Raw genomic sequence first — 192,121 nt, 5'->3', positions numbered from 1 at the left:
GGCTGCCGTCACCAGCCATAGAGAATCGAGACCGAGGTCGTGGTGTCGGTGCGTGCTTCGGCGCCCGGCGGCGGATGAGTGTTGCTCCTGGCATCGTAGGAGACGCGCAGCGCGAGGTGAGAGTTCAATTGCGACGTGATCGACGAGAGTGAACGGGTAGTGACACTGATGTGAGTCGCTTCCGCCGACAGCTCCTGATCGAAGGAGATGTCGTCACTGAAGTTGTAGGTATAGTCCAGCGCCGCGTAGGCCAGCGCCAGATCGTCGCTGCTGCCGCCTTCGTAAGCGTCGTCATCGTCATCGTCGCTGTCGTCGGCATAGACGTCATGGCGATAGCCCGGCCCGACCTCGGCCGAGAGGGTGTGCGTCGGACCGACCAGGATCTGGCGCCCGTAACCGGCAATGGTCGTGAACTGCGAGTCGTAGCCGCTGAATCGGTCACGCTCCCAGCGTGCGAATCCGAACAGGTAGTTGTCGTCCGCCAGCTCGTAGCGCTCGCGGGCGCCAACCAGGTATCGCTCCGACGTGGTGTTGTCGTTGTCCTGGACGCTGCGGGTCTCGGCGCGAAAGGTGTGGGTATAGCGACCGGTCAGCCAGGTCAGGCGTCCCTTGGCGAGCAGGGTCTGGGTGTTGGTGTTGCCGGTCAGCTTGGTGTAGCCGAGTTCCGCGCTGCCACTGAAGTTGGGCGCATTTTCGTCCGGTGCCGGCGGCGCGTAGAAAAGGTCCGCATATGATGGGGATGCCATCAGGCAGGAGACCAGCAGCCACCAGCGGCAACTAGGCAGGGGCATGACATCTCTCTCAGCTTCGCTGCGACGTCCTGTTGCGGTGAAGAGCGAGTGTGGAACGAATGGGTCGGGGCTCGAGGCCCCGACCAATGTATCAGAAGATGGCTTCGAAAGTGCCAGTGCCTTGCGAACCGCTCTCATCTTCCAGTTCAGGGCGGATCCCGCGAGGTTGGTACTCGGGCAGATTGTCCTTGCGGAAGATCTCGCTGATGCCGCCGGACTGATCGTCATGCAGCCGCTTGCCGGTTTTCGGATCGATGCGTACCTGGACGATATCATCGGGCGCCTTCGGAATGACCTCGGGGGTCCCTTTCAGGGCCGGTCCCATGAACGCCTTCCAGATCGGCAGGGCGGCTTGTGCACCATATTCCGCGGTCGTGGTGTTGTCGTCCTTGCCGACCCATACCGTCGTGACGAGTGAGTTGTTGAAACCGGAGAACCAGGCGTCACGCTGATCGTTGGTGGTGCCGGTCTTGCCGACGATGTCGGCACGGTCGAGCGACAGCGCGCCGCGCCCGGTGCCACGCTCGATGACGTCCCGCAGGATGCTGCGCAGGATGTAGAGCGCATCCGGGTCGACCACTCTGGGGGCGATGCGGCGTGGTTCGCCGTCGACTTCGGTCTGGGTCGCATCGGGCGCGCAGTCGCGGCAGGCCACCAGCGGGTTGGCCTTTTCGACCACGGTGTTCTGGCTGCCTTGGGTGACCTGTTGGATGTACCAGGGCGAGACCTGGAAGCCGCCGTTGGCCAGTACCGCGTAGGCGTTGGCGATCTCCAGCGGCGTCAGCGAGGCACTGCCCAGTGCCAGCGACAACCCGTGCGGCAGGCGGTCCCGGGAGAAGCCGAAGCGCTCGAGGAAGTTCAACGCGTTGTCGAGCCCCAGCGACTGCAGTACGCGAATGGTCACCAGGTTACGCGAGGTGTAAAGCCCGACCCTCAGGCGCGTCGGCCCCTGGAACTGGCGCTCGGCGTTCTCGGGGCGCCAGTCGTCACCGCTGTACTGGGACATCACCACCGGGGCATCGTTGATGATCGTCGCCGCGGTCATGCCGCCTTCCTCCAGCGCCGCCAGATAGACGAAGGGCTTGAAGTTGGAGCCGACCTGGCGCTGCGCCTGAATCGCGCGGTTGAACTTGCTGGCGGCAAAGCTGAAGCCGCCCTGCAGCGCCTCGATGGCACCGGTCTGCGGGTCGAGCACCACGATCGCGCCCTCGGCACCGGGACGCTGCGACAGCCGCCAGCTGTCGCCGCTCTTCAGAATGCGGACCAGGTCGCCGCGCTGGGCGATCGCCTCGGCATTGGCGGGCACGTCGCCCCGCCATTTGGCGCTGTGGTAGACGCGGGCCCACTTGAGGCCGTCCCAGTCCAGCGTGATGACCTTGCCGTCGGCATTGAGCACGCGCATCTGCTTGCCGTCGGTCTCGGTCACGATGGCCGGCTGGAGCGGGCCGTAGGCCGGCGTGCGTTCCAGCACCTTGAGCCAGTTGCTGACGTCGCCATCGACCCCTTCGATGTTGGCCTCGCTGCTCTGGGCTGCCTGGCGGGCGGTCTGGATGACCTCCGGGGACTCCGAGAGCTCCTCTTCCAGGCCCTGCCGCTCGGTGCGATCCTGCGCTTCGACCAGGCTCGGAGGCACATCCTTCTCCTCCGGTCCACGCCAGCCGTGGCGGGTGTCGTAGTCGATCAGGCCCTGTACCAGCGCATTGCGGGCCTCGGTCTGCAGACGACTGTCGAGCGTGGTCGTGATGCGGATGTTGTCGGTGTAGGCCTTGTCACCGAACCGCTCGACCGCATAGGCGCGTGCCATTTCAGCAACATAGGGAGCGTCGACCTCCGACTGCGCAACATGGCGGCTGGCCGTGATCGGCGCCTTGACGGCCTGTTCGTAGCTGGCCTGGTCGATCGAGCCGAGCTCACGCATGCGGTAGAGGATCCAGTTGCGTCGGATCAGGGCGCGCTCGGGGTTGGCCAGCGGATTGAAGCTGGAGGGGGCCTTGGGGAGGCCCGCGATCATGGCGTACTGCGGTAGCGTCAGATCGGCCAGCGGCTTGCCGTAGTAGGTATTGGCAGCGGCAGCGACGCCGTAGGAGCGGTGGCCCAGATAGATCTTGTTGACATAGAGCTCGAGAATCTCCGGCTTGCTCAGGATCTGTTCCATCTGCAGCGCCAGCAGGATCTCGCGGATCTTGCGGGTGAAGGTCTGATCCAGGGTCAGCAGGTAGTTGCGCGCCACCTGCATGGTGATGGTGCTGCCACCGGACTGGATGCCTCCGGAAGAGGCCAATTCCACCGCCGCGCGCAGCAGACCTTTCGGATCGACGCCGGGGTGGTTGTAGAAGTTGGCATCCTCGGCCGCCAGTAGCGCATCGATCAGCGGTTTCGGGATCTGATCGTAGCTGATCGGCATCCGGCGCTCCTCGCCATATTCGCCGATCAGCTTGTCGTCCTCGGTGTAGATTCGCAGCGGTGTCTGAAGCTCGTAGTTCTGGAGCTGGCGCACATCCGGCAGGCCAGGCGCGAAATAGAGCCCTGCGCCGACGACTGCCAGCACGACTCCGGCGCATAGCGACAGCAGCAGCCAGAAGGCGGTCGTCAGTAAGCGGGTAAAAAGCTTCATAGAAAGAGGTGATCCTTGACTGGTGGCGGTCCGGCCGCGAGCGTGCCCGCTATCCCTAGCTTCGGACATGATTCAGTACCGGGGCATTATATGGATGCGATAGAGCCGGGGCCAGTTTCGTACCCGCCGCTTCCTGCAAGCAACGAGAAATAAGTGTAACGAAATGTCTCAAGTTGCCCGTCGGGCCGCCGTTAACTTCGATTAGGATTTTCGAGTTCCGGCGAGGTGAGACAGTGTTGCGCTTGAAAAGATCCTCCCATGGATTGGTCGGGGTGGACATTACCTCCGCTACCGTCAAGCTGCTGGAGCTGGAGCGTCACGCCGGCGGCCTGAGAATCGACAGCTACGCGGTTCGTCCCCTGCGCGAGGGGGCTGTCGTCGAGAGACGAATCCGCGACAAGAGCGAGGTCGTTGATACGCTGCGCCGGGCGGTCGAGCATGCGCAACCGCGGTCTCGCCGCGCCGTGGTGGCGGTGCCCAACTCGGCTGCCATCACTCGGGTGCTGTCGCTGCCGGTCTCGCTCAGCGACGAGGAGATCGAAGCCCGGATCCAGATGGAGTCCGAAAAGTACATTCCGTTCCCGCTCAACGAAGTTGCCTTCGACTTCCAGCGCATGCATCGCCATGCCCGCTATCCCGATCAGCAGGAGATCCTGCTGGTGGCCTGCCGTCTGCAGGATATCGAGACGCTCACCTCGACCATGGAAGCGGTGGGGCTGGAGGCGGTGGCCGTGGATGTGGAGGGCTTCGCGCTGGAGCGGGTCTGCCGTGCCCTGCGGGAGGCGGAGGAAGAGGATGACAGCACGGCGCTGGTCGACATCGGCGCCAATCTCTGTGCCTTCCACGTCCTCAAGGGCGGCCGGATCGTCTATAGCCGGGACAATCTCTGTGGCGGGCGGCAGCTCACCGACGCCATCAGCAAGCGCTACGGGATGAGTTTCGACGAAGCCGGCCGGGCCAAGAAGCGAGGTGGGTTGCCCGACGACTATCGCCAGCAGGTGCTGTTGCCGTTCATCGACACCCTGATCCAGCACGTCGGCCGCTCGTTGCAGCTCTACTACACCGCTGCGGGCCAGCAGCAGGTTCGACGCCTCGTTCTCGCCGGCGGATCCAGCGCGCTGCCGGGGTTCGCCGAGCGGCTGCGTGCCCAGAGCGGCCTCGAGGCGACGCTCGCCAATCCCTTTCACCAGATGCGGGTCCATTCGCGGCTGGACGTGGGTGCCCTGGCCGCGGACGCGCCGGCGATGCTCACTGCCTGCGGCCTCGCTATGCGAGCCCTGTCATGAGGATCGAGATCAATCTCCTGCCTTGGCGGGAGCAGCGTCGCGTCCACCGGACTCGTCGGTTCAAGCAGGGCTTGCTGCTGATGCTGCTGGTGGGTCTGCTGCTCGGCTGGGGCCTCTCTCTGCATGAAAAGTCGCTGGTTCGCGCGGGGCAGGCCCGGGTCGCGCTGATTCAGCGCGATACCGAGGCCCTCACCCGCGATATCCAGGCGATGCGCGATTTCCGCGAGCTGCGGGAGCGCATGCTGAAGCAGATCGAAGTGATCGGCGAGCTCCAGTCGAGCCGACCGCTGACCATTCGTGTCCTCGATCAACTGACGGCCACGCTGGTCGATGGCGTCTATTACACCGAGCTGGAGCGCAAGGAGAGCCGGCTCGAACTCAGCGGCGTCGCGGCTTCCAATCGTCAGGTATCCGACCAGATGCGAGCGCTGGATCACAGTCCGGCGTTCGCCACCCCGCTGCTCTCGGACGTGCAGTCGGCAGAAGGGCCCGCGGCGGCCAAGCGTTTTCACATGAGTGTCGATCAGCACCCGGTCGATGGCAGCGTGACGGGGGCCGGGTCGTGAGGCGTCCGACGATGCGCCTCCGGAGCGTGACGAGGCTGCGCGCGACGGCGGGCGAACAGTGGCGCCAGTTGCGTGAACTGCAGTGGCGCGAACTGGATATCAAGGAGGCCGGCAACTGGCCCGCCGGCCTGCAGGTGATGATCGCCGCGGCGCTCCTGTTGGCGTCGTTCTGGGGGGCGCAGTGGTTGCTGGCCTCATCGCCCCGGGAAGTGCATCAGCGGTTGATGGTGCAGGAGCAGGAGGCGCTGCAGCGCTTCGAGACGCTCTCCTACCAGGCCGTCAATCTCCCGGCGATGAAACGCCAGATGAGCGAGCTGCAGGCCCGGATGCAGCGGGTGCTCGAAATGCTGCCCAGCGATGCGGAGGTGCCGGCGCTGCTGGACGCCATCAGTGACGCGGCGCGCGAGCAGCAGCTCGATATCGATAGCCTCAAGTTGCGCCCGGCAGTGGAGCGGGAGTTCTACATCGAGCAGCCCTTCGACATCCAGGTGCGCGGAGACTTCCATCAGATTGCCTCGTTTCTGGCTCGGGTCGCCGCCATGCCGCGTATCGTCACGCTGCACGATTTCATACTGACGCCGGTGGAGGATCGTCTCCGGCTGTCGATGCTGGCCAAGACCTACCGGTATCGAGAGGACGCCGGACCCGGCGTCGATGCCAAGCCGGGGAGGGGGAAATCGTGAGCGTGAATCGCCTCTTGCTGGTCGGGATGCTCATCGCCAGTGGCCTGCTCGCCGGATGTCAGGATGCCGACCTGGGAGCGCTGGAGACGCAGCTGGACGCCCTGCGACACAAGCCCGAGGGGCAGATCGCCGCGCTGCCGCAGATGCCGCAATACGCCACCGCCGACTATGACCAGAGCCAGCGTCGCAGCCCTTTCGTGGCCGAGCACGACGAGCCGGTCGAACCGGTGGACAGGGCGCCGCTACCCGATGCCGATCGACCGCGCCAGCCTCTGGAGGCCTTCGAGCTCGATAGCCTGACCCTGGTCGGTACCTTGACGGTGGGCAACACCCCGTCGGGCCTGGTCGCGGCGCCGGATGGCCGGGTCCATCGACTGTTCGAGGGCGACTATCTGGGCCGGGATTACGGCAGGGTCGTTGATGTCGAGTCGCGTGCACTGGCGCTGGTCGAGACCGTGCGGGACCCCCAGGGGGGCTGGACCGAACGCCGCCAGCGTCTGGCAATGGCACAACAAGAATCCGACGGTGCCAGCCGGCGGCAACCATAGCAGGGGAATCCATGACTCTTCGACGGCATTTCGCCGCTTTGATCGCGACGCTGATTCTGTGGGCGGTGGCGCTCCCCGCCTCGGCGGCCTCCACCCTGACCGCGATGACATTCACCGACCAGGGCTCGGGCCGCCTGGACGTGGGCCTCGACTTCGTCGGTGGCGTTCCGGAGGTTCGCGGTTATCGCACGGACTCTCCGCCCCGGCTGGCGCTGGATCTGCTGCAGACCCGGAGCGGTCTGTCCCAGCCGAGCTTCGCCATCGACAGCGCAGGAGTCAGCGGTGTCAGGGTGCTGGAGGCCGGGGCGCGCACGCGCCTGGTGTTCGAGCTGGAGTCGACGACCGGCTATCGGATCGAGCGAATGTCGAACCGGGTCGTCGTTCACCTGGGTGTCGACTCCGGCGTATCACCAACAGCGGCCTCGTCCGCCGAAAGTGTCGACGCCCCGGAGAGGGTGTCGGCGGAGCCCCGCGTCACCGCGATCGATTTTCGTCGCGGCACAGGGGGCGAGGGGCAGCTGCAACTGGAACTCGATCGTGCCGGGGTCGCCGCCGAGGTCAGCGGCCAGGGGCGGCAGGTTTCGGTCACGTTGCCGGGTGTCACCCTGCCCGATGAACAGTATCAGACGCTCGATGTCGCGGACTTCGGCACCCGCGTCCAGCGTATCGTGCCGCGGCGCAGCGCGGGCGGGGTGACCTTCGACATCTCCGCGTCCAGTGCCGTGGAGCCGCTGGTGACGCAGAACGGGCGTCGCCTGACGATCGATCTGGCGGCCATGGGAACGATCGAGCGTCCCGAGCCGGAGGATCGACCCAGTTACACCGGGCACCGCATCACGCTAAATTTTCAGGACATCCCGGTTCGTGACGTGCTGTCGATCATTGCCGAGGAGTCCGGGCTCAACGTCGTGGCCAGCGACGGCGTGCAGGGGAACGTGACCCTCAATCTCACCGACGTGCCTTGGGATCAGGCGCTCGACCTCGTGCTGCGCAACCACGGCCTGTCGGCCCGGCGCGAAGGCAACGTGATGATGGTGGCGCCCACCGGCGAGCTGGCGAGCCTGCAGCGTCAGACGCTGGAAACCCGCGAGCAGTCCGAGCAGCTGGCGCCGCTGAGCACGGAGTTCGTGCAGATTCGCTATGCCAAGGCCGACTCTCTCGCCGCGCTGCTGCGCGGCGGGGAGGGGGTGGGGATGATGTCGGAGCGTGGCCGGGTCACCGTCGATCCGCGCACCAATACGCTGATCCTGCAGGATACGCGCGATCAGTTGGACGCGATCCGACGGACCATCGACCACCTCGATGTCCCGGTGCGCCAGGTGCAGATCGAGGCTCGCATCGTGATCGCGAGGGATAGTGCGACCCACGAGCTGGGCGTCAACTGGGGGCTTTCCTCGCCAAGGGGCCGTCGCTTCGATCTGAGCGGGGCGGCCGACGGCAATCCTTCGACGGTGCCGACGACCTCGGATGACCCCGCTCCTTATGGCGGCGGATTGGCGGTCGATCTGGGCAATGCGACCAATCCGGCCAGCGCCTTCAGTTTCGGCTATCTCTCCGGGGACGTGTTGATCGACCTCGAGTTGCGTGCCCTGGAGAGCGAGGGCAAGAGCCAGACCATCTCCCAGCCCAAGGTGATTACCGCCAACCAGCGCACCGCGGTGATCAAGCAGGGGCAGGAGGTGCCGTATCAGGAGGCCTCCTCCAGCGGCGCGACGACCACCGAATTCAAGGAGGCGGTGCTGTCGCTCGAGGTGACGCCGCAGATCACGCCCGACGATCGCATCATCATGGATCTGCGCATCAACAACGACGATATTTCCGATACGCGATTCGATGGCGCGCCGGCGATCGATACCAACGAGATACAGACCCAGGTACTGGTCGACAACGGCGAGACCGTGGTGCTTGGCGGGATTCTGACCTCCGAGCAGCTGCGTACGCTGTTCAAGACCCCATTCCTGGGCGACATTCCCGTACTGGGCAATCTCTTCCGCTATACCCAGGAAAGCAACGAGAAGGTAGAATTGCTGGTATTCATCACGCCCAAGATCATCGAGGACGGACTGGCCATTCGCTGATGCGGTCGCTTCCCAATCTTTTTCTCATCGGTCCCATGGGGGCCGGCAAGAGCACAATCGGCCGCCTTCTGGCGGCCGAATTGCAGCGCGAATTCCTGGATAGCGACCATCAGATAGAGGGTCGATGCGGGGCGAACATCCCATGGATTTTCGACGTCGAGGGCGAGCAGGGGTTTCGTGATCGAGAGACGGCCATGCTCGACGAACTCACCCAGCGCAGCGAAGTCGTGATGGCGACGGGTGGCGGTGCGATCATGCGTGAAGTCAATCGACAGCTGCTGCGGGAGCGGGGTACGGTGATCTACCTGGCCACCACCGTCGAGCAGCAGATTCGACGCACCTCGCGGGATCGCAACCGGCCGCTGCTGCAGAATGCCAACCCGGAGCAGGTGCTGAGGGATCTGTTCGCGATCCGCGACCCGCTCTATCGGGCCACGGCGGATGTGATCGTGCGGACGGATCGCCGCGGTCCCAGAAGCGTGGTCGGTGATATCCTGCGCCGTGTCTCCCGTCTCGCCGAGCCGCTCGGTGACTCGTCGCCACTCTCTCACCAAAGGTAATCCCCATGTCGTCAGTCTCTTCGCTTTCGGTGGAATCGCTGAGCGTGTCCCTGGGCGAGCGCAGCTATCCGATTCACGTCGGCGCGGGCGTTCTGGCGAGTCGGGAGCATCTGCTGCCGTATCTGGCGGGCCGCCAGGTGATGATCGTGACCAACGAGGTGATCGCCCCGCATTACCTGGCGGCGCTCAAGCAGACGCTGGCCGGCGCCGATCTCGAGATCCGGGAAGTCATTTTGCCCGATGGTGAGGCGACCAAGACGCTGGCATCGGTCGAGCGGATCTGGGACGCCCTGCTGGCTGCCGGCTTCAATCGCCGCTGCACGCTGATCGCGTTGGGTGGCGGCGTCATCGGCGACATGGCGGGGTATGCAGCCGCCAGCTATCAGCGCGGTGTCGCGTTCATCCAGATTCCCACCACGCTGCTGGCCCAGGTCGACTCCTCCGTGGGCGGCAAGACGGGGGTCAATCACCCGCGTGGCAAGAACATGATCGGCGCGTTCTGGCAGCCTCGGGCGGTGATCGTCGACACCGACACCTTGCGAACGCTGCCGGCCCGGGAGCTGTCCGCAGGGTTGGCGGAGGTGATCAAGTACGGCCTGATCTGGGACCTCTCCTTCCTCGAGTGGCTGGAGGAGAACCTGGCCGCACTCCGGGCGCTCGATGAGGCCGCCATCCGCCACGCCATTCGTCGCAGCTGCGAGATCAAGGCGGAAGTCGTCGCCGAGGACGAGACCGAGCAGGGCGTGCGGGCGCTGCTCAACCTGGGGCATACCTTCGGTCACGCCATCGAAGCGCACCAGGGCTACGGCAACTGGCTGCACGGTGAAGCGGTGGGCGCCGGCATGATGATGGCGGCCCGACTATCCGCCGACCGCGGCTGGCTGAGCGAGGCCGATGTCGAGCGCGTCGCGGCGATTCTGATCGCGGCGGATCTCCCGGTCACGGCTCCGGCCAACATGCAGGCCGGGGATTTTCTCTCTCGCATGCGCCTCGACAAGAAGAACCTCGACAGCCGGTTGCGGCTGATTCTGCTCGAGGCGCTGGGGCGCGCCGTGATCCGGGACGATACCGAGGCCGAGCTGCTCCAGCGACTGCTGGAACGCTTTCCACGAGGCTGATGCGCTACGGCGCCGACATCTCTCTTCACCGGTTCCATCCTATCCTCCTTCCCCGCGGCGGCGCTGTCCCGGCGGCGCCGGTCGCCGGCCCGTGCCGTTCGCAGAAACCGCTTCGAAAATTGACGCTGCTCCGGTAGAGCCTCGCCATGGTCTTGCAGGGTGACCAGTCGTGGAGCTCGCCTGGCCACAATCAAGGTGTCGACAGCTGTTCTTTCCGAACGTTGTCGATATAATTGGTATGCTTCATGCCGTATCGGTATGGGTGTCGCGCCTGGGTCTCACGACGATCCGGGCCATTACGCGCAAGGCATTAGACTTTGGTCTATGTCGAAGTCTAAGCCTTTGTGCTAGCAGTGTATTTTGGTTGGGTCTTTCGCTAAGTCTTCGATTTTAAATGTATTTGCAACGAGAAAGCCCGGCGCTCGAATTGCGCTGAAGAGGCTGACTGGCTATTCTGTCCGGCCTTTTTGCGCCCCGTCGGCCTCTGAACTGTCGGCGGCTCGAGACGAAAATCGGGCTATGGCACCGCTGGCGATCCAGTCGGAAAAATAAGAAAACCGTTAATTATCTCTTTATACCGGACCGAATACAATACCCTGTATTCCGAACAGCTTTGTGAGGCACGCCCATGATGAGAGGTCTTCACCAGCCTGGCGAATTCCGCGACAACTGCGGTTTCGGCCTGATTGCTCATATGGAGGGGCAGGCCAGTCACGATCTGCTCAAGACGGCGATCGAGTCACTGACCTGCATGACCCACCGTGGCGGCATCGCGGCGGATGGCAAGACCGGCGATGGCTGCGGCCTGCTGCTGAAAATGCCGATGAGCTTCATGCGCGCGCTGGCCGAGGATCAACTGGGCGTCACCCTGGGCGAGCGCTTCGCGGTCGGCATGGTGTTCTTCCCCGATGACGATGCTCGCGAGCAAAGTGCCCGCGAGACGCTGGAAGGCGAACTCGCCGAGCGGGGCCTGAGCGTCAAGGGGTGGCGTGACGTGCCTACCGATCCGAGCGTGTGCGGGCCGATGGCGCTCGAGTGCCTGCCGCGCATTCGTCAGGTCTTCGTCGAGGGGGAGGTCTCCCAGTCCGACGCGGCGTTCAACGTCGAACTGTTCATGGCGCGGCGCCTGGCCGAGCAGAAGCTGCGCCAGGAAGAGGAGTTCTACGTCTGCTCGCTGTCGTCCAAGGTGGTCTCCTACAAGGGCCTGATGATGCCCGCGGATCTTCCCACCTTTTACCAGGATTTGGGTGACGAGCGTCTCGAGACCGCGGTCTGTGTCTTTCACCAGCGCTTCTCGACCAATACGGCGCCGCGCTGGCCGCTGGCGCAGCCGTTCCGCTTCATGGCGCACAACGGCGAGATCAACACCATCGAGGCCAACCGCGGCTGGGCCAACGCGCGCAAGGCCAACTTCGTCAGCGAACTGCTGCCGGACATCGACGGCCTCGACGAGATCGTCAACACCACCGGCTCCGACTCGTCGAGCATGGACAACATGCTCGAGGTGCTGCTGACCGGCGGCATGGATCTCTACAACGCGGTGCGCATGATGGTGCCGCCGGCTTGGCAGAACGTCGAAACCATGGATGGCGACCTGCGCGCCTTCTACGAATACAACTCCATGCACATGGAAGCGTGGGACGGCCCCGCCGGCATCGTGATGACCGACGGCCGCCACGCCGTCTGCATGCTCGACCGCAACGGCCTGCGTCCGGCACGCTGGGTGATCACCGACAACGGCTATATCACCCTCTCCTCCGAGATCGGGGTGTGGAACTACTCCCCTGAATCGGTGGTGGCCAAGGGTCGCGTCGGGCCGGGTCAGATTCTCGCCGTCGATACCGAGACCGGCGAGGTGCTGCATACCGACGATATCGATCAGCGACTCAAGTCCGCCTATCCCTATCGGCGCTGGCTCAAGGAGCACGCCCACTATCTCGAGTCGGCCCTGACCGAGCTGGCGCGCTTCCAGCCGTTCGAGACCGAGGAGCTCAACGTCTATCAGAAGATGTTCTCGGTGACGTTCGAGGAGCGCGATCAACTGCTTAGGCCGCTGGCCGAAAGTGGCCAGGAAGCCGTGGGCTCGATGGGCGACGACACGCCGATGGCGGTGCTGTCGCGGCAGAACCGACTGCTCACCGATTTCTTCCGCCAGAAGTTCGCCCAGGTCACCAATCCGCCCATCGATCCGCTGCGGGAAGCGATCGTGATGTCGTTGGAGACCTGCTGCGGGGCCGAGCTGAACGTGTTCGAGGCCACTCCCGAGCATGCCCACCGGCTGATCCTGACCACCCCGGTGCTGTCACCGCGCAAGTTCACCGCGCTGGTGACCCAGGAGGATCCGGCGTTCGCCTCGGTGCGGCTGCCGTTGCACTACGATCCGGAGACCACCTCGCTGCGCCAGGCGCTGATGGCGCTCTGCCAGCAGGCGGAGCAGGCGACCCGCGATGGCAAGGTGATCCTGGTGCTGTCGGATGCCGAGCTGGAAAAGGGCAAGCAGCCGATCCAGGCGCTGCTGGCCACCGGCGCGGTCCATCATCATCTGGCCAAGCTGGCGCTGCGTCCTCGTGTCAACATCGTTGTCGAGACCGGCTATGCCCGTGACGCCCATCAGATGGCGGTGTTCTTCGGCGTCGGTGCCACCGCGGTCTATCCGTACCTGGCTTATCAGGTGATGGCGGACATGCACCGCACCGGCGAGCTGGTCGGCAATCCGGCGGACGCCCGCGAGAACTACCGCAAGGGCATGCAGAAGGGGCTTTACAAGATTCTGTCGAAGATGGGTATCTCGCAGATCTCCTCCTACCGGGGCTCGCAGCTGTTCGAAGCCGTCGGTCTGGGGTCGGAGGTGATGCAGATGTGCTTCGACGGCATGATGTCGCGCATCGAGGGGACCGGCTTCAGCGAGCTGCAGATGCAGCAGGAACTGGCCGCACGCGATGCCTGGATTCCGCGCAAGGGCATCCGCCAGGGCGGGCTGGTCAAGTTCGTCCATGGCCACGAGTACCACGCCTACAATCCCGACGTGGTGATGATGCTGCAGCAGGCGGTCCAGCAGGGCGATTACGCCAAGTGGAAAGCGTTCGCACGGCTGGTCAACGAGCGTCCGGTGACCACCATCCGCGACCTGCTGAAGCTCAAGCCGGCCCCCGAGCCGTTGCCGTTGGAAGAGATCGAGCCCGTCGAGAGTCTGCTGCTGCGCTTCGACAGCGCCGGCATGTCGCTGGGGGCGCTGTCGCCGGAGGCCCACGAAGCGCTGGCCCAGGCGATGAACGAGACCGGCGGGCGCTCCAACTCCGGCGAGGGCGGCGAGGACCCGGCCCGCTACGGCACCATCCGCTCCTCCAAGATCAAGCAGATCGCCTCCGGGCGCTTCGGCGTCACCCCAGCCTACCTGGTCAACGCCGAGGTGCTGCAGATCAAGGTGGCCCAGGGCGCCAAGCCGGGCGAGGGCGGCCAGCTGCCGGGCGGCAAGGTCAACGAGATGATCGCGCGGCTGCGCTACGCCGTGCCCGGCGTGACCCTGATCTCGCCACCGCCGCACCACGACATCTACTCGATCGAGGATCTGGCCCAGTTGATCTTCGACCTCAAGCAGGTCAACCCGAGCGCGCAGGTCTCGGTCAAGCTGGTCTCCGAGCCGGGCATCGGCACCATCGCCACCGGGGTGGCCAAGGCCTATGCCGATCTGATCACCGTCTCCGGCTACGACGGCGGCACCGCGGCGAGCCCGATCACCTCGATCCGCCACGCTGGCAGCCCGTGGGAGCTGGGGCTGCCCGAGGTGCACCAGGCGCTGCGCATCAACGGCCTGCGCGACAAGATCCGGCTGCAGACCGACGGTGGCCTCAAGACCGGCCTCGACGTGGTCAAGGCGGCGATCCTGGGGGCGGAGAGTTTCGGCTTCGGCACCGCGCCGATGGTGGCGCTGGGCTGCAAGTACCTGAAGATCTGCCACCTCAACAACTGCGCCACCGGCGTCGCCACCCAGCATCAGGAGCTGCGCGATGAGCATTTCCGCGGCACCGTCGACATGGTCAAGCACTACTTCCGCTTCATCGCCGAGGAAGTGCGGGAACTGATGGCGCTGCTGGGTGTGCGCCAGTTGACCGACCTGATCGGGCGCACCGACCTGCTCGAGATGCTGGAGGGCGAAACGGCGGCGCAACGCAAGCTGGATCTGAGCCCGCTGCTGGCCAACGACTTCGTGCCCAAGGAGGCGCCGCAGTTCTGTCAGGTCAGCCGCAACGTGCCGCATGATCCCGGCACCAAGAATCAGGAGGTGTTCGAGGCGCTGCTGCCGGCGATCGAATCGAAGTCCGGGGGCGAGTTCACGTTCAAGATCACCAACTGCGATCGCTCGGTGGCGGCACGGGTCTCCGGCGAGATCGCCAAGCGCTACGGCGAGGCGGGGCTGGAAGATGCCCCGATCACGGCGCGCTTCACCGGCGTCGCCGGGCAGAGTTTCGGGGTGTGGAACGCGCGCGGGCTGAACCTGTATCTGGAAGGCGATGCCAACGACTACGTCGGCAAGGGCATGAACGGCGGCAAGGTGGTGATCGTGCCGCCCAGGGCCAGCCGCTTCAAGAGCCACGAGACGGCGATCATCGGCAATACCTGCCTCTACGGCGCCACCGACGGCAAGCTGTTCGCCGCCGGCATGGCCGGCGAGCGCTTCGGTGTGCGCAACTCCGGCACCCACGCCGTGATCGAGGGCGCCGGCGACCACTGCTGCGAATACATGACCGGCGGTCTGGTCTGTGTGCTCGGCAAGACCGGGATCAACTTCGGGGCGGGCATGACCGGCGGTTTCGCCTACGTGCTCGACGAGGATCGCGGTTTCGTCGATCGCTACAACCATGAGCTGGTGGAGATCCATCGGATCAACACCGAATCGATGGAAGCCTACCGTCGCCACCTGCGCGAAGTGATTACCGAATACGTGGAAGAGACCGACTCGCCACGGGGGCACGCGATTCTCGAGGATTTCTCCGACTTCATCCGCCATTTCTGGCTGGTGAAGCCCAAGGCCGCAAGTCTCAACGGTTTGCTGGCCCAATCCAGGCGGCAGCCTGAGTAAGAGGCGGCGACGGCCCCAGTGCCCCGGGATTCACCCCCGGGGCACGGGCATCCGCCGGAATCCGAGAGCGTCGTCGGCCCAGTGAGGAGAGGGAACATGGCAAACCGTTTGAGCAACGACTTTCAATTTATCGATGTGGGGCGGCGCGATCCGCAGAAGAAGGATGCACGCAGCCGGGCGAAGGAGTTCGCCGAGATCTACGAGCCGTACAAGCCCAGCGAGGCGGCCAGCCAGGCGCACCGCTGCCTGCACTGCGGCAACCCGTACTGCGAGTGGAAGTGCCCGGTTCACAACTACATTCCCAACTGGCTCAAGCTGGTCAGCGAGGGCAATATCCTGGAAGCGGCGGAGATGTCCCACCGCACCAACTCGCTGCCGGAGGTGTGCGGTCGGGTCTGTCCGCAGGATCGGCTGTGCGAGGGCGACTGCACGCTGAACGACGGCTTTGGTGCCGTCACCATCGGTTCGGTGGAGAAGTACATCACCGACACCGCGTTCGCCATGGGCTGGCGTCCGGACATGTCCAACGTGGTCATGACCGACAAGCGCGTGGCGATCGTCGGGGCCGGCCCGGCGGGCCTGGGCTGTGCCGATGTCCTGGTCCGCAACGGCGTGAAACCGGTGGTGTTCGACCGCTATCCGGAGATCGGCGGGCTGCTGACCTTCGGCATCCCCGAGTTCAAGCTCGAGAAGCACGTGATGGAGCGCCGTCGCGCGGTGTTCGAGGAGATGGGCGTCGAGTTCCGGCTCAATACCGAGATCGGCCGGGACATCACCTTCGAGCAGCTCGACGCCGAGTTCGACGCGGTCTTCCTCGGCATGGGCACCTACAAGTACATGGTCGGCGGCTTCCCGGGCGAGGAGATGGATGGCGTCTACAAGGCGCTCGACTTCCTGATCGCCAATGCCAATCACCACATGGGTTTCGAGAAGAATCCGGCCGACTACGTCTCGATGCAGGGCAGGCGGGTCGTCGTGCTTGGCGGTGGCGATACCGCGATGGATTGCAACCGCACCTCGATTCGTCAGGGCGCGGCCAGCGTGACCTGTGCCTATCGCCGGGACGAGGAGAACATGCCGGGCTCCAAGCGCGAGGTGGCCAACGCCCGCGAGGAGGGGGTCGAGTTCCTGTTCAACCGCCAGCCGGTGGCGATCGTCGGCGAGGGCAAGGTCGAGGGCGTCAAGCTGGTGCGCACCCGCATGGGCGAGCCGGACGACAAGGGGCGACGCAGCGCGGAAGTGGTCCCGGGCTCAGAGGAGATCCTGGCCTGCGACGCGGTGGTCATCGCGTTCGGCTTCCAGCCCAGCGAGATCGAGTGGTTCGAGACGCATCAGATCGAGATCGACGAGCGCGGCCGGGTGCTGGCGCCGGAAATCCCGGCGCAGATGGAGCGCTTCGCCTACCAGACCAGCAACGAGCGTGTGTTCGCCGGTGGCGATATGGTGCGGGGCTCCGACCTGGTGGTGACGGCGGTCTACGAAGGGCGCCAGGCGGCGGAGGGGATTCTCGACTACCTCAAGGTGTGAGGCCGGCCGGGCGCTTAGCGCGCTCGGGCACCGGTTCGTCATGAGTCGCGAAGGACGCCAGCGCTGGCCTCGGTGCCAGCGTTGGCGTCTGTCGTTGATAGCCTGGGCCGGCGCCAATCATGCGCCTCGACGACTCGAGCGAGAAAAGCGCTCATCCCCGGCGGTGGTATAAAGGGGAGCCAGCCTTTACAGTGGCGCGCCCAACATGAATCGCAGACTTTGGAAGGCCAAACCATGATCAGGCTCGAACGTAATATCCTCGACCAGGCGAATACCCACCTGCGCGTGCTGGAAGATCACGTGCTGGATCAGGACGGCGGCGACCAGGCCATTCTGGTGAGCGGCCAGTTGAACGCGCTGTTTTCGCTGGCCAAGCTCAACGACAGCGGGATGTCGGACGAGTGTGTCGGCATGCTCGAAGAGATCGAGCGCCGCTCCAACATCCTGACTTCCCGCTTGCCGACGCGCGGCTGAGGCGCCGCTCCGCTGACCGTCGCGCCGGCCCGTATCAGTCCATGGCGATACGGCCGACCAGCGTCTCGACGCGCTGCGGCGAGGAGTCCGCGAGGACCTCTCGCGCCTCGTCGAGTCGATCGGCGTCCAGATTGAGCAGCAGTACGCCGGCCACCTTGCCGTCCTCCAGGTAGTAATAGACCCCCCGGCCGGAGTCGGGATTGGCGTCCTCGACGATGTCCAGCGAGCTGTCCATGTGGCCCACCGCTTTCCAGGCAAAGTCGAAGACGTTGGAGTAGAAGTAGGGCGTGTGATCGTAGGTCTCGTCGCTGCCCGCCATGATCCGCCCGACGGTCTGGCCCATCTGATTGGCGTTGTCGACGTGTTCGGCATGCCAGCGGCCGAGGATCCGATCCGGATAGGTCGCGACGTCGCCGGCGGCGAAGATGGCCTCGTCCGCAGTGGTCAGGCGGGCGTCGACGAGAATCCCGCCGTCGGTCTCGAGGCCTGCCTCCTCGGCCAGCGCCACGCAGGGCTCGACGCCTAGCCCGAAGATGGCCGCGTCCGCCTCCAGGCTGGCGCCGTCGTCCAGCGCAAGGGTGACGCTGCCATCCTCTTCGCGCCCGCCGGTGACCTTGCGTCCGCCCAGGAGAGTGACGCCTGCGTCGAGGTAGGCCCGGTGCAAGCGATCGGCGACGCCGGGCGGGAACATCGCGCCGCCCAGCACGTCCTCGGGGTGGATCAAGGTGACCCGACAGCCGTTCTGGACCAGCGCCGCGGCCAGTTCCGTGCCGATATAGCTGCCGCCGACAACGGCGACGTGCAGGCCCTGATCGGCCAGCCGCCGCAGGCAGTCGTAGTCCTCGACGGTGCGGAAATAGCGCACGTGCTCGCTTGACGGCAGATCGATCGTCACGGGGGCGCCACCGGTGGCCAGCAACAGCCGGCCGTAGCCGAAGGTATCGCCGCTGGACGTCGTCACCGTCCGCTGCTGGCGGTCGATGGCCGTGACTCGGGTATCGGTATGAAGCGTCGTGCCGGCGTGCTGTTCCGGCTGCATCCAGATCTTGTCATAACCGAAATCGGGGTCGGTCCACAGTTTCTTCGAGAGCGCAGGGCGGGTGACCGGCCCGTTGGGCTCGGCACCGAGGATACCGATGGTGCCCTCGGCATCACGCTCGCGAATGCCTTCCACGGCGTTGGCGGCAACCATGCCGGCGCCGACGATCAGATAGTCGTAACGTTGCATATCCACTCCCTGGCATGTCTTGAGGTTGGGACGCCACCGCTCCCGATGGCGTTGGGGGGCTTGGCCCGACCGCGCGGGCGATGCGTTCAGCGTAGTTCACCCGCGACGCTCCACGCCAAGGTGCGATGGCGGGAAGCATCCGATCGGCGCTGCCGTTAGAATGCGCGTCGGGCCGTCGCTCGTCGCTCACGCTGACTACCACCGCTTCCCTGTGCTCGAATGCCGCCGGCGCCGTCCGGTACTGCTCTGGAGAACAAACTCGATGTCATCCTGGTTTCCCCGCTGGCGGCGCGTCGATGCCGCTCGTCACCAAGGCCTGGTCGCGCCCGACGAGGCGTTGCCGCCGGCGCAGACGCTGCTGATGGGCATCCAGCACGCCGTGGCGATGTTCGGCTCCACGGTGCTGGCACCGCTGCTGATGGGTTTCGACCCCAACCTGGCGATCCTGATGTCGGGAATCGGCACGCTGCTGTTCTTCGTGATCGTCGGCGGGCGGGTTCCCAGCTACCTGGGTTCCAGCTTTGCCTTCATCGGCGTGGTGATCGCCGCCACCGGTTACGCCGGCAGCGGCGGCAACCCCTCCATCGCTCTGGCGCTGGGGGGCATCATCGCCTGTGGCGCGATCTACACCCTCATCGGCGTGGTGGTCATGGCGCTGGGCACGCGCTGGATCGAGTATCTGCTGCCGCCGGTGGTAACGGGGGCGATCGTGATGACCATCGGCCTCAATCTGGCGCCGGTGGCGGTCTCCAGCGTGAAGGGATCCAGTTTCGACGCGGCGATGGCGCTGGTGACCATCCTCTGTGTCGGCCTGGCCGCGGTGCTGACACGTGGCATGCTCCAGCGGTTGCTGATTCTGGTCGGTCTGGCCGCGGCCTACGCCATCTATGCGCTGGTCACCAACGGTCTGGGTTGGGGAGCGCCGATCGATTTCTCGGCGATCGGTGCGGCCGATTGGTTGGGGATGCCCGCGTTCACGGCGCCCTCGTTCAGCCCCCATGCGATCGTGCTGATCGCGCCGGTCGCGATCATCCTGGTGGCGGAGAACCTCGGCCACATCAAGGCGGTAGGAGCGATGACCGGACGTGATCTCGACCCTTATATCGGCCGGGCTTTCGTCGGCGACGGCCTGGCGACGATGGTCTCCGGGGCATCCGGCGGCACCGGCGTGACCACCTATGCCGAGAATATCGGGGTGATGGCGGTGACCCGGGTCTACTCGACCCTGATCTTCGTCGCCGCCGCCGGTTTCGCCATCCTGCTCGGTTTCTCGCCACGTTTCGGCGCATTGATCCAGACCATTCCCGGCCCGGTGCTGGCCGGCACCTCGATCGTGGTGTTCGGGCTGATCGCGGTGGCCGGCGCCCGTATCTGGATCCAGAACGGTGTCGATCTGGGCGATAACGTCAACCTGATCGTGGCGGCGGTGACCCTGGTGCTGGGTGCCGGCAATTTCTCCATCGACTTCGGCGGCTTCACCCTCGACGGCATCGGGACGGCCACCTTCGGTGCGATTCTTCTGCATCTCGTGCTGCGTCGTGGCGCCGGGCGCAGGCAGGGCGTTGCCGGTTGATGCCGATCCGGGCTTCGTTTCAGGCCCGTTGAACGTTAGTCTTGGGTGGCACATGGGTCCAAGCCGTAGCGCGACCCGGGCCACCCCAACCCTTGTCGATCGCGTCCGAGATAGAGTCCCCAATGAGCGAGTCGCAGTCCCTCGATAACCATGCCGACGAACAGGCGCCCACGACGCAGTCGATAGCGATGACGCGCGAGGTGCTGGAGCAGGACCTGATTCGCCGTCACTTCGAGCATGTCTACCCGGAGGTGGCGTTGAAGAGCCACCAGGAGCTGCGCAGCTCGATCCAGCACATTCTGGCCACCGCGCCCCCTGGCGTCCAGTTGCGGGATGGGGTGTATCTCTTCGCCTATGGCTCGCTGATCTGGAATCCGTGTGTCGAGGTCGCCGAGCGTCATACGTGTCGGCTCTACGGCTACCATCGCGACTTCTGCCTCAAGCTCGATCACGGCCGCGGCACTCCCGAGACCCCCGGGCTGATGCTGGCGCTGGCGCCGGGCGGTTCCTGCCATGGCGTGGCGCTGCGCGTCCCCGGCGATCACCTCGAGCGCGAACTGGAGCTGGTATGGCGGCGCGAGATGCTGACCGGTGCCTATCGGCCTCGCTGGATCAAGCTGAAGACGGACGTCGGCCCGATATGGGGAGTCGCCTTCGTGATCAACCCGCATCACGAGCGCTACATCGGTCGGCAGCCCGACGAGACGGTGGTGCACCTGCTGCGTACCGGCCGCGGCGTGCTGGGATCCTGCCGCGAGTACCTCGACAACACGGTCGGCGATCTGCACGCGCTCGGCATCCGGGACCGGCGGCTGGAGTCGCTGCAGCGCGCCGTCGCCGAATGATGCGGCCCGGGGCGTGACGAGGGCGCGATCCAAAATTGAGCCTTTCGCACGAGTCTGGTAATCTGACGTCCCATCCTGGCCCGACTTTCTCCCCCGGGTCTTTTCTCACGAGCTTTACGACCACGATTCGACAGGTTTTCCATGACACGATATATCTTCGTGACCGGCGGCGTTGTGTCCTCACTGGGCAAGGGCATTGCGTCCGCTTCGCTGGCTGCGATTCTCGAGGCCCGCGGCCTCAAGGTCACCATCCTCAAGCTGGACCCGTACATCAACGTCGATCCGGGCACCATGAGTCCGTTTCAGCATGGCGAGGTGTTCGTCACCGAGGATGGCGCGGAAACCGATCTCGATCTGGGGCACTACGAGCGCTTCATCCGTACCAAGATGACCCAGAGCAACAACTTCACCACCGGTCGGGTCTACGAGCACGTGCTGCGCAAGGAGCGTCGGGGCGATTATCTCGGCGGTACCGTGCAGGTGATCCCGCATATCACCGACGAGATCAAGCACCGCGTGGTCAAGGGGGGGGAAGGCTACGATGTGGCGCTGGTGGAGATCGGCGGCACCGTGGGCGATATCGAGTCGCTGCCGTTCCTGGAGTCGATTCGCCAACTGCGTAGCGAAGTCGGCGCCAATCGTGCCCTGTTCATGCACCTGACCCTGGTGCCCTACATCAAGACCGCCGGCGAGACCAAGACCAAGCCGACCCAGCACAGCGTCAAGGAGCTGCGCTCGATCGGTATCCAGCCCGATATCCTGATCTGCCGCAGCGAGGTCGAGCTGGAGGAGAGCGAGCGGCGCAAGATCGCGCTGTTCACCAATGTCGAGGAGCGCGCCGTCATCCCGCTGCAGGATGCCGACACCATCTATCGCATCCCGCTGATGCTGCACGAGCAGGGTCTCGACGATATCGTCTGCGACAAGTTCCGTCTCGACGCCCCGCAGGCGGACCTGGCCGAATGGATCCATGTCCTCGATGCCAAGCTCAACCCGCTCAAGACGATCAACATCGCCATGGTCGGCAAGTACATGGAGCTGCTCGACGCCTACAAGTCGCTCAACGAGGCGCTGATCCACGCCGGCATCCAGACCCGGGTGAAGGTCAATGTCGAGTACATCGACTCCGAGCTGATCGAGCGCCACGGTACCGAGCGCCTGGCCGGGAAAGATGCGATTCTGGTGCCGGGCGGCTTCGGTGAACGGGGCGTCGAGGGCAAGATCCAGACCGCCCGTTTCGCGCGCGAGAACGATATCCCCTATCTCGGTATCTGCCTCGGCATGCAGGTGGCGGTGATCGAGTTCGCCCGTCACGTGGCGGGTTGGGCCGATGCCAACTCCACCGAATTCACTCGCGAGACCCAGCACCCGGTGGTCGGCCTGATCACCGAGTGGATCAACCCCGAAGGGCAGATCGAGCTGCGCGACGAGGCCTCCGATCTGGGCGGCACCATGCGCCTCGGCGGCCAGGAGTGCCGACTCAAGCCGGGCTCCAGGGCACACGAGGTTTACGGCCTGGACACGATCACCGAACGCCACCGCCACCGGTTCGAGGTCAACGAGCAGTTCGTCGAGCAGCTCGAGGCGGCGGGGCTGGTCGTCTCCGGCAAGAGCGGTGATCAGGCGCTGGTCGAGATGATCGAGCTGCCTGACCATCCCTGGTTCGTGGCTTGCCAGTTCCACCCCGAGTTCACCTCGACCCCGCGCGACGGCCATCCGCTGTTCACCGGTTTCGTCAATGCGGCGCTGGAGCACAAGGCCCAGCGCCAGCGCCAGCACGGCATGGCCCATCAGGAATGACCGCGTGACCCGGCGGGGGATGAAGCGATTCATCCCCCGCTGTCGTTGGAGAGACTGGACCAGGGATGCCTGCGCTGGCTAAGCTCCGGAACTGCTAACATGATGGAATCACCGCGCCCGGGCCCTCTCGCCGGGAACCGGGCGCTTCACGCTCGACGTACCGAGTGATCAACCGAAAGAGCTTTCAACCGACAGGACGACGTAACATGGCTGAGATCGTTGATATCCGCGCCCTCGAAGTGCTCGATTCCCGCGGCAACCCCACCGTGCAGGCGCAAGTCACGCTGAGTGGCGGCATCACTGGCAGCGCCTGTGCGCCCAGCGGCGCTTCCACCGGTTCTCGTGAAGCGCTGGAGCTGCGTGACGGCGACAAGTCGCGCTATCTGGGCAAGGGCGTGCTGAAGGCCGTCGACGCGGTCAATGGCAAGATCCGCGAGCGCTTGATGGGCATGGATGCCAGCGACCAGCGGGCTCTCGACGACGCCATGCTGGCGCTGGACGGTACCGACAACAAGGCCAGCCTGGGGGCCAACGCGATTCTCGCGGTGTCGCTGGCCGCGGCCAAGGCGGCGGCGATCGCCAAGGGCGTGCCGCTCTACGCCCACATCGCCGAACTCTACGGCCAGCCGGATCACTACACCATGCCGGTACCGATGATGAATATCCTCAACGGTGGCGAGCATGCCGACAACAACGTCGACATTCAGGAGTTCATGGTCCAGCCGGTGGGCGCGCCCAACTTCCGCGAGGCGCTGCGCATGGGTGCGGAGATCTTCCATGCACTGAAGAAGGTACTCTCCGCCAAGGGGCTCTCCACCTCGGTGGGCGACGAGGGCGGTTTCGCGCCGAACCTCTCCTCCAACGCCGAGGCCCTGGCGGTGATCAAGCAAGCGGTCGACGATGCCGGTTACCACCTTGGCAAGGATGTCACCCTGGCACTCGACTGCGCCTCCAGCGAATTCTTCAAGGATGGCAGCTACGACCTCGCCGGCGAGGGCAAGCAGTACGACGCCGCGGGATTCACCGACTACCTGGCCGATCTCTGCAATCAGTATCCGATCGTCTCCATCGAGGATGGCATGGACGAATCGGACTGGGATGGCTGGAAAGCGCTGACCGACAAGCTGGGTGACAAGATTCAGTTGGTCGGTGACGACCTTTTCGTCACCAACACCCGGATATTGAAGCGGGGTATCGACGAGAAGATCGGCAACTCGATCCTGATCAAGTTCAACCAGATCGGCTCGCTCTCCGAGACGCTGGACGCGATCAAGATGGCCCAGGATGCCGGCTTTACCGCGGTGATCTCACATCGCAGCGGCGAGACCGAAGACACCACCATCGCCGATCTCGCCGTGGGCACCGCCGCCGGCCAGATCAAGACCGGCTCGCTGTGCCGCTCCGATCGTGTCGCCAAGTACAACCGCCTGCTGGTGATCGAGCAGGAACTGGGTGACAAGGCCGCCTACCCGGGGCTGAAGGCGATAAAAGGGCAGTAATGTCTGCCTGATCGATTGAAACGCAAGAAGGCCGCTCATCGAGCGGCCTTCTTGCGTTCTTCGGCAGTGAGTGTCCGATTTGCGTAATAGCAGATCAGCGTTCGAGCAGCTCGATCTTGTTGGGCTTGCCATCCCACTCCTTGGCGTCTTCCGGCGGATCCTTCTGCTCGGCGATGTTGGGCCACACTTCGGCGAGCTCGGCATTGAGCTCGATGAACTGCCGCTGCCCCTCGGGCAGCTCGTCTTCCGAGAAGATCGCTTCGGCGGGGCATTCCGGTTCACAGAGGGCACAGTCGATGCACTCGTCGGGGTGAATGACGAGGAAATTGGGCCCCTCGTAGAAACAGTCCACCGGGCAGACTTCGACGCAGTCGGTGTATTTGCACTTGATGCAGTTCTCGGTGACGACGAACGTCATGGGTGTTCTCTCCTGATTGACGGCCCGGCCAGGCGACGCGTTTTGCCACAGCCCTAAGTCAAAGCTCTATGTCACAGCTCTTGGTCACGGTGCTGGCGGATATGAGACGTTGTTGAAATCACCGATTTCACGGTGCCGCCGCGTGCTGCGCGAATGGCGCCATATTTTAGGCGGCTGGCGCCAGCTCCGGCAAGCCGCCACGTGGAACATCGAGGAATGGCGTTATAGCTTCCTCGTCGCTCAGCGTTGATCGCGCCAGGCATAGAGCAGATCCAGCGCCGCCCGCGGTGTCAGCGAGTCGACGTCGAGCGACTCCAGTGCTTCGAGCACCGGATGCGGTGTCGCGGCGAACAGGTCCGCCTGCTGCGGGGCGGCGGCGTGGGCGGCCACGCCGCGCTCGGCGGGGGCGACCGGGGGCTGCTCGAGGCTGGCCAGCTTCTCCCGCGCGCGGGCGATCACCGGCTGTGGCACGCCGGCGAGCTGGGCGACCTGGAGGCCGTAGCTCTGGCTGGCCGGCCCCTCCTCGACGCGGTGCATGAAGACGATCCCGTCGCGATGCTCCGCGGCGGTGAGATGCACGTTGGCGACGGTCTCCTGCTGTTCGGCCAGTGCGGTCATTTCGAAGTAATGCGTGGCGAACAGGGTGAAGGCGCGCTGGCTGGCGAGATGCTCGGCGCTGGCCCAGGCCAGCGAGAGGCCGTCGAAGGTACTGGTGCCGCGGCCGATCTCGTCCATCAGCACCAGGCTCTCGGCGGTGGCGTTGTGGAGGATGCTGGCGGTCTCGGTCATCTCCACCATGAAGGTGGAGCGGCCACCGGCCAGGTCGTCGCTGGAGCCGATCCGGGTAAAGATCCGGTCCACCGGGCCGATCTCGGCACTCTCCGCCGGAACGAAACTGCCGGTATGGGCGAGCAGGGCGATCAGCGCCGCCTGACGCATGTAGGTCGACTTGCCGCCCATGTTGGGGCCGGTGATGACCAGCATGCGGCGATCGTCATCGAGGATCAGGTCGTTGGGCACGAACGGGTGCTGGCTGACATGTTCGACCACGGGGTGGCGGCCGCCGAGGATATGGAAACCCGGTGTCTCCGAGAGCCTCGGCCGCACGAACTCCAGGTTCTGGGCGCGTTCGGCAAAGGCGCAGAGCACGTCGAGCGCACCCAGCGAGCGACCGGTGGCCTGCAGCGCGTCGAGTTCGGCATTGAGGGTATCGATCAGGCTTTCGTAGAGCAGCTTCTCCCGCGCCAGCGCACGCGACTTGGCCGACAGCGCCTTGTCCTCGAACTCCTTGAGCTCGGGGATGATGAAGCGCTCGGCGTTCTTCAGCGTCTGGCGACGGATGTAGTCCGCCGGCACCTCGCGGGCCTGGGCGCGCGGGATCTCGATGTAGTAGCCGTGAACCCGGTTGTAGCCGACCTTGAGGCCGGGCAGGCCGGTGCGTTCGCGCTCACGAAGCTCGAGCTGGACCAGGTAGTCGCCGGCATGCTCGGCCAGGCCGCGATACTCGTCGAGTTCGGCATCGAACCCTTCGCGGATGACCCCGCCATCCCGGATCACCACCGGCGGGTTGTCGATCAGTGCCTGGGTCAGGGTGGCGGCCAGTTCGGGATAGGGGTGGATATGGCGGGCGAGGTCGTCCAGTGCGCTTTCGCCCTCGATACGCTCGAGGTCGGCCTGCAGTGTCGGCAGCACGTTGAGCGCGTCGCGCAGGCGGGCCAGATCCCGGGGCCGGGCGCTGCGCAGTGCCACGCGGGCCAGTATCCGCTCGACATCGCCAACTTCTTTGAGTGGCTCGCGGATCAGCAGGTACTGGTCGGCGTCGAGCAGCAGTTGTACCGCTGCCTGGCGGGCACCGATCTGATGCCGGTCACGCAGTGGCCGATTGAGCCAGCGCTTGAGCAGACGCGACCCCATCGGCGTGACGGTCGTGTCGAGCACGCTGGCCAGGGTGTTGTCGCCGCTGCCGCCGAGGTTGATGTCGATCTCGAGATTACGGCGGCTGGCGGCATCGATCACCACCGATTCGTCACGGCTCTCGACGCTCAGCGCGGTGACGTGGGGCAACCGGGAACGCTGAGTGTCCCTGGCGTAGTCGACCAGCACTCCGGCGGCGACCAGCGCGGTTTCGAGGTGGGTGCAGCCGAAGCCCCTGAGATCCGCGACCTCGAACTGGTCGCACAGCAGGCGATTGGCCGTTTCCAGGTCGAAATGCCAGTCGTTCTGACGTTTCAGGCCGCGCCGCTCCGTCAGCGACGGCGGGAGGTCGAGGCTTTCGGCGATCAGCAGTTCTGCGGGCTGCAGGCGATGAATCTCGGCCAGCATGTCGGCCTCGCCATCGATCTCGAGCACGCTGAAGCGGCCGCTGGAAAGTTCCAGCCAGGCAATGCCCCAGCGTTCGCCGGTGCGATGGAGGGCGACCAGCAGGTTGTCGCGGCTGGCATCGAGCAGCGCTTCGTCGAGCAGCGTTCCCGGTGTGACGATGCGCACGACGCGGCGCTCCACCGGCCCCTTGGCCGTGCTCGGATCGCCGATCTGCTCGCAGATGGCCACCGACTGACCGGACTTGACCAGGCGCGCCAGGTAGGACTCGACGCTATGGTAGGGAATACCCGCCATGGGGATCGGCTTGCCGGCCGACTGGCCACGGGCCGTCAGCGTGATGTCGAGCAGTTGCGAAGCCCGCTTGGCGTCGTCGTAGAAAAGCTCGTAGAAATCGCCCATCCGGTAGAAGAGCAGTACATCCGGATGCTCGCGCTTGATCTTGAGATACTGCGCCATCATTGGCGTATGCTGGGTGCTCTTGCTGGAGGCCGCGTCCTGCATGGGTTTCAGGGTTACTCCGTTTTTCTGTGGGGCATCAATGGGGTCAAAGCGCCGCGTCTCGGCATCTCGATCCAGATGCGCTCGGCCTCGGACTGGCTCTCGGTGTCGATCCCTTTCGTATGGACCTTCACCAGCATCGAGTCGTCCTTGTGCCCCGTCTGCTTTGCGATGAGGGCAAGGTTACCACGCGGTGGCCGGGTCCGGCACCGCGCGACGCGGCGGTCGCCTTAGAGGGGATCATGCATCAGGTGTAGTGATTTCAGCCTGAGTGCCCGCCGATAACTCGTTACAGTGTGTGAAATCGGCACTCGAGGACTCACATATGGCCCGGTTGGTGCTCAACCACCTCAGCGATTCCACGTATCGCCTGTTGGCTATCGAAGCCAACAAGCGTAACGTGAATCTCAGCGAACTGGCCGTCGTGCTGCTGGAGATCGCCGTCGCCGAACTGGCGGCGCGTCATCCGGCGATGATCCCCCCGGATCGGGATCCCCGCGAACCGGACTGAACCGCCTCCCGCCGTCGCCTTGCCCCGTCAGGGCGTGCTCGACCCTTCGCGATACCAGACATCCTCACAGCACTTCCGCAACCATTGCACGACCCAGGATTCTCCGCATACTGAATGACGGTCGGTTTTCCGTTGGTGCTCGGTCGCTGCTATCCGGAGAGTGAAGGTCGGCGAGTGGGACGAGCCCTGAGAGAGGAAGTTGTCATGACGAACGCGTCGATACCGCGTCAGGATGCCGAATCGGATTGCGAGGCGCTCTCCCGGTGCCTGGGGGAGGCCTGTCTGGCCCAGGACATCCGGCTGACCACGGCGGAATCCTGTACCGGCGGCGGCGTGGCCAGCGCCATCACGGCGATCGCCGGCAGCTCCGCCTATTTCGAGACCGGTTACGTGACCTATGCCAACGCGGCCAAGCGGCGCCTGCTGGGAGTGTCCCAGGCCACCTTGGAGACCCATGGCGCGGTCAGCGAGCAGACCGTCAGGGAGATGGTCATCGGCGCCTGCCGCGACAGCGGGGCCGATCTCGGTGTCTCGGTCAGCGGCGTCGCCGGCCCGGCAGGGGGCAGCCCGGACAAGCCCGTGGGTACGGTGTGGTTCGCCTGGGGCAACCAGCACCATCAGCGGGTGGAGCGTCATCACCTGCCGGGCGATCGTCGGCAGGTCCGGGAGGCGGCGGTTGCCGTGGCGCTGTCGGGGCTGGTCGAGTCGGTGACGGAAGGTCGGCCCGGCGGGCCTCGGCGATGAAAGGGTCGTCGACGTCCGACGCTTCGCGACGGCAGGATTGAAAATCTTCGGCGGGGGATAGGCGAGAGCGCTTTTTTTCGCCATACTACTGTCTAACCATACAGTACGTGAGCCGAGCGCCGTGATCGGCGCTGCCCCGCCTCACTTCGTGCATCCATAGGAGACGTTCATGGCACAGGACGAAAACCGCAGCAAGGCACTCAATGCGGCACTGTCGCAGATCGATCGTCAATTCGGCAAAGGCACCGTGATGCGCTTGGGCGACACCCCGCGTACCGCGATCCCGGTGGTGTCGACAGGGTCTCTGGGCCTGGATATCGCGCTGGGTGTGGGCGGGTTGCCCTATGGTCGTGTGGTCGAGATCTTCGGTCCGGAGTCCTCGGGCAAGACGACCCTGACGCTGTCGGTGATCGCCCAGGCCCAGAAGGACGGCAAGACCTGCGCCTTCGTCGATGCCGAGCACGCCCTCGACCCGAGCTACGCCGAAAAACTGGGAGTCGATCTCGACGAGCTGCTCGTCTCCCAGCCCGATACCGGCGAGCAGGCTCTCGAGATCTGCGACATGCTGGTACGCTCCGGTGGCGTCGACGTCATCATCATCGATTCCGTGGCGGCGCTGACGCCGCGGGCGGAGATCGAAGGGGAGATGGGCGATTCCCACGTCGGCCTCCAGGCGCGCCTGATGTCCCAGGCACTGCGCAAGATCACCGGCAACATCAAGAATGCCAACTGCATGGTGGTGTTCATCAACCAGATTCGCATGAAGATCGGCGTGATGTTCGGCAGCCCCGAGACCACGACCGGGGGCAACGCGCTGAAGTTCTACTCCAGCGTGCGCCTCGACATTCGCCGCATCGGCTCGGTCAAGCAGGGCGACGAGGTCACCGGCAACGAAACCCGGGTCAAGGTGGTGAAGAACAAGGTGGCGCCGCCGTTCCGCCAGTCCGAGTTCCAGATCCTGTATGGCAAGGGTATCTACCATGCCGGTGAGGTGATCGATCTTGGCGTGCAGTGCAACCTGGTCGACAAGGCGGGGGCCTGGTACAGCTACAAGGGCAGCAAGATCGGCCAGGGCAAGGCCAACGCCGCCCAGTATCTCGAGGAGCATCCCGAGGTGATGACCGAGATCGAGACGCAGATCCGGGCTCAGCTGCTCGCGGTGCCGGCGACCAAGGAGAAGGAGCCCGAAGCGGCTGTCGCCGAGGGCGATGATTCCGGTGATACGCTGCTGTAAGCCGCTATCGATGGAGGCGGGGGATTGATGGCTGAGCGTAACGGCGTCCTCTGTCATGAGGAGACCTCTCGTGATGAGGTCTCTCGCGACGAAGCCCTCCGGGAGGTCTCTCCCAGAGACGTTGCCATTCGGTTCCTGGCTCGGCGCGAATATGCTCGTGCCGAGCTGGAGACGCGAATGAGCGCGAAGGGCCTGGACAGCGCGGATATTCGACAGGCGCTGGACGACCTGGCGAGGGAGGGGCTTCAATCCGATGCCAGATTCGCCGAGGTTTTCGTCCGCTCCCGCATCGCGCGTGGCCAGGGGCCCGTCAAGATTCGAGTCGATATGGCACAGCGGGGGATCGATGAGTCGCTGATGGCGCTGGCTTTCGAGAGCGAGGCCCCAGACTGGAAGGAACTGGCGAGCCAGGCCCTCGCCAAGCGCTTCGACTCACCGGGCTCGACACCCAGGGAACGCGCCAAGAGAGAGCGCTTCCTGGCGGGGCGGGGCTTCGAGTTCGAACAGGTTCGCCATGCCATCAGGCACGCCTGGCCAGAAGGCACCCGCTGACCCCTCAGCGTCAACTCCATGCCAGCCCCCGGCTCCGGGGGATCCCCTCTTCGATTCCCTACCTCCTGCCCATCGCTGTGACCCGACGGTGGTTCGACGCCCCGACGCCTCGTTGACGGGGCATCCCGAAGCGGCGTCCGGGCGCACGCGATATTCGCAGGACCCCTCGTTTACCCGCCGGCTGCCCGTCCCTCGTGACGAGGGTGTCGGGCAGCCGGCAATGGTGTCGCACTCGACAGACTATCGGCCGACCACGTTATACTAATGCGCTTTGCGATGGCAGGAGAGGCGTTCACGGCGTCTCTCCATTGCCGGATTCTGCGTCGCCACGTGGTCTGCTAGCCGCCGTGGGCACGCCTATCGCCACGGATTGTTTATGAAAAGTGCAGATATCAGACAGGCTTTCCTGAGCTTCTTCGAGGAGCGCGGGCACACGATCGTCCCTTCCGCCTCTCTGGTGCCGGAAAACGATCCCACGCTTCTCTTCACCAATGCCGGCATGGTGCCGTTCAAGGATGTGTTCCTGGGACGGGATCCGCGCCCCTACGTGCGTGCCACCTCGGCCCAGCGCTGCGTACGTGCCGGTGGCAAGCACAACGACCTCGACAACGTCGGCTATACCGCTCGCCACCACACCTTCTTCGAGATGATGGGCAACTTCAGCTTCGGCGACTATTTCAAGGCCGACGCCATCCGTTACGCCTGGACCTTCATTACCGAGGTCCTGGCGCTGCCCAAGGACAAGCTCTGGGTCACGGTCCATATCAGTGACGACGAAGCGGCCAGAATCTGGATCGAGGAGATCGGGGTCGATCCGGCGCGGCTGTCGCGCCTGGATGAAGACAACTTCTGGCAGATGGGCGATACCGGCCCCTGCGGCCCGTGTTCGGAGATCTTCTACGACCACGGCCCCGAGGTGTGGGGCGGCCCGCCGGGAAGCCCGGAAGAGGACGGGGATCGCTACATCGAGGTGTGGAATCTCGTCTTCATGCAGTTCGACCGCGACGCTTCCGGCAAGATGAACCCGCTGCCCAAGCCTTCGATCGATACCGGCATGGGGCTGGAACGCATGGCGGCGGTGATGCAGGGCGTCCACTCCAACTACGAGATCGACCTGTTCCGGAACCTGCTGCTGGCGGCGGCCGAAGTGACCGGCCATGACGATATCAAGACGCCCTCGCTGCGGGTCATTGCCGACCATATCCGCTCCTGTGCCTTCCTGATCGTCGATGGCGTGCTGCCCTCCAACGAAGGTCGCGGCTACGTGCTGCGTCGCATCATCCGCCGGGCGGTACGCCATGGGCACAAGCTGGGCGCCAGCGAGCCGTTCTTCCACAAGCTGGTGGCAGCGCTCGACGCTGAGATGGGCGAAGCCTATCCCGAGCTGCGTCAGGCCCGCGATCAGATCGAGCGGGTGCTGCTGAAGGAGGAGCAGCAGTTCGCGCGGACGCTTGATCATGGCATGGGCTTGCTCGAGGAGGCGCTCTCGGCACTCGAGGATGACGTACTTCCCGGCGAAACGATCTTCAAGCTCTACGACACCTACGGCTTCCCGTTCGATCTGACCGCCGACGTCTGCCGCGAGCGCGGCGTGACGCTGGACGAGGCGGGGTTCGAGCGCGAGCTGGAAGCGCAGCGCCAGCGGGCCCGTGCCGCCAGCCAGTTCGGCGGCGATTATGGTGCCGCCCTCGAGCTCGAGGGCAGCACCGAGTTCACCGGCTACGATCGGTTGGAGGATTCGTCGAAGGTGACGGCCATCGTCGATGAAGCGGGCAACGCGCTTGAGGCTCTCGAGGCGGGCCAGAAGGGTATCGTGGTGCTGGATCGCACCCCTTTCTATGCCGAGTCCGGCGGCCAGGTAGGCGATACCGGCTATCTCCGAACCGACGGTGGTCGCTTCCAGGTCACCAATACCCGCAAGCAGGCGGGGCATCACCTGCATGAGGGCGTGATGCTCGAAGGGCGGGTGACCGTCGGCGAGAGGCTTTCGCCGCAGGTGGATCCCGCGCTGCGGCTGGCGACCATGCGCAACCACTCGGCAACCCACCTGCTTCATGAAGCCTTGCGATTGACGCTCGGCGACCATGTGCAGCAGAAGGGGTCGCTGGTCAGCGCCGAGCGCCTGCGCTTCGATTTCAGCCATTTCGAGCCGCTTACGCCGGCGCAACTGGCGCAGGTCACGCATATCGTCAATGCTCAGATCATGGCCAACGCGCCGACCCGAACCGAGCTGATGACGCTCGACGAGGCCAAGGCGAAGGGGGCTCGTGCCCTGTTCGAGGCCAAGTATCTCGATAGCGTGCGGGTGCTGACGATCGGTGCCGACGACTTTTCGATCGAGCTTTGCGGTGGCACCCACGTGGCCCGCAGTGGTGACATCGGGCCGTTCCATATCGTTTCCGAGTCCGGCACCGCTGCGGGAGTGAGGCGTATTGAGGCGGTGACCGGCGAGGCGGCTATGGCGTGGTTCGAGGCCCAGGAGCGGGAGCTCAGCACCGTCAGCGAGCGCCTGAAGGTCAAGCCGGAGCAGGTCGTCGAACGGCTGGACGCCGTACTCGAAAGGCAGCGGGGATTGGAAAAGGAACTCGAGCGCCTCAAGGCCAAGCTGGCCAGCGCGGCGGGTAGCGACCTGCTCGGGCAGGCGCAGCAGGTCGAAGGCGTCCGGGTGCTGGCGACCCAGCTCGAGGGGGTGTCGGGCAAGGAACTGCGGGGGCTGCACGATCAGCTCAAGCAGAAACTGGGGTCCGGTATCCTGGTGCTGGCAACGGCCCAGGAGGGCAAGGTCAGCCTGATCGCCGGCGTGACAGACGATCTGGTTGCCAAGGTCAAGGCCGGCGAGCTCGTCAATCACGTCGCCGCACAGGTCGGGGGCAAGGGTGGCGGACGTCCCGATATGGCTCAAGCAGGTGGCAGCGACCCGGCACGGCTGCCGGCGGCGCTGGAGAGCGTGCCGGCCTGGGTTGCCGAGCGGCTGGCCTAAATGCATTCACGACCGGCGCCAGCGCCGGTCGACAACGCTAGGGAGCATTGAGCAGACTCATGGCGCTATACGTACAGAAATTCGGAGGCACGTCGGTCGGCTCGGTGGAGCGGATCAAGGCCGTGGCCGAGAAGGTCAAGCGTGATCGCGACGCCGGCCACCGCGTCGTCGTCGTGGTGTCGGCGATGAGTGGCGAGACCAATCGCCTCATCGGCCTGGCCAGTCAGATCAACGAGGATCCGACCCCGCGCGAGATGGATATGCTGGTGTCGACCGGGGAGCAGGTCACCATTTCGCTGCTGGCCATGGCCCTGCACCAGTTGGGCGTGCCGGCCACCTCCTATACCGGTGCCCAGGTGGGCATCCGCACCGACAGCGCGCACACCAAGGCGCGTATCCAGCGCATCGAGACCGATGAACTCCAGGAGGATCTGGATGACGGTCAGGTGGTGGTCGTGGCGGGTTTCCAGGGTGTCGACGAGGAAGGCAACATCACTACCCTGGGGCGCGGCGGCTCGGACACCACCGGCGTGGCGCTGGCTGCGGCACTGAACGCCGACGAGTGCCAGATCTATACCGATGTGGACGGCGTCTACACCACGGATCCCAGGGTCTGTTCCAAGGCGCAGCGCCTGGAGCGGATCACGGTGGAAGAAATGCTGGAGCTCGCGAGCCTGGGGTCCAAGGTGCTCCAGATCCGGGCCGTGGAGTTCGCCGGAAAATACAACGTACCGTTACGCGTGCTCTCGAGTTTCGAGGAAGGCCCGGGCACGCTCATCGTGGCAGACGAGGAATTCGAATCGATGGAAGAACCGCTGATCTCCGGTATCGCCTTCACCGCGAACGAGGCCAAGCTGACACTGCTCAATACGCCCGACGTGCCCGGCGTGGCTTCGCGAATTCTGGGGCCGATTGCCGATGCCAACATCGAAGTGGACATGATCGTCCAGAACGTGGCGCCGGCTGGTGACTACACCGACTTCACCTTCACCGTTGCCAAGGGCGATTACAAGCAGACCATGCGGATTCTGCAGAACGACGTCATTCCGGCCTTGGGCGGAGGCGACCTGCGAGGCGACGAGAACATCGCCAAGGTGTCTCTGGTCGGTGTCGGCATGCGTTCCCATGCTGGCGTCGCGTCCAAGATGTTCCGCGTGCTCTCCGAAGAAAACATCAACATTCGGATGGTTTCGACGTCGGAGATCAAGATTTCCGTCGTGATCGACGAGAAGGCGATGGAGCTCGCGGTGAGAGCGCTGCATACCGCTTTTGGCCTCGATAAAGACAGTATTCAAAGCGAATGATCGAATAACACCTTCACGAATGGCCCAAGCGTTCTACGCTAAGGGGGAGTTGGAAGGAAGCGAATGGAACATGCGCTCTTTCAACGATGCCACGGGTTTTCATGGAATGGCGTCATTGGCCTGAGGGGCCGTATGGCGCATAATCGCTCCTCGGGTGGCACACCTGTCGTGCAGGAGCCCGAGAGCTTGACCCGAGAATGGAAGAAGGCCCTGAGAAGGAGATCAGATAATGCTCATCCTGACCCGTCGCGTGGGAGAGACTCTCATGATCGGCGACGACATTACCGTCACGGTTCTGGGAGTGAAAGGGAATCAGGTGCGTATTGGCGTGAATGCGCCCAAGGATGTGGCCGTCCACCGTGAAGAGATCTATCAGCGCATCCAGCGTGAGAAATCCGAGGACGAAGACGGCGATCCTGGCGCGTGAGTGCTGGATAGGCGCTTTGGTACCGTCTGGGCTGGTGAAGTCGTCCCCTTTATCGGCTCGGGCTATCTCTGAAACCCTCCTTCGTTCTTCCGTACTCGCCCTGGTGGCGCCAGCTTTCCGGTAACTTCTTCATCCTCTAAGGTTTTTAGGAATTTTTTTGGCCTATCGGCTGGACAAGGCCAAATGGAATCGGTAATCTACGCGCCGTGCTGATCGGGGAGAGGTGGCCGAGTGGCTGAAGGCGCTCCCCTGCTAAGGGAGTATAGGGTTTATAGCCCTATCGAGGGTTCGAATCCCTCCCTCTCCGCCATTTTCGCAAGTGCGAAAACCACGACCGGCACAGTGTGAAAGAAGCATGAATCAAGCGCCCGTAGCTCAGCTGGATAGAGTACCTGACTACGAATCAGGGGGTCGGAGGTTCGAATCCTCCCGGGCGCGCCATGCAGCAAACACTGCGCACCTGCGGTGTCACTTCACAAGATTCAAGCGCCCGTAGCTCAGCTGGATAGAGTACCTGACTACGAATCAGGGGGTCGGAGGTTCGAATCCTCCCGGGCGCGCCATACAGATGACACCCGCATGCTTCGGCATGCGGGTGTTTTCGTTTATAGGGTTGTCGTTGAGGGGATCGTGGCGCTAGCCCGCCAGCGTCGAAGAAGCATGCGCCGCCGTTCCTGAGCTGGTCGAGTCCGACCTCGACCCAAGGTCGCTCAATCCGGCCACAAAGGGCGCCAGTGCGGTCTCCCGGCGCAGCGCGGTGAAACGCGCCGCGGCCTCGGAATCTCGCCCCCGCATGATGTTGAGCCACTGTTTCAGCAGCGAAACGATGACCTTCTCGGCCATTCCCGCGTCGCGTTTGGCGTCGGCATAGCGAATCAGCATGTCGCTGCGGGCCGACCATGGCGTCGGTGACAGCCGTTCACCGCCGGTTTCCAGCCAGTGGCGAATGCGTCGCGCCAGCCATGGGTCGGCGAGCATGCCACGCCCCAGCATGACGTCACGGCAGCCTGACAGCGTACGTGCCTTCCAGTAATCCTCGAGCGACCAGATATCGCCATTGGCCACCACCGGCACCCTGACCCCGGCGCGGATCCGGGCGATCCACTCCCAGTGGGCGGGTGGTCGATAGCCCTCACGCCGGGTACGGGCGTGAACCACCAGCTCCTCGGCGCCGCCGGCCTCGGCCGCTTGCGCACAGGCCAGGGCCAACTGCTTGTCGTCGAAGCCGAGCCGCAGCTTGGCGTTGACCGATACACCATGCCGCTGGCTGACCTCGGCCACCGCGCCGACCACGGCGTAGACCCGCTCCGGCGTCCTCAACAGCGAGGCGCCGCCGTCATGACGGTTGACGGTCTTGGCCGGGCAGCCGAAGTTGAGATCGAGACGCGTGACGCCCTGGGAGATCGCCTGTTCGGCGTTGGCCGCCAGGCCCCGGGGGTCGGAGCCCAACAACTGCAGCGTAACGGGAGTGGCGGAGGGGGTGACCGGCCCGGCGCTGCCCGCCGTCGCCAGCTCGGGGCAGTGGCGCAGGAAGACGCGGGGCGGCAATCTGGCATCGACGACACGCACGAATTCCGTAACGCACCAGTCCAGGGCGCCATCCTCGCTCAGCAGTGCTCGCGTATCGCCATCGATGACGCCCTCCATGGGCGCCAGGCCGAGGCGCCCGCGCAGGGGGGCGTCGGTGGGTACGGAAAAGTGGTGTCGTGCCATGCGGCCTCCAAGGATCTGGCGGGCGCTAAACTAGCACAATCATGACGGTATGCCATGCCCCGGTGAGGCCCCCAGCGGGCGGGGCGACCCGACCGCGCGCGGGCTCAGGTCCGGGCGATCGCCCGTTGCTGGAGCAGCCGTCGAACGGTGAACGCCACCGACAGCACGGCGAGCAGCAGCAGGGCCGCCGAAATCGGCCGGGTGAAGAACAGTGTCCAGTTCTCGTCGGCCATCAGCGCACGTCGCAGATTGGTCTCGGCTATCGGCCCCAGGATGACCCCCAGCACCAGTGGCGCCAGCGGATAGTCGAGCTTCGCCAGCAGATAACCGACCAGGCCCACGCCGACCAGCAGGTAGAGATCGGTGATGCGATTGTTGAGCGCCAGGGCGCCAACGGCACAACAGACCAGGACCACCGGCACGATGATCGACTTGGGAATCTCGGTGATTCGCAAGAACCAGCGCATGCTGATCAGGCAGAAGGCCAGTACCATGCCGGCGGCCAGGAACATCGCCAGGAACATGCCGTAGACCAGGTCCGCACTGTCCATGATCAGGCGTGGACCGACGCTGACGCCCTGCACCATCAACGCCGCCATCAGCACGGCGTCGACGGCGCTGCCGGGGATGCCCAGCGCGATCATCGGTATCAGCCCGCCGCCGGCGGTGGCGGAATTGCCGGACTCCGAGGCGACCACGCCGTCGGCGATGCCGGTACCGAAACGCTCCGGCGTCTTCGAGGCGCGTTTGGCCTGGTCGTAGGCGATCAGGTTGGCGATGCTGCCGCCCGCTCCGGGCACGGCGCCGATGACCACGCCCAGCAGCGACGACCGCAACAGGTTGCCCGGTCGGCTCAGAACCTCGCGCATCACCGTGAACGGTCGAAAGTGCATGTCGCCGCGGACCAGCGACTCCCCGCGCTGAAGCGCCGCCGGGTTCTCGACCTCACTGGCGAGCTGGCTGACGGCGAAAATCCCGATCAGCACCACCAGAAACGGGACGCCGGCCGCCAAGACGTCGACGCCGAAGGTGAAACGCGGTACGCCCATCATCGGATCCTGTCCCACCGTGGCGATGAACAGCCCCAGCAGGCTCATCATCAACCCCTTGAGGATCGACTTGCCGACCAGGCTCGCCACCACCGTCACGGCGAACAGGATCAGCGAGAAGTACTCCCAGGGACCGAGCTTGACGGCGATCATCGCCAGCGGGGGCGCGGCGACGATCAGCACCACGGCACTGACCAGTGCGCCGAAGAACGACGCCCAGATCCCCAGCGCCAGCGCCCGGCCGGGCTCGCCCTTGCGCGCCATCGGGTAGGCGTCGAACGTCGTCGCCACGGCGGAGGGCGTGCCGGGGATCCCCAGCAGCGCCGCGCTGATCAGCCCGCCCGAGCCGCCGCCGACATAGACGGCGAGCATCGTGGCGACGCCCTGCAGCGGCGGCATGGTGAAGGTGACCGGTAGTGTCAGCACGATCGCCATGGTGATCGTGAAGCCAGGAATGGCGGCCGCCACGACACCTGCCATGACGCCAATCATCATGCTGGCAAGCGTCGCCAGCGAAAACAGTTGTTCGACGCTGCTGAGCAGCGCATCGGTCATCGGCATGAAGAACTCTCTTGGCCCCTGGTTGTTGTCGGTATGGGGCTGTCGGTCTGTCGGGGATGAAGCTTCGGGTTACCGCCTTCCGCTACCACAGGCGGCCCGCGGGCAAGGAGATCAGAAACACATGGCTGAACAGCGCATAGAGGCCGAGACCGAAGACCGCCGCGACGAGACAGGCGATCAGCAGTCGGCGCCCGCGACGCGCGCCCAGGATCACCTGGACCGCCAACAGGAACAGCAGCGACGCCAGTGCGAAGCCGATCCATGGCATGAGTAGCGCATAGACACAGAAGGCCGCCAGGGTGGCGAAGGCCAGCCGCCGTTGGACGAACCAGCGGCCGGCTCCTACGCGGGTCGCCGGGTCTGCCTGGCGCAGTGCCAGCGCCGACTGGACCATGATCGCCAGATTGAAGATCACCAGGGCGCCGAGGATCAGCCGGGGAAACGACCCGGCACCCAGCGGTTCCCACATCGACGACGGCAGGTCGCCGGCCTGCGCGAACAGGCCGACGAAAAGTGCCGCCAGTGCGGCATTGAAGATGAGGTTGGCGAGCGCCTTGCCACGTTCGCTGCTGGCCTCCCGCCCGGGGCGGGAGGCCATGTCGGTGGTCTCGCTCATCGTGCCAACTTGCCCGAAAGGCGCTTGATCGTGCCGTCCACGTCGGCGAGGTAGTCAGCGTACGCCTGCGGTCCCATGAACTCGACCTCGGCACCGGCCTTGTTGACCCGGTCGACGAAAGCGGGATCCTCGGACATCGCCTCGAAGTCTTTCGCCAGCGTCTCGACCCTGGCAGGGTCGATTCCCTTGGGTGCGACGATGCCGCGATTGATGCTCATGTCGAGATTGTCGTAGCCGAGTTCGCGGAAGGTGGGAACATCGGGAGTCTGTTCGAGTCGCGCTTTACTGCCAACGGCGAGGAATCGCAGGTCGCCGTTCTTGACGAACTCCAGGCTCGACGAGATATCGCCGATCGATGCGTCGATATGGCCACCCACCAGCGACCGGATGCGGGCACCGGTCCCCTCGAAGCCGACATAGCGGAATTGGGCGCCGATGGCGTCCTCGATCATTGCCGCGTGAACGTGGGGGATGCCACCGAGGGTAGCACCGATGCGAATTTCGCCGGGGTGCGCCTTGGCGTACTTGGCGAACTCGTCGAAGGTCTTCCAGTCGCTGTCGGCATTGACCACGAGATATTGCGGCGAAGAGGCCAGCGAGGCGACCGGCTGGAAATCGTCCCAGTTGAGCGTCGTCAGGCCGGTGGCGTTGGCGGCCATCAAGCCCTCGTGAATCTGGCCCACGGTGTAACCGTCGGGGTCTTTCTGGGCGAGCTCCTTGAGCCCGATCGTGCCACTGACGCCGGGCATGTTGATCACCGGCATCGGCTGGCCGACGAATTCCGGCGCCGCGTTGGAGATGATGCGCATCAGGGCATCGCTGCCGCCGCCCGGCGACCAGGGGACGATGAATTCGATGGCATGGTCGGGGTAGTCGTCAGCCTGGGCCGATTGACTGACGGTCAGGCCGCCGGCGCCGAGCCCGACGGCCAGGGAAGCGATGGCTGCCCCGGAGGCGAGCAGCCGCCCCAGACGCTTGCGGGGGGCCGGGAGGAGTACGTCGTGGAACATGGGTTGTCCTTGTTTTGGTCTGTTGGTTTGACGTCGTATCGATTCTTGCTGAGTCGTTGTCTCTTTCGCTGCCTCTCTTCAGGATCTTGCCTTGTGGATGCGCTTCGGTTCAGCGCTCGTCTACCCGAGCAACAGGCCGCCGTAAACCAGTCCGACGACCACGGCCCATACCGGATGAAGCTTGAGTCGCCACAGCATGACGACGGCGATCGCGGCGATGATGCCCGTGTGGATCCAGCCGGCATCATGGACACCTTCGTCGAGGAACGACCAGGTGAGATAGCCCATCAGTACCATGATCACCGGTCTCACCCACTGGCTCATCGACTTGACCTTGATCGAATCCCGGTAGCGATACAGCGTTCCCAGCGCGACCAGCATCAGGATCAGCGAAGGGGCGACGGTGGCGAAGGTCGCCACCAGGCCGCCGCCGATCCCGGCCACGTCATAGCCGATGTAGCCGGCCATCTTGGTCGCGATCGGGCTGGGCAGGGTGTTGCCCAGCGCCAGCGTTTCGGCGAACTGCTGGGAACTCATCCAGCCGTAGCGGCCGACCACTTCGTTCTCCACCAGGGGGATGATCGCCGGGCCGCCGCCGTAACCGACGATATTGGGGATGAAAAACGCCACGAACAGGTCCCAGTAGATCATGACTTGGCCTCCCCGCTGCGTTTGTGCCGCCGCTCCGGTCGTAGCAGGGCGGCGATGAGGATCGCGCCGATCACCAGTCCCGGATGGATGCCGAGTCCATAGATCAGGCCGCCGGCGACCACGCCCATGATCAAGGTCGCGATCCAGCCGAGCACGACACGGGATTTCTGGAAGAAGTCCCAGGTCAGTTGAGCCATCATCACCATCACCACCGGGACGACGCCCTCGCTCATGCCCTGGATCCAGCGCTGGTCGCGATAGCGGGTGAACAGCCCCAGGAGCACCACCATCGCCACGATGCACGGCACGATGACGGCGACGACAGCGTTGATGCAGCCCAGCACACCGCCGACCCGATAGCCGATGGTGCCGGCCATCTTGGTCGCGATCGGGCCGGGCAGGGTATTGCCGATGGCCAGCACGTCACCGAACTCTTCGTCGTTCATCCATCGATAGCGGGTCACCGCTTCGGCGCGGACGAGGGGAATCATCGACGGGCCGCCGCCGAAGCCGAGCAGCCCGATACGCAAGAAGGCCATGAACAGGTGGCGCTGGGTGGTGAAGGAACGCTTGGCCATCGATCAGAGCACCGCGATGCTGGAGTCGGTGCGGGGCTCGGTGCCGCCGCAGTACACGCCGCTGTTCGGGTCGCGCAGGATGATCTGGCCACGACCGTAGGCGGTGCTGTCCACGGCCACCGTCATCTGGTGGCCGCGCAGGGACATCTCGCGGACCAGATGCATCGGGTAGCCGGGCTCGATACCGATCCTGCGCCCGCCCATCCACTGCCAGCGCGGTGCATCCAGCGCCGCCTGCGGATTGAGACCGAAGTCGACCAGGTTCATCACGACCTGCATATGGCCCTGGGGCTGCATGAAGCCGCCCATGACGCCAAACGGGCCGAGCGCGGTCTCCCCTTGAGTCAAGAAGCCGGGAATGATGGTGTGGAAGGTGCGTTTGCCGGGAGCCAGCACGTTGACGTGATCGGCGTCCAGGCTGAAGCCGTGGCCGCGATTCTGGAGCGAGATGCCGGTATCCGGCACCACCACGCCGGAGCCGAAACCGTGATAGTTGCTCTGGATATAGGAGACCATGTTGCCGTCGCTGTCGGCGGTGGCCAGGTAAACGGTGCCGCCAGCTTGTGGCTGCCCGGGCTGGGGATCGATCGCGCGCTCGCCAATCAGGGCGCGGCGGGTGGCGGCATACTCGTCGCTCAACAGCGCCTCGACGCTGGTGCGCATGTGCTCGGCCTGGGTGATGTGGTGATGGCCGTCGGTATAGGCCAGCTTCATCGCTTCCAGCTGGCGGTGCAGCAGCCGTGGATCGTCGCGCACCGTGACGTCGAACCCTTCCATCATCCGCAGCGCCATCAGCGCGACCATGCCCTGGCCGTTGGGGGGAATCTCCCAGACGTCGATGCCACGGTAGTTGACCGAGATCGGGTCGACCCACTCCGGCGCATAGTCGGCCAGATCGTCGGCGCGTAGATAGCCACCGGTAGCCCGGGAGAAGGCATCGATCTGCTGCGCCAGCTCGCCGCGGTAGAAGCTCTCGCAGCGACTCTCCGCCAGCGCTTCCAGGGTTCTCGCCTGGGCCTCGTTACGATGGAGTTCGCCCGGACGGGGGGCGTGCCCATTGGGTGTGAACGCCTCCAGCCAGGAGGCGATGGCGGGATCGTCCGCCTTGGCGCGAAACTCGATCTCGGCACGCTGCCAGAGTTGGCTGATGACCGGGGAGACGGGAAAGCCCTCCCGGGCGATGCGGATGGCCGGCGCCAGCAGGGTGGCGAAATCCAGTTTGCCGTATCGGCGCGAGAGTTCGGCCCAGGCGGCGGGGGTGCCGGGGACGGTGACCGGGGTCCAGCCGTGCAGGGGCATCTCGTCATGACCCGCTGCCTTGACCGCGTCGGGCGTCAATCCCTTCGGCGCGTGCCCACTGGCATTGAGGCCATGGAGCTTGCCGCCACCGTCGCGGCCCTCGGCCAGCCACACCAGGGCAAAGGCGTCGCCGCCGATGCCGTTGCCGCTGGGCTCGACCACGGTCAACATGGCTGCCGTCGCGATGGCGGCGTCTATCGCATTGCCGCCCTGGGCGAGGATGTCCCGCCCAGCCTGACTCGCCTGCGGCTGAGAGGCGGCCACCATGCCGCCCTTGGCATAGGTGGCGCTGCGGCGAGAGGGGAAGGGATTGTTATGGTCGAAGGCAAGAGACATGGCGATACCCGAATTATTGTAAGGCGGTTCGTTGGTTGCCGAAGGTCTTTCGGTTAATGGATGTGAATCGGTTATGATGTGAAAAATCGATTTTTTACTATGGCGTCGTATCGTTGTGCAGGTCAAGCCCCTGATTGGCGAGAGGCACGCGGTCGATGCGATAGTGAATCTTTGCCACTGAATCGGAAGGGTCGTCTTTATGGGAGCTGAAGCCGCCACCACCAGCATGACGGCGAGCCAACTGTATGCAGCGCTGAAGCGCGATCTGATCGACGGTCGTTTTACCGCGGGGCAGAAGCTGGCGATCACCGTGCTCAGGCAGCGCTACGGCGTCGGTCTGAGCCCGCTGCGTGAGACGTTGAATCGTCTGGCCGCCTATGGGCTGCTGGAGCAGGAGAATCAGCGTGGCTTTCGGGTTCCCGCGCTCAAGCGTGCCGAACTCGACGACATCGCCGATCTGCGGCGACGTCTGGAGGGGCTTGCGTTGGCTCAGGCGCTCCAGGCGGGCGGCGACGAATGGGAAGCCGGCCTGCTGGCGGCGTTCCACCGCCTCAAGCGAGCCGACGAGACGCCGGGACAGCTGGAACACTGGGAGCAGATGCATCTCCAGTTTCATCGCCACCTGCTCGAACCCTGCGGTTCGGCGTGGCTGCTGCGCTTCATCGAGCAGTTGCACGACCAGTTCGACCGCTATCGCCGGATGGCGCCGGCCAACGATACGATCCGGGATACGCTCAACCTCCAGCACGGTCAACTGGTGGAGCTGGCCATGGCTCGCGATGTTCCCGCGGCTCGGGCACTGCTCGAGGAACATATCCGGCTTTCCCACGAGGTGGCACGGGGGGCCTGCCGGGAGGATCGAAACAGCCCGGAAGAGGGTGACTAGCGGTCGGGGATCATCGGGCCAGGGCCTTTCGCGCCGGGATCAGAGGCGCACGAGCGCGCCCTTGAGGCGCTGCTCCAGTCGCGTCAGCGAGAGGCTGTCGTCGGCCGGCCACGCCAGGCTGAGGCGCGCTCCCTGGCTATCGTAGTCCGCATCGGTGACGGGGATGTCGTGCTCGGCCAGCCAGCGGCGGGCTTCCGCCTCGTTGCTGAAATCGACCTGGATCGCCACCGCGCGGCGTTCGGTGAAGGCGCGCCTGGGCAGCGTGTCGAGGGCCTTGAGCACGGCCTGGGTATAGGCGCGGACCAGACCGCCTGTGCCCAGCTTGGTGCCGCCGAAGTAGCGCGTCACCACTGCGCCGACCTGACCCAGCCCGCTCCCCTCCAGCGCCTGGAACATGGGGCGTCCGGCGGTACCGCCCGGCTCGCCGTCGTCGGAGAAGCCGATCGCGACCTGTTCGCCGGGGGCGCCGGCGATGAAGGCGGAGCAGTGGTGGCTGGCATCCGGATAGGCGAGGCGGGTCTCGGCCAGCAGGGCCTCGAAGGTGGCGTTGTCCGGAGTGTGGCAGAGCCGGCAGATGAACCGGCTCTTTTCGATCTCGAGGGCTTCGACGTGCCACGCCCCGGGGGAGAGGTCGGGAATGGGGTAGCGCATCAGGCCGCCTGAGGGGGATTGCGCATCACGCCCATGACCAGCCCCAGCACCTGCACGTCCTCGTTCTTGAGGTAGATCGGCGGCATGTTGTCGTTGGCCGGCTGCAGACGGACCCCGGACTTCTCGATGAACAGCTTCTTCAGGGTCACTTCCTGATTGTTGATCAGCACCACGGCGGTCTCGCCGTTTTCCGCCGACTCGTAACGCTCGATGATGATGACGTCGCCATCGAAGATGTTGCTGTCGATCATCGAGTCGCCACGTACGCGCAGCGCATAGGTGTTGCGACGGACCAGCTTGGCTGGAACGTGGACGGTGGCGTTGTCGAGGCAGGCTTCCATCGGCAGCCCGGCCGCGACCTGGCCCAGCAGCGGTATCTCGACCAGATCGGTCGCGTCGATGGGTTCCCAGTTGCCGTCGATCAGCGGCAGGTTCGGCTGGCGCTGGAGATAGCTCGGTGCGGCGTTTGTCATCGTCTTCTCCCGAGGTGGTATCGCCATCATAGCAAGGCAAGCGACGGCGGCAAGCCGATAACCGCCCGGGATGTCACCGAGCAACGACGTTCCTGGCCGAGTGTGGCGAGCTCTTGGGCCTTCGGTGTAGAGTGGCGCCTGCCGTGGCCGGCGCCAGCGGCGAAACCTGTCCGGATCGCGAGGTCGCATGGCGGTGAAGGTGTCACTGCGGGCCAGTCGGCTCGCCTGCGAGCGGGATGACCGCTGGCTGTTTCGAGCGCTCGACCTGCGGGTCGAGGACGGCGATATCCTGCGTATCGAGGGGGCCAATGGCAGCGGCAAGACGACGCTGCTCAAGCTGCTGACCGGGCAGTTGCCGCCGACCGAAGGGCGCATCGAGTGGCATGGCGAGCCGCTGGCCAGATCCCGCGAGGCCTTTCTGTCGCAGCTTCTCTATGTCGGCCACGCCCCGGGCGTCTCGGCGGCGCTCACCGCCCAGGAGAACCTCGCCTGGGCTGCTGCCATGGCTGGCGTCAGGGCGCCGGTTCCCGATCTCGAACGGGCTCTCGAGGCCGTGGGGCTGGCGGGCTTCGAGGATATTCCGGCGCGACAGCTCTCCGCCGGTCAGCGGCGGCGCATCGCCCTGGCACGGCTCGAGCTGGTTCCCCGCCCGCTGTGGATTCTCGACGAACCCTTCACTGCCATCGATCGCGAGGGCGTCGCCTGGCTGGAGCGTCGGCTGGTCGCGCACGGTGACGCAGGGGGCGCGGTCGTCATGACCACACACCATACTTTTCACGCTAACGGTCGTGTAGACTCGCTGCTATTGGGAGAGGCCGCATGAGCGCGAATTCGGGCGGTTCGACGACCGGGCGCGGCGAGGAAATCGGCCTGTGGGCCGGTTGCGTCGCCCAGGTTCGGCGCGAGCTGAAGATCGCGCGGCGGCGCGGCGGCGATCTGGTCAACCCGTTGATGTTTCTGGCGCTGGTGGTGGTGCTGTTCCCGTTGGGGATATCGCCCGAGCCGGACCTGCTGGCCAGCGTCGCCCCCGGACTGCTGTGGGTGGCGGCGCTGCTCGCCATGCTGCTGTCGCTGGACGGCCTGTTCCGTGGCGACCACGAGGATGGCAGCCTCGAGCAGATGCTGCTTTCACCGCTGCCACTGCCTGTGCTCTGTCTGGCCAAGGTCGTCGTTCACTGGCTGTTGACCGGGCTGCCGCTGGCACTCTGCGCGCCACTGCTCGGCGTGCTGCTGGCGCTGCCGGGGGCGGGCTATCTGGCGCTGATGCTGTCGCTCGCGCTGGGGACGGCGACGCTCAGCCTGATCGGCGCGATCGGCGCCGCCTTGACCGTCGGCTTGCCGCGCGGTGGGGTGCTGCTCTCCCTGCTGGTGCTACCGCTCTACATCCCGGTGCTGATCTTCGGTGCCGGCGCGGTGAAGGCGGCCATCGAGGGCGGGATGGCAGGGCCGGCGCTGGCGTTGTTGGGGGCGCTGCTGGCGCTGGCCTTGGCCGCGGCGCCATTCGCGATAGCCGGCGGCCTGCGGATCAGTGTGAACGGCTAGCGAGATCGGCTGCAGTGGGACGAGGCTCGGCAAGGACATGGTGATATAGCGCATGTGGACATTCGTGCACAAACTGGGCTCCCCCAAGTGGAGCTATGCGATCTGCGGCCGGCTGCAGCCCTTCTTCTGGGTCGCCGCGCTGATCCTGCTGCCGATCGGCACGGTCTGGTCGCTGGCGATATCGCCCCCCGATTACCAGATGGGTGACAGCTACCGCATCATCTATGTGCACGTGCCCTCGGCGATCCTGGCCCAGAGCGTGTTCGTCGCCATGGCCCTGGCTTCCGCGGTATTCCTGATCTGGAAGATCAAGGTCGCCGACATGGCCGCCAGCGTGATGGCACCGTTCGGCGCGGCGATGACCGCCCTGGGCTTGTTCAGCGGTTCGCTGTGGGGCGTGCCGACCTGGGGCACCTGGTGGACCTGGGATGCGCGGCTGACCTCGATGCTGATCCAGCTGTTTCTCTACATCGGCGTGATCGCGCTGCGCGGCGCCTTTGGCCGCGGCGACCAGGGTGCCAAGGCGGTGGCGGTGCTGACGCTGGTGGGGGTGGTCAACATCCCGATCATCAAATACTCAGTGGTGTGGTGGAACACGCTGCACCAGCCGGCCACGTTCAGCCTGACCGAGCGGCCGGCGATGCCGGCCAGCATGTGGATGCCGCTACTGGTGATGGTACTGGGGTTCTACGCCTTGTTCATCGCCCTGACACTGTACCGACTGCGCAACGAGCTGATCCGCCGCGAATCGCGGGCTCGCTGGGTACAGGCGCTGGCCGACTGACAACTCGGATCGACAGGGCGACGCCTACCCTGCCGGCATCAATCAACGGAACGTGACATGGCTTTCGATTCATTCGCCGCCTTCCTGACCATGGGCGGTTATGCCAAATACGTCTGGCCTGCCTGGGGCCTGGCGGCGCTGATCGTCGTGGGGTTCATCCTGTGGGCCAGGCTCGAGCGGCGCCAGCTCATGCAGACGCTGAAGCGACGCCAGCGCCGCGAGGCACGCCCCTCATGAGGGCCAAACGTCAACGCCGGCTGATCATCGTGGTCGGGCTGGTGGCGCTGGTCGCCGTCGCGGTGGGGCTCACCCTCTACGCGCTGCGCGCCAACATCAACCTGTTCTTCACGCCATCACAGATTGCCGCCGGCGAAGCGCCCCACGGCCGCACCATGCGCCTCGGCGGCGTGGTCGAGAAAGACAGCGTCGAGCGCGAAAGCGACTCGCTGGAGGTCACCTTCCGGGTCACCGATTTCGCCAAGGACGTCGAAGTCCGTTACGACGATATCCTGCCCGACCTCTTCCGGGAGGGGCAGGGCGTGGTGGTGATCGGCCAGCTTGACGACGCTGGCGAGTTCATCGCCCAGCAGGTGCTGGCCAAGCACGATGAGACCTACATGCCGCCCGAGGTCGCCGAGGCGCTGAAGGCCACCGGCAATTTGCCGGACGGCAGCGTACCGTCCTCTTGAGACGCTGCCTCGTCAAACGTTGCGAGTGACACCATGTTGATTCGAATTCTGCCCGAGCTGGGACACTTCGCGCTGATTCTGGCGCTCGCCATGGCCGTGCTGCAGGCGATCGTGCCGCTCTGGGGCGCCGCCACCCGGCGCCCGCTGTGGATGGCGTTCGCCCAGCCCATGGCCTGGGGCCAGTTCCTCTTTCTGGTCCTCGCGTATCTCAGTCTGACTGCGAGCTTCGCGCTGGATGATTTCAGCGTCGCCTACGTCGCCAACAACTCCAACTCGCTGCTGCCGTGGTACTACAAGCTGAGTGCGGTGTGGGGCAGCCACGAGGGGTCGGTACTGCTATGGGTGCTGATCCTGAGCGGCTGGAGCTTCGCCGTCAGCCTCTTCTCCCAGCGTCTGCCGCGCGACATGCTGGCTCGCGTGCTCGGGGTGATGGGCTGGATCAGCAGCGGCTTTCTGCTGTTCATTCTGCTGACGTCCAACCCGTTCGAGCGCCTGCTGCCCAACGTGCCGACGGACGGCGCCGATCTCAATCCGCTGTTGCAGGATTTCGGTCTGATCGTGCACCCGCCGATGCTCTACATGGGGTATGTCGGTTTTTCGGTGGTGTTCGCCTTCGCCATGGCGGCGCTGCTCGGTGGCAGGCTCGACGCCGCCTGGACGCGCTGGGCACGACCCTGGACCAACGTCGCCTGGGCGTTTCTCACCGTGGGGATCGCGCTGGGCAGCTGGTGGGCCTACTACGAGCTGGGCTGGGGCGGCTGGTGGTTCTGGGACCCTGTCGAGAACGCCTCGCTGCTGCCGTGGCTGGCCGGCACCGCCTTGATCCATTCGCTGGCGGTGACGGAAAAGCGCGGCACCTTCAAGAACTGGACGGTGCTGCTGGCGATCTTCACCTTCTCGCTGTCGCTGCTGGGCACCTTCCTGGTGCGCTCGGGGGTGTTGACCTCGGTCCACGCCTTCGCCAACGACCCCTCTCGCGGGACGTTCATCCTGGCGCTTCTCGGCGTCACCGTGGGCCTGTCGCTGGCGATCTTCGCGCTGCGTGCTCCCCGGGTTCAATCCCTTGCGGGCTTTGGCTGGCTGTCGCGGGACTCGCTGCTGCTGATCAACAATATTCTGCTGGTGGTGATGACCGTCACGGTGCTGCTCGGCACGATCTATCCGCTGCTGCTGGATGCGCTGGGCCTGGGCAAGATCAGCGTGGGGCCGCCCTATTTCAACGCGCTGTTCGTGCCACTGACGGCGCTGCTCTGCCTGTTCATGGGGCTCGGGCCGCTGGCCCGCTGGAAGCGCATGCCGGGCCGGGAGCTCGCCCGGCGCCTGGGTGGAGCGGCCATCGTCGCGGTGGTGGTCGCTGCAGTTTTGCCGCTTCTCTACGGCGGTAGCTTCAGTCTTGGGGTCACGCTGGGCTTGCTGCTGGCGCTGTGGCTGGCGCTGTCGTTGGCGCGGGATATCTTTGATAAAGCCCGCCGCGGGCGCTTCGATAAAACCCGCCGCGGGCGCCCCGACCGGAGCCGCCGCGGTCGGCTGGGCGGTCTGAAGAAACTGACGCTGGCCTACTGGGGCATGGTGGTGGGGCATCTGGGGCTGGCGGTGACCATCGTCGGCGTGGCGATGGTGTCGCACTACAACGTCGAGCGGAACGTGCGGCTGGCGCCGGGGCAGAGCGTCGAGGTGGGCGGATATCAGTTCGCGATGACCGACTTTCGGGAGCGGCGCGGTCCCAACTACACCGCGGATACCGCCACCATCGAGGTGACCCGGCCCGGACGCGCGAGTTTCACGATGCAGCCCGAGAAGCGTTTCTATGTCGCCAGCGGCATGCCGATGACCGATGTCGCGCTGCGTCCGGGGCTGTTCAGCGACCTCTACGTGGCGCTGGGGGAGAGGCTCGACAATGGCGACTGGTCGCTGCGGATTCAGCTCAAACCGTTCGTGCGCTGGCTGTGGCTGGGGGCCCTGATGATGGCGGCGGGCGGTATTCTTGCCGTCATCGATCGTCGCTATCGCCGGATGCCGAGGCGCTCCGCGGCCTTGCGCACGCACGAATCGATCCCGCCCGGCACCGGGGCGAGGGAGGGGATCTCATGAGACGTCGCCTGCTGCTGTTGATACCGCTGTTGCTGTTCGCCGTGCTGGTGGTATTCCTCTATCGCGGCTTGGCCAAGGATCCCGCGGCGCGGGATTCGGCGCTGCTGGCCAGAGAGTTCCCGGCGTTCAACCTGGCCACGCTGGATGATCCCGATCGCACGCTGGACCGCTCGCTGCTCGAAGGCCAGGTGACCCTGGTCAATGTCTGGGGCGAGTGGTGCCCGACCTGCAAGCAGGAGATGCCGCAGTTGCTGGCGCTGGCCGAGCGCGGCGTGCGTCTGGTCGGCGTCGACTACAAGGACACGCGGGAGAACGGATTGCAGTTCCTGGACGAGTTCGGCAATCCGTTCGAGGTCTCGCTGTTCGATCCGGACGGCACGCTCGGTTTCGATCTTGGCGTCTACGGCGCGCCGGAGAGTTTCCTGGTCGACGCCGAAGGGGTCATTCGCTACCACCACACCGGCTATATCACGCCGCAGGATGTCGAGGACGTGATCCTCCCCGAGGTGAAAAAATGGCAGCCATGACCCGCCGACTCCTGCTGATCTGCCTGCTGCCGATCGTCGTCCTGGCGGGTACCAAGGCTTTCGCGGCCATCGAGGTGCAGGATTTCGACGACCCCGCCTTGATGCAGCGCTACGAGGATCTGACCACCCGGCTGCGCTGCCCCAAGTGCCAGAACGAATCGATCGGCGCCTCGAACTCGCCGATCGCTGCGGACATGCGCGCGCGGGTCGCCGCGCTGCTGCGCGATGGCCAGAGCGACCGGCAGATCGAGAACGCCATGGTCAGTCGCTTCGGCGATTACGCCCTCTACGATCCGCGGCTGGAGGCGCGCACCTGGCTGCTGTGGGGCTTGCCCTTCGGCCTGGTGGCGATCGGCGCCGGCGTGGTGGCCGGCTTCGTCTTGCGCCGGCGTCGGCTGGAGGATCGCGAATCGGGCAGCGTCGGTCTGGACGAACACGAGAGACGCCGGCTCGAGGCGCTGACGTCGCGCCACGCCGCCGGCTCGCACGGCCGCCGCAATGACGGGGAAGCCCCATGATCCCATTATGGACAGGTATCGTCGCGCTGCTGTTGCTGAGTCTGTGGCTGCTGTGGCTGCCGCTGCGTCGCGCCGCCGGTTTGCGGGATGCGCTGATGACGTTCGAGGCCGACGATCGTAACAATGCCGAGAACCTGGCGATCTATCGCCAACGGTTGGCTGCGCTGGAAGCGGCGCTGGCGGAGGGCGAGATCGACCGGGAGCGCTTCGCCGAGGACCGCCTGGAACTCGACCGGCGGCTTCTGGAGGATGCCGGCAGCACCGGTCGACGGCCGCTGCGACGCGTCCAGGCCGGCCGTTGGCTGCTGCCGCTCGTGGCCGTCTTGGTGATCGCCGGCACGCTGCTGTTCTACGATCAGACCGGCGATCGCCGCGATCTGGCGCTCTATCAGGTCATCCAGTCGCTGACCCATGCGCCGCCGGAGACGCGTCTTGCCGCCCTGGAAGCCGAGGCTCGGCGCCAGGACGACAACCCCAAGGCGTGGGCCGAGCTGTTTCCGCGCTATCGCGACAGCGGCCAGTTCGACAAGGCGATCATGACGCTCGAACGACTGATCGCGCTGCAGGGACGCCAGCCGGCGCTGCTCGCCCAGCTGGCGCAGATGAAGTTCTTCGCCGCCCACCGCACGCTGACCGGTGAGGTCCAGGCGCTGGTCGACGAGACGCTGAAGCTCGATCCGCGCCAGCCGACAGTGCTCGGCATGCTCGGCATCGATGCCTTCGATCACGCCCGCTACCCGCAGGCGATCGACTACTGGCGCCGCGCCATGGCCGGCTATCAGGATGCCGAGTCGGGTCAGGCGTTGCGCAAGGTGATCGCCGTTGCCCAGCAGCGCCTGGCCGCGACCCGGGAAACGCCTGCCGAGACGCTGGGTGCGACACCGGACGAAACGTCGGCAGCAGCGCCGACCTCGGCTGCCGCCGTCGCGGGGCAACCCTCGCTGCAGGTCGACCTGACGTTGTCGCCGTCGTTGCAGGGGCGGCTAGCGGCCGATACCCCGGTCTTCCTGGTGGCGCGAGACGTCGATGGCAACCGGCCGCCGCTGGCGATCGCACAGACGACGCTGGGCGCCTTGCCACGGACGCTGACGCTGAGCGACGCCCAGGCGATGACCGCCAGCGCGCGCCTCTCCCAGGCCGACCGCGTCGATCTGGTGGCGCGCGTCTCGGCGACCGGCCAGGCAACCCCGCAATCCGGCGATCTGTATGGCCGGCTCGACGGCGTCGAGGTGGCCGGTTCGGCGACGTTGGCGCTGGATATCGATCACGCAGTGCCTTAGGCTCTGCCGAAACCCGTGGCGGGTTGCCTTCGTCGGCGATCCGCCACCCACTCGGTTTTCGGAGCTCTCTTTTCCGCATGCGCCTCAAGTCCATCAAGCTGGCCGGCTTCAAGTCGTTCGTCGATCCGGTCACGGTGCCGTTCGACAGCAACATGACCGCCATCGTCGGACCCAACGGCTGCGGCAAGTCCAACGTCATCGATGCGGTGCGCTGGGTGATGGGGGAGTCCTCCGCCAAGACCCTGCGCGGCGAATCGATGACCGATGTCATCTTCAACGGCTCCACCGGTCGCTCTCCCATCGGTCAGGCCTCCATCGAACTGGTCTTCGACAATCGCGATGGCGAACTCGGCGGCGCCTACGCCGGATACAACGAGATCGCGGTCAAGCGCCTGGTGACCCGCGAGGCGCAATCCAGCTATTTCCTCAACGGCCAGAAATGCCGTCGGCGCGATATTGCCGATATCTTCCTCGGCACCGGCCTCGGGCCGCGCTCCTACGCGATCATCGGCCAGGGCATGATCTCCCGGCTCGTCGAAGCCCGCCCGGAAGAGCTGCGCAATACGCTGGAGGAAGCGGCGGGGATCTCGAAGTACAAGGAGCGTCGACGGGAGACCGAAAACCGCCTGCGGCGGACCCAGGAGAATCTCGAGCGGCTCGACGACATTCGCGAGGAGCTCGACAAGCAGCTCGAACGGCTCAAGCGCCAGGCGGAGGCCGCCAAGCGCTACCGCACGCTGAAAGCCGAGGAGCATCGCCTGCGCGGCGAGCTGGCGGTGCTGCGCGAACGCGCCCTGCGCAGCCAGCAGCGCGAGGAAGAAGCCCGGGTTCGCGACTGCGAGATCCAGGTCGAGCGCGAGATTCTCGGCCAGCGCCAGTGCGAGACGCGGCTGGCGGAGGGCCGGGAAACCCACGACGCCGTGGCCGCCGAGCTGGAATCTCACCAGGCCGCGTTCTACCAGACCGGCGCAGACATTGCCCGGCTGGAGCAGTCGCTCGAGCACGCCCGGCAGCGGCAGCAGCAGCTCTCCGGTGACCTGGAGAGTGCGCAGCGGGAGCGGGACGCCCTGGCCCAGCTGATCGCCCAGGACGAGGAGCGCCGCGGCGAGTGGGACATCCGGCTCGAGACGCTGCTCCCCGAGATCGAGATGGCCGACGAGGCGCTGCTGACGCTGGAGATGCAGCTCGAGGAGGCGGAGCACTCGGCGCAGGCGTGCCAGCAGCAGTGGGAGGCGTTCAGCGAGCAGGATCGTGATGCCCGCCACCGGGCCGAGCGCGAGCAGGAGAGCATCCAGCGCCTCGAGCGTCAGCTCGAGGAGCTGACCCGCGAGCTGGAGCGCCGCCGGCAGCAGCGATCGGAACTGCCGGACGTCGACGATCTCGACAATGAGAAAGCCTCGCTGCAGGAAGCGCTGGCCGTGCTGGACGAGCGGCAGCAGACGCTGGAGATTCGCCGCGAGGAGCGCCAGGGCTCCCGGGAGCGTGCCCGCGCAGGCCAGGCCGAGGCACAGGCGGCCAGGGACAAAGAGCGCGAGCGCCAGCACCGCTGCCAGGGCGAGGTGGCGTCGCTCGAGGCGCTGATCGAGGCGGCCCTCAACGATGACGACGCCAGCCTGGCCCAACACCTTGCCGATCACCCGCTGGGGAGGGCGCCACGAGTCGCCGAGAGTCTGGAGGTCACGACCGGCTGGGAGCGCACCGTCGCCTGGGTGCTCGGGCCCTGGCTGAAGGCGCGCCTGGCCGAGCCGGAATCCGCCCGCGAGCCGCTGGCATCACTGGCGAGCGGGGAGCTGCCGGTGGTGTCGCTCCAGGCCACGGCGAGCGCGCCCGCCGAATCGCTGGGTGCCCGGGTCAAGGGGGCGGGGGCGCTGGCGACACTGCTGGCGTCGATTCACTGCGCCGACGACGTGACAGCCGCGTGGCGGATCGCGGCCGATCTTGGCCCGGGTCAGAGCGTGATCACCCGGGACGGTCTGTGGCTGGGGCACGGCTGGGCCCGGCGACTCGGTCGCGACGACGCCAACGCGGATAGCGTGCTGCTGCAGCGGCAACGCCGCGACGTACTGGTCGAGGAGCTCGCCGCGCTCGACGCCACCCTGGTCGAGCGCGATTCGCAGATCGCCCAGTGGCAGGCCGAGATCGATGGCTGCGAGGCGGCGCTGGAATCGCTGCGCCATGAGGAGCGGGAGCTGGCCGACCAGCGTCAGGCGCAGTCGACCCGGCTGGCAGCGTTGGATAGCCGGCTCGAGCATGTCGCTTCCCGGCTGCGGGAGTTCGAAGCGGAGCAGGCGCAGAGCCAGGAGCGCCACGCGACACAGCGGCTTGAGCTCGAAGCCGCACGGGAGCGTTGGCAGCAGGCGCTCGACCGGGTCGAAGCCAACGCTGCCGAGCGCGAAGCGCTGCAGACGGCGCGCGAGCAGAGCCAGGCGCGGCTGGGGGAGTTGCGTCAGCAACAGCGGCAGACGCATCAGACCCAGCAGCAGTTGGCGCTCGAACGCCAGCGTCTGGAGGCGCAGCGCGGCGAGCTTCAGCAACAGGTCGAGCGCAGCCGCGGCCAGCTCTCCCGCCTCGACGAACGCTGCGAGTGGCTTCGTGAGCAGCGGGAGACGCTTCACGAACCCGGTGAGGATCAGCGTGAACGTCTGGAGCGGTTGCTCGAGACGCGCTCCCAGCAGGAGTCCACGCTCGACCGCTGCCGGGAGCGGGCCAACCAGATCGGCGAGACGTTACGCCAGGCCGAGATCGACCGTCAGCAGCACGAGCGCAATCTCGAAGGGCTCCGCCAGCGGCTGCAGGAGGCGCGGATGCAGGTTCAGGCCTTGACGCTGAAGGCCGATGCCCAGCGGGAGACGCTGGCGGAGCAGCAGCAGGATGAGCAGACGCTGCAGGAGAACCTCGATCCCAATGCCACGGAATCGGCCTGGCAGACCCGCCTGGAGGAGACCGGCGAGCGCATCCGCCGCCTCGGAGCCATCAACCTGGCGGCGATCGAGGAGTACGAGCAGCAGAGCGAGCGGCGCGACTATCTCGAGGCCCAGCACGCCGAATTGAGCGAGGCGATCGAGACGCTGGAGCGTGCGATCAAGCGCATCGACCAGGAGACCAGGACCCGTTTCAAGCAGACTTTCGAGGAAGTGAATCGCGGCCTGATGGCACTTTTTCCCAGAGTCTTCGGTGGCGGGGCCGCATGGTTGACCCTCACGGGGGAGGATTTGCTGGAGACGGGGGTGGCGATCATGGCACGGCCGCCGGGCAAGAAAAACAGCACCATTCATTTGCTGTCCGGGGGAGAAAAAGCGCTGACGGCGCTGTCTTTGGTATTCGCCATCTTCCAGCTCAATCCTGCCCCTTTTTGCATGCTCGACGAGGTAGACGCTCCCCTCGACGATGCGAACGTGGGGCGTTACGCGAAACTGGTCAAGGAAATGTCCGAGAGCGTGCAGTTCATCTTCATCACCCATAACAAAATCGCGATGGAAGCCGCCGAACGGTTGATGGGAGTCACGATGCAGGAGCCGGGCGTCTCGCGTCTGGTATCCGTGGGTGTGGATGAAGCAGCGTCGATGGCGGAGGCGTCCTGAAGTTGGCAAAAATAGCCAAACCGGCTAACGGCGTAATAGGATGTTCGACATCGAAGGGAATTGAAGGGTGATTGCTGATGGGCAAAACTTTGCTTGACAAAGAAAAAAAGTAGCCCATTTTTGACAAATCACGCTATGCTAGTGCCGACATGCCGAATGCATGTTGTCCTCTTCCAGCATAGTGGCACCGCGAACAGGCAAGACGACCCATGGAACTAAGAGAGTGGCTGATCATCCTGGGGCTGGTTTTGGTGGCGACCATCGTGATCGATGGCTTCCGTCGCCTACAGCGCCAACGTCGAGTTCCACGCCTAGATCAGGCGATGGGAGATAATGGAGTCGACGACGGATCCGAGGCGGATCCGGAACAGGCGGCCCGCGAGGCCGAGGTCAACTGGGAATTGCCCAATGGAGGGGCACGTGTCCTGCGTCCGGCGACGTTCGAGCGCAGCGGCGACGGTTCGGAACCGGTCAGACCCACCGAGCCCAAGCGACAGGAGCGGATCCCGGAAGAGAAGCTGCAGAGCAGCATTCTCGACCGAGGTGCGCGGTCGTCGTTCGCCGACATGCAGCACAACGTCACGAACAATGTGAAGAGTGCCGTTCGCGCGGGTGCCAAGCGCGTCAGCGAATCCGCCCAGCGCCTGAGCCACAAGCGTGAGGATGCTCGGCGCGAGGCCGAGGAGAGCCGCGCGAGAACGTCGGCGCGGCACGAAGAGCCTCGCCTGGGGGGGAATGAAGTCGCCGGTGCCGAGACGCCCGACCGCCTGCAGATCACGGCGCTGGTGCCGCCCGGCGGTGCTCGGATGGCCGAGGAACCCGAGGCGCCCCAGCAGCAGGATCGTTCGCGGACCGCTGCCGTGCGTGGCGAGGACGAACTTGCCTCGGTGCCGGTGGAAGAGATCGAAGAGGCGCCACGCAGCGACGTCGTGACTCAACATCCCGCCGTCGAACGTGCCAAGCGCCACCATGTGAGCGCGGCGCGGGCCAGGGAAACCCTGGCGCACTCCGAGGAGATCATCGTCATCAGCGTGCTGGCGAGAACGGAAGCGGGCTTCGACGGTGCCGATCTGCTCAACCTGATGCTGGCCTGCGGTCTGCGCTTCAGCGAAATGGGCATCTTCCATCGCTACGAAACCGAAGCCGACGATAGCGAACTTCAGTTCTCGATGGTCAACGTCGTCAAGCCGGGGGTGTTCGACCTGGATAGCATGCAGGAGATCGTGACGCCGGGCGTGACCTTCCTGATGCCGCTCCCGGGCGCCAACGATACGGCCGCGGCCTTCGAGGCGATGCTGGAGACGGCGATGGTGCTGGTACGCAACCTGGGCGGCGAGCTGAAGGACGAGAATCACAGCGTGATGACCGCGCAGACGATCGAGTTCGCACGCCAGCGAGTGCAGGAGTTCGAGCGGCGTCATCGGCTCCATCGCTATCAGGCCAACTGACGCAGCCTGATACCGAACGCGGTAGCGGTATCGACGACGGGGCCTTCGGGCCCCGTCGTCGTTTCCGGCGTTCGCTGATGGGCGCCACTGCGGCAGCCGCGGCGGGCTTCCGCTACAATGCGTGTCACTTTTTTGAGCAGCGATCGAACCGAGCGCCATGAGCCAGATTCCCCCAGCGGTCCGCGAGCGGGCCAGTGCCCTGCGCCAGCAGTTGGATGACGCCAACTACCATTACTACGTCGAGGATTCGCCGCAGATCACCGACGCCGAATACGACAAGCTGCTGCGCGAGCTGCAGTCGCTGGAAGCCGATCATCCCGGCTTGGTCACGCCGGATTCCCCGACCCAGCGCGTCGGTGCGGCGCCTGCCGATCACTTCCGGGAAATCACCCACGCGGTGCCGATGCTGTCGCTCGACAACGCCTTCAATCAGGAGGAGCTGAGAGCCTTCGTCAAGCGCGCGGCCGACAAGCTCGAGCAGGATCCCGAATCGCTGGCGTTCTGCTGCGAACCCAAGCTCGACGGCCTGGCCGTGTCGCTGGTCTACGAGGACGGCCAACTGGTTCAGGGCGCGACGCGTGGCGACGGCCGTACCGGTGAGGATGTCACCCTCAATCTGCGCACGATTCACTCCATACCGCTCAAGCTACGCGGCAAGTCGGTGCCGTCGCTGATCGAAGTGCGTGGCGAAGTCTACATGCGTCACTCCGGCTTCGAGGCGATGAACGAGCGGGCGCGCGAAAGGGGCGACAAGGTCTTCGCCAATCCGCGCAATGCGGCCGCCGGCAGCCTTCGCCAACTGGACTCATCGATCGCGGCCCAGCGCCCGCTGGAGTTCTGCGCCTACCAGGTAGCGCGACTGGAGGGCGACGATGACGCCCAGTCCCATTCCGACTACCTGAAGCGCCTGCGGGCACTGGGCTTTCGAACCAGCCCGCTGCTGGACGTGGTGGAGGGCGCCAGCGGCGTCGTCGAATTCTGCGAGTCGCTGGGCAAGCGTCGCGAAGGGCTCGATTACGACATCGACGGTGCCGTGCTAAAGGTCGATGACCTGCGCGCGCAGCGCGAGCTGGGATTCGTCTCCCGCGCGCCACGCTGGGCCATTGCGTTCAAGTACCCCGCCCAGGAGCAGACCACGACGCTCAACGACGTGGCCTTCCAGGTCGGCCGGGTCGGCACGCTGACGCCGGTCGCCAAGCTGGAGCCGGTGCAGGTCGCCGGCGTCACCGTCTCCAACGCCACCCTGCACAACATGGACGAGATCGAACGTCTCGGCGTGCGTATCGGCGATACGGTGATCGTGCGCCGTGCCGGCGATGTGATCCCGCAGATCGTCGGGGTGGTCGAATCGCAGCGTCCGACTACGACCCGTGCCATCGAGATGCCCACCGCGTGTCCGGTCTGTGGCTCGCAGATCGAACGGCTCGAGGGCGAGGTTGCCGCGCGCTGTTCCGGCGGGCTGTTCTGCCCCGCGCAGCGCAAGGAAGCGCTCAAGCACTTCGCCAGCCGCCGCGCGTTGGATATCGATGGCCTCGGCGAGAAGCTGATCGACCTGCTGGTCGAGCGGGACTGGGTCAAGACGCCGGCCGATCTGTTCCGACTCCGGGCCGAGCGGCTGGCGGAGCTGCCCCGGTTGGCGGAGAAGTCCGCCAACAATCTCATCGCCTCGCTCGACGCTGCCAAGCGTACGACCCTGGCCAGGTTCGTCTACGCGATCGGGATTCGTGAAGTGGGCGAGGCGACCGCGGCAAGCCTGGCGCGTCACTTCGGCTCGCTGCAGGCGTTGCGCGACGCTTCGCTGGAAGCCTTGAAGGCGGTCGACGATGTCGGGCCGGTGGTGGCCCATCACATCCACACCTTCTTCCAGCAGCCCCATAACCAGGAGACGCTGGACGATCTGCGGGCGGTCGGCGTCAGTTGGGATGAGGTCGAGATGGCCGAGCGTCCGCAGCCGCTGGCGGGACAGACCTGGGTGCTGACCGGTAGTCTCGAGAGCATGACTCGGGACGAAGGCAAGGAGCGCCTGCAGGCGCTGGGCGCCAAGGTCGCCGGCAGCGTCTCCAAGAAGACCGCGACCGTCGTCGCCGGCCCCGGCGCCGGCAGCAAACTGGCCAAGGCCGAGGAACTGGAGGTCGAGGTGATCGACGAGGCGACGTTCATCGGGCGGCTGGAAGCGTGGGAGGCAGGCGCATGAGCGGACGCTTTATCGAGATTCCCCATCGCATGCTGCCGGCGGAGACGCTGGACGCACTGCTGGAGACGTTCGTCACCCGGCAGGGCTACGACACCACCGACGTGGCGACGGACATGCACGACTGGGTGCGTGACCTCAAGCGGCAGCTGGAGCGAGGCGAGCTGCTGATCGTCCACGACCTGCAGACCGAGAGCACCGAGGTGATGACCCTGGCTCAGTGGCGCAGTTTCGGTCGTGACCTCGCCGACGACGAAGAAGAGGGCTGAGCGTTCGTCGACACGCGGTTGGCACCCAGCGAAACGGCGCCCCCGTNNACGGGGGCGCCGTTTTACATGGCCATGCCGTCACCCGGCTGGCCTGAGCTGGCGGTTCAGGTAAAGAACAGCGGTACCACGATGCTGGAGATCAGCAGGATCAGCGCACCGCCGAGGCGTGAGGAGATCTGCGCGAACGGCATCAGTTGCATGCGCTTGGCGGCGGAGAGCACGGCGACGTCACCGGTGCCGCCCATGTTGGCCATGCACAGGCCGGCGGTGATGGCCGATTCGATCGGGTAGAAGCCGACCAGCTTGCCGACCAGGCCCGCGCCGAAGGCGGCACCCGCCACCACGGCAAAGACGATCATCACGTAGGTGATGGAGATCGCATCGATCACCTGGCCGAGGTCGGTGTAGGCGATGCCGATACCGAACAGCAGGGCGAAGGTCCAGTTCTTGGCGACGAACTGAAACCACTGTGCAGCGGCCTCGTTGATCGATTCCGGCACCACGTTGGCGATTTTGAGCACGGCAACCAGAATGATCATCAGCGCGTACGGATGCAGCGGAATGAATCCACCCAGGATTTCACCGGCGACGAAGAAGGTCAGGGCGGCGATGACGCCGATGCCCAGTTTGGAGAGATCCGGCTTGCTTTCGCGCTCTTCGATCTCGACGCCCGGCATCATCTGGCCGTTGCCGGTCAGGCTCGGCATCCGGTTGGCCAGGCCGTTGAGCAGGCCGGCAATGATGATGGCGAAGACGTTGCCCAGCGCCAGCGCCGGCACCAGGATCGAGATGTAGTAGCTGGCGGGCTGGCCCAGCAATTGCTCGTAGATCTGGCTCATCGGCACCGCACCGGCGCCCATGCCGCCGCCCATGATCGGCAGGGTGATGACCACGACCGCGTCCTGGGGCGAGAATCCCATGACCCAGCCGACGGCGATCGCGAACAGGGCGGCGAACAGCACGGCGCAGATCAGCGGCAGGGCGTAGCGCGAGCCGACCTTGACCAGCACGCGGGAGTCCATGCCCAGGATACTGCCGGTGATCAGCGCGGCGATGTAGAAGTTGAGGAAGCCACCGCTCTTCATGAACTGGGTCACGTTGTCGACGACACCGGTCGGCAGCCACTGGACGTAGACCAGCGTCGCTGCGCCGAAGATGGCCAGGATGGCGCCGCCACCCAGATAGCTCTTGACGATCGGCAGGCGGTCGCCGATGAATCCCATCAGTTCGCCCAGGATCATCATGACCAACAGGGCGCCGATCATGCCGGTGGGTATCGTGTCCGTCGCCATGGAGACGACGAGAACCCCGGCCGCGATGGCGAAGAGGGGAAAGGGAATGCCGAAGATCGGCGTCGACAGCCAGCTGTCTCGACGGCCGGAATCGGACGGCGCGGTTTGCGTCACGGTTGAAGTCATGGTTGGCTCCCCAAGGATTTTCGCCCAAAGGGCGGTAGGCGGTATTCTTGCCCCGATGAGCGGTACGCTGCCGAGGATAGAGGCCCCGAGGTGTCGACCAAGTTTTATGAAATTATTAAAGCCTTTAGAAACTATTGAAAGGTTTGGGGTGGTACGGGGCACACCCCCGGCCCGTAAGGTATACCACCATGGTCTAAACGGCGCTCGACCTTGGTCGATAGGCCGGCAGGCATGCTTTCCCGCCGGCGCCTCCAGCAAGGAGTGGGTAATGAATTCCGGATCGGACCGATGCGGCGGCCAGGTTGGCGTCATGGCCATACCACGTCAGTCCCCAGAGGGCGAGGCATGAAGCGGCTGCGTCTGAGTGCCCAGATATTCGTCCTGGTCGCCAGCATGATCGTGCTGACGCTCGGCGTCGCGCTGCTGCTTTTCAACTACCAGCTGCGTGCCAATCTGGAGGAGGCCCAGGGGGAGCGTGTGATGGGGCTCGCGGCGGTGCTGGCCGATCGCAACGATGTACGCTCCGCACTCATGGCCAGGCCCATCGTTCATGACCCCGACTCCGAGCTGCGGCGGCAGATCGAGGCACTGCGCAATCGGCTCGGCGTCGATTTCATCACCGTGATGGATCGGAACCATCTGCGCCTGACGCATCCCGACCCCGGCGAGGTCGGGCGTCATTTTCGCGGCGGCGACGAGGGGCCCGCGCTGGATGGCCAGTCCTACGTCTCCCGTTCGGAAGGTACCCTGGGTGTCAGCATCCGGGGTTTCTCGCCCATCCTCGATGGGCAGGGCGCGGTGATCGGTGCGGTCGCCACCGGGGTCACCCTGACCCGGGTCGGGCTGCTGCTGGCGGAGCGGCGTCAGGTACTGCTGCTGGGCATCGTGTTGCTGATGGTGGTCGGTGCCACGGGCGCCTGGTGTCTGGCACGGTACATCAAGCGGATCCTGCTGGGGTTCGAGCCCCACCAGATATCCCAGTGGGTCCAGCAGCGTCAGGCGATGCTGGCCTCGCTGCACGAGGGGGTGCTGGCGATCGATGGCGACTCGGTCATCACCATGGTCAATCCGGCCGCCGGCGAGTTGCTGGATCCGGCGGGCGCCGGCGACGGCTCAGGAATACCCGCAGCCACGCTCGGAGAGCTGTTCGACAGCGGCACGCCCGCGCTCAACCGGCGCTTGACGCTGAACGGTCGCGCCTTGATCGTCAACCGCGTGCCCATCCGCGGCGAGAGGGGCGCGGGGGGAAGCGTGGTGACGTTGCGGGACCGTAGCGAGGTCAACCGGCTGGCCGAGGAGTTGACCGGTGTCAGCCGTTACGCGCAGGCGCTGCGGGCTTCCACCCACGAGTTCAAGAACCGGCTGCACGTCATCCTCGGCCTGGTGCAATTGCGCGACCTGGGACGTCTGGAGCGTTATCTGCGTGAGCTCGACGACACCTTGATCGCGCCGGCCGCGGCGCGGGTCGCCGGGGTTCGGGACCCCGTGCTGGCGGGCTTTCTGCTGGCCAAGGGGAGCGAGGCGAGAGAGCGCCGGGTCGAACTCGATATCGACCTGCAGAGCGAAGTTCCGGCGCCAGACGAAAGCGAGGTCGTGCACCTCTTGGTGTCCATCATCGGCAATCTGCTGGAAAATGCCTTCGAGGCGGTCGCCGGTCGCGAGGTGCGCCAGGTGAGCCTGACCCTGGGTGTCGACGCCGGCGCGCTCTCGTTGCACGTGTCGGACAACGGCAGGGGCATGAGCGACAGCCAGCAGCAGCTTGCCATGGAGCAGGGCGTCTCTTCCAAGGGGGCGGGGCGAGGCTACGGGTTGGCCATGGTCAAGGCCCATGTGGAGTCGCTAGGTGGTACGCTGGCGCTCTATTCGACGCCGGGGCGCGGCACGCTGGTCGAGGTGACCGTGCCCTATGTGATGGACGTAATGCAGCTAACCGACGGAGTGACTTGATTCATGCGCGTGCTGGTCGTGGAAGACGATCCAATGGTGATGCGGCTCAACGTCGAGTTCCTCAACCGCATCGACGGCATCGATCTGGTCGCCCAGTGCGAGGATCTGCCGGCGGCGAGAGAGATTCTGGCGAGGGAGACCGTGGACCTGCTGCTGCTCGATGTCTATCTGCGCGAGCACAATGGCCTGTCGCTGGTGCGAGACCTGCGCCGCCAGGCCCGCGATATCCAGATCGTGCTGATCACGGCAGCCTCTGAAATGGAGACCGTGCGAGAGGCCAAACATCTGGGGGTCAGCGACTATCTGGTCAAGCCGTTCGAGTTCGAGCGCTTCAGGGAGGCCCTGACCCGCTGCCTGGACACGCACCAGCGGCTGTCCCGGCTGCCTGCTCGCGCCCATCAGCGTGATCTCGACGCGCTGTTTCGGCGGGAGGCGACCGCCATGCAACCGTCGCGCCCCGGCGATCTGCCCAAGGGCCTCACCGCCAACTCCCTGGCTCAGGTGGCCAGGGCCGTCGCCGAGCAGACGGGGGCGCCTTTCACTACCGAGACGCTGAGCGAAAATACCGGCATGTCACGGGTGTCGGTGCGGAAATATCTCAAGCACCTGGTGGATCGTGGCGTGCTCGAAGAGTCCTTCCACTACGGTCAGATCGGTCGCCCCTCCTTCACCTATCGCTGCCTCGATGGCGAGACGCTGGCCCTGCTGGGGGAGACCGGCGCCGCGACTCCTTGAGTGGGCGCTCACCGTAACGGGCCTCGGCCGTCGGTGAGATCGACGAGCGACGGTCAGGGCTAGGCCCGTTCCCGACGTGCCAACGCACTTCCCGCATCCTTGTGGGTCGCAAGGCAGATACCGGTGGCAAATTGCCAGGAGTGACGATCGGATCAGCGCCGCTGCACGAAGTGCGAACGAAGGCTGTCGAGAGTCAGAAGCGGATCGGGGCGCGCTCCCGTCGAAGCGGAGTCAATGCGCCTCTGATTCGCTGCACTCGCCCGTTGGGCCGCCATCAGGGCACTCTGGGCGCTGTCCAGCGAACCGATCGTGATGCCGTGGTAGCGAGGGCAGGCCTCTTTCAGGCCAAGTGTAGCCTGCCCGCCGCCCGGATCAGCGGCCTCGAATCAGATCGGCGATGATCCGCCGGCCGGGGTGCAGATGATCGATCAGCTCGCGCTCCAGAGGCATCGGTTCATCGTGGAGCCTGGAGGCGATCAGTTCGGCGCACAGCGGCGCGCTGACCATGCCCCGGGAGCCGTGTGCGGTGCTCATCCATAGCCCCGGGTAGTGGCGGCCCGGTTGGCTGAACGTACGCTTGGCGTCCTTGCCCAGGGCGGCGTAGTCCTGACGCCAGCGATCGAATTCGGGCAGCGGCCCGGCGTAGGGCGTCTTGTCCGGGCTGGCGGCGCGAACGCTGGCACGCCCGCCGCATGCCGCCGCAGAGCGATCCCCAACCGACTCCGCCAGCGCGGGGACCAGGCGCGCCAATTCATCGAGGTTGCATCGATGATCCGAGCTGCGCACCGTATCGTCGTCATCGTTGGGCGAAAAGGTCGCGCCGAAGGTCAGCCGTCCCTCGCGAGGCGGCATGACATAGCCTTGGGCGCAGAGAACGCGATCCAGCGCTGCTGCCTCCCCGGAGCCGTGGCCCGGTGCCAGCGCCAGCGTGGATATCTGACCCCGGACCGGCTGTATCGGCAGTCCGTCGAGCCAGTGGCGGCTGGCATGACCAGTGGCGAACACGACCTGATCGACATGAAGTGACTCTTGCCCCAGCGCCAGTCGCCAGCCGGCGTCCGTCTCCCGCAGTGAATCGAGCCTGGCCTGACGGACCTCGACCCCGGGTGTCGCGGCGAGATGGTGGCAGAGTGCGACGGGGTCGACCCAGCCCGCCAGTGGATAGTGCAGCGCATGCTGGTGAAGCGCCACACCGGCGAGTGTCGTCGCCAGCGAAGGGTCGCTGGCGGCAACGACGGCCAGCGGCAGCTGGTAATGGGCCAGGAAGCGTTGCTGGCGTTCGATGTCGCCGGCTTTTCCCGCCAGTTGCAGCAGTCCGCAATCCGACCACCAGCGGCGCCCCGGATCGAGACGCGCCAGCCAGCGCTGCGTGTAGAGCAGCGCTGCGAGATAGAACCGGCTCTGGAGGTTGGGCTCGATGGCCATCTTGACGTAGAGCGCGGCCTGGGGATTGCCGGAAGCGCCTGCCGCGATGCCCTCGCGGTCGATCAGGGTCACCTGGCTGCCCCGGCGCGCCAGTGCCGCCGCGACGCTGGTACCCGCGATGCCGGCGCCGATCACCGCCACATGGTCCGCCGGTCTGGGCGGCGGTGGCTGGAACCAGGGAGTGGCCGCTCTGGCCGAGGAACTCCGAGGCGCGCTCGGGGCGGCGGGATCATGCTCGCCCCGCAGCATCTCGCGCTTGCGACCGAATCCCGGCACCTTGCGCCAGCGAAAGCCCGCCGCGCTAAGGCCGCGGCGTACGAAACCGGCGCAGGTGAAGGTGGCGAAGGTGGCGCCCGGCCGACTGGCGGTGGCCATGGCCGTGAACAGTTCGGGTCGCCACATGTCGGGATTCTTCGAAGGCGCGAAGCCGTCGAGAAACCAGGCGTCCACCTGTCCGTCCAGGCGGTCGAGGCAATCGGCCGCATCGCCGAAGTGCAGATCCAGAATGACGCGGGCGTCCAACTGCAGGCGATGGACACCCGCCACCGCCGGTGGCCACTGCTCGAGCAGGGCAGCGGCCTGACGCGACAGCTGCGGCCAACTGCGCCAGGCGCGTGCCAGCGCCTCGCGGGTGAGCGGGTGCTTTTCGGTCGAGATCAGGTGCAGTCTTGCATCGGCGGGGGCGTGTTCGTCGAAACAGGTCCAGGCACACACCATGTTGAGCCCGGTGCCGAAGCCCGTCTCGCCGATCGTGAACGGGCGTCGCTCGCGCCAGGCCGCCAACCGCTGCGGCAGGTCGTTGTTGTCGATGAAGACGAAACGCGTCTCCTCGCGGCCATCCTGGCGCGAGAAATAGACATCATCGTAAGCGGTCGAGAACGGCGCTTCGACGTCGCCGTCGTCGGCCCGCCAGTCGAGCTCGGCATGTCGTATGGCCTGGCGATGAGAAGTGACCGGCTTGCCGTTCATGGTTTCCACGTCTGGGGATCATCGAACGACCCCTCGGGCAGGGGTCGATGGCGCGTTGTATGAAAATTGAACACTTTTCGCCAGGCGGCGGCTTATCGGGAGCGGAGAAAGACGTCCGCGGGATCTTAACAGCGTTATCCACAGCAGGTGTGCAAAACCGCCACGCCAGCGGTTGTGGATAACCGGTCCGCCGCAGGAGGCCGGGTTACGGAAAGACCCGTTTGAACGGCTTGACCCGGACCTGGGCGTAGACACCGGCAGCGACGTACGGGTCGGTGTCCGCCCAGCGCTGTGCGGCCTCGAGCGAATCGAACTCGGCCACGATCAGGCTACCGCTGAAGCCGGCACTACCCGGATCGTCGCTGTCGACGGCGGGGTGGGGGCCGGCAAGCACGAGTCGGCCTTCCTCTTTCAGCGCTTCCAGACGTTTCAGGTGCTCGGGGCGAGCCGCGAGCCGCTTGTCCAGACTGTCGTCGACATCTTCACTGATAATGGCGTAAAGCATCAGGAGCCTTCCTTCGATTGTGATTGCGAGAGATGACGGGCCAGAAACAGGGCCTGGCCGACCACGAACAGCAGGGTCAGTCCCAGCATGCCGAACAGCTTGAAGTCGACCCAGGTCGCCTCATCGTAATAGCTGAAGACATAGACGTTGAGTGCGGCCATGGCGAAGAAGAACAGCACCCACGCCAGGTTGAGGCGCCGCCAGACGGCCGCCGGCAGCGATACCGCCTTGCCCATCATCCGTTGGACCAGCGTCTGACCCCCGAACAGCGGCGAGAGAAGAAAGGCGACGCCGAACAGCGCATTGATCACGGTGGGCTTCCACTGAATGAAGGCCGGATTGTGAAAGACGACGGTCGCTGTGGCCGAGACGATCACGATGACCGAGGTGATCAGCAGCATCTTCTCGATGCGGCGCTGGCGCCACCAGACGATGCCCAGTTGCGCGACGGTAGCGGGAATGAGCACCATCGTCGCCATGATGATATCGCCGCTGACATGATAGACGGCGAAGAAGATGGCGATGGGCAGAAAATCGAACAGCAGTTTCATACGGGCTGGGCCTCCGGCGGGTGGTGGTGGCGTGGACGATTGACCCCGTTCGCCGCGGCCCTCACCATAGTCGACCTATTCTGACAAAGACGCTGGCTGGCGTCATGCCCATGAGCGCTTTTCCCACCGATGATCCCGAGGCCAGCTCGTCCGTGCTGTCCGATACGCTGGAGAGTATCCAAGGAATCGACCTGCATCTGCATTCCACGGCTTCCGATGGCAAGCTCTCGCCCGCCTCGCTGGTGGACCTGTGTCATGCGCGTGGCTTGACCCATGTCGCCCTGACCGACCACGACACCGTCGACGGCGTCGAGGAAGCGGATGCCCGATGCCGGCTTCACGGTCTCTCCCTGCTGGCGGCGGCCGAACTCTCCTGCCAATGGCGCGGTATCGCCCTGCATATCGTGGCGCTTCTGCCCGAGGGGGTCTCCCCGGTACTGGGGGAGGGATTGAAGACGCTGGGACTCGCCCGCGACAGGCGAGCTCGCGAGATCGCTTATCGCCTGGAGAAGGTCGGCCTCGCCGATGGTCTCGCCAAGGCACGCCAGGAAGCGGGAAGTGAGCGCCCACTGGGGCGGCCGGATTTCGCGGCGGCGCTGGTTGCCGCCGGCGTGGTCCCTGATGTCAAGACGGCGTTCAAGCGTTACCTGGGCGCCGGCAAGCGGGGGGACGTCAAGATGCACTGGCCCGAACTGGCCACGGTCGTCGGGTGGATTCGCGATGCCGGCGGGGTCGCCGTCGTCGCGCATCCGCTGCGCTACGGCATGACCCGGCGCAAGCGCGACCTGATGTTCTCGGCCTTCATCGATGCCGGTGGCGAAGCGGCGGAACTGGTCAGCGGCTATCAGAATCCGGACACGACCCACGACCTGGCACGCCAGCTCGATTTCCACGGGCTCTACGGATCTGTCGGCAGTGACTTCCATTATCCGGGAGGCCCCCTGGCGCCGGGGACGATCAGCCCCCCGCCGCGCTCCCATGTCAGGCCGGTCTGGTGTCACCCGGCGTTGCGACGCTTTGCCGGCGGCGAGTAGCGCCGCGTCTGTTACCCTGTGAAGCAGTAACGGCCCCGAAGACAGCGGCACTCCCGCTAACGGCCGCAGCATTCGGGTTCGGCAGATTTCGACAGCGGTTCCAGGAGAGCGTGAGATGACCCAATTCTTCCAGATTCATTCGCAGAACCCGCAGAAGCGCCTGATCGACCAGGCCATCGAGATCCTTCGCCAGGGCGGCGTGATCGCCTATCCCACCGATTCGGGCTATGCCCTGGGTTGCCGGTTGGGCGAGAAGAAAGCGATCGAGAAGATCAAGTGGCTACGCCAGCTCGACGACCGTCACAACTTCACCCTGGTCTGCTCCGATCTCTCGGAGATCGGCACTTATGCCAAGGTCGACAACAGCGTCTTCCGGCTGCTCAAGTCGCATACCCCCGGCGCCTACACCTTCATCCTCAGCGCCACCAGCGAAGTGCCGAGATTGCTGCTGCACCCCAAGCGCCGGTCGATCGGCGTGCGCGTGCCGGATCACAAGATCACCCATGCGCTGCTCGACGCCCTGGGCGAGCCGCTGATGAGTGTGACCTTGATCCCGGTGGGAGAGACATGGCCGATGACCGATCCGGAAGAGATTCGCGAGCGGCTCGGCGCCCACCTGGACCTGATCATCGACGGCGGCGCCTGCCAGCTGGAGCCGACCACGGTGGTCGATCTGCGCGAGATTCCCCCCGTGGTCGTACGGGAAGGGCGTGGAGATCCTGCCCCCTTCCGCTGAGCGAAGCCACCGGCGGGCTGGCCGCCATCAAGTGCGGGACGTGCGGCGTCCCGCCTCCCGCGCTAGCGCGTCTTCAGGGGCGCCGCCCAGGCCTCGAGATCGGCGTCGCTCCAGCTGCCGTAGCTGGCGTTGGGGAACATGATCCAGTCATCGCCGAAACGGGCATCGTCCTCGGCTACCAGCCGGTGCTGATCCTTCAGGTCGGCGTGATGGAAATCGCTGGAGAAGTCGGCCAGCGAATCGCCCAGTTGCAGGACCAGATCGTGATCGCGCTCGATGGCGGCGCGCCGCTCTCCCTTCGAGGGGCCCAGCAACCGTACCTGGGCGTCACTGACCTGAGGTAGGTGCAGCGAGCGTAGTGTCGCGAGCGTCGACGCCTTGTTCTCCTCGTAGCGGTCGGAGACATAGAAAATCGTCACGCCCTGGGAATCGGCGTAATTCAGGAACTTGCGCGCACCGGGGATCAACCGTGGGTGGCCCTCGCGCTCCCATACCTTCCAGGTATCCCAGCCGGTAAAGTCGTGACAGGCCTGCATGTCGCGAACCAGGAGCGCCGAGTTGTCGATGACGGTCTCGTCCAGGTCGGTCATGATCGCCAGGTTGTCCGCTTCGGGGTGAGCGGCGATCTTCTGCTGCAGTCTCGCCGTGGCCAGGGCGTAGCTCTGTCGCTGCAGGGCGTCGACCTCGGCCGACTGCTGCTGGTAGCGAAGGGCCATCGCATAGGCCTCTGGGGCACAGGCATCATCGGCGGCAGCGGCCTGGGAGGTCGAGGCGATACCCAGCATCAAGCCGGTCGTCACCACCCACGAGAGTCGGCGCCGGGTGCCGTTCGTGTCGATCGTGTTGTTGGTCTCGTTCATTGAAACGTCCTTCTGAGCTGGTGGCACGGTGGCCGGGAAGCATGGCAGGGCAGGCCGAAACGTGGCGGCGTATCCCCTTGAGGCATCATGGATCGGCTGGCAGCAGGTGGCGACTTCGCTGAAATGCGTACTTCGCCGCTGGCCCTGCGCTGCCTAGCCTAGCTCGGCGTGATGTCTCACAAATACCCTCCCATGATATCGGCGCATGGCGCCGCCCGGGAGGGAGCCGGGAGCGCTCTCAAACCGGCAGCGCCTCCTGCGCCTCTTGGTGCCGTTTCACGAGGAGGCGAGGCCGATCATCGGCCAGACCCATGCTATCCGGCTCGGTGCTCGCCGGCTTCTCGGCATCGAGTTCCGCCACTGGCGCCTCCAGCTTGAACCGATTGCAGTGCTCCTGCTGGCGCTGAGCTCGGGCGTCCAGTTCCTGGGTGGCCCTGAGCGTGCGTTCCGCCAGCGCGACGTTGCGCTGGGTGGCGATGTCGATGGCGTTGATCGCCTGATCGATCTGATGAATGCCGTCGCGCTGCTGACGGCATGACAGCGCGATACCCTCCAGCAACTGGCCGAGCTGCTGGCTGGACTGCACGGCGGTGGCCATCGTCTCCTTGGCCTGGGTCAATACCTGGGCGCCTTTCTTGACCTGGAGGTGCGTCCCCTCGATCTGGGCCCGGATGGTCCTGGCGGCTTCGGCGGAGCGCGCCGACAGGCTGCGAACCTCTTCGGCCACCACGGCGAACCCGCGACCCTGCGCCCCGGCCCGGGCCGCCTCGACCGATGCATTGAGCGCCAGCAGGTTGGTCTGGAAGGTCAGCGAGTCGATCATTCCGATCACTTCCAGTGATGCCTCGGAGCGGGCCCGGGCCGCCTCGATCTCGGTGACGGCCGTCGAGACCTGGTCGCCGCTGGTATCGATCCGGCGTCGGTTCTCCTCCGACAGCGCCTGGCCCTGGTCGGCATGGTCTGCCGTGTGCGAGACGGTAGCGGTGATCTCCTCCATGCTGGCGGTCGTCTGCTGGAGCGCCTGGGCTTGTTGCCGGCTCTGGTCGTTCAGCGTGTGGCTGGCTTCGGTCAACTCCTGGGCATCACCTCGCACCGCCCGGCTCTCCCGCTGCAGTTGCGAGACCAGCTCCAGCAGCGCGACCTGCATCGCATCCACGCCGGACTTGAGCAGCCGCATCTCCCTCACGCCTCGGGTCGACAGGCGCCGGCTGAGGTCGCCCTGGGCGATGTCGGCGCAGTGTCGCCTCACGTCGCCCAGCGGGCGCAGCAGATGGCGCTGGAACATGAAGAAGGCGAACAGGATCAACGCCAGCGTGACCACGGCCGCCGCAGTCAGCCCCACCTGCAGGAGATGCACGTCGCGCTTCATGGCGGCCGCTCCCGCCACCGCATTGGCTTTGGCGGTGGCGGACAGGCTGGCAAGGCTGGCATCCACCGCGGCGGTCAGGTCGTTGGCCTGCTTCACGCTGGCTTGGTAGGCCGAGACATTCCACGCCTTCAGCGTATCGAAGCCGGGCTGGATGCCGTCGTCGATCAGCGCCTGGAAGCGATCGGCGAGATTGCTGCCCGGCGAGTCGGGGGCTGCCGGGGGCATCTCCGCGAGGCGCTGCTTCGCGCTCGCGAGGGTGGCCTGGGCCTGGGCCCAGGTCTGCTTGGCGGGCTTGACGCGCAGGCGGTTGTAATCGGTCTGATAGCTGTCCAGCAGGACTCGGGTCTGCAGCAGCTCGGCATAGAGTTCGCGCGCCATCCCGAGCTGCACCACATTGAGGGTGTAGACCGAATCGAAGGCGTTTCGCGCCTGTTTCATGGCGAGATAGCTGCCGCCGCCGATGACCGACATCAGCAGCGCGAACAGCAGCAGCATGGCCACGAGGCCGCTGCGGAGCGTAGGACGAAGCGATTGCATGACAACTCCCGATGATGACGAACAGCCTGACGCGGCATCGTGGGAGTCTGTCGGGTTTGCGTCACAGTTTGATGACAAAAGTTAACGTCATGGTCACCAAGGCCTCAATCGCCTTTCGCGTCCGCCTCGGGAGATTCCGGCGCCGTGTCGGCAGTTTCGGCGGAGGGCGCATGGGGATCCTCGGTCTCTTCGTCGAGCCAGGTGCCGCAGAAACGGCAGTACTTGGACCCGCGTTCGTGTCCCTCGTGACCGCAGCCCGGGCAGGCTTCCTCGGAGTAGCGCTCGCGCTGGATCGATCGAATCACCTCGGCGGAGAAGACTCCGGTGGGGACGGCGATGATCGAATAGCCGAGAATCATCATGACGGCAGAGATGAACTGCCCCAGTGGCGTCACCGGCGCGATATCACCGTATCCGACGGTGGTCAGCGTGACGATCGCCCAGTACATGGCCCTCGGCATGCTGGTGAAACCGGCCTCCGGCGGCTCGATCATGTAGATCAACGCGCCGAAGATGGTGATGATCAGCAATATGGTCGTCAGGAACAGCAGGATCTTGCGCTGGCTGCGCTGCAGCGCCTCCACCAGCATGCGACCCTCGCCGACGAACTCCATCAGTCGCAGGACCCGGAACACGCGCAGCACCCGCAGCACCCTGACCACCAGCAGCGATTGCGCGCCGGGTATGAACAGGGCGAGCCAGGTCGGGAGTATGGCGAGCAGGTCCAGCACCCCGTAGAAGCTGCGCAGGTAGCGCAGTGGGCGGTCGAGGCAGTAGAGCCTGAGCACCAGCTCCAGCGTGAAGATCAGGGTGAATCCCCACTCGATGAAATAGAAGATTCTCCCGTAGCGTGCATGCAGACCCGGCACGCTATCGAGAAAGACGGTTCCCACGCTCACCAGGATCAGCGTGATCAGAACGATGTCGAAAGCCTTCGCTTGCGGTGTGTCCGATTCGAAGATGATTTGAAACAGCCGCTTGCGTAGCAGTGAATCGCCCGATTGCATCAAGTCAGTTCCTGTCCCTGGTGATAGGTGGCGCGTCGAGTGCGCTCGATAATGGATGTAGACGGCGCTCAACTTCGTGATTCGGCCGCCGATAATGCTAATGATACTTCGAGAACGCCGGCGGCCATCGCCTGCATCCTGCGGAAAGCGACCAAGTCGCCTGACGCCGCTGACCGATGTCGGAGCGGTAACAGACTCCAGAGTGGTCTTGCCATGATCGGATTGATTCAGCGCGTCCTCATCGACCATATCGAAACCCGCTACGGCCCCTCGGTCGTCGACTCCATCGCCGCCCAGGCCGGCCTGGTCTCGTTGGGGCGGCGGATCGACGTCGATTACGACGATGCCGATACGCTGGCTTTCTTCGCGGCCGCTGGCGATTACCTGCAACTCGACCATGAGGCGTTGATGGCGCTGTATGCGGACCTGTTCGTCAAGTGGACACGTCGACACTATCCCATGTTCTTCTCGATGGCAGAGTCGGCGCAAGCCTTCCTGACCCGTCAGCCTGCCATCCATGCCTCGCTCGGTGCCGGCATTCGCGATCCCGAACTCCGGGGCCGGGTCAGCGACAAGTTTCGTATCGTCGAGCAGGCACCGTCGCGTCTGGTGGTGGAGTATCGCTCGGGCAACGGGCTCTGCTCGCTCTATCACGCGCTGTTTGCGCGAATTCTCGAGGAGTATGCGCAAACCGGCACCATCGTGGAGACCCGGTGTCGACATCGGGGCGATGACGGTTGCCGTTTCGAGATGACCTTCGGGGAGGCGCCGGTGCCATGAGTGAAGCATCCTTGACCGGCGCCGAAGCGCGCGAGCGGGATCTGATCGCGGAGATCGACTCCCTCAGCAACCAGCTGTGTCAGGCGGTCGATGGCCAGTTCGAGTTTCACGTCCACACCGACAGCGATGAGATCGCGCTGCAGAAGATGGCGCAACTCAACAATTTCGTGCTCGATTCGGTGCGTCGCACGATCCGCGACCTCAAGGCGTCCCGCGATGAGCTGGAAAGCCGGGTGCAGGAGCGAACCCAGCGCCTGAACCTGGTGCTGACGGCGACCAACGACGGGGTCTGGGAGTGGGATATCGATAGCGGCCAGCTCATGCTCTCTCAACGGTGGTCGAGCATGCTGGGGTTGCCGCACGACGAAGGACGGCGTGGACTCGACGACTGGCTGGGGCTCATCCACGAAGACGACCGCGCCGACGTGCAGCGGTCGCTCTATCAGCATCTCGACGGCCTGACCGCCTCGGTGACCGTCGAATATCGCATCCGCGACGCGCGCGGCGCCTGGCGGATGGTGTTGTGCCGAGGCCTGTGCCAGCGCAACGAGCGCGGGGTGGCCATCCGCATGGCCGGCACCCAGACCGATACCACGGAGCAGCGGCTCGGCGATCCGATGACGCTGCTGCCCAACGGTGCCTATCTCGAACTGCTCCTGCAGGAGTCTCTGTTGCGCTCTCCGCTGCCACCGCTGGCGCTGGTCAAATTCCAGCTGCTCAACGTGGCGTCGTTGTTCGACGGTATCGCCGTCGACGATGCCATCGGTGCCCTGCGCAGGCTGGTCCAGCGAATGCGCCAGCAGTTGCCACCGAGAGTGGCATTGATCGCGCTACCGGAGCATACCTTCGCCATGGTGTTCGAGACCGACGAGGTTGCGCGACTGGACGAAGCCCTCGAACCGCTCGAGGCGTTGCTTGCGCAGCCGGTGGAGATCGACGGGCAGCAGGTCTGGCTGTCGCATGTCAGCGGGGTGGCCGTGCTCGATCCAGCCGAACCGGTTAGCGTGGACGAGTGGCGTCATCAGTCCCGCCTGGCGCTGGCCAACGCGCGCCTTTCCGACGTCGGTTCGCGACGCTACTACAGCGAGTCGCTACGCCAGTGGGAGCGCCAGAGCAGCCGTGCGGAACAGTTGATCCGCGGGGCATTGGCGACGAACGGCGTGCGCTGCTTCGTGCAGCCGATCGTCGATTCATCGACGGGGGAGGTCCGCGGCTTCGAGGCCTTGATGCGGCTGCACGATCCGACGGAGGGCATCGTGGCGCCGGTGAGTTTCATCGAGGTCGCGGAGCGCTCCGGGCTGATCGCGCCGCTATGGGAGATGCTGATGGAGCAGGCACTGCCGCTGCTGCGGGACGACATCGTGCGCGAGCGTTTCGGCGGTGATTTCCTGCTGAGCGTGAACCTGTCCACCCGTCAGTTGATGGATCCGGGGTTGCTCGATGACATGATCGCGGCATCGAGGCGCCACGGGGTGCCCCTTACCCGGCTGCAGATCGAGGTGACCGAAACCTCGGTGCTCAGCGACCCCATCAAGGCGTTCCGCAGCCTGGATCGGATTCGGGAGGCCGGCATCCGCGTCGCCCTCGACGATTTCGGCAGCGGCTACTCTTCGCTGGCCCAGCTGACCTCGATGCCCATGGATACGGTCAAGATCGATCGGGAACTGGTGATGAACGTCGCCTCGTTGCCCCGTAAGCGCCACGTGCTGTCGGCGGTGGTCGCTCTCTGCCAGCGTCTCGACTACGGCATCGTCGTCGAGGGTGTCGAGGAGCGGGAGACCCTGGAGATCCTGCACGACTGGGGCGCTACCGACATCCAGGGCTACATCTATTCCCGGCCGCTGCCGCTGGACCGCCTGGTGCAGGACTTTCGGCCGCCCAAACCTTACCTGGCCGGCCTGTCTCCCGTGTCGCGGGCTCGCGGGACATCGCTCCCCGCGCCCTGAGCGACGCTTCTGGATCGGGCCCGGCTCCAGCAGGCCCGGCGCCAGCTTCAGGTCTTCCGGCAGCTACTGGTCCGACGCTTGTGCGGCCAGTTGTCGAAGGGCCAGCCAGTCCCGGCTTCGCCAGGGAACGTTTCCGTCACGCAGATCCGCCAGGATTCGCTCGCCGGCCTGCCGGCACGAGGCGTCGTCGTCGATGGCCCAGCGCTCGATCAGTCGCTCGCACTGGGCTTCGGCATTGGTGAGCCAGGCGCGGTCCTGGCTGTCCTGCCAGCTATCGATGGCGTCGATCAGCGAATCCACCGAGGGGGGGTCCGGGTTTGTCGGCTCCGGCCAGCGACTGGCAAGACAGGAGGCTCTGCTGGCCTTGCTGTGATTGGCCGGGCGTGCCGGCAGGGGCGCTGCGGAGGCATCGGCTGGCGCGCACAAGGCGTTGGCCAGCGTCCACAGGCATGCGGGATCCCCACGCTTGAGCTCGAGTTCGAGCTCGCGGATCGGCAGGGTGGCGGCACCGACATCAATGGTGCCCTGGTCGAGGGCGATCTCGATCTCACCCTCGTCATCCCGGTAGTGCCAGAGTCGGCGCTCGAAGTCGGTCGTGAAGACCGGGCGAAGCGTCTCCAGCGCCAGCCCGGAAAGGGCGGGGTGCTCCAGTGCGCGAAGTCCCTGCACGTCGAGGCCGGCGGCATTGCACTCGACCCCATCCAGCGACCACTCCCATTCGCCGCGACTCGACAGGCCGCCATGACTCTCTGCGGCGCTCTTGAGCGTCTGCAGGCGCCGCTCGCCCTGGCGCCTGACGCGAAGGGCGACGCGTCGCGACCGCAGGGCCGATTCGGCGGTGTCGTAGTACTGGTTGCCCAGCGAGACCGTGCGGGAGGTCAACGTGCGGAGCAGCGGATGCTCGATCAGCAGGGCGGGGCCCTCGGATGATAGCGCCAGTTTGAGTTCGATCTCTTCGCTCATGCAGCTTCCTGATGGTGGCCGGTCATGGGTTGCCGGTCTGAAGTCTCCCGACCGGGAGCGGTGGTGGGATCGCTCGCTCCGAGGCCGGGCCGAGGCGGAACATGAATTTTTCATGACGCATCCGGACGCAATCATTATACTGGCGCCGCCACTTCCAACGCATCCAGGCCACGTTATGGTGAGTACCAATCCGTTCTCGGCGCTGTTTGGACGATCGCCGTTCCAACCGCTCCTGGCTCACATCGTCAAGACCAGCGAATGCGCCGGCCAGTTGCTGCCTTTCTTCGATGCCGCACTGGGGGGCGACTGGGAAGAAGCTCGCAAGTATCGCGAGGCGATCACCCGGCTCGAACACGAAGCGGACGAGCTCAAGACGCAACTGCGCCTCAATCTGCCCAACACCATGTTTCTGCCGGTATCGCGTTCCGATCTGCTGGAGCTGATCAGCGTTCAGGACAAGATCGCCAACAAGGCCCGAGATATCACCGGCATCATGCTCGGTCGCAACATGAGCATTCCCGAGCCGCTGGCGGAGCCGATGCGCGACTACCTGCGGACCGCCGTGGATACCGTCGACCAGGCGCGCAAGGCACTGGAAGAACTCGAGGACCTGCTCGAGTCTGGCTTCGGTCGCAATGTCTCCGACGTGATGCACGAACTGATCAGGGAGCTGCACGATCTCGAGCACCAGGCCGACGACCAACAGGTCGCGATCCGCCGCCAGCTGTTCCAGCTCGAGGCGGAGCTGCCACCGGTCGATGTGATCTTCCTCTATAAAATCATCGAATGGATCGGTGAGTTATCCGACCGCGCCGAGCGCGTGGGTAGCCGCCTGCAGATACTGACGGCCCGCTGAACGCGGGTCTTCGTCATTCTACGCCTTCGTCACGCCACTCAAGCGAACAAAGCCTATGTCCATCATTGCGCAATACGGTGATGTCTTCATCATTCTCGCCTGTGTCTTTGGTTTCTTCATGGCATGGGGGGTTGGTGCCAATGATGTCGCCAATGCCATGGGAACCTCGGTCGGCTCCAAGGCGATCACCATCAAGCAGGCGATCATCATCGCGGTGATCTTCGAATTCCTCGGCGCCTGGCTGGCCGGGGGGCAGGTCACCGAGACGATCCGCAAGGGCATCATCGACCCCGGCCTGCTGGAGAGTGATCCCCAGATGCTGATCTACGGCATGCTGGCGTCGCTGCTGGCGGCCGGATCGTGGTTGATGATCGCATCAATGAAGGGCTGGCCGGTCTCCACCACCCACTCCATCGTCGGCGCCATCGTCGGGTTCGCGGTGGCCGGGCTCGGGGTCCAGTCGGTCAACTGGGGGTCGGTGGGAACGATCGCGCTCAGCTGGATCACCTCGCCGCTGATCGCGGGGGTGTTCGCCTTCATGCTGTTCCGTTCCGTGCAGGTGCTGATCTTCGACAACCCCGATCCGTTCGCGGCAGCCAAGCGCTACGTGCCGGGGTATATCTTCCTGGTCGGTTTCATCGTCTCGATGGTGACCCTGGTCAAGGGGCTCTCCCACGTCGGCCTGCACCTGACCTTCGGCGAGAGCCTGCTGCTGGCGGTGGCGTTCGGCGTCGTCATCATGATGTTCGGCCTGCTGCTGGAAAACCGCATCAATCGCGGCGATCGGCGGGCTCGCAGCAACTACGACTTCTCCAGCGTGGAGCGCATCTTCGGCGTGTTGATGATGTTCACCGCCTGCGCCATGGCCTTCGCGCACGGTTCGAACGACGTCGCCAATGCGGTCGGCCCGCTGGCGGCGGTCATCAGCGTGGTCGAGAACAGCGGCAGCGTGACCGGCTCGGCCACCATGCCGTGGTGGGTCCTGGTGCTCGGCGGCGGCGGGATCGTGGTCGGACTCGTGACCTATGGCCACAAGGTCATCGCCACCGTCGGCACCGGGATCACCGAGCTGACCCCGAGTCGCGGTTTCGCGGCGACGCTCTCCGCCGCTTCCACCGTCGTGCTGGCCTCCGGGACCGGCTTGCCGATCTCGACCACGCACACGCTGGTCGGCGCGGTACTCGGGGTGGGGCTGGCGCGCGGCATGGCGGCACTCAATCTGCGCGTGCTCGGCTCGATCGTGCTCTCCTGGCTGATCACCCTGCCGGCTGGCGCGCTACTCTCCATCGCCTTCTTCTTCATGTTCAAGGGCATGTTCGGCTGACAGCTCACGCTGCGCCGCAACGCCCCGTAAGCGACGGGCCGGTCTACCGGCCCGGAGACGCTCTGGTATAGTTGGCGCAGACTCGTCAGAGCCCTGTCTCACTGCCGGAGCGTCAACCCCTTGGACTCGCGTTTTCCCTTCGTCGACTGGTTTCGCCACTCATCGCCCTACGTCAACGCCCACCGTGGCAAGACCTTCGTCATTCTGGTGGAGGGCGAGGCGATGGCGTCGTCGTGGCGGGGGCAGTTGCTGCAGGATCTGGCACTGGTGCACACCCTGGGCGTGAGGGTGGTGCTCGTCTACGGCATTCGGCCCCAGGTCGCCGCCGCTCTCGAGCGTGCCGAGATCGAGCCGGTTCACGTCGACGGACGCTGGGTGGCCGATCGCGAGATCATGGATCATGTCGAGCGGATCGCGGCGGTCCACCGACTCGAGCTGGAGGCCCAGCTCTCCCTGGGTCTGCCCAACACACCGTTGCACGGCGTGGAGCTGACGGCGGTTTCCGGCAACCTGGTCTCGGCCAAGCCGCTGGGCGTGCGCGGCGGCGTGGATTTCGACCACAGCGGGGAAGTGCGTCGGGTCCGCAGCGAGGCCATCGAGAGCCTGCTCGCCGGCGGCAACCTGGTGATCCTGCCTCCCCTGGGCTACTCCCGTACGGGAGAGGTCTTCGACCTCGATGCCTCGGAGATCGCCCAGCACGTGGCGGTCTCGCTCAAGGCCGACAAGCTGATCCTGCTCGGCGAGTCGGCCGGACTGCACGACGACGACGGCCAGTTGCAGCGCCAGTTGACCCCCGACGAGGCCGATATCCTGCGCGAACGGGCCAGCCCCGGCAGCGAACTCTCCCGCCACCTCAGTGCCGCCTGCGGCGCGGCCCGCCACGGCGTTGGCCGTACCCACCTGCTCTCGTGGCGCGATCATGACGCCCTGCTCGGCGAGCTGTTCACCCGCGATGGCGTCGGCACCATGATCACCCAGAATCGCTACGAGCTGCTGCGCCAGGCCGTGCTGGATGACGTCGGTGGCCTGCTGGCCCTGCTCAAGCCGCTCGAGGCGAGTGGCATGCTGGTGGCTCGGACCCGCGAGCGGCTCGAACACGAGATCGAGGATTACGTGGTGATCGACCGCGACGGCATGGCGATCGGCTGTGCGGCGCTGCATGGCTACGCTGAAGCGAAGATGGGGGAACTCGCCTGTCTGGCCGTGCATACCGATTATCGCCGGGGAACCCGAGGGGAAACGTTGCTGACCGAGATAGAGCGCCGCGCGCGTCGCCGAGGGTTCACCCAGTTGTTCGCCCTGACCACCCATACCACCCACTGGTTCGTGGAGCGCGGCTTCTCGCTCGCCACGCCGGAAGCGCTGCCGGACCTCAAGCGCGGGACCTACGATCAGGCCCGACGCTCCAAGGTGCTGCTCAAGTCGCTGTAAAGCGACACCTGAACCGGCCGGTTTGCCATCATGGTGTCTCCAATCGGAGACGCGTCAAGTCTTTGATTTTTTTGGAATATGAGAAATAGGGTCGAAAAGCGTCGGTCAAAGCCGACGTTTTCGACCCTTTTTTTCGGCCCTCCGCGGCAATCGGCAACTGGCGGCCCGGAAGATGGAAAGTGTTATTTTTCAAGTTATTGATATTGTTTGATTTTTAAAATATTGGCACGTCTATCGCAATAACTAGGTCGAGAGCGACGAGACGATGTCTTCGGACTCGGCTCGCCGAATCCTGTCAGGTGCCTCGACTACCCTGTGCAGGGCCTTCAGGATTCGTCAGCGTCCGCTCCACGCGATGTGTGACTTAGGTTGCGATGAGACGGGTGCGGCCCATCGGGCAAGGAGATGCACCACTTGGGCAAGGATGCCCCGGCAAGGATGCCTTCCCCCTCGTGAGAGGGGACCCATTGCAGCCGGCTGCCGGATCATAATCCGGCGACCGGCTCGAAGACGAAGCAGGCGGTTCGCCGCCCCGGTATTCGGTAGCCCCTGAATGGCTCAGTCGAATACTGGCTTCGAGGCCTTCGGGCCACGGGAGCGATCTCGAATAGCTGATTCAGGCAGTGTTTCAAGGTCGTTCTCGACCCTTCAGTTCCCTGCGTACCTTGGGCCGGCTCTGCCGGCCCTCTTTTTTTGAGTGGATTTCCCGCCAACGATCGGCACCGGCACTGTCGACCGGCGGCTGAAGTGCGGATTCGCGCTCAACGGTTCGACCTGAATGGGCTTTCAACAAAGATGTTATCCTTGCGGAACGATCCATGACCCCAATGGGTATCCTGCACAGAGCGAATCTCATGACCACCGAGCTCTCCCGACGTTGGCGGCCTCGCTCGCTTCTGCAACTAGTACTGCTGGCCTTCGTCGTCGTCATGCTGCCGATAGCCGTGCTGATGTTCCAGGCCGGGCAGGCGTTGTCGCAGCTCTCGAGCCTGGCCGACCAGAGCGCTCGGCAGGCCGTCGAGGAGACTCGCCGCGCCCGCATGCTGAGCTCGCTGGCGCTGCAGATGGAGCGCAGCGCCCGCCAGTATGCGGTGATCGAAGAGGAGGGCCTGCGCGATATCTACAACCAGAAGGCCCGGCAGTTCGGTGAGCTGCTCCAACAGCACGAGCCGCTGATGCGCGACAATCCCGACTTCCAGTCGCTGGTCGAGCGCTTCCGGCAACTCCGCGTGCTCCCGCCGTCGTCGGTCGACGATGACATGGGCGAGTTCCTGCAGCGGTTCTCGGGATTTGCCGCGGAGTCAGACGCGGTGAGGGATGCCACCAACGACCTGATCGACGCGCGCATCGCCGATATCCGCGAACAGGCCGATGCGGTGAAGGCCCGGCTGTGGATGCAGACCGCGGCCCTGGTTTCCGCCAGCCTGATGCTGATGCTGTTCTTCACCTGGCTGATCACGCGCCCGATCCGTCAGCTCGAGCGCCGGATCTTCGGTCTCGGCAGTGGCGATCACAGCGACACGCCCACCCGCATCCAGGGGCCCGCCGAGCTGGTCCAGTTGGGCGAGCGGCTGACCTGGCTGTCGGGTCGGTTGTCCGAACTCGAAGCGCAGAAGCAGCAGTTCCTGCGCCATATGTCGCACGAGCTGAAAACGCCGCTGGCCAGCGTTCGCGAGGGCACGTCACTGTTGTCCGACGGCGTGGCCGGGGAGCTCAACGAGCGCCAGAGCGAGGTCGTGCGGCTGATCGACGAAAATGGCCTGGAGCTGCAGACCTTGATCGAGCAGCTCCTGGATTACAATCTGCTGCAGAACAGTCGCCGAATGAAGGTCACCCAGTTCGATGTCGCGACGGTCATCCAGGAGGTTCTCTCCAAGCACCGCCTGGCACTCGACAACAAGGGCATGCAGGTCAGGAGTCCGCATCATCCGCTGACCTGGCAGGCGGACCGGGAGCGCACGGCCCGGGTGCTGGACAACCTGATCTCCAACGCCATCGCCTATGGCAGCGACGGTGGCGAACTGGTGATTCGCGCCACCCATCAGCGCGACTGGCTGGCACTGGATGTCGCCAACAGCGGGGAGCCAATTGCCGAGTCGGATCGCGAGCACCTTTTCGAAGCGTTCTATCAGGGCAGTGCGCGTCGCAAGGGGCCGCTCAAGGGCTCCGGCATCGGACTCTCGGTCGCCGCGGACTGTGCCCGATTGCAGCACGGACAGCTGGCGCTGGTGGATGATACCGAGTTGCCCGTCTGCTTCCGGCTCACGCTGCCGTGGGCCAGCGCTTCGGTACGTGGCGCGCAACACGATAATGAGGCCGCGCCGGACGATACGTTTCCGGGCGGTGAGGCAAGGAAAGAGACATGGTCAGTCAGATAAGAACGACGCTCGCCCTGTTCGGCATGCTGGCGCTGGTGGGTTGCCAGTCATTGTCCAGCGAACCCAAGCAGTATGGCTGTGGCGACATCCCCACCTACGCCGACAATGTCTGCCTGGTCGATTCCTGGGTCGCGTTCGGGCTGGAAGCGCAGCGGGGCGATGACGAGTGGCGTGAAGAGGTGCTGGAGCGGGTCGGTCGCAGCCGCACGGACCAGAAGGCCGTACGAGCCGTGGTGCTCTCCTGGGATGGCCCCGCTCAATGGGCCCAGGCCTCGAATTTCTACAAGGCCTCGATCGGTTCGGCACCCGCCCGCTTGCAGCCCCTGCTGCAGCAATGGCTTAACGAACTCGAGGAGCGTCGGCAACTCTACGCCTCGCGAGGCACGAACGGGAGTCAGCGGGCGGGAGGCAATGATACGCGGGCACTGAAGCAGGAAAACGAGAAGCTGAAGCAACAGCTCAAGGAGATGTCGGACAAGCTCGAAGCGTTGACCGATATCGAGCGGACGATCAACGCCCGCGACTAACGATGCGCAAGCTGCGCGCGACAACACTCACGTAAAACCAAGCCATCCGCGCGATGCCAGGCCATATCTCGGCGCGCGCGACCGCGTCACAACGAACGTGACACAGCCTGATCGGCAGCGATAAGGTACAAGCGGTGGCAGGAGGTGCCAATCCCATGTCATTGAATACAGAAGCTCAGAAGCCCCGCCCGGTACGTACGCCGGCCATGCAGCCCGGCAAGAGCGATACCACGGCTCACATTCTGCTGGTCGACGACGATACCAGCCTGCTGAAGCTGCTCGGGATGCGTCTGGAAAGCCGCGGGTTCCGCGTGACCACCGCCGAGAGCGGTCGCGAAGCGCTGACGCATGTCGAAGAGACCTCGCCGGACCTGGTGCTATCCGATCTTCGCATGGACGAGATGGACGGCCTGGCCCTGTTCCATGAGTTGCAGCGTCGCATGCCGGGGATGCCGGTGATCATCCTCACCGCCCATGGCTCGATTCCGGATGCCGTCAGCGCCACGCGCCAGGGTGTGTTCAGTTTCCTGACCAAGCCGGTCGACCGCGACGAGCTGTTCGAGGCGATCGACGAGGCGCTCAAGCAGACGCCGACCACCCGCGGCGAAGGTGGCGAGGCGTGGCGATCCCAGATCATCACCCGCAGCCCGCAGATGGAGCGTATTCTCGAACAGGCCTACATGGTCGCCGCCTCCGACGTCAGCGTGCTGCTGACCGGACCCAGCGGCAGCGGCAAGGAGCTGCTGGCCAACGCGATGCACCAGGCCAGCCCCCGCGCCGATAAGCCGTTCGTGGCGATCAACTGCGGCGCGCTACCGGAGCAACTGCTGGAGAGCGAGCTGTTCGGTCACGCCCGGGGCGCCTTCACCGGCGCGGTCAGCCAGCACGAGGGGCTGTTCCTGGCCGCCGACGGCGGCACGCTGTTCCTCGACGAGATCGGCGACATGCCGTTGCCGCTGCAGGTCAAGCTGCTGCGCGTGCTTCAGGAGCGTCAGGTCCGTCCGCTGGGCAGCACCAAGTCGTTCCCGATCGACGTGCGAATCATCTCCGCCACTCACCGCGATCTCGACCGCGCCATGCACGAGGGCGATTTCCGCGAGGATCTCTACTACCGCCTCAACGTGGTCAATCTCAAGCTGCCCCCGCTGCGCGATCGCGCCGAGGACATCCCGCTGCTGGCCAAGCACATGGTGGCGCAGGTTTCCGCGCGACATAAGCCGTTCGTCAAGGGTTTCTCGCCCGAGGCGCTCAACCTGCTCGCCTCCAGCGGCTGGCCGGGCAACGTGCGCCAGCTCGTCAACGTGGTCGAGCAGTGCGTGGCGCTGACCAGCACGCCGATGATTCCGGAAGCGCTGGTCTCCCAGGCGCTGGCCGCCGAGGAGAACGCGCTGCCCTCGTTCAGCGAGGCGCGCGCCGGCTTCGAGCGTGGCTACCTGATCAAGGTGCTCAAGATCACCGAAGGCAACGTCACCCAGGCGGCACGCATCGCCGGACGTAACCGCACCGACTTCTACAAGCTGCTCGCGCGCCACGACCTCGACCCCGGCAGCTTCAAGCCGAGCGCGATGCCGGAGCAGGCTGGCTGATCTCCGCCGGCCGGCGCTCCGAACTCGCCAAGGCGAAGCAGCCGGCCAACTGACACGACCCCCTCGATGGGCGATCACCCGATTCGGCATGACCCTGCCGAATCGGGTTTTTCATTTCACCGCCCCACGCCGTGACTGGAAAGCCGCCTGCGCTCACCCATTCGGCGTCCACCAGCCAGTCTGGTCACACTACTCATCTGCCCCGCTTGAACTGGTACACCAGCCCGGTCCGTTTTGACTTGCGATATGCGCGCGTCCGTCATGCCGTGGCACTGTCCAGATCGTCAATCCTGACGATCTGTCGCCGGTTTTGCCTGACTATTGATCGTCGATTTTCCAGACGGCGCCGGCTCAGGTGAGGGTTGGTGCAGGTACCGGTATCTCCCCGCCATCCTCCCGCGCATCCGAAGCCAGTTCGCCGATCCGCTGGCGCAGCCATCGGTGCAGCGGGTGGGTGGTGGTGCGCTCGTGCCAGACCATGGCCATGTCGAAGCCGGGAACGGATAGCGGCGGAGCCAGCAGCCGGACCCGGCCGACGCGGTCCCCGGCGACCCGGGTGGGGACCAGCGCGATCATGTCGCTGCGCGCAACGATCTCCGGCACCACCAGGAATCCCGGCGCCGACAATGCCACGCGGCGGGACCGGCCGACGGCGGCCAGGGCATCGTCCACGGGGCCGTGAAAGCCGCCGCCCTCCGGCGAGACGATGACGTGATCCAGTCGGCAAAAGGTGTCGAGATCGAGCGGTTCCGACAAGGCAGGGTGGTCCGGGCGCATGATGGCGACGTACGCCTCGCGGTAGAGCGTGCGCATGCGCAGGTTGTCCGGTGCCGTCCCGGGGGTGGTCAAGGCCAGGTCGACTTCTCCACGCGCCATCTGCGCATCCAGATTCCCGGTATCTATCGTCCGCCAGGCGATCCTGAGCCCCGGCGCCTCCCGGCTAAGGGCCAGCGCCAACGGCATCAGGACCGAATACTGCACATAGTCGCTGGCAGCGATGGCGACCGTGGCCTGGGCCGTGGCCGGTTCGAACGGGCTGCCGGTGGCGACGACCTGGCGCACGCCCTCGATGGCGGCGTGCAGTGGCGCCTGGAGTTCGAGCGCGCGCTGGGTGGGGATCATGCCGCGCTGGGCGGGCAGCAGCAGCGGGTCGCCCAGCAGCTCGCGCAGCCGGGTCAGGCGAGTGGAGATCGCCGGCTGGCTGAGATGCAGCCGCTTGGCGGCGCGACTCACATTGCGCTCTACCAGCAAGGTGTCGAGGGTCACCAGCAGATTCAGATCCAGCCGTTCGATATCCATTAAATTGATACCAATCCATAAAATATTGGATTTCTACAATACCAGATGGCGCCTCAAGATCAGGGGCCGAACCCGAACATTTCCCCGATCGTTTCTACAACGAGGAACCGGACCATGAGCCATATTCTGATCGTCCACGCCCACCCCGAGCCCCAGTCGCTGACCAGCGCGCTGAAGGACCTGGCGGTGGAGTTCCTGCAGGCACAGGGGCACGAGGTCCAGGTCTCGGATCTCTACGCCATGGGGTGGAAGGCGATCGCCGATCGCGAGGATTTCACCGACACCGTCGATCCGGAGCGCCTGAGCTATATCGCCGAATCCCGCCACGCCTATGCCTCCGACACCCAGACGCTCGATATCGCCGCCGAGCAACAGAAGCTCTTGTGGGCCGATGCGGTGCTGTTCAGCTTCCCGCTGTGGTGGTTCGGCATGCCCGCGATTCTCAAGGGTTGGGTCGACCGGGTGTTCGCTTTCGGCTTTGCCTACGGGGTCGGTGAACACGGTGGGGAACGTTGGGGCGATCGTTACGGTGAAGGCGTGCTGGCCGGTCGTCGCGCAATGCTGATGGTGCCGATCGGCGGGCGCGCGCGCCACTACAGCGATCGCGGCGTCAATGGCAGCCTGGAGGAGATTCTGTGGCCGATCCAGCACGGCACGCTGTTCTATCCCGGGCTGGCGGTCATGCCGCCTTTTCCGGTCTATTCGAGCGACCGCCTGGACGATGCCGGCTGGCAGCAGGTAGCGACGGATCTCGAGCAGCGCCTGACGGGGTTGTTCAGCGACGCGCCGATCGCCTATCGGTGCCAGAACGGCGGGCACTACGATACCGATCAGCGGCTCAAACCTGGGCTGGGTCAAGGCGAGGGCGGGACGCGAATCCATCTGGTGCAGCCGGGGGATCCCGAAGAGCGGCTCGCTTAGCGGCCGCGAATGGCTCAGTGCTTCAGCCGCCGCTTCACCTCCAGCTTCAGGCGCCCCTCGCCGAGGCGGGCGGTGAGCGTCTGGCCCGGCTGGGTCTGGCTGGCGGCACGCACGACCTGGCCGTCGTCATTCTGCAGGATCGAGTAGCCCCGTCCCAGCACGGCCAGCGGGCTGACCGCGTTGAGCTCCCGTGCGACCCCTTCGAGCCGATGGCGTTCCCGTTGCAACTGACGCTGCTGAGCGCTCTCCAGTCGCTGGCGTAGCTGGTCCACACGCTCCCGCGATTGGCGCAAGGTACGGCTCGGGTCGTGGCGCGCGAAGCGCCGGGTGGCGGTCTCGAGCCGCTGACGATCCCGCTGCAGACGCTGCTGCATCGCCAGTTGCAGGCGACGATCCAGCCCCGCCAGATGCTGGCGCTGCTGGGCGAGGCGTTCACCGGGATGGCGCAGCCGGGCGCGTAGATGATCGAGGCGCTGGGATTCGGCATTGAAGCGCCCGCGCCACGCCTGAAGGAGCCTTCTCCGCTGCTGACTCAGCGTCGCCTCGAGATCGCGGCGATCCGGCACCAGCCGTTCGGCGGCGGCGGAGGGGGTCGGCGCCCGCACATCGGCAGCAAACTCGGCCAGGGTCGTGTCGACCTCGTGGCCGATAGCGGCCATCACCGGTAGCGCCGAGTGGTGGATCGCCCGGACCAAGTGTTCGTCGTTGAACGCCCACAGGTCTTCCAGGCTGCCGCCGCCGCGGGTGATCAGCACGGCGTCGAACGGCTCAGGGGCACCTGGTGCCCGCGCCGCGACCGGCGTCTCGGCGTCCCGCCGCGCCTGGCGGTTGACCAGCGCGAGCGCACGGATCAGCGCCGGCGGTGCCTCGCGCCCCTGCACCGGCGACGGGAGCACGCTGACGCGCACCATCGGCCAGCGCGCCTGCAGCACCGCCAGCACATCGCGAATGGCGGCGCCGGTGGGCGAGGTGATCAGGGCCAGATGGCGGGGTGGGTAGGGCAGCGGTCGCGCGTTGGCGAACATGCCCTCGGCGCTCAACTGGCGCTTGAGCCGTTCGTAAGCCGCCATCAGTTCGCCTTCGCCGCTGGGCTGCACGGCATCGACGATTAACTGGTAGTCGCCACGCGGCTCGAAGATCGACACGCGGCCGCGAACCTTGATCCGGTCGCCATCCTTCAGCGGCGTGCGCGACAAGCTCGCCCGGTTGCGGAAGAACGCGCACTTGAGCTGGGCCTTGGCGTCTTTCAGGCTGAAGTAGATATGCCCGGACGCGGGCCGCGCCAGACCCGAAATCTCGCCCTCGACCCAGCAGTCGCCGAAGCCGCGCTCCAGCATCTGGCGGGCCTGGCGGTTGAGATCGCTGACGGAGAGAGGGGGAGTACCGGTGGCGTCCATCGAAGCCTCGCAAGTCGAACAAAGGGGCAGTCTATCACTCCCGTCATCGTCGCTTGCCTCGGTGTTCGGGCGTCAGGCCAATGGCAGTCATCGAAAATCTGCTGCTACCGCTGATAATGGGTTGGTCTAGACGTTGTCCTAAGGAGTGTTCACCGCGAGGTTCTTTTTTGTCTCCAGAGATTGAACGGCTCGGTAGCCTGAGTCGTGGCGTACTTGCGAACCTTCATGGACCAGCGATCGGGAAAACCGGCCAGCACCTGATACGTGCTGCGGTAATCGAAACCGGCCTCGGCGGCACTATCCCGGTCGACGGCGTAGATCACCTCGTCGATCCCTGAGAACAGTGCGTTGAGGTAGCACATGGCGCAGGGTTCTCCCGAGGCCAGCAATGTGGAGCCGCGTAGGTTAGTGACACCCTTACTCCTACATGCATCACGGATGGCCTCGACCTCTGCATGAGCGGTAGGGTCATGGCGCTCAAAAACACGGTTGACCCCACGACCCAGCACATTTCCTTTGTCGTCGATAACATAGGCCGCGAACGGGATGCCGCCGCCACGGACATGCTCCGTGGAGTACGCGACAACATCTTCCATGAGGCGAATGATGTGGTCCGGGGGAGTAGTCGCCATGGGTTTCTCCAGTGGTGAGCTTGTCCGAGCGATAGGGTGAGCGAGAATAAGCCCCCCTTTTGCTAGATAGGCATTAAGCTTCAGGAAGCCACTAACTCTGATTTCTCCGGCTGTAACTTCTCGCTGCTGGCGAGTTTCAACCAGATAACCCCGGCGATGATCACGGCCAACCAGAATGCTTGGGGCAGCGTCAGGGATTGATCGAGCAGAACGCTGCCGAAGACGGCCGAGCCCACTGCGCCGATTCCCGCCCATACGGCGTAGCCAATGCCGACGTCGATCGTTTTCAGGGCCACGCTCAAGGCGTACAGAGTGAGTAGGAAGAACACGATCGCGGAAATAGACCAGCTCAGCACGGTGAAGGCTTGGCTTCCCGCGACGCTGAGGGCATAGACAATTTCGAACGCGCCGGCGAGAAGTAGCATGACCCAGGCGCGACTGGTACTGGTTTGATTGCTAGCAGTGTTGGACATGACATTTTCCTTCAATAGTCAGTAGTACTGTGGATGTCGTAATTACGGTTATGTCTCGCGCTTGGCCTCAGGCCGCCCCACTGAGCCGAAGCCCGATGACGCCGCCTATCACCATGGCAATGCCGGATAGCTTTCTCGGGTTGAGACGCTCTTGGAAGAACACGGCGCCAATCACGACGATTCCCACGCCAGCCACCGAGGTCCAGATGGAATAGCCCACGCCCACATCGAACTCGAGCAGGGCAAGGCTGAGGAAGAAAGTTGCAATGGCGCCGCTGACGAGGGTAGCGATGGTCCACCACAGACGGGTAAAGCCCTGAGCGTTGCCGGCCGAAAAGGCGACAGCAATTTCAAACAGCACAGCGATACCAAGATAAACCCAACTGATCATGATGAATGCTCCTGAAGCGAAGTGAGAGCCGCCCCTGTTTGCTGGGGCTAGTGTGGGTTAACTGCCACTTCCGTGGCATGGGCGGGAGTGGAGATCCGGTCGACAGCCCGGCGCAGTTCACCCGGAGAGGGAATGCCACGGAAGATCTGCTCGCCGACCACTATGGTGGGGACAGAGGTGATCGCCATGTCCTCGCGCGCGTGGCGAAGGGCTTCCCGATGCTGCTCACGATAAGTACCGTCAGCCAGCGCCTGGAGAACGGCCTTGCGCTCGAGACCTACCTCGGCGCCCAGGTCGGCCAGTGTTTCTGCGTGGCCGATATCCTTTTCTTCCTGGAAGAATGCTTGCAGGACACGCATCGAGAACGCGTGTCCAAGCCCTTGCTCATCGGCCATGGCGAAGACCTCGAACGCCTTGTCAGTGCGTGGCTGGGGCGACAGTGAGGGCAGTTTGATCGGCACGCCGAGACGCTCGGCCATCGGGTATACCGATTGTTTCCAGACCGTTGGAAGATAGGGGTCCTCTATACGAAGGGTCGGCACCGGCTCCGGCCGCAGTTCGTAGGGCCGCCAATGGATATCGACGTCCAGCCCCTCGATGACATCCTCAATGACGTGCTCTGCCAGCAGGCAGTAAGGGCAGACATAGTCGGTATAGATTGTGATGGGCATGCTCATCTCCCCTTGTTCCCGGTAATCGATTGAGATCTATGGTGCCAACAATCGAGAATTTGCTTGCACGTGCAAGCATCTGAAATCTACGGGACGCTCGTATTGCTGTCAATATGCTTGCACATGCAAATGTTTTTGAGGTGATTTTCTTCGAGATGAATTCGATTTTAACTCTTTGATAAAACTATATTTTATAGGATCCCTATATGACGCCAACCCATTGGTGATTGACGTTGGATTCATTCCGCCGGCAGTACGAAAGAACCATTGGCGCCTCAGAGCCATTAGCGTTAGTCCCACTCCTCAGGCGGTGGGACCAGTCCTGAATAGCTGGTCATGGGACGGTTCATTGAATATTGTATGTGTATACAACCATGTTGGTTCCAGGGTTGTCGCCAAATGAGGACCGCTATGACGTCACCGTCGGTAATGTGGCAGAGCTTGAAAGGGGTTTTCGAGTCCGTCGAGCATCAGGTTGCCAAGAGCCTTCAGCGCCAGCATGGCTTGGGTTTGACCGAATATCGCGCTTTACACTTGCTCGCCGCCGAACCTGATGCTGAGTTGAGAATGCAGGAGCTAGCGAAGAGGCTCGGGTTGAATCAGAGTTCCGTGACTCGGCTTGTCGAGCGCATGGAACGCAATGGGCATACGATTCGCGATGTCTGCCCAGACGATAAGCGTGGCGTTTATACCGTCATCACCAAGCGTGGACGGCAGATTCACGCCGAGGCGAGCCAAGACTACGATGGCTTCCTGGAGGCGGCGCTTGACGAGGCTTCTCAGACGAAGACAAGCTCAGAGATTGTCTCTTGTCTGCGGCAGATCCTGGCGTGCCATGGCTCCCCCGAACATGCCACCGAGCGGGAGGATGTCGTAGAGAAACCGTGACTTGGCGGGAGAAGTGCGCCATGAGCACACCTTAAACGAATCCGCCAGCCGGCGTGCATCGTCCATCTCCTATCACACAACCGCCGCTTGCCATTGAGAGGCACCGACCAAACGACTATAATGCGCGATTAACTTTTCGCGGCCCCGATTCGGTCCCACTGCATGCCTCATCGCGGTGCCGCAGGCTGTTACAGGCTCCCCACCACCTGCCAATTGGGTTTCCGACCATGCTACGTATAGCGCAAGAAGCTCTTACGTTCGATGACGTATTACTCGTACCCCGCTACTCGGATGTCCTGCCCAGAGACGTCGAACTCAAGTCCCGCCTGACCCGCAAGCTGACCCTCAACATCCCGCTGCTCTCGTCCGCCATGGATACCGTCACCGAAGCGCGCCTGGCCATCGCCATGGCGCAGGAAGGCGGCATCGGCATCATCCACAAGAGCATGTCGATCACCCAGCAGGCCGCCGAGGTCCGCAAGGTCAAGAAGCACGAGAGCGTTATCGTCAAGGACCCGGTCACCGTCGGTCCCAACGCCAAACTGCAGGACCTGCTGGAGATGGCCAAGGAGTACGGCTATTCCGGCTTCCCGGTGGTCGAGGGCGAGACCCTGGTCGGTATCGTCACCGGGCGTGACATGCGCTTCCAGCCGGACCACAGCGACAGCGTCGAAGCGATCATGACCCCGCGCGACAAGCTGGTCACCGTGCTCGAAGGCACCTCGCTGGACGTGATCAAGTCCAAGCTGCAGGAGAACCGCATCGAGAAGATCCTGGTCGTCGACAAGGACTTCCATCTGCGCGGCCTGGTCACCGTGCGTGACATCGAGAAAGCCCGCACCTACCCGATGGCCGCCAAGGACGCCGATGGCCGCCTGCTGGTCGGCGCTGCCGTCGGCACCGGCCCGGAAACCCCGGACCGCATCGCCGCGCTGGTCGAAGCCGGCGTCGACGTGCTGGTCGTCGATACCGCCCACGGCCACTCCAAGGGCGTCATCGACCGGGTGCGCTGGGTCAAGGAGCACTACCCGGAACTGCAGGTGATCGGCGGCAACATCGCCACCGGTGAAGCCGCCGTCGCTCTGGCCGAAGCCGGCGCCGACGCGGTCAAGGTCGGTATCGGCCCCGGTTCCATCTGCACCACCCGCGTCGTCACCGGCGTCGGCGTGCTGCAGATCACCGCCGTCGCCAACGTCGCCGAAGCGCTCAAGCCGTTCGACATCCCGCTGATCGCCGATGGCGGCGTGCGCTACTCCGGTGACATCGCCAAGGCGATCGTCGCCGGCGCCAGCACCGTGATGCTCGGCAGCATGCTCGCCGGCACCGAGGAAGCGCCGGGCGAGGTCGAGCTGTTCCAGGGCCGGACCTACAAGGCCTATCGCGGCATGGGCTCCATGGGCGCGATGTCCCAGACCCAGGGCTCTTCGGATCGCTACTTCCAGAGCAAGGACGAAGGCGTCGAGAAGCTGGTGCCGGAAGGTATCGAAGGCCGCGTGCCCTACAAGGGCCAGATGAGCGCCATCGTTCACCAGATGATGGGTGGCCTGCGCGCCTCCATGGGCTACACCGGCTGCCACAACATCGACGAGATGCGCACGCTGCCGGAGTTCGTCAAGATCACCGGTGCAGGCATTACCGAGTCGCATGTACACGATGTGCAGATCACCAAAGAAGCGCCGAATTATCGCGGCGCTTGATTGACCCGTTTGTCGGAAGAGGGAAGGGAGAAGTGGGAAGTGCATCTTTCCCCTTCGCTCTTTCCTCTTCATTCTTTTCCGGCCGTGCTTTTGTCTCGGCAATTGAAACCCTTACGGCGGTGGCCCCTTCATGACCGACATCCATTCGCACAAGATCCTGATCCTCGACTTCGGCTCCCAGTACACGCAGCTGATCGCCCGCCGCGTGCGCGAGATCGGCGTGTTCTCCGAGATCCGCGCCTTCGATATCACCGAAGAAGAGATCCGCGAATACAACCCCAACGGCATCATCCTCTCCGGTGGGCCGGAATCGGTCTCCGAGCTGGGCTCGCCGCGCGCGCCGGAATGCGTGTTCGAGATGGGCCTGCCGGTGTTCGGTATCTGCTACGGCATGCAGACCATGGCCGAACAGCTGGGCGGCGCCACCGAAGGCTCCAACAAGCGCGAATTCGGCTACGCCCAGATCAGCGTTTCCGCTGAAGACGACCTGCTCGGCGGGATCAAGGATCATGTCGGCCACGACGGCGGGGCGCTGCTGGACGTGTGGATGAGCCACGGCGACAAGGTTGCCCGTGCCCCGGCCGAGTTCACCGTCACCGCTTCCACGCCGAGCTGCCCCATCGCCGCCATGACCTGGCCGGAAAAGCGCTTCTACGGCGTCCAGTTCCACCCGGAAGTGACCCACACCCTGCAGGGCCAGCGCATCCTCGAGCGCTTCGTGCTGGATATCTGCAAGGCGGAAAAACTCTGGACCCCGGCGCAGATCATCGAAGACCTGACCGAGCGCGTCCGCGAACAGGTCGGCGACCGCCACGTGCTGCTCGGCCTCTCCGGCGGCGTGGACTCCTCCGTGGTTGCGGCGCTGCTGCACAAGGCGATCGGCGATCAGCTCACCTGCGTCTTCGTCGACAACGGGCTGCTACGCAAGAACGAAGGCGACCAGGTGATGGAAACCTTCGCCAGCCATATGGGCGTCAAGGTGATCCGCGTCGACGCCGAAGGTGAATTCCTCGGTAACCTGGGCGGCGAGAACGACCCCGAAGCCAAGCGCAAGATCATCGGCAATACCTTCATCGACGTGTTCGACCGCGAAGCGGCCAAGATCGACGGCGTCGACTTCCTCGCCCAGGGCACCATCTACCCGGACGTGATCGAGTCCGCCGCCAGCAAGACCGGCAAGGCCCACGTGATCAAGTCGCACCACAACGTCGGCGGCCTGCCCGAGACCATGAAGCTCAAGCTGGTCGAACCGCTGCGCGAACTGTTCAAGGACGAAGTGCGCAAGCTCGGCCTCGAACTCGGCCTGCCCTACGACATGGTCTACCGCCACCCCTTCCCGGGGCCGGGCCTGGGCGTGCGTATTCTCGGCGAGGTCAAAAAAGAGTACGCCGACATCCTGCGTGAAGCCGACGCCATCTTCATCGAAGAGCTGCACAACGCCGACTGGTACCACAAGACCAGCCAGGCCTTTGCCGTCTTCCTGCCGGTGAAGTCGGTCGGCGTAGTCGGCGACGGCCGCCGCTACGAGTGGGTCATCGCCCTGCGCGCCGTCGAAACCATCGACTTCATGACCGCCCGCTGGGCCCACCTGCCGTACGAGTTGCTCGAAAAGGTTTCTAACCGCATCATCAACGAGATCAGCGGCGTCTCCCGCGTGACCTACGATGTCAGTAGCAAGCCGCCCGCGACGATTGAGTGGGAGTGATGGCACGTTAGCTGGCACTTTCTAGTGATAGTTCAAAAGCCTATGTTTTCATGGGCTTTTTTTATATTGGTGCTATTTGCAAGTTTGGTGTTTTCAGTGTGTTCTCCGGGCTCTAGATACTGTCTTGTTATTTGAGTGATAAAGTTTGACGACTATGGTTTGCGTTTGGTGATGTGCGGCTCTACTATACAAACTAATAAGATGCAGAAAGAGATTGTCAAATAAAGCTAATGCAATGGTAAGTGGCACGCCAGGTTTTATTAGCTAGGTTTTTTGCGATTATCTAGAGTTCCACTATAGGTTGGTTTTGCGCCTTAAAGTTAGGCGTGATGGCGCTCGGTGCAGAATATTAGTTTTTGGGTGGTGTGAAATAGTTGTGCTACACATCGATAGGAGGTTCGTGGTAATGATAATTACTTTTGCTTTCGATGTAAAAAATCATGTCGAAGTCATGGAAGGTTGGCCCATCAAAAGTGAAGGAAGAATTTTCTTTCTTGAACGCGAAGAGAATGTTCTAAAAAGGGTCTGCCTGTCATTCTTTGACGTCGGAACCGAGCATGCCCCACGTCTTACTCCAGAAGCGAACGCGGCTAGTACGCTGCAAGTTCAATTGAGTGATGGCGGCTATGCTAGTGTAGCGAGGAAAGAAATCATAAAATGGCAAACCATCGTAAGCGGCCTTCAGGTTATAGATGTCGACTACGATAGCTACGAGATGAGGTTTTATGCAGAGAATGTCGACGAGGAACCGCTTGTTCCGATTAAGTCGTTTAAATCCAGTGTTAGCATGGAATTGAATTCTGCGTGTGACTTTGAACAAATTGGTAGAGCATTTTGCGTCGGACCTGTCGAAGATGATCGGATAGAATCCACTTCTCACTTTAGGGAGGGAAGGATCGCGTTCGGTGCAGGGCGCTATGTTGATTCCTACAACAATATGTTCTTGTTTCTTGAGGCAAGGTATTGTGACGGAAAAACAAAGACAGTGCAGCAGATAGAAAAACTATCGAAAGAACATGTTTTTTGTGAAGTTTTGGAGAGTACTGCTGCTGAGTTTTTAAAGCAAAATGGGTTGGTTGCATCGAAAAAATTCGAACTCTTTAAACCGCAGGATAGCCTTTGTGAGAAAATAAAGGCACTAGTTCTTCTGCGAGGAAAGCTTCGCCATCATTCACTCAAAAGCCCTCATCGGTGGGATCCTAATAAGCAGGATGAGTATGAAAGTGCGGCCCGCTTCTTAGGGGCGGTCGTAGGTGATATTGTAATAAGGGAATCTCTCGGCGATATTTATGCGCCTGACGTGATGAGGAAGTTTAGACAAATATCAGTCAGTTCTGGTTATGAGAAAAAGGTAAGCTTGGTAACTTATCGGCTAGAAAAAGCGCGATCGCTCGCATTGGATATGAGTTATCCAACTACCGTTGTTTCGAGCCAGCTATGTTTGGCTACTGTCAGAAATGCTATCGAGGCCTGTGAGAAAGAGGGGCAATTGAATGACACAGTTCGGTTTGAAGCGACGGACGGCCAGAACGGCCTCGAACTGTTCTCGTTGAATTTCGACGTATGGGTGTACACCCCAACTAGGTCAATCAAGAAAACTGTACCTATTAAAGAAATTCGGTGCAGTTTTGAGCATTACCTCTCAGGCGGGATTATGAAAAATGAATTCACTGTCCCTTTTCGGGCTAACGAGCTTACCGTTCCTGACGTATGGAAAGTGCTAAGCCTCTGCTTCGATCATATCGAGGAAAGAGATCCAACAACGCGCATAATGAAACTGAAGCTTTTCGTAGAAGGCTCTTCGAGAGCGATAGTGTCGTATGGCGTGGGAGCACAGGTTAAAAATTGATGTCGCTAGTCAGCTTTTTCCCGGCTAAGCGTCTGCTTTCGGCCGGTGAGTTTATTGGCGAGATACTCGTGGTGAGAGGCTTAAGAGACTACGATTTTCAGTTCTGGTTGGTGTTCTAGTAGATTCGGCGACTATCTCTTTGTATGGGTTTTGTAAATAGCTAAAAATTATGTGACTAGCTTCTGATTGGTTTCGGTTGAGTCTACGTTTGATGAATTGGTATTACCTGTTCAAATTGATGTGTGATTTTTCATCAGCGGTTCTGATGTTTGCAGTCGACGGACGACATTATGGTCCATAGTTTTGTTCTCATTGCAAAGCTGGAAAGCGTTCGCGCCTCAATGCCTTTAGGGGCTCTCCTCTGTGCGATACTTGTTGCCAACTCCTAGAACATTTAATACTCCTTAAGAGACGCCTACGGAAACACTTAGACTAGCTGCGAACCGGATATGCTGACCACCCGCTGCGACGTCGCCAACAAGGATAATGCGAAGCAGCGCGGTTTTTAGCACATGCTGCCAGCGATCGGTTGTGAGGTGAAGTTCAAGCTATTTATCCAACGAGAGGATGGCTCCGCCGATAGTGACTGGAGTATCACGCTCGATGCCATCGAGTATGTGGTGCAGGCGGATGTGATCGTGCTGGTGCTGGTGCTGGTGCTGGTGCTGGTGCTGGTGAAGTGATCCCCTCCGTAGCTGCACAAGCTATGGTGCAGCCATCAGGAGGACCAGATGCGCGACGACGACACCATCAAGCGATGGACCGCGAAGAGCAAGGCCACCGTGGCCATGGAAATCTTCAAGGGCAAGACTACTGCCACAGAGGTGGCTCGCCAGTACGATCATACATTCTCCGAAGCCTAGGGCTGGATCGATGAAGCCCGGCGCAGTACGCAGAACGAGTTCAAGGCTTGTCCCAAGGACATCTGGGAGCAGTACGAATACAGGCGATGGAGACTGGCCACCCTCAGAGTTTACGGCGGTAGGTGACAAACTCCTATTTAGTTGAGCTTTGGAAGCATAATCATGCCACTCAATATCGTCCGACGTTTACTCCCCGAGTGGGGCACGACCTATGGCCCGCCGGGTGAGAGGCCTTTTCCTACCGTGATGATCCTGCACGGCTCGGAGGGTGCCTTGTCGGGCTGGAGCCACCGCAATGCGGTGCTCCTCGCCGCGCACGGCTTCCTGGCCTTTCCCTTCGGTTACTCTCAAGGCGGCAACGTGTGGAACGCCGGTAGCATTCATGAGGTGTCGTTGGACCGCAGCGTCGCCGCGTTGGAGGCCTTGCGTGGCTTCGATGTTTCTTCCGGCCGCGTTGGGCTCTACGGCGTTTCCCGCGGGGCGGAGCACGCCCTGCTGCTGACGTCGCTAATGGCGCGAGAGGCGTACCGGGCATCGCCGATGCCGTGGCCGCGCACAGCCCGCCGGACTGTATCTGCGGCGCGTTCGATGGGCGCACCTTCCGCGATGTGGGTGACTCCGGCTGGCAGGCGTGGGATGGCGCCCAGCGTGCCTGGAAGTGGCGCGGGTCGTCCGAGGCGTTGCTGCCCACCTAGCCCATCGAGATCGAGCGGTATACCGGCCCGCTGTTCCTCAGCCATGGCACGTTGGATCGCGTCTGGTCGGTAGCGATGACCCACCGGCTCGAAGCCCGCTTGCAGGCCCCATGGCCGGTCCCCGGAGGTTCACTACTACGAAGGCGAAGATCATATACCGCGCAGTGAGGCGGAAAATACCCACCACACCCGACTGCTCGACTTCTTCGATCGCCATCTGGCGGGGTGAGCGGAGCCCTGATGCCAGGGCCATGCGAAGACGCGGGGATCACCACTGAGCGGGCGCCGCTAGAGGGCAGGGGCAAGGCGTAGCAACGAAAACGGCCAGGCATATGGATGCCTGGCCGTTTTGCATTACGAGCGATGCCGGGCGAGATCAGGGAGCACTTCAAATCTGTTTTGATGCTCATGGTGTTATGGAAGTGTGATTATAATTGCGTACAACGCAATGCTCATGAGCTTTGAGATGAAACATCCCGACTTGAACCTGTTGCTCGCCTTGGACGCTCTGTTAGAGGAGGGGAGCGTGGCGGGGGCGGCCCGCCGCATGCATCTGAGCCCGCCTGCGATGAGCCGGACTTTGGGCCGTATCCGAGAAACCCTGGGTGACCCGATATTCGTGCAGGCCGGTCGCAAGCTCGTCCCCACGCCCCGAGCTGTGGCTTTGCGCGAGGAGGTGCGAGCAGCCGTGGAGCAGGCGTCAGCGGTGCTGGCACCGACAGCTGAGGTCGAACTGAAGACACTTGAGCGATGCTTCAATGTGCGTGCGACGGATGAATTTCTGAGCGTTCACATGGGGCGTTTGCTGGATGCGATGGCCACTGACATGCCGCTTGCTATGCTGCGTCTGTCCCCGGAAGAGGACGATCTGGACGATGAGGCGCTGCGTAGTGGTCGCATCGATCTGTTTGTCAGCGCTTCCCGTAAGCTTGGGCCGGAGATCCGCGTGCAGCCACTATTCACCACGACTTTCGTCGGCGTGGCGCGCGAGAATCATCCGATTTTCGATGCTGACATCACCCTAGAGCAGTTCGTCCGTTGGGAACATGTTGGCGTTTCCCGTCGGGGTAAATCCCACGGCCCGATCGACGCCGCGCTGGAGAAGCATGGCTTGAAACGGCTTGTCTCTCTCGTTGTCTCCTCGCCCTATGTGGCACTGTTTGCGTTACAGGACGCCAACCTGATTTTGCCACTGCCCAGGCATCTCGCCAGCAGTGCTCTTGCCGCAGGGCTTCGCATCCGCTTGTTCGATTTGCCGATGGCGTTGGAAACCGCGCCACTTATTCAGGCCTGGCACCCCAGGCTTCAGAACGACCCTGCTCATCAGTGGTTAAGGCGCACGATCTATGACTTGTGCAACGCAGAGGCGTCGTTGCCCGTGACATGAAGCGGTACCTGCTTCAATCGATGCGTCTGATGCACTCATCGGTTTCGATAAAGTCACTACTCGACATCCAAGACTCTCATTATCGTAATACGACTCATTACCAAAAAGTGGGTCGATCATGTGTTCCGCGCCAGTCAATCCGACGCCTCCGGTTACTCCCGCCCAACCCTATGCCGCGCTGATTCGCTGTCTTTCTTGCTGTGACCTGACCACACCTCGCGCGACCTATGTCCTTCGCTCGGTTCTTGCCGCCTGGTTGGCACTCGTCCTCGCCTACTGGTTCGATCTGGAAGCTCCCTACTCCGCCGCGTCCTCCGTACTGCTGGTCATCAACCCGGTTCAGGGGGCGGTCATCGGCAAAGGCATCTGGCGGGTCATCGGCACACTGGCCGGCATGCTGGCTGCACTCGTACTGATGAGTCTGTTTGGACAGATGCCATGGCTTTTCTTGCTGGGGTTCGGCGTCTGGTTTGGACTGTGTGTTGCGGGCATGACACTAGTGCGCCATTTCCGGGCCTACGGTGCCGCGCTGGCCGGGTACACCGTTGGCTTGGCTGTCTACGGTGCGCTAGAGCAACCTCAAACGACCTTCGCGCATGTGGTGGATCGTGGTTCGGCCGTGTTGATCGGAGTGATGTGTCTGGCCCTGGTATCGTCGCTATTCAGCGCCCGCCGGGTACGCCAGCGTCTCGAAGCCCAGTCGACACGGTTGCTTGCGGCCAGCGCAGAAACGCTGGCGACTCAGCACGAAGCACTGGAGGAAGGGATCGAAGGCGGCCCTACGCGGGTCGCACCCGCCCGGCGGAAGCTCATTGCCGAGGTCTATGGCATAGATGATCTGCTGGCACTGGGGAAGGCCGAATCGATCGATCTGGCACAGCAGGGGGCCATGGTACGGCATGCCATGGCATCGCTATTCGCTGCCCTGGTCGGCGGCATCTCGCCTTTATCCGAACATAGTACCAGCATGCGGGCGTTACGGGCTTTGCAGCCGGAGCTCGAACGGTCATGGCGCGATGCCGCAAGCGACGTGTCGGCTGGAGACTTCGGCAAGGCGCGGCGACGCTTGTGCGAGAGTCGTGAACGCCTGATGGCCAGACTCGAGTCGGTCTCGTCAGTGCCAGCCGAGCAGCCGGCGCTGCTGATCGCGGGTGATCGATTGGTAGAGCAGATCGACGATTATCTAGCCGCATTGGACGGTATCGCGACGTTACATCGTCCAGGCGTTCGCCCCATCCTGCCTGCAGTACCCTTTCACCGGGACTGGACGGCGGCGATGCAAAACGGCTTGCGTGCGATGCTGATCGTGGTACTGGGCGGTATTTTCTGGATCGCGACTGGCTGGCAACACGGCAACATGATGTTGGCGGGACTCGCGGCTGCCTGTGCACTGCTGTCCACGGCGCCCAATCCTGCCGCTGGAGCGATCGCTTTCATCAAAGGGACGTTAGCCGCCGTGGTGATGGCGTTCGTGTGTGCATTTGGGGTACTGCCGCACATCGAAGGGTTGTTCTTGCTGCTGATAGTTTTGGGGCTGTTCTGGCTGCCCGCTGTCTTTCTCACCACATTGCCTCGTCATGCATTGGCCGGCATGGCCTATCTCGTCGGGTTCACGACATTGGCAGCGCCTGCCAACCCTATGCAGTACGACCTGAGCCTGTTTCTCAACGCTTCGGTGGCGTGGTTACTGGCCGTGTTTTTTACCCTGCTTGGCTTTCGACTGCTGCTGCCGCGTAACCTCGCACGCGATATCGAACGATTGCGCCATCGTATTCGCGATGAGGCGCTCTCCCTGTTGCGACGTGCACCGACAGATGAACGTCGCTGGCAGTGGCGCCAGCAGCATCGCATGGCGCGTCTGGGTGCCGTGCTCCAGAACCAGCCTGTTGCCATGGATCATGCCATCAGTGATGCGCTCGCCAGTCTGCACCTGGGGCGGGAGCTGATGCGCTTGCGACACTGGCTGAAGGCTTCGCCAAAGCGATCCCCCATTCGCCCCACGGTGGAAAAGACGTTAAAGCGAATGGCGTGTCGCGCGGACGATCCCCTCATGGCGGCTCGCCATGCGCGCCGTGCCGCGCGCCTGATGATGGCCGCGGGTGTCGTTGAATCGGGCCGCGTTGAAAATCGGCAGTATATGGCCGCTGCATTGATCGAGGTTGCCGAGCTGATCGAAGGCCACGCCGATTACTTCTTTGGGCTCCCGCGAGGAGGCGCCAATGCTCAGTGAAGTTGCTGTGGCGGGCATCTATCTGCCACCCCTCTTTGTCTATGCCTTGATGGTGGTACCGCTATTTCTGGGAATGCGATTCCTGATAGGGCGCAGCGGCTTGTTGCGCTGGATCTGGCATCCAGGGCTGTTGGAATTCGCGATCTCTGTTTGCCTGCTGTCTCTCTTGGTGCTCTATGTCTAGGTGTCGTATGAAACGTCTATTAATGCCTGTTGCAAAAGTGACCCTGACTCTGGGCGCGGTCATCGCCGCGATGCTATTGGTAATCGCACTATGGCAAGCCTACGTACTGGCTCCCTGGACGCGTGATGGTCGAGTCAATGCGCAGGTCGTGCGCATCGCTCCCGAGGTCTCCGGGACGATCGCCGAGGTCGCTGTCACCGATGATCAGTATGTAAAGCGCGGAGAGTTGTTGTATCGCATTGATCCCGAGCGCTTCGCACTGGCTGTCGAGCAGGCCGAGGCGCGATTGGCGTCGGCGACAGCGACGCTGAGCCAGAAGGTCGACTATGCCAAGAGACGGCAAGGACTGGGAGAGTATGTCTCCCGCGAACAGGTTCACAGCGCCACGCAGGATGTGGATATCGCCAGGGCGGAAAAACACCAAGCCCAGGTCGCGCTGAATCTGGCTCGGCTGGACCTGACACATTCGACCCTGCGCTCCCCGGTGGATGGCTATGTGACTCATCTACGCTTACGCAAAGGTGACTACGCGGTGGCTGGGCAGCAGAATCTCGCCGTGCTGGATGCGAACAGTTTCTGGGTCACGGGCTATTTCGCCGAGACCAAACTCCAGGGCATCCATCCCGGGGCAGCGGTAACGGTTCAGCTGATGGGCTTCGAAGCGCCATTACGAGGCCACGTGGCCAGTATTGGACGCGGCATCGCCAATACCAACGAGGGGATCGATGATCAGGGGCTGCCGAGTGTCGAGCCGAGTTTCAGCTGGGTGCGTCTGGCCCAACGTATTCCGGTACGTATCGCCATCGATCGGGTGCCAGAGAGCATCGAACTGACCGCCGGTATGACGGGCAGCGTCGAGGTCGACCAAACCTCCGGAGGGCATGTGCGACTACATGGGCGTTTGATCACACTGCTGCATCGCTGGATGTAAGGTGGAAGCCCGCTCCACGCTTGTGAGTTGACTTTCATTGGCTTTTACAAGTTTGCCGCGAGAGCTCTAGTCGGTGGATGGCAAGCCAGCCAATGTCTGCGAATCATATATGGGTAGCTCCTTCCCTTGGCGAGTAGCCGCGCGAACAAAGGCCGTCGGCGATTGACCGAGCACCTTGCGAAACATATTGGAAAAGGCGCCGGGGCTGTCGTAGCCGAGTTCCAGCGCGGCTCGGGTAACGGAACTGCCGGAGAGCAGTCTGGGGAGGGCGGCCATGAGGCAGGCCTGCTGACGCCATACGGCGAACGACAGGCCGGTCTGCTGACGGAACAGGCGATTGAAGGTGCGTTGGCTGCAATGAAGTTGTCGGGCCCAGTCTTCCGGCAGGCTATGAATATGCGGCTGGCCAAGAAAATCTCTGCACAGGCGGGCCAGATGAGGATCCCGGGGCAGAGGCGCAAACAGCGGCAGCGCCGGCGCCCGTTGCAGCTCGTACAGCAGGAGTTGGGCGAGGGCTCCATCGCGACCGCTCTCGTCATAAAGCGCGGGCATGCTGGCGGAGGCCAGCAGCAGGTGATGCAGGAGTGGTGTCACGACCAGCACCTCGCAACTGGAGGAGGAGCGTGGCGCCGCATCCGGTTCGATATACAGGCTGCGGGTACTGACGCCGTTCATCCGCACCCGGTGGCGCTTGCCCGCCGGCAACCAGACACCGCTATAAGGTGGCACCACCCAGGTGCCTTCGTCGGTGTCGACCTCCATCAAGCCCGTCATGCCGTAAAGAAACTGGGCTCGGCGATGGGTATGAAAGTCGAGTAGGGTGCCGGGACTGTAGTCGGTGCCGATGGCCACGACGGGCCGGGCCGCATGATCCACGTCCGCTAGGGGGATATTGAGCATTTGCCCTCAGGGTGGCCGAAATACAACGATTATTGGCCAACTGGCGAACGTCGGCCACTCCTCATCGGAATATCGTTCCTGTCGTTGCGTTCCATCAGGAGAGTTCCGGTGTATAGCGTATTGCTTCTCTGCGGCGGGTTAGCTGGCGTCACCACCGTGTTGTTCGGTTTTGGTGGCGGTTTTGTCGTGGTTCCCTTGATGTATATCTTGCTGATCGCCGTCCATGGGCCGGATAGCACGATGGGCCTGGCGGCCATGCACATCGCGGTAGCTACCTCGACCGCACTGATGATCTTCGCTGCCTCCCTGTCGACATGGCGTCACCATCGGCGGCGGACCGTGCAATGGCACTTGGTGCGTCCGTTGGTCGGTTATATCGCCATCGGCGCCGTGCTCGGCGCGGCCGCGGCGGTGTCGTTGAGTGGGGGCTGGGTGCGCTGGGTATTCATCGGCTATCTGGGGCTGACTATTGCGGATGCCATCCTGCGGCCGGGTTTCCTGCATCAAGCGAGTGAGGAGGTCCGCCCCATGGGCCGTCTGGTAACGGCGGTGACAGGCTTGTTCATCGGTATCGTCGCGGCCTTTCTGGGGGTTGGCGGCAGCGTGATGACCGTACCGCTGATGCGCCGCAGAGGGGCCAGCATGACGGCGGCCACGGCGATGGCCAATCCGTTGTCGTTGCCGATGGCGGTGAGTGGCACCGCGACTTACGTGTTGCTGTCGGCTGGCGATACTACCCTGGGCACCTGGTATGCGGGGTATGTGGATCTGCGTGCCTTGTTGGCGCTGGCGGTGGGGTCATGGCTCGGCATCCGCCTGGCGTCGCGATGGATCGGGCGGATTCCCGACCGCGTTCATGCCAGGGTGTACCTGTTATTGCTGACGGTGGTGCTGGTGGTGATGGTCGTCATGAGCTGAGTCTCGCCAACGATTTCTCCCCGCTTGACGCTGGCTCCACAAAAGGCGACTGGAACGTGGTGATCCTGGTCTCTGGCGGCGGATTCCCCAAAGAGTGCGTGATATGGTCCTTAGACGCCAACGCATCTGGATCAAGCCAACATGAGCGAACAACCACAAATTCTGATCTACGAAGATGCCGAGAAGGCGGTCGACGTGCGTCTGGATGAAGGTCGCGAGACCGTCTGGCTGACGCAGCGGCAGATGGGCGAGGTATTCGAGACCACGCCCGAGAACGTGCTGATGCACCTCAAGAACATCTTCAATGACGAGGAGTTGGCCGAGGAGGCAACTGCTAAGGATTTCTTAGTAGTTCGACAGGAAGGTCGCCGTGAGGTGCACCGTAAAATACAGCACTACGACCTTGATGCCATCATCTCAGTCGGTTATCGCGTCAATTCTCGGCGGGCGGTCCGCTTCCGCCAATGGGCAACGCGTGTCCTGCGAGAACATCTCATCCAGGGTTGGACGTTGCACCAGCAACGTTTTGAGGCCAACGCGCGGGAGCTGGAGGCGGCAATGGCGGTGGTGCGCAAGGCGGCGCACAGCTCGGCGTTGGATCTAACGGGCGGGCGAGGGTTGGTGGATATCGTGGCGCGTTATGCGCAGATATTTTGGTCCCCAACCAGACGTCCGATGAAGTCGCGGATCCAGCGGTGGCCCGCATGCCTATGACATCTCTCGTGCCAGATCAGATTGATTTTGAATTGTTCCCCCAGCCAGGGCAGGTCGACCCTCATGAATTTCTCCGACTGCCTGAGAAACAGGCGCCGCGGCACGAGCGCAACCAGGTCACTATCTAAGACGATCTCCGGCAAGAGCAAAAAGGAGGCCGCCGACACGACGACGTTGCGTCGGTAACCAAGTGTCGCCAAAGCACTGTCCACTGGCGTTTCGAAATCGCCGCCCCGCGGTGACACCACGACGTGTTCCAGTTCGACATATTCGTCTATCGTCATATCCGCCTTCAGCCGAGGGTGATCGCGCCTTCCTATGAGGACATAACTTTCGTCGAATAGGTGACTTGTCCGCAGGTGGGGAGCCGGTGGCCTGGGAAGGGCGATGACAAGGTCGACGTCCTGGTTCCCCAGTTGCTGCTCCACCAGCTCGGGCATCAGATTCCAAACGGCTACCCGTACTCCCGGCGCTGTCTGCCGGAGAGCCAGGACGAGCGGCATCACCACTGTGGCCTGGATATAGTCTGAACAGCCGATTGATATGGTCAGCTTCGCCGTGCCGGGATCGAAGTCCTGATGAGAATGTAGCGCGTTGCGCACGTGATCCAGCGCGTCTCTTAGTTGCGGTGCAAGTTCGATTGCCTTGGCGGTCGGGATCATGCCTCGACGAGTCGGGAGCAGAAGCGGGTCGTCAAACAAATCCCGAAGCCGCGCGAGTTGCGCGCTTACCGCCGGCTGACTGAGGTTCAGTTGATCTGCCGCTTTCGTTACGTTTTGTTCGGCGAGCAGTACCTCGAGCGTCGCCAAGAGATTGAGGTCGATCCGACTGTCATTCACTCTGTCTATTCCTGGTCGCCGTTTAATCAGCTCTATATATGATAGTCGCGGCGCTGCCCATCAACGGCTTGGCCGGCTGAGGGGAAGCTGTTTGTGTTGGCGTCGGACTCCTGGCGCGAACGCGATCGCGGCTGGTCTCACGATTGGTAGATAGCCGCCAAACTGGAGCTTATGGGGCCGTGCCGCGCCGACTGGCCAATCGAACACCCGCGTGCAAGTGCTGCCAACGTGGCGATCAGCGACTAGGTATCCGCTATCTGGATACCACATGTTAAGAAAATCGATTTCAGAAATATTACTCGAATGCGCATATTGAGGGCAGCCGGGCATCCAATCCCGAGCCGGAGGCATCGAGTGATGTTAGTCAGCATCCCATCCCGACTAGCTCAGCGCGCGCTTTGGCGCGAACTGCTGCGACGAAACAAGCATTCCGCTGGTGATCGAGGAGCCTCGCCGCGCCATCAACAGAGTAAGTATCGAAATCGATGGCGGCATCATCGTGCCGAGCGCGACCGCGCGTGCACGCAGATCCTACGAAAACATCTGTATCACCAACGTGCGAGTCCTGGCGAGCAATTGATACCGATCGGGAACATCAATCAAGCGGACACAGCTCTCAACGCTGCGGAGACAATCTCATGAAAAAAAATATTCTCATCGTTTACGCGCACCCCGAGCCCACTTCACTGACACGGCAGCTGGTCGACGTGACCACTGAGACGCTGTCGGCAGCGGGGCACACCGTGGTCCATTCGGACCTCTACGGCATGAAGTGGAAGGCGGTGTACGACGCCGATGACTTTCCGATGCGCGACAACCCTGAACGGCTGTCGTTCATCATGGAGTCAGGCCATGCTTATGCAAGCGGCCATCAGACGCCCGACGTGATCGCCGAGCAGCAGAAGCTGCTCGAGGCCGACGCTGTGGTCCTGCAATTCCCGTTGTGGTGGTACGGCGTGCCCGCGATCCTTAAGGGCTGGATAGAGCGGGTCTATGCCTTCGGTTTTGCCTACGGCTATCAGAATGGCTCCAACGAGTTCCGCTTTGGCGAGGGCATCCTCAAGGGCAAGCGAGCGCTGGTCAACGTGCAGGCCGGCGGTCCAGCGGCCGACTATGGCCCGCGGGGTATCAACGGGCCGATCGAGCAGCTGCTGTTCCCGCTCACTCATGGCGCGCTGTTCTACCCCGGCATGGACGTGCTCCCGACGCACGCGATCTATCGCGCGGCTCACGTTTCCACGGCGGAGGAAGTGGAGGCGATCAAGGAAGCATGGCGTGTGCGTCTCGCCGGGCTATTCACCGACGCGCCGATTCCCTTCCGGTCGCAAAACGGCGGTGACTTCCCCGATCGCCACACCATGGCCGACCACGTTGCGCCGGGCCAAACCGGCCTCGCCGCGCACGTTGCCGATCCGGCCGACACATAAAGAGCAATACCGATGTCGCCGGGTTGGTCAACTCAGATCGCCGGTGCCTTCGGAACGTAAGGAGATGGACATGATCGGGGTTGTTCCGGATGTCTCGCGCGATCTACGGTAAGGATGCCCCAGGCCGGTCTGCTTGTGACTGGCTATGTCCTTGCCGTGACCGTTGGGTGCCGACGGTCACGGCCCTATGGCTGGGAATACCCGGACGGCGACGAATACGCCACGCTGCCGCTGCCCGGCGTCCTGCATGTCAACAGCGTCCAGACCTACGAAGCCGCTGGCCTGTCGGCATCGGCCTGATCCAGGCTGCGCTCACCTGGAAAGCGGGGCGCTGGTGGAGGTTCTGCCGGATTTCCGCCCCGAGCCACTCGATGTGTCCCTGGTCGTGGCCCATCCACGGAATCTGTCGCGCCGCGTCCGCGCCTTCATAAGTTGGATCGAAGAGGTGCTAGTGCTCTACCTCGACTAGGCGTGGTCATGGCTCTGGGAAAGATCATTGCTCAGTAGCCTGAACCTTCCCTTCGGCTACTTCTAGGGCGGCGATGTGTGGATAGCGGGCAGCATTCATGAGATGTCATCTCAGTCTGCCCGTAGCGCTTATGGTCCTGCTTGTTGAGATAGCAATTCGGCATTGAACAACCGGCTCAATTTCCCTTCAATCTCTCCTTGTGAGGCGTGCTGTCATACTCAGGGTTTAACAATTTACGTACTGCTGGGTACTTGTTGGCCACGAAAGCAGCCGTCAAAATGCTACCGAAGATATATCCAAAGATGATCATGGCCTGCGTGAAATGACTCTTTTGAGACATCCAGTCGCCTGTGGCCGAATGCGTTAAAAGAAAAAAGGCGAGTGCTGAAAAAAAGCCGAAGCCCGCTGCCCATTGAAGCTGGTAGCGCAATAGGTAGTAGCGCCCATATTTTTCGAGAACACTATGAATATCGATAACCTTTCGGAATTCGAGGACCACTCCCATGCCCAACGGTTTTTCCTTGAGTTTATCGATACCAATAATATTGAGAAGTGAGCTCAATTTGGCTCGGTTTCGAATGTCGATCATGGCGACCGTTACTGTGATCTGTTGATCCACAAGGGGTTTGTAGATACTTTCGGCGCCGGGCGGCCAATAGAGTTGGGTTTTATCAATGAAGTAGGTATAAGTGGTAAAACGCCCGCCGCCATTGCCGGAACTTCCCGTATTTCTCTTTTCGATCAACCGGCCATGCAGCTTATCGGTGGTGCTCCTGAGCGTAGCTGCCCGGCCCAGGCCATGGGCGACAAATAGAACACCAAGCACCATGATGACCAAATTCATCAACATCAAGAAGCCTGTTAGCAGCAGGGGGGCGCGAATATTGTCGTATATGAACGCCACGGGCAATGCGATGCTTAGGAGGGTAATTATGGTGCCCAATACTACGATCAGCCATTTGAAGAATACCACGCGGAGGTAAACCATGTGGGCGTGAGCCTTTTCCAGGTAGGTCAGCTGGCGGCTGGTGTTGCTCAAGTTGGACTCCTTTGACGGTCGCTCTGGTGGTGATGCTTATCATGCACTTATACCAGCCATGATAGGACGTGAGGAGAGGCGGGGTTCTGCTCACAAGCGCTTTGCAGTAAATGCGGGTATTTCCCCACGCTCACGAAGGTTTTCCCATCCCCACGTCTATTTCCGCCGCCATTACTGGGTGTGTGAGAGTGGCTGGTCCACCGGCACGGTCATGAAGTCGACGAAGGCTCTCAGCGCGCTGGGCATGTGTTCGCGGTGCGGATAGTAGAGATAGAACCCCGGGATCGACGGCGTCCATGAGGAGAGGACTCGCACCAGTTCACCGCTGTCGAAATAGGCTTGCAGATGATTCTGTGGCAGATAGGCGAGTCCGGTGCCTTCCAGAACCGCCGCGACGATCAAGCTGGTGTCATTGAGGGTCAAGGCGTGGCGAACCTGTAGGTCGAAACGTCTGTCGCCCTCCTGAAAGGTCCAGGCGTACAAGGCGTTCGAGTCGCTCCAGCGGTAATTGATGCAGACGTGCGCGTGAAGATCTGCCGGGACCTCCGGTGGCGAGCGTCGAGCAAAGTAGCTTGGTGCCCCCACCACGGCCATGTTCAGTGCCGGCGTCAACTGTCTGGCGACCATCTCCTGCTGCAAGCGCTCACCCGAGCGAATGCCCGCATCGAAGCCCTGCGAGACGATATCGGTCAGCGTGTCGTCGATGACGAGATCCACCTCGATACGAGGGTAGCGCTCCAGGAAGGCTTGAAGTCGCGGCACCAGCACGAGTTGGGCTGCGATGCGCGGCAAGTTGATCCGGATCTTGCCTTGTGGTGAGGTCTGAAACGCCGCCGACTCATGCACGGCCTGCCGGATGTCGCTGATCGCCGGCGCTACACGCTCCAGTAGCCGTTCGCCTGCCTGGGTAAGCGATACGCTACGGGTGGTGCGACTCAAGACTCTGACGCCCAGCCGCGTCTCCAGTGAGCGGATGGTGTGACTTACCGCCGAGGGCGACATTCCCAGGCGTGATGCAGCACGGCGGAAACTCTGCGATCTGGCAACCTCCATGAACGCGATGAGTTCGGCAATCTCCTTCCCGTTCATACCCTGTTCCCGCTCATATTGCTGTCTCTTATTCATCAGTGTGTATCGATTGATGCGTATTATAGTTCGCTCACCATCGTGGGATAGTCTCGCCACGCTGTCGACGACGACCGTCGGCACCCCTCGATGGAGCCAACATGATGCAAGCGACAAGGCGTTGGGAAATGGACGCGATCGGTCGTGAGAGACTGACACTGGCCACCTGCGAGAAGCCACGCCCCGCGGCGGGCGAGGTGCTGGTCAGGGTGGCGGCCGTCTCGCTCAACCACCGCGACAAGATGGTGATCGAGAGTGGCAGGGGGCTGCCGCTGGCTTATCCCTTCACGCCCGGTTCCGACATGGCCGGCACCATCGTCGAACTGGGGGAGCAAGTGAAAGGGTTTGCCGAGGGAGATCGGGTCATCTCCGTATTCACGCCCGACTGGATCGATGGGCGTCGACCGGGTAACGCGCGAACACCGGCCTATCGTACCTTGGGCGGTTTCTACCCCGGCGTTCTGAGCGAATACCTGGCCATGCCTGCCGCCTGGCTGGTTCATGCGCCGCGCGCGCTGGATGATGCCCAGGCCAGTACCTTGCCCTGCGCCGGACTGACGGCCTGGTTTGCGCTCGTCGAGAGAGCCGGCGTCAAGGCTGGCGATCGGGTGCTGATTCCGGGTACCGGCGGCGTGGCGCTATTCGGTCTGCTTATCGCGAAGATGAGCGGGGCAGAGGTGATCGTTGCCACCCAACCGGAGAAAGGTGAGCGGGCGTTGGCGCTGGGAGCCGATCACTGGGTGGATCGTTCCCGCGATGACTGGATGGAAGCGGTATACGCGCTGACCGATGACGAGGGCGTGGATCACGTGCTCGACGTGGTCGGTGGCGATAATCTCGGTGTCTCCGTTCAACTGGCGGCCGTGGGTGGGCACGTATGCCAGATCGGGGCGTTGGCAGGATTCGATATCGCCTCTCCAGCCATGCCGCTGATGCTCAAGGACGTCACGATCCACGGTATCGGCACCGGTAGCCGGCGAGCGCTGGAGCGCTTCGTGCGGGCGGTGGATCAAGCCCGGCTCGAGCCGGTCATCGAGGCGCGCTATACCTTTGCCGAGCTGCCTCAGGCGCTGGATCATCTGGACCGCAGGCCGTTTGGCAAGATCGTGATCGACGTAAACGACGAGTGAACTCGGCAGCCATCGCCACGCTGACCTGAACCACTGGATACTGTCGGCGGTTCACTGGCATATGGCGACGGCAAGCGCTTGAGACTCGACAATGCGCTCAGCCACGCGTTCCTGCCTCGGTGGCGTTCTTCCCGGTTCAGTGCGACGACACGAACGTCGCCGCCGCATGCGCGGGTGGAATAGCGAACTCTGCCTTCATCCGTTTCACTTCCGCCGCCGGTGTTCGGCCGAACAGGCGCTTGAACTCGCGACTGAACTGGGACGGGCTTTCGTAGCCGACCTGGGCGCTGGCCGCCGCCGCGGTAATGCCGTTTCTCACCATCAGCAGCCGTGCCTGGTGCAGGCGCGTGGACTTCAGGTACTGCATGGGCGAGGTGTGGGTCACGGCCTTGAAGTGCGCATGAAAGGTGGGAACGCTCATGCCGGCACGGCTGGCGAGCTGCTCGACGTCGAGATCGTCCGCGTAGGAGGCGTGAATGCAGCGCAGGGCGCGTGCCACCTTGCCGAACTGGCCCTGCATGGCCAGCGCCGCCCGCATCGAGTGCCCCTGTTCGCCCGTCAGCACATGAAAGTAGATCTCCCGCACCAGCGCAGGCCCGAGTATCGCGGCCTCGAGCGGCCGGCTCATCGCTTCCAGGAAGCGCAGCACGGCATCGCCCAGTCGGCGGTCCATGGGCGTCGACATCATTCCCCGGGGGTTGGCGGGTTCGGTGCCGCCCAACTGATCGATCTGCAGCATCAGGTCGGCGGCCAGCTTGAAGTCCAGGTGCATGTAGATGGCGAGCAACGGTTCGTGCTCGCTGGCATCGGTCTCCATGGTGAAAGGGACCGGCACGGAGACTGCCAGATAGTGCTGCGCATCGTAGAGGTAGACCTGGCCGCCGAAGATTCCCCGTTTGCGCCCTTGGCAGACGATGACGATGCCGGGGTCGTAGAGCACGGGCGTGGAGGCGAGGGGCCGGTTCGAGCGTAGCAAGCGCACGTCAGGGAGGGCCGTCAGGTTGTAGCCCTCGTCAGGCGCCAGCGTTTTCAGCAACGCGATCATGGCCTGTTGCGGCGTATCCGCTTCGGGCTGGTGTCTCGGTGCCCGAGAGGGCTGGGATCGCGTCATGGCCGAGTCTCCTGGTGCGCCGCATGAGGGTTGGCGATGGGGTCAATCGATGAGGAGGAGTTTGCCACAGCTTTGGAGGATATTCTTGGCGATCGAGAGGTTTAGGCAATAACGGGAGATTCTGGGCCATCGTGGATGGGGATTCGGCTTTCTATCATGCAATGCGTCTCCTGCCCGAGCTCAACGGGAGGAGATCGATACCAGCGAGGGTTCGAAGCCTGGTATCTCAGCCATCCACTCCTGAGGAACAGCACCATGATCGAAGTCCTGAATCCCGCCAATGGCTCGGTGGTCGGTGAAGCGCCGGCGATGTCCCTGAATGAAGTGAACGCGGCGATCGACCGTACCTGCGCCGCTTTTCCCGCCTGGTCACGCAAGCTGGCGAAAGAGCGTGGTGACTTGCTGCGTGGCTGGTTCGAGCGAATTCGCGACGACAAGGCCGCCTTCGCCGAGCTCATGGTGAAGGAGAACGGCAAGTGTCTCGCCGAGGCCTACGGCGAGATCGAGTACGGCCTCGGTTTCATCGAGTGGTATGCGGAAGAGGCCAAGCGTGTCTATGGCGATACCATTCCCACCCACGCGGCGAATGCCCAGATCATGGTGGTCAAGGAGCCGGTCGGCCCGACGGCGGCCATCACGCCGTGGAATTTCCCCTTCATGATGATCACCCGCAAGATCGCCACCGCACTCGCCGCCGGTTGCACGATGATCATCAAGCCCTCCGAGGAGACACCGCTGACGGCCTACAAGCTGCTGGAAACCGCGCGCGAGGCGGGCATTCCGGAAGGCGTGTTCGAAATGGTGACTGGCAATCCGCAGGAGATCGGCGAGCGTTTCACCGCCGACACACGGATCCGCAAGATCTCGTTCACGGGCTCGACCGCCGTCGGTCGCCGGCTGGCCAGCGCTGCCGGCCAGACGCTGACCCGCATGACACTGGAGCTGGGTGGCAATGCGCCGTTCATCGTCTTCGACGATGCCGACATCGACGCTGCCGTGGCGGGCGCGGTGAGTGCCAAGTTGCGCAATTCGGGCCAGGTCTGCATCTCGCCCAATCGCTTCTACGTGCATGACGCCATTCATGATCGGTTCGTCGAGGAGCTGGTCGAGCGGGTGTCCGGCATCGAGGTCGGCGAGGGCATGCGAGACGATTTCGTGGTCGGGCCGATGATCAATCGTGCCGGCCTGGAAAAAGTCTCCTCGCTGGTGGAGAGTGCCCGCCAGCATGGTGCGCATATCGTTCTGGGCGGCGAACCGCATGCGCAGGGCGGTCTGTTCTATGAACCGACCATCATCACCGAACTGGACGACGATGCCGAGGTGGCCCGGACCGAGATATTCGGCCCGGTATTTGCCGTCTATCGCTTCAAGACGGAGGCGGAGGTGATCGAGCGTGCCAATGCCACCGAGTATGGTCTTGTCGCCTACTGCTACACCCGGGATCTGGGGCGGTCGTTCCGGCTGTCACGCGCGCTCGAGGCGGGCATGGTCATTCTCAACACCGGCTCGGTGGGCACGGCGTCGGTACCGTTCGGCGGCGTCAAGCAGTCCGGTTACGGCCGCGAGGGCAGCTTCTACGGCATCGAGGAGTACGTGGACGTCAAATACGTGCTGATGAGCGGACTGGATCAGTAGATCGATTCCCTCGAACGAGGCGCCCCGGCCCCTCGATCGCGGCTAACGCGCGGCGCATGGCTCCCCATCGCAGACACGCTGATCTTACGGGACGCCTGCGATGGGGATGTCGACGGGCTTGCGCAGGAGCTCGACTCGGATGGCCGTGGCGATGGGAGAAGGGCGGCAAAGTGCCCCGAATCCGCCTGCCGCGAAAATCCGCCATCACGCTAACTCCCCTGGCTAGCCGGCAAGGGTTTTGGCGAATCATGAACGTGATTCATCTTGAGCTGAAATCTTATCGCTTTTCATGCATCCAGCCGCTCTGGCATAAATAGCACCCGCTTCGATGACAGCCGCTAGGCGGCTGTCGGTCGATACGTCAGACACGGCATTGGTCAACACGTTGGCAAACACGTGCTGACCAACATGGCATTGACAGACGCTGGGCCTGCCGACGGCCCGGCGCCTCTCTCGACAAACAGGGTGCTTGTTCGCGATGAATCACGACTTCACATTCGATATCAAGAGCGTTCGGTTCGACGAGCATTACCGTCCGGCCGAGAACACGCGCACCACCACCAACTTCGCCAACCTGGCAAGAGGGGAGCGTCGCGAGGAGAATCTGCGCAATGCCCTGACGATGATCGACAACCGCTTCAATGCCCTGGCGCATTGGGACAACCCCAAGGCGGATCGCTACGCCGTCGAGCTCGACATCATCACCGGTGAGCTGAGCGTGGGGGCCGAGGACGAGGACGACACCTTCCCGGCGATCGAGATGCTCAAGACGACGATCATCGACAAGCACGCCGGCAAGCGCATTCCGGGCATGGTGGGGAACAACTTCTCCTCCTACGTGCGCGACTACGACTTCAGCGTGTGGCTGTCGGAGCACAACCGGGACCGCGCCGAATTCGGCATCCCCGAGGGCTTTGGCGACCTGCACGGCAAGCTGTTCAAGCGCTTCGTCGAGTCAGACGCCTACCGGGCCTCCTTCGGTAAGGCGCCGGTCATCTGCCTCAGCGTCTCCAGCAGCAAGGTCTATCGCCAGACCGACAATCGCCACCCGGTGCTGGGCGTAGAGTATGAAAACGACGACTCCTCGCTGACGGACTTCTACTTCGGCAAGATGGGCCTGCAGGTGCGCTACTTCATGCCTCCGCACGCCGTCGCACCGCTGGCGTTCTACTTCTCCGGCGATCTGCTGGCCGACTACAGCGATCTCGAGCTGATCAGCGCCATCAGCACCATGGAGACGTTCCAGAAGATCTACCGCCCCGAGATCTATAACGCCAACTCGGTCGCCGGCAAGATCTACCAGCCGAGCCTGGAGCATCAGGACTACTCGCTGACGCGCATCGTCTACGACCGCGAAGAGCGCAGCCAGCTGGCCGTCGAGCAGGGCAAGTTCACCGAGCGGTACTTCATCAAGCCCTACCGCCAGGTGCTCGAGCAGTGGTCGGCCAGCTACTCTTTTTGAACGCCCCGTTTCAATTGATCAACCCGTTATGAAGGTCATTTTTGCATGAAGACTCTGTTGCCCACGTCGACCGCCGGCAGCCTGCCTAAGCCCGCCTGGCTGGCCCAGCCCGAGACGCTCTGGTCTCCCTGGAAACTGCAGGACGAGGAGCTGGCCGAGGGCAAGCGGGATGCACTGCGAGTCTCGCTGCACGATCAGCAGCGGGCGGGTATCGATATCGTCAGTGACGGCGAACAGACCCGTCAGCACTTCGTCACCACCTTCATCGAGCACTTGAGCGGCGTCGATTTCGAGCAGCGCGAGATCGTCAAGATCCGCGACCGTTACGACGCCAGCGTTCCTTCGGTGGTCGGCCCCGTGGCGCGGGAGAAGCCGGTCTTCGTGGAGGATGCCAAGTTCCTGCGCCAGCAGACCGACCAGCCGATCAAGTGGGCGCTACCGGGCCCGATGACCATGGTCGACACGCTCTTCGACGGCCACTACAAGAGCCGTGAAAAGCTGGCCTGGGAGTTCGCCAAGATCCTCAACCAGGAAGCCCGCGACTTGGCCGCCGCCGGCGTGGACATCATTCAGTTCGACGAGCCCGCCTTCAACGTCTTCTTCGACGAGGTGAACGACTGGGGCATCGCCGCCCTGGAAAAAGCCATCGAAGGGGTCGCCTGCGAGACCGGCGTGCATATCTGCTACGGCTATGGCATCAAGGCCAACACCGATTGGAAGAAGACCCTGGGGTCGGAGTGGCGCCAGTACGAAGAGATCTTCCCCAAGCTGCAGGCCTCGAACATCGATATCGTCTCGCTGGAGTGCCAGAACTCCCATGTGCCGATGGAGCTGATCGAACTGATCCGCGGCAAGAAGGTGATGGTCGGGGCGATCGACGTGGCCACCAACACCATCGAGACACCGGAAGAGGTCGCCGCGACCCTGCGCAAGGCGCTCAAATTCGTCGATGCCGACAAGCTCTACCCCTGCACCAACTGCGGCATGACGCCCTTGTCTCGCCAGGTCGCGCAGGGCAAGCTGAAGGCTTTGAGCGCTGGTGCGGCGATCGTGCGCGAGGAACTCGCTCGCTAGGTTCGGCCGTAGCGAGTTCGATGTCGGCGGGCCGGAAACGGCTCGCCGACGCGTTTTGGTTCGCTAGAGTGTGTACGAAAAGGCGCCGGCGCTCGGCCACCTCTGGAAATGCCGCCCCATGACCACGGTCGCGATCTTCGTCGACACCCAGAACGTCTACTACACCACACGTGACGCCTACGCCAAGCAGTTCGACTATCGCCGCTTCTGGGCGCGGGTGACGGCGGGCCGCGAGGTGCTGACCGCGCGCTGCTACGCCACCGACCGCGGTGATCCCAAACAGCGCGGCTTTCAGAACACGCTGCGTACGATCGGCTTCGAGGTGAAGCTGAAGCCGTTCATCCAGCGCGCGGATGGCTCCGCCAAGGGCGACTGGGACGTGGGCATCACCCTCGATGCCATCGAGTACGCGGCCCAGGCGGATGTGGTGGTGCTGGCCTCCGGCGACGGCGACTTCGACCTGCTGGCGCGCAAGATTCGCGAGGTCCACGGCAAGCGCGTCGAGATCTACGGCGTGCCCAAGTTCACCGCGCATTCGCTCATCAACGCGGCGAGCGAGTTCATTCCCATCGAGGGCGATCTGCTGCTGGGGTGATACGACCACGCGATACTCGGTCTATGAATCGTCTTTGTTAAGGAAATCCCTTCTGCGGTCGATACTTGGTTTGCCGAGACAAATACCAAGAAAAGATTCGAGAAGGGAACATAGATGTATCAAAAAGCGATGTTAGGCGCGCTTATCACCACGACGCTGCTGGCTTCAGGATGTGCTTCGGTGCCCATGGGTTCCAGCGATGAAGATCTTGCACTCAAGCAGTTCCCCGCACCCCCGAAGGGTGAAGCTGGCCTCTACGTCTACCGCGACAGCTTCATGGGCAAGGCACTAAAGAAGTCTATCTCTCTGGATGGCCAACTTCTTGGTGAGACGGCCAATGGCGTCTATTTTTATGAATTGATAGAACCGGGCGAGCACAGCCTGTCAACTGAATCCGAATTCAGTGACAATACGCTCGTCTTTACCGCGAGCGCCGGCGAGAATTACTTCGTTGAGCAGTATATCAAGATGGGCGTGTTCGTTGGCGGGGCAGGTCTCGAAATGAAGAGTAAAGACGAGGGCATGAAGGCTTTGCGGGGGTGCTGCCATTTGGCCGCACCGCAGTAGAGCGTATTCGCTATTCGCCAGGGGAGCCCTGAAAACCAGGGCCTCTTCCTATAAAATGAGTTCATGCCAACGCGTTGCTATTGTCCCAGTTCGTCGAGGTTTTTAGTCCAGAAATTGTGGTTGTATAGCACGATAGTGACATGGCGCTTGTTATCAATTTGGTGTTTGTCAGCGATCGTGCGGCACTTCTCGTGGGAGTTTGACTCTATTGGCGGTATATGGGTTTTTCTTTGTATGGGTGTGGCAAGAAGCTCGCTCTCATCAACGACTCGACTTCATCTGCTCCCGGTCGTCCTACTTCGCCTCTGGTTATCATCGAAGGGTTCGTGCTCCCCGTTCTTTACTCGACGCGCTGCCATTACTCGACGCGCCGCCATTCGATCTGGATCTGGGTCCCCTCGGGCCGCCGAAACTGTTCGGTCATGCGGTCGCCTGACACGACCAGGGTCAGGTCATTACGCGTCCGGACGCTGCCGACCCAGTTAGGGAATGTCGAACCCAGGACACGGTTCCCGCTGAATTCTCCGTTGCTGTCGACGGTATAGGTGCCGAAGAAGCCGATGCCGCGTGACATCGCCATGCGGTTCTCTTCATCTGTTCCCCCACCGCGAGCATTGGACGCAAACCGAGGCGTGTCGGCGTCGGTCAGCACCTCCACGAAGTGCATGTCAGGCGTAAAGACGAGGAGACTGTTGGGTTTTTCTCCATAGGCGGGGATATTTCTGCCACCGGGATCGATCGTTGCCGACACCATTTTCCAGGTGCCCAGTACCTGATTGTCAGCGCTGGTCTGCGCAAAGGCGGATGAGGACAAGATTCCGAGAGCGAACGCCAATATGACCGGGCGGATGGACATGTTTTTCTCCTGTTCCTGATGTCTGGGTTGCTGCGATTTCACGGCGCCTGCCGGTCGGCAGAGTAGGCGAGCTCCCGCTGCGCCTCTAGGGCCGTCAGACGTGTGGAGAGTGCCTGCGAGATCGACGCATAGGCGGTGCTGCCCAGTGCCAACCGCAAGGGTGGTGTCGTGCTCTCGGCGGCAGAAATGATGGCGTCCACGGTACGCGCCGCATCGCCCTTGATCTCGAAGCTTCCGTCGCCGATTGCGCGACGAACGGCGTCGGCAGGCGTCTGGTCGTAGGCCTCGATGGGGGTGGCATAAACGAGATTGGCACCAAAATTGGTAGCGGTCGGCCCCGGCTCGGCGATGATGAAGTCGATACCGAAGGGAGCCACTTCCTGGGCCACTGATTCGACGAAGCCTTCGATACCCCATTTGGTGGCGTGATAGAGGCTGAAGCCCGGATAAGCGATCTGCCCACCTTCTGACGAGACCTGCACGACCCTTCCACCGCCCTGCTGGCGAAGACGGGGTAGAGCGGCACGGATCAAGTGGATGCACCCGGTGAGATTGGTGGCAATCTGCCGCTCGATCTGATCGTTGGTAAGCTCTTCAGCGGCTCCGAACAGGCCGTAGCCGGCATTACTCACCACCACGTCTATCCGACCGTGTCGCTGAAACGCGCCTTCGACGGCCAATGCCGTACTGTCCGGCTGGAGCAGATCTAGCGGAATCACATCCAGGCGCTCACGGTACTGCTGCTCGAGTTCAATTAGCGCCCCTGAGCGTCGTGTCGTTGCGACCACCGTATCGCCTTGGGCCAGCAGTCGCTGGGTCATCTCGAGACCGAGCCCCGAGGAAGCGCCGGTGATAAACCATGTTTTCGTCATTTGATGACTCCTCTGTAGATTTGCAAATGTAAATCAAGAAGATTGGTGTTATAAGATCGCCAATATGGGATGAGGTGGTGAGGAATAATCACGAATGATGCGTCCCAGTCTGAACGATCTGGCCGCCTTCACTGCAGTGGCCAGTCACCTCAGCTTTCGCAGGGCGGCCGACGTCATGGGCGTCTCGCGCTCTGCGCTCAGCCACACGATCATCGGACTCGAGGGCAAGCTGGGCGTCCGGCTCTTCAACCGGACGACACGCAGCGTGTCACTGACCCAGGCTGGCGCCCGGATGCTCGCTCAGCTCCGTCCGGTTCTTCGGGATCTCGATCAGGCGCTCGATACCCTCTCCGAGGAGCGCGGCACGCCAACCGGCACGCTGCGGATCAATGCGAACAAAGGCGGTGCCCGTATCCTCCTGCGGGACGTGGTGCCTCCGTTCCTGGAGCGCTATCCCGACGTCGAGCTCGATCTGGTCTCGGAAGGACGTCTCGTCGATGTCGTGGAACAGGGGTTCGATGCAGGCGTGCGCCTGATGGAAACGATTCCGCAGGACATGGTCGCGGTACGGTTCGGGGCTGACGTGCGCTTCATCGCCGTGGCGGCGCCGTCCTATCTGGAAGGCAGGTCGAGGCCGACCACGCCCGATGATCTGCATGTGCATTGCTGCATCCGCCAACGCCTGCCCAGTGGAAAGCGCTATCGCTGGGAGTTTTCCAGACGGGGCGCCGAGCTGGCGGTGGACGCCCCTGGCAATCTCACTCTCGACGACAATGATCTCCTGGTAGAGGCGGCCGCGGACGGGCATGGCATCGCCTATGTCCCCGACCACTTCGCCCAGGCATATCTGGAATCGGGCCAACTCGTGACCGTCCTCGATGACTGGTGCCCGCCAACGCCGGGACTCGCGCTCTACTATCCGGCCAACCGCCATGTGCCAGCGTCACTGCGCGCGTTCATCGATATCCTGAAACAGGTGAAGCGGACTCGGTAAGGTGGCCTCAGGGAATGAACAGCAGGAGAGCGGCTTGAACCGGGTTTCCGCCCCGGTGTGAGAACCCTCCACCAGGCCCGGTAAGAGGCGCTGTTGTGATCATTAACCGAGGCGTGCAGGAGGCATCGGCCTCCCGCACCCATGGTCGGGCGACGCCGCTGATCCAATCGCTGCCTCCAGGCGTCGCCGATCGGCTTGGCACCCCTGCGGCGGCCGATCTCTCAGGTCCGTTCCGTCTCGGTGACACCCCTGACGCCTTGCTTGTCCTTGAAGGCCACCAGGAAGAGCAGCAGGACAGCAAGGGCGAAGCCTGCAGGAAACAGCCAGACGCCCTGCCAGTCGTGGCCATCGGCGGTGGCGTAGTGGTCGGTGACCAGGCCGGCGACCCAGAAGCCGATCAGCATGCCGACCCCGTAGGTGGCCAGCGTGATCATGCCCTGGGCGGCGCTCTGGAAGCGTTCGCCGGCGCGTGCATCAGTGTAGATCTGCCCCGAGACGAAGAAGAAGTCGTAGCAGACACCGTGCAGGGCAATGCCGATCAAGAGCAGGTAGACGCCTTCACCGGCATCGCCGACGGCGAAGAGGGCGTAACGCACGGCCCAGGCCAGCATGCCGACGATCAGCGTGATCTTGATGCCGAAGCGGTGGATGAACACCGGCAGCAGCAGCATGAACAGAACTTCCGAGACCTGTCCCAGGGTCATCTTGCCGGTGGGGTTGGCCACGCCGACCTCCGCCAGGAAGGAGTTGGCATCCTGGTAGTAGAACGCCAGCGGGATGCAGATCAGCACAGAGGCGACAAAGAAGATCGCGTAGTTGCGGTCGTTGAGCAGTTGCAGGGCATCGAGCCCGAGGATCTCCTTCAGTCCGCGCTTGCGGGTGTCCGCCTTGGGCGGCGTGGCTGGCAGGGTGAAGCTGTACAGGCCCAGCGCCAGCGAGGCGATGGCGCACATCAGGAAGGTATTGCGCAGGGCGCCGCCGGCAATGGCCTCGGCGCCGTCCCAGGAGAACAGGTAGCTGATCGCCAGTCCGGCGAGAATCCAGCCGATGGTGCCCCAGACCCGGATCCTGGCGAATTCCTGCGAAGGATCGTTCATCTGGCGGAAGGAGACCGAGTTCACCAGCGCCAGGGTGGGCATGTAGAGGATCATGTAGACCAGGACCAGCGGATAGAAGGTGGCGAAGTCCTGGGCGCGGTAAAGACCGAACATCAGCGCGGCGCCACCCAGGTGCAGCACGGCAAGGATGCGTTCGGCATTGAAGTAGCGGTCGGCGATCAGACCGATGATGAAGGGCGCGATAATCGCGCCCCAAGACTGGGTCGAGAAGGCCATGCCGATCTGGCTTCCGCTGGCGTCCAGGTTCTGGGAGAGAAAGGTGCCCAGGGTGACGAACCAGCCGCCCCAGATGAAGAACTGCAGAAACATCATGATGCCGAGCCGTGTGCTGAGCATGGCGAACCCTCGTTATTGTGTGGTGGGTATCAGTCCGTCTTGCCGAGTCCCAGCAGGCGCCGGTTGCGCCCGGGATCCGAGCCGGTGTCGGCGAAGTCGTCGAAGGCCTTGTCGGCACGCATGATCAGGTGACTGGCGATGAAGGGCGCGCCCTCGGCGGCGCCCTGGGCGGCGTCCTTGAGGCAGCATTCCCATTCGAGTACCGCCCAGCCGTCGTAGCCGTACTGGGTGAGCCGCGAGAAGATACCCTTGAAGTCGACCTGTCCATCGCCCAGCGAGCGGAAGCGACCGGGGCGGTCGACCCAGCCCTGATAGCCGCCGTAGACCCCGCTGCGGGCGCTGGGCGTGAACTCCGCATCCTTGACGTGGAACATGCCGATCCGCTCGTGGTAGCGATCGACGAAGCCCAGGTAGTCGAGCTGCTGCAGCACCATGTGGCTGGGGTCGAAGAGGATCTTCGCCCGGGAGTGGCCGTCCACGGCGTCGAGGAAGCGTTCGAAGGTGGCGCCGTCGTGCAGGTCTTCTCCCGGATGAATCTCGAAGCACAGGTCGACGCCCTGCTCGTCGAAGACATCGAGGATCGGCCGCCAGCGACGGGCCAGTTCGGCGAAACTCTCCTCGATCAGCCCCGCCGGCCGTTGCGGCCAGGGGTAGAGGTACGGCCACAGCAGGGAACCGGAGAAGGTGCCGTGTGCTGTCAGCCCCAGTCGCCGGCTGGCGCGGGCGGCGAGCTTGAGCTGTTCCTCGGCCCAGTGCCGGCGTGCGTCGGGCCGCCCATGCAGGTGCGCGGGAGCGAAGCCGTCGAACAGTTCATCGAAGGCGGGGTGTACCGCCACCAGTTGGCCTTGTAGATGGGTGGAGAGCTCGCTGATCGCCACGCCGGCCTCGGCGCAGCGTCCGGTCAGTTCGTCGCAGTAATCCTGGCTGTCGGCGGCGAGTTCGAGGTCGATCAGGCGTGGATCGACCGTCGGCATCTGGACGCCACGATAGCCGAGCGAGGCTGCCCAGCGGGTGATGGTGTCGAGATCGTCGAAAGGCGGGTGGTGGTCGAGGAACTGGGCGAGAAAGAGCGCCGGCCCCTGGATACCGGTGTCGTGAGTGCCTGTCATGTGGTTGCCTCCGCGTCATGCCGCTGGGAAGTGTCCTCGAGGGATGTCCACTTGGCGGTGCCGGCTTGGCTTTTCAGCAGGGCCTCGATGAAGGCCATGCCCCGCAGGCCCTCGTCCATGCCGGGAACGCCGTCGGCGGCGCCGCGATCGCCGCGTCGGACGGCGTCGGCGAAATCGCGGTAGAGATTGGCCAGCGCCTCCAGGTAACCTTCGGGATGGCCGCCGGGCAGGCGCAGCCGCGCCAGGGCCTCCGGCGCCAGGCCGGGCTGGTCGATCCCCGCGCGCAGCACCCGCATGGGCTCGTCGAGGCGCCGGTGGATCAGGGTATTGGGCTCCATCTGCTGCCACTCCAGCGCGCCGCGATCGCCATACAGGCGGATCTTCAGGGCGTTCTCCTCGCCGGTGCAGACCTGGCTGGCCATCAGGGTGCCGCTGGCACCTTCGGCGGTGCGGAACAGGGCGTCGCCGTCATCATCCAGGCGCCGCTGTTCGCCATGGATGCCGAGGGCGGCGCAGAGCTCGGTGACGTGGTGTCCCGAGATGAACTCGGCGAGGCCGAAGGCGTGGGTGCCGATGTCGGCCATGCAGCCGCTGGCACCGGCGATGGCGGGGTCGGTGCGCCATCCCGCCTGCTTGTTGCCGGTGCCCTCGAGGTTGGTGCCGAGCCAGCCCTGGGGATATTCGACATGAATCTTGCGCAGCCGACCGAGCTCGCCATCACTCACCAGGCGGCGTGCCTGCCAGACCATGGGATAACCGAGATAGGTGTGGGCGAGACCATAGAGGCCCTTGCTCGCCTCGAGGGTGGTGGCGAGTCGGCGTGCTTCCGCCAGGGTGGTCGCCGCCGGCTTCTCGCAGAAGACATGGAAGCCCGCGTCGAGCGCGGTCTGGCTGATGGGTACGTGCAGATGGTTGGGGGTGACCACGACCAGCATATCCATGCGCTGGTCCTCGGGGAGCTGGCGTTCGCCATCGATCAGCGACTGCCAGTCGGGGTAGAGGCGCCGTGTCGACAGGTCGCAGGCCTCGCCGGTGCGGACGTTGTTGCCGGGGTCGCGGCTGAAGTTGGCGCAGACCAGTTCCAGCTCACCGTCCAGGGCGGCAGCCAGGCGATGCACCCGGCCGATGAAGGCGCCTTCACCACCCCCGATCATGCCCATTCGCACGCGTCGTTTCGTTGTGGTCATTCGTCCTCCACGGGATGCTCGGCTGGGCTGTGACGACCGGTATGCTCTCTCGATGTAACCGGTTACATTTGACGGTAAACTAGTCATCCAAGGGCGGAGTATCAATGCGACCTAGGTCTCAGGCTCTTCGCCGATGGGGCGATGAGCCCGGAGTGCCGATGCAGTAGACTGGCCAGCGGCATGATGCCGAGGTGGTTGACGAGACGGGAGGTTCACAGCCGGGCATGACCAATATTCGCAAGGTGGCCAAGCTGGCCGGCGTGTCGGTGGCGACGGTGTCGCGTACCTTGAAGACCCCCGACGTCGTGTCGCCGGGGACGCGTGACAAAGTGTTGGCCGCTGTCGAGCAGGCCGACTATCGACCGAATCTCACGGCGGTGCAGTTTCGCTCGCAACGGACCCGCAATCTGGTCGTGCTGGTACCGATCATTGCCAACACCTTCTTTGCCCGAGTGATTGGTGGCATTCAGGAAGCGGCGCAGCGGCGGGGATACGGCATTCTGCTGTGCAATACACTCGGTGACGAACGTACCGAACGAGCCTACGCTGGCCTGGTGTCGACCCGGCAGGCCGATGGCCTCATCCAACTGCGCGCCTATGATCCCTTCGCGACATCGAGCGGCAAGGCGCGACCGCCGATGGTCAACGCCTGTGAAGTGCTCGACGAGGCACCGTGTCCCACCGTCAAGCTCGACAACCGAGCCGCCGCCCGAGCAGTGACCGAGCACCTGCTGGCACTGGGGCATCGCCGTATCGGCATGATCAAGGGACCGCGCAACAGCCCCTTGACCCGGGATCGTCTGCTGGGCTTCCAGGATGCCCTGGCCGCCGCCGGCCTGGTGCCGGACGACAGCCTGTGGTGTCCCGGCGACTTCACGCCGCCCTCGGGCCATCGAGCGGCGGATGAACTGCTGTCGCGAGCCGATCCCCCCACGGCGATCTTCTGCGAGAACGACGAAATGGCCATGGGGGCCATGCGACGCATCAAGGAGGCGGGGCTTCGGGTGCCCGAGGATATCTCGGTGGCGGGATTCGACGATATCGCCTTCGCTTCCTTCTGCGATCCCTCCCTGACGACCATCGCCCAGCCCGCCGAGGATTTCGGTCGCGAGGCCGTGGCCCTGTTGCTCGACATCATCGATGACCGGGATGACGCAGCGGATGCGCATCGCATCATGCCTTTCGAGCTGGTGATACGAGAGAGCACGGGCCCAGCCGCTTGATCCCGGCGGGTGCGAGGTGAGCAGCTTTCGCGCGCATAAGAGGATGAACCTGCTGCCGGGGTGATACGGCGCCGAAGATCGGCACCCGGTCGTTGAACGACGGGTGATTGTCTCGTTTTCAGCCCAACGCCTTATGCATGAGATAGAGATCGCAGTCCGGATACTGAACGATGCCGGCGTGCTGCCAGCCGTACCGGGCGTAGAGGCTCTGGCTGTCCTGGGTGGTCAGATAGATCGTGTCTTCGCCCAGGCGCCGTGCCGCCTGTTCCACGCTCTCGATCAGCAGACCGGCGACGCCCTTGCCGCGATGGTCGGGGTGAACGAACACGGCAGCCAGCCAGGGCCGCAGACAGGGGCGAAGATCGCAATCGTCATCGAACAGGCTCGCCATGCCGACGGGCCGGTCATCGATATGAGCCACGACGGTGAGCGGAATAGCGTGGTCACTGGCGGCTAGCCTGAATCGTTCCAGCGTGCTTTCGAGCGTGCGTGTCGAGCCCACGCCCCATTGGCCGTAGGTCCAGGCTGCGCAGGCGTCGATAAAGTCCGGTCGATCGACGAGTGAGCTGATTGTCACCGGCGTGGCATTTTCCAAGTGTGCCCCCTTCCATCAGTGGTTGAACGGCCTCCATGGCAGAGGTTTCAAGCTCGCTGAACGATCCAGTCATCATCGGTTGATCGTGCCTGCGCCTCAGCGAACGGCGACAGCACCCTTGCCCGTCCAGTCACATCGGCAGACTGCCGCGCAGCGATGGCGTCTCACCGATGCACCCAGTCCAGATGCTCGAACGCGCCGCGGGCATGATCCTCGCGGAACATTTTGTGGTCTCGCCGCACGCGGTCGGCGGCCTCGACAGCGAACTCCACCATGTCCTCGGTGAACAGTGCCGGTGGGCCGATGGCGTCGACGATGGCGGGTTCGATATCGTAGTCGAGTCTGCCGGATTCGTCGGAGAGGGCGTGCACGCGGGCCAGGACGCCACCGCAGATGTGCGCGTAGTCCCTCCATTCGCTCTTGGAGAGATCGTCGAGATCGATATCGTCACGAAACGGAGCGCGCTCTCGGGAGAGATAACTCAGGCCATCGAACTCGACGTGGCCGTAGAAGATATCACCGCGCACCAGATGCACGGCCTGGGCATGGCTGACGCGCTCGGCGAGGGAGTCCATCTCGTAGGGGGAGGGGGGCACCAGGCCGGAGAGGGCGGAGCGCCGGGCCTGCTTGAGTTCGACGATCAGATCGTCCTCGCCCTCGCCGCCGGGGCCTTCGATCAGCACGTAGTAGCGGTTGAGCCCCAGTGAAGCGGTGCCCTGGCCGAGCCGGATCGCGACATCTTTCACGCGCACGCCGTCGCCATCGTGCGCGCGGGCACGCTCCGGTATCTCGATGTCGTTATCGGCGATCAGGCGATCCATGATTGTCTGGAACTCGTCGCGCCGGGAGGAGATCGGCACCAGCTTCTTGGTCGGACGGAAGCCGCGGCGGCTCTCGTCGAGATAGTCGTCGGCCAGCCACTCGGCGCGATCCTCGTCGGCATCCTCGAACAGCTTCTTGATCAACTCGGGCGCGTTATCGTGGCGCATCTCCTCGTCCTGCTCGGTGCCTTCCCGCGCCAGTCGCGCCATCTCCCCGATATAACCCTCCACGAATCGGCGCACGATCTTGAAGCGATGCTTGTGCTTGAGCTCGCCTTCGACCTCCGCGGCGATCATGAAGCCCACCGCGCCACGCTTGATGTCCCAGGTGAACGGCGCGTAATAGGCCTCGTCGAAGTCGTTGACCGAGAAGATCGGCACGTTGTCGATATTGGGCATGACGCCGAAATTGCCGGGATGGACGTCACCCAGGGCGAGCACGGTCGGCATCCAGGCGTCGTCGCCGGCCATGTCGCGGTAGAACAGCAGCGCGGTGCCGCGAAAGAACGAGAACAGCGAGTCGGAGAGCTTGTCGAACTTGATGCTTCCTTCCTCGGAGCCATTGGCGATCCGCATCCGGTGATCCTCGCGCAGTGTCTGGCGCAGGTGCCGTCGCCGCTCGTGACCGGTCAGCGCGCGCGGCCGCAGGACGAATTCGCCGTCGGCCACCGCTTCGGCCAGGCGCTTGAACGTCTCGAATCGCGTTGCTGCCTCCGGTGCGGGCTCCTTGGGTGGATTCTGCTCGAGCGCCGCCGCCAGTTGCGCCTTGGTCATCGACGAGCGACCCGTGATGCCGCGCTGCTGGGCCTGTTCGTATAGCGCTTGGCGAGTGGGCTCCGATGGTCGGGTCATGGTTGCTCCTGGCCGATGCGGACTGTGGTGAATGACGAGAGGGCGGTGATGCGTCCAGCATGAACGACTTCGAGCGGTCGTGCATGGGGCGGCGGGATAATCGGCGGGCGCTATCAAGACCCGGATCGCCAATGGTGCTCATCGGCAACGGCCTCCGTCGCGTCGTGCCGATAGCGCTGGCGCGCAGCTGATCAACCCGGCAGGGTAACGATGATCGCGCCCCGATCCGTCGCCACGACCGTATGCTCATACTGCACGGCGGGAGCGCTGGGTTCACTGTAGAGCGTCCATCCGTCACTCCCTGCGGCGGCCCAGAGCCCACCCCGGGAGAGGAACGGTTCGACGGTCAGAACGAGCCCCTTGCTGATACGCCGCTTGTCGTTTCGGGTCGGCCAGGTCGCGATTTCTTCGGGATATTCGTGCAGGGATCTGCCTACGCCATGGCTGGCGAGATTGCGAATGAGCGTGTAGCCCCGATCCGAGGCAAAGCGCCCGATGGCCTGGCCAATACCCGCCAGCGGGTTTTCGCTGCTGACTTTAGCAATGCCAATTTCCATGGCAAGTTTGCCGTCACGGCAGAGATGCTCCAGCGAAGGCTTCACCTGGGCGACACGGAAGGTTGCCCCGGTATCCGCGAAATAGCCGTCTTTCGACGCCGAAACATCGATGTTGACCAGGTCACCCCGCGCGATCACTCGCTCGCCTGGAACGCCGTGGGCGATCTCTTCATTGACGCTGATGCAGGTTGCCCCAGGGAAGTCGTAAATCGCTTGTGGCGCCGATAGTGCGCCCTCTCGCTCCAGCAACGCCTTACCGATCTCGTCCAGCTCTCGCGTCGTCATGCCTGGCTCCATCGACCTCGCCATGGCGTGCATCGTATTGGCGACGATACGGCCGATGGCTCTCAGCCCCTCCAGTTCGGCCTGCTTGGTAACCGTCATTCCTGGGTCCTTTGCTGAAACGAGTTGTTCATCCGACGCTAGCCCGCAGGCGGCGGCACTGTCTCGGTGGGCGCCGTCGTGCCGGGTTCTGACCCCGCTCCGCTATGAGCGCCGGAGGAATCCGTCAGGATGGCGTCGGCAATGAGTGTGAAGAGATGATCGGCACGAGCCGCATGCGATGGCTGCTCGCGCAGCCAGGCGAGCGCCGCGATGAGATCGAACAGCTCCGCGCCACTCAGGTCATCCCTGGCCTTGCCCTCGGCTTGGGCGCGGGTGAGAAGGGCCGTGCCTGCCGCCCGCAGCATGACGCATGAGTCATGAAGCGCGGAATTCGTATCCTCGATGGCTCCCATCATCAACGCGATGATGCCACGTTGGCGGTAAGTGAACTCAGTGGTTTCTTGCATCCACGCCACGAGCGCTTCGTCGGCGGAGTCCGAGCTCTCGAGCACTTTGGCCCGCTCCGCCAGTGCCTCGAAGCTGGCGCGCAGTAACGTTTCGAGCAGAGCCTCTCGCGTCGGGAAATGGCGATACAACGTGCCCAGCCCGACGCCGGCCTTGCGCGCGATGTCGCGTAATGACGCGTCGGCTCCCTCGTCGGCGAAAACCTCGCCCGCAACCGCAAGCAGGCGGTCGTAATTCTTCCTGGCATCGACTCGCATCGTTGAACCTTGACAAAATGGAGCAGTGCTCCGATTATTCGGAGCACTGTTCCGTTAAAGATAGCCCATTCGTGGCTCGGGAAGAAAGTCATGTCCAATCAAACGATGAAATCGATTCGCCAATATGAATTCGGCGGTCCCGATGTACTGCGTCACGAGGAGGCACCGATGCCCGATTTGAGCGCGGGTGAGGTGCTCGTTCGTGTCTGTGCGGTCGGCCTCAATCCGCCCGACTGGTACCTGCGCGATGGCTATCGGTCGTTACCGCCTGAATGGCAGCCGCGGTTGGACTTCCCCTTGATTCTGGGAACGGATATCTCCGGCGTCGTCGCGGCGGTCGCCGAGGATGTGGAGAGCTTCTCCATCGGCGATGAGGTGTACTCGATGGTCCGCTTCCCTGAGGGCATGTTCGGGAAGAGTCGGGCCTACGCCGAGTATGTCAGCGTGCCGGTATCGGAAGTCGCGCTCAAGCCGACCGGCATCGATCATGTGCATGCCGCCGGTGCGCCGATGTCGCTGCTCACCGCGTGGCAGTTCATGGTCGAACTGGGTCACGACGAGCCCAATCCGCTTCAGCCGAACCGGCATCAGCCGGTGCCGCTGGAGGGCAGGGTCGTTCTCGTCAATGGCGCCGCGGGCGGGGTGGGGCACTTGGCAGTACAGATCGCGAAACGGAAGGGCGCCCGTGTCATTGCCGTGGCGTCGGGCAGGCACGAATCGCTGCTGCGTGAGCTTGGAGCCGATGAGTTCATCGATTACACCAGCACACCCCCCGAGGACGTCGTCCACGATATCGACCTGGTCGTCGATGCGCTGGGCGGGCCGACCACTCGTCGTTTCCTGCGCACGCTGAAGCGCGGTGGGGCACTGTTCCCGGTCTACCCGCTGGGCTTCGACGGCGCCGAGGAGGCCGCGAGGCGAGGTGTCACCGTCTCGACGACCCAGGTTCGTTCCAGCGGGGCTCAGTTGTCAGACCTCGGCCGTTGGCTTGATAACGGCACGATTCGCGTCGTCGTGGACAGCGTCTACCCGCTTGCCGAGGCCCGCAAGGCCCATGAACGTGCCGCCAGGGGCCATATCCAAGGCAAGATCGTTTTGGCCGTTGAATAGACACAACGAAAGCCAGGCTGCACCAGTGCCGGAATGGCTAGCCCGGCTCTGGTCCTGCCGAAGGGCCTCGTTCAAGGACTTCGCTTAGATATTGTTGATGGCCTGCCGTCTTTTCGGGTCGAAGCAGGGCCGGAGGAGCGGGCGGACATCATCATCGACATCACGGCCACTGCTGCACGGAGACAGAATCGATTGCGCAGCGCCGACCCTGCGCTTTGGGTCGCCATCGACCGTCATCTGGGCACGGGCGAAATGACGATCAGCGGTGATCCATCCCTGCTGAGTGAAGGGCTGGCGGCAGCGCACGATCCGATCATGGGTCGTGCGGCATGGCGGGACGGTCCGATGGAGGCAGACTCTTGCACCTTCCTTGGCGCTTTCGCGCCATCGAATCTAGGGAACGGCAACTCCCCCCACTAACGATCAGGCGTTCGTCGGCCAGGTCGCCAGAGCCTGATCGGCTACCGCATCGAGGGCTTCTCGACTGAACCCGGACTTGGCCTGCACCGCCATGCCGTGGGTCACCGCCATCAAGAACGCGGCCAGCGCGGCGCAATTTGTGGTTGCCGGCAGATCTCCCTCCTGCTGCGCCCGTTCGAAGCGCTCGCGTAGCTGGGCTTCTCCCTTCGCGCGCGCCGTTATCAGCGCCTGGCGCACGGGTTCCGACTCGTCCGACCCCGCCAGCGCGCCATTCACGATGAAGCACCCGCTGTGCTCCGGATGACGGGTATTCAGTTCGGCGACACCGCGCAGTACGTGCTCGGCGACGTCTCGGGAGGTCGACTGCGCGAGCGCCTCCGGCAAGAAACCCAGCTGCTGCGCTTCATAGCGCTCCAGGGCGCGAAGGAACAGGGCTTCCTTGTTGCCGAAGGCCGAGTAGAGTGCTGGCCGTTCGACCCCAGTGGCCTGGGTCAGATCGTTGTAGGACGCGCCTTCGTAACCCTTGCGCCAGAACACGCACAGCGCTGCCTCCAATGCCTGCTCCACATCGAACTCTCGACGTCGTCCCATGGGACTCTCCTTTATTTCGTAACGGCCATTATAAAACACTGGACAGCCGCGAGCCATTTCGTAATCATCGTTACCGTAACGGTCGTTATTTAATTTGGGTCGTCAACGGTGAGGTCTCGATCCGCAGGCGACATGTCATCGGTCAGGAGGAGCAGAGATGGATCGGATATTGGAAGGCAAGGTCGCGCTGGTCACCGGCGGCTCGCGGGGACTCGGCGCGGTAACGGCAGCGCGGCTGGCTGAACTGGGTGCCGATGTGGCAATCAGCTACGCCTCTTCCGCCGACAAGGCGAATACGGTGGTGGAACAACTGAAGTCGACAGGGGCCCGCGCGATGGCGATCCAGGCGGATCAGGCCGATCTCTCGGTCGCCAGGCCGTTGATCGACGCCGTCATCGCCGAATTCGGCAAGCTCGACATCCTGGTGAACAACGCCGGCATCGCGATCCAGGGCCAACTGGTGGATGATCCCGAACTCGACGGGGAAAACTACAATCGTCAGTGGCAGGTCAACGTGATGGGGACCATCGCGATCACGCGGGCGGCGGCGCCCAAGCTGACCGATGGCGGTCGCATCATTTTCATCGGTTCCCTGCTCGGCTCCTACGTGCCTTTCACCGGCGTTGCCGATTACGCCGCCACCAAGTGGGCGCTTGCCGGCTACGCCAAGGGCATCGCTCGCGACCTCGGCCCGCGCAACATCACGGTGAATGTGGTACAGCCGGGCATCATGCCCACGGACATGGCCTCGGACGTGGCCGGTGAGCTTCCCGACCGTGACGCCATTCTGGACATGCACCCGATCCGCCGTATCGCGACCCTCGAGGAAGTGGCGGACATCGTCGGTTTCCTGGCCGGGCCTTCCGCCGGCTACATCAATGGCGAGGCCATCAACGTCGCTGGCGGCTTCGGCATTTAGGCGTAACTGGACTTCGGCGCAACCCGCCGCTTCGCGTGAGTCGCGAGGCGGCGGATATGGCATTCCCAGGCTGCTGGTAGGAGGGATGAAAGCAGATTGGTCCTAGTTCTGATCGGCTCTGCTGACCTCAACGCAAACCCTCGATCTGGCGCAGCCGCGGCGCGGCGAAATCGATGAAGGCGCGGACCTTCGCTGCCGCCCGGCGCCCCTCCACATGCACGAGATGAATCGGCAGCGGGGCGGGCTCGTGCTCTTCCAGCACGGTCTGGAGCCTACCTGACTCGAGATCGGGCCCGACCTGATACGACAGCACGCGACACAGCCCCCAGCCTTGCCTGGCGATATCGATGGCCGCGGCCAAACTGCTGACCGTCAGTCGAGGATTCACCCTGACGCTCTGCGTTCCGTCCCGACCGAGCCGCCACTCGTCGAGGGGAGGCGTTGATCCGCTCGCAACCACCCGATGAGAAACGAGATCGCTCGGCGTCTGCGGGCGGCCATGCGTGGCGAAATAGTCCGGCGAGCCGCAGATGACACGGCGAACCTGACCGATCCGGACGGCGGCGAGCTCGGATGAGGGCAGGTGGCCGATACGCACGGCGATATCCAGGCCTTCCTCGACCAGGTTGACGATGCGGTCGACCATCAACACGTCGGCGCGAACCCGGGGATGCTGGTCGAGAAACTCGGTCAGCAGCGGCGCGACATGGATTCGCCCGAACTCTTGCGGACAGGTGATTCGCAGCTGTCCGACCGGCGTGTTGGCCGCGCCCGAGGCCATGTCGTCGGCGGCTTGCAGATGCGCGAGGATGTCGCGCACTTCCCCGAGGTAGGTCCGGCCGGCTTCGGTCAACCTGACCTGTCGTGTCGAGCGGGTGAAAAGCCGTGCGCCGAGGGTGGTCTCGAGGGTGTTGATGGCTCGCGTGGCGGAGGGTGCGCTGAGCCCGGTGGCGCGGGCTCCTCTGGCGAAGCTCTCGGCTTCGGCCACCGCGACGAAAACGTTGAGGGCCTGGAGGCGGTCCATGATGTCCAGCTTGGCTCGAGAGGAGTGATAATTTCAGAATATAAAATAGTTCCTTTCAGAATACGCCTATTATTTCGTAATCCAAGTGGTTCTAGAGTGACGGCTCCGATCACCCGATCATCATCGCGATGAGGGAGCCTGTCATGTCGAACGCCGACCTTGAAACCAACGCCCTTACCGATCAGCCCGTAAAGCTTTATCGCAACCCCAAGTCGGGCCATTGCCACCGCGTCGAGCTGATGCTGGCGCTGCTGGAGATACCCTACGACACCGTCGATCTCGACATGGCCAACGGCGCCCACCGTGAGCCCGCCTATCTGAAGCTCAGCCCGCTGGGGCAGGTGCCGGCGATCGAGGACAACGGCATCACGCTTTCGGATTCCAACGCCATCATCACCTATCTGGTCGAGCGTTACGGTGACCCTGCAGTCTGGACCGGCAACGAGCCGCTCGAAAAAGCTCAGGTGCAGCGCTGGCTCTCGATTGCGGCGGGCGAGATAGCCGCTGGCCCCTGCGCCGCGCGACTCGTCACCGTATTTGGCGCACCGCTCGATCACGAGGCCGCCAAGGCCAAGGCGCATGGTCTGCTGACGATGATGAACGCCCACCTCGAGGATCGCGACTGGCTGGTGGCTGACCGGCCGACGCTGGCCGATATCGCCGGCTACAGCTATATCGCCCACGCCCCGGAGGGCGGCGTGAGTCTCGATCCCTATCCGCACGTCCGGGCCTGGCTGGCGCGTATCGAGGCGCTGCCCCGCTTCATCGGCATGGCGCGCTCGCCGGTGCTGGCCTGAATCGAGGACGTTCGGACGGAGGTCGGTCATGACACGCGAAACGATGCCTTTCCAAGAGACGACTCTCCAGGAGACGCCGTTCCATCGAGGTGAGCTCGAAGCGCAGCGGCGCGCCGGCGTGGAAAGTCTGGCTAGTTCGGCCGGCAGCTTCATCCGTGACCACATGCCCGAGCAGCATCGCGAGTTCTTCGCTCAGTTGCCGTTCATCGTCATGGCCGCCGGCGATGCGCGGGGGCGCCCCTGGGTCACGCTGCTGGAGGGCGACGAGGGTTTCATCGAGACGCCCGATGCGCGGACGCTGGCGATGGCAGCCGCGCCCGATTCCCAGGACCCGCTGGCCTCGGCGATCGTGGCCGGGGTGGACGTGGGCCTGCTCGGTATCGAGCTGGCAACGCGTCGCCGCAACCGGCTCAACGGGGTGGTCCGGTCGGCGCAGGAGCGTCTGGTCGTCGAGGTGCAACAGAGCTTCGGCAACTGCCCGCAGTACATCCGCGAGCGCGAGTGGCGGCGGGTCGCATCCGGGGTCGCGCCGGACGCCGCCGTCTCCGAGCGACTCGACAGCGGGCAGCGTGCGCGAATCGCCGCAGCGGATACGTTCTTCATCGGCTCCGTCTCCGGCTCTGTCTCCGATCCCGATTCGGCCCACGATTCGGACCGGGAGCCAGGCGCGAGCCGGGGTTACGACGCCTCTCATCGTGGCGGCGAGCCCGGCTTCGTACAAGTGACCGAGAACGGAACGCTGCGGATCCCGGACTACGCCGGCAACAACTTCTTCAACACCCTCGGCAACCTGATCCAGGATCCCCGGGTGGGACTGCTGTTCGTCGATTTCGAAACCGGCGGCCTGCTGCAGATCACCGGTCGGTCTCGCATCGACTGGTCGCCGCGGCGGAGCCAGGGAGAGAGCCGCGATCCGAACGCCAAGCGCTGGATCGAAGTGAGCGTCGAGCAGGTCGTCGACCGGCCGGCCGCGCTGGCGCTGCGGTGGCGTCGGGAAGACGAAGCCCCGCTGCGGCTGACGGTCGTCGACAAGGTGGCAGAGAGCGACCAGATCACCTCTTTCTACCTGGCCGAGCCCGAGGGTGGCGCGCTGCCGCCATTCCAGGCCGGCCAGCATCTGGCGGTCGAGCTGGATATTCCCCAGCAGTCGGGTCGGATCGGTCGCAGCTACTCGCTCTCGGGGTCGCCCGCCGAGGAGACCTACCGCATCAGCGTCAAGCGCGAGGAGCGGGGCACGGCATCACGTTTCCTGCACGATGGAATCGCCGTCGGCGACGCCATCGCGGCCCGCCCGCCGGCGGGGGAGTTCGTCTTGCCGTCCCGGCGAGGGCCGCTGGTGCTGGTCAGCGCCGGGGTGGGGATCACGCCGATGCTGGCCATGCTGCACGAGGTGGTGGCGGAAGCGGAGAACGAAGGGCCACCGGTCTGGTTCGTGCACGCCACGCGCAACGGCGGGACGCACGCCTTCCAGGCCGAGGTCGGGGCATTGTTGGCCAAGGCCGGCAACGTGACACGACGCATCTTCTATAGTGCACCGCGCCCGAACGATACGGCGGGTGTCGATTACGACATCCAGGGGCGAGTCACCCCCGACGACCTGCTCGAACTCGGCGCTGGGGCGGACGCGAGCTATCTGCTCTGCGGTCCGGCCCGGTTTCTCGCCGAGATCAGCGCCGGGCTGGAGGCGCGCGGAGTCGCGGCGGATCGGATCGACTTCGAGACCTTCGGTCCGGCGGGGTGAGACGCCAGCCGTGCCAGGGCCGGCGGCTCCGACTAAAGTCCTAATCTCGAGACCCGCGCCTCTGCGAGGAGACTTGGTACGCTAGCGGCTCATCGCAGCTTCCGTTTCCCCTCGCCGTGCGGCGAGTATCTTCTTCATCGCTCCCGAACCGAGCGACTTTTTCACTGCTCCCGAACCGAGCGTTAAGGCGAATCCATGATCATCTCAGGCCCTTCCGATTACCGCCGAGCTGCCAAGCGGCGTGTTCCTCGCTTTCTGTTCGACTATCTCGACGGTGGCGCGGTGACCGAGAGCACGATGCGCAGCAACGTCGAGGCCCTGCAGGCCATTCCGCTGCGCCAGCGGGTGCTGCAGGGCGGCGGCACGCCGGCGCTCGAGACCGAGGTGCTCGGCAGCCGCTGGAAGCTGCCGGTGGCGCTGGCGCCGGTCGGGGCGACCGGCATGTACGCGCGTCGCGGCGAGGTCCAGGCCGCCAGGGCGGCGGAAAAGGCCGGCATTCCCTATGCGCTGTCGACGGTGTCGGTCTGTTCCATCGAGGAGGTGGCGAAGGGCGCCAACGGCGAGCTGTGGTCCCAGCTCTACGTGCTGAAGGATCGCGGCTTCATGCAGAACGCGCTGGAGCGCGCCTGGGCGGCGGGCATGAAGACACTGGTCTTCACTGTCGACATGCCGCTGCCGGGCTCGCGCTACCGTGATCGCCACTCCGGCATGTCCGGCCCCCATGCCAAACTGCGCCAGACCGTCCAGGCGCTGACCCACCCCCGGTGGGCGCTCGACGTCGCGCTCAAGGGCAAGCCTTTGTCGTTCGGCAACATCGAGGCGTATACCGGCCGCGAGATGAACATGGACGACTACATGGGGTTTCTGGCCAAGAACTTCGATCCCTCCATCAGTTGGAGCGAGCTGGAGTGGATCCGCGATAGCTGGAAGGGCAACCTGATCATCAAGGGGCTGCTGGACAAGGAAGACGCCCGGGATGCGGTACGCATGGGGGCCGACGGCATCATCGTCTCCAACCATGGCGGACGGCAGCTCGACGGCGCGATCCCCACCGCGAGGGCGTTGCCGCATATCGTCGATGCCGTTGGTGACGAGCTGACGGTACTGGCGGACTCCGGCGTTCGCTCCGGGCTGGATGTGGTCAGGATGCTGGCGCTGGGCGCGAAGGGGGTGCTGCTGGGCCGGGCCTACGCCTATGCGCTGGCAGCGGATGGCGAGCGCGGCGTCTCGCATCTGCTGGAGCTGATCGCGGCGGACCTGCGCGTGACCATGACGCTGATCGGTGCCCACTCCCCTGCCGATATCAATGCCAGCCATCTGGAATCGGCCGTGGAGTCGCTGGCGCGCGAGCAGCGCCCGGCGGTGGCGTCGCCGGAAGCCGCCAAGTTCTGAAACCAGGAAGTTATCTTCGGTCGTGACGACGATGCCCCGCTGGCGTGCGCCAGCAGGGCATCGTCGATCCTGCCTTCGTGATCAGGTCGAGCTGGCGGTCTCGCCCGCGGCGGCCGGATCGTCGCTGGCGGCGTCGGCTTCTCCGCCAGTCATCGTGGAATCGTCCGCGGACACGGTAGCGCCTTCGGCGCCATTGGCGGGTTGACCCGCATCATCCCGGGTGACGCGCCACACCGCGTTGGTCAGGTCGTCGGCGATGATCACCGAGCCATCCGGCGCAACGGTCACACCGACCGGGCGCCCCCGTGTCCTGCCGTCATCGGTGAGAAAGCCGGAGACGAAATCGATGGGGTCGCCGGCAGGCTCGCCGTTCTGGAACGGAACGAAGACGACCTTGTAGCCGACCGGATCGGCACGATTCCAGCTGCCGTGTTCGCCGACGAAGGCGCCATCAGTGAACTCACCCCCCACGGCATCATTGGAGAAGGCGACACCCAGGGGCGCACGATGTGAGCCGAGGCTGTAGTCGGGGGCGATCGCCGACTCGACCAACTCCGGGTTTTCCGGCTTCACTCGCGGGTCGACGTGCTGTCCCCAGTAGCTGTACGGCCAGCCGTAGAAGCCGCCATCCTGGATGGAGGTGAGGTAGTCCGGCACCAGATGCGGGCCGAGCTCGTCACGCTCATTGGCGACGGCCCAGAGTCGATCCGTCCCAGGCTGGATGGTCAGTGCGGTGGGGTTGCGCACGCCGGTGGCATAGGCGCGATGCGCGCCGGTCTCCGGGTCGATCGCCCAGATTTCCGCACGATCGACTTCCGCTTCCATGCCGCGCTCGGTGATATTGCTGTTCGAGCCGATACCGACGTATAGCGTCTGGCCGTCGGCACTTGCCGTCAGCGCTTTGGTCCAGTGGTGATTGATCTCGGCGGGCAGCGGGGTCACGAGCTCGGGCGCGCCGCTGGCCTGGGTCTGGCCTTGCTGGTAGTCGAATCGAACCAGTGCCCCCTGGTTGGCGACATAGAGGTCGTTGCCGACCAGGGCGAGGCCGTAGGGCGCGTCGAGATTCTCGGCGAATACCGTCTGTTCTTCGTAGGTGCCGTCTCCATCGCTGTCACGCAGTAGCGTCAAGCGGTTGCCACCCTTGACCGAGGTCTTGCCCTTGGCCTTGATCACACCGGCGATGAAGTCCTTCGGCTTGAGTTTCGGGGCGTGGCCGCCACTGCCCTCGGCAACCAGGATATCGCCGTTCGGCAGCACCAGTGTCTGACGCGGAATCTTGAGATCGGTCGCGATGGCCTGAATGCTGTAGCCATCCGGCACCGTGGGTAGCTTGTCATCCCAGGGCGCCTGCTCGGGGACGCTCATGTTGGGCAGCAGCCCGCGCTGGGGATCGGGCAGCTCCGGGTTGGCGCCATACTGCTGATCGTCGTCGACGGCGTGGGCGCCGCCAGCCAGCAGCAGGATCGACAAGGGGGCGACATAACGCATGCGGGTTGATCTGCTGGCGTGTCTCATGAGCGACCTCCGCTCTTGCGGCTGGTGAATCCAATCCAGATGGCGGCGAACGCGAGCACTGCGACGACCACCGACAGGGTCAGACCCGTTGGCATCATTGCCCAGGCGTCCCGGGAGTGAACCAGGGCATTGACGAAGCCGAGGACCCAGGTCACCAACAGCAGCACGAAGTAGAGTATGGAGAGGCCGCGGCTGCCGGCGGGACGAAAGATTCCGATCAGCGCGCAGATCAGCGCAAAGCCGCAGAACACCAGGCCACCGGCGATCAGCCAGGAGGAGAAGGTGGCCCACTGGATGTTGAAGCTCGTGAAATACGCGTAGTCGCTCAGCGCGGCACCCAGGAAGAGCGGGAAGCCGCCGGCAAGCAGCATTCCGTGTAGTGGATTCGGCCCGGTGCGGACCGGTCGTTCGGCAGTGGCAATCATGGCAAGCTCCTTTTGCTGGTCAAACGAAGACACGTCACCGGGGTGGCAAGGGCCTTGTCGGGGGGAGACATCCCGTCCATTGGGGAAAGTGTAGTTGACTCGTCGAGCCCTCAACACGCCGATCACGCTTCCGCTCCCGCCGAAAGCGTCGGCGGGAGCGGCGCTGCGTCGGTCTGATCGGCGCCGGTGAAGCCGTGTCAGCCGCGATGGTGCGCGGCAATTGTGGTGAGGCCGAAGCCGCAGAGACTTTCGCATCGCTGATTCCGGGGCGGGTTGCGAAAGCCCTTTTCATATCGATCAGACGAGGAGGCGTGAATGGATCTGAAGCCGCGCTATGAAGCCTATATTGCGTGTCTGAACGCACGAGACCTGGACGGACTCGATGAGTTCGTCAGTGATACCGTGATCCACAATGATTCGGAGCTTGGCCTGAGGGGGTATCGCGAGATGCTCGCCGGCGACTACCGCGACATACCCGACCTGCGCTTCTTCGTCGAACGGCTGGTATGCGACGCCGCGACCGTCGCCAGCAGGCTATGTTTCGATTGTCATCCCAAGGCCGAGTTCATGGGGCTACCCGTCGACGGTCGGCGGGTCGTGTTTCACGAGAACGTCTTCTATCGGTTCGCCGAGGGGAAGATCCAGCAGGTGTGGTCGGTCATCGACAAGACCGGGATCGAACGGCAGCTGTTCGACTTGTAGCGTGCTTTCGCCAGTGCCGGAGCCACGGTGGATCCTAAAGGCAATCCCGCACGCGGGATTGCTTCACGTGATGGACGCGGATCACGGAAGGCGGGATGATCCGGCGAACGATTCAGGAAGGCGGTGATTCAAGGATGAAACGAACGGGCTCATGGCAGCGGTGGTTGGTGGCGGCATCGATATGGCTGGTATCCAGCCTGTGCCTGGCGCAGACCCAGGACGCAGACAGCGTGCAGGACTGGTACGCCATCGATTCGCTGAATAGCGGCCTGGGGAAGGCACCGGGTTCCGTCAAGCTCAGAACCCCCCGGGAGGCGATGCGGACCTTCCGCGATCTGACCGACCAGGGCGATTTCGAGGCGGCGGCCCACATCCTCAACCTTGCCGATCTTTCCCCGGCGGAACAGCGTGAGCGGGGCGCCGAGCTGGCCCGAGAGCTCGCCGCCATCTTCCAGCGTGGCAAGTCGATCCGCATTTCGAATCTCTCCGGACGCCAGGATGCCGCGATCGAGGATCCGACCGGCGAGAGCCCTCATGCCGGCGAACCACGGCGCGATATCGAACTGGCCACGCTCGAGGCCGACGGCGACACCTACGACATCCGGCTGGGGCGCTATCAACTGGATAGCGAGGAGCCGGTCTGGTTGATCATGCCGGAGAGCGTGGCGGCGATTCCCGCGCTCTATCACGAGTACGGCCCGGCGGCGTTCGAGCGCCACATTCCCGAGAGCCTCAAGAACTCCTTCGGGCCGCTCAGGCTCTGGGAGTGGATCGCGATCCCGCTGGTGCTGCTGGCGGTCGCGCTGGTCGGCAAGGCGGTCTACCGGTTGGTCGAGATGATGACGCGCTGGTTGCCCTCCGGCTCGCCGAGCATCTTTGCCAAGCAGATTCGCGGCCCGGTGGCGCTCATCGTGATGTCGCTGCTGACCCAGGCGTTGCTCGATTACGTCGTCTCCTTCTCGGCGATCGCGACGACCACCCTGCGCGTGGTGCTGATCGCCATTCTGGCCTGGGGGATCGGGGCCGTCGGGCTGCGGCTCGTCGATACCATGATGCTGAAGATGACGCGTCGCCTCGCGGGCCAGATCGACGATTCCAAGCCCCGGGATGACCGCAAGTTGCTGACGACGCTCTATGCGGTGCGACGCATCATCATTCTCATTCTGGTGACGGCGGTGACGATCTATGTCCTGGGGCAGGTTCAGCTCTTCGAAACCCTGGGGCTGTCGATTCTGGCCTCGGCGAGCGTGCTGGCGGTGCTGGTGGGCGTGGCGGGGCAGGCCGTGCTCGGCAACATCCTGTCATCGTTTCAGCTATCGCTGGCCAAGCCGATACGGGTCGGCGACCTGGTGATGTTCGAGGGGCAGTGGGCCTATGTCGAGGGGATCTTCTATACCCATATCAGGCTGCGGCTATGGAACGAGCGCCGTCTGATCGTGCCGGTTACCTATTTCGCGTCGAAGGCGTTCGAGAACCTCTCCTCCAAGAGTACCAAGGAGTACCGCAGCCTCGTGCTGACGCTGCACCTGAGCGCCGATATCGCGATCCTGCGCGACAAGTTCCTCGAGTTCGCCAAGGCCGAGGAGAACGTGATCGAGCATCACAAACTGCTGTGCTGCGTGACCGACCAGACCGGCCCGGCGCAGACCGTGACCTGCTACCTGATGACGATCGACCCGCTCTCCGGATGGGCCGCCGAGGTGAGCGTCCGGGAAAAACTGCTGGCGTTCATCCGCGACGAGCATCCCGAGTGGTGGCCCAGGGACGTGGTCGTGATCAGCCATCGCGACATCGCCCGAGGACACGCTTCGGGCGATGCCGACGAGCTGGTTCAATGACGCGACCGGATTCGTCATCGCGGTGCCCGGCCACACTTCGTGGCCGAGATTATCGGCAAGCTTCGTCGCCGTCGCTCCACAGCCAGTAGCCGGCGCCCAACAGTGCGCCGACGATCAGGCCGGGGCCCGTTGCGGCCCCCGCCAGTATGGCCAGGTTCCAGCCGCCAGCGCCCATGGCGGCCGTCTCCACGCCGTAATGCGCACAATCCTCGTTCAGGCCGGCATACTCATGCAGTGAGTACTTGATGCCTTGTTTCACCCCGATGACCGCCAGCGCCGAGAGGTAGGGGTCGCCGATGGGTGACAACAGCGGGTTGGCCTCTTCGTACCCGTGATCCAGGGCGTAGGCGGTGGTGGCGGCGTCCAGAGCCGAGCCGAGGCCCGGGCCCCGGGTGTTCGCGCAGCCGGTGAGTGTGGCGGCCATGAGTGCGATTCCCATGAAGCCTATCGAGCGAATCAGTGTCGAGCGTTTGATGGTGAAATCCTCTGGTATCGCCGCGTGGCGGCATGACGGTAACGGTGGAACCATCTTCCTGGTCGATGCAGATGGACACTTCCGGTCCCATCGGAGATACCTTGACGATTCCCGATCCAGCCCCCTGGCAAGATCTGGTGAACCCTATCGGCCCGACAGAGAACAAGCTTTAATTAGGATTTTGCTTTTTTAGCGACAGCGCTATAGATGGTTGGCATGACGTGGTTTTTCCTGCAGCCGTCTTTGCAACGGGCAGCGAGGGGCACAGGCCGCGGTGCTCATTTGGCCTGCCGTCATTGGCGGGAGCGGTTCCGGTGCTTACAACGTCAGCCTGACGTTCGGCGTCGGTTGGTGCGGACTGCTGTCGCTCGCGCCGAAGGCATCGTCCGGAATTCGTGACGCGGGCGGGATTCTCGACGTGCTCGATATCGCGCGAAAGAGCGCGCCGGTCTCGGCGACCAGAGGGCGTTGGCTGCGAGTCGAAGGTTGAGGCGTCCGGCTTGAAACCGAAGAGGGCCGCGAGCCACCTCGCCGGAGGCGGCTCACGGGGTTTGGGCTTGTCGCTCTCGGGTCTGGAATATCTTCGAGCGGTAACGCGATCGATGGACGCGACGAGATTGCCGTCGAGACGGTCGGGACTCTCGAGTAAAAGGGGCGTGGTCCGCCCCAAGGGAAGGTTTCCCCTTATCCGATGTTCAGAAACGCCTTCAAGTCATCCAGGTCGTTGTAGTCGTCGCTGCCGCCCTGTAGTTCATCGATCCTGGCCGCAAGTCGCTTGTCCAGAACGCCATCCGGGTGGGTGATATCGTGAAGTTCGGTCAGATAGTCCACGAAATCGTCGAACTCATCCTCGATCTTGCTATTGGCGTTGGGCGTCAGGACGTACCACTCTCCCGAGCGTTTGAAATAGATCTCGCCGTCCGGTCTCAGCCTGATGGAGGCAATGTCGACGGTATCGATGTCCTTCTTGAATTCACTGAAATGGCCCGGACTTCCCTTGTCACCGAATATCTTGACCGTTCCCGGGTTCTCGTCCCAGGCCGCAGGGGCGTCGGCGTCGAGATACTGTCGGATGGCGTCGGTATCGTTGTATCTATCGGTCTTGCCGAAGACATCGTTCATTTCATCGACGCGATCCTGGTCCAGTTCTCCATCGGGACTAGCGATGTCGTGAAGATCCGTCAGATAACGGATGATCTTCTCCCGCGTGCCCCGATCGGAGTCATCGCCCTCTGAGGTGTTGATGATCTGTTTCACACCGTCCTTGACGAAGATGACGCGTCCATCGTCCTTCAGTTCGATCGAGCCGATGTCGACGCGGTCGATGTCCTCCTTGAAGTCGCCGTAGGTTCCGGGAATGCCGCCGTCACCGAAGACCGGCAGGCCACTGGGATCGGTGCCGAGGTCGAGCTCTTCGCGCAGGTCGTCGAGGTCGTTATAGTCGTCCGAGCCTCCCTGCAGCTCATCTATCTCGTCCGCCAAGTCCTGGTCCAGTTCGCCGTCCGGGTGGACCATGATGTAAAGGTTCTTGAGGTAATCGAAGATATCGTTGGCATCGCTTTTCGACAGACTTCCGCGGTTTTCGGTGTCGAGTTGCCAACGGACGCCATCCTTGATGAAGCTGATCTTGCTGCTGTCGGTCGGATCGAGTTCGATGGAGTCGATCTCGACACGATCGATATCCTCCTGGAAGTCTCCGAACGTACCCGCCTTGTGCTTGCCATCCTTGCCCAGCAGGAAGGGCTGTGAATCGTCGAGCGCCCGTTTCAGGTCGTCGATGTCGTTGTAGCGGTCGGATTCGTCATGGAGCCGGGTAATTCGGTCGATGATTTTCTGATCCCGCTTCCCATCGGGATGCGTGATTTCATGGAGGTCGGTCAGGTAGTCGATGATCTCCTTGCGGTCGCTCTCACCGGCTTTTTCGCCAATCAGCGGATCGATGACCTGCTTGACACCATCCTTGACGAAGATGACGCGACCGTCGTCGGCCAGCTCGATCGAGCCCACGTCGACGCGATCGACGTCTGTCTTGAAGTCACCGGCCGTACCGGGGTCTCCGTCGTCGCCGAAGCGAGGCAGGCCCGAAGGATCCGGTGTGCCCTCGCCGATACCAGCGTCATGATCGTCGTCCCAGTCATCGAACCAGTCGTCGGAAATATTGCCGTGCTCTTCGACGTATTCGGTGAAATCCTCGTACTGCTCCGGCCTGGCTTCCCACATGGGCTTGTCTTCGGGATAGAGGTCGTCGTAACGACTGGAGCCATGGTAGTAGTTGTATTCGTAGCGGGCGTGGAGCACGTAGTTGAGCTTGTCGCCCCAGTCGTCCTCGGTGACGCCGAGCCCGCTCCAGGTCTGGAAGTCGTCCAGGACTTCCGCTTTCTTCTGATCCTGCTTCTGCTTGGCAATCACGCCGGTGACGATGGCGGCGATGGCGCCGAAGCCGACGCCGGCGATCCCCAGCGCGCCCGAGGCCAAGCCCAGCGCCGAGGCGGTGGCCGGCCCCGCGATCATGCTGGCCAGTTGGGTCCCTGCCATGCCGGCGATGCCCACGCCCCCGAGTAGCTGCATCGAGGCGGCGGCGTATTCGCTGGGCAGGGCATCGGGATTGTCACGTAGCTGGTCGATCGACATGGCGCCGAGGGCGATGTCCAGAATACCGCCGGCGCCGTCGGCGATGCCGCCGACCGTCCCCATCACCGAACCCACGATCCTGAGCTTGCTGGGGGTATCCATCTCGCTCGGATCGAGCCCCATGTTACTGAGCCGGTCACCCGCCATGCCCATCACGCTGGCGCGGCTGTCGGCATCCAGATTATCGAGATTGTCGGCCAGGCTCTGGCCATTGTTGCTGCCCGCGCTGGAGATGCGCTCGTTGGGATCGTTCAGCGCCTCTTCCAGGCCAACGTCGGCATCGTCGGGGAGGGGGACGAAGCGGGCACCCTCACCTTCACCGCTGGCGATCTCGTCGAAGAAGCGCTCGACGTCGTCGGCCCAGCCCGGTGCAAGGTCCGGCGTATCCAGTTGCGGCGGGGTTGCGGAGATCGCCTGGCGCTGGCTCTCGAGGGATTCCAGTTCGACGACGTCGGCTTCCGGTACCGAGACACTCTCCGTCGAGTTCGGGAAGTGTTTGACGAACGCTTCCCGAATTTGATCGTTGTTCTCGAGACCCAGCCGTGTCGCCATGCCGGGCTTGTTGAGAGTGTCCTGGAACAGTTCATACGTCTTGGCGCCGGCCAGCGCCATGGCGGGGGAGGTGGCCACGGTGATCAGCAGCAGCCGCGCCGCCGCCAGGCGATCCTCCGTGGTCTCCCCCATGTTCTTGTTCAGGGTGTAGATCGCGGCGGTGGCGGTGAGGATGCCACCCATGCCGGGGAGCACGCCGTTCTTCATGCTGGCCTGCAGCAGCGCCGCCGCTCCGTTTCTGACCTTGGTGGACAGGTCGGGGTTGCTCTTGCCGAGGACCTGGGAGATCCGCGACGAGACATCCTTGATGTCGAACTTGCCATTCTCCTTGAACGACCCGAGAACGGCGTTGGAGGCGATCTTGACCGCCGCCTTGTAGCTTTCCAGCCCGCGCTTGACGTCGTCGGGCAGGTCGCCCTCGCCGTTCTTGAGGTAGTTCTGGACGGTCCGGTCGGAAAAGGTAATGCCGAAGATGGAGGAAAACGTGCCCTGCAACCCCATCTGTACCTGATCGTTGACCGCCGTCTCGAGGGCTTCGTCGGAATAGCTGCCCTCTTCGATCACGCCACTGATCTCGTCGATCAGGCCCTTGTCGAGTGTCTGGCTGCGTACTTCGCTGGCCTTGTCGCTATCCAGATAGTCCAGCGTCTTGATGTCGTTGGCGAAGCGGGTCTTGGCGGCGTCGTCGCCCATGCCCTCGAGCATCTCCAGATACTCGGGACTCATCATGGTCTCGTGGACGCGATGGGTCAGGCCGGACTTGTCCTTGATCTTGTCGACCGCGCCCTGCATCAGGTCGTCGACGCCGGAGACGACGCTCTCGTTCTGGGACACCTCGGCGAGCTTGCTGGCGATCTCCTCCTCGTCGAGCAGACCGTAGGTGCTCGCCTGATCCATGATCACGGAGTTCGGCAGGGTCGGCTCGGTATCGCCCGGCCACGGAAACGCATCCTTCTGGGTCTGGTAGGGCAGGATGCCGTAGCCGTTGACCAGCGCGGACTTGGCCTGAAGCAACTCATAATACTGTCGGCGAGGGTCATCGAGATCCAGGTCGCCCCACTCTTCCTTCATGGTGTCGTTGAACAGCTCGCCGACCGTCTTGTCGTCCTCGGTCGTCTTGGCGTTCATGACATCGGTCGCTTCCGACTCCTCGACCTTGACCTCGATATTGTTATCGGTCTGGCTGATCTCGGTACCTGCCAGCCTGTTTTCCAGCACCGAGTACTTGAAGGGCGATAGATGCTCGGAAACGGCGTAAGTCTTGCCCTCATACTTGAAGGTGATGGTGGTGGCGTCTTCACGGTTTGGTTTCAGGTTGCTGACGGGGGGGAGTCCGTCGTCCTCCTCCACCACATGCCAGCTCTTTTCCCTGGCCTTGGTTCTGAACGACTCGAGACTCGGATTTTCCTTGTCGGACGCATCGCTGTCGCTCGACTTGCGGGAGAGCGACTCTTCGACACTGCGAGGCGTGACGACGACTCCTGAAACGGACATGGCGGGGCTCCTGGTTATTATTCCCGTCGGCTCTCGAGTGGCCGGTTTTTTCGGGTATGGCAGGTGCGAGATCGGCAGAAGCCTGAACCTGCTGAAAGACATTCGTCATGTGAGTGACCCCTAGAGGGTAAGGCCCGAATTCACTCGATAGATCTCCCTTTGGGTTAATTTGAATGCCTATCGCGTTTTTTTATAATTTTTATTGTTTCACGAAGGTTTAAATGGGAAATAGCTTTCAACTTAAGTCGATATTTAAGGCAGGCGAGGTAGCGGCCGTAAACTTGACGCTGATCGTTTGTCGAATAATCAGGTTTGGGCCGAAAGTCCTGGGCCTGCACTTCCTACAAACCTAAGTCGTGCTGTCAGGATGGACGCATATGAGTAAGCTCCCTGCTGGCCCTCATGAAGAGCATCCGCATGGAACACGACTTCTGGCAGACCCGATGGAAAAACGATCAACTCGGTTTCCACCTCTCGTTCGTCCATCCCATTCTCAAGCGCAACCTGTCGCGGTTCGGTCTCGTTGCCGACGCGAGGATCTTTCTGCCGCTATGTGGCAAGACGCTGGATATCGGCTGGCTGCTGGAGGCGGGGTATCGGGTGGTCGGCGCGGAGCTGAGCGAGATTGCGGTCAGCCAGCTTTTCGAATCACTGAAACTGGTCCCGGACATCTCCTCCTGGGAGGGCGGTCAATATTGGCACGCCGGTAGATTGACGATCTTCCAGGGCGATATCTTCCGCCTCGGCGACGACGATCTGGGGCCGGTCGACCTGGTCTACGACCGCGCTGCGCTGGTGGCCTTGCCAGCGTCGATGCGTGCCGCCTATGCCGCTCAGATCCTGGCGTTGACCCACGCCGCGCCGCAGCTGCTGATCACCTTCGAGTACGATCCGACGGAGAAGGCGGGGCCGCCGTTTCCGGTGTGGCCAGAGGAAGTGGCCGATCACTACGCCGGGAGTCATACCATTACCGAACTGTCGCGCAAGGACGTGCTTGACGCCTCGCTCAGCTTCCGCGACGCGGGCGTGTCGCGTTTCGTCGAGGTCGCCTGGCAGCTGCTGCCGAGCTCTCGATGACGCGTGAGACTCTCGGGTAAGCGTAGGTGAAGTGAGGACCCGCCTGTGGGCGGGTCCCCAGTTGTCGATCATCCTCTACCGACTGCCGCCACCGCCTCGTCGATGACCATCTGACCCTGTTCGGCCTCGTCGATGGTGACGGGTGAGCCGGGCTTAGCGTCGGGTGCGCGCCGCCTGGGTGATCGCCCGGGCACACTCCAGCAGCGGTGGCCCGAGGGTGTCGATGGCGTTCTCCAGCTGCCAGCGGCTGGCAGGGGCGGTGACGTGGACCGCCGCCACCGGACGGCCCGAGGCGTTGATCACGGGCGCGGCGATATTGATGTCGCCGCGGAAGTACTCGGCGTTGTTCCAGGCCAGACCGCGCTGGCGGCACTGCTGCACGATCTCCATCAGTGCCTCGATCTCGGTCACGGTGTTGGCGGTATGGGCGATGCGCTCGCTGCGTTCGAGATGATCGCGCAGGGTGGCGTCATCGAGCGCCGAGAGATAGGCGCGCCCGGAGGCGGTGCAGAACATCGGCACACGGCTGCCGATCGGCATATGGATCGGTATGTAGTGGCGGCTGGTAAAGCGCGCCACATAGACCATATCGAGCCCGCAGGGCTCGGTCAGCGAGACCGTTTCCAGGCAGCGATTGCTGAGATCCGACAGATACGGATTGGCGCAATCGATCAGCAGATTGGCCTCGAGATAGTGCGCGCCCACGTCGAGCACCCCGATGCCGATCCGGTACTTGCGGCTCTGCGCCACGCGCACCAGATAGCCGAGCTGCTCCAGGGTATGGGTGATCCGCTGCACCGAGCCCATGCTCATGTCGGTGAGCCGAGCGATCTCCGACAGGCTGAGTTCGCTGTGGTGGGCATCGAACAGCCCCAGCACCACGAACGCCTTCTCGATGGACTGGTTGAACAGCGCCGAGCGGGCACCGGCGCTTGTTGAGTCGGCCATCGGGTCTCCTGTCATCGCTCCAGCCAATCCTGGGTTCGATAGTACTGGATCACCGCCGCGACGTAGAGCCGCTGAAGGCCGTGCAGCGGGATCGGCGCGATGGAGGTGACCGGTAACGGCAGGGCGTCGGCGAGCGCCCGGGTACCGAGATGGCGGCCGATCAGGCTGCCCAGATGGGTGCCCATCCCCACGCCACGGCCGTTGTAGCCCAGTGCCACGTGCAAGCCGGGGGCGGGTTCGTGCACGTGCGGCATGGAATCCTGGGTCAACGCCACCCGCCCGCCCCAGGCATAGTCGATCTCGACGCCCTTCAGCGCCGGATAGAGCCTGGTCATGCCGCTGATCAGGTGACGGAAATCGGTGGGGTCACGGGGATCATGAAAGGGTCCACGCCCGCCGAACAGCAGTCGACCGGCGGCGTCGCGGCGAAAGTAGAACAGTAGCTTGCGCGCGTCCGAGGCGACCTCTCCCCGGGGCAGAATGGCGCCGCCTTCTGCCGGGCTCAGCGGCCGGGTCGCGATCTGAAAACTGTTGGCGGCGATCAGGCTGCGTGCCAGGCCCGGCTGCAAGGCGTCGGTATAGCCGTTGGTGCACAGCAGGACTCTCTCGGCCACCACCTCTCCATGGGCGGTGGTCGCCCGCCAGCCCTCGGCCTGACGGGTCAGCCCGGTCACCGCCGAGCCCTCGTGGAGCTGTGCTCCCGCGGCGCTCGCCGCCCGGGCTAGGCCGCGCACGAAGGCCAGCGGATTGAGGCTTCCCGCGCGCGGGTCGCGCCAGCCGGCCAGATAGGCCGCGGTGCCGAGGCGCTCGGCGCAGGCCTCCCGCGCCAGCCACTCGACCTCGACGCCACGCGCGGCCCACTGTGCGGCGCGGCTCTCGATCCGCTGGATGCCGGCTTGGGTGGCCGCGGGCTGCAGCCAGCCCTGACGCTGGCTGTCACACTCGATGGCGTGGCGCTGGATGAGCGCGAAGACCACGTCGGCATTGCGGCTGCTGGTATCGATCAGGCGTTCGCCGCGCTCCTGGCCATAGCGTTCGATCAGTTGGTCGGGGTCGTACTTGAGCCCCGGGATGACCTGGCCGCCGTTGCGTCCTGAGGCGCCCCAGCCGATCGTGCTGGCCTCCAGCAGGCGGGTCGAGATGCCGCGTTCGGCCAGCGCCAGCGCCGCGGCGACCCCGGTGAAGCCGCCGCCGACAATCAACACGTCGCTGCGGCAGGTACCTTCGAGTGCGGGTAGCGGCGCCGTCGGCGGCTGACTCTCGGCCCAGAGCGAGCGCAGCATCGGCTGTGAAGTGGGCATCGATGCTTCTCCTGTTCAGTGGTCGAGCACGCGGCGCAGGAAATCCTGCGTGCGCGCGTTCTGTGGCTCGCTGAGCACGCGTGACGCCGGCCCCTCCTCGACGATCTGGCCGCCGTAAAGGAAGCAGACCCGATCGGCTACCTCCTTGGCGAAACTCATCTCGTGGGTGACCACGACCATGGTCATGCCCTCCGCCGCCAGGCCGCGCATCACCGTCAGCACATCGCCCACCAGCTCCGGGTCGAGCGCGGAGGTGGGCTCGTCGAACAGGATCGCCTCCGGACGCATCGCCAGCGCCCGGGCGATCGCCACCCGCTGCTGCTGGCCGCCGGAGAGCTGGGTCGGGTAGGCCGCCTGTTTCTCGGCCAGGCCGACCTTTTCGAGCAGCGACTGAGCGTGCTGGCGCGCTTCGGCCCGGGGCTCGCCCTTGACGAAGATGGGGCCCTCCATCACGTTCTCGAGCACCGTGCGGTGGGGAAAGAGATTGAAGCGCTGAAACACCATGCCGACCCGGGTGCGCAGCGCGTGGATATCGCTGCGCCTGACATCCACCGTCTGCCCGTGGATGGTGATCGCGCCGCTGTCGTAACTTTCCAGACCGTTGATGCAGCGCAGCACGGTGGACTTGCCCGAGCCGGAAGGGCCGATGAGACAGACCACTTCGCCGGCGGCGACCTCGAGGCTGACGCCCTTGAGCACCTGGGTCGCACCGAAGGCCTTGTGGATATGGTCGATGGCGATCATTGGTTGGCCCCCTGGCGCGACTTGCTGAAGAAACGCTCCAGGCGATTGACGCCGAAGATCAGCGGCAGGCTGAGCGCCAGGTACATCAGCGCCACCATGGTGTAGACGGTGGTGTTCTGGAACGTCGAGGCGGCGATCAACTGCCCGGCCCGGGTCATCTCCGCCACCGTGATGGTCGAGGCGAGCGAAGAGTCCTTGAGGATCATGACCGCGGTGTTGCCGTAGGGGGGCAGGGCGATGCGTACCGCCTGGGGCAGGACCACACGGCGCATGATCAGGGCGCTCTTCATGCCGATGGACTTAGCCGCCTCGATCTGGCCCGAGTCGATCGCCTCGATGCCGGCGCGGAAGTTCTCTGCCTGGTAGGCGCTATAGGCGATCCCCAGGCCGATGATGCTGGCCTGGAAAGCGCTCAGATCGATGCCTAGCTCGGGAATGACGAAGTAGATGTAGAACAGTTGCACGATGATCGGCAGGCCGCGGATCACGTTGATGAAGGTGCTGGCCAGCGCCGATATCGGCGCGAACGGGGAGCGCTTCATCAGCGCCAGCAGCAGGCCCAGAAAGGTACTGAGCAGCAGGGCGCCCAGGGTGATCTGCACCGTGACCACGGCGCCCTTGAGCAGGATCGGGAAAAACGCGGCGATATCGGCGTACGCCATGGAGGTCTCCTTGGCCGAGGCCGGGCGCGCCGGGCAGTGAAGCCCGGCGTGCGGCGGTCAGCGGGGAAGGGTGGGAGAGCGGCTGAGTGTCGGTGGTGGCACGGTGGGGCGTACTACAGCCCCCACTCGGCGAAGATGGCGTCGAGCTTGCCGCTTGCCTTGAGCTTGGCCAGGGAGGCGTTGACGCGCTCGAGCAGCGCGGTGTTGTCCTTGGCCACGGCCAGCGCGAGCTCGCCCACCATCTGCTGCTGGTAGTCGGGAGACTGCTCGAGATCGGCAAAGCGGCCCTGCTTGAGCTGATAGGCCATCACCGGTGCGTCACCGATGCCCGCCACGATGCGACCCAGGGAGACGTCGCGCATCATGTCGGCGAGGGTGTCGTAGTTGCGAATCTCGGGAAATAGCCCGGTCGCCTGCAGCTGGCGTACATAGGTCGTGCCGACCTGGGCGCCGACCACCTGGCCCTCGAGATCGTCGAGGGTATGAATGTCGCCCTGATGGTCACGCTTGACGATCACGCCCTCACCGTAGGGGTAGACGTCATCGCTGAAGGCGACGACCTTGGCGCGCTCGGGGGTACGCAGCATGGCCGCGGAGATGATGTCGATCTTGCCCGAGGTGAGCGACGGAATCAGCGCGTTGAACGGCGACTCCTTGATCTCGACCTGGGCTCCCATGTCCTGACCCACCGCCTCGATCAGATCGACCATGGCGCCGGTGATCTTGCCGCTGGAGACGTCCAGAAAGGTGAACGGGATACCGCTGGGGGTGGCGCCGGCGATCAGGGTCTCCTGTGCCTGGGCGGCGTTGATGCCCGCCGTGGCGAGACCCAGCGCAGCGGCGGCCATGAGGCAGTGGCGGCGGAGGCGAGAGAGCCAGCGCCAGGGAGTTCGGGTTGTGGGTGAGTAATCGATCATGAGGCTACCTATCTTGTGGGGTTGTTATGTCGACTCAGCGATTCACCTGCCTGTTCGAGCCTATCCAAGCCCTTAGTTATCGGCAAGTGTTAATAGTTATCGCATATCGATAAAATAGCGCTTTTTCCCCAGCGTGACTTGCGTCAGCCCCTGTCCGAATGCCTCTAACAAGTGATCCCCGCTCGAAAAACCGGCCAGTCACGCGATACGTAGGCAGCGCAGACGCTACGTACTGGAAGAAGTGGCGGGTCGTTCGAATACCACCAAGGTCTAACCGCTCTAGCCAGAGCTCGACTGGGTTAAGCTGGCGACAGGCAGCGGCACAGCGACAGCCTGGTGTCGATCACTCAGCAAGTGGGAGAGAACCGGTGGAGCATCGATTCTGGCAGCAGCGCTGGGAGCAGGCGCAGCTCGGCTTTCACCTGAGCTTCGTCCATCCCATTCTCAAGCGGCACTTGTCGCGCTATGCGCTAACCTCAGGGGCGCGGGTGTTCCTGCCGCTGTGCGGCAAGACCTTGGATATCGGCTGGCTGCTGAGTGAGGGGTATGCGGTGGTCGGCGCCGAGTTGAGCGAGCTGGCGGTGGCGCAGCTGTTCGCCGAACTCGGTGTCGAGCCGACGGTGAGCGAGTGGGAGGGCGGCCAGCGCTGGCAGCACGACGCGCTGACCGTGTTCCAGGGCGATATCTTCGCGCTGACACCGGCGACGCTGGGCGCGGTCGATCTGGTCTATGACCGCGCTGCGCTGGTGGCGCTACCGCCGACCATGCGCGACGCCTACGCTCGACAGCTCGTCGAGTTGAGCGGCGCCGCGCCGCAGCTGCTGATCACCTTCGAGTACGATCCGACGGAGAAGGCGGGGCCGCCGTTTCCGGTGTGGCCAGAGGAAGTGGCCGATCACTACGCCGGGAGGCATACCATTACCGAACTGTCGCGCAAGGACGTGCTCGACGCCTCGCTCAGCTTCCGCGATGCGGGCGTGTCGCGTTTCGTCGAAGTCGCCTGGCAACTGCTGCCGCGTTAGCTGTCGTCTCGGCGAGGGCCGGCGGCCGGGGGCGTCGTATCATCGTCGGCCGCCGAGGCGTGCATGCTGCTGCGTAGCGCGTCGTCGCGAACTTCGAGAATATCGAACAGTCCCAGCGCTTCCAGTGCGGGTCTCAAGGTTTCGATACTGTCCGCTGCCCGTTGGCGCTCGGCATCTGTCGTCAGCGGATCGAGCCACACTCTGGCACTCGCCAGGAAGGCACCCACCGTGCCCTTGCGAATGCTGATGCCATCACGTTCGATACGGTCCTGTTCATCGGGGAGAAGGTCTTCTGGTCGCATGCATCGTCTCCGGTCGCGGCGTGGTATTCGCTCACGATAGAGGGTATCGACGTGTCATGGATAAGCCTTGAAGGCCATTCGATAGCGCAAAGAGGCCAATCGTGATGCGCACGCCCATGCTCGATCCCTCCCGTGCGGATAGCTCGGAAGGCCCCCCGGTGCTGGTGGTGGCGAGAGGTGACGGGCAGGGACGCACGACGCCTCGTCATACGCATGCTCGTGGCCAGTGGCTGGGGGCATCGAAGGGGTTGATCACGGTCGACGGCGACCACGGTCGCTGGGTGGTGCCCGCCACCTATGCGATGTGGGTGCCGCCGGACGTGCCCCACGGCATGTCCTCCCATGGCGCCTTCGAGGGCTGGAGCGCCTATGTGGCGCCAGCGCATGGCGTGCATTTTCCGGCCACGCCCTATCTCTGTCGGATGTCGCCGCTGTGGCGCGAGATGGTGGGGCGGCTAGCGAGTGATACCCGCGGGCCGGACGACCCGGCCCATCGTCGTCTCGCGCTGGCACTGCTCGATGAAGCCAGAGAGGCTCCCCACGAGCCGCTGGGCTTGCCGTATCCCGGCGACCCGCGCTTGCGTCGTGTCGCCGACGCCATCGCAGGATGCCCGCAGGATGAGCGGCGGCTGAGTGAATGGGCCATCTGGGCCCATGTCTCCACGCGCACGCTGTCGCGCCGCTTCGTCACGGAGACCGGCTTTACCCTGACCCAGTGGCGCCAGCGCGCGCGGCTGTTGCGCTCGTTGGAACTCCTGGCCTCGGGGGAGACGGTACAGAGCACGGCGCTGACACTGGGCTATACCAGTGTCAGCGCCTTTGTCGCCCGCTTTCATGGCGTATTCGGCTGTACGCCGGGGCGCTACGCTGCCGGAGAGCCGATACACGCCAGCTCGGTCACTCCCAGTGGCATGGTCGGCACGACAGTCGACACCGCGGATCAATAAGCCCCGGCGCCGTATCAGCCCAGCGTACCCAGCGCCTCGTCGATGATCGCCAGCCCCTGTTCGGCCTCACCGGCGGTGACGATGCACGGCGGCACCACGTGGATGCGGTTGGCGACCACGAACGCCAGCAGACCGCGCTCCAGCATCGCCTGCTTGAGCTTGCCGACCTTGGCCGCCGCCAGCGGCGTGCGGCTGTCGCGATCCTCGACCAGCTCGATGGCGTGGAACACCCCTAGGCCGCGCACTTCGCCGACCTGGGCATGGCGCTGGGCCAGGCGGGCGAGGCCGGGGCTGAGCACCGTCTCGCCGATCTGGCGGGCGTTGTCGACGATACCCTCTTCCTGCATCGTCTCCAGGGTGGCGCAGATCGCTGCCATGGCCAGCGGATGGCCGGAGTAGGTCAGGCCGCCGTAGAACATCTCGTCGTCGAAGTGGTGGGCGATGCGCTGGTTGACGATCACCCCACCGGCGGGCACGTAGCCCGAGTTGACCCCCTTGGCGAAGGTGATCAGATCCGGCACCACGCCGAAGTGGTCCAGCGCCAGCCAGGCGCCGGTGCGGCCGAAGCCCGCCATCACCTCGTCGAAGATCAGCACCAGGCCGAACTCGTCGGCCAGCGCACGCACGCCGGCCAGATAGCCCGGCGGTGGCACCAGCACGCCGGCGGTGCCCGGGATGGTCTCGAGCAGTAGCCCGGCGATGCTCGCCGGCCCCTCGCACTCGATCACCCGGCGCAGGTGGTGCAGCGCGCGCTGGCACTCCTCCTCCTCGTTGCCGGCCCAGAACTCGCTGCGATAGAGCCAGGGATTGAAGAAGTGCACGTGGCCGCGGGCGTACTCGTTGGGTACGCGGCGGAAATCCCCGGTGGCGGCGATCGCCGAGCCGGTGCCGCCGTGGTAGGAGCGGTAGGCCGAGAGAATCTTGTCGCGGCCGGTGACCGCCCGCGCCATGCGGATGGCGTTCTCGTTGGCGTCCGCGCCGGCGTTGGTGAAGAACACCTTGGCGAAGCCGGCCGGAGCGCGTTCGAGGATCTTCTCGGCAGCGCGCCCGCGCATCCAGTTGGCATGGGCGGGGGCGATGGTGGTCAGCTCGTCGGCCTGGGCCTTGATCGCCGCGATCACCCGCGGGTGCTGGTGGCCGATATTGGTGTTGACCAGCTGGCTGGAGAAGTCGAGATACTCGCGGCCGTCGTAGTCCCACAGCCGGCAGCCTGCGCCGCTCTTGATCACCAGCGGATCGAGCGCGCCCTGGGCGGACCAGGAGTGGAACACGTGGGCGCGGTCGAGCGCCTTCACCTGCTGATTGTCGATCGAGTGCATGGGGAATCCTGTTATGTCACATGGTGTTCGGGGAGCGCTACTCACAGTGTTGGCATGGTGTACTGATTGGTCGCTTCCCGCAGACCGGAGGGCCAGCGCGCAGTGACCGTCTTCATGCGCGTGTAGAAGCGCACGCCGTCGGCACCGTGCACGTGCAGCGCACCGAACAGCGAGCGCTTCCAGCCGCCGAAGCTGTGGAACGCCATGGGCACCGGGATCGGCACGTTAACCCCGACCATGCCGACCTGGATCTGCTCGCAATACTGCCGCGCGCTGTCGCCATCACGGGTGAAGATGGCGGTGCCGTTGCCGAACTCGTGGTCGTTGACCATCTTGACCGCGGCGTCGAAGCTCTCAGCACGGGCGATCACCAGTACCGGGCCGAAGATCTCCTCGTCGTAGATGCGCATGCCCGGCTTGACGTGGTCGAACAGGGTGCCGCCGATGAAGAAGCCGTCGCTGTCGTGCTGGAGCTGGCGACCGTCGCGCACCAGCTCGGCGCCTTCCTGCACGCCTTGCTCGATATAGCCGCTCACCTTCTCCAGGTGCGCGCGCGACACCAGCGGGCCCATGTCGTGGTCCGGGCCGTCGGTGAGGCTCGCGCCCACGCGCAGTTCGTCCAGCCGTGACAGTAGTTTCTCGCGCAGCTTCTCGGCGGTTTCGTCGCCCACCGGCATCGCCACCGAGATCGCCATGCAGCGCTCGCCGGCACTGCCGTAGGCGGCGCCCATCAGCGCATCCGCGGCCTGGTCGAGATCGGCGTCGGGCATGACCACCATATGGTTCTTGGCCCCGCCGAGGGCCTGCACGCGCTTGCCGTGGGCGGAGGCGGTGGCGTAGACGTACTCGGCGATCGGGGTCGAACCGACGAAGCTCACCGCCTGCACCCGCGGGTCGGTGAGCAGGGTGTCGACCGCCTCCTTGTCGCCGTTGACCACATTGAGAACACCGTCCGGCAGCCCCGCTTCACTGAATAGCTCGGCGATGCGCAGGGTCGAGGAAGGGTCCTTCTCCGACGGCTTGAGCACGAAGGTGTTACCGGCGGCGATGGCGATCGGGAACATCCACAGCGGCACCATGGCCGGGAAGTTGAACGGGGTGATGCCGGCGCACACGCCGAGCGGCTGCATCAGCGAGAAGGAGTCGATGCCGGGGCCGACATTGAGCGAGTGCTCGCCTTTCTGCAGATGCGGCATGCCGCAGGCGAACTCGACCACTTCCAGGCCGCGGGTCAGTTCGCCCTTGGCATCGGAGAAGACCTTGCCGTGCTCCTGGGAGATCAGCCGCGCCAGCTCGTCGCTGTGCTGCTCCAGCAGCGTCTTGTAGTTGAACAGGACCCGGGCGCGCTTGAGCGGGGAGAAGGCCGACCACTGCGCGAAGGCGGCTTGTGACGAGGCGATCACCCGCTCGACGTCCGCACGGGAGGCCAGCAGCACCTCCCCGGACTGGGCGCCGGTGGAGGGGTTGAAGATCGGGCTGGTGCGCGTCGAGTCCAGCGCGGCGCGCTTGCCGTCGACGAAATGAGTCAGCGTGTCGGACATGTGATCTCGATCCTTTGGGTATCAATCGGCGATGGGAAATCTCGGGTACGGCGCCTTGGCGAGCGCTTGTCCCTATGGCCAGGGTCCAGATTGAGGCCGGAGGATAGCGTCAATAAATCCCTGTATGCTTAATTTCACTAAACGCTTTGCTTAACTTTTCCCATCACCCGTGGCTGCTCGGCCGCCAGGGCGTGGGCAACGACAGGTACCGCCATGCGTCCACGCAAGATCACGTTGATGGGGCAGTTGGGGGATGTGGATCTGCGCCTGCTGCGGATATTCCGCAAGGTGGTCGAATGCGGCGGATTCTCCTCGGCGGAGGTCGATCTCGATATCAGCCGGGCGGCGATCAGCATGGCGATGAGCGACCTGGAGGCACGTCTCTCGATGCGGCTTTGCCAGCGTGGCCGCAGTGGCTTCCAGTTGACCAGTGAAGGGCAGGCGGTGTTCGAGGCCACCATGCAGCTTCTCACCGCCGTGGAAGACTTCCGTACCCGCGTCAACGGGCTGCACTCCAGTCTGACCGGCGAGCTCAATATCGGCATCACCGACAATCTGGTCACGCTGCCCAACATGCAGGTGACCGAGGCGCTGCGGGCACTCAAGGCGCGTGGCGACAACGTTCACATCAATATCCGCATGGCGCCGCCCAACGACATCGAGATGGCGGTGCTCGGCGGCAGCCTGCACGCGGGGGTGGTGCCGGAACTCAAGCGCGTGCCGGGGCTCGACTATCTGGCGCTGTATGAAGAGCAGTCGGCGCTCTACTGCAGCGACCGGCATCCGCTGTTCGCGCACGAGGCGCCGAGCGTGGACGAGATCGCCGGCTACGATGCGGTGGTGCCCTCCTATGCCCAGACGCCCGAGATCAAGCGCGTGCACGAAGCGCTCAAGCCGATGGCCTCCGCCACCGATCGCGAGGGGGTCGCTTTCCTGGTGCTCACCGGCAGTTACATCGGCTTTCTGCCCACCCACTACGCCCGGCGCTGGAGCGATCACGGGCGCATGAAGCGGCTTGCGCCCGATACCTTCGAGTACGCCACCCGCTACTACGCCATCACCCGCAAGGGACGCCCGCCCAATCTGGTACTGGAGAGCTTTCTGGAGGAGCTGCGATCTCTGGTGGAGGCGTTACCCCGCGATGAGCAGGGCTCCGGCCGACATCGATGACGATATGCGCCGGCCGTACCGATGCTCGATTTTCCGACTCAGGACGACGGTATCCGGCGGCGTTGCTGGAACATGAGCCTTGCGGCCACTGCCGCCGCAATCAAACCGGACACGGCAGCGACCATCATCGCCCACCGTGGACCGGCGTGATCGGCCAGCCAGCCGACGATGGGAGCGCCGAGCGGGGTACCGCCCATGATCACCGCCATTCTCAATGCCATCACCCGGCCGCGCATGGCGGGATCGGTCGTCAACTGCATCAACGCGTTGGAGGAGGTGTTGAAGGTCAGCGCCGTGAATCCTGTCAGGGTGAGCATGGCGGCAAAGAGGACGACATTGGGCGAGACCGCCGCCAGGGCGGTGAAGACCCCGAAGGCGAGGGTAGATATACCCAACAGGCGCAGTCCCGGTCGCTCCCGACGGGCCGCCATGAGCGCTCCACCCACCGAGCCGATCGCCAGCGCCGAGGTGAGAACGCCGTACTGGTCGGCGCCGCCCTGGAAGATGGAAACGGACATGGTCGAGATATAGATCGGGAAATTGAAGCCGAAGGTGCCGATCAGGAACAGCATGACCATCATCGCCTTCAGGTCGGGGCGCCTCCAGACGTAGCGGAAACCCTCCAGCAACCCACCGGCGCGGCGGCCCGACTTCAGTGGCGTATGGAGCTGGTCGACCCGCAGCAGGAACAGCGAGCCCAGCACCGCCGCGAAGGAGGCCGCGTTGACCAGGAAGACCCAGCCGGTGCCGATGGCGGCGATCAGCACCCCGGCCACCGCCGGGCCGATCATGCGCGCGCTGTTGAAGGAGGTCGAGTTGAGGGCGACGGCGTTGGTGAGGTAGGTCTCGCCGACCAGGTCGTTGACGAATACCTGGCGCGCCGGGCCGTCGAAGGCGGTGACGCAGCCGAGCCCGAGGGCGAAGGCGTAGACCTGCCATAGCGTGACCACGCCGGTCACGGTGACCAGGCCGAGCCCCAGCGCCAGCAGGCCCAGCAGGGCCTGGGTCAGCATGATCAGCCGGCGGCGGTCGAAGCGATCCGCCGCATAGCCGGTGAACGGCAGCAGCAGCAGTTGCGGCCCGAACTGCAGCGCCATGGTGATGCCGACGGCGCTGGCGTTGTGGTCGGTGAGCACGGTCAGGACCAGCCAGTCCTGGGCGACGCGCTGCATCCAGGTGCCGATATTGGAGACCAGCGCGCCACCGGCCCAGACCCGAAAGTTGTAGACGCGCAGCGAGCGGAACAGCCGGGTGTCGCTCATCGCCGCGGCGACGGCCCGCGATGGCCCAGACGTGGCAAGAGAGGTGTGATGATCATGCGAGGATCGGGGACTCCTTGTCGATGAAGCCGACGTCGGGCCCGAATCCTTGGCCGGCGTCGCCCGCGTCCAGAAGCGGGATGGTCATCTCAGTGTAACGCGTTTGCTTAAAATGGCGGGGATCGATGCTCGCGCTGGCGCCTGCCAGCCTCCGTCCACCACCGCAGGTCCTCGGCAAATCGGCCGAAGGCGCGCTCGAGAGATTGGCCGGCATCGCCGATGGGCGTGCCGGTGTCGTCCAGCGTCTTGCCGATCTGGCCGACCGCGACCGTGCTGGAGATGACCACCATGCCCATCTCGGCCAGGATGCCGTGCCAGGCGAGATTGGCGTGGGCACCACCGAGGCGGCCGGCAGAGTAGCTGACGATACCGGCCGGGCGCCAGAACCACTCCTCCAGGAAGTGATCGGTCAGGTTCTTCAGCCCAGGCTGCACGCCCCAGTTGTATTCGCCGGTGACGAAGATGAAGCCGTCCGCACCGCGAATCTTGCCTGCCAGTGTCTCCATCGCCTGCGGCGCTTCGCCCTCGGGATACTCCTTGTACATGCGGTCCAGCATCGGCAGGTCGATCGCCTTGGCGTCGATGAGCTCGGCCTCGACACCCTGGGCGTCGAGCGCGCGCACCACATAGTCAGCCAGCCGGATGCCGGCGCGGTCGGATCGGTAGGAACCGTAGAACACCAGGATACGCTCGGTCATGGGAAGCTCCGTGAAGGCGGCGAGCCGGGAGTGTCTCCCGCTCAGGTTATCACGGCTTCGCCAGCGGCAGCGTGAACCAGATGCAGGAGCCGCGGCCGGGCTTGCTCTCGAGGGTCAGCTTCGAGTCGTGCCGTTTCAACACATCGGAGACGATCGCCAGACCGAGGCCTGTCCCGTCGCCGCGCTCGCGGCTATGGGCGGTACGATAGAAGCGCTGACACACGAGGGATAGCTCCTCGGGCTTCATGCCGATGCCGGTGTCGCGAACGCCGATCTTGAGGGTGTCGGCATCCAGGTAGAGGATACGGATCGTGACCTGGCCCCCGGCGTTGGTGGCGAACAGGGCGTTGTCGACCAGATTGGTCAGGGCGTGATCGATCAGCTCCACGTCCGCTGCCACCTGGGCCATGTCCGCCTCGTTTTCCACGCTGAACGTGATGCCAGTCTCCTCGGCCCTGGGGCGGAACTTGGTGACGATGTCGTTGGCCAGTTCGGCAAAGGAGAACGATTCGAGAGCCAGGGGCCGGTCGGCGATATTGGCGTGCGACATCTGCGAGAGCTGCGCGGCCAGCCGGGTCAGTCGATCGACGTTCAGGCGTATGGCCTCGAGGTCCTCGCGGCGGTCGTCGGTGCTGGCGGTGCGCAGCAGTTGCCGGGTGTAGCCGGACAGCGACGTCAGCGGGGTGCGAAACTCATGGGACAGGTTGGCGACCAGCTCCCGGCGCTGTCGGTCGTTGTCGCGCAGGGCCTCCATCTGCGCCTCGATGGTGGCTGCCATCTCGTTGAAGGCCCGGCCCACGCGACCGATCTCGTCGTCGATCCGGTCGGGCACGCGCTGTCGGTAATCGCCGCGGGCGAAGTGGCGCACGGCGCGTGTCATCCGGGTGAACCGGCGGGTCAGCAAGGCGAACAGTGCCAGCCCCACGACCAGCGTCAGCAGCAGGGCAACGCCAGTGGCAATGAGCAGGGTCCGGGTGATGCCGCTGGTCTGCCAGATGTGGGCCATCGAGACCTGGGTGTTGGCCTCCAGCCGCACGAACAGGTAGCCCGGTGTGGCTGCGGGGCCGAAGGTCACCGGCGCCACCGAGAAGACCCCTTCGCCATCCTGGCAGGGCATATCCGCATAGACCGGCAGCATCGGCATCTCCGAGAGCAGCTCGGCGATGGCGCCCCGGTCGATCTGCTTGCCCAGACCGCACGCCCCCTCGCTGTAGGCAGCGACCACCCGGCCGTCGTCATCGAGCATATAGAGCGATAGCGATGGATTGATGGTCATGATCTGGTGAACGGCGGTGCGCACCCGGTCGTTGTCGAGCCCCTGGCCGAGCGGCTCTCGGAGCGTCTGGGCCAGTTGTTGCGCCATGTGGATCTGGGAGCGTTGCAGCCACTCACGGCCCAGCTGGTCGAACTGATCGACCGCGATCAGCGCCGTCGCCGCGGACAGCGCGAGCAGGCTGGCCAGGTAGATGAAGACGATGCGGGCGTAGAGACTACGATAGGCGCTTCTGAGCAGTGGCCACATGATCACTCGGCCGCCGCTGGCGGAAGGTCGGTAAAGCGGTAGCCGATGCCCCACACGGTCAGGATATAGCGCGGGTTGGCGGGATCGGCCTCTATCTTGTTGCGCAGACGGTTGATATGCGTGTTGACGGTGTGATCGTAGCCGTCGAACTCCGCGCCCCACACCGCATCGAGCAGCTCGCTCCGGGAAAAACCGTGACCGGGGTGGCGAGAGAAGAACGAGAGCAGGGCAAACTCTCTGGCGGTCAGGGAGAGCGGTTGCCCGTGCAGTGTCGCGCGGTGATGGGTGGCATCGATCTCCAGATCCATGACGACGACGGGTCGGGCGTCCGGCGCCCGGTGGGTGTCGACCGCTTCCCGGCGCCGCATCAGCGCGTGGATCCTGGCCACCAGAATGTCGGTATCGAAGGGTTTGGTGATGTAGTCGTCGGCGCCGATCTCCAGGCCTTCGACCACCTCTCGGGTACCGGCGAGCGCCGTCAGCATGATCAACGGGATGGCGGCATCCTGCTCACGAATCTCCCGGCAGACCTGAAGGCCGTCGATGCCCGGCAGCATCAGATCCAGGATGATCATCGACGACGCCTGCCACCGCTGTAGCGCCACTTCCCCGCTAGTGACCCATTCGGCCGCGTAGCCCGCCTCGGCCAGTATGGTCTCCAGAAGACGCCCGATATCGGGATCGTCCTCCACGCAGAGTATCGGACGTGGCATATCGGACTCCGGAGGATCAAAGGACCGAACATAGCCGAGATGCCCGACCGAGTCATCACGCGAATGTCACGCCTGGAACGGGGGGATCGGACGTTATGGTTTCGTGATGATTGGCCTGAAATCCCCGATTACCTTGCTATCACCGCCTCGCTACGGAGGTGGCTACCGACAAGGAATATGGAGAAGGTCATGATCGCGAATAAATCGAAGTTCCTGCTGGCATTGAGTGCCACGTTGTTGAGCGGTGGCGTGTTCTTCACGACCCTGGCCAGTGCCCAGGAAACGCAGACCGATAGCATGTCCCAAGGCGCCATGGGTCAAGACAGCATGAGCCAGGACGGCATGGGCCACGACGACGCCATGGGTCAGGATGGCATGGGCCACGACGACGCCATGGGCCAGGACGGCATGGGCCACGATGACGCCATGGGCCAGGATGGCATGGGCCACGACGACGCCATGGACCAGGATGGCATGGGCCACGACGACGCCATGGGCCAGGACGGCATGGGCCACGATAATTGAGCCATGGCCTCCCGGCGGCCACGGCCGCCGGATGCCATCTGCGCGAAAGCGAGGTGAATCATGCCATCCGGTATCGGTCCCGTTGCCAATCCCCAGCCCGATTCCCGTGCCAGGCCGGCCTCAGAACCGGGAGCATTGGCGTCGTCCCGATTGATCAAGCGCCACAGCCTGGGCACTCGGCTGTGGCACTGGATCAATTTCCTCTGTCTCATCGTGCTGCTGATGAGCGGCCTGCAGATATTCAACGCCCACCCTGCGCTGTACTGGGGCGAGCAATCCCGTTTCTCCGATCCGTTCATCGCGATTCATGCCCAAACCGGCAACGACGGTGAACAGCGGGGCGTGGTGCGAGTCGCCGGCCACACGATCGATACCACGGGCGTGCTGGGGCTCTCCGATGACAATGGCCAGCTACGTCAACGTGCCTTTCCCCGTTGGGCGACACTGCCGGGGGACAAGTGGCTGACGATGGGAAGAAACTGGCATTTTCTCGCGGGCTGGATCTTTGCCCCTTCGGTGCTGGCCTACCTGCTTTACACCGTGATCAGCCGCCATCGACGCGGCGCGATCTTTCCGACGCGCAGCCAGCTGAGCGCCATCCCCAGGACGATCGTCGATCATGCCCGGTTCCGCTTCCATCACGAGGCCGAGTACAACGGCATCCAGAAGCTCACCTATGTCCTGGTGCTGTTCGTGCTGCTGCCGCTGATGATCCTCACCGGGTTGACGATGTCTCCCACGATCAATGCGGCCTGGCCGCTGCTGACGGAGCTGTTCGGCGGCCGTCAGAGCGCCAGGACCCTGCATTTCATCTGCGCGTTTTCGCTGGTGGGTTTTTTCTTCGTGCATATTGCCCTGGTGCTGGTCTCGGGGGTCTTCAACAACCTGCGCTCGATGGTGACAGGGCGCTATCGCATCACCGCCAGACCGGCCGGGCGGGTGAATCGGGAGGAGTCGCATGAGTAAGCCACGATCGTCCGGGCCGGATCGGAGTCGGCGCCGGCTTCTTTCCGGCATGGCGGCGCTGGGGGCGGGAAGCCTGCTGGCGGGTTGCGACCGGATCACCGACAACGCGTCGGTGAAGCGCGCCCTGGGCAGCGTCGAGCAGCTGACCTACAAGGCGCAGCGGCTGATCGCCTCGCGGCAGGCGCTGGCGCAGGAGTTCGACAAGAGTCAGATAGCACCGATCTTTCGTCCCAACGGCACCACCAATCCCCAGGAAGATTATTATCGCGCCTGGATGGAGAACGATTTCGCCGACTGGCGATTGACGATCGACGGCCTGGTCGAGCAGCCCACGACGTTGTCGCTGGCCGAGCTGGGCGAGATGCCGTCGCGGACGCAGATTACCCGGCACGACTGCGTCGAGGGCTGGAGCTGCATCGGCCAATGGACCGGCGTGCCGCTGGCGGACCTGCTCGATCGCGTGCGACCACGGGATCAGGCCAGATTCGTGGTCTTTCACTGTGCCGATCACACCTACGGCGGCAGCGATCTCTACTACGAGAGTCTCGACATGGTCGAGGCCTACCATCCGCAGACGATACTCGCCTACGGCTTGAACGATGCCGCGCTGCCGGTAGCCAATGGCGCGCCGCTGCGTCTGCGAGCCGAGCGCCAGCTGGGCTACAAGCAGGCCAAGTACGTCATGCGGGTGGAGCTCGTCGACAGCTTCAAGCACCTTCATGGCGGCAAGGGCGGCTACTGGGAAGACAGGGGATACGACTGGTGGGCGGGAATCTGAGAAAGGGGGGCGATGATCGGCACCTGTGCACATTCACCGTCTATGAAGCCGCTGCGATAGCGCCGCTCACGGAGAACAGCCCACGCTTTGCGTGGGTCAATGCCTGACTCGGGCAGCGTGGGGGCTCAACTCTTTTGCCTCGTTCACGATCCGGCGTTCGCGAGCCTGGGCAGGTCGCTATGTCCGGGGGGCGGCCGGGACTACCGGCCGCCAGGGCAGACTTCTCTTCAGGGTGTCGGGTCGGCTGAGCTGCCGCCGCGCTCGGGGTGTCGCGATCGCCGCTCAGGCGCCGGGGTCGACCAGGATCTTCACCTGCGCCTTGTCGGCGAGCAGCGCCTCGAATCCCTGGCTGACCACGTCGTCCAGGGCGATGCGCGCGGTCACCAGATCCTCGGCACGGTAGTAGCCCTGCTGCATCAGCGCGATCACCGCGGGGTAGATATGGCGATAGGCGATGATGCCCTTGAGCGTACGCTCCTGGATCACCAGCTGGTTGGGGTGGATAGCCGCTTCCGACTCCCAGATGCTGACGATCACCGTCTCGCCGCCGGGGTGGGTGCTGGCGATCGACTGGTTGAGCACCGCGGGCAGACCGGTGACCTCGAAGGCGACATCGAAGCCGCCGCCGCTGGCCGCCATGAGCCGCTCGACGATATCGCCCTCGGTGGGGTCGTGCACGATCGCCCCCAGTTCACTGGCGCGCTGCTTGCGTGCGGCGGAGACTTCGACCGCGTGGATCGACGCCGCGCCGGCGGCCTTGAGCGACTCGATCACCATCAGCCCGATCGGCCCGGCGCCGAACACCACCGCGCTGTCGCCCGCCTTGAGCGAGCTCTGACGCACCGCATGCAGGCCGACCGCGGCGGGCTCGACCAGCGCGCCCTGCTCATAGGAGAGCGTATCGGGCAGCCGATGCACCATGTGCTCGCCGACCACGGTGTACTCGGCGAAGCCGCCGCCACCGCCGGAGAGCCCGTGGAAGCCGAGCTGCGGGCTCAGGTTGTAGCGCTCCATCAGATAGGCGCCGTCGCGGTGGGGCGAGAGAATCGGTTCGATCGCCACCCGGTCGCCGACTGCCACCCGGGTCACCGCACTGCCCACCTCGACCACTTCGCCGGCGAATTCGTGGCCCATGACAATGGGCGCCTGGTCGTGGCTCAACGGGTGTGGCGAGTCTACTGGGATGAAGATCGGCCCGGCGGCGTACTCGTGCAGATCGCTGCCGCAGATGCCACAGGCGGCGACCTTCACCTTGACCTGGTGCGGGTCGCCCAGGGTCGGCACCTCGATCTGTTCGACGCGGATATCGCGCGCCCGGTACCAGCGTGCCGCTTTCATGTGCTGTTCACTCATGTCATCGTCTCCTGCCGCTGTCGCGCGGCGTTCAGGCCAGATGGTGGACCGGCTGCAGCCCATAGACCGGCGTCTCGATGCCTTCGAGACGCGCCTTGAGCTGCAGTGCCAGATAGTGGGAGTAGTGGCGTGACTGGTGCAGGTTGCCGCCGTGGAACCACAGCGCCGGCTGCTGGGTCGGCTTCCACATGTTGCGCAGCTCGCCCTCCCAGGGGCCGGGGTCCTTGGGCGTGTCCGAGCCCAGGCCCCAGCACTTGCCGACCTTGTCGGCGACCTCCTGCGAGATGATCTCCGCCGCCCAGCCGTTCATCGAGCCGTAGCCGGTGGCGTAGACGATCAGGTCGGCGGGCAGTTCGCTGCCGTCGCTCAAGCTCACCGAGTGGCGGTTGATGCAGGCCACGTCGACCCCGCTGCGCAGCTTGATCTCGCCGCTGGCGACCAGCTCGCTGGCGCCGACGTCGATGTAGTAGCCGGAGCCGCGGCGCAGGTACTTGAGAAACAGGCCCGAGTCGTCGGCGCCGAAGTCGAGCAGGAAGCCCGCGCGTTCGAGACGCCGGTAGAAGTCGGCATCCTGCTCGCGGATGGCGTCGAAGGCGGGGCGCTGGAAGTCGGGCAGCAGCCGGTAGGGGATCGAGGCGAAGATCAGGTCCGCCTTGTCGGTGGTGATGCCGTTGGCCAGCGCCTCCTCGGAGTAGAGCGGGCCGAGGGCGTGCTGCATCAGCGAGTCGGACTTGACGATATGGGTCGAGGAGCGCTGCACCATGGTGACGTCGGCGTCGTTCTCCCACAGCGCGGCGCAGATGTCGTGGGCCGAGTTGTTGGCGCCGATCACCACCACCTGCTTGCCGCGGTAGGCGTCGGGGCCGGGGTGGCGGCTGGAGTGATGCTGCTCGCCGGCGAACTCCTCGGCGCCGGGGAAGTGCGGCACGTTGGGCACGCCGGACATGCCGGTGGCGAGCACCAACTGCTTGGGCTTGAGCGTCAACGGCTCACCGTCGCGCATCACCTTCACCGTCCATTCGCCGCTGGCCTCGTCGAAGCTGGCGCTCTCGCACTCGGTATTGCTCCAGTAGTTGAGCTCCATTACCCGGGTGTACATCTCCAGCCAGTCGCCGATCTTGTCCTTGGGCGCGAATACCGGCCAGTTGTCGGGGAAGGGCAGGTAGGGCAGGTGGTCGTACCAGACCGGGTCGTGCAGACACAGCGACTTGTAGCGCTTGCGCCAGGCATCGCCGGGGCGGTCGTGCTTGTCGATCACCAGGGTCGGCACGTTCATCTGGCGCAGACGGGCGGCGAGGCCGATGCCGCCCTGGCCGCCACCGATGATCAGACAGTAGGGCTGGCTAGTGATACCCAGCTCGGCGGCCTCGCGCTCGCGCGCCTCACGCCAGGTCTCGCGCGCCTTGTTGGCACCGTGCTCGGCGCCCTTGGGGCGATTGTGACCGCGCGGCTCTGGGTAGGCCTCGAGCGCCTGCATCGTGGTCAGCAGGGTCCAGCACTTACCCGCCTTCAGGCGCAGCAGCCCCTTGCCGGTGGCGACCCCGGTGGCGAAGGTGAACCAGGCTTCGATCACACCGTCGCTCTCGCTGGCTTCGCCGTCTAGCTGCCACTGGCCGGGGGCGGTACGTGCCAGGGTGGCCTCGAGCATCGCGGCGATCTCGGCGTGGCCCTCCAGGGTCTTCAGGTTCCAGGTAAAGGCGACCAGATCGCGCCAGTAGCCGTCGTCGCGAAACAGCGCGGTGGCGCGCGGAATGTCGCCGGCACGCAGGGCGGCGTCGAAATCCGCCAGCCACTGTTCGGCCTGCTGGGTGGGCGTGGATGCTGGCATGGGCTGCTCCTGTTGTTGCTATTGATGGTTGTTGCTATCGATGGTGGTTCTGAGTCGTTGTCATCGATGGGTGCTATCGATGGTGGCCCTGAGTGGCTGCTATCGATGGCTGCCATCGATGACGCCGGTGATGGGCGTGCGGACCCGGATCGGGTGTGTCGATCAAGCGGTGCAGCAAGCGTGCCAGGCCGTACTAGCGCTTTGGTCTTAGATGCCAAGGTGTTGATGAGTCTGGATTTTGTGCATCAGGGGCCGACGGGGGCAGGCGGGTGGGGCACGCTGGCGACATGGGTGTAACGGCTAGGCGTGACAGCTGTTAACCCAGGCGTGACAGCTGTCACGCCGCAGGCGCCGCTGCGACCAACGGACGAGGGCGTCAGCCAGCCGCGAGGGCGTAGTCTGGATGCCAAACTGGCCGTTGCTCGCCGATTTTTCCTACACACCTGGCGCGTCGACTTTCCAGTCAGCGCACAGGCTGGCAGCTGGCCATCGGCAGGAGGGGTCGGTATGGAACTCGGCTTGATGAAAGCGGGCAGGTTCGAGCAGGCACAGCGCCAGCACATCGCCACGCTGGTGCGCCTGGGCGAGGGGCGCGAGGCGCTGGCGGGACGCGAGATCATCCAGCGCTCCTGGCGGCGCTGCGTCGACGACTATCGGCTCGATCCCAGCCGTCCGCGGCCGGTGCGTGTGCTGACCCACGCAGCGCTGGTCGACTCCCGCGAGCCGGTGGACGAACTCCTCTACGTGGCCCGGGCCGGGGTCGACCAGCTCTTCGCCCAGGTGGCGCCGATGGGCTATGTCCTGCTGCTGACCGACCGCCACGGGGTCACCGTCGACTTTCGCGGTCACCCGGATCAGGATGCCGCGCTGCGTCGTGCCGGCCTCTATCTCGGCGCCGACTGGGACGAACGCCATGCCGGCACCTGCGCCGTGGGTACCTGCATTCACGAGGCGCGCGCCCTGACCTGTCATCAGCGCGAGCACTTCGACGCCACCCATATCGCGCTCACCTGCACTGCGGCGCCGATCCACGACCCCCAGGGGCGGCCCATCGCGGTGCTCGATATCTCCGCGCTGCAGTCACCGCGTGGGCTGGAGAGCCAGAGCTTCGGCCTGCCGCTGGTCACGCTCTACGCGCGGATGATCGAGGACGCCTACTTCCTGCATCGTTACCGCGACACCACCATCCTGCGCTTCGATACCACCCGCGCCTTCGTCCATTTCAACGGCCGCGGCCTGCTCGCCTTCGACCCGCAGGGGCGGGTGCTCGCCGCCAACGGCGAGGGGCGGGCACTGATCGACGCCCACGCCCAGCGCACGCCGCCGGCACCGATCTGGGTGACCCAGCTGTTCGAGGCCGAGCTGGACGATCTGCTGGCGCTGCCGCGCTGCGAGCCGGACCAGCTGCGCGCCCTGCGCCTGCGCGCCAGCGGCGAGATCCGCTTCGCCGCGCTGGTCGAGCCGCGCGGTGGGCGTGCGCGTCGGCGTGACGCGACGGTGACCGGCACCACGGAAGACACGGCGACTGACATCGCGACTGGCATGACGACTGACGCTGCCACCACGTCCCACGATCCTGTGGCGCCCACCTCGACGCCGGCCCTGGATCGTCTGGCGGGGGACGATCCGGCGATGCAGCGGCTGCTGGGCCTGGCCCGGCGGCTCTGCTGGCAGCCGCTCAACGTGCTGATCCGGGGCGAGACCGGCACCGGCAAGGAGGTGCTGGCACGCGCGCTGCACGCCAGCGGTGACCGCGCCGAGGGCCCCTTCGTCGCGGTCAACTGTGCGGCGATTCCCGAAGCGTTGATCGAGAGCGAGCTGTTCGGCTATCTGCCCGGGGCCTTTACCGGTGGCAATCCCAAGGGCATGCGCGGCCTGATCGCGCAGGCCGACGGCGGCACGCTGTTCCTCGACGAGATCGGTGACATGCCGCTGGCGCTGCAGAGCCGTCTATTGCGGGTGCTGGCCGAGCAGGAGGTGATGCCGCTCGGCGCCGAGCGGCCGGTCAAGGTGGCGCTGCGGGTGGTCACCGCCACCCATCGCGACCTCGCCGCGCTGATCGCCGAGGGCGGCTTCCGCGAGGATCTCTACTACCGCCTCAATGGCGCCGAGCTGGTGCTGCCGCCACTGCGCGAGCGCGCCGACCGCCGCGATCTGATCCAGCGGCTGTTCGCCGCCCTGACCGCCGAGCAGGGCGTCTCGGTACCTCTGCGTGGCGACGCCCTGAATGCGCTGCTCGACGCCCCCTGGCCGGGCAATGTGCGCCAGCTCAAGAGTGCGCTGGCGTTTGCCCTCGCCACCCGCGAGGGGGAGAGGATCACCGTGCACGACCTGCCCGAGGGCTGCCGCGCCGATCGGGCCTCCGTGCCCCCCACTCCTCCGCCATCCGCGATACCCGCGACGACTCAGGTAGGGCACGACAGCGACGACGTGTCCGTCGAACCCGAGGGTCTGGCGCTGGCGCGTGCTCTGGCCCAGGCGGGCTGGAACGTCAGCCAGGTGGCGCGTCAGTTGGGCGTCTCGCGGCCGACGCTCTACCGGCGCATGCGCCGCCACGGGCTGGTCCCGCCCAACCGCCGCGAGGCGCTCCGTGACTGAAGCGCCTGCGTCGTGATCGCGCTGTCACCCGGGTCGGATGGCATCACCGCGGGGAGCTTTCACTCCCACTACTGCTCTCTCTACCGCGTGCTCAGCGCTCTGTGGCGCGCTGGTAGCGCTCGCGTGCCGCGTTCACCGCCGGTTGATGCCGTTCGGCCCAGGCGACCAGGGCGGCGACCGGCGTCAGCAGCGAGTGGCCGAGCTCGGTGAGCTGATACTCCACCCGGGGCGGCACCTCGGGGTAGGCGGTACGGCTGACCAGGCCGTCCTGCTCCAGCTGCTTGAGCGTGCGCGAGAGCATCTGCTTGGAGATATCGTCGATCTCGCGGCGTAGCTGGTTGAAGCGGCGGGTGCCCGGTCGCAGGGTCAGCAGCACCAGCAGGCTCCACTGATCGCCGATACGGTCGAGTATGTCGCGGATCGGGCAGGGCTGGGCCAACGCCGGCGATGCGGGGGCGAGGGTATCAGGCAGGAGCGGGCTGTCGTTCATGATCGTCTCGTGTGACTGTCTCGTCGCGATGGGGTGACGATGGGGGCGAAGGGGGCCGCCATGGGTCAGTCGGGTGTGACCGGGTCAGGCCTGCGTGACTTCTTGTGGCAGGAAACAAACTCGCATAGATTCGCCTTCACGGTCCAGTTTGTAGACCTATGCCCTCTATATCGTCTTGTCGAAGGAAGATCCCCATGGCCAAGATTGCTCTGATCGGTGCCTCCGGTAATGCCGGATCGCGCATCCTCGCCGAACTCTCCGCCCGCGGTCATCAGGTCACGGCGATCGCGCGCCACCCCGAGCGCATCGCCCCGCTCGAGGGCGTCACGCCGACCACCGGCGATGCCGGCGATCGCCACGCGCTGGCGACGCTGCTTGCCGGGCACGAGGCGGTGATCAGCGCGGTGCACTTCGTCGCCAGCGATGTCGAGACGCTGGTCGGCGCGGTGCGCGACGCCGGGGTCAGGCGCTATCTGGTGGTCGGCGGTGCCGGCAGCCTGGAAGTGGCGCCCGGGCAGCGGCTGATCGACCAGCCGGACTTCCCCGAGGCCTACCGCGCCGAGGCGGCCCGGGGTGCCGAGTTCCTCGAACGGCTGCGGGCGGTGACGGATCTCGACTGGACCTTCCTGTCGCCGTCGGCCGAGTTCGTGCCCGGCGAGCGCACCGGGCGCTTCCGCCTGGGACAGGATACGCTGCTGACCTATTCCGAGGGCTCGCGCATCTCGTTCGAGGACTACGCCATCGCCCTGGTGGACGAGCTGGAGAGTCCGCGGCACGTGCGTCAGCGCTTCACCGTGGGCTACTGAAAAGCGCGATCGAGGATGGCCGTGGGCGTGGCGCTGCGCTCACCGCCCCTCGATCGCAGGCCATTAACCAGCTACCTTTCTTCACACAGGCGCTTCGCGCGCTATCGACCAAGAGTGGAGAAGTTGCATGAGTGACACTAGCTACACGCCCCCCAAGGTCTGGGAACCCAAGGAGAGCGGCGGCAAGTTCGCCAGCATCAACCGTCCGGTGGCCGGACCGACCCACGACCAGGAACTGCCGGTCGGCAAGCATCCGTTCCAGCTCTACTCGCTGGCCACCCCCAACGGGGTCAAGGTCACCGTACTGCTGGAGGAGCTGCTGGCGCTGGGCAAGGATGCCGAATACGACGCCTGGCTGATCAAGATCGGCGATGGCGATCAGTTCGGCAGCGGCTTCGTCGAGGTCAACCCGAACTCCAAGATCCCGGCACTGATGGATCGCAGTGGCGACAAGCCGATTCGCGTGTTCGAATCCGGTTCGATCCTGCTCCATCTGGCCGAAAAATTCGGCGCCTTCCTGCCGAGCGATCCGGCCCTGCGTGTCGAGACGATGAACTGGCTGTTCTGGCAGATGGGGAGCGCCCCGTATCTGGGGGGCGGCTTCGGCCACTTCTACGCTTACGCGCCGGAGAAGATCGAATACGCCATCGACCGCTTCACCATGGAAGCCAAGCGTCAGCTCGACGTGCTCGATCGGCGCCTGGCCGAGTCGCGCTACCTCGCCGGCGACGACTACACCATCGCCGATATCGCGACCTGGTCCTGGTATGGCCAGCTGGCGCTGGGTCGGCTCTACGATGCCGCCGAATTTCTCGATGTCGAGAGCTACACCCACGTGCAGCGCTGGGCCAGGGAGATCGACGCCCGTCCGGCCGTGCAGCGTGGCCGCATGGTCAATCGCACCTTCGGTGAGCCGGAAACCCAGCTTCACGAGCGTCACGACGCCAGCGACTTCGACACCCAGACTCAGGACAAGCTCGGCGGCTGATATCGCGCTGCCCCTTCACCGAGCCCGGCCTTGCGTCGGGCTTTTGCGTTACGCTATGCGACAGCGACGCCGCTTCGCCAGGCGTCGTCCTCACGGCTAGTCATAGGCACATTCATGAAAACTCTGTTTCGAGGCTATCTCGACGCCTCTCTCATTCTGCGCGTGACCATCGCCCTGGTGCTGGGCGTGGCGGTCGGGCTGATCGGTGGTGAGACCGTCGCGGCCTGGCTGGCGCCACTGGGCGATCTGCTGCTGCGGTTGCTGCAGTTCCTGATCGTGCCGATCGTGCTGTTTACCCTGATCGTGGGGATCAATCAGGCCGATCTCGGCCGGATGGGGCGAATCGGCGGCAAGGTGTTCGGTTACTACGTGGTGACCTCGGCGCTGGCGATCGTGGTCGGGCTGGTCGTCGCCTCGCTGCTCTCGCCGGGCAGCGGCATGACCCTCGACGACAGCGCCAGCGTCTCGGTCCCGGAGAATCCCGGCATCGTCAGCGTGCTGCTGTCGATCGTGCCCAGCAATATCGTCGCCGCGCTGGCCGAGCCCAATCTGCTGGGGATCATCTTCACCGCTTTCGTGTTCGGGATCGCGCTGCTCAAGCTGCGTCAGCGCGGGGCGGCCCTCGAGGATGCGGCCCAGGCCGATGGCGAGGCTCATTCGGATGAAAAGCCCCGGTCCGATGAAAAGACCCAGGGTGAGCTGGCGGAGAAGCTCTATGTCATGATCGAAGGGCTCAACGCAGTGACCATGAAGGTGATGTCGGGCGTGCTCCAGTACGTGCCGATCGGGGTGTTCGCGATCGTGGCCGGCACCGTGGCCAAGCAGGGGCTGGATACCATCCTCTCGCTGGGCAACATGGTGGTGGTGCTCTATCTCGCGCTGGCGGTGCATCTGCTGCTCTACTGCGTGCTGATGAAGGGCTTCGGGGTGCGGCTCAGGGATTTCTTCCGCGAAGCCCGGACGCCCATGGCGACCGCCTTCGCCACGCAGAGCAGTACCGGCACCTTGCCGCTGACGCTGAACGCGGCGCGCCGGCTCGGAATCTCGCAGAGTCTGTATGGGTTCAGCCTACCGCTGGGCGCGACCATCAACATGGATGGCGCGGCGATCCGGATCGCGATATCGGCGGTCTTCGCCGCCAACGTGGCGGGTATCCCGCTGGATTTCATGACCATGGTCGAGATCGTGCTGATCGGGACGCTCACCTCCATCGGCACGGCGGGGGTGCCCGGCGCCGGCATCGTGATGATCGCGACGGTCTTTGCCCAGGTCGGATTGCCGATCGAGACCGTGGCGCTCTTGACCTCGATCGACGCGCTGGTCGGCATGGGCTGTACCGCGCTCAATGTCACCGGCGACCTGGCGGGCACCGCCATCATCTCGCGCAGTGAAGGCGAGCGGGCCCCGCGCACCGCCGACGCGACCGCCACGTAAGCCAGTGAATATCGGGATTCGTCGACGCATGACACAGACCTTTCACAGCAAGATCTTGATCATCGGTGCCGGCAGCATGGGGCTGGCGACGGCCGACTACCTGGCCTCGGTCGGAGAGGAGTCGATCCAGCTGCTCGACGCCCACAGCCCGCCTCATGACCAGGGCGCGCATCATGGCGAGACGCGCCTGATCCGGCTGGCTTACGGCGAGGGCAGCGGCTATGTCCCACTGGCTCTGCGCGCGCTGGAGCGCTGGCGGGAATTGGAGCGGGAGACTGGCGAGTCGCTGTTCGTTCCGACGGGGGTGCTCAACCTCGGTCCGGCTCCGGCGCCGTTCATCCGGCAGGTCGAAGCCAGTGCGAGCCAGTTCGACCTGCCGCTGGAGCTGCTCGGTGGCGAGGCGGCTGCCGGGCGCTGGCCGGGGTGGCAGCTCGATGACTCGATGCGCGGCGGTTTCGAGCCGCGGGCCGGCGTGCTGCGGGTCGAGCGTATCATCGCCTGTTGGCGTGAACAGGTGGCGCGGCGCGCTGGGGTGACGCTGACGACGGGGGCGGTGGTAACCGATATTCGGCATCGGGATGATGGACGGTTCACGGCCAGTTGCGCCGATGGCCGCCGTTTCGTCGCCGATCGGGTGCTGGCGGCGACCGGTCAGCATCTGGCGCCGCTATTGGCGCCGCTGGGGATCGAACTGCCGTTGACCCGAGTACGCAAGACCTTTGCCTGGTTCGAGGCGGACGCCCGCTATCGGCCGGAGCGCTTCCCCGGATTCAGCCTGACCGACGATGAACTGGGCATCTACTACGGTTTCCCGGATATCGATGGTGCCGGTTTCAAGATCGGCCGCCATGACAGCGGCCAGTCGCTGGCACCCGGCGCGCCGATGGCACCGTTCGGCGACCACCCCGACGACGTCGCCGAACTGCAGCAGGTGATCGACCGCTATCTGCCCGGGGTCGGCAAGCTCAAGCACGGCGCGGTTTGCCAGTATATCCGCACGCCGGACGAGCACTTTCTGATCGATGAGCCGCTACCCGGTCTGATCATTGCCGGCGGGTTCTCCGGTCACGGCTTCAAGTTCGCCAGCGCCATGGGCGAGGCGCTGGGGCAATGGCTGCGGACGGAAACGGCTTCAGCGGCACTGGCGGGATTCGGCCTGGCACGTCTTTCGGCCTGACCACCCGCCCTCTCGAGAGGGATGTCGCGTAGACTGGCGGGCTCCACGAACAAGCGGTAGCGATATGTCTCCCACTCCTTTCTCCGCGCTGGCGTGCCCGCTGGACGGCAATCCGATGCAACTTCAGGGCGGGACCTGGCGCTGCGATGCCGGCCATAGCTTCGACGTGGCGCGCCAGGGTTATACCCATCTGTTACCGGTCCAGCACAAGCGTTCGCGTGACCCCGGCGACAGCAAGGCGATGGTCGCCGCGCGGCAACGCTTTCTGAATGCCGGCCACTATCGTCCGGTCGCCGATGCTGTCGCCAGCGCCGCCCTCTCGGCACAGCCCGAGGGAGGCGCGCTTCGCTGTCTCGATGCCGGCTGCGGGGAGGGCTACTACTTGCGTCGCCTGGCCGAGGCGGCGAGGGAGCAGGACGCGGCGCTATCGTTGCTGGGGCTGGATATCTCCAAGTGGGCGGTGCTGAGCGCCGCCAGACAGGAGCGCGCGATTTCACGCGAGCTGCAGGAGGAGGCGGGCAGTCACTGGGTGGTGGCGAGCAATGCCAGGCTGCCGGTTCTGGATGGTGCGCTGGATTGCGTGCTCTGCCTGTTCGGCTTTCCCGTCTACTCCCAGTTCGCCCGCGTGCTCGCACCCGAGGGGATACTGATTCAGGCCGAGGTGGGGCCGGACCATCTGAGAGAGTTGCGCGAGATCATCTACCCCAGCCTGAAGCCGGAGCGGGAACCGTCTCAGGCGGTGCCCGATGGATTGGTCCGGCTAGACGTCGAGACGATCCGCTTCCCGCTGACGCTGGGCGAACCGCAGGCCATTGCCGACCTGCTGGCGATGACGCCGCATCTCTATCGCGCCAGCGCCGAAGGCCGGGACCGGGCGGCAGCACTGGACTCGCTCAGCGTGACCGTCGATGTCCGGTTGACGCAATTCGTTCGGCTCGCCGATGCCTGTGTTTGAGTGCGGTGACACTGACGGTCTCGGGAGTGTGCCGCCAGCGGCAGCTCAATGCCGCCGTCTCGAATAGTCGCCGGCCCACCTCATGGCTTGTTCGAAGGGGACGGCTGGGCTGTAGTAGAAGCCTTGCCCCAGATCGCAGCCGAGCCCCTTGAGGCGTGCCTCGATCGCACCATTTTCTACCCCTTCCGCCACGACCCGTCGCTTGAAGCTTTTGGAGAGACCAATGATCGCCGCGACGATGGCCTCGTCCTCGGGGTTGTCCAGCATGCCGATCACAAAGGATCGGTCGATCTTGATCTTTTGGGTCGGGAACGTGCGCAGGTAACTCAACGACGATTGGCCCGTACCGAAATCGTCCAGCGACAGCTGCAGCCCGAGTCGCAGGCATGCCTGAATGTTGGAGACGATGGTGTCGAGTTCTTCCGGGGGTGAGGTGCTTTCCAGAATCTCCAGCGTGAGCCTTCCTGCCAGGTCCCGGTCATGACGCGCCAGGGCGTGGTGCAGATGGTCGATGAAGCCGCTGTCGAGGAGGCTGGAGGGGTTGACATTGACGCTGATCGAATAGGGCAGCCCGCGCTGCAGGATCCGGTCGAGGTCTCTCAGCGCGGTGTCGATGACGTACTTGCCCACCTCGATATCGAGCCAGCTGTTCTCGATGGCGGGAAGAAAATCGCCCGGCGGCAAGACGTCGCCAGACGGGAGGCGCCAGCGGAGCAACCCCTCGAAGGCGGCGACCGTGTCGCCGTGATAATCGATCTTGGGCTGATAGAAGAGTTCCAGTTGCTGTCGCGACAGGGCGAGGTGCACGTCGCGGGCGACGGCCAGGCGTTGGCGTCTGGAGTGGTGATGCTCCAGATCGAAGCGGCAATAGCCGTTCTTTCCAGCTTCCTTGGCCGAGTACATCGCCTGGTAGGCGTGATGGAGCAGTGCGTCCGGGTCCTCGTCGTCGTCGGGGTAGCAGGTGACGCCCATGCTGGCTGTGAGGGTGAGCGCGTGCGTCGATGTTCTGATGGGGATGCGGAGCCGGTCGAGGATCCGGTTGCAGGCTTCAGGCTGCAACCTGTCGCGTAGGATGATGGCGAACTCGTCGCCTCCCAGGTGCGTCACCAGATCCTGTCTCCGCACCGCGTCGCGCAAGCGTCCAGCCATGACTTGTAGAACTTCGTCACCGATGGCGCTACCGTGCGATTCGTTGATGCACTTGAAGCCATCCAGGTTGATCAGGCAGACCGACAGGCTGTGATTGCGCTGCCGGGCGACTGCCAGCTCCGCCTCCATCAGCATCTGGAGCAGGCGTCGATTCGGCAGACCGGTCAGCGTGTCGATGTGGTCCCGGCTCGGCTTCAGGGCCGGCTGGGGCGATGAACGCTTGCCCAGCTCCTCCTCGACCTGAGTGGCGAGAACCTGGAGCATACCGAGATCGAGCGCTGACGAGGCGACCGGTGCCGTGTCGATAAGGCAAAGCGTGCCCATGCCCGATCCGGCGGGATCCCGCACCGGTACGCCGGCATAAAAGCGCAAATGGGGTGGCCCAGCGACCAGGGGGTGGCTGGCGAAGTCGGGATGTCGTCGGGCATCCTCGATGACCAGCGGTGCATCATGGCGGAGGGTGCGGTGGCAGAAGACCTGGGCGTCGGCGAGTTCAAGCGTTGTGTTTGGCCCGCGGATGTCGTGCCACTCACCACCTTTCGCCGGTATGAACCACGCATCCGTTACCTGATAGTGCCGTCTGGCGATCCAGCGTATTCGGTCGATGCGCTCCGCCGTGAGCGTGTCGATGGCACGCGGATGACACGGGGCATCCCGCTGATCCGTTTCGTCACGATCCCGATCCACGGTGTGGCACCTCGTCGAAAGCCGTCCTCTTCCTGCCGTTCGTGTGGCGCCTCAACAACCGATCTATAGTGATTTCATGGCCTCGAGCCATGGTCGTTACTCGCAACTCGACAAGGATTTGAATGAATAATTCAATACAAATTTGAACAATGGTTCAACTGAAATTGAACAAATAGTTCAAATTGATTCAATGGACGAAAAGAGCTTGTTCGCACTACGCCTCAAAGCGGCGCTGATCGCTGCCGGCTACCAACCTCGCCCCTCGGTACTGGAGCGTGAGTTCAACCTGCGTTACTGGGGGGCGCCCGTGACTTTCCAGGGCGTGAGACGGTGGCTGCGCGGCGACTCGATCCCTTCCCAGGACAAGTTGCAGGTTCTGGCTGGCTGGCTGGGCGTCGAGCCACAGGTCCTGCGCTACGGCGACCAATCCTTGCAGGTTCGCGGTCCCATGCAGGCGACCTGGGTGATACCCGTAGGAGGCGAGGAGGACGAGATATTGCGCATCTACCGTGGGCTCGACGAAGCGCAGCGCAAGATCTTGCGGCAGGTGGTCCTGACATTCGCCAGGGCCAACGACTTGCAGCCGGAGGATGCGGAGGGGGTGCCCTGACAGGCGCCGGCGACGGAGGCGGCCGGCTTCTGCTCCGTCGCGGCGCGCGGGTTATTGCTGCCGGGACCCCGCCAACTGCTGGCGGCGATAGTCGCCCTGGCGGTCCAGCATCCAGCCCGGGTACTCCGATGGCAGCGCGCTGACCTGGTCCAGGCGAGCCAACTCGTCCTGGTCGAGACGCACCTCGGTCGCGGCGATGTTGTCTTCGAGCTGATCGAGGCGCTTGGCGCCGACGATGACGCTGGTCACCACCTTCTGATGCAGGAGCCAGGCCAGCGCGATCCGGGCGACCGAAATGCCCCGGGCATCGGCGATCTCGCGCATGGTGTCGATGCAGTCGAAGCCGCGCTCCCGGTTCACCGGCGGGAAGTCGAAGGTAGCGCGCCGATCGCCCGCCTTGGCTTCGCCGTCCCGCTTGTACTTGCCGCTGAGCAGCCCGCCGGCCAGTGGGCTCCAGACCATCAGCCCCAGCTTTTCGCTCTCCAGCAGCGGCGCGATCTCGCGCTCGAGGTCGCGCCCGGCCAGGGTGTAGTAGGCCTGTAGCGATTCGAACCGATGCCAGCCGTTCTGCCGGGCGATGCCCAGCGCCTTCATGATCTGCCAGGCCGCCCAGTTGGAGACGCCGACGTAGCGTACGTGGCCGTGCTCGACCAGGGTGTGCAGCGCGCGCACGGTCTCCTCGATCGGCGTCGCGGGATCGAAGCCGTGGATCTGGTAGAGGTCGATGTGGTCGAGCTGCAGACGCTTCAGGCTCGCCTTGACGCCTTCCATGATGTGATAGCGCGAAGCGCCGCGATTGTTGATGCCGGTGGAGCGGTAAGGGTCGTCGGTGCCGGTGGGGCCGAAGACCTTGGTGGCGACGACGACGTCATCGCGCGGAACGCCCAGATTCCGTAGCGCCTGCCCGGTAATCACCTCCGACTGGCCCTGGGAGTAGACATCGGCCGTATCGATGAAGTTGATGCCGGCGTCGAGGGAACGACCGACCAGCTTGTCGGCGTCCGCCTGCTGCAGGTCGCCGATCTGGCCCCACATCTCGCCGTTGCCGCCAAAGGTCATGGTGCCCAGGCAGAGCTCGGAGACGAACAGGCCGGTATTGCCCAGATTGCGGTAGCGCATGATGACACTCCTGGTTATCGATGGGAGAGGGTCTCCACGGGAGTGAGTATGGGCCACGGCGGGAGCGGGATTGGCTCGATCCGGTCGGATCTTTGCCTAAACCTGCCGGAGTCACATCTTCACATGTCTCTCGGGAGAGGGATGGGATAGCCTGAACCGGTCGTCGGGAGGGGAATCGCCACCATGAACCAACGAGTCGATGCGTTGACGCCGCTCTATCAGAACGGGCCGACGGTCGAGAGCGACGGGCTGCTCGTGCATTACCGCCGGGAGCTGGTCGACTTGCTCGATCGTCTGACACGAGGTCGCGAAGGCAAGTTGCCGAGCGCCATACCCGGCCTGTCGATTCACCGGCTGAGCGCGCCGGTGCCACCACGATACGTGGTCCACGATCCCGTGTTCAGCGTGATCGCCCAGGGGGCCAAGCGGCTTTCGATCGGCAACGAGATCTACGAGTACGACCCGATGAACTACCTGGTCTCGTCGGTCGACCTGCCGGTATTGGCGGGCGTTTCCCAGGCCAGCCGGGCGGCACCCTACCTCGGGCTGCGTCTGGATCTCGACGTCGACCTGATCGGCGAGCTGATCCATGACGACAACCTGCCGCCCGATCCGGCGGCGGAACCGGCACGTGGGCTCTACGTGAACCGGCTCGAAGCCCCGCTGCTGGAGGCGGTGCTGCGTCTGCTGCGCCTGCTGGACTCGCCGCAGGACATCCCGGTACTGGCGCCGATGATCCAGCGCGAGATCGCCTACCGCCTGCTTCGTCATGGGCACGGCAACCGACTCCGCCAGATCGCGCTGCAGGATAGCCAGACCCGACGGGTCGCGGCGGCGATTCGCCTGCTGCGGGAACGTTACGCCGAACCGCTGCCGATCGCCGTCATCGCCGAGAACGTGCACATGAGCGTGTCGTCGCTTCATCATCACTTCAAGGCGGTCACGGCGATGAGTCCCCTGCAGTACCAGAAGCAGTTGCGGCTGCAGGAGGCGCGGCGATTGCTGCTCGCCGGCACCCTCGATGTGACCACGGTGGCGCAGCGCGTCGGCTACGAGAGCCCCTCCCAGTTCAGCCGCGAGTATCGGCGCTGCTTCGGCCTGCCGCCGCAGCGAGACAGGCAGCGCTGGCGCGCCTAGCCGCAAGGCCAGGGGGCAGGGCTCAGGGGATCATCGATGGCATCATGCGGTAATAGAGATTGAACAGTATCCACAGCGTGCCACCCACCATGATGGTGAGAATCAGCACCGTGAAGAGGATCAATTGCAGGTCCTCGCGCTTGTTCCTGGCCAGCGTGATGTGCAGAAAGAACCGGAAGTGCACCACGATCTGGATCACGCCGCAGACGCCGATGACCCAATAGAGCGTCGCGGTGGCGATCTGGGTGAACGCCGCCAGGCCGAACGGGATCAGCGTCAACACGGCCGCGAGCCCGAAGCCCCAGCAGTAGCTGCGAAGCTCCTGTGCCTTTTCCCGCGCTTCCTCGTCGCTGAGCTGTCGATGACTCATGCCGTCCCTCCCAGGTAGACCAGTGAGAAGATCCCGATCCAGACCACGTCGAGAAAGTGCCACAGGATCGCCAGGCGCATCAGGCCGGTCTTGGTCTGGGTATCGAGTCCGTGAACGGCGATCTGCCCCAGCAGTGCGATCAGCCAGATCGAGGCGGCGGTCACGTGGAGCCCGTGGAGCGGCACCAGCGCGAAGAACGCCGAAAGAAAGCCGCTGCGACTCGGCACGCCGCCCTCGGTGAACATCTTGTGAAAGTCGTAGAGCTCGTGGCCGAGAAAGGCGAGGCCTAGCAGCAGCGTCACCACCAGCCAGCCCACCAGCACCTTGCGATCGGTGCGGTACTTGAGTGCCAGCGACGCCATGCCGAAGGTGAAGCTGCTCACCAGCAGCAGCGAGGTCTCGATGAACGCGCTCTTGAGCTCGAACAACTCGCCGGGGCCGGGGCCGCCGGCGGTGCCGCCGAGCATGGTGACGTAGGTGGCGAAGAGCAGACCGAAGATGATCAGGTCGCTCATCATGAAGACCCAGAAGCCGAAGACCAGCGACTCGCTTGCCTCGTGGGCCTCGGCGTGGGCGTGCCCCAGGTTGAGGCCCGGGTGTCTGATGGGGGTCGAACTCATTGGACCGCTCCCTCGATGGGCGAAGCGGGCAGGCCGCGGTTGGCGGCGCTCTGCTCGTCGGCGCGGGTGACCGGCGTGAGCGATGCCAGCGTCGCGAGCCACGCTTCGTGCTGTCGGCGGACCTCGGCTGCCGGGATCAAGCGCGTGGTATCACGCACATAGCCGCGGGCGATCAGGGCGATCAGCGCCGCCACTCCTGCCGCCACGACCAGCCACCACTGGTACCAGGTCAGTCCGAATGCCAGCAGGAAGCCGGTGATGGCAAAGATCGGCCCCATGGCGCTGTTGGCGGGCATCTCGATATCTTCGTAGTCGTCGGGTCGCGGATGCGCGCCACCGCCGGTCTCCTTCTGGCGCATGTAGGCGTCGCGGCTGTGGACCTCGGGAATGACCGGGAAGTTGTATTCGGGCGGTGGCGACGAGACCGACCACTCGAGGCTGCGGCCATCCCACGGGTCGCCACCGGGCACGCGATTGGCATGGCGGTCGCGAACGCTGACCCAGAGCTGGATCAGCAGGCAGAGCATGGCGACGAGGATGATCACTGCGCCGACCATGGCAGCCACCGTCCACGGCAGATAGGCGGGCTCGAAGAATGCCACCGAGCGCCGCGGCATGCCGAGCACGCCAAGCGCATAAAGTGGGAAGAAGGCGAGCATGAAGCCGACGATCCAGCAGCACGCTGCTCGCCGGCCCCAGCGCTCTTCCAGGCGGAAGCCGAAGGCCTTGGAGAACCACAGGTTGGTACCGCCCAGCATGCCGAACAGCAGCCCAGGGATCAGCATGTTATGGAAGTGGGCGACCAGGAACAGCGAGTTGTGGATCTGATAGTCCACGCTGGGTACGGCAAGGATGATTCCCGTCAATCCGCCGATCACGAACAGCATGATGAAACCGATGGCATAGATCATCGGTACCGAAAAGCGAATACGGCCGCGAAACATCGTCAGCATCCAGTCGTAGATTTTGACCCCGGTAGGGATGCCGATCAGCATCGTGGCGATGCCGAAGATGGCGTTGATATGGGCGCTCTGGCCCATGGTGAAGAAGTGGTGCAGCCAGACCGTGAAGGAGAGCACCGCGATCGCCAGGGTCGCGATCACCAGGGCACCGTAGCCGTAGAGCTTCTTGCCGGAGAAGGTCGAGAATATCTCCGAGAAGATGCCGAAGGCGGGCAGGATCAGGATGTACACCTCGGGATGGCCGAACGCCCAGAACAGGTTGATGTAATTCATCATGTTGCCGCCGAGATCGGCGGTGAAGAAGTGGAAGTCGAGGTAGCGATCGAGTGCCAGCAGGGCGGTAGCGACGGTCAGCGGTGGCATGCCGAAGATCATCAGGATCGAGGTGCACAGCGCCGTCCAGGTGAACAGCGGCAGGCGCAGCCAGCTCATGCCCGGTGCCCGTTGCTTGTAGATGGTGACCGCGAAATTGATGCCGGTGAGTGTCGACGACAGCGTCGACAGGGTCACGGCCCAGATCCAGTAGTCGACCCCGGCACCGGGATTGGCCGCGCTTTCGGTGAACGAGGGATAGCCGCTCCAGCCGCCAGTGGAAAACGGCGCGAGCATCAGTGAGACCATGACGATCGCCGCGCCGGCGGCGGTGAGGCCGAGGCTGATCGAATTCATGACCGGAAACGAAAGATCCCGTGCGCCGATCTGAAGGGGCATCACGTAGTTGATGATGCCGGTCAGGAAGGGCATCGCCATGAAGAACACCATGATGGTGCCGTGGGTCGTGAACAGCTGGCCGAAGTGATCGGCCGTCAGGAAGCCGCCGTCCAGCCCGAAGGCCTGCTGCAGGCGCATGAAAACCGCTTCGATCACTGCCCGCGCCAACATCACCAGCGCAATGGCGATGAACATGATGCCGATCTTCTTGTGGTCGGGGCTGGTCAGCCATTCGCGCCACAGCCAGCGCCAGCGTCGGGTCCAGGTCAGCACCCCGACGACGATCAGGCCGCCGAGAATCACCATCGCACCCGCGCCGCTGGCAATGATTGCGTTGACGATATTCTTGGTCGTCGGGTCGACGATGGCGTCCCAGAACGGCAACGCGCTCCAGTCCAGTCGGCCCAGCATCCAGTCGGCCCAGTGAGTCATGGTCGGGCCTCCGGTGAAGACGAGGCATCGTTTCTCGTTCCGCCCGATTTGATCGATGACCAGTCGGGAGTGGCATGCTCGACGATATCGTCGAACAGGTTGGCGGGGAGATGGCCGAAGCGCAGGCGCCGATCGCCTTCGTGAGTGGCATTGTCCGCGCCGGGGGCCTCCAGCGATTGCACCAGCGCCCGGCCGGTATTCTGTGCCATCAGTCGATCGAAGACCCGGGGGCCGAGCGTCATGCCGCTCTCGCGGGTGCGGGTGACGAAGTTCTGAAATGCGGAATCGTCGACCACGCGGGCGACGAAGTGCTGGTGATGAAAGCCTTTGCCGTTGTACTGCATGTTCTTGCCGGGGAACTCGCCCTGGTTGTCCGCCTCGAGATGCAACTGGGTGACCATGCGGTTCATCACGTCGATCTGACTGCCGAGAGCGGGAATGAAGAATCCTTGCATGACGCTGGCGGAGGTCAGTTTCAGCGCCAGGGGGCGGTGGACGGGGACGACCAGCTCATTGACCGTGGCGATACCCTGGTCGGGATAGATGAACAGCCACTTCCAGTCGAAGCCCACGACTTGGACTCGCAGTGGCTTGACGTCCTCGCTACCGGAGAGGGGGCGGTACGGATCCAGCGCCAGCGTGCCGCGCCACGCCACCACGGCCAGGGCCACGACGACGAGACAGGGAATCCCCCAGATCACGATATCCGCCAGCTTCGAAAATCCCCAGTGAGGACGGTACGTCGATCGACTGCCATAGCGGTAGCGGACGATGAGCCACGGGGTGAGGATCAGCACCGGAAGAACCACGATCGACGTCAAGCCGATGATCACCCCCAGTTGATGCCGCTGCGCGGCGGCAATTGGTCCTTGCGGATCGAGAAACGAGATGGGGTGCTCACTACAGCCGGAGAGCCATATCGCCAGGAGGCCGATCGACCAGTGGCGATAGCGCGAGTGGGTTCGCAGATGGAAAAGGGGATGGAACACGGTGACCTCTGGAAACGTCCTTGTTTCGAAACTCAGGGTTCGCTAACCCAATTCGTTAGCCTCTTTACTATAGAAACGATTTTGATCGATGCCAGCGTCGTCTGGAGGGAGATTGTCATGACGATCGCAATGAAATTTGAGCATGGGTCGTATTGTCTGGAGCTATCGAGAATGTGTCTCAATAAGTCTTTGGCTATCGTGAGGGCCTCGCCGTTAGCGGGCTCGACAGATAACCGGTGAAATCGTGCGAAGGGCGCTCATGCTCCACTGCCGCCCAAATGGCCGAAGGTCGGTTTCCGGCGGTTGGACAGGGCCAGGGGTTCACTCTATAAATTGTGGTGCGCCCGGATCGAGCGGAGGCCCTGCCTGGGCCGGGTTCCCGCGCTCGAGTTTCGAGCGGTTCTGGAGGACAGCATTCAGGCAATCGTGTCGCGAACCTGACAGCCGAGTCTGCATGGCCAGGTGGCTATCGGCTCGTCGCGACCGCCCGCGAAGGGCATCGCCGCAGCAGTTATTGGTGCAGGTCGATCATCGTCCTGCAGCGTCGAATTAGGGAGAGATCATCGTGACTAGCGACAACCGCAAACCGACGACCACGGATGCCGGCATTCCGGTAGCGAGTGAGGAAAACGCCCTATCGGTAGGCCCCGACGGTCCGATCGTGCTGCACGATCACTACCTGATGGAGCAGATGGCGGCCTTCAACCGCGAGATGATTCCGGACCGCCAGCCGCACGCCAAGGGGGGCGGGGCCTTCGGCCATTTCGAAGTCACCCAGGATGTCAGCCGATACACCAAGGCCAAGTTTCTCCAGCCGGGCAAGAAGACCGAGATGGTCGCGCGCTTCTCCACCGTGGCGGGGGAGAGCGGCAGCCCCGATACCTGGCGGGATCCGCGCGGCTTCGCCCTGAAGTTCTACACCGAAGAAGGCAACTTCGACATGGTGGGTAACAATACCCCCGTCTTCTTCGTGCGCGACCCGATGAAGTTCCAGCACTTCATCCACTCCCAGAAGCGCCGTGCCGACAACGGCCTGCGCGATCACGACATGCAGTGGGACTTCTGGACCATGGCGCCGGAGTCCGCGCATCAGGTGACGTGGCTGATGGGGGATCGCGGCGTTCCCGCCACCTGGCGCCACATGAACGGTTATTCCAGCCACACCTATATGTGGGTCAACGCTCAAGGCGAGCGCTTCTGGGTCAAGTATCACTTCAAGACCGACCAGGGCATCAAATGCATGACCCAGGAGCAGGCCGACCAGATGGCCGGCAGCGATGCCGACTACCATCGGCGCGACCTGTTCGAGGCGATCAAGCGCGGCGACTACCCGACCTGGACGCTGCAGGTCCAGATCATGCCGTTCGAGGATGCCAAGACCTATCGCCTCAACCCCTTCGACCTGACCAAGGTTTGGCCCCACGACGACTACCCGCTCATGGAAGTGGGCAAGATGACGCTGGATCGCAATCCGGAGGATTTCCATACCCAGATCGAGCAGGCCGCCTTCGAGCCCAACAACATGGTGCCCGGCACCGGGCTGTCGCCGGACAAGATGCTGCTGGCGCGTTCGATCTCCTACGCCGATGCGCATCGTGCCCGTCTGGGGGTGAACTACAAGCATATCCCGGTCAACTCGCCCAAGTCGCCGGTCAACAGCTACAGCAAGGGCGGCGCCATGCGCATGCACAACGCCAGCGATCCGGTCTATGCGCCGAACAGCAAAGGCGGCTCCAAGGCCGACCCCGAGCGCTATCCGGAAGACGCGGTGTGGCAGGCCGATGGCGAATTCGTTCGCACCGCCTACACCCTGCGTCCAGCGGATGACGATTTCAGCCAGGCCAACGATCTGGTCAACAAGGTGATGGACGATGCCGCCCGCGACCGGCTGGTCAACAACGTCGTCGGTCACGTCTCCGGTGGCGTCGAGGAGCCGGTGCTGTCACGGGTATTCGAATACTGGCACAACATCGATGCCACGATCGGCAAGCGTATCGAAGAGGGTGTGAAGGCCAATCGCGGCAAGTAACGCCGATACCTAGCCGACACGGCATGACCAAGAGGCCCCGCTCANNTGAGCGGGGCCTCTTTCTTGCTGTTATTGCGGCGTCAGAAGCTGGACCACTCTTCTGTCTCCGACGTTTCCGGTCGTTTCGGCTGGCGCGAGACATTGGCATGGGTGGTGGCCACCGGCAGCGGCGCGGGGTTGTGTTGCATGGGCTGCGAGGCGTCGTAGCCCCGGAAGAAGCCGACCTCGCGAGCCAGCCGCTCCGCCTGGCCCTGCAGGTTGCCGGTCACGCTGGTGGACTCCTCGACCAGCGACGCATTCTGCTGGGTGACGCTGTCCATCTCGCCGACCGCGAGGTTGATCTGCTGGATGCCGGTGGATTGCTCGCGGCTGGCAACGGCGATCTCCGAGACCAGATCCGTCACCTTTTCCACATTGCTGACGATCTCGGCCAGCGTCTCCCCGGAGCGGTTGACCAGTTCCGAGCCTCGCGACACCCGTTGCGCACTCTCCGACACCAACTGCTTGATCTCGCCGGCGGCGTCGGCGCTGCGGCTCGCCAGTTGACGCACCTCCTGGGCCACCACCGCGAAGCCCCGGCCCTGCTCGCCGGCACGGGCAGCCTCGACCGAGGCGTTGAGCGCCAGCAGATTGGTCTGGAAGGCGATCTCGTCGATCAGGCCGATGATATTGGCGATCTGCTTGCTGGAGTTGTCGATCTCCTGCATCGCGGTGATCGCTTCATTGACCACTTCTCCGCCCTGCCTGGCCTGGCTGCTGACCTGCCCGGCCAGGCTGTCGGCCTGGGAGGCGTTGTCGGCGTTCTGCTTGACCGTATTGGTGATCTGCTCCAGCGCCGCCGCGGTCTCCTGCAGACTGGCGGCCTGCTCCTGGGTGCGCTGGCTCAGGTTCTCGTTGCCGGCCGCCAGCTCCGCGGAGATCGACTCGACGTTTCTGGCATTGCGCGCGACCTCGCCGATCACACTCGACAGCTTGTCCCGCATCGAAGCCATGGTGTCCAGCATGCGACCGAACTCGTCGCGGTAACTGGCATTGAGGCGCACGCCGAGATCCCCGTTGGCCAGCGACTCGGAGAACGTCGTGGCCTCCCGCAAGGGTCTGAGAATGCCGCGACTCAGCCACCAGCCGATGGCGATGGCGATCAGCAGGCCGAACAGAATGGCGCCGATGATCACGTTGCGGCTGAACTGATACTCCTTGACGCTCTGCTGGTAGCTGTCGAGGGTGGCCTGCCGGGCGCCGCGATAGAGCGAGGTGATCGTCTCGTAGAGGTTGGCATAGCCCTGGTTGACCTGCGCTTCGCTAGCTTGACCTCCGTCCAGATCGGTACGCAGCGCCTGTAGCTGCTGCTGGTAGCGATCGGCCAGTTGCCGCTCCGTGTCGCTCGACACCAGCGCCGGGTAGTAGCTGTTCCAGGCATCGTCGACGCGCTGGCGGTTCTCCTCGACTTCCTGGCGCTGGGCGTCGGAGAGATTGCCGGCCCCAACCCTGGCGAAGATGGTGCGATTGTCGCCAGTGGCACCCCGCATCGTGGAGAGCTGAATCATGGCCTGGACGTTCTCCGCGACGATGGATTGCATCGCCTGCTGGGTCTGACGGTTGCTGAAGACGCCCTGCACGCCGATCAGGATCAGCAGCAGGATGATCAGGCCCAACGCCAGGAATAGCCGGGCTTTGACGCTATGGAGCGCAATTCTCATGTTTGGTCCCTCAAAGCACTTTTTCAGATAAGGCGCGTGTTGCCACGCGGGCCCGCGTAGTTAAATTCCTATCGGCAAAATTCAATTTTTATTGAAGTGCAATTTAATTTTTGTCGACGCTAAAAGACGCGCGGTGGCGACTGAGTTTCGAGAGGTGTCGATCCATAGCGACAGGCGGCGTCGACGCGGCAGGATGGTAGGCGGGGACGAGGGAAAGAGGGAAAGAGGGAAAGAGGGAAAGAGGGAAAGAGGGAAAGAGGGGGCGGCGTCTCCTGGACGCCGCGCGAGGGGGCGGCTCAGTGACCGCGCTGCTTGATCTGGTCCTTCAACTGATCGGGTACCTGCTTGATGATCAGCCGATCCCGCTCGTCGTCGTATTCGATGCTGTTGCCGAGCAGATGGGAGTCGAAGCTGATCGAAACGCCGCTGGCGCGCCCGGCGAAGCGCTTGAACTGCTGCAGGGTGCGCTTGTCTGGCGGAATTTCCGCGGCGAGGCCGTAATCCTGATTGCGGATGTAGTCGTAGAACGCCTTGGGGTGCTGCTCGTCGACCAGCTCGGAGAGCTCGTCCAGCGTGATCGGCTCGCCACGCTTGGCCTGGGCATTGGCATAGTCGATCAGGGTGTCGGTCTTCTCCCGGCTCGCCTCCTCGGGCAGATCCTCGTTTTCCACGTAGTCGCTGAACGCCTTGAGCAGGGTACGCGTCTCGGCCCCGGCATTGACGCCCTCCTGACATCCCAGCCACTGCCGAAAGGCTTCCACCAGTTTCTTGTTGCCCCGATCCTGCACGTAGGTGATGTACTGGCGTGACTCTCCCCGTTGCCACTGGGTCAGGTCGATCCGCGCTGCCAGCATCAACTGGCCCAGGTTGAGCTGCTGGGCGGGTACGATGTTGAGATCGGGATCGAACCCGTAGCCGTCACGCTGATGGAGCAGTGTCATAGTCAGGGTTTCCGCCTCGCCCTGGCGCGAGTGGACGAACCACCAGTGGCCACCGATCGAGAGATGGGCGTCGATCAGCGGCGTCAGGCTTTCGGTGATCTGGCGGGTGAAGTCGGTGAAGTTGACCTCGCCGCGTCGATAGCGCGCCAGTTCGTAGGCGAAACGCGACGATGACGCCGTTTCGCCGTTGGTGTCATCGCTATCTTCCGCCTCACTTTCGACGAAGTGCCCCCACGCCTTGGGCTTGCCGTGAAAGCTCGAGTTGAACGCGGCCAGCAGCGACTCCGCCGTGGCGGTGTCGCGCATGGCTTCGCCGCTTGTCAGCGTGGCGGGCTGGTCGTCGCCCGGTTTATCAACGCGGTGGGCGCAGGTCTGCAGTATCGGCATGAGATGGCTCGTGAAGCGTGAAAGGGCGGGCCACCGGCCGGCAGCCCGCGAGAGAGACGATGACGTGTCCTGGCCGGCCCTCCTCAGGGACGGAGGCGATAGCCGGTGCGGAAGATCCAACTGATGACGGCCAGGCTGACGGCCAGGAAGACGCCGATCATGACCAGGCTGGCGATCACGCTGACGTCGCTGATGCCATAGAAGCTCCAGCGGAAGCCGCTGACCAGATAGACCACCGGATTGGCCAGCGTCACCGCCTGCCAGAACGGCGGCAGCATATCGATCGAATAGAAGCTCCCACCCAGAAACGTCAATGGCGTGATGATCAGCAGCGGCACCAGTTGCAGCTTCTCGAAGCTGTCCGCCCAGATCCCGATGATGAAGCCGAGCAGGCTGAAGGTGAGGGCGGTCAGCAGTAGAAACAGCATCATCATGAACGGATGCTGGATATGCAGGTCGACGAAGAAGTTGGCCGTGCCCAGTATCACCAGCCCCAGGATGGCCGACTTGGAGGCGGCGGCACCGACATAGCCGAGCACGATCTCGAAGTAGGAGATCGGTGCCGACAGCACCTCGTAGATGGTGCCGGTGAACTTGGGGAAGAAGATGCCGAAGGAGGCGTTGGAGACGCTCTGGGTCAGCAGCATCAGCATGATCAGCCCGGGCACGATGAAGGCGCCATAGCTGACCCCCTCGACCTCCTGGATGCGCGAGCCGATGGCGGCGCCGAACACGACGAAGTAGAGCGAGGTCGAGATGACCGGGGAGATCAGGCTCTGCAGTAGCGTGCGCCCGGCACGGGCCATTTCGAAAGTATAGATGGAGCGGACGGCTTGCAGGTTCATGGACGCTCTCTGACCAGGTTGACGAAAATATCTTCC

Annotated in this window: 166 protein-coding genes and 3 tRNA genes (1 of these 169 cut by a window edge); 96 read left to right on the top strand and 73 right to left on the bottom strand. The window is 64.1% G+C overall.

Annotated elements, in window-relative coordinates; genetic code table 11:
- Nucleotides 1-8: 8 nt before the first annotated feature.
- Together DOM45_RS07265 and DOM45_RS07260 are read right to left on the bottom strand one after the other, a co-directional pair.
- Nucleotides 9-791, bottom strand: coding sequence for a DUF481 domain-containing protein (locus tag DOM45_RS07265; protein ID WP_110598941.1), 783 nt, complete (start codon nt 789-791; stop codon nt 9-11).
- Between the two features lie 91 nt (nt 792-882).
- A complete protein-coding gene (locus tag DOM45_RS07260; RefSeq protein ID WP_110598939.1) occupies nt 883-3,405 on the bottom strand; it encodes a penicillin-binding protein 1A in 2,523 nt (840 codons plus the stop codon).
- Nucleotides 3,406-3,641: 236 nt separating this feature from the next.
- Between DOM45_RS07260 and pilM the strand changes: the two genes are divergently transcribed.
- The 10 genes from pilM to DOM45_RS07210 all read left to right on the top strand — a co-directional run bounded on the left by pilM (nt 3,642) and on the right by DOM45_RS07210 (nt 17,325).
- On the top strand, nt 3,642-4,691 hold the full coding sequence (gene pilM, locus DOM45_RS07255; RefSeq protein ID WP_110598937.1) for a type IV pilus assembly protein PilM: 1,050 nt from the start codon (nt 3,642-3,644) through the stop codon (nt 4,689-4,691).
- A complete protein-coding gene (locus tag DOM45_RS07250) occupies nt 4,688-5,257 on the top strand; it encodes a PilN domain-containing protein (RefSeq protein WP_110598935.1) in 570 nt (189 codons plus the stop codon). The genes pilM and DOM45_RS07250 overlap by 4 nt, the downstream gene beginning before the upstream one ends.
- Before the next feature lie 11 nt (nt 5,258-5,268).
- Nucleotides 5,269-5,940 carry a type IV pilus inner membrane component PilO gene (locus tag DOM45_RS07245; RefSeq protein WP_110598933.1) on the top strand — a complete coding sequence of 224 codons (672 nt, stop codon included), beginning with the start codon at nt 5,269-5,271 and terminating at the stop codon, nt 5,938-5,940.
- A 2-nt stretch (nt 5,941-5,942) separates the two neighbouring features.
- Nucleotides 5,943-6,488 (top strand): pilus assembly protein PilP, encoded by a 546-nt coding sequence (locus DOM45_RS07240; RefSeq protein WP_240612311.1) that lies wholly within the window; start codon nt 5,943-5,945, stop codon nt 6,486-6,488.
- 11 nt (nt 6,489-6,499) lie between these two features.
- On the top strand, nt 6,500-8,566 hold the full coding sequence (locus tag DOM45_RS07235) for a type IV pilus secretin PilQ (RefSeq protein ID WP_110598931.1): 2,067 nt from the start codon (nt 6,500-6,502) through the stop codon (nt 8,564-8,566).
- The gene (aroK, locus tag DOM45_RS07230) at nt 8,566-9,126 is read left to right on the top strand and encodes a shikimate kinase AroK (protein ID WP_110598929.1); all 561 of its coding nucleotides are present in this window, start codon (nt 8,566-8,568) and stop codon (nt 9,124-9,126) included. Before DOM45_RS07235 ends, aroK begins: the two co-directional genes overlap by 1 nt.
- A 5-nt stretch (nt 9,127-9,131) precedes the next feature.
- Nucleotides 9,132-10,244 carry a 3-dehydroquinate synthase gene (gene aroB, locus DOM45_RS07225; protein ID WP_110598927.1) on the top strand — a complete coding sequence of 371 codons (1,113 nt, stop codon included), beginning with the start codon at nt 9,132-9,134 and terminating at the stop codon, nt 10,242-10,244.
- A 628-nt stretch (nt 10,245-10,872) separates the two neighbouring features.
- Complete coding sequence (gene gltB / locus DOM45_RS07220) at nt 10,873-15,324, top strand: glutamate synthase large subunit (RefSeq protein WP_110598926.1); 4,452 nt, start codon at nt 10,873-10,875, stop codon at nt 15,322-15,324.
- Nucleotides 15,325-15,420: 96 nt separating this feature from the next.
- On the top strand, nt 15,421-16,851 hold the full coding sequence (locus DOM45_RS07215; RefSeq protein ID WP_110598924.1) for an FAD-dependent oxidoreductase: 1,431 nt from the start codon (nt 15,421-15,423) through the stop codon (nt 16,849-16,851).
- A gap of 234 nt (nt 16,852-17,085) precedes the next feature.
- The gene (locus DOM45_RS07210) at nt 17,086-17,325 is read left to right on the top strand and encodes a hypothetical protein (protein ID WP_110598922.1); all 240 of its coding nucleotides are present in this window, start codon (nt 17,086-17,088) and stop codon (nt 17,323-17,325) included.
- A gap of 34 nt (nt 17,326-17,359) precedes the next feature.
- On the opposite strand, the gene DOM45_RS07205 is transcribed toward DOM45_RS07210, so the two are convergent.
- Entirely contained in the window at nt 17,360-18,553 is a 1,194-nt protein-coding gene (locus tag DOM45_RS07205; RefSeq protein WP_110598920.1) for an NAD(P)/FAD-dependent oxidoreductase, read from the bottom strand.
- A gap of 262 nt (nt 18,554-18,815) precedes the next feature.
- Between DOM45_RS07205 and DOM45_RS07200 the strand changes: the two genes are divergently transcribed.
- From DOM45_RS07200 to eno, 4 genes are all read left to right on the top strand, one after another.
- Nucleotides 18,816-20,126: a solute carrier family 23 protein gene (locus DOM45_RS07200; protein ID WP_110598918.1), complete on the top strand. Its 1,311-nt coding sequence runs from the start codon at nt 18,816-18,818 to the stop codon at nt 20,124-20,126.
- A gap of 122 nt (nt 20,127-20,248) precedes the next feature.
- Nucleotides 20,249-20,971 carry a gamma-glutamylcyclotransferase gene (locus tag DOM45_RS07195; RefSeq protein ID WP_110598916.1) on the top strand — a complete coding sequence of 241 codons (723 nt, stop codon included), beginning with the start codon at nt 20,249-20,251 and terminating at the stop codon, nt 20,969-20,971.
- A 141-nt stretch (nt 20,972-21,112) separates the two neighbouring features.
- The gene (locus tag DOM45_RS07190; protein WP_110598914.1) at nt 21,113-22,771 is read left to right on the top strand and encodes a CTP synthase; all 1,659 of its coding nucleotides are present in this window, start codon (nt 21,113-21,115) and stop codon (nt 22,769-22,771) included.
- A gap of 206 nt (nt 22,772-22,977) precedes the next feature.
- Nucleotides 22,978-24,270 (top strand): phosphopyruvate hydratase, encoded by a 1,293-nt coding sequence (gene eno / locus DOM45_RS07185; RefSeq protein WP_110598912.1) that lies wholly within the window; start codon nt 22,978-22,980, stop codon nt 24,268-24,270.
- A gap of 94 nt (nt 24,271-24,364) precedes the next feature.
- Here eno and fdxA read toward each other — a convergent pair whose 3' ends face one another.
- Both fdxA and mutS read right to left on the bottom strand, forming a co-directional pair.
- On the bottom strand, nt 24,365-24,688 hold the full coding sequence (gene fdxA, locus DOM45_RS07180; RefSeq protein WP_110598910.1) for a ferredoxin FdxA: 324 nt from the start codon (nt 24,686-24,688) through the stop codon (nt 24,365-24,367).
- 240 nt (nt 24,689-24,928) lie between these two features.
- Nucleotides 24,929-27,511, bottom strand: a complete 2,583-nt coding sequence (mutS, locus tag DOM45_RS07175) for a DNA mismatch repair protein MutS (RefSeq protein WP_110598908.1) — start codon at nt 27,509-27,511, stop codon at nt 24,929-24,931.
- A 322-nt stretch (nt 27,512-27,833) separates the two neighbouring features.
- On the opposite strand from mutS, the gene DOM45_RS07170 reads away from it, so the two are divergent.
- The 10 genes from DOM45_RS07170 to DOM45_RS07125 all read left to right on the top strand — a co-directional run bounded on the left by DOM45_RS07170 (nt 27,834) and on the right by DOM45_RS07125 (nt 35,823).
- Nucleotides 27,834-28,019, top strand: a complete 186-nt coding sequence (locus DOM45_RS07170; protein WP_110598906.1) for a hypothetical protein — start codon at nt 27,834-27,836, stop codon at nt 28,017-28,019.
- Between the two features lie 204 nt (nt 28,020-28,223).
- Entirely contained in the window at nt 28,224-28,763 is a 540-nt protein-coding gene (locus DOM45_RS07165; protein ID WP_110598904.1) for a CinA family protein, read from the top strand.
- Nucleotides 28,764-28,932: 169 nt separating this feature from the next.
- On the top strand, nt 28,933-29,997 hold the full coding sequence (gene recA, locus DOM45_RS07160) for a recombinase RecA (RefSeq protein WP_110598902.1): 1,065 nt from the start codon (nt 28,933-28,935) through the stop codon (nt 29,995-29,997).
- 126 nt (nt 29,998-30,123) lie between these two features.
- Complete coding sequence (locus DOM45_RS07155; RefSeq protein ID WP_425353328.1) at nt 30,124-30,549, top strand: regulatory protein RecX; 426 nt, start codon at nt 30,124-30,126, stop codon at nt 30,547-30,549.
- A gap of 376 nt (nt 30,550-30,925) precedes the next feature.
- Nucleotides 30,926-33,529 (top strand): alanine--tRNA ligase, encoded by a 2,604-nt coding sequence (alaS, locus tag DOM45_RS07150; protein WP_110598899.1) that lies wholly within the window; start codon nt 30,926-30,928, stop codon nt 33,527-33,529.
- Between the two features lie 59 nt (nt 33,530-33,588).
- A complete protein-coding gene (locus DOM45_RS07145) occupies nt 33,589-34,833 on the top strand; it encodes an aspartate kinase (RefSeq protein WP_110598897.1) in 1,245 nt (414 codons plus the stop codon).
- Nucleotides 34,834-35,062: 229 nt separating this feature from the next.
- Entirely contained in the window at nt 35,063-35,260 is a 198-nt protein-coding gene (gene csrA, locus DOM45_RS07140) for a carbon storage regulator CsrA (protein ID WP_075570877.1), read from the top strand.
- 217 nt (nt 35,261-35,477) lie between these two features.
- Nucleotides 35,478-35,570, top strand: a tRNA-Ser gene (locus DOM45_RS07135).
- A 54-nt stretch (nt 35,571-35,624) separates the two neighbouring features.
- A tRNA-Arg gene (locus DOM45_RS07130) sits at nt 35,625-35,701 on the top strand.
- Between the two features lie 45 nt (nt 35,702-35,746).
- A tRNA-Arg gene (locus DOM45_RS07125) sits at nt 35,747-35,823 on the top strand.
- Between the two features lie 73 nt (nt 35,824-35,896).
- Here DOM45_RS07125 and DOM45_RS07120 read toward each other — a convergent pair.
- The 7 genes from DOM45_RS07120 to DOM45_RS07090 all read right to left on the bottom strand — a co-directional run bounded on the left by DOM45_RS07120 (nt 35,897) and on the right by DOM45_RS07090 (nt 43,073).
- Nucleotides 35,897-36,907 carry a tRNA dihydrouridine synthase gene (locus DOM45_RS07120; RefSeq protein WP_110599041.1) on the bottom strand — a complete coding sequence of 337 codons (1,011 nt, stop codon included), beginning with the start codon at nt 36,905-36,907 and terminating at the stop codon, nt 35,897-35,899.
- Nucleotides 36,908-37,077: 170 nt separating this feature from the next.
- Nucleotides 37,078-38,583: a tripartite tricarboxylate transporter permease gene (locus DOM45_RS07115; protein WP_240612310.1), complete on the bottom strand. Its 1,506-nt coding sequence runs from the start codon at nt 38,581-38,583 to the stop codon at nt 37,078-37,080.
- An 82-nt stretch (nt 38,584-38,665) separates the two neighbouring features.
- Nucleotides 38,666-39,199 (bottom strand): tripartite tricarboxylate transporter TctB family protein, encoded by a 534-nt coding sequence (locus DOM45_RS07110; protein ID WP_110598895.1) that lies wholly within the window; start codon nt 39,197-39,199, stop codon nt 38,666-38,668.
- Entirely contained in the window at nt 39,196-40,209 is a 1,014-nt protein-coding gene (locus DOM45_RS07105; RefSeq protein WP_110598893.1) for a Bug family tripartite tricarboxylate transporter substrate binding protein, read from the bottom strand. The genes DOM45_RS07110 and DOM45_RS07105 overlap by 4 nt, the downstream gene beginning before the upstream one ends.
- 120 nt (nt 40,210-40,329) lie before the next feature.
- Nucleotides 40,330-40,860: a chromate transporter gene (locus tag DOM45_RS07100; protein ID WP_110598891.1), complete on the bottom strand. Its 531-nt coding sequence runs from the start codon at nt 40,858-40,860 to the stop codon at nt 40,330-40,332.
- Nucleotides 40,857-41,438 (bottom strand): chromate transporter, encoded by a 582-nt coding sequence (locus DOM45_RS07095; protein WP_110598889.1) that lies wholly within the window; start codon nt 41,436-41,438, stop codon nt 40,857-40,859. Before DOM45_RS07095 ends, DOM45_RS07100 begins: the two co-directional genes overlap by 4 nt.
- Nucleotides 41,439-41,441: 3 nt before the next feature.
- Nucleotides 41,442-43,073 carry a gamma-glutamyltransferase family protein gene (locus DOM45_RS07090; RefSeq protein WP_110598887.1) on the bottom strand — a complete coding sequence of 544 codons (1,632 nt, stop codon included), beginning with the start codon at nt 43,071-43,073 and terminating at the stop codon, nt 41,442-41,444.
- A gap of 199 nt (nt 43,074-43,272) precedes the next feature.
- On the opposite strand from DOM45_RS07090, the gene DOM45_RS07085 reads away from it, so the two are divergent.
- Nucleotides 43,273-43,959 carry a GntR family transcriptional regulator gene (locus DOM45_RS07085; protein WP_110598885.1) on the top strand — a complete coding sequence of 229 codons (687 nt, stop codon included), beginning with the start codon at nt 43,273-43,275 and terminating at the stop codon, nt 43,957-43,959.
- A gap of 39 nt (nt 43,960-43,998) precedes the next feature.
- On the opposite strand, the gene DOM45_RS07080 is transcribed toward DOM45_RS07085, so the two are convergent.
- Complete coding sequence (locus DOM45_RS07080; RefSeq protein ID WP_110598883.1) at nt 43,999-44,610, bottom strand: IMPACT family protein; 612 nt, start codon at nt 44,608-44,610, stop codon at nt 43,999-44,001.
- The gene (locus tag DOM45_RS07075; RefSeq protein WP_110598881.1) at nt 44,610-45,083 is read right to left on the bottom strand and encodes a LexA family protein; all 474 of its coding nucleotides are present in this window, start codon (nt 45,081-45,083) and stop codon (nt 44,610-44,612) included. The genes DOM45_RS07080 and DOM45_RS07075 overlap by 1 nt, the downstream gene beginning before the upstream one ends.
- 187 nt (nt 45,084-45,270) lie before the next feature.
- Here DOM45_RS07075 and ccmA point away from each other — a divergent pair, with 187 nt between their 5' ends.
- From ccmA to DOM45_RS07010, 13 genes are all read left to right on the top strand, one after another.
- Nucleotides 45,271-45,906, top strand: coding sequence for a cytochrome c biogenesis heme-transporting ATPase CcmA (ccmA, locus tag DOM45_RS07070; RefSeq protein ID WP_425353327.1), 636 nt, complete (start codon nt 45,271-45,273; stop codon nt 45,904-45,906).
- Complete coding sequence (ccmB, locus tag DOM45_RS07065; RefSeq protein WP_110598880.1) at nt 45,903-46,625, top strand: heme exporter protein CcmB; 723 nt, start codon at nt 45,903-45,905, stop codon at nt 46,623-46,625. Before ccmA ends, ccmB begins: the two co-directional genes overlap by 4 nt.
- A 52-nt stretch (nt 46,626-46,677) precedes the next feature.
- Nucleotides 46,678-47,409, top strand: a complete 732-nt coding sequence (locus DOM45_RS07060) for a heme ABC transporter permease (protein ID WP_110598878.1) — start codon at nt 46,678-46,680, stop codon at nt 47,407-47,409.
- A 57-nt stretch (nt 47,410-47,466) separates the two neighbouring features.
- A complete protein-coding gene (gene ccmD, locus DOM45_RS07055; protein ID WP_110598876.1) occupies nt 47,467-47,646 on the top strand; it encodes a heme exporter protein CcmD in 180 nt (59 codons plus the stop codon).
- Nucleotides 47,643-48,098 carry a cytochrome c maturation protein CcmE gene (gene ccmE, locus DOM45_RS07050; protein WP_110598874.1) on the top strand — a complete coding sequence of 152 codons (456 nt, stop codon included), beginning with the start codon at nt 47,643-47,645 and terminating at the stop codon, nt 48,096-48,098. The genes ccmD and ccmE overlap by 4 nt, the downstream gene beginning before the upstream one ends.
- 33 nt (nt 48,099-48,131) lie before the next feature.
- Nucleotides 48,132-50,189 (top strand): heme lyase CcmF/NrfE family subunit, encoded by a 2,058-nt coding sequence (locus tag DOM45_RS07045; protein ID WP_110598873.1) that lies wholly within the window; start codon nt 48,132-48,134, stop codon nt 50,187-50,189.
- Nucleotides 50,186-50,716 (top strand): DsbE family thiol:disulfide interchange protein, encoded by a 531-nt coding sequence (locus DOM45_RS07040; protein ID WP_110598871.1) that lies wholly within the window; start codon nt 50,186-50,188, stop codon nt 50,714-50,716. Before DOM45_RS07045 ends, DOM45_RS07040 begins: the two co-directional genes overlap by 4 nt.
- Complete coding sequence (locus DOM45_RS07035; protein ID WP_110598869.1) at nt 50,704-51,234, top strand: cytochrome c-type biogenesis protein; 531 nt, start codon at nt 50,704-50,706, stop codon at nt 51,232-51,234. The genes DOM45_RS07040 and DOM45_RS07035 overlap by 13 nt, the downstream gene beginning before the upstream one ends.
- Entirely contained in the window at nt 51,231-52,514 is a 1,284-nt protein-coding gene (ccmI, locus tag DOM45_RS07030) for a c-type cytochrome biogenesis protein CcmI (protein WP_110598868.1), read from the top strand. The genes DOM45_RS07035 and ccmI overlap by 4 nt, the downstream gene beginning before the upstream one ends.
- A 77-nt stretch (nt 52,515-52,591) precedes the next feature.
- On the top strand, nt 52,592-56,095 hold the full coding sequence (gene smc / locus DOM45_RS07025) for a chromosome segregation protein SMC (protein ID WP_110598866.1): 3,504 nt from the start codon (nt 52,592-52,594) through the stop codon (nt 56,093-56,095).
- Between the two features lie 209 nt (nt 56,096-56,304).
- A complete protein-coding gene (gene zipA / locus DOM45_RS07020; RefSeq protein WP_110598864.1) occupies nt 56,305-57,543 on the top strand; it encodes a cell division protein ZipA in 1,239 nt (412 codons plus the stop codon).
- Nucleotides 57,544-57,700: 157 nt separating this feature from the next.
- The gene (ligA, locus tag DOM45_RS07015) at nt 57,701-59,737 is read left to right on the top strand and encodes an NAD-dependent DNA ligase LigA (RefSeq protein WP_110598862.1); all 2,037 of its coding nucleotides are present in this window, start codon (nt 57,701-57,703) and stop codon (nt 59,735-59,737) included.
- On the top strand, nt 59,734-60,003 hold the full coding sequence (locus DOM45_RS07010) for a YheU family protein (RefSeq protein WP_110598861.1): 270 nt from the start codon (nt 59,734-59,736) through the stop codon (nt 60,001-60,003). Before ligA ends, DOM45_RS07010 begins: the two co-directional genes overlap by 4 nt.
- A gap of 104 nt (nt 60,004-60,107) precedes the next feature.
- On the opposite strand, the gene DOM45_RS07005 is transcribed toward DOM45_RS07010, so the two are convergent.
- Nucleotides 60,108-61,421, bottom strand: a complete 1,314-nt coding sequence (locus tag DOM45_RS07005; protein ID WP_110598859.1) for a 2-hydroxycarboxylate transporter family protein — start codon at nt 61,419-61,421, stop codon at nt 60,108-60,110.
- A gap of 345 nt (nt 61,422-61,766) precedes the next feature.
- Here DOM45_RS07005 and DOM45_RS07000 point away from each other — a divergent pair, with 345 nt between their 5' ends.
- Nucleotides 61,767-63,368: an ATP-binding protein gene (locus DOM45_RS07000; protein WP_110598856.1), complete on the top strand. Its 1,602-nt coding sequence runs from the start codon at nt 61,767-61,769 to the stop codon at nt 63,366-63,368.
- Nucleotides 63,369-63,371: 3 nt separating this feature from the next.
- Nucleotides 63,372-64,103, top strand: coding sequence for a response regulator (locus DOM45_RS06995; RefSeq protein ID WP_110598853.1), 732 nt, complete (start codon nt 63,372-63,374; stop codon nt 64,101-64,103).
- A 372-nt stretch (nt 64,104-64,475) separates the two neighbouring features.
- On the opposite strand, the gene mnmC is transcribed toward DOM45_RS06995, so the two are convergent.
- From mnmC to DOM45_RS06980, 3 genes are all read right to left on the bottom strand, one after another.
- Nucleotides 64,476-66,497, bottom strand: coding sequence for a bifunctional tRNA (5-methylaminomethyl-2-thiouridine)(34)-methyltransferase MnmC2/FAD-dependent 5-carboxymethylaminomethyl-2-thiouridine(34) oxidoreductase MnmC1 (mnmC, locus tag DOM45_RS06990; RefSeq protein WP_110598851.1), 2,022 nt, complete (start codon nt 66,495-66,497; stop codon nt 64,476-64,478).
- A gap of 205 nt (nt 66,498-66,702) precedes the next feature.
- Nucleotides 66,703-67,002: a YciI family protein gene (locus DOM45_RS06985; RefSeq protein ID WP_110598849.1), complete on the bottom strand. Its 300-nt coding sequence runs from the start codon at nt 67,000-67,002 to the stop codon at nt 66,703-66,705.
- On the bottom strand, nt 67,002-67,553 hold the full coding sequence (locus DOM45_RS06980) for a septation protein A (protein WP_110598847.1): 552 nt from the start codon (nt 67,551-67,553) through the stop codon (nt 67,002-67,004). Before DOM45_RS06980 ends, DOM45_RS06985 begins: the two co-directional genes overlap by 1 nt.
- Nucleotides 67,554-67,663: 110 nt before the next feature.
- Here DOM45_RS06980 and DOM45_RS06975 point away from each other — a divergent pair, with 110 nt between their 5' ends.
- Together DOM45_RS06975 and DOM45_RS06970 are read left to right on the top strand one after the other, a co-directional pair.
- Nucleotides 67,664-68,587, top strand: a complete 924-nt coding sequence (locus DOM45_RS06975; protein WP_240612309.1) for a PHP domain-containing protein — start codon at nt 67,664-67,666, stop codon at nt 68,585-68,587.
- Between the two features lie 115 nt (nt 68,588-68,702).
- Nucleotides 68,703-69,323 carry an L-threonylcarbamoyladenylate synthase gene (locus DOM45_RS06970; protein ID WP_110598846.1) on the top strand — a complete coding sequence of 207 codons (621 nt, stop codon included), beginning with the start codon at nt 68,703-68,705 and terminating at the stop codon, nt 69,321-69,323.
- A 62-nt stretch (nt 69,324-69,385) separates the two neighbouring features.
- Here the strand turns inward: DOM45_RS06970 and DOM45_RS06965 are convergent, their stop codons facing one another.
- The 3 genes from DOM45_RS06965 to DOM45_RS06955 all read right to left on the bottom strand — a co-directional run bounded on the left by DOM45_RS06965 (nt 69,386) and on the right by DOM45_RS06955 (nt 73,096).
- Nucleotides 69,386-70,183, bottom strand: coding sequence for a 5'-nucleotidase, lipoprotein e(P4) family (locus DOM45_RS06965; RefSeq protein ID WP_425353326.1), 798 nt, complete (start codon nt 70,181-70,183; stop codon nt 69,386-69,388).
- Between the two features lie 238 nt (nt 70,184-70,421).
- A complete protein-coding gene (locus DOM45_RS06960) occupies nt 70,422-72,089 on the bottom strand; it encodes a methyl-accepting chemotaxis protein (RefSeq protein WP_110598844.1) in 1,668 nt (555 codons plus the stop codon).
- Nucleotides 72,090-72,193: 104 nt separating this feature from the next.
- Nucleotides 72,194-73,096: an ion transporter gene (locus DOM45_RS06955; RefSeq protein ID WP_110598842.1), complete on the bottom strand. Its 903-nt coding sequence runs from the start codon at nt 73,094-73,096 to the stop codon at nt 72,194-72,196.
- Nucleotides 73,097-73,309: 213 nt separating this feature from the next.
- Between DOM45_RS06955 and DOM45_RS06950 the strand changes: the two genes are divergently transcribed.
- Together DOM45_RS06950 and DOM45_RS06945 are read left to right on the top strand one after the other, a co-directional pair.
- Entirely contained in the window at nt 73,310-73,876 is a 567-nt protein-coding gene (locus tag DOM45_RS06950; RefSeq protein ID WP_157958365.1) for a heme NO-binding domain-containing protein, read from the top strand.
- Nucleotides 73,873-75,822 carry an EAL domain-containing protein gene (locus DOM45_RS06945; protein ID WP_110598838.1) on the top strand — a complete coding sequence of 650 codons (1,950 nt, stop codon included), beginning with the start codon at nt 73,873-73,875 and terminating at the stop codon, nt 75,820-75,822. Before DOM45_RS06950 ends, DOM45_RS06945 begins: the two co-directional genes overlap by 4 nt.
- Before the next feature lie 63 nt (nt 75,823-75,885).
- Here DOM45_RS06945 and DOM45_RS06940 read toward each other — a convergent pair whose 3' ends face one another.
- A complete protein-coding gene (locus DOM45_RS06940; RefSeq protein WP_157958364.1) occupies nt 75,886-76,785 on the bottom strand; it encodes a CYTH domain-containing protein in 900 nt (299 codons plus the stop codon).
- Between the two features lie 175 nt (nt 76,786-76,960).
- On the opposite strand from DOM45_RS06940, the gene DOM45_RS06935 reads away from it, so the two are divergent.
- The 6 genes from DOM45_RS06935 (at nt 76,961) to glrR (ending at nt 84,887) form a co-directional block, all read left to right on the top strand.
- Entirely contained in the window at nt 76,961-77,641 is a 681-nt protein-coding gene (locus DOM45_RS06935) for a TIGR00153 family protein (protein WP_110598834.1), read from the top strand.
- Between the two features lie 55 nt (nt 77,642-77,696).
- Entirely contained in the window at nt 77,697-78,965 is a 1,269-nt protein-coding gene (locus DOM45_RS06930) for an inorganic phosphate transporter (RefSeq protein ID WP_110598833.1), read from the top strand.
- A 120-nt stretch (nt 78,966-79,085) separates the two neighbouring features.
- Complete coding sequence (gene argA / locus DOM45_RS06925) at nt 79,086-80,396, top strand: amino-acid N-acetyltransferase (RefSeq protein WP_110598831.1); 1,311 nt, start codon at nt 79,086-79,088, stop codon at nt 80,394-80,396.
- An 818-nt stretch (nt 80,397-81,214) separates the two neighbouring features.
- Nucleotides 81,215-82,774 (top strand): sensor histidine kinase, encoded by a 1,560-nt coding sequence (locus tag DOM45_RS06920; protein WP_240612308.1) that lies wholly within the window; start codon nt 81,215-81,217, stop codon nt 82,772-82,774.
- Nucleotides 82,759-83,301: a hypothetical protein gene (locus DOM45_RS06915; protein ID WP_110598829.1), complete on the top strand. Its 543-nt coding sequence runs from the start codon at nt 82,759-82,761 to the stop codon at nt 83,299-83,301. The genes DOM45_RS06920 and DOM45_RS06915 overlap by 16 nt, the downstream gene beginning before the upstream one ends.
- A gap of 206 nt (nt 83,302-83,507) precedes the next feature.
- Nucleotides 83,508-84,887, top strand: a complete 1,380-nt coding sequence (glrR, locus tag DOM45_RS06910; RefSeq protein ID WP_110599029.1) for a two-component system response regulator GlrR — start codon at nt 83,508-83,510, stop codon at nt 84,885-84,887.
- A gap of 351 nt (nt 84,888-85,238) precedes the next feature.
- Here glrR and DOM45_RS06905 read toward each other — a convergent pair whose 3' ends face one another.
- Nucleotides 85,239-86,186, bottom strand: coding sequence for a LysR family transcriptional regulator (locus tag DOM45_RS06905; protein ID WP_110598827.1), 948 nt, complete (start codon nt 86,184-86,186; stop codon nt 85,239-85,241).
- Nucleotides 86,187-86,300: 114 nt separating this feature from the next.
- Here DOM45_RS06905 and DOM45_RS06900 point away from each other — a divergent pair, with 114 nt between their 5' ends.
- Nucleotides 86,301-87,107 carry an NAD(P)H-dependent oxidoreductase gene (locus tag DOM45_RS06900; RefSeq protein ID WP_110598825.1) on the top strand — a complete coding sequence of 269 codons (807 nt, stop codon included), beginning with the start codon at nt 86,301-86,303 and terminating at the stop codon, nt 87,105-87,107.
- A 14-nt stretch (nt 87,108-87,121) separates the two neighbouring features.
- Here the strand turns inward: DOM45_RS06900 and xseA are convergent, their stop codons facing one another.
- From xseA to DOM45_RS06875, 5 genes are all read right to left on the bottom strand, one after another.
- Nucleotides 87,122-88,504, bottom strand: coding sequence for an exodeoxyribonuclease VII large subunit (xseA, locus tag DOM45_RS06895; RefSeq protein WP_110598823.1), 1,383 nt, complete (start codon nt 88,502-88,504; stop codon nt 87,122-87,124).
- 149 nt (nt 88,505-88,653) lie between these two features.
- On the bottom strand, nt 88,654-89,136 hold the full coding sequence (locus tag DOM45_RS06890; RefSeq protein ID WP_110598821.1) for a nucleoside deaminase: 483 nt from the start codon (nt 89,134-89,136) through the stop codon (nt 88,654-88,656).
- Between the two features lie 80 nt (nt 89,137-89,216).
- Nucleotides 89,217-89,609: a DMT family transporter gene (locus DOM45_RS06885; RefSeq protein WP_110598819.1), complete on the bottom strand. Its 393-nt coding sequence runs from the start codon at nt 89,607-89,609 to the stop codon at nt 89,217-89,219.
- Nucleotides 89,610-89,676: 67 nt separating this feature from the next.
- Nucleotides 89,677-90,000 carry a DMT family transporter gene (locus DOM45_RS06880; RefSeq protein WP_205909408.1) on the bottom strand — a complete coding sequence of 108 codons (324 nt, stop codon included), beginning with the start codon at nt 89,998-90,000 and terminating at the stop codon, nt 89,677-89,679.
- A gap of 47 nt (nt 90,001-90,047) precedes the next feature.
- Nucleotides 90,048-90,671, bottom strand: coding sequence for a DsbA family oxidoreductase (locus DOM45_RS06875; RefSeq protein ID WP_240612307.1), 624 nt, complete (start codon nt 90,669-90,671; stop codon nt 90,048-90,050).
- A gap of 411 nt (nt 90,672-91,082) precedes the next feature.
- Between DOM45_RS06875 and DOM45_RS06870 the strand changes: the two genes are divergently transcribed.
- The 10 genes from DOM45_RS06870 (at nt 91,083) to DOM45_RS06835 (ending at nt 103,100) form a co-directional block, all read left to right on the top strand.
- Nucleotides 91,083-91,559: a MarR family winged helix-turn-helix transcriptional regulator gene (locus DOM45_RS06870; protein WP_110598815.1), complete on the top strand. Its 477-nt coding sequence runs from the start codon at nt 91,083-91,085 to the stop codon at nt 91,557-91,559.
- A 227-nt stretch (nt 91,560-91,786) separates the two neighbouring features.
- Nucleotides 91,787-93,256, top strand: coding sequence for an IMP dehydrogenase (gene guaB, locus DOM45_RS06865; protein WP_110598813.1), 1,470 nt, complete (start codon nt 91,787-91,789; stop codon nt 93,254-93,256).
- Between the two features lie 130 nt (nt 93,257-93,386).
- Entirely contained in the window at nt 93,387-94,961 is a 1,575-nt protein-coding gene (gene guaA, locus DOM45_RS06860) for a glutamine-hydrolyzing GMP synthase (protein ID WP_110598812.1), read from the top strand.
- Between the two features lie 406 nt (nt 94,962-95,367).
- Nucleotides 95,368-96,810, top strand: a complete 1,443-nt coding sequence (locus tag DOM45_RS19980) for a hypothetical protein (protein ID WP_157958363.1) — start codon at nt 95,368-95,370, stop codon at nt 96,808-96,810.
- A gap of 536 nt (nt 96,811-97,346) precedes the next feature.
- On the top strand, nt 97,347-97,493 hold the full coding sequence (locus tag DOM45_RS19975) for a hypothetical protein (protein ID WP_157958362.1): 147 nt from the start codon (nt 97,347-97,349) through the stop codon (nt 97,491-97,493).
- Between the two features lie 48 nt (nt 97,494-97,541).
- Complete coding sequence (locus tag DOM45_RS20390; RefSeq protein ID WP_280951657.1) at nt 97,542-97,673, top strand: hypothetical protein; 132 nt, start codon at nt 97,542-97,544, stop codon at nt 97,671-97,673.
- 1,161 nt (nt 97,674-98,834) lie between these two features.
- Nucleotides 98,835-99,755, top strand: a complete 921-nt coding sequence (locus DOM45_RS06850; protein ID WP_110599025.1) for a LysR family transcriptional regulator — start codon at nt 98,835-98,837, stop codon at nt 99,753-99,755.
- Nucleotides 99,756-99,873: 118 nt separating this feature from the next.
- Entirely contained in the window at nt 99,874-101,985 is a 2,112-nt protein-coding gene (locus DOM45_RS06845) for an FUSC family protein (RefSeq protein WP_110598810.1), read from the top strand.
- Nucleotides 101,975-102,169, top strand: coding sequence for a DUF1656 domain-containing protein (locus tag DOM45_RS06840; RefSeq protein ID WP_110598808.1), 195 nt, complete (start codon nt 101,975-101,977; stop codon nt 102,167-102,169). The genes DOM45_RS06845 and DOM45_RS06840 overlap by 11 nt, the downstream gene beginning before the upstream one ends.
- Before the next feature lie 7 nt (nt 102,170-102,176).
- Entirely contained in the window at nt 102,177-103,100 is a 924-nt protein-coding gene (locus DOM45_RS06835; RefSeq protein ID WP_110598806.1) for an efflux RND transporter periplasmic adaptor subunit, read from the top strand.
- A 66-nt stretch (nt 103,101-103,166) separates the two neighbouring features.
- Here the strand turns inward: DOM45_RS06835 and DOM45_RS06830 are convergent, their stop codons facing one another.
- On the bottom strand, nt 103,167-104,000 hold the full coding sequence (locus DOM45_RS06830) for an AraC family transcriptional regulator (RefSeq protein ID WP_110598805.1): 834 nt from the start codon (nt 103,998-104,000) through the stop codon (nt 103,167-103,169).
- A gap of 108 nt (nt 104,001-104,108) precedes the next feature.
- Between DOM45_RS06830 and DOM45_RS06825 the strand changes: the two genes are divergently transcribed.
- Nucleotides 104,109-104,918 (top strand): sulfite exporter TauE/SafE family protein, encoded by an 810-nt coding sequence (locus DOM45_RS06825; protein WP_110598803.1) that lies wholly within the window; start codon nt 104,109-104,111, stop codon nt 104,916-104,918.
- A 141-nt stretch (nt 104,919-105,059) separates the two neighbouring features.
- Nucleotides 105,060-105,632 (top strand): virulence RhuM family protein, encoded by a 573-nt coding sequence (locus DOM45_RS06820; RefSeq protein ID WP_110598801.1) that lies wholly within the window; start codon nt 105,060-105,062, stop codon nt 105,630-105,632.
- Here the strand turns inward: DOM45_RS06820 and DOM45_RS06815 are convergent.
- Entirely contained in the window at nt 105,557-106,471 is a 915-nt protein-coding gene (locus DOM45_RS06815) for a LysR family transcriptional regulator (protein WP_110598799.1), read from the bottom strand. The genes DOM45_RS06820 and DOM45_RS06815 overlap by 76 nt on opposite strands.
- Nucleotides 106,472-107,109: 638 nt before the next feature.
- On the opposite strand from DOM45_RS06815, the gene DOM45_RS06810 reads away from it, so the two are divergent.
- Nucleotides 107,110-107,898 carry an NAD(P)H-dependent oxidoreductase gene (locus DOM45_RS06810; protein ID WP_110598797.1) on the top strand — a complete coding sequence of 263 codons (789 nt, stop codon included), beginning with the start codon at nt 107,110-107,112 and terminating at the stop codon, nt 107,896-107,898.
- Between the two features lie 644 nt (nt 107,899-108,542).
- Here DOM45_RS06810 and DOM45_RS06800 read toward each other — a convergent pair.
- Together DOM45_RS06800 and DOM45_RS06795 are read right to left on the bottom strand one after the other, a co-directional pair.
- On the bottom strand, nt 108,543-109,406 hold the full coding sequence (locus DOM45_RS06800) for a hypothetical protein (RefSeq protein ID WP_110598795.1): 864 nt from the start codon (nt 109,404-109,406) through the stop codon (nt 108,543-108,545).
- A gap of 171 nt (nt 109,407-109,577) precedes the next feature.
- Nucleotides 109,578-110,495 carry a LysR family transcriptional regulator gene (locus DOM45_RS06795; RefSeq protein ID WP_110598793.1) on the bottom strand — a complete coding sequence of 306 codons (918 nt, stop codon included), beginning with the start codon at nt 110,493-110,495 and terminating at the stop codon, nt 109,578-109,580.
- A gap of 137 nt (nt 110,496-110,632) precedes the next feature.
- Here DOM45_RS06795 and DOM45_RS06790 point away from each other — a divergent pair, with 137 nt between their 5' ends.
- A complete protein-coding gene (locus DOM45_RS06790) occupies nt 110,633-111,661 on the top strand; it encodes a zinc-dependent alcohol dehydrogenase family protein (protein WP_167404616.1) in 1,029 nt (342 codons plus the stop codon).
- Nucleotides 111,662-111,797: 136 nt separating this feature from the next.
- Here DOM45_RS06790 and DOM45_RS06785 read toward each other — a convergent pair whose 3' ends face one another.
- Nucleotides 111,798-112,772, bottom strand: a complete 975-nt coding sequence (locus DOM45_RS06785) for an AraC family transcriptional regulator (RefSeq protein WP_240612306.1) — start codon at nt 112,770-112,772, stop codon at nt 111,798-111,800.
- Between the two features lie 255 nt (nt 112,773-113,027).
- On the opposite strand from DOM45_RS06785, the gene DOM45_RS06780 reads away from it, so the two are divergent.
- From DOM45_RS06780 to DOM45_RS06760, 5 genes are all read left to right on the top strand, one after another.
- Entirely contained in the window at nt 113,028-114,407 is a 1,380-nt protein-coding gene (locus DOM45_RS06780; RefSeq protein ID WP_110598789.1) for an NAD-dependent succinate-semialdehyde dehydrogenase, read from the top strand.
- A gap of 478 nt (nt 114,408-114,885) precedes the next feature.
- Entirely contained in the window at nt 114,886-115,869 is a 984-nt protein-coding gene (locus tag DOM45_RS06775) for a DUF1852 domain-containing protein (RefSeq protein WP_110599021.1), read from the top strand.
- 45 nt (nt 115,870-115,914) lie between these two features.
- Nucleotides 115,915-116,943, top strand: coding sequence for a methionine synthase (locus tag DOM45_RS06770; protein WP_110598787.1), 1,029 nt, complete (start codon nt 115,915-115,917; stop codon nt 116,941-116,943).
- 118 nt (nt 116,944-117,061) lie between these two features.
- Nucleotides 117,062-117,538, top strand: a complete 477-nt coding sequence (locus tag DOM45_RS06765) for an NYN domain-containing protein (protein ID WP_110598786.1) — start codon at nt 117,062-117,064, stop codon at nt 117,536-117,538.
- Nucleotides 117,539-117,652: 114 nt separating this feature from the next.
- Nucleotides 117,653-118,105 carry a DUF2846 domain-containing protein gene (locus tag DOM45_RS06760; protein WP_110598784.1) on the top strand — a complete coding sequence of 151 codons (453 nt, stop codon included), beginning with the start codon at nt 117,653-117,655 and terminating at the stop codon, nt 118,103-118,105.
- A gap of 358 nt (nt 118,106-118,463) precedes the next feature.
- On the opposite strand, the gene DOM45_RS06755 is transcribed toward DOM45_RS06760, so the two are convergent.
- Both DOM45_RS06755 and DOM45_RS06750 read right to left on the bottom strand, forming a co-directional pair.
- Nucleotides 118,464-118,961 (bottom strand): lipocalin-like domain-containing protein, encoded by a 498-nt coding sequence (locus tag DOM45_RS06755; RefSeq protein WP_110598782.1) that lies wholly within the window; start codon nt 118,959-118,961, stop codon nt 118,464-118,466.
- A 38-nt stretch (nt 118,962-118,999) separates the two neighbouring features.
- Complete coding sequence (locus DOM45_RS06750; protein ID WP_110598780.1) at nt 119,000-119,833, bottom strand: SDR family oxidoreductase; 834 nt, start codon at nt 119,831-119,833, stop codon at nt 119,000-119,002.
- A gap of 94 nt (nt 119,834-119,927) precedes the next feature.
- Here DOM45_RS06750 and DOM45_RS06745 point away from each other — a divergent pair, with 94 nt between their 5' ends.
- Nucleotides 119,928-120,827, top strand: coding sequence for a LysR family transcriptional regulator (locus tag DOM45_RS06745; protein WP_110598778.1), 900 nt, complete (start codon nt 119,928-119,930; stop codon nt 120,825-120,827).
- A gap of 221 nt (nt 120,828-121,048) precedes the next feature.
- On the opposite strand, the gene DOM45_RS06740 is transcribed toward DOM45_RS06745, so the two are convergent.
- From DOM45_RS06740 to DOM45_RS06730, 3 genes are read right to left on the bottom strand one after another with little or no spacing between them, the layout of a single operon-like run.
- The gene (locus tag DOM45_RS06740) at nt 121,049-122,281 is read right to left on the bottom strand and encodes a nucleoside permease (protein ID WP_110598776.1); all 1,233 of its coding nucleotides are present in this window, start codon (nt 122,279-122,281) and stop codon (nt 121,049-121,051) included.
- Between the two features lie 29 nt (nt 122,282-122,310).
- Nucleotides 122,311-123,390, bottom strand: a complete 1,080-nt coding sequence (locus DOM45_RS06735) for a sugar phosphate isomerase/epimerase family protein (protein ID WP_110598774.1) — start codon at nt 123,388-123,390, stop codon at nt 122,311-122,313.
- Entirely contained in the window at nt 123,387-124,577 is a 1,191-nt protein-coding gene (locus DOM45_RS06730; RefSeq protein WP_110598772.1) for a Gfo/Idh/MocA family protein, read from the bottom strand. Before DOM45_RS06730 ends, DOM45_RS06735 begins: the two co-directional genes overlap by 4 nt.
- Nucleotides 124,578-124,801: 224 nt before the next feature.
- Between DOM45_RS06730 and DOM45_RS06725 the strand changes: the two genes are divergently transcribed.
- Nucleotides 124,802-125,800 carry a LacI family DNA-binding transcriptional regulator gene (locus DOM45_RS06725; protein ID WP_110598770.1) on the top strand — a complete coding sequence of 333 codons (999 nt, stop codon included), beginning with the start codon at nt 124,802-124,804 and terminating at the stop codon, nt 125,798-125,800.
- A 118-nt stretch (nt 125,801-125,918) separates the two neighbouring features.
- Here DOM45_RS06725 and DOM45_RS06720 read toward each other — a convergent pair whose 3' ends face one another.
- The 4 genes from DOM45_RS06720 to DOM45_RS06705 form a co-directional block, all read right to left on the bottom strand.
- The gene (locus DOM45_RS06720) at nt 125,919-126,377 is read right to left on the bottom strand and encodes a GNAT family N-acetyltransferase (protein ID WP_157958361.1); all 459 of its coding nucleotides are present in this window, start codon (nt 126,375-126,377) and stop codon (nt 125,919-125,921) included.
- Between the two features lie 182 nt (nt 126,378-126,559).
- A complete protein-coding gene (locus DOM45_RS06715; RefSeq protein ID WP_110598767.1) occupies nt 126,560-128,068 on the bottom strand; it encodes a DUF2252 domain-containing protein in 1,509 nt (502 codons plus the stop codon).
- 191 nt (nt 128,069-128,259) lie between these two features.
- Entirely contained in the window at nt 128,260-129,009 is a 750-nt protein-coding gene (gene map, locus DOM45_RS06710; RefSeq protein WP_110598765.1) for a type I methionyl aminopeptidase, read from the bottom strand.
- Nucleotides 129,010-129,047: 38 nt separating this feature from the next.
- Complete coding sequence (locus tag DOM45_RS06705) at nt 129,048-129,671, bottom strand: TetR/AcrR family transcriptional regulator (RefSeq protein WP_110598763.1); 624 nt, start codon at nt 129,669-129,671, stop codon at nt 129,048-129,050.
- Nucleotides 129,672-129,839: 168 nt separating this feature from the next.
- Here DOM45_RS06705 and DOM45_RS06700 point away from each other — a divergent pair, with 168 nt between their 5' ends.
- A complete protein-coding gene (locus DOM45_RS06700) occupies nt 129,840-130,781 on the top strand; it encodes an NADP-dependent oxidoreductase (RefSeq protein ID WP_240612304.1) in 942 nt (313 codons plus the stop codon).
- 33 nt (nt 130,782-130,814) lie between these two features.
- A complete protein-coding gene (locus DOM45_RS06695) occupies nt 130,815-131,201 on the top strand; it encodes a hypothetical protein (RefSeq protein WP_110598759.1) in 387 nt (128 codons plus the stop codon).
- Nucleotides 131,202-131,204: 3 nt separating this feature from the next.
- On the opposite strand, the gene DOM45_RS06690 is transcribed toward DOM45_RS06695, so the two are convergent.
- Nucleotides 131,205-131,792 carry a TetR/AcrR family transcriptional regulator gene (locus tag DOM45_RS06690; RefSeq protein ID WP_110598757.1) on the bottom strand — a complete coding sequence of 196 codons (588 nt, stop codon included), beginning with the start codon at nt 131,790-131,792 and terminating at the stop codon, nt 131,205-131,207.
- 157 nt (nt 131,793-131,949) lie between these two features.
- On the opposite strand from DOM45_RS06690, the gene DOM45_RS06685 reads away from it, so the two are divergent.
- Nucleotides 131,950-132,711: an SDR family NAD(P)-dependent oxidoreductase gene (locus tag DOM45_RS06685; protein WP_110598755.1), complete on the top strand. Its 762-nt coding sequence runs from the start codon at nt 131,950-131,952 to the stop codon at nt 132,709-132,711.
- Nucleotides 132,712-132,838: 127 nt separating this feature from the next.
- On the opposite strand, the gene DOM45_RS06680 is transcribed toward DOM45_RS06685, so the two are convergent.
- Entirely contained in the window at nt 132,839-133,735 is an 897-nt protein-coding gene (locus DOM45_RS06680; RefSeq protein WP_110598753.1) for a LysR family transcriptional regulator, read from the bottom strand.
- Nucleotides 133,736-133,878: 143 nt separating this feature from the next.
- Here DOM45_RS06680 and DOM45_RS06675 point away from each other — a divergent pair, with 143 nt between their 5' ends.
- The 3 genes from DOM45_RS06675 (at nt 133,879) to lldD (ending at nt 137,665) form a co-directional block, all read left to right on the top strand.
- Complete coding sequence (locus tag DOM45_RS06675) at nt 133,879-134,532, top strand: glutathione S-transferase (RefSeq protein ID WP_110598751.1); 654 nt, start codon at nt 133,879-133,881, stop codon at nt 134,530-134,532.
- A 28-nt stretch (nt 134,533-134,560) separates the two neighbouring features.
- The gene (locus tag DOM45_RS06670; RefSeq protein WP_205909407.1) at nt 134,561-136,273 is read left to right on the top strand and encodes an FAD-binding oxidoreductase; all 1,713 of its coding nucleotides are present in this window, start codon (nt 134,561-134,563) and stop codon (nt 136,271-136,273) included.
- A gap of 195 nt (nt 136,274-136,468) precedes the next feature.
- The gene (lldD, locus tag DOM45_RS06665; protein ID WP_110598749.1) at nt 136,469-137,665 is read left to right on the top strand and encodes an FMN-dependent L-lactate dehydrogenase LldD; all 1,197 of its coding nucleotides are present in this window, start codon (nt 136,469-136,471) and stop codon (nt 137,663-137,665) included.
- A gap of 81 nt (nt 137,666-137,746) precedes the next feature.
- On the opposite strand, the gene DOM45_RS06660 is transcribed toward lldD, so the two are convergent.
- Complete coding sequence (locus DOM45_RS06660) at nt 137,747-139,153, bottom strand: PQQ-dependent sugar dehydrogenase (protein WP_240612303.1); 1,407 nt, start codon at nt 139,151-139,153, stop codon at nt 137,747-137,749.
- A gap of 23 nt (nt 139,154-139,176) precedes the next feature.
- Nucleotides 139,177-139,605: a DUF2231 domain-containing protein gene (locus tag DOM45_RS06655; RefSeq protein ID WP_110598745.1), complete on the bottom strand. Its 429-nt coding sequence runs from the start codon at nt 139,603-139,605 to the stop codon at nt 139,177-139,179.
- Between the two features lie 315 nt (nt 139,606-139,920).
- Between DOM45_RS06655 and DOM45_RS06645 the strand changes: the two genes are divergently transcribed.
- Together DOM45_RS06645 and DOM45_RS06640 are read left to right on the top strand one after the other, a co-directional pair.
- Complete coding sequence (locus DOM45_RS06645; RefSeq protein WP_110598743.1) at nt 139,921-140,307, top strand: ester cyclase; 387 nt, start codon at nt 139,921-139,923, stop codon at nt 140,305-140,307.
- A gap of 134 nt (nt 140,308-140,441) precedes the next feature.
- Nucleotides 140,442-142,145: a mechanosensitive ion channel family protein gene (locus DOM45_RS06640; RefSeq protein WP_110598741.1), complete on the top strand. Its 1,704-nt coding sequence runs from the start codon at nt 140,442-140,444 to the stop codon at nt 142,143-142,145.
- Nucleotides 142,146-142,194: 49 nt separating this feature from the next.
- Here DOM45_RS06640 and DOM45_RS06635 read toward each other — a convergent pair whose 3' ends face one another.
- Together DOM45_RS06635 and DOM45_RS06625 are read right to left on the bottom strand one after the other, a co-directional pair.
- On the bottom strand, nt 142,195-142,569 hold the full coding sequence (locus tag DOM45_RS06635) for a hypothetical protein (protein ID WP_157958179.1): 375 nt from the start codon (nt 142,567-142,569) through the stop codon (nt 142,195-142,197).
- A 735-nt stretch (nt 142,570-143,304) separates the two neighbouring features.
- Nucleotides 143,305-147,297, bottom strand: coding sequence for an MgtC/SapB family protein (locus tag DOM45_RS06625; protein ID WP_110598736.1), 3,993 nt, complete (start codon nt 147,295-147,297; stop codon nt 143,305-143,307).
- A gap of 417 nt (nt 147,298-147,714) precedes the next feature.
- Between DOM45_RS06625 and tmpT (DOM45_RS06620) the strand changes: the two genes are divergently transcribed.
- On the top strand, nt 147,715-148,374 hold the full coding sequence (tmpT, locus tag DOM45_RS06620) for a thiopurine S-methyltransferase (RefSeq protein WP_110599017.1): 660 nt from the start codon (nt 147,715-147,717) through the stop codon (nt 148,372-148,374).
- A 153-nt stretch (nt 148,375-148,527) separates the two neighbouring features.
- Here the strand turns inward: tmpT (DOM45_RS06620) and DOM45_RS06615 are convergent, their stop codons facing one another.
- From DOM45_RS06615 to DOM45_RS06595, 5 genes are all read right to left on the bottom strand, one after another.
- Nucleotides 148,528-149,322, bottom strand: a complete 795-nt coding sequence (locus tag DOM45_RS06615; protein ID WP_110598734.1) for an IclR family transcriptional regulator — start codon at nt 149,320-149,322, stop codon at nt 148,528-148,530.
- A gap of 11 nt (nt 149,323-149,333) precedes the next feature.
- Nucleotides 149,334-150,623 carry an NAD(P)/FAD-dependent oxidoreductase gene (locus DOM45_RS06610; RefSeq protein ID WP_110598732.1) on the bottom strand — a complete coding sequence of 430 codons (1,290 nt, stop codon included), beginning with the start codon at nt 150,621-150,623 and terminating at the stop codon, nt 149,334-149,336.
- Between the two features lie 15 nt (nt 150,624-150,638).
- Nucleotides 150,639-151,367, bottom strand: coding sequence for an amino acid ABC transporter ATP-binding protein (locus DOM45_RS06605; protein WP_110598730.1), 729 nt, complete (start codon nt 151,365-151,367; stop codon nt 150,639-150,641).
- Nucleotides 151,364-152,029 carry an amino acid ABC transporter permease gene (locus DOM45_RS06600; protein ID WP_110598728.1) on the bottom strand — a complete coding sequence of 222 codons (666 nt, stop codon included), beginning with the start codon at nt 152,027-152,029 and terminating at the stop codon, nt 151,364-151,366. Before DOM45_RS06600 ends, DOM45_RS06605 begins: the two co-directional genes overlap by 4 nt.
- Before the next feature lie 113 nt (nt 152,030-152,142).
- The gene (locus tag DOM45_RS06595; RefSeq protein ID WP_205909406.1) at nt 152,143-152,946 is read right to left on the bottom strand and encodes an ABC transporter substrate-binding protein; all 804 of its coding nucleotides are present in this window, start codon (nt 152,944-152,946) and stop codon (nt 152,143-152,145) included.
- Between the two features lie 368 nt (nt 152,947-153,314).
- On the opposite strand from DOM45_RS06595, the gene tmpT (DOM45_RS06590) reads away from it, so the two are divergent.
- On the top strand, nt 153,315-153,968 hold the full coding sequence (tmpT, locus tag DOM45_RS06590) for a thiopurine S-methyltransferase (protein WP_110598724.1): 654 nt from the start codon (nt 153,315-153,317) through the stop codon (nt 153,966-153,968).
- On the opposite strand, the gene DOM45_RS06585 is transcribed toward tmpT (DOM45_RS06590), so the two are convergent.
- Nucleotides 153,965-154,270: a hypothetical protein gene (locus tag DOM45_RS06585; protein ID WP_110598722.1), complete on the bottom strand. Its 306-nt coding sequence runs from the start codon at nt 154,268-154,270 to the stop codon at nt 153,965-153,967. The genes tmpT (DOM45_RS06590) and DOM45_RS06585 overlap by 4 nt on opposite strands.
- 104 nt (nt 154,271-154,374) lie before the next feature.
- Between DOM45_RS06585 and DOM45_RS06580 the strand changes: the two genes are divergently transcribed.
- Nucleotides 154,375-155,217, top strand: a complete 843-nt coding sequence (locus tag DOM45_RS06580; RefSeq protein WP_110598720.1) for an AraC family transcriptional regulator — start codon at nt 154,375-154,377, stop codon at nt 155,215-155,217.
- 14 nt (nt 155,218-155,231) lie between these two features.
- Here DOM45_RS06580 and DOM45_RS06575 read toward each other — a convergent pair whose 3' ends face one another.
- Nucleotides 155,232-156,536 (bottom strand): aspartate aminotransferase family protein, encoded by a 1,305-nt coding sequence (locus tag DOM45_RS06575; RefSeq protein WP_110598718.1) that lies wholly within the window; start codon nt 156,534-156,536, stop codon nt 155,232-155,234.
- A gap of 41 nt (nt 156,537-156,577) precedes the next feature.
- Nucleotides 156,578-158,077: a CoA-acylating methylmalonate-semialdehyde dehydrogenase gene (locus tag DOM45_RS06570; protein WP_110598716.1), complete on the bottom strand. Its 1,500-nt coding sequence runs from the start codon at nt 158,075-158,077 to the stop codon at nt 156,578-156,580.
- A 213-nt stretch (nt 158,078-158,290) separates the two neighbouring features.
- Here DOM45_RS06570 and DOM45_RS06565 point away from each other — a divergent pair, with 213 nt between their 5' ends.
- A complete protein-coding gene (locus DOM45_RS06565; protein ID WP_110598714.1) occupies nt 158,291-159,247 on the top strand; it encodes a LysR family transcriptional regulator in 957 nt (318 codons plus the stop codon).
- 38 nt (nt 159,248-159,285) lie between these two features.
- On the opposite strand, the gene DOM45_RS06560 is transcribed toward DOM45_RS06565, so the two are convergent.
- The 4 genes from DOM45_RS06560 to DOM45_RS06545 form a co-directional block, all read right to left on the bottom strand.
- Entirely contained in the window at nt 159,286-160,509 is a 1,224-nt protein-coding gene (locus DOM45_RS06560) for an MFS transporter (protein ID WP_110598712.1), read from the bottom strand.
- A 164-nt stretch (nt 160,510-160,673) separates the two neighbouring features.
- The gene (locus DOM45_RS06555; protein WP_110598710.1) at nt 160,674-161,264 is read right to left on the bottom strand and encodes an NADPH-dependent FMN reductase; all 591 of its coding nucleotides are present in this window, start codon (nt 161,262-161,264) and stop codon (nt 160,674-160,676) included.
- Nucleotides 161,265-161,313: 49 nt separating this feature from the next.
- The gene (locus DOM45_RS06550; protein ID WP_110598708.1) at nt 161,314-162,786 is read right to left on the bottom strand and encodes a sensor histidine kinase; all 1,473 of its coding nucleotides are present in this window, start codon (nt 162,784-162,786) and stop codon (nt 161,314-161,316) included.
- A 2-nt stretch (nt 162,787-162,788) separates the two neighbouring features.
- The gene (locus tag DOM45_RS06545) at nt 162,789-163,499 is read right to left on the bottom strand and encodes a response regulator transcription factor (protein WP_110598706.1); all 711 of its coding nucleotides are present in this window, start codon (nt 163,497-163,499) and stop codon (nt 162,789-162,791) included.
- 189 nt (nt 163,500-163,688) lie between these two features.
- Between DOM45_RS06545 and DOM45_RS06540 the strand changes: the two genes are divergently transcribed.
- From DOM45_RS06540 to DOM45_RS06530, 3 genes are read left to right on the top strand one after another with little or no spacing between them, the layout of a single operon-like run.
- Entirely contained in the window at nt 163,689-164,024 is a 336-nt protein-coding gene (locus DOM45_RS06540; RefSeq protein WP_205909405.1) for a pentapeptide MXKDX repeat protein, read from the top strand.
- A gap of 60 nt (nt 164,025-164,084) precedes the next feature.
- Nucleotides 164,085-164,990: a cytochrome b/b6 domain-containing protein gene (locus tag DOM45_RS06535; RefSeq protein WP_110598705.1), complete on the top strand. Its 906-nt coding sequence runs from the start codon at nt 164,085-164,087 to the stop codon at nt 164,988-164,990.
- Nucleotides 164,983-165,768 (top strand): molybdopterin-binding protein, encoded by a 786-nt coding sequence (locus DOM45_RS06530; RefSeq protein WP_110598703.1) that lies wholly within the window; start codon nt 164,983-164,985, stop codon nt 165,766-165,768. Before DOM45_RS06535 ends, DOM45_RS06530 begins: the two co-directional genes overlap by 8 nt.
- 282 nt (nt 165,769-166,050) lie before the next feature.
- Here the strand turns inward: DOM45_RS06530 and DOM45_RS06525 are convergent, their stop codons facing one another.
- On the bottom strand, nt 166,051-167,121 hold the full coding sequence (locus tag DOM45_RS06525; protein WP_280951655.1) for a 2,3-butanediol dehydrogenase: 1,071 nt from the start codon (nt 167,119-167,121) through the stop codon (nt 166,051-166,053).
- Nucleotides 167,122-167,152: 31 nt separating this feature from the next.
- On the bottom strand, nt 167,153-168,949 hold the full coding sequence (locus tag DOM45_RS06520) for an NAD(P)/FAD-dependent oxidoreductase (RefSeq protein WP_110598702.1): 1,797 nt from the start codon (nt 168,947-168,949) through the stop codon (nt 167,153-167,155).
- 507 nt (nt 168,950-169,456) lie between these two features.
- Here DOM45_RS06520 and DOM45_RS06515 point away from each other — a divergent pair.
- The gene (locus DOM45_RS06515) at nt 169,457-171,547 is read left to right on the top strand and encodes a sigma-54-dependent Fis family transcriptional regulator (RefSeq protein ID WP_240612302.1); all 2,091 of its coding nucleotides are present in this window, start codon (nt 169,457-169,459) and stop codon (nt 171,545-171,547) included.
- A 91-nt stretch (nt 171,548-171,638) separates the two neighbouring features.
- Here the strand turns inward: DOM45_RS06515 and DOM45_RS06510 are convergent, their stop codons facing one another.
- Nucleotides 171,639-172,037 carry a winged helix-turn-helix transcriptional regulator gene (locus tag DOM45_RS06510; protein ID WP_110598701.1) on the bottom strand — a complete coding sequence of 133 codons (399 nt, stop codon included), beginning with the start codon at nt 172,035-172,037 and terminating at the stop codon, nt 171,639-171,641.
- A 194-nt stretch (nt 172,038-172,231) separates the two neighbouring features.
- Between DOM45_RS06510 and DOM45_RS06505 the strand changes: the two genes are divergently transcribed.
- From DOM45_RS06505 to DOM45_RS06485, 5 genes are all read left to right on the top strand, one after another.
- A complete protein-coding gene (locus DOM45_RS06505) occupies nt 172,232-172,843 on the top strand; it encodes an NAD(P)-dependent oxidoreductase (RefSeq protein ID WP_110598700.1) in 612 nt (203 codons plus the stop codon).
- A gap of 127 nt (nt 172,844-172,970) precedes the next feature.
- Complete coding sequence (yghU, locus tag DOM45_RS06500; RefSeq protein ID WP_110598699.1) at nt 172,971-173,831, top strand: glutathione-dependent disulfide-bond oxidoreductase; 861 nt, start codon at nt 172,971-172,973, stop codon at nt 173,829-173,831.
- Between the two features lie 114 nt (nt 173,832-173,945).
- A complete protein-coding gene (locus DOM45_RS06495; RefSeq protein WP_110598698.1) occupies nt 173,946-175,265 on the top strand; it encodes a dicarboxylate/amino acid:cation symporter in 1,320 nt (439 codons plus the stop codon).
- A gap of 28 nt (nt 175,266-175,293) precedes the next feature.
- Nucleotides 175,294-176,442: an N-methyl-L-tryptophan oxidase gene (gene solA, locus DOM45_RS06490; protein ID WP_157958360.1), complete on the top strand. Its 1,149-nt coding sequence runs from the start codon at nt 175,294-175,296 to the stop codon at nt 176,440-176,442.
- Nucleotides 176,443-176,506: 64 nt separating this feature from the next.
- Nucleotides 176,507-177,397, top strand: coding sequence for a putative RNA methyltransferase (locus tag DOM45_RS06485; protein ID WP_110598696.1), 891 nt, complete (start codon nt 176,507-176,509; stop codon nt 177,395-177,397).
- Nucleotides 177,398-177,442: 45 nt separating this feature from the next.
- Here DOM45_RS06485 and DOM45_RS06480 read toward each other — a convergent pair whose 3' ends face one another.
- Nucleotides 177,443-179,233, bottom strand: a complete 1,791-nt coding sequence (locus tag DOM45_RS06480) for a sensor domain-containing phosphodiesterase (RefSeq protein ID WP_110598695.1) — start codon at nt 179,231-179,233, stop codon at nt 177,443-177,445.
- A gap of 205 nt (nt 179,234-179,438) precedes the next feature.
- Between DOM45_RS06480 and DOM45_RS06475 the strand changes: the two genes are divergently transcribed.
- Nucleotides 179,439-179,843, top strand: coding sequence for a transcriptional regulator (locus DOM45_RS06475; RefSeq protein ID WP_280951284.1), 405 nt, complete (start codon nt 179,439-179,441; stop codon nt 179,841-179,843).
- A 51-nt stretch (nt 179,844-179,894) separates the two neighbouring features.
- On the opposite strand, the gene DOM45_RS06470 is transcribed toward DOM45_RS06475, so the two are convergent.
- On the bottom strand, nt 179,895-180,962 hold the full coding sequence (locus DOM45_RS06470) for an aldo/keto reductase (RefSeq protein ID WP_110598693.1): 1,068 nt from the start codon (nt 180,960-180,962) through the stop codon (nt 179,895-179,897).
- A 183-nt stretch (nt 180,963-181,145) separates the two neighbouring features.
- On the opposite strand from DOM45_RS06470, the gene DOM45_RS06465 reads away from it, so the two are divergent.
- A complete protein-coding gene (locus DOM45_RS06465) occupies nt 181,146-182,099 on the top strand; it encodes an AraC family transcriptional regulator (RefSeq protein ID WP_110598692.1) in 954 nt (317 codons plus the stop codon).
- 22 nt (nt 182,100-182,121) lie between these two features.
- On the opposite strand, the gene cyoD is transcribed toward DOM45_RS06465, so the two are convergent.
- The 4 genes from cyoD to DOM45_RS06445 are packed head-to-tail and all read right to left on the bottom strand — an operon-like array spanning nt 182,122 to nt 186,183.
- Nucleotides 182,122-182,469 carry a cytochrome o ubiquinol oxidase subunit IV gene (cyoD, locus tag DOM45_RS06460; protein ID WP_110598691.1) on the bottom strand — a complete coding sequence of 116 codons (348 nt, stop codon included), beginning with the start codon at nt 182,467-182,469 and terminating at the stop codon, nt 182,122-182,124.
- On the bottom strand, nt 182,466-183,089 hold the full coding sequence (locus tag DOM45_RS06455) for a cytochrome c oxidase subunit 3 (protein WP_110598690.1): 624 nt from the start codon (nt 183,087-183,089) through the stop codon (nt 182,466-182,468). The genes cyoD and DOM45_RS06455 overlap by 4 nt, the downstream gene beginning before the upstream one ends.
- On the bottom strand, nt 183,086-185,194 hold the full coding sequence (locus DOM45_RS06450; protein WP_110598689.1) for a cbb3-type cytochrome c oxidase subunit I: 2,109 nt from the start codon (nt 185,192-185,194) through the stop codon (nt 183,086-183,088). Before DOM45_RS06450 ends, DOM45_RS06455 begins: the two co-directional genes overlap by 4 nt.
- Nucleotides 185,191-186,183, bottom strand: a complete 993-nt coding sequence (locus DOM45_RS06445) for a cytochrome ubiquinol oxidase subunit II family protein (RefSeq protein ID WP_157958359.1) — start codon at nt 186,181-186,183, stop codon at nt 185,191-185,193. Before DOM45_RS06445 ends, DOM45_RS06450 begins: the two co-directional genes overlap by 4 nt.
- A 565-nt stretch (nt 186,184-186,748) precedes the next feature.
- Between DOM45_RS06445 and DOM45_RS06435 the strand changes: the two genes are divergently transcribed.
- Entirely contained in the window at nt 186,749-188,212 is a 1,464-nt protein-coding gene (locus DOM45_RS06435) for a catalase (RefSeq protein WP_110598686.1), read from the top strand.
- Between the two features lie 80 nt (nt 188,213-188,292).
- On the opposite strand, the gene DOM45_RS06430 is transcribed toward DOM45_RS06435, so the two are convergent.
- The 4 genes from DOM45_RS06430 to DOM45_RS06415 all read right to left on the bottom strand — a co-directional run.
- The gene (locus tag DOM45_RS06430) at nt 188,293-189,912 is read right to left on the bottom strand and encodes a methyl-accepting chemotaxis protein (RefSeq protein WP_110598685.1); all 1,620 of its coding nucleotides are present in this window, start codon (nt 189,910-189,912) and stop codon (nt 188,293-188,295) included.
- Between the two features lie 296 nt (nt 189,913-190,208).
- A complete protein-coding gene (locus tag DOM45_RS06425; RefSeq protein WP_110598684.1) occupies nt 190,209-191,240 on the bottom strand; it encodes a nucleoid-associated protein in 1,032 nt (343 codons plus the stop codon).
- An 83-nt stretch (nt 191,241-191,323) separates the two neighbouring features.
- Complete coding sequence (locus DOM45_RS06420) at nt 191,324-192,085, bottom strand: ABC transporter permease (protein ID WP_110598683.1); 762 nt, start codon at nt 192,083-192,085, stop codon at nt 191,324-191,326.
- Nucleotides 192,082-192,121, bottom strand: partial view of an ABC transporter ATP-binding protein gene (locus tag DOM45_RS06415; protein ID WP_110598682.1) — the final stretch only. It continues 962 nt past the right edge of the window; only the last 40 of its 1,002 coding nucleotides appear in the window; its start codon lies off the right edge, out of view; it ends in the stop codon at nt 192,082-192,084. Before DOM45_RS06415 ends, DOM45_RS06420 begins: the two co-directional genes overlap by 4 nt.

It is taken from the genome of Salinicola lusitanus (assembly GCF_003206045.1).
GTDB lineage: Bacteria > Pseudomonadota > Gammaproteobacteria > Pseudomonadales > Halomonadaceae > Salinicola > Salinicola lusitanus.
This window is presented reverse-complemented; position numbering and strand designations above follow the sequence as displayed.

Coding starts and splice junctions, on each gene's coding strand:
- DOM45_RS07215 (WP_110598924.1), top strand. CDS start 15,421: ATGGCAAACCGTTTGAGCAACGACTTTCAATTTATCGATGTGGGGCGG.
- DOM45_RS06690 (WP_110598757.1), bottom strand. CDS start 131,792: ATGGGACGACGTCGAGAGTTCGATGTGGAGCAGGCATTGGAGGCAGCG.
- ccmE (WP_110598874.1), top strand. CDS start 47,643: ATGAGGGCCAAACGTCAACGCCGGCTGATCATCGTGGTCGGGCTGGTG.
- ligA (WP_110598862.1), top strand. CDS start 57,701: ATGAGCCAGATTCCCCCAGCGGTCCGCGAGCGGGCCAGTGCCCTGCGC.
- lldD (WP_110598749.1), top strand. CDS start 136,469: ATGATCATCTCAGGCCCTTCCGATTACCGCCGAGCTGCCAAGCGGCGT.
- DOM45_RS06610 (WP_110598732.1), bottom strand. CDS start 150,623: ATGCCCACTTCACAGCCGATGCTGCGCTCGCTCTGGGCCGAGAGTCAG.
- DOM45_RS07095 (WP_110598889.1), bottom strand. CDS start 41,438: ATGGCCAAGCGTTCCTTCACCACCCAGCGCCACCTGTTCATGGCCTTC.
- DOM45_RS06930 (WP_110598833.1), top strand. CDS start 77,697: ATGTCCATCATTGCGCAATACGGTGATGTCTTCATCATTCTCGCCTGT.
- DOM45_RS06585 (WP_110598722.1), bottom strand. CDS start 154,270: ATGCGACCAGAAGACCTTCTCCCCGATGAACAGGACCGTATCGAACGT.
- recA (WP_110598902.1), top strand. CDS start 28,933: ATGGCACAGGACGAAAACCGCAGCAAGGCACTCAATGCGGCACTGTCG.
- DOM45_RS07200 (WP_110598918.1), top strand. CDS start 18,816: ATGTCATCCTGGTTTCCCCGCTGGCGGCGCGTCGATGCCGCTCGTCAC.
- DOM45_RS06920 (WP_240612308.1), top strand. CDS start 81,215: ATGACCCCAATGGGTATCCTGCACAGAGCGAATCTCATGACCACCGAG.
- aroB (WP_110598927.1), top strand. CDS start 9,132: ATGTCGTCAGTCTCTTCGCTTTCGGTGGAATCGCTGAGCGTGTCCCTG.
- gltB (WP_110598926.1), top strand. CDS start 10,873: ATGATGAGAGGTCTTCACCAGCCTGGCGAATTCCGCGACAACTGCGGT.
- DOM45_RS07145 (WP_110598897.1), top strand. CDS start 33,589: ATGGCGCTATACGTACAGAAATTCGGAGGCACGTCGGTCGGCTCGGTG.
- DOM45_RS06940 (WP_157958364.1), bottom strand. CDS start 76,785: ATGAGCGAAGAGATCGAACTCAAACTGGCGCTATCATCCGAGGGCCCC.
- DOM45_RS06845 (WP_110598810.1), top strand. CDS start 99,874: ATGTGTTCCGCGCCAGTCAATCCGACGCCTCCGGTTACTCCCGCCCAA.
- aroK (WP_110598929.1), top strand. CDS start 8,566: ATGCGGTCGCTTCCCAATCTTTTTCTCATCGGTCCCATGGGGGCCGGC.
- DOM45_RS06765 (WP_110598786.1), top strand. CDS start 117,062: ATGACCACGGTCGCGATCTTCGTCGACACCCAGAACGTCTACTACACC.
- DOM45_RS06830 (WP_110598805.1), bottom strand. CDS start 104,000: ATGCTCAATATCCCCCTAGCGGACGTGGATCATGCGGCCCGGCCCGTC.
- DOM45_RS07120 (WP_110599041.1), bottom strand. CDS start 36,907: ATGGAGGGCGTCATCGATGGCGATACGCGAGCACTGCTGAGCGAGGAT.
- DOM45_RS07080 (WP_110598883.1), bottom strand. CDS start 44,610: ATGCGCTACCCCATTCCCGACCTCTCCCCCGGGGCGTGGCACGTCGAA.
- DOM45_RS06775 (WP_110599021.1), top strand. CDS start 114,886: ATGAATCACGACTTCACATTCGATATCAAGAGCGTTCGGTTCGACGAG.
- DOM45_RS06790 (WP_167404616.1), top strand. CDS start 110,633: ATGATGCAAGCGACAAGGCGTTGGGAAATGGACGCGATCGGTCGTGAG.
- DOM45_RS06840 (WP_110598808.1), top strand. CDS start 101,975: ATGCTCAGTGAAGTTGCTGTGGCGGGCATCTATCTGCCACCCCTCTTT.
- DOM45_RS06570 (WP_110598716.1), bottom strand. CDS start 158,077: ATGTCCGACACGCTGACTCATTTCGTCGACGGCAAGCGCGCCGCGCTG.
- DOM45_RS07090 (WP_110598887.1), bottom strand. CDS start 43,073: ATGTCTCTTGCCTTCGACCATAACAATCCCTTCCCCTCTCGCCGCAGC.
- DOM45_RS06745 (WP_110598778.1), top strand. CDS start 119,928: ATGATGCGTCCCAGTCTGAACGATCTGGCCGCCTTCACTGCAGTGGCC.
- DOM45_RS06535 (WP_110598705.1), top strand. CDS start 164,085: ATGCCATCCGGTATCGGTCCCGTTGCCAATCCCCAGCCCGATTCCCGT.
- alaS (WP_110598899.1), top strand. CDS start 30,926: ATGAAAAGTGCAGATATCAGACAGGCTTTCCTGAGCTTCTTCGAGGAG.
- ccmD (WP_110598876.1), top strand. CDS start 47,467: ATGGCTTTCGATTCATTCGCCGCCTTCCTGACCATGGGCGGTTATGCC.
- DOM45_RS07170 (WP_110598906.1), top strand. CDS start 27,834: ATGGCCCGGTTGGTGCTCAACCACCTCAGCGATTCCACGTATCGCCTG.
- ccmI (WP_110598868.1), top strand. CDS start 51,231: ATGATCCCATTATGGACAGGTATCGTCGCGCTGCTGTTGCTGAGTCTG.
- DOM45_RS06970 (WP_110598846.1), top strand. CDS start 68,703: ATGACCCAATTCTTCCAGATTCATTCGCAGAACCCGCAGAAGCGCCTG.
- DOM45_RS06520 (WP_110598702.1), bottom strand. CDS start 168,949: ATGCCAGCATCCACGCCCACCCAGCAGGCCGAACAGTGGCTGGCGGAT.
- DOM45_RS06950 (WP_157958365.1), top strand. CDS start 73,310: ATGATCGGATTGATTCAGCGCGTCCTCATCGACCATATCGAAACCCGC.
- DOM45_RS06905 (WP_110598827.1), bottom strand. CDS start 86,186: ATGGATATCGAACGGCTGGATCTGAATCTGCTGGTGACCCTCGACACC.
- DOM45_RS06955 (WP_110598842.1), bottom strand. CDS start 73,096: ATGCAATCGGGCGATTCACTGCTACGCAAGCGGCTGTTTCAAATCATC.
- DOM45_RS06695 (WP_110598759.1), top strand. CDS start 130,815: ATGGCTAGCCCGGCTCTGGTCCTGCCGAAGGGCCTCGTTCAAGGACTT.
- DOM45_RS06495 (WP_110598698.1), top strand. CDS start 173,946: ATGAAAACTCTGTTTCGAGGCTATCTCGACGCCTCTCTCATTCTGCGC.
- cyoD (WP_110598691.1), bottom strand. CDS start 182,469: ATGAGTCATCGACAGCTCAGCGACGAGGAAGCGCGGGAAAAGGCACAG.
- DOM45_RS06885 (WP_110598819.1), bottom strand. CDS start 89,609: ATGTCCAACACTGCTAGCAATCAAACCAGTACCAGTCGCGCCTGGGTC.
- DOM45_RS06455 (WP_110598690.1), bottom strand. CDS start 183,089: ATGAGTTCGACCCCCATCAGACACCCGGGCCTCAACCTGGGGCACGCC.
- DOM45_RS07035 (WP_110598869.1), top strand. CDS start 50,704: ATGGCAGCCATGACCCGCCGACTCCTGCTGATCTGCCTGCTGCCGATC.
- DOM45_RS06915 (WP_110598829.1), top strand. CDS start 82,759: ATGGTCAGTCAGATAAGAACGACGCTCGCCCTGTTCGGCATGCTGGCG.
- DOM45_RS06810 (WP_110598797.1), top strand. CDS start 107,110: ATGAAAAAAAATATTCTCATCGTTTACGCGCACCCCGAGCCCACTTCA.
- DOM45_RS06560 (WP_110598712.1), bottom strand. CDS start 160,509: ATGAGCGACACCCGGCTGTTCCGCTCGCTGCGCGTCTACAACTTTCGG.
- DOM45_RS06680 (WP_110598753.1), bottom strand. CDS start 133,735: ATGGACCGCCTCCAGGCCCTCAACGTTTTCGTCGCGGTGGCCGAAGCC.
- DOM45_RS06530 (WP_110598703.1), top strand. CDS start 164,983: ATGAGTAAGCCACGATCGTCCGGGCCGGATCGGAGTCGGCGCCGGCTT.
- DOM45_RS06575 (WP_110598718.1), bottom strand. CDS start 156,536: ATGCACTCGATCGACAATCAGCAGGTGAAGGCGCTCGACCGCGCCCAC.
- zipA (WP_110598864.1), top strand. CDS start 56,305: ATGGAACTAAGAGAGTGGCTGATCATCCTGGGGCTGGTTTTGGTGGCG.
- DOM45_RS06510 (WP_110598701.1), bottom strand. CDS start 172,037: ATGAACGACAGCCCGCTCCTGCCTGATACCCTCGCCCCCGCATCGCCG.
- DOM45_RS06675 (WP_110598751.1), top strand. CDS start 133,879: ATGTCGAACGCCGACCTTGAAACCAACGCCCTTACCGATCAGCCCGTA.
- DOM45_RS06625 (WP_110598736.1), bottom strand. CDS start 147,297: ATGTCCGTTTCAGGAGTCGTCGTCACGCCTCGCAGTGTCGAAGAGTCG.
- DOM45_RS07210 (WP_110598922.1), top strand. CDS start 17,086: ATGATCAGGCTCGAACGTAATATCCTCGACCAGGCGAATACCCACCTG.
- DOM45_RS07245 (WP_110598933.1), top strand. CDS start 5,269: ATGCGCCTCCGGAGCGTGACGAGGCTGCGCGCGACGGCGGGCGAACAG.
- DOM45_RS06580 (WP_110598720.1), top strand. CDS start 154,375: ATGCGCACGCCCATGCTCGATCCCTCCCGTGCGGATAGCTCGGAAGGC.
- DOM45_RS07060 (WP_110598878.1), top strand. CDS start 46,678: ATGTGGACATTCGTGCACAAACTGGGCTCCCCCAAGTGGAGCTATGCG.
- DOM45_RS06975 (WP_240612309.1), top strand. CDS start 67,664: ATGAGCGCTTTTCCCACCGATGATCCCGAGGCCAGCTCGTCCGTGCTG.
- DOM45_RS06820 (WP_110598801.1), top strand. CDS start 105,060: ATGAGCGAACAACCACAAATTCTGATCTACGAAGATGCCGAGAAGGCG.
- solA (WP_157958360.1), top strand. CDS start 175,294: ATGACACAGACCTTTCACAGCAAGATCTTGATCATCGGTGCCGGCAGC.
- yghU (WP_110598699.1), top strand. CDS start 172,971: ATGAGTGACACTAGCTACACGCCCCCCAAGGTCTGGGAACCCAAGGAG.
- DOM45_RS07085 (WP_110598885.1), top strand. CDS start 43,273: ATGGGAGCTGAAGCCGCCACCACCAGCATGACGGCGAGCCAACTGTAT.
- DOM45_RS06875 (WP_240612307.1), bottom strand. CDS start 90,671: ATGCCCATCACAATCTATACCGACTATGTCTGCCCTTACTGCCTGCTG.
- DOM45_RS07190 (WP_110598914.1), top strand. CDS start 21,113: ATGACACGATATATCTTCGTGACCGGCGGCGTTGTGTCCTCACTGGGC.
- DOM45_RS06420 (WP_110598683.1), bottom strand. CDS start 192,085: ATGAACCTGCAAGCCGTCCGCTCCATCTATACTTTCGAAATGGCCCGT.
- xseA (WP_110598823.1), bottom strand. CDS start 88,504: ATGGACGCCACCGGTACTCCCCCTCTCTCCGTCAGCGATCTCAACCGC.
- smc (WP_110598866.1), top strand. CDS start 52,592: ATGCGCCTCAAGTCCATCAAGCTGGCCGGCTTCAAGTCGTTCGTCGAT.
- DOM45_RS06780 (WP_110598789.1), top strand. CDS start 113,028: ATGATCGAAGTCCTGAATCCCGCCAATGGCTCGGTGGTCGGTGAAGCG.
- DOM45_RS07040 (WP_110598871.1), top strand. CDS start 50,186: ATGAGACGTCGCCTGCTGCTGTTGATACCGCTGTTGCTGTTCGCCGTG.
- DOM45_RS06730 (WP_110598772.1), bottom strand. CDS start 124,577: ATGACCACAACGAAACGACGCGTGCGAATGGGCATGATCGGGGGTGGT.
- DOM45_RS06430 (WP_110598685.1), bottom strand. CDS start 189,912: ATGAGAATTGCGCTCCATAGCGTCAAAGCCCGGCTATTCCTGGCGTTG.
- mnmC (WP_110598851.1), bottom strand. CDS start 66,497: ATGAACGGCAAGCCGGTCACTTCTCATCGCCAGGCCATACGACATGCC.
- DOM45_RS06685 (WP_110598755.1), top strand. CDS start 131,950: ATGGATCGGATATTGGAAGGCAAGGTCGCGCTGGTCACCGGCGGCTCG.
- DOM45_RS07105 (WP_110598893.1), bottom strand. CDS start 40,209: ATGTTCCACGACGTACTCCTCCCGGCCCCCCGCAAGCGTCTGGGGCGG.
- DOM45_RS07165 (WP_110598904.1), top strand. CDS start 28,224: ATGACGAACGCGTCGATACCGCGTCAGGATGCCGAATCGGATTGCGAG.
- guaB (WP_110598813.1), top strand. CDS start 91,787: ATGCTACGTATAGCGCAAGAAGCTCTTACGTTCGATGACGTATTACTC.
- DOM45_RS07075 (WP_110598881.1), bottom strand. CDS start 45,083: ATGACAAACGCCGCACCGAGCTATCTCCAGCGCCAGCCGAACCTGCCG.
- DOM45_RS06960 (WP_110598844.1), bottom strand. CDS start 72,089: ATGCAATCGCTTCGTCCTACGCTCCGCAGCGGCCTCGTGGCCATGCTG.
- DOM45_RS06935 (WP_110598834.1), top strand. CDS start 76,961: ATGGTGAGTACCAATCCGTTCTCGGCGCTGTTTGGACGATCGCCGTTC.
- DOM45_RS06735 (WP_110598774.1), bottom strand. CDS start 123,390: ATGACAGGCACTCACGACACCGGTATCCAGGGGCCGGCGCTCTTTCTC.
- DOM45_RS07000 (WP_110598856.1), top strand. CDS start 61,767: ATGAAGCGGCTGCGTCTGAGTGCCCAGATATTCGTCCTGGTCGCCAGC.
- DOM45_RS06985 (WP_110598849.1), bottom strand. CDS start 67,002: ATGCTTTACGCCATTATCAGTGAAGATGTCGACGACAGTCTGGACAAG.
- DOM45_RS06640 (WP_110598741.1), top strand. CDS start 140,442: ATGAAACGAACGGGCTCATGGCAGCGGTGGTTGGTGGCGGCATCGATA.
- DOM45_RS06525 (WP_280951655.1), bottom strand. CDS start 167,121: ATGAGTGAACAGCACATGAAAGCGGCACGCTGGTACCGGGCGCGCGAT.
- DOM45_RS07010 (WP_110598861.1), top strand. CDS start 59,734: ATGAGCGGACGCTTTATCGAGATTCCCCATCGCATGCTGCCGGCGGAG.
- DOM45_RS06605 (WP_110598730.1), bottom strand. CDS start 151,367: ATGATCGCCATCGACCATATCCACAAGGCCTTCGGTGCGACCCAGGTG.
- DOM45_RS07045 (WP_110598873.1), top strand. CDS start 48,132: ATGTTGATTCGAATTCTGCCCGAGCTGGGACACTTCGCGCTGATTCTG.
- DOM45_RS06450 (WP_110598689.1), bottom strand. CDS start 185,194: ATGACTCACTGGGCCGACTGGATGCTGGGCCGACTGGACTGGAGCGCG.
- DOM45_RS07115 (WP_240612310.1), bottom strand. CDS start 38,583: ATGCCGATGACCGATGCGCTGCTCAGCAGCGTCGAACAACTGTTTTCG.
- DOM45_RS06945 (WP_110598838.1), top strand. CDS start 73,873: ATGAGTGAAGCATCCTTGACCGGCGCCGAAGCGCGCGAGCGGGATCTG.
- DOM45_RS06505 (WP_110598700.1), top strand. CDS start 172,232: ATGGCCAAGATTGCTCTGATCGGTGCCTCCGGTAATGCCGGATCGCGC.
- fdxA (WP_110598910.1), bottom strand. CDS start 24,688: ATGACGTTCGTCGTCACCGAGAACTGCATCAAGTGCAAATACACCGAC.
- DOM45_RS06635 (WP_157958179.1), bottom strand. CDS start 142,569: ATGGCCGCCACACTCACCGGCTGCGCGAACACCCGGGGCCCGGGCCTC.
- DOM45_RS06760 (WP_110598784.1), top strand. CDS start 117,653: ATGTATCAAAAAGCGATGTTAGGCGCGCTTATCACCACGACGCTGCTG.
- DOM45_RS06965 (WP_425353326.1), bottom strand. CDS start 70,183: ATGAACGAGACCAACAACACGATCGACACGAACGGCACCCGGCGCCGA.
- DOM45_RS06995 (WP_110598853.1), top strand. CDS start 63,372: ATGCGCGTGCTGGTCGTGGAAGACGATCCAATGGTGATGCGGCTCAAC.
- DOM45_RS06645 (WP_110598743.1), top strand. CDS start 139,921: ATGGATCTGAAGCCGCGCTATGAAGCCTATATTGCGTGTCTGAACGCA.
- DOM45_RS06880 (WP_205909408.1), bottom strand. CDS start 90,000: ATGATCAGTTGGGTTTATCTTGGTATCGCTGTGCTGTTTGAAATTGCT.
- eno (WP_110598912.1), top strand. CDS start 22,978: ATGGCTGAGATCGTTGATATCCGCGCCCTCGAAGTGCTCGATTCCCGC.
- DOM45_RS19980 (WP_157958363.1), top strand. CDS start 95,368: ATGATAATTACTTTTGCTTTCGATGTAAAAAATCATGTCGAAGTCATG.
- DOM45_RS06600 (WP_110598728.1), bottom strand. CDS start 152,029: ATGGCGTACGCCGATATCGCCGCGTTTTTCCCGATCCTGCTCAAGGGC.
- ccmB (WP_110598880.1), top strand. CDS start 45,903: ATGAGCGCGAATTCGGGCGGTTCGACGACCGGGCGCGGCGAGGAAATC.
- mutS (WP_110598908.1), bottom strand. CDS start 27,511: ATGCAGGACGCGGCCTCCAGCAAGAGCACCCAGCATACGCCAATGATG.
- DOM45_RS06670 (WP_205909407.1), top strand. CDS start 134,561: ATGACACGCGAAACGATGCCTTTCCAAGAGACGACTCTCCAGGAGACG.
- DOM45_RS06425 (WP_110598684.1), bottom strand. CDS start 191,240: ATGCCGATACTGCAGACCTGCGCCCACCGCGTTGATAAACCGGGCGAC.
- DOM45_RS06555 (WP_110598710.1), bottom strand. CDS start 161,264: ATGACCGAGCGTATCCTGGTGTTCTACGGTTCCTACCGATCCGACCGC.
- DOM45_RS06750 (WP_110598780.1), bottom strand. CDS start 119,833: ATGACGAAAACATGGTTTATCACCGGCGCTTCCTCGGGGCTCGGTCTC.
- DOM45_RS07235 (WP_110598931.1), top strand. CDS start 6,500: ATGACTCTTCGACGGCATTTCGCCGCTTTGATCGCGACGCTGATTCTG.
- tmpT (WP_110599017.1), top strand. CDS start 147,715: ATGGAACACGACTTCTGGCAGACCCGATGGAAAAACGATCAACTCGGT.
- DOM45_RS06545 (WP_110598706.1), bottom strand. CDS start 163,499: ATGCCACGTCCGATACTCTGCGTGGAGGACGATCCCGATATCGGGCGT.
- DOM45_RS06740 (WP_110598776.1), bottom strand. CDS start 122,281: ATGCTCAGCACACGGCTCGGCATCATGATGTTTCTGCAGTTCTTCATC.
- DOM45_RS07260 (WP_110598939.1), bottom strand. CDS start 3,405: ATGAAGCTTTTTACCCGCTTACTGACGACCGCCTTCTGGCTGCTGCTG.
- DOM45_RS06755 (WP_110598782.1), bottom strand. CDS start 118,961: ATGTCCATCCGCCCGGTCATATTGGCGTTCGCTCTCGGAATCTTGTCC.
- DOM45_RS06515 (WP_240612302.1), top strand. CDS start 169,457: ATGGAACTCGGCTTGATGAAAGCGGGCAGGTTCGAGCAGGCACAGCGC.
- DOM45_RS06980 (WP_110598847.1), bottom strand. CDS start 67,553: ATGAAACTGCTGTTCGATTTTCTGCCCATCGCCATCTTCTTCGCCGTC.
- csrA (WP_075570877.1), top strand. CDS start 35,063: ATGCTCATCCTGACCCGTCGCGTGGGAGAGACTCTCATGATCGGCGAC.
- guaA (WP_110598812.1), top strand. CDS start 93,387: ATGACCGACATCCATTCGCACAAGATCCTGATCCTCGACTTCGGCTCC.
- map (WP_110598765.1), bottom strand. CDS start 129,009: ATGACGGTTACCAAGCAGGCCGAACTGGAGGGGCTGAGAGCCATCGGC.
- DOM45_RS07110 (WP_110598895.1), bottom strand. CDS start 39,199: ATGAGCGAGACCACCGACATGGCCTCCCGCCCCGGGCGGGAGGCCAGC.
- DOM45_RS06550 (WP_110598708.1), bottom strand. CDS start 162,786: ATGTGGCCACTGCTCAGAAGCGCCTATCGTAGTCTCTACGCCCGCATC.
- DOM45_RS07265 (WP_110598941.1), bottom strand. CDS start 791: ATGCCCCTGCCTAGTTGCCGCTGGTGGCTGCTGGTCTCCTGCCTGATG.
- DOM45_RS07250 (WP_110598935.1), top strand. CDS start 4,688: ATGAGGATCGAGATCAATCTCCTGCCTTGGCGGGAGCAGCGTCGCGTC.
- DOM45_RS06870 (WP_110598815.1), top strand. CDS start 91,083: ATGACGTCACCGTCGGTAATGTGGCAGAGCTTGAAAGGGGTTTTCGAG.
- DOM45_RS06700 (WP_240612304.1), top strand. CDS start 129,840: ATGCCCGATTTGAGCGCGGGTGAGGTGCTCGTTCGTGTCTGTGCGGTC.
- DOM45_RS06890 (WP_110598821.1), bottom strand. CDS start 89,136: ATGGCGACTACTCCCCCGGACCACATCATTCGCCTCATGGAAGATGTT.
- DOM45_RS06715 (WP_110598767.1), bottom strand. CDS start 128,068: ATGACCCGACCATCGGAGCCCACTCGCCAAGCGCTATACGAACAGGCC.
- DOM45_RS06615 (WP_110598734.1), bottom strand. CDS start 149,322: ATGGCCGACTCAACAAGCGCCGGTGCCCGCTCGGCGCTGTTCAACCAG.
- DOM45_RS06770 (WP_110598787.1), top strand. CDS start 115,915: ATGAAGACTCTGTTGCCCACGTCGACCGCCGGCAGCCTGCCTAAGCCC.
- DOM45_RS06485 (WP_110598696.1), top strand. CDS start 176,507: ATGTCTCCCACTCCTTTCTCCGCGCTGGCGTGCCCGCTGGACGGCAAT.
- DOM45_RS06595 (WP_205909406.1), bottom strand. CDS start 152,946: ATGATCGATTACTCACCCACAACCCGAACTCCCTGGCGCTGGCTCTCT.
- DOM45_RS06900 (WP_110598825.1), top strand. CDS start 86,301: ATGAGCCATATTCTGATCGTCCACGCCCACCCCGAGCCCCAGTCGCTG.
- DOM45_RS07005 (WP_110598859.1), bottom strand. CDS start 61,421: ATGACTTCAACCGTGACGCAAACCGCGCCGTCCGATTCCGGCCGTCGA.
- DOM45_RS06660 (WP_240612303.1), bottom strand. CDS start 139,153: ATGCGTTATGTCGCCCCCTTGTCGATCCTGCTGCTGGCTGGCGGCGCC.
- DOM45_RS06795 (WP_110598793.1), bottom strand. CDS start 110,495: ATGAACGGGAAGGAGATTGCCGAACTCATCGCGTTCATGGAGGTTGCC.
- DOM45_RS06705 (WP_110598763.1), bottom strand. CDS start 129,671: ATGCGAGTCGATGCCAGGAAGAATTACGACCGCCTGCTTGCGGTTGCG.
- DOM45_RS06465 (WP_110598692.1), top strand. CDS start 181,146: ATGAACCAACGAGTCGATGCGTTGACGCCGCTCTATCAGAACGGGCCG.
- DOM45_RS06470 (WP_110598693.1), bottom strand. CDS start 180,962: ATGCGCTACCGCAATCTGGGCAATACCGGCCTGTTCGTCTCCGAGCTC.
- DOM45_RS06565 (WP_110598714.1), top strand. CDS start 158,291: ATGCGTCCACGCAAGATCACGTTGATGGGGCAGTTGGGGGATGTGGAT.
- DOM45_RS07100 (WP_110598891.1), bottom strand. CDS start 40,860: ATGATCTACTGGGACCTGTTCGTGGCGTTTTTCATCCCCAATATCGTC.
- DOM45_RS07195 (WP_110598916.1), top strand. CDS start 20,249: ATGAGCGAGTCGCAGTCCCTCGATAACCATGCCGACGAACAGGCGCCC.
- DOM45_RS20390 (WP_280951657.1), top strand. CDS start 97,542: ATGCGCGACGACGACACCATCAAGCGATGGACCGCGAAGAGCAAGGCC.
- DOM45_RS06850 (WP_110599025.1), top strand. CDS start 98,835: ATGAAACATCCCGACTTGAACCTGTTGCTCGCCTTGGACGCTCTGTTA.
- DOM45_RS06655 (WP_110598745.1), bottom strand. CDS start 139,605: ATGATTGCCACTGCCGAACGACCGGTCCGCACCGGGCCGAATCCACTA.
- DOM45_RS06785 (WP_240612306.1), bottom strand. CDS start 112,772: ATGACGCGATCCCAGCCCTCTCGGGCACCGAGACACCAGCCCGAAGCG.
- DOM45_RS07205 (WP_110598920.1), bottom strand. CDS start 18,553: ATGCAACGTTACGACTATCTGATCGTCGGCGCCGGCATGGTTGCCGCC.
- DOM45_RS06725 (WP_110598770.1), top strand. CDS start 124,802: ATGACCAATATTCGCAAGGTGGCCAAGCTGGCCGGCGTGTCGGTGGCG.
- glrR (WP_110599029.1), top strand. CDS start 83,508: ATGCAGCCCGGCAAGAGCGATACCACGGCTCACATTCTGCTGGTCGAC.
- ccmA (WP_425353327.1), top strand. CDS start 45,271: ATGGCGGTGAAGGTGTCACTGCGGGCCAGTCGGCTCGCCTGCGAGCGG.
- DOM45_RS06540 (WP_205909405.1), top strand. CDS start 163,689: ATGATCGCGAATAAATCGAAGTTCCTGCTGGCATTGAGTGCCACGTTG.
- DOM45_RS06835 (WP_110598806.1), top strand. CDS start 102,177: ATGAAACGTCTATTAATGCCTGTTGCAAAAGTGACCCTGACTCTGGGC.